The 230686-nt window shown below is 47.6% G+C and carries 215 protein-coding genes, 1 tRNA gene, 1 pseudogene and 1 riboswitch (2 of these 218 running past the window's edge); of the genes and pseudogenes, 63 read left to right on the top strand and 154 right to left on the bottom strand.

From position 1 onward, the window contains the following. On the bottom strand, positions 1-1181 hold the 5' portion of the coding sequence (locus AC6IB1_RS06985; protein WP_497569099.1) for a sigma-54-dependent transcriptional regulator. Its footprint begins 199 nt before the window's first position; the window shows 1181 of its 1380 coding nt (coding positions 1-1181); it begins with the start codon at positions 1179-1181; its stop codon lies off the left edge, out of view. A 325-nt stretch (positions 1182-1506) separates the two neighbouring features. On the opposite strand from AC6IB1_RS06985, the gene AC6IB1_RS06980 reads away from it, so the two are divergent. From AC6IB1_RS06980 to AC6IB1_RS06960, 5 genes are read left to right on the top strand one after another with little or no spacing between them, the layout of a single operon-like run. After that, positions 1507-2304: an ABC transporter substrate-binding protein gene (locus AC6IB1_RS06980; protein WP_503693176.1), complete on the top strand. Its 798-nt coding sequence runs from the start codon at positions 1507-1509 to the stop codon at positions 2302-2304. After that, on the top strand, positions 2304-3005 hold the full coding sequence (locus AC6IB1_RS06975) for an ABC transporter permease (protein ID WP_497568393.1): 702 nt from the start codon (positions 2304-2306) through the stop codon (positions 3003-3005). Before AC6IB1_RS06980 ends, AC6IB1_RS06975 begins: the two co-directional genes overlap by 1 nt. 8 nt (positions 3006-3013) lie before the next feature. Further along, a complete protein-coding gene (locus AC6IB1_RS06970) occupies positions 3014-3715 on the top strand; it encodes an energy-coupling factor ABC transporter ATP-binding protein (RefSeq protein ID WP_497568392.1) in 702 nt (233 codons plus the stop codon). Next, positions 3699-4283: a molybdenum cofactor guanylyltransferase MobA gene (mobA, locus tag AC6IB1_RS06965; RefSeq protein ID WP_497568391.1), complete on the top strand. Its 585-nt coding sequence runs from the start codon at positions 3699-3701 to the stop codon at positions 4281-4283. The genes AC6IB1_RS06970 and mobA overlap by 17 nt, the downstream gene beginning before the upstream one ends. Next, a complete protein-coding gene (locus tag AC6IB1_RS06960; RefSeq protein ID WP_497568390.1) occupies positions 4280-6046 on the top strand; it encodes a bifunctional molybdopterin-guanine dinucleotide biosynthesis adaptor protein MobB/molybdopterin molybdotransferase MoeA in 1767 nt (588 codons plus the stop codon). The genes mobA and AC6IB1_RS06960 overlap by 4 nt, the downstream gene beginning before the upstream one ends. Positions 6047-6107: 61 nt before the next feature. On the opposite strand, the gene AC6IB1_RS06955 is transcribed toward AC6IB1_RS06960, so the two are convergent. Together AC6IB1_RS06955 and AC6IB1_RS06950 are read right to left on the bottom strand one after the other, a co-directional pair. Beyond that, a complete protein-coding gene (locus AC6IB1_RS06955; RefSeq protein ID WP_005506235.1) occupies positions 6108-6686 on the bottom strand; it encodes a thymidine kinase in 579 nt (192 codons plus the stop codon). 92 nt (positions 6687-6778) lie between these two features. Continuing rightward, a complete protein-coding gene (locus AC6IB1_RS06950; RefSeq protein ID WP_497568389.1) occupies positions 6779-8359 on the bottom strand; it encodes a Na+/H+ antiporter NhaC family protein in 1581 nt (526 codons plus the stop codon). Between the two features lie 89 nt (positions 8360-8448). Continuing rightward, positions 8449-8629: riboswitch (Lysine riboswitch) on the bottom strand. Between the two features lie 413 nt (positions 8630-9042). Here AC6IB1_RS06950 and AC6IB1_RS06945 point away from each other — a divergent pair. Further along, on the top strand, positions 9043-9441 hold the full coding sequence (locus AC6IB1_RS06945; protein ID WP_497568388.1) for a DUF3037 domain-containing protein: 399 nt from the start codon (positions 9043-9045) through the stop codon (positions 9439-9441). A 181-nt stretch (positions 9442-9622) separates the two neighbouring features. Here the strand turns inward: AC6IB1_RS06945 and AC6IB1_RS06940 are convergent, their stop codons facing one another. Together AC6IB1_RS06940 and AC6IB1_RS06935 are read right to left on the bottom strand one after the other, a co-directional pair. Beyond that, complete coding sequence (locus AC6IB1_RS06940; RefSeq protein WP_497568387.1) at positions 9623-10603, bottom strand: lytic murein transglycosylase; 981 nt, start codon at positions 10601-10603, stop codon at positions 9623-9625. Positions 10604-10612: 9 nt separating this feature from the next. Next, positions 10613-10888: a YcgL domain-containing protein gene (locus AC6IB1_RS06935; RefSeq protein ID WP_005506262.1), complete on the bottom strand. Its 276-nt coding sequence runs from the start codon at positions 10886-10888 to the stop codon at positions 10613-10615. Positions 10889-11184: 296 nt separating this feature from the next. Here AC6IB1_RS06935 and minC point away from each other — a divergent pair, with 296 nt between their 5' ends. From minC to minE, 3 genes are read left to right on the top strand one after another with little or no spacing between them, the layout of a single operon-like run. Further along, positions 11185-11850, top strand: a complete 666-nt coding sequence (gene minC, locus AC6IB1_RS06930) for a septum site-determining protein MinC (RefSeq protein ID WP_497568386.1) — start codon at positions 11185-11187, stop codon at positions 11848-11850. Positions 11851-11869: 19 nt separating this feature from the next. After that, complete coding sequence (minD, locus tag AC6IB1_RS06925; protein ID WP_005506265.1) at positions 11870-12682, top strand: septum site-determining protein MinD; 813 nt, start codon at positions 11870-11872, stop codon at positions 12680-12682. Between the two features lie 3 nt (positions 12683-12685). Further along, positions 12686-12946, top strand: a complete 261-nt coding sequence (minE, locus tag AC6IB1_RS06920; RefSeq protein WP_005506267.1) for a cell division topological specificity factor MinE — start codon at positions 12686-12688, stop codon at positions 12944-12946. A gap of 61 nt (positions 12947-13007) precedes the next feature. On the opposite strand, the gene rnd is transcribed toward minE, so the two are convergent. The 6 genes from rnd to yoaA form a co-directional block, all read right to left on the bottom strand. Beyond that, on the bottom strand, positions 13008-14132 hold the full coding sequence (gene rnd, locus AC6IB1_RS06915) for a ribonuclease D (RefSeq protein ID WP_497568385.1): 1125 nt from the start codon (positions 14130-14132) through the stop codon (positions 13008-13010). A gap of 142 nt (positions 14133-14274) precedes the next feature. Beyond that, positions 14275-15960 (bottom strand): long-chain-fatty-acid--CoA ligase FadD, encoded by a 1686-nt coding sequence (gene fadD, locus AC6IB1_RS06910; protein ID WP_497568384.1) that lies wholly within the window; start codon positions 15958-15960, stop codon positions 14275-14277. Between the two features lie 99 nt (positions 15961-16059). After that, entirely contained in the window at positions 16060-16950 is an 891-nt protein-coding gene (locus AC6IB1_RS06905; RefSeq protein WP_497568383.1) for an alpha/beta fold hydrolase, read from the bottom strand. A gap of 64 nt (positions 16951-17014) precedes the next feature. Next, positions 17015-17305 carry a chromosome segregation ATPase gene (locus AC6IB1_RS06900; protein WP_497568382.1) on the bottom strand — a complete coding sequence of 97 codons (291 nt, stop codon included), beginning with the start codon at positions 17303-17305 and terminating at the stop codon, positions 17015-17017. 42 nt (positions 17306-17347) lie between these two features. Next, on the bottom strand, positions 17348-18043 hold the full coding sequence (gene tsaB, locus AC6IB1_RS06895; protein WP_497568381.1) for a tRNA (adenosine(37)-N6)-threonylcarbamoyltransferase complex dimerization subunit type 1 TsaB: 696 nt from the start codon (positions 18041-18043) through the stop codon (positions 17348-17350). Then, positions 18044-19999, bottom strand: coding sequence for a DNA repair helicase YoaA (yoaA, locus tag AC6IB1_RS06890; protein WP_497568380.1), 1956 nt, complete (start codon positions 19997-19999; stop codon positions 18044-18046). Positions 20000-20149: 150 nt separating this feature from the next. On the opposite strand from yoaA, the gene purU reads away from it, so the two are divergent. After that, positions 20150-20986 (top strand): formyltetrahydrofolate deformylase, encoded by an 837-nt coding sequence (purU, locus tag AC6IB1_RS06885; RefSeq protein WP_497569098.1) that lies wholly within the window; start codon positions 20150-20152, stop codon positions 20984-20986. A 30-nt stretch (positions 20987-21016) separates the two neighbouring features. On the opposite strand, the gene AC6IB1_RS06880 is transcribed toward purU, so the two are convergent. Further along, complete coding sequence (locus AC6IB1_RS06880; protein WP_497568379.1) at positions 21017-21595, bottom strand: VOC family protein; 579 nt, start codon at positions 21593-21595, stop codon at positions 21017-21019. A gap of 306 nt (positions 21596-21901) precedes the next feature. Here AC6IB1_RS06880 and argS point away from each other — a divergent pair, with 306 nt between their 5' ends. Continuing rightward, positions 21902-23632, top strand: coding sequence for an arginine--tRNA ligase (argS, locus tag AC6IB1_RS06875; RefSeq protein ID WP_497568378.1), 1731 nt, complete (start codon positions 21902-21904; stop codon positions 23630-23632). Positions 23633-23729: 97 nt separating this feature from the next. Here the strand turns inward: argS and AC6IB1_RS06870 are convergent, their stop codons facing one another. Further along, entirely contained in the window at positions 23730-24329 is a 600-nt protein-coding gene (locus tag AC6IB1_RS06870; RefSeq protein WP_497568377.1) for a DUF924 family protein, read from the bottom strand. A gap of 280 nt (positions 24330-24609) precedes the next feature. Between AC6IB1_RS06870 and AC6IB1_RS06865 the strand changes: the two genes are divergently transcribed. Next, the gene (locus tag AC6IB1_RS06865) at positions 24610-25041 is read left to right on the top strand and encodes an HIT domain-containing protein (protein WP_497568376.1); all 432 of its coding nucleotides are present in this window, start codon (positions 24610-24612) and stop codon (positions 25039-25041) included. Between the two features lie 37 nt (positions 25042-25078). Here AC6IB1_RS06865 and AC6IB1_RS06860 read toward each other — a convergent pair whose 3' ends face one another. From AC6IB1_RS06860 to znuA, 5 genes are all read right to left on the bottom strand, one after another. Next, positions 25079-25303, bottom strand: a complete 225-nt coding sequence (locus tag AC6IB1_RS06860; protein ID WP_497568375.1) for a FeoC-like transcriptional regulator — start codon at positions 25301-25303, stop codon at positions 25079-25081. Continuing rightward, entirely contained in the window at positions 25300-27579 is a 2280-nt protein-coding gene (gene feoB, locus AC6IB1_RS06855; RefSeq protein WP_497568374.1) for a Fe(2+) transporter permease subunit FeoB, read from the bottom strand. The genes AC6IB1_RS06860 and feoB overlap by 4 nt, the downstream gene beginning before the upstream one ends. Beyond that, on the bottom strand, positions 27569-27802 hold the full coding sequence (locus AC6IB1_RS06850; protein WP_497568373.1) for a FeoA domain-containing protein: 234 nt from the start codon (positions 27800-27802) through the stop codon (positions 27569-27571). The genes feoB and AC6IB1_RS06850 overlap by 11 nt, the downstream gene beginning before the upstream one ends. A gap of 500 nt (positions 27803-28302) precedes the next feature. Beyond that, a complete protein-coding gene (locus AC6IB1_RS06845; protein WP_497568372.1) occupies positions 28303-31038 on the bottom strand; it encodes a helix-turn-helix domain-containing protein in 2736 nt (911 codons plus the stop codon). Between the two features lie 115 nt (positions 31039-31153). Then, positions 31154-32059: a zinc ABC transporter substrate-binding protein ZnuA gene (gene znuA / locus AC6IB1_RS06840; protein ID WP_497568371.1), complete on the bottom strand. Its 906-nt coding sequence runs from the start codon at positions 32057-32059 to the stop codon at positions 31154-31156. Between the two features lie 82 nt (positions 32060-32141). Between znuA and znuC the strand changes: the two genes are divergently transcribed. Further along, positions 32142-32909, top strand: a complete 768-nt coding sequence (znuC, locus tag AC6IB1_RS06835; RefSeq protein WP_497568370.1) for a zinc ABC transporter ATP-binding protein ZnuC — start codon at positions 32142-32144, stop codon at positions 32907-32909. Then, on the top strand, positions 32902-33687 hold the full coding sequence (gene znuB, locus AC6IB1_RS06830; protein ID WP_497568369.1) for a zinc ABC transporter permease subunit ZnuB: 786 nt from the start codon (positions 32902-32904) through the stop codon (positions 33685-33687). The genes znuC and znuB overlap by 8 nt, the downstream gene beginning before the upstream one ends. Positions 33688-33744: 57 nt before the next feature. Here the strand turns inward: znuB and sucD are convergent, their stop codons facing one another. The 8 genes from sucD to sdhC form a co-directional block, all read right to left on the bottom strand. Next, positions 33745-34617: a succinate--CoA ligase subunit alpha gene (gene sucD / locus AC6IB1_RS06825; RefSeq protein ID WP_005506322.1), complete on the bottom strand. Its 873-nt coding sequence runs from the start codon at positions 34615-34617 to the stop codon at positions 33745-33747. Beyond that, complete coding sequence (gene sucC / locus AC6IB1_RS06820; protein WP_497568368.1) at positions 34617-35783, bottom strand: ADP-forming succinate--CoA ligase subunit beta; 1167 nt, start codon at positions 35781-35783, stop codon at positions 34617-34619. The genes sucD and sucC overlap by 1 nt, the downstream gene beginning before the upstream one ends. 99 nt (positions 35784-35882) lie before the next feature. Further along, complete coding sequence (gene odhB / locus AC6IB1_RS06815) at positions 35883-37097, bottom strand: 2-oxoglutarate dehydrogenase complex dihydrolipoyllysine-residue succinyltransferase (protein ID WP_497568367.1); 1215 nt, start codon at positions 37095-37097, stop codon at positions 35883-35885. A gap of 28 nt (positions 37098-37125) precedes the next feature. Next, positions 37126-39936 carry a 2-oxoglutarate dehydrogenase E1 component gene (gene sucA / locus AC6IB1_RS06810; protein ID WP_497568366.1) on the bottom strand — a complete coding sequence of 937 codons (2811 nt, stop codon included), beginning with the start codon at positions 39934-39936 and terminating at the stop codon, positions 37126-37128. Between the two features lie 121 nt (positions 39937-40057). After that, a complete protein-coding gene (locus AC6IB1_RS06805; RefSeq protein WP_497568365.1) occupies positions 40058-40768 on the bottom strand; it encodes a succinate dehydrogenase iron-sulfur subunit in 711 nt (236 codons plus the stop codon). 15 nt (positions 40769-40783) lie between these two features. Beyond that, on the bottom strand, positions 40784-42550 hold the full coding sequence (gene sdhA, locus AC6IB1_RS06800; protein WP_497568364.1) for a succinate dehydrogenase flavoprotein subunit: 1767 nt from the start codon (positions 42548-42550) through the stop codon (positions 40784-40786). Then, a complete protein-coding gene (gene sdhD / locus AC6IB1_RS06795; RefSeq protein ID WP_497568363.1) occupies positions 42551-42898 on the bottom strand; it encodes a succinate dehydrogenase, hydrophobic membrane anchor protein in 348 nt (115 codons plus the stop codon). Continuing rightward, positions 42892-43284 carry a succinate dehydrogenase cytochrome b556 subunit gene (gene sdhC, locus AC6IB1_RS06790; RefSeq protein WP_005506329.1) on the bottom strand — a complete coding sequence of 131 codons (393 nt, stop codon included), beginning with the start codon at positions 43282-43284 and terminating at the stop codon, positions 42892-42894. The genes sdhD and sdhC overlap by 7 nt, the downstream gene beginning before the upstream one ends. 412 nt (positions 43285-43696) lie before the next feature. Between sdhC and AC6IB1_RS06785 the strand changes: the two genes are divergently transcribed. After that, on the top strand, positions 43697-44986 hold the full coding sequence (locus tag AC6IB1_RS06785; RefSeq protein ID WP_005506331.1) for a citrate synthase: 1290 nt from the start codon (positions 43697-43699) through the stop codon (positions 44984-44986). A 99-nt stretch (positions 44987-45085) separates the two neighbouring features. Here the strand turns inward: AC6IB1_RS06785 and AC6IB1_RS06780 are convergent, their stop codons facing one another. Further along, complete coding sequence (locus AC6IB1_RS06780) at positions 45086-45844, bottom strand: Nif3-like dinuclear metal center hexameric protein (protein ID WP_497568362.1); 759 nt, start codon at positions 45842-45844, stop codon at positions 45086-45088. Positions 45845-45949: 105 nt separating this feature from the next. Here AC6IB1_RS06780 and AC6IB1_RS06775 point away from each other — a divergent pair, with 105 nt between their 5' ends. Continuing rightward, positions 45950-46717: a DUF1853 family protein gene (locus AC6IB1_RS06775; protein WP_497568361.1), complete on the top strand. Its 768-nt coding sequence runs from the start codon at positions 45950-45952 to the stop codon at positions 46715-46717. A gap of 60 nt (positions 46718-46777) precedes the next feature. On the opposite strand, the gene pgm is transcribed toward AC6IB1_RS06775, so the two are convergent. Continuing rightward, entirely contained in the window at positions 46778-48424 is a 1647-nt protein-coding gene (gene pgm, locus AC6IB1_RS06770; protein WP_497568360.1) for a phosphoglucomutase (alpha-D-glucose-1,6-bisphosphate-dependent), read from the bottom strand. A gap of 194 nt (positions 48425-48618) precedes the next feature. Continuing rightward, a complete protein-coding gene (gene seqA / locus AC6IB1_RS06765; protein WP_497568359.1) occupies positions 48619-49164 on the bottom strand; it encodes a replication initiation negative regulator SeqA in 546 nt (181 codons plus the stop codon). Positions 49165-49345: 181 nt separating this feature from the next. Between seqA and AC6IB1_RS06760 the strand changes: the two genes are divergently transcribed. The 3 genes from AC6IB1_RS06760 to fldA all read left to right on the top strand — a co-directional run bounded on the left by AC6IB1_RS06760 (position 49346) and on the right by fldA (position 51045). Next, positions 49346-50119, top strand: coding sequence for an alpha/beta fold hydrolase (locus AC6IB1_RS06760; RefSeq protein WP_497568358.1), 774 nt, complete (start codon positions 49346-49348; stop codon positions 50117-50119). 60 nt (positions 50120-50179) lie between these two features. Then, a complete protein-coding gene (locus tag AC6IB1_RS06755; protein ID WP_005506339.1) occupies positions 50180-50398 on the top strand; it encodes a DUF2788 domain-containing protein in 219 nt (72 codons plus the stop codon). Positions 50399-50517: 119 nt separating this feature from the next. Further along, entirely contained in the window at positions 50518-51045 is a 528-nt protein-coding gene (fldA, locus tag AC6IB1_RS06750) for a flavodoxin FldA (RefSeq protein ID WP_005506341.1), read from the top strand. A 48-nt stretch (positions 51046-51093) separates the two neighbouring features. Here fldA and AC6IB1_RS06745 read toward each other — a convergent pair whose 3' ends face one another. Beyond that, a complete protein-coding gene (locus AC6IB1_RS06745) occupies positions 51094-51585 on the bottom strand; it encodes a DUF4442 domain-containing protein (protein WP_497568357.1) in 492 nt (163 codons plus the stop codon). A 190-nt stretch (positions 51586-51775) separates the two neighbouring features. Here AC6IB1_RS06745 and fur point away from each other — a divergent pair, with 190 nt between their 5' ends. Beyond that, positions 51776-52219, top strand: a complete 444-nt coding sequence (gene fur, locus AC6IB1_RS06740; RefSeq protein WP_497568356.1) for a ferric iron uptake transcriptional regulator — start codon at positions 51776-51778, stop codon at positions 52217-52219. Positions 52220-52285: 66 nt separating this feature from the next. Here the strand turns inward: fur and glnS are convergent, their stop codons facing one another. Together glnS and nagE are read right to left on the bottom strand one after the other, a co-directional pair. Next, complete coding sequence (gene glnS, locus AC6IB1_RS06735) at positions 52286-53956, bottom strand: glutamine--tRNA ligase (RefSeq protein ID WP_497568355.1); 1671 nt, start codon at positions 53954-53956, stop codon at positions 52286-52288. 215 nt (positions 53957-54171) lie between these two features. Then, a complete protein-coding gene (gene nagE / locus AC6IB1_RS06730; protein WP_497568354.1) occupies positions 54172-55665 on the bottom strand; it encodes an N-acetylglucosamine-specific PTS transporter subunit IIBC in 1494 nt (497 codons plus the stop codon). 265 nt (positions 55666-55930) lie between these two features. Here nagE and nagB point away from each other — a divergent pair, with 265 nt between their 5' ends. From nagB to asnB, 5 genes are all read left to right on the top strand, one after another. Then, a complete protein-coding gene (gene nagB / locus AC6IB1_RS06725; protein WP_497568353.1) occupies positions 55931-56731 on the top strand; it encodes a glucosamine-6-phosphate deaminase in 801 nt (266 codons plus the stop codon). 15 nt (positions 56732-56746) lie between these two features. After that, on the top strand, positions 56747-57883 hold the full coding sequence (gene nagA / locus AC6IB1_RS06720) for an N-acetylglucosamine-6-phosphate deacetylase (RefSeq protein ID WP_497568352.1): 1137 nt from the start codon (positions 56747-56749) through the stop codon (positions 57881-57883). Between the two features lie 7 nt (positions 57884-57890). Beyond that, positions 57891-59105 carry a DNA-binding transcriptional regulator NagC gene (gene nagC / locus AC6IB1_RS06715; protein WP_497568351.1) on the top strand — a complete coding sequence of 405 codons (1215 nt, stop codon included), beginning with the start codon at positions 57891-57893 and terminating at the stop codon, positions 59103-59105. A 221-nt stretch (positions 59106-59326) separates the two neighbouring features. Next, positions 59327-60901 carry a cation:proton antiporter domain-containing protein gene (locus tag AC6IB1_RS06710; RefSeq protein ID WP_497568350.1) on the top strand — a complete coding sequence of 525 codons (1575 nt, stop codon included), beginning with the start codon at positions 59327-59329 and terminating at the stop codon, positions 60899-60901. 248 nt (positions 60902-61149) lie between these two features. Continuing rightward, a complete protein-coding gene (asnB, locus tag AC6IB1_RS06705; RefSeq protein ID WP_497568349.1) occupies positions 61150-62823 on the top strand; it encodes an asparagine synthase B in 1674 nt (557 codons plus the stop codon). A gap of 187 nt (positions 62824-63010) precedes the next feature. Here asnB and AC6IB1_RS06700 read toward each other — a convergent pair whose 3' ends face one another. The 4 genes from AC6IB1_RS06700 to htpG form a co-directional block, all read right to left on the bottom strand. Then, positions 63011-64315 carry an inosine/guanosine kinase gene (locus AC6IB1_RS06700; protein ID WP_497568348.1) on the bottom strand — a complete coding sequence of 435 codons (1305 nt, stop codon included), beginning with the start codon at positions 64313-64315 and terminating at the stop codon, positions 63011-63013. 104 nt (positions 64316-64419) lie between these two features. After that, positions 64420-65391 (bottom strand): ferrochelatase, encoded by a 972-nt coding sequence (gene hemH, locus AC6IB1_RS06695; RefSeq protein WP_497569097.1) that lies wholly within the window; start codon positions 65389-65391, stop codon positions 64420-64422. Between the two features lie 113 nt (positions 65392-65504). After that, positions 65505-66149 (bottom strand): adenylate kinase, encoded by a 645-nt coding sequence (gene adk / locus AC6IB1_RS06690; RefSeq protein WP_497568347.1) that lies wholly within the window; start codon positions 66147-66149, stop codon positions 65505-65507. A 257-nt stretch (positions 66150-66406) separates the two neighbouring features. Continuing rightward, positions 66407-68314, bottom strand: coding sequence for a molecular chaperone HtpG (gene htpG, locus AC6IB1_RS06685; protein ID WP_114994981.1), 1908 nt, complete (start codon positions 68312-68314; stop codon positions 66407-66409). A 218-nt stretch (positions 68315-68532) separates the two neighbouring features. On the opposite strand from htpG, the gene AC6IB1_RS06680 reads away from it, so the two are divergent. Together AC6IB1_RS06680 and AC6IB1_RS06675 are read left to right on the top strand one after the other, a co-directional pair. After that, complete coding sequence (locus AC6IB1_RS06680) at positions 68533-69411, top strand: winged helix-turn-helix domain-containing protein (RefSeq protein WP_497568346.1); 879 nt, start codon at positions 68533-68535, stop codon at positions 69409-69411. An 8-nt stretch (positions 69412-69419) separates the two neighbouring features. Further along, positions 69420-69956, top strand: coding sequence for a regulatory protein ToxS (locus AC6IB1_RS06675; protein ID WP_497568345.1), 537 nt, complete (start codon positions 69420-69422; stop codon positions 69954-69956). A 44-nt stretch (positions 69957-70000) separates the two neighbouring features. Here AC6IB1_RS06675 and recR read toward each other — a convergent pair whose 3' ends face one another. The 5 genes from recR to AC6IB1_RS06650 all read right to left on the bottom strand — a co-directional run bounded on the left by recR (position 70001) and on the right by AC6IB1_RS06650 (position 74275). Next, positions 70001-70603 (bottom strand): recombination mediator RecR, encoded by a 603-nt coding sequence (recR, locus tag AC6IB1_RS06670; protein ID WP_005506375.1) that lies wholly within the window; start codon positions 70601-70603, stop codon positions 70001-70003. A gap of 2 nt (positions 70604-70605) precedes the next feature. Continuing rightward, the gene (locus AC6IB1_RS06665) at positions 70606-70938 is read right to left on the bottom strand and encodes a YbaB/EbfC family nucleoid-associated protein (protein ID WP_005506377.1); all 333 of its coding nucleotides are present in this window, start codon (positions 70936-70938) and stop codon (positions 70606-70608) included. A 57-nt stretch (positions 70939-70995) separates the two neighbouring features. Next, a complete protein-coding gene (gene dnaX / locus AC6IB1_RS06660) occupies positions 70996-73122 on the bottom strand; it encodes a DNA polymerase III subunit gamma/tau (protein WP_497568344.1) in 2127 nt (708 codons plus the stop codon). 105 nt (positions 73123-73227) lie between these two features. Next, a complete protein-coding gene (gene apt, locus AC6IB1_RS06655; RefSeq protein WP_497568343.1) occupies positions 73228-73773 on the bottom strand; it encodes an adenine phosphoribosyltransferase in 546 nt (181 codons plus the stop codon). Between the two features lie 103 nt (positions 73774-73876). Further along, the gene (locus tag AC6IB1_RS06650) at positions 73877-74275 is read right to left on the bottom strand and encodes a YbaN family protein (protein ID WP_497568342.1); all 399 of its coding nucleotides are present in this window, start codon (positions 74273-74275) and stop codon (positions 73877-73879) included. Between the two features lie 334 nt (positions 74276-74609). On the opposite strand from AC6IB1_RS06650, the gene AC6IB1_RS06645 reads away from it, so the two are divergent. Continuing rightward, positions 74610-74957 (top strand): TraR/DksA family transcriptional regulator, encoded by a 348-nt coding sequence (locus AC6IB1_RS06645; protein ID WP_497568341.1) that lies wholly within the window; start codon positions 74610-74612, stop codon positions 74955-74957. 59 nt (positions 74958-75016) lie between these two features. Here AC6IB1_RS06645 and AC6IB1_RS06640 read toward each other — a convergent pair whose 3' ends face one another. Further along, positions 75017-75658, bottom strand: coding sequence for a DUF2057 family protein (locus AC6IB1_RS06640; protein ID WP_497568340.1), 642 nt, complete (start codon positions 75656-75658; stop codon positions 75017-75019). A gap of 64 nt (positions 75659-75722) precedes the next feature. Continuing rightward, the gene (locus AC6IB1_RS06635) at positions 75723-76727 is read right to left on the bottom strand and encodes a porin (protein ID WP_040529142.1); all 1005 of its coding nucleotides are present in this window, start codon (positions 76725-76727) and stop codon (positions 75723-75725) included. Positions 76728-77244: 517 nt separating this feature from the next. Here AC6IB1_RS06635 and dinG point away from each other — a divergent pair. The 6 genes from dinG to AC6IB1_RS06605 all read left to right on the top strand — a co-directional run bounded on the left by dinG (position 77245) and on the right by AC6IB1_RS06605 (position 83641). Further along, complete coding sequence (gene dinG, locus AC6IB1_RS06630; RefSeq protein WP_497568339.1) at positions 77245-79323, top strand: ATP-dependent DNA helicase DinG; 2079 nt, start codon at positions 77245-77247, stop codon at positions 79321-79323. A 14-nt stretch (positions 79324-79337) separates the two neighbouring features. Further along, entirely contained in the window at positions 79338-80111 is a 774-nt protein-coding gene (locus AC6IB1_RS06625; protein WP_497568338.1) for a TSUP family transporter, read from the top strand. Positions 80112-80129: 18 nt separating this feature from the next. After that, positions 80130-80678, top strand: coding sequence for a primosomal replication protein PriC (priC, locus tag AC6IB1_RS06620; protein ID WP_497568337.1), 549 nt, complete (start codon positions 80130-80132; stop codon positions 80676-80678). Between the two features lie 7 nt (positions 80679-80685). Then, positions 80686-81600, top strand: a complete 915-nt coding sequence (locus tag AC6IB1_RS06615) for a histone deacetylase family protein (RefSeq protein WP_497568336.1) — start codon at positions 80686-80688, stop codon at positions 81598-81600. Positions 81601-81602: 2 nt separating this feature from the next. Continuing rightward, positions 81603-81764: a pleiotropic regulatory protein RsmS gene (gene rsmS / locus AC6IB1_RS06610; protein WP_497568335.1), complete on the top strand. Its 162-nt coding sequence runs from the start codon at positions 81603-81605 to the stop codon at positions 81762-81764. Between the two features lie 458 nt (positions 81765-82222). Next, the gene (locus AC6IB1_RS06605) at positions 82223-83641 is read left to right on the top strand and encodes an alanine/glycine:cation symporter family protein (RefSeq protein WP_497568334.1); all 1419 of its coding nucleotides are present in this window, start codon (positions 82223-82225) and stop codon (positions 83639-83641) included. 80 nt (positions 83642-83721) lie between these two features. Here the strand turns inward: AC6IB1_RS06605 and AC6IB1_RS06600 are convergent, their stop codons facing one another. Together AC6IB1_RS06600 and AC6IB1_RS06595 are read right to left on the bottom strand one after the other, a co-directional pair. After that, positions 83722-83964 (bottom strand): TIGR02647 family protein, encoded by a 243-nt coding sequence (locus AC6IB1_RS06600; RefSeq protein WP_005506402.1) that lies wholly within the window; start codon positions 83962-83964, stop codon positions 83722-83724. Positions 83965-84278: 314 nt separating this feature from the next. Beyond that, the gene (locus tag AC6IB1_RS06595; protein ID WP_497568333.1) at positions 84279-85166 is read right to left on the bottom strand and encodes a Tim44 domain-containing protein; all 888 of its coding nucleotides are present in this window, start codon (positions 85164-85166) and stop codon (positions 84279-84281) included. Between the two features lie 269 nt (positions 85167-85435). Between AC6IB1_RS06595 and AC6IB1_RS06590 the strand changes: the two genes are divergently transcribed. The 3 genes from AC6IB1_RS06590 to AC6IB1_RS06580 all read left to right on the top strand — a co-directional run bounded on the left by AC6IB1_RS06590 (position 85436) and on the right by AC6IB1_RS06580 (position 88439). After that, on the top strand, positions 85436-85831 hold the full coding sequence (locus tag AC6IB1_RS06590; protein ID WP_497568332.1) for an NINE protein: 396 nt from the start codon (positions 85436-85438) through the stop codon (positions 85829-85831). Between the two features lie 121 nt (positions 85832-85952). Then, positions 85953-86552: a TetR/AcrR family transcriptional regulator gene (locus tag AC6IB1_RS06585; RefSeq protein WP_497568331.1), complete on the top strand. Its 600-nt coding sequence runs from the start codon at positions 85953-85955 to the stop codon at positions 86550-86552. Positions 86553-86573: 21 nt separating this feature from the next. After that, complete coding sequence (locus AC6IB1_RS06580) at positions 86574-88439, top strand: MFS transporter (protein ID WP_497568330.1); 1866 nt, start codon at positions 86574-86576, stop codon at positions 88437-88439. Between the two features lie 10 nt (positions 88440-88449). Here AC6IB1_RS06580 and menE read toward each other — a convergent pair whose 3' ends face one another. The 6 genes from menE to AC6IB1_RS06550 are packed head-to-tail and all read right to left on the bottom strand — an operon-like array spanning position 88450 to position 95475. Next, entirely contained in the window at positions 88450-89802 is a 1353-nt protein-coding gene (gene menE, locus AC6IB1_RS06575; RefSeq protein WP_497568329.1) for an o-succinylbenzoate--CoA ligase, read from the bottom strand. After that, the gene (gene menC, locus AC6IB1_RS06570) at positions 89784-90764 is read right to left on the bottom strand and encodes an o-succinylbenzoate synthase (RefSeq protein ID WP_497568328.1); all 981 of its coding nucleotides are present in this window, start codon (positions 90762-90764) and stop codon (positions 89784-89786) included. The genes menE and menC overlap by 19 nt, the downstream gene beginning before the upstream one ends. Before the next feature lie 11 nt (positions 90765-90775). After that, complete coding sequence (menB, locus tag AC6IB1_RS06565; RefSeq protein ID WP_497568327.1) at positions 90776-91642, bottom strand: 1,4-dihydroxy-2-naphthoyl-CoA synthase; 867 nt, start codon at positions 91640-91642, stop codon at positions 90776-90778. A 23-nt stretch (positions 91643-91665) separates the two neighbouring features. Continuing rightward, positions 91666-92460, bottom strand: coding sequence for a 2-succinyl-6-hydroxy-2,4-cyclohexadiene-1-carboxylate synthase (gene menH, locus AC6IB1_RS06560; RefSeq protein ID WP_497568326.1), 795 nt, complete (start codon positions 92458-92460; stop codon positions 91666-91668). Next, on the bottom strand, positions 92444-94162 hold the full coding sequence (menD, locus tag AC6IB1_RS06555) for a 2-succinyl-5-enolpyruvyl-6-hydroxy-3-cyclohexene-1-carboxylic-acid synthase (protein ID WP_497568325.1): 1719 nt from the start codon (positions 94160-94162) through the stop codon (positions 92444-92446). The genes menH and menD overlap by 17 nt, the downstream gene beginning before the upstream one ends. Further along, positions 94159-95475: an isochorismate synthase gene (locus AC6IB1_RS06550; RefSeq protein ID WP_497568324.1), complete on the bottom strand. Its 1317-nt coding sequence runs from the start codon at positions 95473-95475 to the stop codon at positions 94159-94161. The genes menD and AC6IB1_RS06550 overlap by 4 nt, the downstream gene beginning before the upstream one ends. Positions 95476-95861: 386 nt before the next feature. Here AC6IB1_RS06550 and AC6IB1_RS06545 point away from each other — a divergent pair, with 386 nt between their 5' ends. Next, positions 95862-97076 (top strand): pyridoxal phosphate-dependent aminotransferase, encoded by a 1215-nt coding sequence (locus AC6IB1_RS06545; protein WP_497569096.1) that lies wholly within the window; start codon positions 95862-95864, stop codon positions 97074-97076. Positions 97077-97213: 137 nt separating this feature from the next. Here the strand turns inward: AC6IB1_RS06545 and rrtA are convergent, their stop codons facing one another. After that, positions 97214-97777, bottom strand: coding sequence for a rhombosortase (gene rrtA / locus AC6IB1_RS06540; RefSeq protein ID WP_497568323.1), 564 nt, complete (start codon positions 97775-97777; stop codon positions 97214-97216). A gap of 47 nt (positions 97778-97824) precedes the next feature. Between rrtA and AC6IB1_RS06535 the strand changes: the two genes are divergently transcribed. Next, a complete protein-coding gene (locus AC6IB1_RS06535; RefSeq protein WP_497568322.1) occupies positions 97825-98478 on the top strand; it encodes a DTW domain-containing protein in 654 nt (217 codons plus the stop codon). A 62-nt stretch (positions 98479-98540) separates the two neighbouring features. Here the strand turns inward: AC6IB1_RS06535 and AC6IB1_RS06530 are convergent, their stop codons facing one another. From AC6IB1_RS06530 to AC6IB1_RS06485, 10 genes are all read right to left on the bottom strand, one after another. Continuing rightward, positions 98541-99896, bottom strand: a complete 1356-nt coding sequence (locus AC6IB1_RS06530) for an anti-phage deoxyguanosine triphosphatase (protein WP_497568321.1) — start codon at positions 99894-99896, stop codon at positions 98541-98543. Beyond that, a complete protein-coding gene (yfbR, locus tag AC6IB1_RS06525) occupies positions 99889-100485 on the bottom strand; it encodes a 5'-deoxynucleotidase (protein ID WP_497568320.1) in 597 nt (198 codons plus the stop codon). The genes AC6IB1_RS06530 and yfbR overlap by 8 nt, the downstream gene beginning before the upstream one ends. A 140-nt stretch (positions 100486-100625) precedes the next feature. Continuing rightward, a complete protein-coding gene (locus tag AC6IB1_RS06520) occupies positions 100626-100910 on the bottom strand; it encodes a ComEA family DNA-binding protein (RefSeq protein ID WP_497568319.1) in 285 nt (94 codons plus the stop codon). 158 nt (positions 100911-101068) lie between these two features. Further along, a complete protein-coding gene (gene ppiD, locus AC6IB1_RS06515) occupies positions 101069-102961 on the bottom strand; it encodes a peptidylprolyl isomerase (RefSeq protein WP_497568318.1) in 1893 nt (630 codons plus the stop codon). A gap of 251 nt (positions 102962-103212) precedes the next feature. Further along, a complete protein-coding gene (gene hupB / locus AC6IB1_RS06510) occupies positions 103213-103485 on the bottom strand; it encodes a nucleoid-associated protein HU-beta (protein ID WP_040529314.1) in 273 nt (90 codons plus the stop codon). 196 nt (positions 103486-103681) lie between these two features. After that, positions 103682-106054: an endopeptidase La gene (lon, locus tag AC6IB1_RS06505; RefSeq protein ID WP_497568317.1), complete on the bottom strand. Its 2373-nt coding sequence runs from the start codon at positions 106052-106054 to the stop codon at positions 103682-103684. Positions 106055-106212: 158 nt separating this feature from the next. After that, on the bottom strand, positions 106213-107493 hold the full coding sequence (gene clpX, locus AC6IB1_RS06500) for an ATP-dependent protease ATP-binding subunit ClpX (RefSeq protein ID WP_005506442.1): 1281 nt from the start codon (positions 107491-107493) through the stop codon (positions 106213-106215). A gap of 139 nt (positions 107494-107632) precedes the next feature. Further along, positions 107633-108256: an ATP-dependent Clp endopeptidase proteolytic subunit ClpP gene (clpP, locus tag AC6IB1_RS06495; RefSeq protein ID WP_005506443.1), complete on the bottom strand. Its 624-nt coding sequence runs from the start codon at positions 108254-108256 to the stop codon at positions 107633-107635. 107 nt (positions 108257-108363) lie between these two features. Beyond that, positions 108364-109665: a trigger factor gene (gene tig / locus AC6IB1_RS06490; RefSeq protein WP_497568316.1), complete on the bottom strand. Its 1302-nt coding sequence runs from the start codon at positions 109663-109665 to the stop codon at positions 108364-108366. Between the two features lie 475 nt (positions 109666-110140). After that, positions 110141-110217, bottom strand: a tRNA-Arg gene (locus AC6IB1_RS06485). Positions 110218-110495: 278 nt separating this feature from the next. Here AC6IB1_RS06485 and AC6IB1_RS06480 point away from each other — a divergent pair. The 4 genes from AC6IB1_RS06480 (at position 110496) to folD (ending at position 114631) form a co-directional block, all read left to right on the top strand. Continuing rightward, positions 110496-110993 (top strand): MgtC/SapB family protein, encoded by a 498-nt coding sequence (locus AC6IB1_RS06480; protein ID WP_497568315.1) that lies wholly within the window; start codon positions 110496-110498, stop codon positions 110991-110993. Positions 110994-111197: 204 nt separating this feature from the next. Then, the gene (locus AC6IB1_RS06475; RefSeq protein ID WP_497568314.1) at positions 111198-112385 is read left to right on the top strand and encodes an MFS transporter; all 1188 of its coding nucleotides are present in this window, start codon (positions 111198-111200) and stop codon (positions 112383-112385) included. Between the two features lie 586 nt (positions 112386-112971). Then, complete coding sequence (locus AC6IB1_RS06470) at positions 112972-113691, top strand: trypsin-like peptidase domain-containing protein (protein WP_497568313.1); 720 nt, start codon at positions 112972-112974, stop codon at positions 113689-113691. 85 nt (positions 113692-113776) lie between these two features. Continuing rightward, on the top strand, positions 113777-114631 hold the full coding sequence (gene folD / locus AC6IB1_RS06465; RefSeq protein WP_114994960.1) for a bifunctional methylenetetrahydrofolate dehydrogenase/methenyltetrahydrofolate cyclohydrolase FolD: 855 nt from the start codon (positions 113777-113779) through the stop codon (positions 114629-114631). Positions 114632-114703: 72 nt separating this feature from the next. On the opposite strand, the gene wecA is transcribed toward folD, so the two are convergent. The 9 genes from wecA to AC6IB1_RS06420 all read right to left on the bottom strand — a co-directional run bounded on the left by wecA (position 114704) and on the right by AC6IB1_RS06420 (position 124582). Beyond that, positions 114704-115783: a UDP-N-acetylglucosamine--undecaprenyl-phosphate N-acetylglucosaminephosphotransferase gene (gene wecA, locus AC6IB1_RS06460; protein WP_497568312.1), complete on the bottom strand. Its 1080-nt coding sequence runs from the start codon at positions 115781-115783 to the stop codon at positions 114704-114706. A 131-nt stretch (positions 115784-115914) separates the two neighbouring features. Next, a complete protein-coding gene (locus tag AC6IB1_RS06455) occupies positions 115915-117081 on the bottom strand; it encodes a nucleotide sugar dehydrogenase (protein ID WP_497568311.1) in 1167 nt (388 codons plus the stop codon). A 24-nt stretch (positions 117082-117105) separates the two neighbouring features. After that, complete coding sequence (locus AC6IB1_RS06450) at positions 117106-118218, bottom strand: glycosyltransferase (RefSeq protein ID WP_497568310.1); 1113 nt, start codon at positions 118216-118218, stop codon at positions 117106-117108. 7 nt (positions 118219-118225) lie between these two features. Beyond that, positions 118226-119236: an NAD-dependent epimerase gene (locus AC6IB1_RS06445; RefSeq protein WP_497568308.1), complete on the bottom strand. Its 1011-nt coding sequence runs from the start codon at positions 119234-119236 to the stop codon at positions 118226-118228. Beyond that, a complete protein-coding gene (locus AC6IB1_RS06440) occupies positions 119236-120354 on the bottom strand; it encodes a glycosyltransferase (protein WP_497568307.1) in 1119 nt (372 codons plus the stop codon). The genes AC6IB1_RS06445 and AC6IB1_RS06440 overlap by 1 nt, the downstream gene beginning before the upstream one ends. Continuing rightward, complete coding sequence (locus AC6IB1_RS06435; RefSeq protein WP_497568306.1) at positions 120351-120929, bottom strand: acyltransferase; 579 nt, start codon at positions 120927-120929, stop codon at positions 120351-120353. Before AC6IB1_RS06435 ends, AC6IB1_RS06440 begins: the two co-directional genes overlap by 4 nt. Then, entirely contained in the window at positions 120907-121776 is an 870-nt protein-coding gene (locus AC6IB1_RS06430; protein ID WP_497568305.1) for a hypothetical protein, read from the bottom strand. Before AC6IB1_RS06430 ends, AC6IB1_RS06435 begins: the two co-directional genes overlap by 23 nt. A gap of 421 nt (positions 121777-122197) precedes the next feature. Then, positions 122198-123121: a glycosyltransferase family 2 protein gene (locus AC6IB1_RS06425; RefSeq protein WP_497568304.1), complete on the bottom strand. Its 924-nt coding sequence runs from the start codon at positions 123119-123121 to the stop codon at positions 122198-122200. Positions 123122-123664: 543 nt separating this feature from the next. Beyond that, positions 123665-124582 carry an IS5 family transposase gene (locus AC6IB1_RS06420; protein ID WP_497569095.1) on the bottom strand — a complete coding sequence of 306 codons (918 nt, stop codon included), beginning with the start codon at positions 124580-124582 and terminating at the stop codon, positions 123665-123667. Between the two features lie 125 nt (positions 124583-124707). Between AC6IB1_RS06420 and AC6IB1_RS06415 the strand changes: the two genes are divergently transcribed. After that, entirely contained in the window at positions 124708-125739 is a 1032-nt protein-coding gene (locus tag AC6IB1_RS06415; RefSeq protein ID WP_497568303.1) for an IS630 family transposase, read from the top strand. Positions 125740-125776: 37 nt separating this feature from the next. Here AC6IB1_RS06415 and AC6IB1_RS06410 read toward each other — a convergent pair whose 3' ends face one another. The 8 genes from AC6IB1_RS06410 to AC6IB1_RS06375 form a co-directional block, all read right to left on the bottom strand. Next, a complete protein-coding gene (locus AC6IB1_RS06410; protein ID WP_497568302.1) occupies positions 125777-127027 on the bottom strand; it encodes an O-antigen translocase in 1251 nt (416 codons plus the stop codon). Then, positions 127024-128127 carry a DegT/DnrJ/EryC1/StrS family aminotransferase gene (locus AC6IB1_RS06405; protein ID WP_497568301.1) on the bottom strand — a complete coding sequence of 368 codons (1104 nt, stop codon included), beginning with the start codon at positions 128125-128127 and terminating at the stop codon, positions 127024-127026. Before AC6IB1_RS06405 ends, AC6IB1_RS06410 begins: the two co-directional genes overlap by 4 nt. Before the next feature lie 6 nt (positions 128128-128133). Next, a complete protein-coding gene (locus AC6IB1_RS06400; RefSeq protein WP_497568300.1) occupies positions 128134-128595 on the bottom strand; it encodes an acyltransferase in 462 nt (153 codons plus the stop codon). Beyond that, entirely contained in the window at positions 128573-128995 is a 423-nt protein-coding gene (locus AC6IB1_RS06395; protein ID WP_497568299.1) for a sugar 3,4-ketoisomerase, read from the bottom strand. The genes AC6IB1_RS06400 and AC6IB1_RS06395 overlap by 23 nt, the downstream gene beginning before the upstream one ends. After that, positions 128996-129862, bottom strand: a complete 867-nt coding sequence (rfbA, locus tag AC6IB1_RS06390) for a glucose-1-phosphate thymidylyltransferase RfbA (RefSeq protein ID WP_497568298.1) — start codon at positions 129860-129862, stop codon at positions 128996-128998. 81 nt (positions 129863-129943) lie between these two features. Further along, the gene (gene rfbB / locus AC6IB1_RS06385) at positions 129944-131005 is read right to left on the bottom strand and encodes a dTDP-glucose 4,6-dehydratase (RefSeq protein ID WP_497568297.1); all 1062 of its coding nucleotides are present in this window, start codon (positions 131003-131005) and stop codon (positions 129944-129946) included. A gap of 140 nt (positions 131006-131145) precedes the next feature. Continuing rightward, on the bottom strand, positions 131146-133302 hold the full coding sequence (locus AC6IB1_RS06380) for a polysaccharide biosynthesis tyrosine autokinase (protein ID WP_497568296.1): 2157 nt from the start codon (positions 133300-133302) through the stop codon (positions 131146-131148). A 225-nt stretch (positions 133303-133527) separates the two neighbouring features. Further along, on the bottom strand, positions 133528-133968 hold the full coding sequence (locus AC6IB1_RS06375; RefSeq protein ID WP_497568295.1) for an arsenate reductase/protein-tyrosine-phosphatase family protein: 441 nt from the start codon (positions 133966-133968) through the stop codon (positions 133528-133530). Between the two features lie 17 nt (positions 133969-133985). Between AC6IB1_RS06375 and AC6IB1_RS06370 the strand changes: the two genes are divergently transcribed. Next, on the top strand, positions 133986-134135 hold the full coding sequence (locus tag AC6IB1_RS06370; RefSeq protein WP_497568294.1) for a hypothetical protein: 150 nt from the start codon (positions 133986-133988) through the stop codon (positions 134133-134135). Here the strand turns inward: AC6IB1_RS06370 and AC6IB1_RS06365 are convergent. Continuing rightward, entirely contained in the window at positions 134132-134347 is a 216-nt protein-coding gene (locus tag AC6IB1_RS06365; RefSeq protein WP_503693138.1) for a four helix bundle protein, read from the bottom strand. The genes AC6IB1_RS06370 and AC6IB1_RS06365 overlap by 4 nt on opposite strands. A gap of 48 nt (positions 134348-134395) precedes the next feature. Next, the gene (locus tag AC6IB1_RS06360; RefSeq protein WP_497568293.1) at positions 134396-135562 is read right to left on the bottom strand and encodes a polysaccharide export protein; all 1167 of its coding nucleotides are present in this window, start codon (positions 135560-135562) and stop codon (positions 134396-134398) included. Positions 135563-136120: 558 nt separating this feature from the next. On the opposite strand from AC6IB1_RS06360, the gene AC6IB1_RS06355 reads away from it, so the two are divergent. From AC6IB1_RS06355 to AC6IB1_RS06340, 4 genes are all read left to right on the top strand, one after another. Beyond that, complete coding sequence (locus AC6IB1_RS06355; RefSeq protein ID WP_497568292.1) at positions 136121-136372, top strand: hypothetical protein; 252 nt, start codon at positions 136121-136123, stop codon at positions 136370-136372. A 93-nt stretch (positions 136373-136465) separates the two neighbouring features. Further along, positions 136466-137176 (top strand): YjbF family lipoprotein, encoded by a 711-nt coding sequence (locus AC6IB1_RS06350; protein ID WP_497568291.1) that lies wholly within the window; start codon positions 136466-136468, stop codon positions 137174-137176. Between the two features lie 4 nt (positions 137177-137180). Then, the gene (locus AC6IB1_RS06345; protein WP_497568290.1) at positions 137181-138002 is read left to right on the top strand and encodes a capsule biosynthesis GfcC family protein; all 822 of its coding nucleotides are present in this window, start codon (positions 137181-137183) and stop codon (positions 138000-138002) included. 2 nt (positions 138003-138004) lie between these two features. Beyond that, positions 138005-140158, top strand: a complete 2154-nt coding sequence (locus AC6IB1_RS06340; protein ID WP_497568289.1) for a YjbH domain-containing protein — start codon at positions 138005-138007, stop codon at positions 140156-140158. Positions 140159-140230: 72 nt separating this feature from the next. Here AC6IB1_RS06340 and AC6IB1_RS06335 read toward each other — a convergent pair. From AC6IB1_RS06335 to AC6IB1_RS06315, 5 genes and pseudogenes are all read right to left on the bottom strand, one after another. Beyond that, positions 140231-141111: pseudogene (locus AC6IB1_RS06335) on the bottom strand (MBL fold metallo-hydrolase RNA specificity domain-containing protein). Between the two features lie 139 nt (positions 141112-141250). Beyond that, entirely contained in the window at positions 141251-142078 is an 828-nt protein-coding gene (locus AC6IB1_RS06330; protein ID WP_497568288.1) for an O-antigen ligase family protein, read from the bottom strand. Between the two features lie 492 nt (positions 142079-142570). Then, positions 142571-143314, bottom strand: coding sequence for a glycosyltransferase family 25 protein (locus AC6IB1_RS06325; protein WP_497568287.1), 744 nt, complete (start codon positions 143312-143314; stop codon positions 142571-142573). A gap of 202 nt (positions 143315-143516) precedes the next feature. Then, positions 143517-144074, bottom strand: coding sequence for a sugar transferase (locus AC6IB1_RS06320; RefSeq protein ID WP_497568286.1), 558 nt, complete (start codon positions 144072-144074; stop codon positions 143517-143519). 3 nt (positions 144075-144077) lie between these two features. Continuing rightward, positions 144078-145010: a UDP-glucose 4-epimerase family protein gene (locus tag AC6IB1_RS06315; protein ID WP_497568285.1), complete on the bottom strand. Its 933-nt coding sequence runs from the start codon at positions 145008-145010 to the stop codon at positions 144078-144080. 191 nt (positions 145011-145201) lie between these two features. Between AC6IB1_RS06315 and AC6IB1_RS06310 the strand changes: the two genes are divergently transcribed. Further along, positions 145202-147157, top strand: a complete 1956-nt coding sequence (locus AC6IB1_RS06310) for a polysaccharide biosynthesis protein (protein ID WP_497568284.1) — start codon at positions 145202-145204, stop codon at positions 147155-147157. Further along, the gene (gene tagD / locus AC6IB1_RS06305) at positions 147154-147615 is read left to right on the top strand and encodes a glycerol-3-phosphate cytidylyltransferase (protein WP_497568283.1); all 462 of its coding nucleotides are present in this window, start codon (positions 147154-147156) and stop codon (positions 147613-147615) included. Before AC6IB1_RS06310 ends, tagD begins: the two co-directional genes overlap by 4 nt. 38 nt (positions 147616-147653) lie before the next feature. On the opposite strand, the gene AC6IB1_RS06300 is transcribed toward tagD, so the two are convergent. From AC6IB1_RS06300 to AC6IB1_RS06205, 20 genes are all read right to left on the bottom strand, one after another. Beyond that, positions 147654-148802 (bottom strand): CDP-glycerol glycerophosphotransferase family protein, encoded by a 1149-nt coding sequence (locus AC6IB1_RS06300; protein WP_497568282.1) that lies wholly within the window; start codon positions 148800-148802, stop codon positions 147654-147656. 68 nt (positions 148803-148870) lie between these two features. Continuing rightward, the gene (locus AC6IB1_RS06295) at positions 148871-149539 is read right to left on the bottom strand and encodes a hypothetical protein (protein ID WP_497568281.1); all 669 of its coding nucleotides are present in this window, start codon (positions 149537-149539) and stop codon (positions 148871-148873) included. A gap of 177 nt (positions 149540-149716) precedes the next feature. Beyond that, positions 149717-150946, bottom strand: coding sequence for a CDP-glycerol glycerophosphotransferase family protein (locus tag AC6IB1_RS06290; protein WP_497568280.1), 1230 nt, complete (start codon positions 150944-150946; stop codon positions 149717-149719). Next, positions 150943-152349, bottom strand: a complete 1407-nt coding sequence (locus AC6IB1_RS06285; RefSeq protein WP_497568279.1) for a stealth family protein — start codon at positions 152347-152349, stop codon at positions 150943-150945. The genes AC6IB1_RS06290 and AC6IB1_RS06285 overlap by 4 nt, the downstream gene beginning before the upstream one ends. Continuing rightward, positions 152333-154354: a hypothetical protein gene (locus tag AC6IB1_RS06280; RefSeq protein ID WP_497568278.1), complete on the bottom strand. Its 2022-nt coding sequence runs from the start codon at positions 154352-154354 to the stop codon at positions 152333-152335. The genes AC6IB1_RS06285 and AC6IB1_RS06280 overlap by 17 nt, the downstream gene beginning before the upstream one ends. Further along, complete coding sequence (locus tag AC6IB1_RS06275) at positions 154351-155289, bottom strand: Gfo/Idh/MocA family oxidoreductase (protein WP_497568277.1); 939 nt, start codon at positions 155287-155289, stop codon at positions 154351-154353. Before AC6IB1_RS06275 ends, AC6IB1_RS06280 begins: the two co-directional genes overlap by 4 nt. A gap of 15 nt (positions 155290-155304) precedes the next feature. Beyond that, positions 155305-156273, bottom strand: a complete 969-nt coding sequence (locus AC6IB1_RS06270; protein ID WP_497568276.1) for a Gfo/Idh/MocA family oxidoreductase — start codon at positions 156271-156273, stop codon at positions 155305-155307. Continuing rightward, positions 156266-156967: an acylneuraminate cytidylyltransferase family protein gene (locus AC6IB1_RS06265; RefSeq protein ID WP_497568275.1), complete on the bottom strand. Its 702-nt coding sequence runs from the start codon at positions 156965-156967 to the stop codon at positions 156266-156268. The genes AC6IB1_RS06270 and AC6IB1_RS06265 overlap by 8 nt, the downstream gene beginning before the upstream one ends. Positions 156968-156971: 4 nt before the next feature. Continuing rightward, positions 156972-158018, bottom strand: coding sequence for a nucleotidyltransferase family protein (locus AC6IB1_RS06260; protein WP_497568274.1), 1047 nt, complete (start codon positions 158016-158018; stop codon positions 156972-156974). Between the two features lie 18 nt (positions 158019-158036). After that, positions 158037-158522 carry a GNAT family N-acetyltransferase gene (locus AC6IB1_RS06255; protein ID WP_497568273.1) on the bottom strand — a complete coding sequence of 162 codons (486 nt, stop codon included), beginning with the start codon at positions 158520-158522 and terminating at the stop codon, positions 158037-158039. Beyond that, the gene (locus tag AC6IB1_RS06250) at positions 158512-159507 is read right to left on the bottom strand and encodes a pyridoxal phosphate-dependent transferase (RefSeq protein WP_497568272.1); all 996 of its coding nucleotides are present in this window, start codon (positions 159505-159507) and stop codon (positions 158512-158514) included. The genes AC6IB1_RS06255 and AC6IB1_RS06250 overlap by 11 nt, the downstream gene beginning before the upstream one ends. Beyond that, positions 159491-160654 (bottom strand): UDP-N-acetylglucosamine 2-epimerase, encoded by a 1164-nt coding sequence (gene neuC, locus AC6IB1_RS06245; protein ID WP_497568271.1) that lies wholly within the window; start codon positions 160652-160654, stop codon positions 159491-159493. The genes AC6IB1_RS06250 and neuC overlap by 17 nt, the downstream gene beginning before the upstream one ends. Then, positions 160654-161655, bottom strand: coding sequence for an N-acetylneuraminate synthase (gene neuB, locus AC6IB1_RS06240; RefSeq protein WP_497568270.1), 1002 nt, complete (start codon positions 161653-161655; stop codon positions 160654-160656). Before neuB ends, neuC begins: the two co-directional genes overlap by 1 nt. Positions 161656-161663: 8 nt before the next feature. After that, positions 161664-162656 (bottom strand): GNAT family N-acetyltransferase, encoded by a 993-nt coding sequence (locus tag AC6IB1_RS06235; RefSeq protein ID WP_497568269.1) that lies wholly within the window; start codon positions 162654-162656, stop codon positions 161664-161666. Positions 162657-162666: 10 nt separating this feature from the next. Further along, a complete protein-coding gene (locus AC6IB1_RS06230; RefSeq protein ID WP_497568268.1) occupies positions 162667-163809 on the bottom strand; it encodes a LegC family aminotransferase in 1143 nt (380 codons plus the stop codon). 9 nt (positions 163810-163818) lie between these two features. Next, entirely contained in the window at positions 163819-165009 is a 1191-nt protein-coding gene (locus tag AC6IB1_RS06225) for a UDP-N-acetylglucosamine 4,6-dehydratase (protein WP_497568267.1), read from the bottom strand. 19 nt (positions 165010-165028) lie between these two features. Further along, on the bottom strand, positions 165029-165841 hold the full coding sequence (locus AC6IB1_RS06220; RefSeq protein ID WP_497569094.1) for a sulfotransferase domain-containing protein: 813 nt from the start codon (positions 165839-165841) through the stop codon (positions 165029-165031). A gap of 22 nt (positions 165842-165863) precedes the next feature. Beyond that, complete coding sequence (locus AC6IB1_RS06215) at positions 165864-166169, bottom strand: hypothetical protein (RefSeq protein ID WP_497568266.1); 306 nt, start codon at positions 166167-166169, stop codon at positions 165864-165866. A gap of 311 nt (positions 166170-166480) precedes the next feature. Then, positions 166481-166978 (bottom strand): transcription/translation regulatory transformer protein RfaH, encoded by a 498-nt coding sequence (gene rfaH / locus AC6IB1_RS06210; protein ID WP_005506544.1) that lies wholly within the window; start codon positions 166976-166978, stop codon positions 166481-166483. A 222-nt stretch (positions 166979-167200) separates the two neighbouring features. Beyond that, positions 167201-168256, bottom strand: a complete 1056-nt coding sequence (locus AC6IB1_RS06205) for a response regulator (protein WP_497568265.1) — start codon at positions 168254-168256, stop codon at positions 167201-167203. 298 nt (positions 168257-168554) lie between these two features. Here AC6IB1_RS06205 and AC6IB1_RS06200 point away from each other — a divergent pair, with 298 nt between their 5' ends. Together AC6IB1_RS06200 and AC6IB1_RS06195 are read left to right on the top strand one after the other, a co-directional pair. Continuing rightward, the gene (locus AC6IB1_RS06200; protein ID WP_497568264.1) at positions 168555-169451 is read left to right on the top strand and encodes a LysR family transcriptional regulator; all 897 of its coding nucleotides are present in this window, start codon (positions 168555-168557) and stop codon (positions 169449-169451) included. 174 nt (positions 169452-169625) lie between these two features. Next, a complete protein-coding gene (locus tag AC6IB1_RS06195; protein ID WP_497568263.1) occupies positions 169626-170225 on the top strand; it encodes a Yip1 family protein in 600 nt (199 codons plus the stop codon). Between the two features lie 99 nt (positions 170226-170324). Here AC6IB1_RS06195 and purF read toward each other — a convergent pair whose 3' ends face one another. The 10 genes from purF to fabB form a co-directional block, all read right to left on the bottom strand. After that, positions 170325-171839, bottom strand: a complete 1515-nt coding sequence (purF, locus tag AC6IB1_RS06190) for an amidophosphoribosyltransferase (RefSeq protein ID WP_497568262.1) — start codon at positions 171837-171839, stop codon at positions 170325-170327. 82 nt (positions 171840-171921) lie between these two features. Then, positions 171922-172413, bottom strand: coding sequence for a colicin V production protein (gene cvpA, locus AC6IB1_RS06185; RefSeq protein WP_005506553.1), 492 nt, complete (start codon positions 172411-172413; stop codon positions 171922-171924). A gap of 63 nt (positions 172414-172476) precedes the next feature. Next, the gene (locus tag AC6IB1_RS06180) at positions 172477-173016 is read right to left on the bottom strand and encodes an SPOR domain-containing protein (protein WP_497568261.1); all 540 of its coding nucleotides are present in this window, start codon (positions 173014-173016) and stop codon (positions 172477-172479) included. Positions 173017-173018: 2 nt separating this feature from the next. Further along, positions 173019-174284, bottom strand: a complete 1266-nt coding sequence (gene folC / locus AC6IB1_RS06175) for a bifunctional tetrahydrofolate synthase/dihydrofolate synthase (RefSeq protein ID WP_497568260.1) — start codon at positions 174282-174284, stop codon at positions 173019-173021. Positions 174285-174401: 117 nt separating this feature from the next. Then, positions 174402-175325: an acetyl-CoA carboxylase, carboxyltransferase subunit beta gene (accD, locus tag AC6IB1_RS06170; protein ID WP_497568259.1), complete on the bottom strand. Its 924-nt coding sequence runs from the start codon at positions 175323-175325 to the stop codon at positions 174402-174404. A 225-nt stretch (positions 175326-175550) separates the two neighbouring features. After that, positions 175551-176345 (bottom strand): tRNA pseudouridine(38-40) synthase TruA, encoded by a 795-nt coding sequence (truA, locus tag AC6IB1_RS06165; RefSeq protein ID WP_497568258.1) that lies wholly within the window; start codon positions 176343-176345, stop codon positions 175551-175553. A 153-nt stretch (positions 176346-176498) separates the two neighbouring features. Then, entirely contained in the window at positions 176499-180380 is a 3882-nt protein-coding gene (locus tag AC6IB1_RS06160; RefSeq protein ID WP_497569093.1) for a FimV/HubP family polar landmark protein, read from the bottom strand. 241 nt (positions 180381-180621) lie between these two features. After that, positions 180622-181647 carry an aspartate-semialdehyde dehydrogenase gene (locus AC6IB1_RS06155; protein WP_497568257.1) on the bottom strand — a complete coding sequence of 342 codons (1026 nt, stop codon included), beginning with the start codon at positions 181645-181647 and terminating at the stop codon, positions 180622-180624. A 2-nt stretch (positions 181648-181649) separates the two neighbouring features. Beyond that, on the bottom strand, positions 181650-182789 hold the full coding sequence (locus tag AC6IB1_RS06150) for a 4-phosphoerythronate dehydrogenase (RefSeq protein WP_497568256.1): 1140 nt from the start codon (positions 182787-182789) through the stop codon (positions 181650-181652). A gap of 181 nt (positions 182790-182970) precedes the next feature. Then, a complete protein-coding gene (fabB, locus tag AC6IB1_RS06145) occupies positions 182971-184182 on the bottom strand; it encodes a beta-ketoacyl-ACP synthase I (RefSeq protein ID WP_497568255.1) in 1212 nt (403 codons plus the stop codon). A gap of 199 nt (positions 184183-184381) precedes the next feature. Between fabB and mnmC the strand changes: the two genes are divergently transcribed. Next, the gene (gene mnmC / locus AC6IB1_RS06140) at positions 184382-186385 is read left to right on the top strand and encodes a bifunctional tRNA (5-methylaminomethyl-2-thiouridine)(34)-methyltransferase MnmC2/FAD-dependent 5-carboxymethylaminomethyl-2-thiouridine(34) oxidoreductase MnmC1 (RefSeq protein ID WP_497568254.1); all 2004 of its coding nucleotides are present in this window, start codon (positions 184382-184384) and stop codon (positions 186383-186385) included. A gap of 64 nt (positions 186386-186449) precedes the next feature. Here mnmC and AC6IB1_RS06135 read toward each other — a convergent pair whose 3' ends face one another. Together AC6IB1_RS06135 and AC6IB1_RS06130 are read right to left on the bottom strand one after the other, a co-directional pair. Further along, positions 186450-186716 (bottom strand): YfcL family protein, encoded by a 267-nt coding sequence (locus AC6IB1_RS06135; protein ID WP_497568253.1) that lies wholly within the window; start codon positions 186714-186716, stop codon positions 186450-186452. After that, positions 186716-187249 carry an elongation factor P hydroxylase gene (locus AC6IB1_RS06130; RefSeq protein ID WP_497568252.1) on the bottom strand — a complete coding sequence of 178 codons (534 nt, stop codon included), beginning with the start codon at positions 187247-187249 and terminating at the stop codon, positions 186716-186718. Before AC6IB1_RS06130 ends, AC6IB1_RS06135 begins: the two co-directional genes overlap by 1 nt. Positions 187250-187472: 223 nt before the next feature. Here AC6IB1_RS06130 and AC6IB1_RS06125 point away from each other — a divergent pair, with 223 nt between their 5' ends. Further along, positions 187473-188132, top strand: a complete 660-nt coding sequence (locus tag AC6IB1_RS06125; protein ID WP_497568251.1) for a trimeric intracellular cation channel family protein — start codon at positions 187473-187475, stop codon at positions 188130-188132. A gap of 143 nt (positions 188133-188275) precedes the next feature. Here AC6IB1_RS06125 and aroC read toward each other — a convergent pair whose 3' ends face one another. Both aroC and prmB read right to left on the bottom strand, forming a co-directional pair. Continuing rightward, on the bottom strand, positions 188276-189361 hold the full coding sequence (gene aroC, locus AC6IB1_RS06120; protein WP_497568250.1) for a chorismate synthase: 1086 nt from the start codon (positions 189359-189361) through the stop codon (positions 188276-188278). Positions 189362-189580: 219 nt separating this feature from the next. Then, complete coding sequence (gene prmB, locus AC6IB1_RS06115; RefSeq protein ID WP_497568249.1) at positions 189581-190513, bottom strand: 50S ribosomal protein L3 N(5)-glutamine methyltransferase; 933 nt, start codon at positions 190511-190513, stop codon at positions 189581-189583. Between the two features lie 109 nt (positions 190514-190622). Between prmB and smrB the strand changes: the two genes are divergently transcribed. Beyond that, the gene (smrB, locus tag AC6IB1_RS06110; RefSeq protein ID WP_497568248.1) at positions 190623-191156 is read left to right on the top strand and encodes an endonuclease SmrB; all 534 of its coding nucleotides are present in this window, start codon (positions 190623-190625) and stop codon (positions 191154-191156) included. A 76-nt stretch (positions 191157-191232) separates the two neighbouring features. On the opposite strand, the gene sixA is transcribed toward smrB, so the two are convergent. Beyond that, entirely contained in the window at positions 191233-191727 is a 495-nt protein-coding gene (sixA, locus tag AC6IB1_RS06105) for a phosphohistidine phosphatase SixA (protein WP_497568247.1), read from the bottom strand. 185 nt (positions 191728-191912) lie between these two features. On the opposite strand from sixA, the gene AC6IB1_RS06100 reads away from it, so the two are divergent. Next, positions 191913-194690 (top strand): insulinase family protein, encoded by a 2778-nt coding sequence (locus AC6IB1_RS06100; protein ID WP_497568246.1) that lies wholly within the window; start codon positions 191913-191915, stop codon positions 194688-194690. 93 nt (positions 194691-194783) lie between these two features. On the opposite strand, the gene fadJ is transcribed toward AC6IB1_RS06100, so the two are convergent. Continuing rightward, positions 194784-196910 carry a fatty acid oxidation complex subunit alpha FadJ gene (gene fadJ / locus AC6IB1_RS06095; RefSeq protein WP_497568245.1) on the bottom strand — a complete coding sequence of 709 codons (2127 nt, stop codon included), beginning with the start codon at positions 196908-196910 and terminating at the stop codon, positions 194784-194786. Further along, positions 196910-198220 carry an acetyl-CoA C-acyltransferase FadI gene (gene fadI, locus AC6IB1_RS06090; RefSeq protein WP_497568244.1) on the bottom strand — a complete coding sequence of 437 codons (1311 nt, stop codon included), beginning with the start codon at positions 198218-198220 and terminating at the stop codon, positions 196910-196912. The genes fadJ and fadI overlap by 1 nt, the downstream gene beginning before the upstream one ends. 782 nt (positions 198221-199002) lie before the next feature. Here fadI and AC6IB1_RS06085 point away from each other — a divergent pair. The 4 genes from AC6IB1_RS06085 (at position 199003) to AC6IB1_RS06070 (ending at position 203316) form a co-directional block, all read left to right on the top strand. Next, complete coding sequence (locus AC6IB1_RS06085) at positions 199003-199572, top strand: sigma-70 family RNA polymerase sigma factor (protein ID WP_497568243.1); 570 nt, start codon at positions 199003-199005, stop codon at positions 199570-199572. After that, the gene (locus tag AC6IB1_RS06080) at positions 199565-200290 is read left to right on the top strand and encodes a DUF3379 family protein (RefSeq protein ID WP_497568242.1); all 726 of its coding nucleotides are present in this window, start codon (positions 199565-199567) and stop codon (positions 200288-200290) included. The genes AC6IB1_RS06085 and AC6IB1_RS06080 overlap by 8 nt, the downstream gene beginning before the upstream one ends. Before the next feature lie 208 nt (positions 200291-200498). Beyond that, positions 200499-201710: a porin gene (locus AC6IB1_RS06075; protein ID WP_497568241.1), complete on the top strand. Its 1212-nt coding sequence runs from the start codon at positions 200499-200501 to the stop codon at positions 201708-201710. A gap of 316 nt (positions 201711-202026) precedes the next feature. Beyond that, positions 202027-203316: an outer membrane protein transport protein gene (locus tag AC6IB1_RS06070; protein WP_497568240.1), complete on the top strand. Its 1290-nt coding sequence runs from the start codon at positions 202027-202029 to the stop codon at positions 203314-203316. Between the two features lie 58 nt (positions 203317-203374). Here the strand turns inward: AC6IB1_RS06070 and AC6IB1_RS06065 are convergent, their stop codons facing one another. From AC6IB1_RS06065 to ccmA, 10 genes are all read right to left on the bottom strand, one after another. Continuing rightward, positions 203375-204160: an MlaA family lipoprotein gene (locus AC6IB1_RS06065; protein ID WP_497568239.1), complete on the bottom strand. Its 786-nt coding sequence runs from the start codon at positions 204158-204160 to the stop codon at positions 203375-203377. A gap of 78 nt (positions 204161-204238) precedes the next feature. After that, a complete protein-coding gene (gene ccmI / locus AC6IB1_RS06060) occupies positions 204239-205453 on the bottom strand; it encodes a c-type cytochrome biogenesis protein CcmI (protein ID WP_497568238.1) in 1215 nt (404 codons plus the stop codon). After that, positions 205450-205941 (bottom strand): cytochrome c-type biogenesis protein, encoded by a 492-nt coding sequence (locus AC6IB1_RS06055; protein WP_497568237.1) that lies wholly within the window; start codon positions 205939-205941, stop codon positions 205450-205452. Before AC6IB1_RS06055 ends, ccmI begins: the two co-directional genes overlap by 4 nt. Further along, a complete protein-coding gene (locus AC6IB1_RS06050) occupies positions 205941-206495 on the bottom strand; it encodes a DsbE family thiol:disulfide interchange protein (protein WP_497568236.1) in 555 nt (184 codons plus the stop codon). The genes AC6IB1_RS06055 and AC6IB1_RS06050 overlap by 1 nt, the downstream gene beginning before the upstream one ends. A gap of 2 nt (positions 206496-206497) precedes the next feature. Continuing rightward, positions 206498-208474: a heme lyase CcmF/NrfE family subunit gene (locus AC6IB1_RS06045; protein ID WP_497568235.1), complete on the bottom strand. Its 1977-nt coding sequence runs from the start codon at positions 208472-208474 to the stop codon at positions 206498-206500. Next, a complete protein-coding gene (gene ccmE / locus AC6IB1_RS06040; protein WP_005506622.1) occupies positions 208474-208956 on the bottom strand; it encodes a cytochrome c maturation protein CcmE in 483 nt (160 codons plus the stop codon). The genes AC6IB1_RS06045 and ccmE overlap by 1 nt, the downstream gene beginning before the upstream one ends. Then, complete coding sequence (ccmD, locus tag AC6IB1_RS06035; RefSeq protein ID WP_497568234.1) at positions 208953-209159, bottom strand: heme exporter protein CcmD; 207 nt, start codon at positions 209157-209159, stop codon at positions 208953-208955. The genes ccmE and ccmD overlap by 4 nt, the downstream gene beginning before the upstream one ends. A 3-nt stretch (positions 209160-209162) precedes the next feature. Then, positions 209163-209900: a heme ABC transporter permease gene (locus tag AC6IB1_RS06030; RefSeq protein ID WP_497568233.1), complete on the bottom strand. Its 738-nt coding sequence runs from the start codon at positions 209898-209900 to the stop codon at positions 209163-209165. A gap of 32 nt (positions 209901-209932) precedes the next feature. Further along, positions 209933-210589 carry a heme exporter protein CcmB gene (gene ccmB / locus AC6IB1_RS06025; protein WP_497568232.1) on the bottom strand — a complete coding sequence of 219 codons (657 nt, stop codon included), beginning with the start codon at positions 210587-210589 and terminating at the stop codon, positions 209933-209935. An 11-nt stretch (positions 210590-210600) separates the two neighbouring features. Further along, a complete protein-coding gene (gene ccmA, locus AC6IB1_RS06020; RefSeq protein ID WP_497568231.1) occupies positions 210601-211215 on the bottom strand; it encodes a cytochrome c biogenesis heme-transporting ATPase CcmA in 615 nt (204 codons plus the stop codon). 167 nt (positions 211216-211382) lie between these two features. Here ccmA and AC6IB1_RS06015 point away from each other — a divergent pair, with 167 nt between their 5' ends. Both AC6IB1_RS06015 and AC6IB1_RS06010 read left to right on the top strand, forming a co-directional pair. Then, positions 211383-212162, top strand: a complete 780-nt coding sequence (locus AC6IB1_RS06015) for a flagellar hook-length control protein FliK (RefSeq protein WP_497568230.1) — start codon at positions 211383-211385, stop codon at positions 212160-212162. Next, positions 212159-212452: an EscU/YscU/HrcU family type III secretion system export apparatus switch protein gene (locus AC6IB1_RS06010; RefSeq protein ID WP_497568229.1), complete on the top strand. Its 294-nt coding sequence runs from the start codon at positions 212159-212161 to the stop codon at positions 212450-212452. The genes AC6IB1_RS06015 and AC6IB1_RS06010 overlap by 4 nt, the downstream gene beginning before the upstream one ends. A gap of 3 nt (positions 212453-212455) precedes the next feature. Here AC6IB1_RS06010 and AC6IB1_RS06005 read toward each other — a convergent pair whose 3' ends face one another. The 21 genes from AC6IB1_RS06005 to AC6IB1_RS05905 form a co-directional block, all read right to left on the bottom strand. Continuing rightward, a complete protein-coding gene (locus AC6IB1_RS06005; protein ID WP_497568228.1) occupies positions 212456-212881 on the bottom strand; it encodes a DUF2802 domain-containing protein in 426 nt (141 codons plus the stop codon). Beyond that, a complete protein-coding gene (locus AC6IB1_RS06000) occupies positions 212881-213369 on the bottom strand; it encodes a chemotaxis protein CheW (protein WP_497568227.1) in 489 nt (162 codons plus the stop codon). Before AC6IB1_RS06000 ends, AC6IB1_RS06005 begins: the two co-directional genes overlap by 1 nt. A gap of 33 nt (positions 213370-213402) precedes the next feature. Beyond that, on the bottom strand, positions 213403-214410 hold the full coding sequence (locus AC6IB1_RS05995; RefSeq protein WP_497568226.1) for a chemotaxis protein CheW: 1008 nt from the start codon (positions 214408-214410) through the stop codon (positions 213403-213405). After that, entirely contained in the window at positions 214400-215179 is a 780-nt protein-coding gene (locus AC6IB1_RS05990; protein WP_497568225.1) for a ParA family protein, read from the bottom strand. The genes AC6IB1_RS05995 and AC6IB1_RS05990 overlap by 11 nt, the downstream gene beginning before the upstream one ends. A gap of 9 nt (positions 215180-215188) precedes the next feature. Next, positions 215189-216304 carry a protein-glutamate methylesterase/protein-glutamine glutaminase gene (locus AC6IB1_RS05985; RefSeq protein ID WP_497568224.1) on the bottom strand — a complete coding sequence of 372 codons (1116 nt, stop codon included), beginning with the start codon at positions 216302-216304 and terminating at the stop codon, positions 215189-215191. Between the two features lie 18 nt (positions 216305-216322). Then, a complete protein-coding gene (locus AC6IB1_RS05980) occupies positions 216323-218467 on the bottom strand; it encodes a chemotaxis protein CheW (protein WP_497568223.1) in 2145 nt (714 codons plus the stop codon). A 9-nt stretch (positions 218468-218476) separates the two neighbouring features. After that, positions 218477-219202 carry a protein phosphatase CheZ gene (locus AC6IB1_RS05975; RefSeq protein WP_497568222.1) on the bottom strand — a complete coding sequence of 242 codons (726 nt, stop codon included), beginning with the start codon at positions 219200-219202 and terminating at the stop codon, positions 218477-218479. Between the two features lie 35 nt (positions 219203-219237). Next, complete coding sequence (cheY, locus tag AC6IB1_RS05970) at positions 219238-219606, bottom strand: chemotaxis response regulator CheY (RefSeq protein ID WP_005506645.1); 369 nt, start codon at positions 219604-219606, stop codon at positions 219238-219240. A 49-nt stretch (positions 219607-219655) separates the two neighbouring features. After that, positions 219656-220378, bottom strand: coding sequence for an RNA polymerase sigma factor FliA (locus AC6IB1_RS05965; protein WP_497568221.1), 723 nt, complete (start codon positions 220376-220378; stop codon positions 219656-219658). Continuing rightward, positions 220371-221258 (bottom strand): P-loop NTPase, encoded by an 888-nt coding sequence (locus AC6IB1_RS05960; RefSeq protein WP_497568220.1) that lies wholly within the window; start codon positions 221256-221258, stop codon positions 220371-220373. The genes AC6IB1_RS05965 and AC6IB1_RS05960 overlap by 8 nt, the downstream gene beginning before the upstream one ends. Then, positions 221251-222819, bottom strand: a complete 1569-nt coding sequence (flhF, locus tag AC6IB1_RS05955; protein WP_497568219.1) for a flagellar biosynthesis GTPase FlhF — start codon at positions 222817-222819, stop codon at positions 221251-221253. Before flhF ends, AC6IB1_RS05960 begins: the two co-directional genes overlap by 8 nt. Positions 222820-222849: 30 nt before the next feature. Further along, entirely contained in the window at positions 222850-224955 is a 2106-nt protein-coding gene (flhA, locus tag AC6IB1_RS05950) for a flagellar biosynthesis protein FlhA (RefSeq protein WP_497568218.1), read from the bottom strand. A gap of 116 nt (positions 224956-225071) precedes the next feature. Next, positions 225072-226205 (bottom strand): flagellar biosynthesis protein FlhB, encoded by a 1134-nt coding sequence (gene flhB, locus AC6IB1_RS05945; RefSeq protein ID WP_497568217.1) that lies wholly within the window; start codon positions 226203-226205, stop codon positions 225072-225074. After that, positions 226205-227002, bottom strand: coding sequence for a flagellar biosynthetic protein FliR (fliR, locus tag AC6IB1_RS05940; protein ID WP_497568216.1), 798 nt, complete (start codon positions 227000-227002; stop codon positions 226205-226207). The genes flhB and fliR overlap by 1 nt, the downstream gene beginning before the upstream one ends. 13 nt (positions 227003-227015) lie before the next feature. Beyond that, entirely contained in the window at positions 227016-227285 is a 270-nt protein-coding gene (gene fliQ / locus AC6IB1_RS05935) for a flagellar biosynthesis protein FliQ (RefSeq protein ID WP_005506653.1), read from the bottom strand. A 9-nt stretch (positions 227286-227294) separates the two neighbouring features. Further along, positions 227295-228128 carry a flagellar type III secretion system pore protein FliP gene (gene fliP, locus AC6IB1_RS05930; RefSeq protein ID WP_497569092.1) on the bottom strand — a complete coding sequence of 278 codons (834 nt, stop codon included), beginning with the start codon at positions 228126-228128 and terminating at the stop codon, positions 227295-227297. After that, entirely contained in the window at positions 228118-228507 is a 390-nt protein-coding gene (gene fliO / locus AC6IB1_RS05925) for a flagellar biosynthetic protein FliO (protein ID WP_497568215.1), read from the bottom strand. Before fliO ends, fliP begins: the two co-directional genes overlap by 11 nt. Positions 228508-228628: 121 nt before the next feature. Continuing rightward, complete coding sequence (gene fliN / locus AC6IB1_RS05920) at positions 228629-229018, bottom strand: flagellar motor switch protein FliN (protein WP_005506661.1); 390 nt, start codon at positions 229016-229018, stop codon at positions 228629-228631. 21 nt (positions 229019-229039) lie between these two features. Continuing rightward, positions 229040-230101 (bottom strand): flagellar motor switch protein FliM, encoded by a 1062-nt coding sequence (fliM, locus tag AC6IB1_RS05915; RefSeq protein ID WP_497568214.1) that lies wholly within the window; start codon positions 230099-230101, stop codon positions 229040-229042. A gap of 7 nt (positions 230102-230108) precedes the next feature. Beyond that, entirely contained in the window at positions 230109-230606 is a 498-nt protein-coding gene (gene fliL / locus AC6IB1_RS05910) for a flagellar basal body-associated protein FliL (protein WP_497568213.1), read from the bottom strand. Positions 230607-230670: 64 nt separating this feature from the next. After that, on the bottom strand, positions 230671-230686 hold the end of the coding sequence (locus AC6IB1_RS05905) for a flagellar hook-length control protein FliK (RefSeq protein ID WP_497568212.1). It continues 1793 nt past the right edge of the window; the window shows 16 of its 1809 coding nt (coding positions 1794-1809); its start codon lies beyond the right edge, outside the window; it ends in the stop codon at positions 230671-230673.

The raw sequence follows: 230686 nt of genomic DNA, 5'->3' as shown, positions 1-230686 counted from the left end.
GCATGAATATGCTCATGCCCTCCCCACTGCTGCAAGTCAGGTTTACCAAGCAGTATTGCCCTTTCTACCGTATTTTTAAGCTCACGGATGTTACCAGGCCAGTCATAGCCCTGCATGGCGGTTAGCTCTTCAGTCGACCATACCACAGGTTTTAAGCCCATCTCTCGGGACAGAGTGTCAGAAAAATGATTGAGCAGTAGGCCTATGTCCTCAACACGCTCACGAAGCGGCGGCAGTTCAACAGAAAGCACATTCAGACGATAGTAGAGATCTTTGCGGAAACGGCCTGCAGCCACCTCTTCCTGTAAGTTACGGTTGGTTGCTGCAACAATCCGCACATCGACACTCACTTCACGCTCAGCGCCGACAGGACGGATGGTTTTCTGCTCCAGCGTACGAAGCAGTGACGCTTGCATAGGAATGGGCATCTCTCCGATTTCATCAAGAAAAAGCGTCCCTGCATCCGCAACACGGAACAAGCCATCTTTGCTTTTACGGGCACCGGTAAACGCACCAGATACATGGCCAAACAGTTCACTCTCCAGCAATTCAGGCGCAATCGCTCCACAGTTAAGCGGTACAAAAGGGCCTTTGCGGCCACTGAGCGAATGCAGCGCCCGGGCGACCAACTCTTTCCCTGTGCCTGACTCACCTTCTATCAATACCGCTGCCGGGGAGGGTGCCAATCGGGCGACCATTTCTCTCATTGCCTGTGTTTTCGGAGCATCACCAATGATATCGACAGGAAACGAACGTGCGACATCACGCTGCAGTGCCACATTACGCCGTTCCATCATGCGTTTGTCGAGACAACGCTGTACTGACTGCAACATCTGCTCGAGATTAAAGGGTTTAAGGATGAAATCAGACGCCCCCGCACGCAACGCCTTAATCGCCGTTTCCAGTTCAGCATAGCCAGTCATAAAAATGATATCGCTACGACGCGATGCATCGGAAAACGCTTCATGCCAGTCAATACCGGAGCGGCCCGGGAGATTGATATCCACAATCAGGAGATCAAAATGGTTACGTTGTCTCAAGGCTTCCGCCTCTTCTAGCGACGATGCGGTTTCAACCTGCGTCAGTTTTTTAGAAAGCGCTTTATTCAGTATCGCGCGCATCCCTGGCTCATCATCGACAACCAGTGCGGAAAAACCAAATTGCTGCAATACGTCCTTCATGTCACGATTAACCTTCATGTTTTTATTGGATCCCCTCAAGCAACACCATTAAGAGGGTTACATTTATATACCCAACATCATACATGGGACATTTTGACTCGGTCCAATAAAGACATAAACCTATGTTGTCTGCGACACAACCCACACACTCTCTTCTTTTCGGCTAAATTACTTTATTTTCAATAAATTAAGCACTTTAATGAGTGTGCTGAATTTTTGGCATTTTTGTTGCAAGTTCGACTAAGCTCGCCTCACGTGAGCAAAGTAAACCCATAGATTCTAAAGAACAACAAAACGTCAGGAAGCCTTAATGAAACTGAAACGCATGAATAAAATGAAAGTCTTTGCGCTTATTACTTTTCTTTTCACTTTCTCTGTCAATGCAGAGGAAGTCATCCGGTTAGCCACCACCACCAGTACTTATCACTCAGGTCTTTTGGATTACCTGCTCCCTGAGTTCAAAAAAGAGACGGGTTATGATGTGCAAATTCTGGCTGCAGGAACAGGTAAGGCTCTGAAAATGGGCGAAAACGGCGATGTGGATTTGGTCATGACACACGCCCCTAACGCAGAAGCCCGTTTCGTGGAAAATGGATTTGGGGTGTTACCTCGTCGCCTGATGTACAACGACTTTGTGTTGGTAGGTCCTGCGTCAGATCCTGCCAAGGTGAAAGGATCAGCTGATGTTACTGAGGCTTTGAAAAAAATTGCCACCGCTAACGCCAACTTTATCTCCCGTGGTGATGACTCAGGCACGAACAAAAAAGAGCTTCTGCTTTGGGAAGCTGCGGGCCAACGTCCTGAATTTGATGCGTATAAAGCCGTCGGTCAGGGCATGGGGCCAACACTGACCATGGCAAACGAGATGCAGGGGTACACCCTGACTGACCGCGGTACCTGGCTCGCCTATCAAAGCAAGCTAGATCTTAACGTACTGGTTGAAGGCGATAAACGACTGTTTAATCCTTATCAGGTCATCATTGTCAACCCAAGCCGTTATCCTGACATGAACTACAAAGGCGCCAAAGAATTCAGTGACTGGTTGGTAAATCCCAAGGCACAATCGCTGATCAACGCGTTTAAAGTTAACGGCGAACAACTGTTTGTGGCGGATGCTGACTAATGGAAATGCTGGAAACAACCCGACAAGCCATTACCTTGCTGTTTAGTGGCGATACCACGCTATGGGGTATTGTCGGCGTATCGTTTTCAGTATCGCTGTTTGCTATTGGGCTGGTGATCCTACCGGCCCTTCTCATCAGCTTTGCGTTGGCATACTGGGACATCCCCGGGAAATGGATGGTGCTGTCACTGATAAATACGCTTCAGTCTGTGCCAACCGTTGTGATTGGCTTGTTGCTTTACATGGTACTGTCCCGGGCAGGTCCGATGGGTGACTGGAAAATGTTGTTTACCCAAAAAGCAATGATCCTGGGACAAATCCTTATTGCGATGCCCATTCTGGTATCCATGATGCACGCGGCATTCCAAAACAGCGATCGAAGAGCCTGGGAAACCGCCTATACCCTGGGCGCTTCCATTCCGCGCGCCATGCTGACATTGATGTGGGAAATCCGTTTTCCTTTACTTGCAGCCGCGGTCACCGCCTTTAGCCGCATCATCACTGAAGTGGGCTGCTCTATGATGGTCGGCGGCAACATTCTCAACTACACGCGAAATATCCCTACCGCTATTGCGCTGGAAACCTCAAAGGGTGCCTTCGCCCAAGGCGTCGCGCTGGGCATGGTACTATTAATATTGGCACTAACGATGAATGTTTTTATCAGCTATGCACACGGCAACGGCCACTTAAAAACAAGTTAGGGGAAAGAATGAACCAGATTGTTTTGGAAGCCAGCAACCTGTCAGTGAGATACAAGCATCGATTGCTGTTTCACATTCCGTCGCTGAAAATATGCCGGGGGGATGCCATTTACCTCACTGGTCCAAATGGTATTGGCAAGACCTCGTTGCTGAAAGTGCTGGCAGGTATCCAAAAGCCCACCACAGGAAAGCTTAACTTGCGCCGTCCGAGTTTCATGCAACGTCTGGCTGGTTTTTCAGGACACAGTGACGTGATTTACATGCATCAATCTGCCTATTTATTTGACGGAACCGTTGCCGACAATGTCGCGTATGGCTTAAAAAGCAGGCAGTTATGCCAAAAAGACCGTCGAGTGCTTACCATGCAGGCTTTACAGATGATTGGGCTGGAACATTTAAGCCGGGAGCACATTTCCGTGCTTTCAGGTGGGGAAAAACAAAAAGTCGCGATGGCTAGAGCCTGGGCACTAAGCCCTTCTATTCTGTTGATGGATGAGTCATGCGCCAATCTGGATCCTAACGCCATAAATGTACAAAGGATGATGGTGGAAGATTTGCTCAAGCGTGGTGCCAGTCTGGTGATCACCAGCCATCATCCCAACTCACTCACCGCTTGCTGCAACCAGCACTGGTTAATTGAAAACCAGTCACTGGTCTATAAGCCGATACTTAACATAATCAACAAGGATAACCATGCATTCGCTTTCTGAAACCACGTGGATCATTCTTGCCGGCGGACAGGCCCGCCGCATGGGCGGAAAAGACAAAGGGTTAGTCACCCTTAATAACAAACCCCTCATCGAATACGTTCATGAACGCCTCATCGGACAGGGTGCTCAGGTTGCAGTGAATGCTAACCGTAACCAGGAAACCTATGCACAATATGGCCAGGTTTTCAGCGACGTGTTCGAAGGATTTCCGGGCCCACTGGGGGGCATACATGCTGCGATGGCACAGCTTAACAGCGAGTGGTTTGGCTTTGTCCCCTGTGACTGTCCAAATCTGCCACATAACTTGCTGGAAAAAATGTACCAGGCGATCGCCGACGACACAGAGATCGTTGTCGCTCACGATGGAGAGTCCTTACAGCCTGTTGTGACCATGTTTAAACATACTGTCTTTGAACGGCTCGAAAACTTTCTACAAAATGGCGATCGCAAAATCGTACTGCTTTACGATCTTTGTAATACCGTTTTTGTCGACTTCAGCGCAGAGCACGACGCGTTCATCAACCTCAACACACCTGAAGAGCTGGAGAAGTTCGGAGATTTGTCATGAGTTTTTCCCATTATTCACTGCCTGTACTTGGCTTTGCGGCTTTCAGCGGCACCGGAAAAACCACTCTGTTAGAGAAACTGATCCCCACATTGGTCGCTGCCGGTATTCGTATTGCGATGATAAAGCATGCTCATCACGAGTTTGATGTTGATAAGCCAGGAAAAGACAGTTACCGGTTAAGAAAAGCTGGTGCCTCCCAGATGCTCATCAGTTCGCGTTACCGCCATGCCCTGATGACAGAAACACCGGAAGAGGAATATACCCTCAACCAATTACTTGCCCGTGTTGATCACAATCGCGCAGATTTGGTGTTGGTGGAAGGGTTCAAGCATGAAAACTTCCCGAAAATCGAACTCCATCGTCAGGCACTGGGCAAGCCTTGGCTTCACCTTGGCGACAACAATATTATTGCCGTCGCCTGCGACGGCGATCCGGATACAGCCCTCCCAAAGCTTGATATCAATGACATTGATGCCCTCAAAGGCTTTATCCTGCGCTGGATGGAAGGCCACAAGGCCCAAACCGCCACCTGTGATTCCCTGTCACCAACCATGCTTTCTGTCGATGCAGGAAGGGAAAAAATTCTGGCGGCAATTTCCGAACCCACCGTCAGTGAGGTTCTGGCACTGGAATCCTTGTCCGGGCGCGTGCTATCAGAAGATGTGATTGCACCGGTGAATGTCCCATCAACCACCAACTCGGCAATGGATGGCTTTGCCATTCGCAGTGATGATCTGGAACGCGACAGCTACCAGATCATCGGGGAAGTCTATGCGGGTCACGGCTTTAGTAAAGCGCTTGAACCCGGTCAGTGTGTCCGTATCATGACGGGCGCAGCGTTACCGCCAAACGCTGACACTGTCGTGATGCGTGAACAAGCCTGCGTCGATGGTGACAAGGTGCGGTTTGATACCCGTAAAGGCGCGGCACGTCCTGGCCAGAACGTGCGCCAAGCAGGGGAAGATTTAAAAAAAGGGCTGCCAGTTTTCCAAGCTGGTACCCGTCTGAATGCAGCCTCTGTCGGTATGATGGCTTCACTGGGTTTCAATGAAGCCACGTGTTTTAAACCGCTGACTGTTGCGCTGTTTTCGACCGGTGATGAAGTCCAGGCACCAGGTACGCCAGCAAAGGCGCATTGTATCTATGACGCTAACCGTTTCACTGTCCGCAGCATGCTGGAGAAACTTGGCTGCAACATCCTGGATCTTGGCATTATTGAAGACAGTGAAGACGCACTGACAGAAACGCTGAATACTGCAATGGATAAAGCAGATGTCATTATTTCCTCCGGCGGTGTCTCCGTCGGCGATGCCGATTATATTAAAAACGTGCTGGACAGCCTCGGAGAGATTAATTTCTGGCGGGTAAATATGCGTCCGGGACGCCCTCTGGCATTTGGCAAATTAGGCAACACACCGTTTTTCGGTTTACCTGGAAACCCCGTTGCTGTCATGGTCACTTTTTTGCAGTTTGTTGAGCCTGCCATCCGTAAAATGCAGGGTGATAAACATTGGCAACCGCAATGTCTTTCCGCCATCACCCAGGAAAAAATCCGCTCACGTATTGGCCGGACAGAATACATCCGCGGTATTTATCACATCAGTACCAGTGGTCAATTGGAAGTGCGCTCTACCGGTTCACAGGGCTCCGGAATTTTGCGCTCCATGCATGAGGCCAACTGTTTAATTGAGGTGTCACCGCAAGTAGAAAGTGCGGAGGTTGGCGATCAGGTCACGATAATACCGCTTATTTCGCGGCTTTGAGCGCCTGATAAACAGAAATAATTATGCCGCTGAATTCTGCGGCATAATTATTTTTATAGGCTTACTTACCCAATGCCTCTTTATAGTGCACACGGCAAACAGACACGTACCTGTCGTTGCCTCCAATCACTACCTGATCCCCATCAGCAATAGCATTCCCATCTGCATCGGTGCGAATCACCATGTTTGCTTTGCGGCCACAATGACAAATTGTTTTCAACTCGACCAGTTTATCTGCCCACGCCAACAAATATTGCGACCCTTCAAATAACTCCCCACGGAAATCAGTACGCAAGCCATAACAAAGCACGGGAATACGTAATTTATCGACTACTTCGGTGATTTGATAAACCTGCTCTTTGGTCAAAAACTGACACTCATCAATCAGCAGGCAGTCCACTTTGTTATTAACATTAATATCACTGACCGCAGCAAAAATATTATCCTCTGGCGAGAAAAGTTGCGCTTCAGCCTGAAGACCAATCCGGGAGCTGACTTTACCCACACCAAAGCGGTCATCGATTGCTGCCGTGAAAATCAGCGGGTTCATTCCCCTTTCCTGATAATTGAATGATGACTGCAAAAGCGTTGTGGATTTACCCGCATTCATCGCTGAGTAATAAAAATACAGCTGGGCCATGTAATTCTCCGAAAATAAGACTGACGCATGCTACCTAAAAGCGGCTCAGACCGCGTTATGAAAAAGCCCCCGAAAGCGGGGGCTGAAAACCTTCAGGCTAATTTACCTGGTCGGCGGGACAGCCAACTCAACAAAGTGCAAACCAATACAAACACCCCCAAACCTGCCAATAGCGAAATGCTGAGAGAATCGGTAAAACCAAGCACCAAATACGCCACAGAGGCGATCACTGCGCCCGCAAGCGCGTAAGGCAACTGGGAGGATACATGGTCGATATGACCACAACGTGCACCAGTGGAAGACAATATAGTGGTGTCTGAGATTGGTGAACAATGATCACCAAATACCGCCCCCGCTAATACAGCGGATAGCATTGGCAACATCAGCGCAATATCGGTTGCTCCTGCCAAGTCACCGGCGATCGGCAACATAATACCGAATGTACCCCAGGATGTGCCGGTTGAAAATGCCATCACGGCCGACAACAGGAACAACAGTACTGGCAACAATTGGGTCGGCATATTCCCCTGAATCAAGGTAGACAGGAATTTACCAGTCGCCATGTCGCCAATCACGCTACCAATGGTCCAAGCAAAGAACAGGATCAGAATGGCACCAAACATTGACTTAGCACCAATCCAGGTCGTTCGTGCAATATCAGCCGCTGGAATACCTTGTTTTATCACCGTGACCAATGCTGACAACAATCCAACAACACCGCCGAAAAGCAGCGACATACCTACATCCGTGTTTTCAAACGCACCCAGTACTGAAAATGCTTTCCCGTCGGCTTGTAATGCTTGAGCCCCTGAATACACCATCCAGAACATCGTTGCGACAATCAGGACAATGATCGGCACAACCAGATCTGAGACGCAACCTTTATCGCTTTCATCAATACCCAACTCGTCTTCAATCGGCTCATGCCCACTGTCTTCATCACCCAAACGGCTGCCAGTTGAAGCCTGATATTCAAAGCGACGCATCGACCCCACATCCATCTGGAACCAAGCCACAGCAAATACCATCAACAATGCAAATACGGCATAGAAGTTCATTGGAACCATATATGCGAATGCACTCAGTGGGCTGTATTCCGTCACGCCGTGGCTGACAAGGATGCCACCAATCACCGTGATAATATATGCTCCCCAACTGGATGCGGGCATAATCACACACATTGGTGCAGCAGTGGAGTCCAGGATATAAGCAAGCTTGGCGCGGGACACATGAAAACGATCAGTCACTGGCCGGCTAATGGCACCGACGGCAAGGCTGTTGAAATAGTCGTCAACAAAAATAAATACACCCAGCAACGCTGCCAGCAACTTGGCACCGCGCTTGCTTTTCACCCGGCGCTGTGCCCATTCAGCAAAAGCACGGGTACCGCCGGAAAGCGTCAGCAACGCAGTTACTGCTCCTAGCAACAGCAGGAAAGCCACAATGCTCAGGTTCCAGCTGTTAATACTGTCACCATCAATGAACAATCCAACGATCAAATTGCCCAAGTATGACGCAGCGACAGAGAACGAAAAATCGTTAAGCAACAAGGCACCGGAAAGAATACCCACCCCCAAAGACAGCAAAACACGGCGGGTAATAATGGCCAGCCCCAATGCTAAAATTGCCGGGAGAAGGGAAAGTGAAGAAGAGGAAAAATCAACTAAATTCATGATCTCTGTATCAACCTATTCGGTTGGAGATCTACTGCAGAAACGGAAAACCTGAATGAACAAACAAAACGGTTATGCATATCGTTAAACCCTACAGTAGCGCTCCATAGTTAAATCCCAATACTATGGCAGTGTTGTGTCTTTTCGAGCACAACCCCAGCACAAAAGTCTGATAAACCCATTGTGCTTCGGCGCGGTTTCCTTTCGTTTGCCCTCACTGGCATCACCCTAAGACAACTTACTAATAAACAGCGCACCTCTACGTGTATAACCCCAAACAACATATAGAAATGACACGGTTTTCGCCGCCATACCTATAAAGTACGTCCGATTGGGTAATAAGCCAGCGTATTTTATGTGACATTGGTTTGTTTGCAATACAAAGATAAAAAATTTTACACAACGAGCTAAACAAGGTTACAAAATCATCGCCTTCCACTGGCTTTTACTATTTATTGCACATAAAATCACACACAGATGCTAAATTTATTGTGCAACCTCTCAAAAAAGTGGCGATTTCTTATCAAATCAACTGCCCTTTTTATATTAAATTTGCACTTTAATTAATTTCGATATTTAATAGGCAGGAATTTAATTACTGAAACATTGCAAAGAATTATTTATTCTTGCTATTCTTAGTGAAGCACTAAATTATTACATAACGAGATAATAGGATTGGCATAATGTCTGATGCATTAAAAGTATTGTTAAACCTGCGCAGCCTTCGTGCCGTTGCACGTGAACTTACTCTGGAACAACTACAAGAAGCGCTGGAAAAACTACAAGCAGTAGTAAGCGAACGTGAAGAGGCGGAAGCTGAAGCCCGTGCAGCTGAAAAGGAGCGCATTGAAAAACTGGAAAAATACCGTGAAATGTTAATCCAGGATGGTATTGAACCAGAAGAATTGATGGCAACTCTTGGCAGCACTAAGCCAAAATCTAAACGTGCTGCCCGCCCAGCGAAATACAAATACATTGATGTCGACGGTTCAGAAAAAACTTGGACAGGCCAGGGTCGCACACCGAAAGCGATCAAAGAAGCACTGGATAATGGCGGTAAGATCGAAGACTTCCTGCTCTGAATCAAAATTGAACAAATGACAGCGGTCTAAATTGTCATCTCAGAAAAAAGGAGCGTTTAGCTCCTTTTTTATATCAAGATATCCAGCAATTGACTGTCACTCAGCGTCATTACATTTCTGCACGTCTTTCATTCCTTTTTCGGTCAGATAACGCACTCCTCTGGACGATACAACCTTCATCTCAACCGAATTTAATACGATCAGCTAAATGACTGACGGCCAGTGCAAAATAATGTGAACGATTCCACTTCATCAGGCTTTGGTAATTACTGTAAACTAAATAGCTTCGGCCATATTCATCATCAGGTTGGATTAACCACGCCTTTATTTCCACATCTGGCAATGAAGCATTATTCATACGTCGTACGCCAAGAGTCTGCCATTCAGATAACGTTTTCGCCTTATCCTGACTCAACCCAGACAGCCCCTTGGGCAAGTTCCCAGGAACAATTACCTGACGCCCCCAAGTATACTTTTCATCCCAACCTGCATTTTTTAAATAGTTGGCAGACGAGGCGAATACATCGGGCTGAGAAGCCCAGATATCCTTTTTACCGTCATTATTACCATCGGCAGCGAAAGCATTAAATGAGCTGGGCATAAACTGACATTGTCCCATCGCCCCCGCCCAAGAACCTTTCATCTTATCTATATCAATATGACCTTGTTGTAAAATGGTTAATGCCTCAAATATCTCATTACGGAAAAAGGCTTCCCGACGTCCGTCGTAGGCCATCGTTGATAACGCTTCAATTACATTATAATTTCCCGTGAATTTACCGAAGTTACTCTCTACTCCCCATAGGGCGACCAAAAAACGGGGTTGGACACCATATATATCACCGATACGTTTCAGGTCATTATAATGCTGGTCATACAGTTTTCGTGCTTGTGCAACTTTCCAGTCTGGTACTGCCCTTGGAATATATTCATCCAGCGTTAAACGTTTCTCTGGTTGATTCCGGTCTGCTTTAACCGCCCGCTCGCGATAGGTCAGATTGCTGAAAGCCTGCTCGATGAGTGTGGTATCAAAACCCTTTTCTGCACTCTCTTTTTTTAAACCATCAACGTAATGTTCAAAACTTTGCTTTTCTTCTGCCATCCCAGGTGCTGATATAGACAACGCAGCCCCAATAAGGATCCCGATTAATCCCTTACGCATAGCGCTCCTTTATAATTTAGTATTTTTCTGTCTAATATGTTGCAGTGCCGCGTCTGGTGCTGGCGGAAGCTGCAGGTAATAACCTTTATTCTTGAGGTTATTGCGGACGTGATTGATATCTGCAATAGCCAGTTTTTCGCGCTTTTCTAAGTTGACCATCATAACGAACTGCGGGTTCCCAAAAGTGTGTAACAATTGTTCTGGCACATCGCTAAAATCATCTTTACGGTTAACATAAAGATAGGTCGAATCCTTTTTACTGCTTTTATAAATTGCGCAATACACCTTGTACCTCTCATTCTTCATGCCCGTTTGAGGCATGCACCATTTGTTCTGTTCCCGATTAAGAGAAACGGCTTAAAAAATCAAAATGAAATCGGCGATTAAAGCACCACATTGGGTCTTCATGCTTGCCGCAAAGATGCCATGAATATACCATGCAGATCACTGTCTGATACACCCAAGAAAACCAAAGAATGTGCACCATTAAAAAATGAGTGCAAAGGGGAAATTGGGGTGATGAAACTTCGCGTTCGTGTTGTCAATATCAACACTACCGTGCCAGCTGGATAACTCGTTCAATGACAAAAAATGCTGAACTCAAAGGCAGTTCATTTACGCTTTCTGTGCTTCATCTGATGGATGATGATGTAGACAGCGCCATGCAAGTGTTGTCTGATAAAGTCAATCAGGCACCTGCGTTTTTCGATGGCGCACCTGTCGTTGTTGATATTGCCCGCCTTCACAATCAACCTGACTTTGTACAGCTTAAAGCAACCATAGAGAAAACCGGTATGTTGGTTGTCGGTGTTACTGGTTGTAAGCAAAATCAGGTGCGTGATGCTGCCAAGCAAGCGGGGCTTGCGGTGATGAATCCTGCCAAGCAAGCTGCACGCATTAATGATCCAATCCAAACACCGACTAAAGTGATCACCTCACCGGTTCGCTCTGGACAACAGATATACGCAAAGAACGCGGATTTAGTGGTGCTTAACCATGTCAGTGCCGGCGCCGAAATCATTGCCGACGGCAGTATCCATATTTACGGCGTGCTGAGAGGCCGGGCGATTGCGGGCGCCAGTGGTCAGAAAGAAGCCCATATTTTTTGCCAGAACCTGCAATCTGAGTTGCTCTCAATCGCAGGCACTTACTGGCTCAGTGAAACCATTCCCGAGCAGTACGCTGCACGTCCGGTAAAGGTGTCACTGCAAAACGACTCGTTAAATATTGAACACCTCACACTCTAACTTTCCGAAGGACTGAGGAATGACTCGAATTATTGTAATTACTTCCGGTAAAGGTGGCGTGGGTAAAACCACGTCGAGCGCAGCCATTGCTACCGGCCTTGCGTTGGCAGGAAAGAAAACCGCGGTTATCGACTTTGATATCGGCCTGCGTAATCTAGACCTCATTATGGGCTGTGAACGCCGTGTGGTTTATGACTTCGTTAACGTGATCAACGGCGAAGCCAACCTGCATCAGGCGTTGATCAAAGACAAGCGTGTCGATAACCTTTACGTTCTGCCAGCGTCACAAACCCGTGACAAAGATGCGCTGACCAAAGAAGGCGTAGCGCGCGTTCTGGACGATCTGAAAGCGATGGACTTTGAGTTCATCATCTGCGACTCTCCGGCAGGTATTGAAGCTGGCGCCTTAATGGCACTGTACTTCGCTGACGAAGCCATTGTTACCACCAATCCAGAAGTCTCCTCTGTTCGCGACTCTGACCGGATTCTGGGCATCCTGGATTCCAAATCCCGCCGGGCTGAAAATGGTGAAGAGCCCGTCAAAACACACCTTCTACTGACCCGTTATAACCCGGGACGTGTTGCCCGTGGCGAAATGCTGAGTGTGGCAGATGTAGAAGAAATATTGCGTATACCACTGCTGAGTGTGATACCGGAAAGCCCATCCGTTCTGCATGCGTCCAACAAAGGCGAGCCCGTGATCCTGGATAAGGAGTCAGACGCAGGCTTGGCGTACAGCGATGCTATTACCCGCCTGCTTGGCAATGAGTGTCCTTTCCGCTTCCTGGAAGAAGAAAAGAAAGGGTTTCTGAAACGATTGTTTGGGGGGTAACCCATGGCACTGTTGGAGTTTTTCCGTCCCAAAAAGAAGGCGAGTGCGTCGGTTGCCAAGGAGCGCCTGCAGATCATTGTCGCTGAACGCCGCAACGCAGGGAGTACAGAGCCAACGTATTTACCTCAATTGAAGCAAGATATTCTTGATGTGATCCGGAAATACGTTGATATCTCACCCGAGCAAGTCTCTGTGGCACTGGAACAACGGGACGACGATTTGTCCGTTCTGGAACTGAATGTGACACTGCCTGACGATAAATAAAGCGTAAAAACCGGCGGAAAAGCCGGTTTTTTTCTGGTTTGTTGGCGGTTGTTGGCCTAAGTTATTGTCCATCCAACACGGCTAACACCTTGTCCGCCAAGTAAGTTTTTCGCCACCCTGTCAACATGTCAGGCATTTTTTCTGGGTTACGATCGTTCACCCAAGCCCATTTAAGCACCTGATGGATCTGCTTTTTCGACCCCACAAACTCAGGCACCACACCCAGTTTTTCCGCGACGGCATTGGTTTGCTCTTTGATGTTTTTCACCATCTGCTTGTAGCCTGGCATATCCACCAAACGTACGATTTCTTCTGGGTAAAGGGAAGCAGGTGTTTTATCCGCTTCCTGTGCCATCCGGATCAAACGGCTACCATGGCGCTCAATTTCAAAGCGATCAAAGCCCTCTTCCGCCATTTTGTCGAGTGAACGGATGTTAAACCGTGCCATCTTCCAAAGGTGGAGTTCCCTGACCACAAAATTCAGTGCTAAATCCCGGCGCTGGGCTTCCCGAAGGCGCCAGCTTGCCAGCTTTTGGAGCACCGCCAGTTGCTTGGGGCGAAGCTGCCACGCATTTTTAATATCAAGGTAGGCTTTTTCCGGTTCTGGGGTTTTGCCACGTTTGCTGGCCATCAATGCGCACTCTTGCTTCACGGCTTCATCCCAACCTGCAGCAGATACCCGCTTGGAGAGTTCGTTATACAGCGGGAGCAGGTAATAGACATCTGCGGCGGCATACTCGAGCTGTTTCTCGCTCAGGGGACGGGCACACCAATCCGTTCTCGCTTCACCTTTATCCAACGTAACGACAAGGTATTCTTCCACCAGGGAGGCAAAACCAGCCGACAGGCCATGCCCCAAAAAAGCCGCCATGATCTGGGTATCCACCATCGGCGTTGGCATCGCGCCTGCGTAATGATGAAAAACTTCCAGGTCTTCGCTACAGGCATGTAGCACTTTCACTACCGATTCATCCGTCAGCAACGCCCATAGCGGTGAAAGATCGTCGAGTTCAATTGGGTCAATCAAAGACAGTGTTTCACCATCATACAATTGGATAAGGCCCAGTCGTGGATACAAAGTCCGGGTACGCACAAATTCGGTATCCAGCATCACAGCCGGTACCTGGCGGGCCTGTTGGCAAACTCGTTCGAGTTGGGACGGTTCAGTTATAATTTCGAAATTCACGCAATCTCCCATCTGGGTTGTTTCTGCCGCAGTAAAATCACCGGTTACAGAAAGCAAACATGCTGGCCTGGGCCAGCATGTTTTCAAAGGCATAGGTTATTTACCTATTGTACGCACTTAACTACGTCAGCGCATGCGCCGATTACGCTTCTGCGTCTTTCACTTCCTGTTCTTCGCGCAGTGCACGACGCAGGATTTTGCCCACATTGGTCTTCGGCAGCTCCTCGCGGAACTCGACCACCTTCGGCACTTTGTAACCAGTCAGGTGTTCGCGGCAATGCGCCAGGAGCTCTTCTTTGGTCAGGCTGGGATCACGTTTTACAACGCACACCTTCACGATTTCACCAGATGTTTCATGTGGTAGGCCAATCGCAGCCACTTCCAGCACTTTGCCATGCAGGGCTACCACGTCTTCAATTTCGTTGGGATAAACGTTGAAACCCGACACTAAGATCATGTCCTTCTTACGGTCAACAATGTGCAGGAAGCCATCTTCATCGAATTTCACGATGTCACCGGTGGACAGCCAACCATCTTCAGTGATCACTTCTTTGGTGGCTTCTGGGCGTTGCCAGTAGCCCTGCATGACCTGTGGCCCTCGCACTTGCAGTTCACCCACTTGGTCATTTGGCAGCACGTTACCCTCATCATCCACAATACGCACCTCCGTAGAAGGCACTGGCAGACCAATCGAGCCATTGTATGCTTTCAAATCGTAAGGATACGCAGCAACCAGCGGCGAACACTCAGTCAGACCATACCCTTCAAGAAGGTGTTTGCCCGTTAGTTTCATCCAGCTTTCGGCAACAGAGCGCTGCACTGCCATACCACCGCCAACAGTCAGGTTGAGGTTGCTGAAGTCCAGCTCATGGAAATCTTCATTGTTCAACAGCGCGTTGAACAGGGTATTTACTCCTGTAATTGCCGTAAACGGATGCTGTTTCAGTTCCTTCACAAATGCAGGAATATCACGCGGATTGGTGATCAAAAGGTTCTGCCCCCCCATTTCGATAAACAGCAGGCCATTCACCGTCAGCGCAAACACGTGATAGAGAGGAAGGGCGGTGACCACCAGCTCTCGACCTTCCTTCAATACCGGTCCATACATAGCTTTGGCTTGATTCACGTTTGCCAGCATGTTGTTATGGGTCAGTACCGCCCCTTTTGCCACCCCGGTCGTACCACCGGTGTATTGCAAAAAGGCAATATCATCACCGGTCATAAACGGCTTCACATATTGCATACGGCGGCCTTTTCTCAGCGCCATGCGCATAGAGGTTGCGTGTGGCAAACTGTACTTCGGCACCATCTTTTTGATGTATTTCACCACGAAGTTCACAATGGTGCCTTTGGCACGGGGCAACTGGTCACCCAGGCTGGTCAGGATGACGTGTCGCACACTGGTTTTATCAACGATTTTTTCCAGCGTATGTGCGAAGTTGGAGACGATGACAATCGCGGTTGCGCCTGAATCATTCAGTTGGTGTTCCAGCTCACGCGGGGTGTATAGCGGGTTCACGTTCACCACCACACAGCCGGCACGCAGAATACCGAACAGGGCAATCGGATATTGCAACAGGTTTGGCATCATCACCGCGACACGGTCGCCTTTTTTCAGGCCAAGATCGTTTTGCAGGTAAGCGGCAAACGCACGACTGCGCTCTTCCAGCTTCCGGAACGTCATCACCTGCCCCATGTTGATGAAGGCTGTCTGATCCGCATATTTCTGCACAGACTTTTCGAACATCTCTACCAGTGATGGGTACATGTCCGAAGAGATTTCCGCTGGTACATCTGATGGGTAGCGGTTAAGCCAAACCTTATCCACTTGATCTCTCCTATTTTTTACCGCAGACCAAGCGGTCCGCGCCAGACGCAATAAAATTCAAACGAGTGTTTTAGCTCGCAATTAGACCAGAAATAACATTCAATTAACATCACTAAGCGCTGTGGTGAGATGTAGCCTGGTCACAAAATCAATGATTAATGACGCCGTTTCTGCCTGACTCTGAAGGTGACAATGGTGGGTGCCCGCTACCTTTTCCACGATCAGGTCCTGAAACCACGCCATACGTTTTTCTGCCAATGGGCTGCGAAGTGCCGGATAACCATCCTCACCCAGAATCGCCAGCACCGGGCACTTAATCCCACGTATCAGATGCTCGGCATGGTGCGTAGACATCCAGTAAATAGCGTCAGTTTTCAGCTTAGCATCATGCCGCCAGCGCCACACCGTCCCCACTTGCTTAATACCGAGGATCACCATGGGTGTCAGATCGTTAATGCTGACCTTATTGATCCCACGGCGAAGCTTGAGTGCCGCCTCCAGTGATGGCAATTCACGGGACGTTTTCATGGCCGAACGGCTGTCAATGCCGTTACGCAAACGCTCAACCACGTTGTCATCGCGCTCAGACATCGGCCCCAAGGCTTCAATCATCACCAAGCCCCTCGCCCTTTCCGGAAACGCCGCACACCAGGATGATGCCACCAACCCTCCCAGTGAATGTCCGACGAGATAAATGGGCCTGTCTCCCAACTGAAGGATCAGTTGATGCAGATCGTCGACATAATCAAAGAAAGGATAGAAGCTATCCGCCCCCTTGTGATCGGAATAACCATGACCCGGCCAGTCTGGCATTACCAAGTCAAAATGCTCATAGAGCAAGGGCGCCAACGGCTCAAAGCTGCCACTGTTATCTTGCCAGCCATGCAGCATCAGCAGGATGGGCTTATTCCGCTCAGTGAGGTATACCTGGGCAGCAAGATTGCCAAACCTTACTGCATATTTTTTTCTTCTAATGCCATAGTGGGACAATGTCCGATTTAGAGCGCGCGAAGCCTACCACAGAGAGGGGAAGGCAAGTGGTACGAGGAGTTAGCTAAACGAAGACATCTACGCCGAACATGGCGATAAGTTCGTCCCGTCTGGCCTGATTTTTCACATCCATATAGGACGCTAATGCATGTCTGCTGCGTCCGTCCGGCAGGTCATAGTGAATGTGTTCGAAGGCATCCTGGGCCCTTTCCGGATTACGGATCCCAAGGGATACGGCTTTTGCCACCTGTGAAGGCTCGGAGACATCGTTTGTCGCCTGCTTTTTCTGTGGCTGTTTACGTCCCGCCTTTCCGGCACGTAAAGCCTGCTGTGGTAATCCCTGAATTGAAACCATGGCTGACCCTGAATAGATTCACATCACCTGCCGACGCAGTGTTTATTCGCGACCGGGCAGTTTCTTCCAGGCCACAGTGTCACGAAGATAGACAGGGCTAGCATGTTCAGCATCCACCGCTTCACCGCGCACAAGCGCATGATGGGCAAGGATTAACATGTCCTGTGATTCAGGATAAAGCACACCGCTGTCACTCACTGACAAGTGTAGCTGGCCTTGCAAATCCGGGTAAGCTTGCCATCCCGTTCCTGCTACCGACCACGCAGCCTCTGTCAGTGTCGGGGTAAACATTTCCGGGGCCAGCACCGCTTCCGATACGACAGTTTCCCAGTCACCATTCTCAAGGCGTTGGTAGCCACCGACATAAATTTCGTTCATTCGGGCATCAATCGCGGACAGCACATGTGTTGCCTGTTGGGTACGGTACGCCTGCTGGGCCATCGCCGCCAGGGTTGAAACGCCAATCATTGGCAAACCCGCACCAAACGCCAAGCCTTGTGCGATACCAATCCCGATACGTACACCGGTAAAGCTGCCAGGCCCACGGCCAAACGCCAGTGCATCGAGCTGATTCAGGGTTAACCCGGCTTCCGCCAGCACACTGTCGACCATTGGCAGGATTTTAGTGGTATGTTCACGCGGCGCCATTTCACAGCGCGCAATCACGTCACTCCCGACTTTCAGGGCAACGGAGCAGTTTTCAGTGGCCGTATCAACGGCAAGGATCTTAGACGTCATCTATACCTCTGACGCAGCAGACGTTGCTGCAGATTCATTGTTCTTATCTATTTCGGCAAGGAACTCACCGACTTTTGCCAGATCCCGCGTGCGTGGGATTGGCGGTAAACTGCGCAGGAAGGTTTGACCGTAGGAGCGGCTGACCAGACGGTTATCACAGATAATCAGCGCACCATGGTCACTTCGGTCCCGGATAAGCCGTCCAACGCCCTGCTTCAGGGTGATTACAGCATCCGGGATCTGTACCTGGGAAAATGGGTCGCCACCCTGCATGCGGCAATCTTCAATGCGGGCTTTCAAAAGTGGGTCATCCGGCGCAGTAAATGGCAATTTGTCGATAATAACACAGCTCAGCGCCTGCCCTCTAACGTCTATCCCTTCCCAGAATGCACCGGTAGCGATGAGTAGCGCATTCCCCAATTCCAGAAATTCTGCCAACAGTTTCTGCTTGGAGGTCTCCCCCTGAACAAGCACAGGCAAGTTGAGGGATTCACGGAACCGCTCAGACAAATCGCGCACCATCTGGTGTGAGGTACAAAGAAAGAAACACCGGCCTTTGTTTTGCTCAATCACCGGCATCAACATATGTACCAGCTTATCGGCCAGTCCATAACTGTTGGGTTCGGGCAAAAACCGTGGCACGCAGAGAATCGCCTGTTTTTCATAGTCAAAGGGGCTAGGCAGGGTAAATTGTTCAGCCGGCTCCAGACCGAGGCGATGGCTGAAATGGCTGAAATCATCGTTCACCGCCAGTGTTGCCGAGGTAAAAATCCATGCCCCATCCTGTTGCTGGATTTGCTCACGGAACTTTTCCGCCACAGACAGTGGGGTGATATTCAGGCTGAAATGGTGGCGACTGCACTCGTACCAATAGGAATAGCCCGGGATCGAGGTATCTTTCAGGCGCTCAAGTTTTGCTTTCAGCAATGTCGCCCGATCAAACGCCGCATCCAGTAACTGGCTTCTTCCAAGGGATAGCTTCATCACATCATGCGCAAGCTCCAGTGCATCGCTCAGACGCACCAACTCCCTCGCCACAGACGGTGAGGCGCAGATTTCGCGCCAGTTGCCACGAAAGCCCGGTTCACCCAGCACAATGCGCAGATCTGACGCTGACTGAGACAGGCGATCGGCCACTTTTTCCAGCTGCTTGGTGTCACGGAGTTCAGTGCGGTAAGCAATATTGATGTCTTTCGCCAGTTCCTGAAGCTGGCGGCTCGACAGGCTCTGGCCGAAATACTGGCTGGCAATATCCGGGATTTGGTGCGCCTCATCGAAGATGAATACGTCAGCTTCCGGAATAAGCTCACCAAAACCTGTTTCCTTAATCGCCAGATCGGCAAGAAAAAGGTGATGGTTCACCACCACCAGATCGGCGTCCATTGCCCGCTTTCGCGCTTTCACCACAAAGCACTCATCATAGCTTGGGCACTCTTTACCGAGACAGTTGTCATTGGTCGAGGTGATGGCAGGAATGATTGGGCTGTCTTCTGCCAAGTCATCACATTCACCGAGATCGCCGGTTTTGGTTTCCGATGACCAGCCACGCACTTTCACCAGTTGGCTGAGAAGCGTGGGATCCGCGTGACCATCATGGCTTTCAATCATCTGGCGGCTGAGCCGCTCAGGACAAAGATAGTTGGCCCGCCCTTTCAAAAGGGCAACACGGCCAGTGAAACCCAGGGTATCGACCATTAAGGGGAGATCACGGTGAAACAGTTGTTCCTGAAGGTTTTTCGAGCCGGTACTGACAATGGTTTTCTTACCACTTAACAGCGCGGGCACCAGATAGGCGTAAGTCTTCCCCGTTCCTGTTCCGGCTTCCACGACCAACTGGGTGCGGTTTTTGATCGCACGATCCACGGAAAGTGCCATGTCTGTCTGTGGCTGACGAGGTTGGAAGCCTTTGATCGCGCGGGCCAGGGCACCTGTCGTCGAGAAAACCTTAGAAATCATTGGTCATTTATACAGTATTTGAAAGGATTGCATTATGCCAATAATCCATCCACACCGCCACACAGGTGGTAACGCTTTGACCTTCAGGCCAATTAAGAGTAAAACGTGATGAAACACCAGTTTACATTTCATCACGAGAAATACGTTTCTATGGAAAGAAAAATCCTGCTGACGGACTGCCCCGATGCACAAGGCCTTATCGCCAAAATCACCAACATCTGTTACAAGCACCAGCTTAATATCATCCACAACAACGAGTACGTCGACCACAGCACGGGTCAGTTTTTTATGCGTACCGAGTTGGAAGGTATTTTCAATGATGAAACCTTCCTGCTGGATATTGACCAGGCACTGCCGCCAGGCAGCCATCGCAGGCTGGTCAATGCGAAGCGACGCAAACGTGTTGTGATTATGGTGACCAAAGAATCCCACTGTCTGGGCGATATCCTGATGAAAGCCTATGACGGCTCCCTGGATGTGGACATTGCTGCTGTGATTGGTAACCACGACAAACTCGCCACACTGACAGAGAAGTTTGATATTCCATTCCATTTCGTCAGTCATGAAGGGCTGGAGCGCGAAGCACATGAAGCCCAGATGATCGATATCATTGAGGGTTACCAGCCAGATTATATTGTGCTGGCCAAGTTCATGCGCGTGCTGACACCGGGGTTTGTCGCAAAATTCCCCCGCAAGATCATCAACATCCATCACAGCTTCCTGCCTGCCTTTATCGGTGCCCGTCCTTACCATCAGGCGTGGGAACGTGGCGTGAAGCTTATCGGGGCCACGGCACATTTTGTTACCAATGATCTGGATGAAGGCCCGATCATCGACCAGAACACCAAGCACGTCGACCACACTTTCAGTGCAGAAGATATGGTCAAAGCAGGGCGGGATGTCGAGAAAACCGTGCTCAGCAATGCATTGAGCCAGGTACTGGAGGACAGGGTTTTTGTGTATGGCAATAAAACAGTGATTTTGTAACTCAGAACCGGTAGATAACTAAAAGGAGCCTCAGGCTCCTTTTTCACTTTCAATCACCTGTTCAAGACTGACCGGGTGCAGTTTCACACACACACCATTGGCTTTAAATGCCACCGTGGGGTTGGCAATGCGTTCCCCCTCCCCGGCTGGAGCACTCAGTTTTACCTTTACTCCCAGCGTAGCCAGCCTGTCCCATTTCGCTTTAAGCGCGGGGAACAGTGAAAACACATCGTCGAGCAAGGCTTCTGGCGTGGTGGCGTGTGATGGCACCACCCATTCTGCATGCTCCCACCCTTCCTCAGGATAGGTTTTGTCGCCCGGGTAAGGCAATTCAACACAATCGGTTTGCCATTCACCAAAGACCAATGGCTGACTGGCCTTGATCACCACAATCGGTCTGCCATTGATAATATTAACCGACAGTTCTTTCCCCTGTGAGCACCACGACTGGTGCAGCGATTCAGCCAGCGCCCTGTCATTCACCCTCAGGGCAATGTGATCGGCAGGGTATGCCCCCAAATCCAGTTCCAGGGTTGTCAACAGCTCCTTCACACGAAGGGCAAAACCGGGCAGGGAGGCGTATAGCGATTCTACAGTTAGGGCAGACATATCGGGTCTCGTTGTGGACAAAATTGAATGCAATGTACCACAGCACAGATCGCGCTGAAATGTCAGGGTCTCCCGCTACCCGCCAATCACGATGAATTCAGCCTATTTCATAGGATTCAGCTTTCAAACCACGTCACTTTGTGGGTATTATTACCGCTAACTTTTTGCACCGCATTTGGTATCTGAATCTCAGTACTAAAGCCGTCAACCATGCCCAGAGCAATATGCATTGCACCCGGTATTGTTGACGGATTTTTACTTTAACCCGGCAGACGATTCGCCGGGTGTCGAAAATAAGGTAAGCAAGTGAATATTCAAGCCCTTCTTAATGAAAAAGTAGCTGCAGCCATGGTTGCTGCAGGTGCGCCGGAAGGCAGCCCGGCGGCTGTTCGTCAATCAGCGAAACCACAATTTGGTGACTATCAGGCTAATGGCATTATGGGTGTTGCCAAAAAGCTGGGTTGTAACCCACGTGAATTCGCACAGAAAGTGCTGGATGTTCTCGATTTGGACGGCATGGCGGCGAAAACCGAAATCGCAGGCCCTGGCTTTATCAATATCTTCCTGAGCAGTGAGTGGCTGGCAGAGCAGGCAGACGCGGCACTGGCAAGTGACCGTTTGGGTGTTGCCGAAGCAGAAAAACAAAACATCGTGGTTGACTACTCCGCGCCTAACGTAGCGAAAGAGATGCATGTTGGTCATTTACGCTCAACCATTATCGGTGACGCTGTTGTCCGCACGCTGGAGTTTCTGGGTCACAATGTAATCCGAGCTAACCACCTTGGCGACTGGGGAACCCAGTTCGGTATGCTGATTGCAAACCTTGAGCGCCATGAAGCACAAGGTGGTGACATTTCAATGGATCTTTCTGACATCGAAGGGTTCTACCGCGAGTCCAAGAAGCTTTATGACGAAGACGAAGAGTTCGCCAAAACCGCACGTAACTATGTGGTTCGTCTGCAAAGTGGTGATGGATACTGCAAAGAAAAATGGCAGCAACTGGTTAAAATCACCCTTGAACAAAACCAGCGCAACTATGACCGCCTGAACGTTTCACTGACTGACAAGGATGTGATGGGCGAAAGCATGTACAACAACATGCTGGCCGGTATCGTTGAAGACCTGAAAGCCAAAGGCCTGGCGGTGGAAGACGACGGTGCGATGGTCGTGTTCCTGGATGAATACAAGAACAAAGACGGCGAGCCAATGGGTGTGATCATCCAGAAACGTGATGGTGGCTTCCTGTACACCACCACTGACATCGCCTGTGCGAAATACCGTTACGAGACGTTCAATGCTGACCGTGTGCTGTATTTCATCGATTCACGCCAGCACCAGCACCTGATGCAGGCATGGACCATTGTTCGCAAGGCCGGTTATGTGCCAGAGAGCATGAGCCTTGAACACCACGCATTTGGCATGATGCTGGGTAAAGATGGCAAACCGTTCAAGACCCGTGCGGGTGGCACTGTGCGCCTGGCAGACCTGCTGGATGAAGCAGAAGCACGTGCGAATAAGCTAATTGAAGAGAAAAACCCTGAGCTGTCTGCAGAAGAAAAAGCCAATATTGCCACCACGGTTGCAATGGCGGCGGTGAAGTATGCTGATCTTTCCAAGCACCGCACCACGGACTATGTGTTCGACTGGGATAACATGCTGGCCTTTGAAGGCAACACTGCACCTTATATGCAGTATGCCTACACACGTGTTGCTTCTATCTTCAACAAAGCGGGCATTGATGCAGACAATATCGAAGGCAAGATCATTGTTGCAGAAGACAAAGAGAAAGCACTGGTTTCTAAACTGCTGCAATTTGAAGAAGCAGTGGACGGTGTCGCCCGTGAAGGTCAGCCTCACATTATGTGTAGCTACCTGTTTGAACTGGCGGGCACATTCTCAAGCTTCTACGAAGCCTGCCCAATCCTGAATGCAGAAGGTGACACCAAGCAAAGCCGACTGAAGCTGGCAGCCTTGACCGCAAAAACCATTAAACAGGGTCTGGATCTGTTGGGTATTAAAACGCTTGAACGCATGTAAGCGCTGAATACAACAGGTTATAAACGCGAAGCCCCACGCTGCAGTCATGGGGCTTTTTCTATCTACAACGCACACTGTTACGGGCGTCAGACAGTTTTTAAGGTGTCATTCCTGCGCCCTTCCCCGCCAGCCACTTCAACTCCGCCTTAGTCGATAGACGCCCAAGCGTGGCATTGCGGGAAGGAAAACGTCCGAACTGCTTAATCACATCAAAGTTATTTCTCGCACGGCGGAAAATGTTCTCATAAAGACCTGCATCTTCCTGGCTGGCAAAGCTGCACAATTGACTGAAGCGAAACAGCGCTTCCTCCTGATCTTCCATGTGTTCAGAATGTTGCAGCGGCATATAGAAAAACACACGCTGGATGATGGGCAATTGCTGGTCCTGTCCTTCTGCCATGCCACGCTTACACACCGCCAGGGCAAACTCATCGTATCGGAATGCGGCACTCAGGCCCCGGTAAATTCGTCTGCTGAACTGATCCAGTAAAATAATGACGGCTAACGTCCCTTGTGGCGACGCCAGCCACAGCGACAACTTACCTTCTCCCGCCATACTGACATAAGGCAAGAACTGATCCCGGATTTGCCTGTCCAGATCCTTGTCATCCCCGAACCACATTGATTCCAGCACATCACCGGTCTTTGGTTTATCGCCATCGCCAAACCAATACTCCAGCACCTCGGTGTAATCCATATGCGCCTCCATGTGACGCTAAAAAAAGCACTCTCTTTAGCCTAACCACTTATTTGGAATACCGTGGTTCAATGATACGATTGACACCGGTTTTGTGATTTTTCTATGACAATTGCGCAAACTGTATAAACCTGCTCAGTAAAGAGTTTAATCTTTGTCATATCAAGACACGGTGTAACACTCAAGAAAGTGGCATTTACACCGTATTTCTCGCTGCTGTTTACATTCAGTGTGAATGCCAGTAGTTTTGGGGAGAATTCTGCATAAATAGAGAATAAAAATGCCATTCGAACTTCATCCACGCCTTGATGCTGATACAACATGGCTCGGCGATTTACCGCTTTGCCGCGTACTGCTCAGCAAAGAGGATATTGGCCCTTGGCTGATATTGGTTCCCCGCATCAAATCCATTTCCGAGATCCATCACCTTTCAGACGCTGATCAACAGCAGTTTATCCGCGAATCTTCTGCCGTATCAGCCAGGTTGGAGACCTATGCCTCGCCGGATAAACTCAACATTGGAGCGTTAGGCAATATGGTGCCCCAACTCCATGTTCACCACATCGCCCGTTACCAGACAGATGCGGCTTGGCCTGGTCCTGTGTGGGGAAATACCAATGGTATTCAGCGCCATGAATTGGCACAGAATGATGTGGCAGAGAAATGGCGCAGTCACTTGAGTGACATTGAAGGATTTACACCTGCTGGATAAAAAAAGCGCGGAGGGATATCCGCGCTTGCTGTGTCTGTCAATACAAGACAGTAACACCGAGTTCCTGTCCCTCCACCCAGGTAAAATGCTTTACTTGGCCTCCTTTTCTTTCAGACACTGAGACTTTGAGCCTGCCACGTTTGACCCATTCAGACAGCATAGCGTCTACTCCGTCATCAGACAGGGAAAACTCCCTTGCCAACACCTCCAACGTACAGTTGGGGTGAGCCTGAATATAGTCTCTCAAGGCAAACAAAATCATACGGCAACCACCCTTAACGCATTGCTGATGCGGCTTTGCCGCTTCAAAAGTGCAATGGTGGCGGCCATCAGAATAATACAGCCGGCCATCCAGGACACACTGGTTACCGGTGTCACTGCCAGCATCATGGCCTGGTAACAAAGCGTTGCGACTACAACTGCAAGCAGCATTGTCCAGCTGGCAATAAACACAGCGAAAGGTTTTCCGAACTCACGCACATAGGCACCCATTGCCGCCACGCAAGGGGTATACAACAGGACGAACACCAGATAGGCAAAGGCGCTGGCTGCTGTAAAGTTGGCACTCAGGTTGGCAAAAATACTCAGATCCACTTCCTGCTCTTCAGCAACCGCTTCTTTGTTTGGCAGGTCGCCCACTTGAATACCCAATGGATCAGCGAAATTCAGGCCAACCAGATTTTCCGGAATAGTCTGTACAGCATCAGTCAGGCTACCCAGCAAATCATACTCTGTCGCCTCTTCACCGACGGGCGAGGCATAGAGATTATTCAGCGTTCCCACCACCGCTTCTTTGGCGAAAATACCGGTAATAATGCCCACTGTCGCCGGCCAGTTATCTTCTTCAATACCAATAGGCGCAAAAACCGGTGTCACAAGTTGTGCCGCTTTTGCCAATACAGAGTTTTCTGAATCCTCATTACCAAAGGAACCATCGGTACCCAGTGAGTTAACAAAGCTCAACACCGTGACCACAACAACGATGGTTTTACCTGCGCCAAAAACAAAGCGCTTCAGCTTCTGCCAGGTTTTCATCCAGATATCCCGCACACGTGGCCATTCGTAGCGTGGTATTTCCATCAGCAATGCCTCACTGTCGCCCGGATACAGGGTGCGGCGCATCACCACACCGGTAAAAATTGCAACAGCGATGCCAAGTAGATAGAGAAAGAAGACAACATTTTGCCCGTTCTCCGGGAAAAAGGCCGCCGCAAAGAGCGCATACACAGGAAGACGCGCACCACATGACATAAAAGGTGCCATCGCCGCTGCCAACCTGCGCTCACGCTCCCGATCCAGAGTCCGGGTGGCCATGATTGCAGGTACGTTGCAGCCAAATCCCAGCACCAGAGGGACAAAGGCCTTTCCGGGCAAACCAATACGCTGCATGGCTTTATCCAGCACAAAAGCCGCACGAGCCATGTAGCCCGAGGCTTCCAGTAGCGACATAAACAGATATAAACAGGCAATAACAGGGATAAAGGTTGCGACCGTCTGAATACCCCCGCCCAGCCCGTTTGCAATGAGAGTGACCAACCAAACCGGGAGATGGTCATCTAACAGGTAGTGACCGCCATCAACCAGCAACGCACCAACACCGATATCAAAGAAGTCGATAAATGCACCACCAATGTTGATGGAGAACATAAACATCAGATACATCACAGCAAAAAAGATCGGCAAACCGATGTAGCGGTTAAGCACCACATCATCAATGGCATCTGTGATGCGTGCTTTCAGCGGTACAATCTGGGTTTTGGTCGCACGGCATATATCTGCGACATGAGAGTAACGCACATCCGCAATGACCAAATCTGTATCCATTGTGTGGAGCACAGCAATTTCACGCTCACAGACCGCCAAGGCGTGCGGTGATGCCTGCCTTGCCAATGCGCTGTCGCCACATAACAATCGTATTGCATTGGCACGGGCATATTCGCAACCGTCCTGCATCAAAGCATCAGCAATATTAACAATAGTGCTTTCCAACTCCGCCCCATAATCGAGCTTCACTGCCTCCATCTCATCCGCTTGTTCGATGGCAGACAGAAGTGACGCTTTCAGGTTTTCGACTGAACGCATATCTGTGGCTGTCACGCACAATACCGGGCATTGCAACAATGAGGAGAGCTTATCGATATCCAGCTCAAAGCCTTGCGCTTTAACCACATCCATTTTGTTCAATACGACCACCATCGGGCGGCCGAGCTCTCTCAGTTGTAAAGTGAGATAAAGGCTGCGCTCCAGGCTGCTGGCGTCGAGAATATTGACAATCAAATCACAAGGAAAATTAAAAAGGGCTGAGATTGCAATGGATTCATCAATACTGCTTTCTCCATCCACATTATCTAAAGTGTAAATGCCCGGGAGATCTGTCAGTGTTGTTGCCCCCCCCCCAAGTTGCAACTGTCCCTGCTTTTTATCCACGGTTACACCGGCCCAGTTACCAATTTCCTGTCGCGAGCCTGTCAGGCGGTTAAACAGCGTGGTTTTTCCTGAGTTTGGATTTCCTACTATAAGTAACTGCTTATTTTTCATGGCCAACCACCTCAATATGCTGTGCTAACGACAAGCGAAGTGCTATATCACATCCCCGCACCCTGATCTGGATGGGATCCCCCATCGGTGCGTAGCGCACAACACTGACATCGGTATCAGGCAACAATCCCATCGTCATCAGTTTTTTTCTTGAAACAGTGGGTACCGCAGAAAGGGAAATCACCCGCCCAGCCATGCCGGGTTTGAGTTCGGTCAGCTTCATAATTACAACCAAAATGAGAATCATAAACATTTACGCGTAAAAGTATTGCAAATTGTTTCCAAAGGAAAGTTGTTTTTGATCAACAAAGGAAGGGGATAAATGGGCTAAACCGAATTTGTGTTATTCTCACTCGTCAAATACGTCAATTTTTGGCGTTAGCTTTGTAAATATCATGTCTACGCTTCTTCGTTGAAGCACATCTATATCCCTATTTTACCTGTCAGACTCGCAGTAAACCCATCGTTAAAACCGTTAAAAGCAGGTTTTTCAACATAAAAAACCGCCTTAAATTTTCGAGGAAGTGCAAATAAATAACGGTTATTTCATCGATTTGAAACAATGGCGGGAAATTACTGGCTGACTGGCGGTAAAAAACGGTTAAATGAACACACATCAGAACCTGATTCTAGGTGGTGTGTGGTCTCCCACCACTACCGGCAGCAAGCGAAGGTGTCTTTGACGCCCGTGGTATGGCTATCAGGCTATACCACGCTCTTTTTTTACCTTCTTTGACCGACTGTTTCACCTTCACCACACTCTTCCCTGAATTGTGACGGCGTCTTTCCATACTTAGCCTTAAACGACTTAGTAAAGTAAGACGGCTCATTGAAACCACAAGCGACAGCAACATCCGTGATTTTATCCCCCTGACACAGCATACGTTTTGCATTCTCAAGCCGCGTTGTAATCAATGCTTCTTTGAACGTTATACCAAATTCCAGTTTAAACCTGCGCTGGAGACTTCGCTCTGAAACACACATCGCTTTCGCCAACACAGACGTTGAATAATCAGGGTTATGAAAATGGGCATTAATCTCATCCATTGCTGCAGTCCGCCAACGATGGTGTTCCATCGATTCCTCGCTGCACGGCTCTGGGACAAGTATCTCAGTGAATGTCTTATTCTCCAGTAACGGGAGCCCATGACAAAAACGCCGGGTTGACTCCTGACGCATGTCTATCTCTATCACCTTCCGGTGAACGGTTTCACGTAGCTGCTTGTTCTGAGCTTTAATCGACGTATTTTTACGTTGGTAATAAAACGTCATCAACATAATGAGCGGAATAACGGCAAGAAAGACGTAACCAACCTGTTGGTACCAGGGAGAGACCACCACAAAAGAAAGTAGCCTTATCTCATCAAGTCCGTTTTTTTCGTGCCCGACTTTTAACATTAACGTGTACTCACCCGCATCCAGCGCACTAAACACTAACTGCTGATCATTCGTCGAGTACCAGTTGGGGGCTGGATTGCCTTCTAACCGATAAACCATTGGGGAAATGGCACCAAAAGGCATGCGGCTAACCTCGATGACGACGGTACTTTTGGTTGTCAGCTGCAAAAGGTTATCCTGAGAAGGAGCAAGCCGCCAAGGGATACCATTGACATACACAGCCCCCGGGGAAAGGCTCATGGAAGGGGCTTTGAATAGTGCATCTAGCGCCGGGTTAGGGATGACGAATACGCCATAGTCTCCCGCAATCAGCATGTTATCCGTCGTCTTCTGACAAACATGTTGTGTCGATTGGATAACTCGCGACGTTCCCTGAACAAAGCGGTTTGACCCAGTCAAAAGACTGTATTCATAAATGCCCTTGGTCGCAATAAAATATGCCGTATCGCCGTTTACAGACAAACACTTCACGGTATCATCTGGGGTGTTGGCGAAGACTTCATAAAGCATGAGAGCGCGGTTTTTATCATATGTATAAACCCCCTGCTCAGTCAGCAGCCAAAGTTTGCCTGATGGCTCCAAGTGCAAAGACTTAATGGTGCCAACCTCTTCCCGTGTCAATGCACGCTGAAACCGGCCATCGAAGTAAATATAAAGCCCATTGGTCGTACCCAGCCACGTCCCTTCCTCCGCAACCTCGGCTACCGACGTCAATCGGTTAGCCTCTGAGCCACTCCAGTCATGCCCAAAATCCACGACTGTGCGGCTACGGGGCCAGAAACGTATCACCCGTGCCCCGGAGACCAGCCAGAGTGAGTGTCTATCTTTGAAGATCCTGTCTACTACCAGGCTATTTAAGGACGCAGGGACAGAACCAGGGCGCTCTTTCAAGGTGTCAGGGTTCATGCCTTTCAATCCTGAATCGGATGCTAACCAGAGTGTATCGTCAAACAGTGTCATGTCATTGATAGCCCTCTCTGATCTCACCACCCGTTTGGGTAACATGTCTGCATCTAAAGAAACCAGCTTATAATGCGTGGTCAAAAGATAGCCTTCTTCCCTTTCTTCAAGCCCGGTTAATTGCTCTTTAGCAGGCTCATAAGAAAGTAAAAACATCGTAAAACGGCGAATGTTTCTCGCTATCGACGACCGGAAGTGCAATCCCGTCTCTGAAGACACCCAAAGCACATCGCCTTGCCCTGGTTCAATATCGGTCACCATGCGCCCAGAGAAGCTGAAGGCATCATCATTATCACCGGTTATCTCCTTGAAGGTGAAACTATCCCTTTTTCCCATCCCTAAATAGAGCCCCGACTCACCTCCCGCCCAAACGCCCCCATCGCTTGCAGTGACATGGTTAATCTGCTTTCCATCCAGAAAGCGTTCTACAAGCATTCCCTGACGATACAGGGAGAGTCCTTTTTCATGTCCCAGATAAACAGTCACACCATCAGATGCCAGACTCAAAGCCTGCTCACCCGATAGCGATAAAAATAACTCACCGGATGCCACCACATAGAGCGCACTGTCAGCGGTGCCCAGTAAAGTATTATCAAAAGGTAACAAACGCTGGTAACGGTTCTCTCCCCAATAAATGGGTTTGGTTGTCCCTGACTGTATAAGATAGAGAGCTGTGGATGTGGCAACCCACAAGCCCTCTGAAGTAGCGACAATTTCTGACACCTGGCCTGTTATCGTTTGCGGCGTTAGGCTGTTGCTATCGATGTCGTAGCGGAGAAGCTGGCCTTTGGAAATAAGCCAGAGTGCCCCTTCAAACAAGGCGATATGTGACACGCCGGTATCAATAGACGTAAACACCGAAAGTTTGTGGTAGTGCAGCCCATCGTAGAAACTGACATCCCCACTGCTATCCAGTATCCATACTCCACGCCCATCGGCATATTCAATGTCTGTGATCTTTGCAGGAGCATCGGGAGATGTATAGGGAAACGCATAGAATACTGGCGATGCCGAGGCCAGGCTTCCCCAAGTAAAAGCTGTAAATATCGCGATAAAGCAGTATTTATTGCGCGCAAGCAGGTAGCGGAAAATTCGTGACATTGTTTTTTTGATGTTTTTTTAATGTCACGGTATTTTCTCAGATTTCCATCGGGCGACTGTGAAGCTTGCAATGGTTATGCGGCTAACATCTCACTGCAACCCGACGCATTGACGGTTAAATCGGCATGAAACAAGAGAGATACTGACGCCCTAAACTGTTCAAAAAATCCACATAGTGATTTTCACCTACGGCAAAATCCGTTGCCAAGGGATCCAGCACCAAAATTTTGGTGTCAGTACCTTTCACCAGATTAGACACCATAGCCGGGTTAAACTGAGGCTCACTGAATACACACTGCGCTTCGCCTTTTTTAATCATATTACGGATAGAAATCAGAGTCTTGGCACCAGGTTTACGTTCCGGATTAATAGTTAGGTGTCCGAGTGGATTCAGGTTGAAAGCATCTTCAAAGTAGCCATAAGCATCGTGAAACAGGAAATACCCTTTATTGTCGATCGCGGAAAACTGTCTCGACAAGGTATTTTTGGCATTCTCCACCCCGGCAGAGAAATCTGCAAAGTTTTCTTCGTACACATCTGCATTCATCGGATCAAGCTTGATGAGCGTATCTTTCACCGCTTTTGCAATCACCACACTTTGATTAGGCCCAAGCCAAATATGCCCATCAATACCTTCATGGCTGTGCCCATGATGGCTGTGGTTATCATGGCCATGTATGCTTTCATCAAAATAGCGTACTGGCATACCCGGGTAGGCCGTTAACTGAACCGAATGGTTCTTCCCAGCTATCACTTTTTCAAGAAATAACTCCACTTCCGGTCCAACCCAAAACACTGCATCAGCCCGGTTAAGCCGCTTGATATCTGAAGGCTTAAGGGCATAATCATGGGGCGATGCACGGTCTGGCAACAGGATATCTACCTCGGCATAATTTCCGGCAATATCGCTGGCAATAAGGCCAAGTGGTTTGATCGTGGTAACCAGGTGTGGCTTTGCGACTGCTGAAAGTGGAAGGAGTAACGACAGGGCAATAATAAACGTCTTTGTATGACTCATCATCTCGTTGTCCGGCATGTAGAATTTTAATCGGGCAATAAATGTTATATTATAACATTTCATTTTTAAACTGTTCGTTCAAAATATGTCCTCAGTACTTGTCACACTCAACAACGTTACCGTCGTCTATGATGGCCGGAATGTACTCGATAACGTTTCTATCAAACTAGAGAGAGACAAAATCATCACGCTGATCGGCCCAAATGGTGCAGGAAAATCCACGCTAGTTAAAGCCGTTATCGGCTTAACCTGCCCAACAAAAGGCACTGTTGAGAAACGTAAAGGATTAAAAATTGGTTATGTCCCGCAAAAGCTGAAACTCAATGAAAGTCTTCCCTTGAATGTTGAACGTTTCTTGAAGCTTTCTCCGGGGGTGAGCCGACAAGATATCGAAGATGCATTGACTCTGGTCGGTGCCAGAAAGCTTCTACATGCCAACATGCATACCTTATCCGGCGGGGAGTGCCAGCGTATACTGCTGGCAAGTGCTGTGCTGAAAAAACCCGATCTTTTGGTTTTGGATGAACCAGTACAAGGTGTTGATGTGTCCGGGCAACTTGAACTTTATAGATTGATTTCTACGTTGAAAGAAAAATTGAAATGCGGGATCCTGATGGTTTCCCACGATCTTCATCTTGTCATGGCCAAAACCGATGAGGTGATTTGTCTCCAACACCATGTCTGCTGTTCAGGTGAACCGGAAGCGATCTCTTCCCATCCTGAGTATGTCGCCTTGTTTGGCCGAAGAGAAAGTGAGCAGCTCGCGCTGTATCATCACCAACACAATCATGACCATGACTTATCAGGCAGCTTAGTTGGGCCTTGCAAGCACGGAGGCCAACACAATGTTTGAGTTTCTTGCCTTCCCATTGGTTGCCGGCATCTTGATTGCGGCAACGGTTGGCCCTCTGGGTTCATTTGTTGTGTGGCGTAAAATGGCCTATTTCGGAGATACTCTGGCTCACGGCTCTTTGCTCGGGCTTGCACTAGGCTTTATGCTGCAAGTTAACCTCAATATGGCGTTGATTCTTACCTGTGTAGTGATAGCTATTTTGTTGGTGAGCCTACAGCGAAAAAGCAATGTCTCTACAGATACGCTTTTAGGCATTATCGCCCACACATCACTGTCTCTTGGTTTAGTCACTATCAGCTTTGTGGATGATTTGCGTGTCGATCTGATGGCGTATCTGTTTGGCGATCTCCTGTCAGTCAGCGGTCCTGATGTGGGCTGGATTGCTGTTGGATGTGCGTTGGTGCTTGCGGCTATCTATAGATTGTGGACTCCCCTTCTTGCCATTACTGTCGATGAAGAAATGGCACGGGTCGATGGCTACAACGTCGACAGGCTGAAACTGATCCTGATGCTGTTGGTGGGTGTGGTGATCGCAGTAGCGATGAAGTTTGTCGGTGCCCTTATTATCACTTCCCTGATGATTATTCCTGCCGCCACTGCGCGCCGGTTTTCAAGAAGCCCAGAACAAATGGCGATGCTGGCCAGCGGTATCGGAGTGCTCGCCGTGCTCGGTGGTATCGCACTTTCCTGGTTTAAAGATACCCCAGCCGGACCATCTGTTGTTGTGGCTGCCGCTGTACTTTTCTTTCTCAGCCAGTTTTATCGGCAAACTGAATAGTAAAATTTTCGTATAAAAAACCGCTCGATTGAGCGGTTTTTTTTGTCAGGCTATTACTTACCAACCAGTACGGGAACGCAGTGCTTTGCCAATGTCAGCCAGGCTCTTAACCGTGGTCACACCAGCCGCTTCAAGCGCAGCAAACTTGTCTTCTGCTGTGCCTTTACCCCCTGAGATGATCGCACCAGCGTGGCCCATACGCTTACCTGGAGGCGCAGTCACACCCGCGATATAAGAAACAACGGGTTTAGTCACGTTTTCTTTGATGAATGCTGCGGCTTCTTCTTCAGCCGTACCACCGATTTCACCGATCATCACAATCGCTTCCGTCTGTGGGTCTTCTTCGAACATTTTCAGGATGTCGATGAAGTTAGAGCCTGGGATTGGGTCACCGCCAATACCGACACAGGTAGACTGGCCGAAACCTTCATCCGTGGTTTGCTTAACGGCTTCATAAGTCAGGGTACCTGAACGGGAAACAATGCCCACTTTGCCCGGCTTGTGAATGTGGCCCGGCATGATACCAATCTTACATTCGCCCGGAGTGATAACACCTGGGCAGTTTGGGCCAATCATGCGAACGCCAGCTTCATCCAGCTTCACTTTCACTTCCAGCATATCCAGCGTTGGAATGCCTTCGGTAATGGTAACAATCAGTTCAATACCCGCGTCGATTGCTTCTAAAATCGCATCTTTACAGAAAGGAGCCGGTACGTAGATAACCGTTGCCGTTGCGCCAGTCGCTTCTACCGCTTCTGCAACAGTGTTAAACACAGGCAGACCAAGGTGCGTTGTACCACCTTTACCCGGTGATACACCACCAACCATTTGCGTTCCGTACTCAATGGCTTGCTCTGAGTGAAAAGTCCCCTGCCCACCGGTAAAGCCCTGACAGATTACTTTGGTATCTTTGTTGATCAAAACAGACATTATTTACCCTCCGCGGCAGCAACAACTTTCTCTGCTGCTTCAGTCAGTGAGGTCGCAGCAATAATGTTCAGGCCTGACTCAGCCAGTTTCTTCGCACCAAGTTCAGCGTTGTTACCTTCAAGGCGAACAACTACCGGGACCTTAACGCCAACTTCTTCGACCGCACCAATGATGCCATCTGCGATCAGGTCACAGCGCACGATGCCGCCAAAGATGTTCACCAGAACTGCTTTTACGTTGTCGTCAGAGAGAATAATCTTGAATGCTTCAGTGACACGCTCTTTTGTTGCGCCACCACCAACATCCAGGAAGTTTGCAGGACTACCACCGTGCAGGTTTACGATGTCCATGGTACCCATGGCCAGACCCGCACCGTTAACCATACAACCGATGCTGCCATCAAGAGCAACGTAGTTCAGTTCCCACTGTGCTGCATGTGCTTCGCGTGGATCATCCTGTGAAGGATCGTGCATTTCACGGATTTTAGGCTGGCGATATACCGCATTACTGTCGATAGACAGCTTGGCATCCAGACAATGCAGGTTGCCCTGCTCAGTGATCACCAATGGGTTCACTTCCACCAGCGCCACATCGCGCTCAATGAACAGTTTCGCAATCCCCATGAAAATTTTGGTGAACTGTTTGATCTGGTCGCCTTTCAGGCCCAGCTTAAATGCAAGCTGGCGGCCTTGGTAAGGCTGAGGCCCTACCAGTGGATCGATCGCAGCTTTGTGAATAAGTTCTGGCGTTTCTTCAGCCACTTTTTCAATTTCCACACCACCTTCAGTCGATGCCATGAAAACCACGCGACGTGAACCGCGGTCTACCACTGCACCCAGATACAATTCCTGAGCGATGTCAGTGCATTCTTCAACCAGGATTTTGCTGACGGGTTGGCCGTTGGCATCTGTCTGGTAAGTGACCAGATTTTTTCCTAACCACTTTTGCGCGAATTCTTTGATTTCTTCTTTGGTGCTGACCAGCTTTACACCGCCCGCTTTACCACGGCCACCGGCGTGTACCTGGCATTTAACGACCCATTTGTCGCCACCCAGTTTGTCAGCAGCTTCTGCGGCTTCTTGAGGAGTATCACAGGCGTACCCTTCGGATACTGGCAGCCCGTATTCAGCAAACAGCTGTTTCGACTGATATTCGTGCAGATTCATGATGTTCTATCCGTGTTTATTTCCGTGTTATAAGTTTGTTTTGCTTTCCACACAGGGGGCTCCAGCCCCCTGTTAACCGGCAGATGCCGGGCTGCAAAATTATACGTCAAGCAGCAGACGTGTTGGGTCTTCTAAAAGCTCTTTCACTGTCACCAGGAAGCCAACAGACTCGCGTCCGTCGATCAGACGGTGATCATAAGAAAGCGCAAGGTACATCATTGGCAGGATCTCAACCTTGCCATCCACCGCCATTGGGCGCTCTTGAATCTTGTGCATACCCAAAATAGCAGCTTGTGGTGGGTTGATAATCGGCGTCGACATCAGAGAACCAAATACACCGCCGTTGGTGATAGTGAAGTTACCGCCGGTCAACTCCTCAACCGTCAGCTTGCCATCACGGCCTTTAATTGCCAGCTCTTTGATTCCTTTCTCAATCTCAGCCAGGCTCAGGCGGTCGCAGTCACGCAGTACTGGCGTAACCAGACCACGAGGCGTTGAAACAGCCATGCTAACATCAAAGAAGTTGTGATAAACGATGTCATCACCGTCGATAGACGCATTCACTTCTGGGTAACGTTTCAGCGCTTCCACAACTGCTTTCACGTAGAAAGACATGAAACCCAGACGAATGCCGTGGCGCTCTTCGAACACATCTTTGTATTGCTTACGAATGTCCATGATTGGCTTCATGTTGACTTCGTTAAACGTGGTCAGCATTGCGGTGCTGTTTTTCGCTTCCAGCAGACGTTCAGCTACTCGTTTACGCAGACGTGTCATAGGAACACGTTTTTCACTGCGATGCCCCAAAGCCGGCGCTTCTTCTTTCGCTGCAACGGGTGCTGGTGCCGCTTTCGCTCCGCCATTTTTCAGGAAGCCATCCACATCTTCACGGGTGATACGACCACCAACGCCTGTACCTTTAATCTGGTCAGGTGTCAGGTCATTTTCAGCCAGAAGGCGACGAACTGCAGGGCTAAGCGCATCATTGGACTCTTCAGTCAGTGATGCAGTGTGGCGTTTGTCTGGTGACGCCTCAGAAGATGCTGGCGCATCTTGCGTCGGTTCACCGGCAACTGCCCCAGGCTTAATCTTCGCGAGCAACTGCTTAGACAAAACCGTCGCACCTTCTTCCTCAATGATAGCTTCCAGTATGCCGTCATCCGGTGCAGGCACTTCCAGCACCACTTTGTCCGTTTCAATATCAACCAGCACCTCGTCACGGCTAACCGCATCGCCGGGTTGCTTGTGCCATGTCGCCACTGTCGCGTCTGCAACAGATTCAGGTAGGTCGGGAACCAGAATTTCGATTGTCATTTCGTTTAATTCCTTAGCTTTCTAGTTCTTAATTCAGGGTAAGCGCGTCTTCAATTAACGCTTTTTGTTGTTTCAAGTGTACCGACATATAACCTACCGCCGGAGACGCAGAAGCCGCACGGCCTGCATAACTCAACGTGGCATCAGCCGGAATGGCCAAGCGGAAATTGTGCTGGCTGCTGTACCAGGCGCCCTGGTTTTGAGGCTCTTCCTGACACCAGACAAAGTCTTTGGCATTGACATATTCGCTAATCACAGCCTGCACATCTTCTTTCGGGAAGGGGTACAGCTGCTCAATGCGAATAATGGCGACATCTGTAATTTCTTCTTTGCGGCGTGCTTCCAGCAGATCGAAGTAAACCTTACCGGAACACATCACTACACGTTTGACCGCTTTAGGATCCAGCTCGTCAATCTCACCAATCGCTGGCTGGAAGTTACCATCGGCCAATTCATCCAGTGTTGATGTGCACAGTGGATGTCGAAGCAGGGACTTCGGTGACATCACAATCAGAGGACGACGCATTGGGCGGAATACCTGACGACGCAGCATGTGGTAAACCTGCGCCGGTGTAGAAGGCACAACCACCTGCATGTTCTGTTCAGCGCACAGTTGCAAATAGCGCTCAAGACGCGCAGAGGAATGCTCTGGGCCCTGGCCTTCGTAACCGTGTGGCAGCAACATGGTCAAGCCACACATACGGCCCCATTTTTGCTCACCAGAGCTGATGAACTGATCGATCACTACTTGGGCACCGTTGGCAAAGTCACCAAACTGTGCTTCCCAAACTGTCAAACCACCCGGTTCAGCAGTCGCGTAACCATACTCAAACGCCAGTACCGCTTCTTCTGACAACACAGAGTCAAATACCTGGAATGGCCCCTGTTTGTCATGGATATTGCTCAGTGGCACGTAAGTGCTCGCATCATTCTGGTTGTGCAAGACAGCATGACGATGGAAGAACGTGCCCCGGCCTGAATCCTGGCCTGTAATGCGGATACGTTTGCCTTCATCAACAATGGTTGCGTAAGCCAGCGTTTCTGCCATCCCCCAGTCCAACGGTTTCTCGCCATTTGCCATGGCAAGGCGATCGTTGTAAAGCTTGTTGACGCGACTGTGAAGCTTGTGGCTTTCCGGATAAGTACAAATGCGCTTACCCAATTCAACCAAACGCTGCTTGTCGAACTTATTTGGCCACTCCGCAGTCCAATCGTGCCCCAGATACGGAGACCAGTCGACAGAATGAAGCGCCATTGGGCGGTACTCTTTCACCACAATTTCACCGTGGTCGAGCGCATCGCGATAGCCATTCACCAACTCAGTGGCTTTTTCGATATCCGCAACGCCTTTGTCAGCCAACACATCAGCATACAGCTTACGTGGCGTCGGGTGTTTTTTGATCTTCTGGTACATCAAAGGCTGTGTTGCGTTTGGCTCATCAGCTTCGTTGTGACCATGGCGACGGTAACAGACCAGATCAATCACCACATCGCGTTTAAATTCATTGCGGTAATCAATCGCCAGACGCGCAACAAATGCCACTGCTTCTGGATCATCAGCATTGACGTGGAAAATGGGTGCCTGAACCATTTTGGCGATGTCAGTACAGTATTGAGTCGAACGGGTATCGTTCGGGTTCGACGTGGTAAAACCGACCTGGTTATTCACCACGATTCGAACGGTTCCGCCAACTTTGTAGCCACGGGCCTGAGACATGTTAAACGTCTCTTGTACCACGCCTTGGCCAGCAATTGCGGAGTCACCGTGAATGGTGATAGGCAGCACCATTGAACCATCTTTATCACCAAGACGATCCTGACGGGCACGGACAGAGCCCATAACCACAGGATTAACAATTTCCAGGTGTGACGGGTTGAATGCCAGAACAAGGTGAACATCACCGCCCGGGGTAGCGAAATCACTTGAGAAACCCTGATGATATTTCACATCACCGGTACCCCATGATTCACCGTGTTTACCTGCAAATTCGTCGAACAGTTCAGAAGGCTTTTTACCGAGCACGTTAACCAGCATATTCAAACGGCCACGGTGCGCCATACCAACGACCACTTCACGTACCCCATGTGTGCCAGAGTGACGAATCACTTCTTTCACCATCGGGATCAGCGCGTCACCACCTTCCAGAGAGAATCGCTTGGCTCCAGGGAATTTCGCCCCTAGATAACGCTCAAGGCCTTCCGCAGCTGTCAGCTCTTCCAGTAAAGTAATTTTTTCTTCATTGGAGAACTGTGGTTGACCAACCACAGATTCAAGACGCTGCTGGATCCAGCGCTTTTCTTCTGTGTTGGTAATATGCATGTATTCTGCGCCAATTGAACCACAGTAGGTTTTCTTCAACGCTTCGTAGAGGTCGGCAAGTTTCATGCTCTCTTGCCCGATGGCAAAAGAACCTACGTTAAATGACTCCTGAAAGTCATCTTCGTTAAGATTATGGAAAGACGGGTCCAGATCAGGCACACGCTCACGCTGCCAAAGACCTAGAGGGTCCAGATTTGCTTGTTGATGTCCACGGAAGCGGTAGGCGTTAATAAGTTGAAGAACTTTTACCTGCTTCGCGTCGACGTCCGGATCACTGACTGATGCACTGAAATGCGCTGTCTCGGTAGCAAGCCTGCGGAAATATTCACGAACTCTTGAGTGGGGTTGCTCGGTTGCGTTGCCATTCACAACGGGCAGTCCATCAAACACTGCTCGCCATTCGCTATCTACAGACTCGGGGTCACTGAGGTACAGTTCGTAGAGGTCTTCTACGTAAGTTGCATTGGCGCCAGCCAAATGAGAAGACTCAATCCAAGCCTTCATCACGCCATTTTGCATTGTTATCCCTTAACCACTTAGTTTTTTATGTTGCTACGACCGGGGTTCACCGGCGTTCCTTTTAAGCTCCCCATGACAGGGAGCTTAAATTTTAAAGTATGTAGGTGTACAGAGACCGATATTACACTGCGCGTTTAAGCAGCATTGAACGAATATGGCCGATTGCTTTCGTAGGATTTAGCCCTTTAGGACAAACATTTACACAGTTCATGATGCTATGGCAACGGAAAACACTAAAAGCGTCGTCCAGATCTGATAAACGCTCGTCTGTTGCGGTATCACGGCTATCAATCAACCAACGGTATGCAGCAAGCAGACCTGCCGGCCCAACAAACTTATCCGGGTTCCACCAGAATGACGGGCAAGACGTACTGCAACACGCGCACATGATACACTCATACAGACCGTCAAGGTGCGCACGATCTTCCGGCGATTGCAGGTTTTCACGCGCAGGTGGCGCACTGTCGTTGATGAGATACGGTTTCACACGCTCGTAGTTCTGGTAAAACTGGCTCATATCAATAATCAGGTCACGCACTACCGGCAACCCCGGCAGCGGACGGATCACAATGCTCGACTGGTCAGTCAATGCTGACAGCGGTGTAATACACGCCAGTCCGTTTTTACCATTCATATTGATACCGTCAGAACCACATACCCCTTCACGGCAAGAGCGACGGAAAGCCAGCGTTGGATCTTGCTCTTTCAGCAGGATCAGCGCGTCCAGCACCATCATGTCCGAGCCATCAGGCACTTCGAGGGTGTAACCCTTCATGTGCGGCGCGTCATCAACGTCCGGGTTGTAACGATATACAGAAAAGTTCAGTTTCATAATCTTCTACCTCCCTTAGTAAGTACGCGCTTTCGGCGGGAAAGCTTCACGATGAACAGGGGTCATGTTGACATCACGCTTGGACATCGACTCTGTTTCCGGGTTGTAGATGGTGTGGCACAGCCAGTTTTCATCATCACGCTCTTGGTAATCAAAGCGGGCATGTGCACCACGGCTCTCTGTGCGGTAGTTTGCTGCGACTGCGGTAGAGAATGCCGTTTCCATCAGGTTATCCAACTCCAGGCACTCAATGCGCTGGGTATTGAATTCTGATGAGGTGTCATCCAAACGCGCTTCTTTCAAGCGCTCGCGGATAACTTTAAGTTCTTCCAGACCTTTCGCCATGGCATCACCTTCGCGGAATACCGAGAAGTTGTTCTGCATACAAGACTGGAGATCTTTACGAATTTGAACCGGGTCTTCACCCTTCTGGGTTGAATTCCAGCGATTAACACGCGCCAGAGATGCTTCAATGTCAGACTCAGACGCATCACGCGCTTCAACCTGCGCAGCCAGAGTTTCACCCAGATGAAGACCGGTCGCGCGACCGAATACAACCAGGTCAAGCAGCGAGTTACCACCCAGACGGTTTGCACCATGGACAGATACGCTGGCAATTTCACCGCAGGCAAACAGACCCTGAACTTCCACATCGTTGCCGTTGGCATCTTGTTTGATAGCCTGGCCAGATACCTGTGTCGGCACACCACCCATCATATAGTGACAGGTTGGGATAACCGGGATTGGTTCTTTGATTGGGTCAACATGTGCAAATGTACGTGACAGCTCAAGAATACCCGGCAGACGTGCTTCAAGTACGTCTTTGCCTAAGTGATCCAGTTTCAGTTTAATGTGTGGGCCCCAAGGGCCATCGCAACCGCGACCTTCACGGATTTCGACCATCATAGAACGCGCAACGACATCGCGACCTGCGAGATCTTTGGCGTTTGGCGCATAACGTTCCATGAAACGCTCACCGTCTTTGTTAAGCAGATAACCACCTTCACCACGGCAACCTTCAGTAACCAGTACGCCGGCACCGGCAATGCCGGTTGGGTGGAACTGCCACATTTCCATGTCTTGCATTGGCACGCCAGCACGCAATGCCATACCCACACCATCACCGGTGTTGATGTGTGCATTTGTCGTGGATTGGTAAATACGACCCGCGCCACCTGTCGCCAGCACCGTTGCTTTGGCTTTGAAGTAGCAGATTTCGCCGCTTTCCATGTCCATCGCCGTTGCACCAACAATTGCGCCATCCTGGTTTTTCACCAGATCGAGGGCATACCACTCAGAGAAAATGGTGGTTTTGTTTTTGATATTCTGTTGGTACAGGGTATGAAGCAGTGCATGACCGGTACGGTCAGCTGCCGCTGCAGTACGCGCAGCTTGCTCACCACCGAATGCTTTTGACTGGCCACCAAATGGACGCTGGTAAATGCGGCCATTGTCGAAACGGGAAAAGGGCAAACCCATTTTCTCGAGTTCAATGATTGACTGGGGACCTGTCTTACACATGTACTCAATCGCATTTTGGTCGCCGATATAGTCTGACCCTTTTACGGTGTCATACATATGCCATTCCCAGTTGTCCTCGTGGGAATTACCCAGAGCAACAGTGATGCCGCCTTGGGCAGACACTGTGTGGGAACGGGTCGGAAACACTTTAGACAGCAGTGCACACGATAGGCCCTGCTCTGAAATCTGCAGTGCTGCGCGCATACCTGCACCGCCCGCACCGATAACAATTGCGTCGAATTCTCTTACTGGAATACTCACTTACACACCCCACACAACAAAAAAGCCAGTTAACAGATAGACAAACAGCAGCGCCACAATGCCAAACTGCATGAGCATTCGCAGTACGGTTGGCTTGATGTAATCTGTCAAAACCTGCCACATACCTATCCAAGCGTGTATAAGTACGCAAACCAGCGCCAACATTGTGAAAACTTTGTTGCTTATTTGTCCCCAGAACGCTATCCAGTTCTGATATGTCAACTCAGGGCCAAACGCAAAAAAGCCCACCATGTAGAGGGTGTAAAGCGTCATGATGATGGCAGTTGCACGGAGTAAGATCCAGTCATGGACCCCGTTTCTGCCAAATGAAGATACGTGTCCTACCATACCAAAATCCCCGCTAAAACAGACAACACCGCAGTGATAATGAAACCCACTTTCGCACTCTGCGAACCACTTTCCAGTTCTTCAAAATGCCCCATGTCCATCAACAGGTGGCGGATGCCGCCAACAATGTGATAGGCAAGTGCCGTCAAAATGCCCCATAGGACAAACTTGGCGAAGAAACTGTTTACGATGTCTGATGCGGCTTCAAAGCCACTTGGGGATGACAGGGACAGGCTTAACAGCCAGAGGAGGATGGCTACCGAAATGAAGGTGATGACACCCGACACACGGTGCGTGATAGACGCTATCGCTGTGATGGGGAAGCGAATGGTCTGAAGGTCGAGGTTTACCGGTCTTGACTTTTTTACTTTCACGATATGGCCCACTCAGCTCCATTGAGCAAATTATTGTTATTACATTCCCTGGCATCACATCCCGCCAAAGCATCGGAGCATCAGACCTACAACATCTATTAATACGATTTCACGTGCCACTGCTATTAACTGCAGTTCAAGCAATGAAATTCGCAAAGAAAATATCGATTTGAGCCCCGAAACGCTCCGGCTTTATGTAATATCCAGAGACCTGCCGCAGAGTATATGCCCCGTAACATTTAAACACAAACCAATAAAATTGACGGAAATCCCGAAACAGAGCATTAACTTAACGCGTACAGTTTTTTGATACTTGCGCAGACCCGACAAAGTTCACTTCTGCAAATTGACATCTTATGCAGCGATCGGTACAACAACGTGGTCCGTATCCGGGATAGGATTATAAAAAACAAAGGAGAATGTTATGGCAGAGAAGAAAGCTACCCTACACATTGAAGGGAAAGCACCTATCGAACTGCCGATCAAAGGGGGCACTGTCGGTCCGGAAGTGATCGATGTACGTGCATTGGGCGCAAACGGCTTTTTTACGTTTGACCCAGGTTTCGTTGCAACAGCGTCGTGTGAATCACAAATTACATACATTGATGGCGAAGCTGGCGTTTTATTGCACCGTGGCTACCCGATTGATCAATTAGCCAATAACGCTGACTATTTGGAAGTTTGTTACATCCTGTTATATGGTGAAGCCCCAACCCGTAAACAATACGAAGAATTCCGTCGTATTGTCACTCGCCACACCATGGTTCACGAACAGATCGCGAGCTTTTTCCATGGGTTCCGCCGTGACGCGCACCCGATGGCTGTGATGGTGGGTGTGGTAGGCGCACTTGCTGCGTTCTATCACGATTCTCTCGACATCAACAACGACACGCACCGTGAAATCACTGCGTTCCGTCTTCTGTCAAAGATGCCTACACTGGCAGCAATGTGTTACAAATATTCAATCGGACAACCGTTCATCTATCCACGCAATGATCTGGATTATGCTGAAAACTTCCTACACATGATGTTTGCAACACCAGCGGAAGAATATGAAGTCAATCCCGTTGTCGCCCGTGCGATGGACAAGATCTTTACGTTGCACGCTGACCACGAGCAAAATGCTTCAACGTCCACCGTCCGTCTGGCGGGATCGTCCGGTGCAAACCCATTTGCATGTATAGCTGCAGGTATCGCCTCTTTATGGGGGCCTGCGCACGGTGGTGCTAACGAAGCCTGCTTAAAGATGCTGGAAGAAATCGGCTCAGTAGAGAATATTCCAGAGTTCATTGAGCGTGCGAAAGACAAAGACGATCCATTCCGTCTCATGGGTTTCGGTCACCGCGTTTACAAAAACTATGACCCTCGTGCAACAGTGATGAACGAAGCCTGTCACGAAGTGCTTGATGAACTGAAGATCAATGATCCACTACTGGATGTTGCCATGGAGCTGGAAAGGATTGCCCTTTCTGACCCTTACTTCATCGAGAAGAAACTCTATCCGAACGTGGATTTCTACTCAGGTATCATCCTGAAAGCCATTGGTATCCCAGTGTCAATGTTCACCGTGATTTTCGCAATGTCCCGCACTATCGGTTGGATTGCTCACTGGAATGAAATGCATGGCGACCCACAAAACCGTATTGGTCGTCCACGCCAATTGTACACCGGCTACGATAAGCGCGATTTCAAGCCTTTGAAAAACCGTGAATAATTCAGGCTCCCCTAATGGAAACGCCGCTTCAAATTGCGGCGTTTTTTATTTCTTATCGACGAGTTGGTAGGGTCTGTTGACCTTAGTATCTACGACACCTTAAACCGGATTATCAATATCAATAAAAGTGACATCAAAATCATGTTCATTCGCAAGCCAGTCGCCCAGTGCTTTTACGCCATACCGCTCTGTCGCGTGGTGGCCTGCACTGAAATAGTGAATGCCCTGTTCTCTCGCTGAATAGGTTGTCCGTTCAGAAATCTCGCCGGATATAAACGCATCCATTCCCTTGTTGGCAGCCAAATCAATAAAGTCCTGACCGCCCCCTGTGCACCAGCCCACTTTCTTGATAGGTTTAGCCGAACCTCCATCAATATGTAATGGCACGCGGTTTAACCTGGCACTTAACAATTCGCTGAACGTTTTTGCTGACATGGCTTCCGGCAACTCTCCCCATACGGCAACAGAGTCTGGGTTTCCGTCTTCCAAGACACCAAGCTGTTCAATACCTAATAGCTTCGCCAACTGCGCATTGTTGCCAACGTCAGGGTGAATATCCAACGGCAAGTGATAAGCGTAGAGGTTAATACCATGTTCAATCAATGCCTTGATACGTTTGAATTTCATCCCTTTAAGCGGCTCAGGCTCTCCACGCCAGAAATAGCCATGGTGCACCAACAATGCATCAGCCCCCTGTGCAATTGCCGCGTCAATCAATGCCTGTGAGGCCGTTACACCTGTCACGATTTTCCTGACGTCCGCTTTACCTTCTACCTGCATCCCATTCGGGCAGTAGTCTTTGATGGCAAAAGGTTTGAGATAGTCATTTAAAATCGCTTCGAGCTCGAAGTTATTCATTGTTCTTCCTGAATCTATGAGAGATTATTCTTCATTCTACCTACCCTGACAGTGCAGGTGAACCATGTTTGCTATATGCTTTCCAAATGCCACTAAAGAAGGTAAATGATGTTTGCAAACAATGCGCAGGTCGCTCGAGATGTGGCCTGGATTCAAACCACCTCAGACATTCTTTCACAGAAGCAGATTTTCACCATTCCTTCCGACTTTTGGTCTTCTTTGTCCTTAGACAGCTTCCCTTGCTATGAAGGAAGCCACCGGATTGGCTTTTACTATCAATGGTTGATCAAGCAGTGTTTAAAACAAAGTACCCGCTACCAGCTGCTGGCAGAGGAGCTGCAGGTTGAACGGGAAAAAAGGACGCTTGGTGCTGTCGATTTTGTGGTTAAAAATCCTTGCGGTGAAATCGAACACTGGGAGGTGGCCATTAAGTTTTACCTTGGCTTTGAAGGAGAATGGCGAGGACCAAACGCAAAAGATACACTGGCAAAGAAATACCATAAAATGTCGACCCACCAACTGATGCTTTCCAGTACGGCTGAATATCGACGCCAATATCCTCAATTCCCGATTACAAAGCGACGGTTGTTGCTGCAAGGCAGGTTATACATTAACCCTTTTCTCTCCAACGCAGGTATGCCAACACCGCTAAATGTAAACACAGCCCGGATGACTGGCAATTGGTGCTGGCCACACCAATTGCCTGAAGATAAGGATTTTTACGCGCTGGGCCGTGACCAATGGATAACATCGCCTTGTATTGAAACACTCCCCGTCTTGTCTCTCTCGGACACGCTGACTCGCGCCGTACATCTTATAGACGAAAACAACAAACGGTGGTTTATCGTGCCAGAAAGCTGGCCTTCTTGTTAGGTCCACCCAATAAGTAAGCCACCGGTTTTCGGTGGCTTACTTTAACAAAACAGGGATGACTTACAGACCCGCAGCCCTGAACACATCACTGACAATACGCTGTGCTTCGTTCTGGATCAGGGCCAGATGTTCATCACCTTTGAAGCTCTCACAGTAAATTTTATAGATGTCTTCCGTACCTGAAGGACGTGCCGCAAACCAGCCAAACTCCGTGGTCACTTTCAGACCACCAATCGGCTGACCATTGCCTGGAGCGTGGGTTAACTTGCCGATGATCGGATCGCCTCCCAACGTATCAGCCGTCACCATGTCAGCAGAAAGCTGGCTCAGCACGGCTTTCTGTTCACCATTTGCAGGGGCTTGCAGACGCGCATAACTGGCTGCACCAAACTTCGCAGCGAGCTCATCATAGTATTGCTGTGGGTTCTTACCTGTCACCGCGGTGATTTCCGCAGCCAACAGGCAAAGCAGAATACCGTCTTTGTCCGTCGCCCAGGCAGTACCATCCATGCGCAGGAAAGAGGCACCTGCACTTTCCTCGCCACCAAAGCCAATGTCACCGGAATACAGGCCATCAACAAACCATTTAAAACCGACAGGTACTTCACACAGTTTGCGACCAAGGCTCTCAACCACTTTGTCAATGATTGCGCTTGACACCAAGGTTTTCCCCACCCCCACATCAGCCCTCCATTGAGGGCGGTGCCGGTACAAGTAATCAATACACACGGCCAGATAATGGTTCGGGTTCATTAAACCAGTGGGGGTCACGATACCATGGCGATCAAAGTCCGGATCATTACCAAACGCCAGATCGTATTGGTCTTTATAAGCCAAAAGTCCTGCCATCGCTGAAGGCGAAGAGCAGTCCATGCGAATGACGCCATCTTTATCCAGCGACATAAATCGGAAAGAGGGATCGACATCGTCATTGATCAAGGTGATATTAAGATCAAAGTGCGATGCAATCGCCTTCCAGTAATCAATGCCTGAGCCTCCTAACGGATCGACGCCAATACGCAGACCAGCCTTCTTGATCGCATCCATATCAACGACTGATGCCAGATCTTCAACATACGGCATCACTAAATCTTTTTCGATGAAGTAATCACTTGCTATCGCGTCTGCAAATGCCATACGACGTACACCCGCCAGGCCTTCCGCAATCAATGTATTGGCGCGTTGTTCAATATCCTTAGTGATATCACCTTCCGCCGGGCCACCATGAGGCGGATTATATTTAATTCCACCATCTTGAGGCGGGTTATGAGAAGGGGTGATCACAATACCATCAGCCTTTTGAGCATTGTTTCTGTTATACGTCAGAATCGCGTGGGAGATTCCAGGTGTTGGTGTATAACCCCCCTCTTGCTGGGCAATAACAGTAATACCATTTGCCACCAATACTTCCACGACAGAGCAGAAAGCCGGCTCTGACAGGGCGTGGGTATCTTTACCGACAAACAGGGGGCCGGTGATCCCTTTCTCGGCACGCACGTCTGCAATAGCCTGGGCAATTGCCAGAATATGGTGTTGGTTAAACGTTGCTTTATCTGCACAGCCCCGGTGACCGGACGTCCCAAACTCGACCTTGTGTGCGGGGTTGGCCGGGTCAGGCGTCAACTGGAAATAATTCGATACCAATAGAGGAATATTGTAGAGATCTTGTTGCTGAGCGCGTTGCCCAGCGCGTTCATGGCTTGCCATTGACTCGCATCCTTTCTAAATGTTTTTAACATTAATCCGCTGAGAAGCATGGGATTTGCTGAATATTCGCTCAGCGGTCAGGGTCTGCATCCCCAAAGAACCTGAGGTAGTTGTTTGGGTATCACCCTAGATACAATTAAGGCCCGTCAGTGACAAGGCCTCTCGATTCTTTTTGAGACTACCAAGCAATAGGCTCAGATCTCACCAACCACTTTTTCTGTGATATCGCTACTAAAATTCATTTTGGTCATCAGTTGCTCGACCATCTGGCGTTTACGTCCCGTATTGGTATTGGTGATAACCCAAAAAGGCGTGCCTGGAATATGCTTAGGCTTGGTGGTTTTACCACTCTCAAGCAAGGTTTGCTCATTGTCAGCAAAATATACGCGGGTGCGCCCTTTCAGCGCAGTCGCTTCCGCAAACGCTTGATGATCAATACGGTAAAGGGTCGAAAGTACCAGCATGAAGCGGCCGATCGCTTTCTCTTGTGCCGCAAATTCATCTGAGATCAACAAGGCGCGCATTTCTTTCACACGATCGACGGTCTCGTTTTTTCCCGCATCTTTGCTGACCACGATACCCTTCATTGTGGGGCTCGGCGTCAACGTCGCAACGGGTTGTTGCTCCACCTGCGGTGCCATCAGCAATCTACGCAGAATGTCCGATGCACTTTCACCAATATGCTGGGTCTGGCTAGCAATGTACCGGTATAGCTCTTCATCAACCTCAATTGTCTTCATCGTTTGATCATCGTGTCCTGTTTACAATTCAACGGTGCGATTATACAGAGTTAGACATACCCGAGCCACCTCAAGATGCTGGTTTCAGTGAGAATAACGCTCTTCGTGATCAAGGTAAGGTTTTGAGTCCTTCCAAGGATCGCTATACTAAGCTCTACTTCCCCAAATTGAGAAAACTGCGTTGCAACTAAACTACAAAATCCAGGGGCAGGGACAACCATTGCTCTTGATCCACGGCCTTTTTGGCAGTCTGGATAACCTTGGCGGATTAGCAAAGGTACTGGCTAAATATTATCAGGTCTATCAAATTGATTTACCCAACCACGGCCTTTCACCACGCACTGAACATGTCGATTACGTGTCTCAGGCGACTGCTGTGAAAGAGTTTATGGACCAACAGAAACTGGAGAAGGTGTCGGTTGTTGGTCACTCTATGGGCGGAAAAGTCGCCATGATGCTTGCACAGCTTTACCCCGAATACATGGCAGATTTGGTGGTCATGGACATTGCCCCCGTTGACTATAAAGTCCGCCGACATGATGCGGTTTTAGCCGGGCTGAACGCCTCAATGGCACAACCCATCCTGAGCAGGAAAGATGCGGAAGCGAGACTCGCTGAACACATTGTTGAGCCGGGTGTACGTCAGTTTTTACTGAAGTCCTTAGCCAAACAGGAAGACGGAACATTCGGTTGGCGATTCAATGTGCACGCGCTGGAAACCCACTATCAGGATATTACCGGATGGCCGGAAAAAGGCGTTTTTGAGGGCAACACCCTCTTCCTCAAAGGGGCAGATTCAGACTATATCTCCACTGAACACCGCGAAGCCATTGAGCGCCAGTTCCCCCGAGCCAAAGCCCATGTGATAGCGAATACGGGCCACTGGTTGCATGCGGAAAAGCCAGAGACAGTTGCACGTGTGATCACTCGCTTTTTAACACACCCAGAGCGTTAACAGAGCACGCTCTCTTGTGCTATAGTGCGCGGCAAATATGGGTTCCAAACGGAGGCGGGAATGCTGTACGAGCACTTCGAATTGCTCGAGAAGATTGGGCTTGATCTGCTGTTTGCAGGTATTTTCTTTTTTATCGGCATGGCGATCAAAGATGTGCTCAATGAAGGAAAGGTCCCACCGTTTGGCCGCAAAATTGTGTGGCTGGTGCTCTTCCTTGGATGTGCAGGGTTTATTACTAAAGGCGTGATCCAGTTATTTTGGGAAGGCGTAGGCATTTAAACCTTGCAGCACGCACCGGCAAAGATTCCAACGGCAAGAAGGCCAGGCCTTCTTCTACACATTCGATTCTGGGCTGTGTATATTACGGCTCGATTAACAATAAGTAGGTATTCTCTATTATGGCGAGCGTAGGTCTCTTCTTTGGTAGCGATACAGGTAACACTGAAGCTATCGCCAAGATGATTCAAAAACAACTGGGTAAGCACATGGTCCACGTTCAGGACATTGCTAAGAGCAGTAAAGAAGATATCGATAACTTCGATCTGCTTTTGCTGGGCATCCCAACCTGGTACTACGGTGAAGCGCAATGTGACTGGGATGACTTTTTCCCAGAGCTGGAGCAAATTGATTTCTCGACTAAATTGGTTGCAATTTTTGGCTGTGGTGATCAGGAAGACTACGCAGAATACTTCTGTGATGCGATGGGCACCATCCGTGATATCGTGGAAACCAAAGGTGGTACCATTATTGGCCATTGGCCAACCGAAGGCTATGAGTTTGAGGCGTCAAAAGCACTGGTAGATGATGAAACATTTGTCGGCCTTTGTATCGATGAAGATCGTCAACCTGAACTCACCGCAGCACGCGTAGAGAAATGGGTTAACCAAATCTACGAAGAAATGTGCCTGGCGGAGCTGGAAGGCTAAGCAAACACGCTTGAAAAACGCGCCCTGGCGCGTTTTTTGTGTCTGTCGTCAACGCAACGCTGACGCCCCACTCCCTTCACGATATTTGGGTTTCTTACGCACATACAAAACGCGCCGGACACGGCTCACTACCTCTCCGCTGGTGTCAACCACATTCACGATGAACTCTGGAAACACTTTGTCGCCATTTGCGGTTGCTTGCTGAATAGAAGCAATGGTCTCTTCGGAAATCACAAACTCGGCAAACAGATCTGTGGATCCGGGTTTAATAAAGTTGATGTCCGCTTCTTTATCCCAGACGAAGTATTTCTCGCCCAGGATCCCCATTAACATCAGTGCATAAATAGGATCGGTCATCGAAAAAATACTGCCACCATACTGAGTCCGGTTGGCATTTTTATTCCACCACCTGAGCTTTAAGCGAATCTTTACCCGCCGGAAATCTTCACTGATATCCAAGATTTTAATACCTGCTCCCCAGAAGGGAGGCCAGCCGTTGAGGGCAAATTTGACGATACCAGGTTTATAATATTTGTACACTGGAATTCCTTTTCTGGTCATACCAGCCAATACTGCCAGTTTTACAAAGCGGTAACAAGCCGCAAAACCAACCAATTAGGTCAGATATTTGTTCCTTTATACTGGCGGCGACTTACCACATTTGTTACGCTAACTGCCAGTTTCCCCGTTCTCTCACACAGGGAAAAGCAATTACTTAGGAAAGAACCGGATGTCAGATAATAACAAGGCACTGAAAGACGCAGGACTGAAAGTAACGCTGCCTCGCTTGAAGATCTTAGAAGTTCTTCAGGAGCCGGACTGTCAACACATTAGTGCCGAAGACCTTTACAAAAAGCTCATCGATATCGGTGAAGAGATCGGGCTGGCAACTGTCTACCGTGTACTTAACCAGTTTGATGATGCCGGAATTGTTACCCGCCACCATTTTGAAGGTGGTAAATCTGTGTTTGAGCTGGCGACCCAGCACCACCATGACCACTTGGTTTGTCTGGACTGCGGCCGCGTCATCGAGTTTACGGACGAGGTGATTGAACAACGCCAGAGAGATATCGCAAATCAATATAATATCAGACTGACGAATCACAGCCTTTACCTTTACGGTCACTGCACCAAAAGCGGCTGCAAAGAAGACCCCAGCCTTCACGACGCTTAATGTTTTTACGAATCCTAAAGACAAAAAACCGGAGCGCAAGGCTCCGGTTTTTTTGCTCAGTAGACATTAGTTCGTTTCAATTTTTGCCCAGGTATCACGCAGGCCTACAGTACGGTTAAACACCAATGCATCCGCTTTACTGTCTTTGCTGTCTGCACAGAAGTAACCCATACGCTCGAACTGGTAACCCTTTTCTGCTTCCGCCGCTTTCAGGCTCGGTTCAACAAAACCACGAACCACTTTCAGTGAATCCGGGTTAATGGTTGATGCAAAGTCATCTGCAGCACCTGGGTTTGGTACGGTAAACAAGCGATCATACAGGCGAAACTCTGCTTCAACACCAGCATCCGCAGAAACCCAGTGAATCACACCCTTCACTTTACGACCATCTGCTGGGTCTTTGCCCAGAGTTTCTGGATCATAGGTACAGTAGACCGTGGTGATGTTGCCATCAGCATCTTTATCGCAACGTTCAGCTTTCACCACATACGCATTACGCAGGCGTACTTCTTTACCCAGCACTAAACGTTTGTATTTCTTGTTCGCTTCTTCACGGAAATCTTCCGCTTCAATCCAGATCTCGCGACTGAATGGGATCTCGCGCTCACCCATCTCTGGTTTATTTGGGTGGTTTGGAGCATTCAGCGTTTCTACTTTGCCTTCTGCATAGTTCTCGATAACCAGTTTGATAGGATCTAACACTGCCATCGCGCGTGGCGCACTTTCATTCAGGTCATCACGCACACAAGACTCCAGCGAGCTCATCTCAATGGTGTTGTCTTGTTTGGTCACACCAATACGCTTACAGAATTCACGGATAGATGCGGGTGTGTAGCCGCGACGGCGCAGGCCTGAAATCGTTGGCATACGTGGGTCGTCCCAACCGTTAACCAGATTCTCACTCACCAGCTGGCTCAACTTACGCTTGGACATCACAGTGTATTCAAGATTCAGGCGACTGAACTCATACTGACGCGGCTGACAGTCAATCGTAATGTTTTCCAGCACCCAGTCATACAGACGACGGTTGTCCTGGAATTCCAGCGTACACAGTGAGTGAGTAATCCCTTCAATCGCATCTGAAATACAGTGGGTGAAGTCGTACATCGGGTAAATGCACCACTTGTCACCGGTTTGGTGGTGATGGGCAAAGCGAACACGATACAGAACAGGGTCACGCATCACCATAAATGGCGAGGCCATATCAATCTTCGCTCGCAGGCAGGCTTTACCTTCTGCAAACTCGCCATTTTTCATCTTTTCGAACAATGTCAGGTTTTCTTCAACACTGCGGTCGCGGTATGGACTATGTTTGCCCGGCTCTGTCAGAGTGCCGCGGTATTCACGAATCGCCTCAGGACTTAGCTCATCGACATAAGCCAGACCTTTCTCGATAAGCTCCACCGCGTAACCGTACAAACGGTCGAAGTAGTCAGACGAATAACAAACTTCACCAGCCCACTGGAAACCCAGCCAGTTCACATCATTCTTGATTGACTCAACGAATTCGATGTCTTCTTTCTCTGGGTTGGTATCGTCAAAACGCAGGTTGCACTGACCCTGATAGTCTTGCGCAATACCGAAGTTCAGGCAGATCGACTTCGCGTGACCAATGTGCAGGTAACCATTTGGCTCTGGTGGGAAACGCGTGTGAACAGTGTTATGTACACCAGCAGCCAAATCTTTATCGATGATTTGACGGATAAAGTTAGTTGGACGAGCCTCAGACTCACTCATCAAAAATACCTCGTTGGAAGATCCAGATCTTGTACCCAGGCGACCTTGAAGTGCAGCTGCTCAGCGCCTTGGTTGGATAGATTTTAAGTAACGTCCAATAATCCCCGATCATGGCTATTTACTCAACCAATACTGAACACTCTCATACTATTTGAGTAAAAAAGAACCGGCCCCGATAGAGGCCGGCTGTTTTTACCGCTTAATACGTATAGACATTAAGGCAGTTTTACATGGGACAAATCTTCCGTTGTACCCACTTTTTTCATTTCGCTGGCAACAATTTCCGCCAGTGGGCCGAGGATAACCTGCAGGTTATTGGTGCCCAGTTTCACAACACCCATTGCACCCAGTGCTTTCAGTGTTTTCTCATCAATTTGGCTACCGTCTTTAACCGTCAGGCGCAAACGGGTAATACATGCATCAATGTTAGTCAGATTGTCGTGACCACCCAGTGCTTTTAAGTATTGACGTGCCAAGATACCTGTTTCTGCTGAACCTTGTACGTCTGACGTTGCGACTTCGTCTTCTTCACGGCCAGGCGTCGCCAGATTAAACTTCTGGATAGCAACACGGAATACAATGTAGTAAAGAACCGAGAACACCAGACCTTGTACGATCAGCATGTACCACTGGTTGGCAACGGGGTTTGAGGAAGAAAGTACCAAGTCGACAAGACCCGCTGAGAACCCGAAGCCCGCAGTCCACTGCATGCTGGATGCAATGAATACAGACAAACCCGTCAACAGTGCATGCAGTACAAACAGCACAGGCGCAACAAACAAGAATGCAAATTCAAGTGGTTCAGTTACACCAGTGAAGAAGCTGGCGAAACCTGCAGCAATCATGATAGAAGCCACTTTTTCTTTGTTCTCTGGCTTAGCAGTGTGGTAGATAGCTAAAGCCGCGGCAGGAAGACCAAACATCATTACCGGGAAGAACCCCCCCATGTACTGACCAGTCACACCTTTGATTGCTTCTCTAGTCTCCAATGCACCTGGTGTCCAGAAACGACCCAGGTCATTAATGCCAGCAAGGTCAAACCAGAATACCGCATTGAGTGCGTGGTGCAGACCCACAGGGATAAGAAGGCGGTTAAAGAAGCCGTAAATGCCTGCACCCACTGATCCCAAGCCTGTGATAGCTTCACCAAAAGAAACCAGTGCAGAGAAAACAACAGGCCATACGTACATCAGCACAAATGAAAGCACGATAGCCGCGACAGAAACAAGGATAGGCACTAAGCGCTTACCGGAGAAGAATGCCAGCGCTTTGTGCAATTCTACGGTATAGAAACGGTTGTAGATTTCCGCAGACATGATACCGACAACGATACCAACAAACTGGTTAGCAATCTTTGAAAATGCCAGTTCATTGTTACCCGCAGAAATGTCTATCAGCCCAATTTGAGCAACCGCACCGGGGCTGCACAAGGTTGTTACAACATACATACCTACCAGACCAGCCAATGCCGCAGCACCATCCTTGTCTTTTGACATGCCGTACGCAACACCCACTGCGAACAACCAGGACATATTATCAATGATTGCGGCACCTGCTTTGATCAAGAATGCAGCCAGCGCACTATTCGCCCCCCAGCCATTCGGGTCAATCCAGTAACCAACACCCATCAAAATTGCAGCAGCAGGCAGCGTGGCGACAGGCACCATCAACGCTTTACCTACTTTTTGGAAATAACCGAGAATATTCACCTTTGTTCCCCCTATAGTGGTTCTTTCTCAGATGTGTAATGACAACATGGGACTTTTTTTACTATCCAATATGAGTCAGGACGAGTTTATTTCATTAATTTCGCCCCGCAAATTAAAACGGATGCAATTGTGATTATTGTCACTCAAAACACTACGAGATCCGGTTTTTTGCTAGCACGATCATAAAACTTATTTTATGATGAAAACCAAGATATAATTCCGCTATCATGTATCACCAGAATTTGAATTTACAGAGAGGTATCCCGTGAGACTTATCCCGCTAAAAACAGCACATGAAGTAGGCCTTTGGTCAGCGAGATATATTATTGATTCAATTAACAAATTCGCTCCAACCGAAGATCGGCCGTTTGTTCTTGGCTTACCGACTGGCGGTACCCCTCTGAACACTTACAAGCAACTGATTAATCTTCATAAGCAGGGCGAAGTAAGCTTCAAACATGTTGTCACTTTCAATATGGACGAATACTGTGGCATCCCGGCAGATCACCCCGAGTCATACCGCAGCTTCATGTATAACAATTTCTTTAATCACATTGATATTCAAGAAAAAAATATCAATCTGTTAAACGGCAATACGGAAGATCACTTTGCGGAATGTCAACGTTATGAAGAAAAAATTAAATCTTATGGCAAAATAAACCTGTTCATGGGTGGGGTCGGGAACGATGGTCACATTGCCTTCAATGAGCCTGCCTCGTCTTTATCTTCCCGTACCCGTATCAAGACGCTGACCGAAGACACGCGTATTGCAAACTCACGCTTCTTCGATAACGATATCAATCAAGTACCTAAGCACGCTCTAACCATCGGTGTGGGTACCCTGCTTGATGCAGAAGAAGTGATGATCCTGATCACCGGTCACAATAAAGCACTGGCACTGCAAGCCGCTGTAGAAGGCTCTGTCAACCACCTGTGGACAATTTCTGCTCTGCAACTACACCCGAAAGCCCTGATGGTTTGTGATGAGCCGTCAACGGCTGAGCTGAAAGTGAAGACTGTTAAGTACTTCCAAGAGCTGGAAGCAGAAAACATCAAAAACCTGTAAGGTAAGGAAGTATTCATGTACGCACTGACAAACTGCCGTATTTTCACCGGTAGCGATATGTTGGATCATCATGCTGTTGTCATTCATAACGGCCTGATCCAGAACATTTGCCCAGAAAAAGCATTGCCAGAAAGCATGGAAACCCATTCGCTGGACGGTGCATACCTCACGCCAGGCTTCATCGATCTGCAACTGAACGGTTGTGGCGGCGTCATGTTCAACGATGCAGTAACAGCGGACACCATCCGCACAATGCATCTGGCTAACCTTAAGTCTGGCTGCACCAGCTTTCTGCCTACCCTGATCACCTCTTCTGATGAAGATATGAAGGCATCTGTCAGTGCCATTCGCGAGTATCAGGCACAATATAAACACCAGGCATTGGGTCTCCACCTTGAAGGCCCTTACCTGAACGTTGCCAAGAAAGGGATTCACAGTGTCGACTACATTCGCCGCTCTGATGATGCCATGATTGATTTTATTGCCGCCAATGCAGACGTGGTAACCAAAGTCACGCTGGCGCCTGAATTAACTCCTGCTGAACATATCCGTAAGCTGGCAGACGCCGGCATTGTGGTTTCTGCCGGTCATACCAACGCAAGCTATGCAGAAGCTCGTGAAGGTTTCAAAGCCGGTATTACTTTCGCAACGCACCTGTTCAACGCCATGACCCCTATCGCGGGCCGGGAACCGGGTATGGTCGGCGCAATTTACGATACGCCCGACGTCTACACAGGTGTCATTGCTGACGGTTTCCATGTTGATTATGCAAACATACGCATTGCACATAGGCTTAAAGGTGACAAGCTGGTGCTGGTTACCGATGCAGCAGCGCCTGCAGGAGCCGACATGGATCACTTTATTTTTGTTGGCAAGAAAGTATATTACCGTGATGGTAAGTGTGTTGATGAGAATGGCACACTTGGCGGTTCGGCATTGACCATGATTGAAGCGGTACAGAACTCTGTCGAACATGTAGGCATCGCTTTGGATGAAGCGGTTCGCATGGCTACCTTGTACCCTGCCCGGGCAATCGGTGTGGATGACAAGCTTGGCGCTATCAAAGAAGGATATGTCGCCAATCTGACCGTGTTCGACCGCAATTTCAATGTCAAAGCGACTGTAGTTAACGGCGAATATTCACTGAATTAGGACATTTATGACAGGCGGACAAATTGGTAACGTAGATCTGGTAAAACAGCTGAACGGTGCCGCCGTTTACCGACTTATCGACCAACAAGGGCCGATTTCTCGAATCCAAATCGCTGATGTAAGCAGTCTTGCGCCAGCCAGTGTTACCAAGATTACCCGCCAGTTACTGGAGCGCGGCTTGATTAAAGAAGTCGCGCAACAGGCCTCTACCGGTGGGCGTCGGGCCATCTCCCTGACAACCGAGTGCGCTCCTTTCCACTCCCTGGCGGTCCGGTTAGGGCGTGATCGTATCGAACTGACTCTGTTTGATTTAGCCGGTAGCCCGCTGGCACAACATGATGAACTCTTCCACTACCCAGACCAAGAATCCCTGATTGAAGGACTGATCGACAAGCTTCATCGCTTCCTTGCCACCCATCAAGATGTACTTAAAGAGCTTATTGCCGTCTCTATTTCCCTGCCAGGCCTGGTTGACGCCGAAGCGGGTATTGTCGAATACATGCCACATATTGCGATCAACAAATTACCGCTCAGCGACTTAATTCGGGATGAATTCGGTGTCCAGTGTTTTATCGGGAATGATACCCGTGGGCAGGCATTGGCTGAACATTATTTTGGAGTGAGTAAAAATTACTACGACACCCTGTTGGTAAGTGTTCACAATGGTGCCGGTGCAGGTATCATCGTGAATGGTCAGGTGTTTCTCGGCTACAACCGAAATGTCGGCGAAATAGGTCATATTCAGATTGACCCACTCGGTAAGAAGTGTCAGTGCGGTAACTTCGGCTGTCTGGAAACTGTCGCGTCAAACCCCGCGATCATCGAGCATGCCCAGCAACTGTTGGCCCAAGGCCACGAAAGTATGCTTCAGGGCAAAAAAGACCTGACTGTATCAGACATTTGCAGGGCCGCAGTTGCTGGCGATGAGCTGGCACGTCAGGTATTAGTCAAGGTCGGCAACCACCTTGGTAAAGCGATTGCTATGACCATTAACTTGTTTAACCCACAACAGGTGGTGATTTCCGGTGAAATTACGGAGGCACAAAGTGTGGTCTTCCCTGCCATCCAGCGCTGTGTGGAAAACCAATCCCTGCGCACCTTCCACCAGAATTTGCCAATCGTTGCTGCGGGCCTGTCAGCAACACCTACGCTTGGCGCGTTTGCACTGGTAAAACGCGCCATGCTAAATGGTACTTTACTCCAAAGATTGCTGGAAGATTGATACCGATCCGATACTGAATTAGGTTCATACTTTGAATAATGTTACAAGGGCAGTGCTGGCGACAGGCATTGCCTTTGTTTTATTATTGCAATCTAATTGTCAACATTGATACCGAGTGACGCTTTCCACAGTCCAGCACCTTGATACACCTAAAACACGTTGGACTGAACAACATTTAAACCACAAAAAGTTCTACAGACTCTGGGGACGTTTACCACTTTATGGATTTAGTGATTATTGCCGTCGCATTTATCAGCGGCTTTCTTATGTTACGCTGCCAGATGCCACCACTGGTGGGTTTCCTGATCGCAGGCTTTGCCCTCAATGCAGCTGGTTACACCAGTACCCCTCTGATTCAGACATTGGCCGATCTGGGTGTCACTCTGTTGCTATTTACTATTGGCCTGAAACTCGACGTTAAATCACTCCTCAATAAAGAAATCTGGTTTGGTGCCACACTTCACAATGTCACTACGACTGCACTGTTCACGTTGTGCCTGCTTGGATTCAAAACCGTTGGCATGTCAACGTTTTCCAGCCTGGAAATAGGTGATCTAGCACTTATCGCCTTTGCCCTTTCTTTCTCCAGCACGGTTTTTGCGATAAAAGCGCTTCAGGAGAAGGGGGAAATGAACGCCACCTATGGCACACTTGCGATTGGCGTACTGATCATGCAGGACATCTTCGCGGTGATTTTCCTGACAATTACTTCTGGCAAAGTACCGGGAATCGAAGCCCTGATCCTCTTTGCCCTGCCACTTGTCCGCCCTGTTTTTTTCAAGCTGTTGGATCGCGCCGGTCACGGCGAGGTTCTTGTACTCTATGCTATTTTCCTTGCGTTGGTTGTCGGTGCAGGCCTGTTTAATGCCGTGGGTATGAAACCGGATTTGGGGGCTTTAATCGTCGGCACGCTAATGGCAGGCCATGTCCGTGCATCGGAAATGGCAAAGTCTCTGTTCAACCTGAAAGAGCTGTTTCTGGTCTGCTTCTTCCTCAATATCGGCTTGTCAGAGCAACCTACCCTCCAGGGCCTTTTCATCGCAGTCATGATGCTGCTTTTACTGCCACTCAAAGGCTTGTTGTATTATTTCATCTTCAGTGGCTTTAAGTTCCGCGTCCGGACGTCGTTGTTTGCCACGCTCTCGCTGTTTAACTACAGTGAATTTGGCCTTATTGTGGGCGGTATTGCATATCAAATGGGCATCATGCCTGGCAGTGTTTTGGTCGCTATCGCTATAGCGGTTTCCCTCTCTTTTGTTCTTGCTGCGCCTCTTAATACATTCAGCCACAAGATCTATGCCTACGCGTCAGGTAAATTGCACGATCCCAGCCCCAATAAACTCCACCACAGTGACCAGCTGATTTGTTTAGGTAATGCCCGTGTAGTAATCCTCGGTATGGGACGCATTGGCACGGGTGCCTATGACGAACTGTCAGGCGATTACCCTGAAGCTGTATTGGGCATTGAAGCACGGGAGGACTCCGTTGAGCGACACAATAATGAAGGAAGAAAAGTGATACTTGGAGATGCAACCGACCCTGACTTCTGGTCCCGTGTGACGTCATCAAAACAAATTGAACTTATCCTGCTTGCCATGCCAAACAGTCAGGCAAATGCCATTGCCATGGAACAGATCAATCAGCTCAATTTCAAGGGCCGGGTTGCTGCCATCGCACGTTATGCCGACGAGCTGGAACAACTTAAAGCACTTGGGGTTGATGAAGCTTACAATATCTATCGTGAAGCAGGCTCCGGTTTTGCCCGCCACGTAAAAGAACACCTTAATAAGGGATAACTACTCGTCAGCCCCCGCTCACATTTCTCCCGCGCCATTTCAGCTCCACGAATGGCGTTTTTTTAACCAAAAGCTTTAATTTATTCATTAAAAATAGCTTTTTACCGAATAATTTCTAATAACATTTCATGTTTAATATCTTTTTTCTCGCTCTGGCTTGCTTTTTTTATTCATGTTGGCAAATTGAACTCAAGATGAAATAAAACGCGCCCAATCAGGGCCGCAGCAGAAATTTTAGAGAGGGATTTATGTGTTCTGTTTTTGGCATTCTGGATATCAAATCAGATGCATCAGCACTTCGCAAAAGTGCATTGGAAATGTCCAAAAAATTGCGTCACCGCGGACCGGACTGGTCAGGCATTTACTCCTCTGAGCGTGCAATTTTGGCACACGAACGCCTTGCCATTGTTGGCCTGAACAGTGGCGCTCAGCCTCTCTACAGCCCAGACGGTAAAGTGGTGTTGGCTGTCAACGGCGAAATTTACAACCATAAAGAGATTCGTGCCCGCTATAACGGCAAATATGAATTCCAGACAGACTCAGACTGTGAAGTGATTCTGGCCCTGTATCAGGACATCGGCGCTGATCTTCTGGAAGAATTGAACGGTATCTTTGCGTTTGCACTTTATGACGAAGAAAAAGACCAATACCTGATTGGCCGTGACCATATCGGGATCATCCCGCTCTATCAGGGCTATGACGAACATGGCAACTACTATGTTGCTTCAGAGATGAAAGCACTGGTTCCGGTTTGTAAAACCATCAGCGAGTTCCCTCCCGGTTCCTACTATGGATCCAACGATGCAGAGCCCGTTCGCTATTACCTTCGCGACTGGAACGAATACGCCGCCGTAGAAAACAACATCTCAAGCAAAGAAGAGCTGACCGCCGCATTGGAAGCCGCTGTAAAGCGCCAGTTGATGACCGACGTACCTTACGGCGTACTCCTCTCCGGTGGACTGGACTCATCGATCACTTCGGCAATCGCGAAACGCTTTGCGGCAATGCGTGTAGAGGATGATGACAAGAGCGCTGCATGGTGGCCACAGCTTCACTCTTTCGCTATCGGGCTTGAAGGTGCGCCGGATTTGAAAGCGGCTCGTGAAGTGGCTGAAAAGATTGGTACGGTTCACCATGAAATGACCTATACCATTCAGGAAGGATTGGATGCTATCCGTGATGTTATCTACCACATCGAGACCTATGATGTGACAACGATCCGGGCTTCTACCCCGATGTACCTGATGGGCCGTAAGATCAAAGCCATGGGCATCAAGATGGTACTGTCTGGTGAGGGCGCAGATGAAATCTTTGGTGGTTATCTCTACTTCCACAAAGCGCCAAACGCGAAAGAGTTCCACGAAGAAACCGTGCGTAAACTGCTGGCACTTAACATGTTTGACTGTGCCCGTGCGAATAAGTCTCTGGCGGCCTGGGGGGTTGAAGGACGCGTTCCTTTCCTTGATAAAGAGTTTATCGACGTGGCAATGCGCCTGAACCCGAAAGACAAAATGTGTGGCAACGGCAAGATGGAGAAACACATCCTGCGTGAGTGTTTTGAGCATTACTTGCCAGACTCAATCGCATGGCGCCAGAAAGAGCAGTTTTCTGATGGTGTTGGCTACGGCTGGATTGATACCCTGCGTGCTGTTGCGGAAGAGAAAGTCACTGACCAACAGATGGCATCAGCAGGTTTCCGCTTCCCTTACAACACGCCACAGACCAAAGAAGCTTATGTTTACCGTGAAATCTTTGAAGAACTGTTCCCGCTGCCATCAGCAGCTGAATGTGTACCGGGCGGTCCGTCAATTGCCTGTTCCAGTGCCAAAGCCATTGAGTGGGATGAGAGCTTTAAAAACAGTGCCGACCCTTCAGGCCGTGCTGTTGCTGCCGTTCACAATGAAGCCTACGCAAAGGCGTAACCTTCAAATCGATAACCACGAAAAATCCGCCCTAGTGGCGGATTTTTCTTTATGAACATCGTTAATCACGACTTAGTTGGTGCTTAGGCAAGGCGATAAAATGATTTCTGCTCGGGAGCTTAGTCCACAAAGTGACAGAGAGAAAGCATGAAATCAGCGCCGCATAAGTGCCAAATAAGGCAGTGATTTAACGTTCCCAGTACGCTTCTTCTAACGAATCTTCTTTCTCCGGCAAGCCGCGTGACAATCGTGGCGAATGTTGTGCCAGCACTTCATAGCTGACGCGGTTGGCATATTTACAAACCTGAGAAAAAGAGCTGTATGTCAGGAAAGTGTACACGTGCTTACTGGAGTTTGGCACGTTTTCACGGTGATAACGGTTCGCCGACATATCATGAAGCAAGGCTGACAGGGCACCGTCACCCGCACCGTTGGTGTTCTTGATGCGTTCCGGCCCCCCCATATACGGCGCAATGTGCGAGTAAACCTTGAATGGGTTCTCACAGTCTGATTTTCTCATCGGGCGGCTGAACTCGTAGCGGTTGAACTCCGCAATCGAGCCGGGCAGCAGAGGCAAACTGGTTTCACGTTTGGCTTCTTCCTCCGTGTAGCCCGCCATGTAAAGACCCACCGGGCCGGCAGTACACAGCACCATATCTACCCACTCCAGTGCTTTGTCAGCAGCCAGAAGTGGATCAGACTCACCTGTTAGAGCTTCCGCCTCTTCTTCGTTCATTGCCACCACAGAGACATGTTCCGACAAGAAGTCACGCCACCATTGTGGATTGCTTTGGATAACGTATTTGGTTCCCATGGTCATAACCACTGGCACATCATACTTTTTCGCGTACTCAATGGCCTTCATGGTTGCCTGCGGCATTGGGTCACCTTCTTTGCAGCGAACCAGATATGCGGTCAGCACCAACGCTGATGCGTTTTTGAAGATGTGCTCTGGAATGGAATCTGGGCGCAATTGGTTCATCAAGCCTTCACTGATCGCGAAGGTGCGTTCACCCTCTTCACTGATCAGCGTATAACAACGACCGATTGGTCCCTGAACCGCCTGAAGGTAGTTTAAGTCCATGCGGCTTGATGTGTTACACAGGTAGCGGTAGGCATAACTCCCGATTGTGATGTCCTGACTCATGACCCCCAGCAGGATCGATTTGTCATCAGCCAGCGTAGAGTAGTTATGCAGTGTATTGCCAATGGTACCGCCAGCAAATTCGTGACTGATCATGTTGTTCTCTTTCAGTTCTTGGTAAAGCGCTTCCGCACGCTTGTCATCAATCACCAGAGAATGGCCCTTGCTCAGTGCGTATTTCGCAATAAAGTCATCGCCTACTTTCGCTTCAATATCCACCAACGTCTGATCGATACCGATAACATGGGGACGCTTCAACTTACGTTGCTCACTGGATTGCACCAGAAGTGGATCGCGTGCGTGGACAGGGAAGTAATGCTTAGACTTGCGTTGGCCCGGGAATTTCATGATTCAATGTGTCATTGTTGTGGCGAAAACGAGAATTCTATCACACTAATTTCGACGGGGAACACTTCTGTTAAGAATATACCCCACAAAGCGCAATGACAATATCACCAATGTGCGGTGTTTCGCTCCACCAGCATTTTCATCATCGCAATGTGCGCAGGTGAATCATTCAAACATGGGATATACCTGAATGTTTCGCCACCGGCTTCAATAAAGCTTTCGTGGCACTGCTCAGAGATCTCTTCCAGGGTCTCCAGACAATCAGCAGAAAACGCTGGAGTGATCACATCCAAGCGCTTCACCCCTTCTTTCGGCAACTGCTCAAGGGTTTTGTCTGTATAGGGCTGAAGCCACTCTTCACGGCCAAAACGGGATTGGAATGTGGTTTTCAGCGGTACATCATTGCCTAACCGTGCAGCCAGTTTCTCTGTAGTCGCCAAACAATGGGATTGATAGGGATCTCCGTTGTCCGCATAGCGTTTAGGAATGCCATGATAAGAGCACAGCAACATGTCAGGCTTGCCATGATCTGCCCAGTGCGCTTCGACAGACTTCGCCAGAGCCTCTATATAGCTCTCTTCACTGTAGTAGTGATTAACAAAGCGAAATTCCGGTAATGCTGGCATCTGTTTTAGCGATTTAGCCAGCTTGTCAAACACTGCTGCAGTTGTCGTACAGGAGTATTGTGGATACAGGGGGAAAACAAGGATTTTCTCGCAGCCACGCGCTTTCAGTGCTTCTACACCGCTTTTAATACTTGGCTTTCCGTATGTCATACCGAGCTCAACCGGAAACCCGGTCTCGCGCTCCAGCGCATCTTTTTGCCGCATGGAATACACCATCAACGGCGACCCTTCTTCCATCCAGATCGTTTGATAGAGCTTTGCCACTTTGGGGGAACGGGAAGGAAGGATAATGCCATGTAAAAGTGGACACCACAGCCAGCGGGTCATATCAACCACTCGCGGGTCATGAAGGAATTCGCTGAGAAACGCTTTGACTGCTGGGGCGGTTGGCGCTTCCGGTGTGCCGAGGTTTGCCAGCAACACGCCTACTTTGTTGTTTTTGTTTTCCATTTCGTCCTGCACCACTGTTAGGTTGTCAACAGAGGATACCATTACTTGCCACTCAGAGAAAAAGATCAAAAAAGGGCAATCCCTATGATTGCCCTTTCTCAACGCATGGGGTATTAATCCAGCGCTTTTGCAATTTCTGCGCTTACTTCAGCCACTTGCTTGGTACCATCAAATTTCAGGTATTTGGTGTTGCCAGCTTCTGCTTCTTTTGAGTAGTAAGCAATCAGTGGAGCTGTTTGCTCGTGGTATACACCCAGACGCGCACGCACGGTTTCTTCTTTATCGTCATCACGGACAACCAGATCTTCACCGGTGATATCGTCTTTACCTTCCACTTTAGGTGGGTTGTAAACCAAGTGGTAAGTGCGGCCTGATGGCAAGTGCGCACGGCGACCGCTCATACGCTCTACGATGACACTGTCTGGCACATCAAACTCAAGGACGTAGTCAATCTCTACACCGATATCTTTCAGGCCATCTGCCTGAGGAATCGTGCGAGGGAAGCCATCCAGTAGGAAGCCTTTCGCACAGTCTTCTTGTGCAATGCGCTCTTTAACCAGACCCAGAATGATATCGTCAGATACCAGTTGGCCTGCGTCGATAACTGCTTTCGCCTGTTTGCCCAGCTCGGTGCCGGCTTTGATTGCTGCACGCAGCATGTCACCCGTGGAAATTTGCGGAATACCATATTTTTCCATGATGAACTGCGCTTGAGTCCCTTTACCAGCACCTGGTGCGCCCAGAAGAATGATGCGCATAGTTATCCCCTTTCTTTACTTTGGAGTTTCGCAAAAACACGAAACATACACGGATATTGATACCTAAACAACCTTATGCCCGACGTTTTCAACACAATTGGCGCTGATTGCCGCCTTTGTCTCCCAATGCCTGCATGATCTATGACTCTGGGAATTTATAGGGAGTATTTTACAAAATGGTTTAGGTATGAATGCAACAAGCCCAGCAATCCCGCTGGGCTTGGTTGTAGTTATAACGAAATTGAATCGTTGTTCAATTAGCCTTTAGTCAGAAGCTGATTGACCGCACTCAGGAATTGGGAAGGATCATCCATTGAACCGCGCTCTGCCAACATAGCCTGGCCTAGCAGCATTTCCACCCAGCGGCCAAAGACTTCTTCATCCGCCTCATCAGCCATTTGTTTAACCAGTGCGTGTTCAGGGTTCATCTCAAAGATGTATTTCACTTCCGGCGCTTCCTGGCCAGCTGCTGCTAACAGTTTCGCCATCTGGGTGCCCATATCAAACTGGTCTGTGACAACAACCGCTGGCGTATCAGAGAGCTTAAAGGTCGCTCGTACATCTTTCACACGATCGCCCAAATACGCTTTGGTACGCTCAACCACGGAAGCAAATTCTTTCTCGGTTTCTTCGCGTTTCTCTTTCTCTGCATCGTCTTCGAACTTGCTCAGATCCAGATCTGCTTTGGTGATCGCCTGGAACTGTTTGCCATCGAACTCTGGCAGGTAGCTCATCAGCCATTCGTCGATACGGTCATACATCAAAATGACTTCAATGCCCTTCGCTTTGAATTGCTCCAGGTGTGGGCTGTTTTTCGCCGCCTGATAAGAATCTGCTGTCAGGTAGTAAATCTTATCCTGCTCCTCTTTCATACGCGACACATAATCTGCCAGTGACACAGTTTGCTCACTGCTGTCTGTCTGTGTAGACGCAAAGCGTAGAAGACCTGCAATTTTCTCGCGGTTTGAGAAATCTTCCGCTGGACCTTCTTTCAGTACCAGACCAAACTCTTTCCAGAACTTTTGGTATTTCTCTGCATCGTTACTCGCCATACGCTCAAGCATGGTCAATACGCGTTTTGTACACGCATTGCGCAGCGTCTGGGTCACTTTGTTATCCTGGAGGATTTCACGTGACACGTTCAGTGGCAGATCATTGGAGTCAATCAGACCACGCACAAAACGCAGATAGCTCGGCATAAACTGGGACGCGTCATCCATGATGAATACACGCTGGACATACAGTTTCAGGCCATGTTTGTGGTCTCGGTTGAACAGATCCCAAGGTGCTTTTGAAGGAATGTACAGCAAGCTGGTGTAGTCATTTTTACCTTCAACGCGGTTATGGCTCCACTGCAGTGGGTCAGCAAAGTCGTGGGACAAATGCTTGTAGAACTCGTTATATTCCTCGTCAGAAATGTCTGATTTAGAGCGGGTCCACAGCGCCTGTGCTTTGTTGACTTTCTCCCATTTCCCTTCGCCTGTCTCTTTGCCTTCGTCGTCGCGCTCTTTCTCCCACATTTCAACGGGAATACCAATGTGGTCAGAGTATTTGCCGATCACATCGCGCAAACGCCACTCGTTCAGGAACTCTTTATCATCTTCGCGCAGGTGAAGGGTGATAGCCGTACCACGGCTCGCTTTTTCGATACCTTCGATAGTGTATTCGCCTTCTCCTTCAGATTCCCACTTCACACCTTCAGATGCCGTCGCACCGGCTGCACGGGTAGAGACGGAAACCTTGTCAGCAACGATGAACGCAGAATAAAAACCTACGCCAAACTGGCCAATCAATTGGCTATCTTTCGATTGGTCTTCTGACAGTTGTTTAAAGAAATCGGCCGTGCCGGATTTGGCAATAGTACCCAGGTTCTCAATCACCTCTTCACGGGTCATACCAATACCGTTATCCTCGATAGTCAGCGTGCCGGCGTCTTTATCTACGCTCAGGCGAACACGCAGCTCACCGTCGTTTTCATAAAGTGCAGCATCTGAAAGCGCCTTGAAACGCAGCTTATCAGCGGCATCAGAAGCGTTGGAGATCAGCTCACGCAAAAAGATCTCTTTGTTGGAATAGAGTGAGTGGATCATTAAGTGCAGTAGCTGCTTCACTTCAGATTGGAAGCCACGTGTTTCCTTACTTTGTAGAGTTGCTTGATCGCTCATTTTAACCCCTGACTAACTTGTATTTTAGTTGTATCACTCCCTGTAAATATGGCCGCGATTTCTCAATTCAAGGGGAAGTATATATTTTTTGATTTCTTGAGCTGATTTTCTTACTTAAGGTATAATCGTCATAGTTTTTAGCCATTTCAGGTGCTATTCACCTCAGGCCTGAGGTTGACCCGCTAAACCGATCAAGATTCGCGCAGGTAAAAAATCGAATGTTAAATAAATCGAACCGTTACCTTCTGGGTGAGCGTTTTGTTTTCTCTCCCAGTGACAGCTCTTTGATCGATCTTTATGAAAATGAGGATTTGATTCGTCTGGGCAGTAACGAGTGCCGAGTTCTCATGGTTCTGATCGAAGAGCCACACGCCATTGTTACCCGAAACCGTATACATGATTTTGTATGGAGAAAACAGGGCTTCGAAGTGGATGATTCCAGTCTAACCCAATCCATTTCCACCCTTCGCAAGAGCCTGAAAGATTCAACAAAAAGCCCGATGTTTGTAAAAACCGTGCCCAAACGTGGATATCAGGTTGTTTGCTCTGTTGAAGTGTATAACGAGCAGGAAGTCGAACTGCCCGAACCAGCTGCGTCTGTCATTGAAGAGGCAGCGGCGAAAACGGAGCCTGATCTTCTTTCCGACAATACTGCCCAGCCACTCCCCCTTCCCGAAGCTGTTGCAGAGCAAACTGAGCCCAAGGTATCCACCAACGCCACTGCCCCTGCGAAAATGCCATTGGGCTCATGGGTGGCACTTGTTTTAACTCTGCTCGTGCCACTGGCTTTTCAGATCGCCTCTAATCCAAATCCAAAATCAGAAGCGTTTCGCGAGATCCTGACCATCGAGAACGTCCCCGTTTATATCCCTGTGACGAATGCGCGCATTTCTCAATGGCAGCCGATGGTTCAACGTTGTGTGGAGAAATATATCGGTTTCTATGGTAAGGAAAGAGAATTAGAAGAGGTCATTGTGACGGGTGGTCAGGATAACCAAATTTCCCTGAACTATATCCACAGCGCCAAAGATGCGGACGACAACATTACCTATGTACTTCTAACCAGCCAACAAGGGAGCGACGCGATATGCCGATGAGCCACAATATGCCAAGACGTCGCGATCAACTAAAGCGATATGGGCCTTTTGCCTTACTGCTGCTCTCCATTATCACCAGCGCATGGATTTTCCTTGGTGAGGACATGCGAACTGCAAACCTGTTGCTGTCGAAAGAATGGAAGTCACGCATGATTAACCACATTGAAGAGGCACACTACCGTGATGTCGCCGGGCTTACAGAGAGCGAGCAACAAAGCAACATGGTGTTTTTGCCGGACAATACTTATTCGCGTGATACGCAGATCGTCCTGAAAAACGAAGAAGAAAATACGCAGGTGGTCATGTCCATTTCCGAATCCGGTGAATGGGAGGTCAGTGGCGGGTATCTCAAACTCAAACTGGGCAGCATCAAGGATGTGACCACCGGAGACACGGAAGATTTTTCAGAAGAAGATCTAACATTGGTCCGTACTTTCTACCGTTTGGGTGCGGAAAAAGTGCGCCGTATAGACGTCTTGAACGACGGTTCACTGTTGCTGACCAGCCTGAATCACGGCTCACTGGTGCTATACAGCAAATCGTAACACTATGTAAAATATAAAAAAGGCCGCTGAACGGCCTTTTCTACTTATCCTAAGCGGTGTCGCCCAATAATGGAATGGGAAAGCGTGGTGCCATCCACCAGCTCCAGCTCCCCTCCCATCGGCACGCCGTGTGCAATACGGCTGGCAATAACACCATGCTCACTACACAGTTCACTGATGTAATGTGCAGTCGCCTCACCTTCAACCGTTGGATTGGTAGCCAGGATAAGCTCCGAAATTGATTCTGATGAAAGACGCTTTTCCAGCAAATCCAGACCAATGTCAGAAGGACCGATACCGTCCAGCGGTGAAAGGTGCCCCATCAACACAAAGTAACGACCAGAGTACTGTCCTGTTGCCTCAATCGCCGCAATGTCTGCCGGGCTTTCTACCACACAGATTTGTCCGTTTTCCTGACGGCGGGGATTGGCACAGATAGCGCACTCTTCTTCTTCCGTGAAAGTACGGCATTTCTCGCAGTGGCCAATGTCTGTCATCGCTGACAGTAACGCTTCTGACAGCTTCACGCCGCCTTGTCGGTTGCGTTGCAACAAATGAAACGCCATGCGTTGTGCCGATTTGGGGCCAACCCCCGGCAAGCAACGCAAGGCTTCCATCAATTGTTCAAGCAAATGGCTTGTACGCATTCTTAGAACGGCATTTTAAAGCCTGGTGGCATCTGCATACCGCCAGTCACAGATGCCATTTTCTCTTTTTGCGCTTCTTCAATACGGCGCGCTGCATCATTGAACGCTGCAGCAATCAGATCTTCCAGCATCTCTTTTTCATCTTCTTCCATCAGGCTGTCATCCAGCTCTACGCGACGAACGCTGTGGCTACCGGTGATGGTGACTTTCACCAGACCTGCGCCCGCTTCACCGGTCACTTCCATGTTTGCAATCTCTTCCTGCATTTTCTGCATGCGCTCTTGCATCAGTTGCGCCTGCTTCATCAGGTTGCCCATTCCGCCTTTACCAAACATATATCTCTCTCTATTTTGCTTGGAGGTGCCGATGTGCTCATCGACAGCTCATTAGGTTTATATAGGTCTAATGCTCTCTTCATCAAGCTGCGCGGAGAAGCGCTGCAAGATAAAGCGAACGTTGGGATCTGTTTTCAAGCTCTGTGATGCTTGAGCGAGTTTTTCCGTGTACAACTTGTCCCGCCACTCCAGTGGCGTGGTGCCTGCCAGCCCTAGCGTAACGGACAAGGTGACATCAACCCCGAGTTGCTGGCTTAATGCCTGAACCAGTGCAGTCTGAGCACGCTCCGTATTGAGGTGGGCCTGCTCTTCTCGAAGATAAAGATGAATGTGATCGCCATTGCGCTCCATCGATGCGTTCAATGCCATTTGCTTCACCAGCCTCGGTGCGTCGAGCGCGGTTGCAATGCGACACCATTCATCCAGTTCGACAGACTCTTTTTCGAGTTTATCGCGCATTTCCGGTGTGCGCTCATGTTGCAACGCTTTTTTGATGTTATCCGGCGTTACCGTAGCAGGCTTGTCTGCCTGAGCCTTTGTCAAGGAAGGTGTCCAGCGGTATGCCTCATCTTTTGGGCCAGCATCAACCTGTGGCTTCACCTCTGCCTGAAAACTGGCGCGTTCAGCTGGCTTATGTTTCGCTGTAATGCGGTCAATGACCGACAGTGCATCACTGCCGGCAGATACCGCACTACTCTTTTTTGGCGACTGGCCCTCTTGCTGTCGAAGACGGCTTCTTAGCATATTGCGAGCAGCCAACAGGCTATTGGCAGAAGATATCGTCCCCTGGCTTCCTGTTACCTGGGGGGGATAGGCTTGTCCAGACGGTGTCTGTTGCGGAAAACTGTCATAGCCGGTTTCAGCCTCCCGCTGTGCTTCCATTTCCATGGCTGTCATATGGGAAGACAACTGAGGATCTTCCTGTGGTGGCGTAGACGCAACGTCCGGTGTTGGCTGGGTTGGTGGTTGCTGAACTGTACGGCTTGCCTCGACCTGTGCTTTCAGCATTGCCAACCGATCATTTGCCTGGGGGGATGCCGTAACAGGTACAGGCTGAGTTGTAGGTACTGATACAGCACTTGGTTCAAACTGCTGTGACGTTACCGGACGGAAAGCCAGCATACGCAGCAACACCATTTCCAACCCTGCACGCCCATCCGGCGCGTAAGGTAAGTCCTGCCGTCCTTGCAGTGCAATTTGGTAAAAAAGCTGGACATCCTGTGGCGACACCAACTTACCCAGAGCAAGAATACGCTCTGCATCTGGTGATGAGCCATCGACAGATTCCGGTAACGCCTGCGCCATTGCTACACGATGCAATTGGCAAGCAATCTCTTTAAGCAGACCGTCCCATTCTACTCCGACCTCAGCGAGGTGAGTCAGACATGCCAATACATGGTTTGCGTGCCCTTCCGCAAGCGCTTCAAGCAGCAAGATAGCCTGATCGGTGCTGAGGGTACCCAGCATTTCTGTCACCTGCCTTTCCTGCACCACGCCATTGCCCAATGCAATTGCCTGATCGGTCAATGATAAAGCATCACGCATACTGCCTTCGGCCGCCCGGGCTATCAGCGACAATGCCCGTGTTTCAGCGGGTACAGATTCTTGTTCCAGCACATGGCTGAGCTGATCTTTAATCTGGGTGGCATCCAGATGTTTCAGATGAAACTGAAGACAACGGGATAAAATGGTGACAGGCAGTTTCTGCGGATCTGTCGTTGCCAGCAAGAATTTCACATACTCAGGCGGTTCTTCCAGCGTCTTTAGCAGCGCATTGAAGCTGTGACGGGAAAGCATGTGAACTTCATCTATCAGATAGACTTTATAGCGGCCACGGGCAGGTTTGTACTGGACGTTATCCAGCAAGTCACGGGTATCTTCAACCTTGGTACGCGATGCCGCATCAATCTCGAGCAGATCAACAAACCGCCCCTGTTCAATTTCCTGGCAGGTCGCACACACACCACAAGGCCTAGAGGTAATCCCCTGCTCACAGTTCAAACCTTTGGCAAAGATTCGGGCGATAGTTGTTTTCCCTACGCCCCGGGTACCGCTGAAAAGGTAGGCGTGGTGCAATCGATTATGATCGAGTGCATTGGCCAATGCAGTCAAAACATGGGATTGGCCAACCACATCGCAAAACTGGTGTGGTCGCCATTTTCTGGCTAGTACCTGATAACTCATGCGTGATAAATTCTGTCTGTAGTCTTCCGCCATGCTAGCACAGACACAAAAAGAGCGCGATCCTGCCGATCACGCTCTACAAGGCTGTTTGGTTCAAACGGTGAATTAATGACCGTCAAACTGGCAAATGCTGTATACATCAATGCCCATCGCGTGAAGGCGATGCTCTCCACCAATGTCTGGCAGATTAATAATAAATGCAGCATGTGTTACATCACCACCCAGACGGCGGATCAATTTTGTCGTGGCTTCAATGGTTCCCCCTGTCGCCAACAAGTCATCGACCATCAATACCTTATCACCTTCCACAATCGCGTCGGTGTGAATTTCCAGTGTATCGGTGCCGTATTCCAGTTCATAACTTTCACTGATCACCTCACGTGGCAACTTCCCTGGTTTGCGCACAGGAATAAAACCAATGCCCAGCTCTAAAGCCAGTGGGGCGCCAAACAGAAAGCCCCGGGACTCAGTGCCAACAATTTTGGTGAACCCCTGATCTTTATATTTGTTGACCAGTAACTCGATTGTCGCTTTATACGCCTCTGCGTTTTCCATCAAGCTGGTGATATCACGAAACATGATGCCTGGCTTCGGGTAATCAGGGATGGTTTTGATACTGTTTTTGATAAATGCGATTTTGTCTTGGCTCATATTGATTCACTATACAGCGTGGCTTCTGATAATACTCTGGACGTTACTGGCCCCATTTTCATGCTCGTCACCGAACCGTTGCAGGGGATGCGAAACCGCCATGTTATGTATTTTCAGGGACGCGGGCAACCGGTTCGATTTCACGTAAACGGTTAATCCATATTAAAAGTACAGCTGCCATCACTACCAACATGGCTTTGTGCCAAAGTTCAGGAACAATAACGATAGAAAATGAAAAGCTCAGCACAATAAACACGCTCGCACGTCGCTTAACCTTTTTGTCTATCGCCCGGTGCTGTTGCCAGTTGTTAATCACCGGCCCGAATGTAGGATGGTCATGCAGCCATTTCGCAATACGCGGTGAGCCCCGCATAAAACAGGCACTGGCCAGCAAAAGAAATGGAGTGGTGGGTAAGAGCGGGAGAAAGATACCAATGACACCGAGGAAGACACTTAGCCAACCTATCGCCAGCAAAAGCAGTCGTTTAAACGATAATTTCACGCTTCCTCCCGGATATTGTTTTACCGGCTTAACATACCAATCCACGTTAGCGTAGCGGGCAGTGTTGGAAGCAGTAATACCGCGATCATGCCCAGAAAATACGCAAAATTAAACGGGTCTTTAAAGTTAGCGTCCATCTTTATATATCCTTCTTGTTCTGACTATCATTAGAAATGAACCGCAATATACCTGTTTCGACGGCCACTAAATACCGACAAACCGTAAGGTCTATTGACCTTTGGGATTATCTCATTTTGTCTTGATATATATCAGAACAAAGACAGGCTATTTCACTAGACTGTTCGGTTATAATGCGCACCGAGACACAACAACAATGATTGATAAAAAAACTGTAGCACAACTACAACAAAAGCTAGCAATTGAGAAAGAAACGGTACGCAGCAGGTTGGAAGAAACGCTGATGAGCCTGACAGGACAAGATGTCACAAACGTACCGACTGCCTATCTCATCAAGCTGTGTCGACACGAAACAGCCCCAACTATTCATGCCGACGGCGTTCGTTTAGAGAAAATTGATGCTGCGTTGTGTGCTATTCACACCGGGTTATTTGGTCTGTGTGCAGACTGTGAAGAGGACATAGAACTGGACGATATTCTTTTCGACCCTACCGAATCGCGATGCCAATCCTGCCGCACTCACAGCCGTTATCACCACGCTTAATGAGGCCTCTTTTGAGGCCATGGTTCTTATAAGGTTGCGTAAAATCAATCACAAAAACGCTATTGAAAATCTTGCTCAACCATCCATCTTTTGAATGATTTTTTTTCTTCATTAGTTGCTTTCGTGTACCAAAGTTTCAACTGAGAAAGCACGTCACCCTTTATACTGACACGACCATCATCTTCGAACGAAACAAGCACGTCTTCAAGATCTTGAGGTTTACCGCCATCAAACACAATGCCATTTTCTCGATTATATTCAGCAATCACCTTTTCCATGTTGCCAAAAGACCCAAAACCACTTCCAGTGAGTTTCTCAGAGGCTAACACAGTCACAGATCCTGCCGTTGGGTTTCTCAATTCCCAAATAGGCTCTCTAAAGAATGCCGTTGCCTGGCTTTCAAATTTAAGTTTGGGAATGCTTAAAACGACATCCTCTTTCCCCATTTCAAATTCCATCACATAGGGTTTTGATGTAAAAATCGTTGAGCGCGAACCGCGTTTCACTTCATCATCATACCTTGCAACGATTTGGTAAGTACCAGGAGAAAGCGTTACAACCTTATCTGCGTGATCGCCATAACGTTTAACGTCTTTTCCATTTATTAACAGTAATTCCAACCCATTCTCAGCACTTAACGTCCCAGCAAGCGCTCCCCCTGAGAACAAGCATAACAACGCGAAAACCAGACCTTTTAGCATTTCTTTACCTTATACAAAAAAACCGCCCTACAGGCGGCTTTAATAATGACGCGATTAAACTGGCTTAGAATTTCACTTCCATACCCAGCACATAACCTGTGTCAGTGTCTATATCAACATTGCCTACTTTACCATCTGCGACACCAACCTCTGCATACACCATTGCATTGCTGTGCAGCTTATAGGTGGCATTCGCGTAAATGCTGTCTGCATCCCCATCGAGATTTCCACCTTTACCTTTGCTGTCAAGGTAGTCATAGCCAATAGCAAAAACAAGCTTCTCACTGGCTTGGTAACCAGCTGAGATACCAAATACATCAACTTCATCACCAACAGCATTGTTAGTGTGTAATTCGTAGTCTAATTGGCCGTAGCTGAGTGCCAGATCGAACTGGTCGTTTATCGTCCAATCCAATTCAGCGTTAAAGCCTTTAATATCTTCGCCATCTACGTCTTCACCATCATAGAAGTAGATGCGACCGTCAAGACCTTCATAACGCGCACCAATACGGCCACCGATGATCTGGCGACCATCTGTTACGTCCGACTTGTTAGTATCCAAATCTACGTTTGCGCCAGCATAGAAAGTGCCGTTGTCGTAAACCCACTTGATAACTTGACCACCTTCAGTCTGAACAAAATCAATTTGCTCATAACCTAATTCGTAGTCTTTTTGGTTGCCTGCGTCATCAGAAAGAAGCAGTTGGCGACCAAACGTAACCGTACCAAAATTACCACCCAAACCGACATAAAGTTCGTCGTTTTTCACTGTGCCGTTATCGTTAGAAACAGTAACACCAGTAGCAAACTGATCTTCGTATTTGAAACCCATACCCGCCACTGCATTTAGACCGTCTGCCACTTCAATAGATGTGGTAAGAAGAAGGTCTGCATCATCAATGCGCAAGTAAGCATCTTCGGTTGTGCTGTAATCTTTGAAATACTGAATTTCTGCTGCACCGCTTAGGTCAACTGTGACACCGTCTGCATCGTAAAGGTTAACGCTTGCTTGTGCCGCACCAGCAGCCAGCAGAGCTGGAACTGCCATCGCTAGGATAGTCTTTTTCATGTTAATCCACTGCCTTTTCTTTATTAGTTTGGAATTCCTGTGCCGGAATTCCTTTTATGTTTGTACTTGTCACAGCGTCACGAAAACACGGAAACAAGTACGCTTAAACGTCGAAACTTAGAGTGCAGAGAAATCTAAAATCTGTCAAATTACATAAAAACAACATCAAAAAATAAAAAACACGATTAACAACAAACGGTTACAAAGCAAACATCGAGAAGGTTCACGAAATTGAAGCGATACCATCAAAAATCTTTAAAATTAGTCATACCACTACAACAGGTTAAAATTCTGTGAATTAATCTTTTTTGATGGATATTTGGAGTTATATTTTGCTATTAGGTGATTTATACAGTGAATGGCATTCCCTTTGGATTTCATAGTGATAGCTAATATTAGTTCAATTGATATTCGTGATATACATCGCATAAATTGAAATGAATAATCGAATACTTGAACTCTTTCACATTATCCATCCGTGTTATACTGCGCCTCCATCACCGTTATTGTGACCGCCATGCTCAGCCCATCCACCAAAAAAGACATCCGATCCAGCTACGAGAACCTAAAAGCACAATTGCAGAATTTTATTCCGAGGAAGGCACAAAACTATTTGGTAGCCGAAATCGCGAAAACCTTGGCCGGTGAATACCACCCTAAACGCCGAATTTTGGTTGCAGAAGCGGGAACAGGCATCGGAAAATCCATGGCATACCTGATGGGCTCCATTTGCTTTGCACTCAATAACAACAAAAAAGTGGTGGTTTCCACGGCTACCGTGGCCCTTCAAGAGCAACTGATCGGGAAAGATTTGCCTCTTTTCCGCCGTGTAGTGCCACGGGAATTTAGTTTTGTTTTAGCTAAAGGGCGTCAACGTTATTGTTGCGGTCAAAAACTGGCTACCGTCGCAACCCCTGAAGCACATGGGCAGCAAACGCTGTTTACCGAAAAACCGAAACGCGGTGATATCAACTTGCTCAACACCCTGTATGACGCTTACTCGCGGGGAAAATGGGATGGCGACCGGGATGCATGGCCAACAACCATTCCTGACTATCTTTGGCAAACCATTGTTTCAGACAAGCACACCTGTCACTCCGGGCTGTCTGCTCATCGCAGCTGCCCGTTTGCCAAAGCGAGGGAACATCTGGACAAAGCTGACGTTATCGTTGCAAATCACAGCCTGTTAATGGCCGATCTCGAACTGGGTGGCGGCGTCATCCTCCCTGAGCCCGAACACACACTGTATATGATTGACGAAGCTCATCACCTGCCCACCATCGCCCGGGACTTCTCTGCAGCCTCAGCCAGTTTAATGGGAGCAGCTTCATGGCTGGAAAAGCTTAATCAGAGTGCATCAAAGATTGCCAATGGGGGCGACATCAAACGAAGCGGGCGCTTTCTGGATGCCCTCCAGTCAGGTATTCAGGTATTGGTCCCGTCTTTGCGCGGCGTGCGCAATATGCTGGGTGAGTGCTCACTGAATAAAGACGGGATCTATCGATTTACTGACGGTGAACTACCGGAAGCACTCCAACAGGAAGCGAAAGAAATACAAAAAGCGGCGAAAAAGGCCAATCAATCCCTCGCAAAACTGCACGATCTTATCTCTGAGCGGGTGAAAGAGGGTGATATCGCATCTCGACTTGCCGACCCACTTTTAGCGGAATCAGCCTTCTTCTTGCAGCGACTCGAAAACCTGGAAAAAGTCTGGACGCTGATGGCACAGCCCAATTCAGAGAAAGGGGCACCGTTGGCCCGATGGATTCAGCGCTGCCCAGAGCGGGAAACCGATTTGATTGTTCACGTGTCTCCGCTTGAAATCGGTTGGCGGCTTGATCAGTTGCTCTGGTCACGGGCGGCGGGCGCCTGTTTGCTCTCCGCAACACTCCGCGCGCTTAATTCATTCTCTTATTTCTGCCGTCAGGTTGGGCTGGATGAAAATGACGGCACCCGTTTTCTGGCGCTGCCCTCGCCTTTTAATTACCCGGAAAATGCCCGATTAGTGATACCTTCCATGCCGTGTGAGCCGCAGGATGACAGATTTACCGAAGTGCTTCCCGGTGTGCTGATGGAATACCTGGAAGGGGAAACGGCAAGTCTTGTGCTGTTTTCGTCATACTGGCAAATGAACCAAGTGGCAGAGAAAATGCAAGCCGAGATAAAAAAACGGGGCTGGCACCTGCATGTTCAGGGAGAAGCTTCACGGGCATCAATTCTTGATGCACACCGTGAATGTTGTCAGAAAGGGCAAACCAGTGTGCTGTTCGGTACCGGCAGCTTTTCGGAAGGGTTAGATTTGCCGGGAGAATTACTGACAAACCTTATCATTACTAAAATTCCGTTTGCTGTCCCCACCTCACCCGTTGAGGAAGCCCATGCTGAATACCTGGAGCGAAAAGGCGGCAATGCCTTTTTGCAGATTTCAGTGCCAGAAGCCAGTAAAAAGCTCGTACAATCAGCAGGTAGGCTACTGCGTAAAGAGCACGACTCTGGTAGAGTTGTGCTGCTTGACAGACGGGTTGTGACCAGACGGTACGGAAAAGCCCTTCTTGACGCGTTACCTCCCTTTAAACGTGTGATCGAACACACCTAAAAAGAATAAGAAAAATGCTCGAACTTCTGGATCCAAACACCATAATCCTCCTCGGGTTGGTGGCTTTTGCTGCTGGCTTTATTGACGCAGTAGCCGGCGGAGGCGGTATGTTGACCGTGCCAGCCCTGTTGTCTATCGGGCTGCCGCCCCACATTGCCCTCGGAACAAACAAACTCTCGGCCACCTTTGCCTCATCGACGGCGGCATTGACCTATTACCGGAAAAAACTCTTCTCTCCCCGTTTCTGGTCTCACGCTTTTCTCGCTACCTTTATAGGGGCGGTATTCGGCACGCTGGTGGTCGATTACATTTCCACCGATCGGCTGGAAAAAGCACTGCCTCTCGTCGTGCTCGCCACCGCTGTGTATACCCTTTGGCATCCACAGCCGAAAGCCGAGAGTCATTCACTTCCCAATGACGTTCCCAATCTCAAGGCAAAACAATGGGGACAGGGGTTTACCCTGGGGTTCTATGATGGCGTAGCAGGGCTAGGCACTGGTGCATTCTGGACCGTGTCATCCATGTCGATGTACAAGACGAACATCTTGCTGTCATCTGGCCTTGCCAAAGCGATGAATTTCACCAGCAATTTCACCTCCCTGGTAACATTTATTATATTGGGGCATGTTAACTGGTCTATCGGTCTTACTATGGGGGCTTGCCTGATGATAGGGGCTTATATCGGTGCCCATTCTGCTATCCGGTTTGGAGCCAAATTTATTCGCCCGGTGTTTGTCTCCGTGGTAATGGTACTTTCGGTTAAACTGGCCGTTGACGCCTGGTTTTAGCAAAACACAGAGTAACCTATGGACTTAACTTCCCTGAAAGTGCAACTGCAAGCACTGGCCAACAGTGCCGCAGACATCGACCGGAAACGTGGTGAAAGTGCCAGACCCCTGTTTGATGAGCGCCTGTTTTCCTGTCTGGCGCGTTTGCTGACGCCGTGCGTGATTGAGGCAAAAAGCGTCGTGGACACGATTGAACGCGAGCAAGCCAGCGGACGACTCACCGCAATGCGGGCTGAGTATCTTTGTGAAAAGCTGCTGAACCAGCTAGGCGCCTTGCAGCGGGAAATAGCCACCCAGTCTCTCCGCCAGCAAGAAAAGTCCCTGGCCCCCAAATACGGCGCGTCTATCAGTCAACTTTATCAGGATCTCGCCCAACACCAAGGTTGGGAACGCCGTTTAAGCGATATGATCAGGGACGCAGAGGCCAGGCTCGACACCTGCTCATCGTTTATCGAGCAGCAGCAGGCTCAAAAACAACTGCTTGTTCTGGAAAAGCGTCTTGCCCGTTGCAAGGAGGCCCGGCAGAAAATTGAAAAACGTATATCCCTCCGAGAACGCAAGGGCTGAATGCACCATGTTACCCGTGATCTACCACCCAATTTACTCCGACTTCCCCTTGCCGAAAGGCCACCGTTATCCGCTTCAAAAGTACCGATTGCTGCGTGACTATCTTGATGCCCATACCTTCCCTGTGACTGAATACTGCCCTCGCCCAATCAACAGCGAGGTGCTCAAACAAATCCATGATGCCAAATACGTCGAGGACTTGGTCAAAGGCACATTGCCGTTAGTCAAAATGCGCCGGATTGGCTTTCCCTGGAGCGAAGCACTTATCCAACGCAGCCTGACATCTCTCGGTGGCACAACACTGGTGGTGGACAAAGCCATTGAGCATGGCGTTGCTATTCATTTAACCGGCGGTTACCACCACGCCCATTATGATTTTGGCAGTGGGTTTTGTCTCTTTAACGATCTTGTTCTCGCTGCGAGCCACGCGCTGACCCATGAAGGTATCGACAAAGTACTGATTGTCGATTGTGATGTGCACCACGGCGATGGTACCGCAACCCTAGCTGCTGGGCGCAGTGATATCGTAACGTTCTCTGTTCACTGCGAGAAAAACTTCCCATCACGAAAGCCGGCATCTGACATCGATTTGCCGTTACCCGTGGGAACAACATCAGACACCTATTTATCGACGTTTATCCCCTGTCTTACCCTTGCCCTGGCACAATATCAGCCCGATCTGGTGATCTATGATGCCGGTGTCGATATTCACCAAGACGACGAGCTGGGCTACATGAACGTTTGCCAACAAGGAATCGCGGAAAGGGATGCAGCTGTGATGAAGGCATGTCAAAAGCATAATATCCCCGTTGCGGCCGTGATCGGTGGTGGATATCGCACAGAACAAGAGACACTGGTGCCCCTTCACGCCGAGCTTATCCGCGCTGCACTGAATAGTTATTTTCCAATGAGGAGCCCATAAAAATGAGCAACACTGGCTTAGAAAATGCCCCGGATGACATCAAATTAGCCGTTGATTTGATTTATTTACTGGAAAGTAACGGGATTGATCCGAAAACAGCACTTAAAGCGATAGATATTGTCAAATCTGATTTAGAGCGAAAGCTTGAACAAACAGATAATTAACGCTTTGAATAATTGAATATTTACCCAAGGCACCCGGTATCCAACCTCGACAACAATTGTTAATTATCATGGTTGTTTGTGTTGAAAAAGAAGCCTTTTATTAAACTAAACGCCTAAATTTTAATCTTTTATTGAAATTTACAGATGCCACACGACCAAAATTAGAGTATTATCCCGCCGTTTTAATTTGTCTTTTTCGTAGAAAGAAGACAAAAGCGGTCAGATCTTACTCAAATGAATTTGTAGGTTTCGTAACAGAAGTACAAATCCGCTGACCGAAGATCTCTGCATGGATACGTCGCCAGGGCAAGCTGTTTGCCTAGAGCAGAGAGCGGAAAGAAGGTTTCAGATCCCCTGTCTCCTCCTTGTCACTCGACTGCCACTTTATACCCAAGCAACTTGAAGATGCTCGAATTCAGGTTGTTTGGGTATACATTTGACGACATTAGAGTTTGTATATGACGGAACTAAAAGAACTATTCGTTTCCTTTATTGATGCCGGGAATGGCTTACTGTGGGGAAGTGTACTCATTTACCTTTTGATCGGCGCAGGTCTTTATTTCACTTTCCGCACCGGTTTTCTCCAATTCCGCGCATTTGGGCACATGTTTGAGCTTATCAAAGGCAGCCGTGAAGGCGCTGATGGCGGGATCTCTTCTTTTCAGGCATTCAGCACCAGTCTCGCCGCCCGCGTCGGAACGGGCAACATGGCAGGTGTGGCTGTTGCTATCTACCTGGGCGGACCAGGCGCAGTGTTCTGGATGTGGGTAACCGCACTGGTCGGTATGTCTACCAGCTTTGTCGAATCTACCCTTGCTCAAGCATACAAAGTTAATCACAAAGATAATACCTTCCGCGGTGGTCCAGCGTATTACATTGAAAAAGGCCTGGGCCAACGCTGGCTGGGTATCACATTTGCTATCTGTTTAATCATTGCCTTTGGCCTGGCTTTTAACGGTGTTCAGTCAAACTCCATTGCTGCGGCGATGAACACAGCGTTTGGCGCCGATCATACCTGGGTGGGTATTATCCTCGCGCTGGCAACCGCTCCCATCATCTTTGGTGGTATGCGTTCTGTTGCCCGCGTCGCAGAACTTATCGTTCCCTTTATGGCAATCGGTTACCTGCTCGTCGCCCTTTACGTGATCTTCATGAACATTACTCTTCTTCCGGACGTCTTCCGTGCAATCATCACCAGCGCTCTGGGGATCGAACAAGCCGCAGGCGGTGCCATCGGTGCGGCGATGATGCAAGGTATCAAACGAGGGTTATTCTCGAACGAAGCCGGTATGGGTTCTGCACCAAATGCGGCGGCTACTGCCACAACGCGTCCGAACCACCCGGTGGCCCAAGGCTATGTTCAGATGCTTGGCGTATTCATTGATACCATCGTGATCTGTACTGCGACCGCTTCTATCATCCTGCTGTCCGGTATGCTGGATACCAATAGTGATCTAACGGGCATTGCTCTGACCCAGGCGGCGCTGGTTGAAGAAGTGGGTGCATGGGGTGCTGGCTTTGTTGCTATCGCTATCCTGCTGTTTGCATTTACGTCTTTGATTGCAAACTACTCTTACGGTGAATCAAACATCGAGTACATTTTCAAGAGTAAATCTGTTGTCAATATCTACCGTGTAGCAGTGCTGGCGATGGTTGTCATTGGTGCAGTTGTTGATCTGCCAACAGTGTGGGCATTTGCAGATTTGTCGATGGGTATGATGGCGATCATCAACCTGGTGGCCATTCTGGCACTGTCTGGTATCGTATTTGCGCTGTTGAAAGATTATGAGGCCCAACGCAAAGCGGGCAAAAAGCCAACTTTCGACCGCACTAAATTCCCGAAGCTGGACAAACAAATCGACAAAGACGTTTGGTAATACCTTCGGTGATTGCCGACATAAAACACAACCTATCAAAAGGGAGCCACTGGGCTCCCTTGCTTTTTCTTCCGTTTGGTTTATTCAGGTATCGACTTTAATATCCGCAACGCTTCTTTCGCGTGCTCAACGGCATCGCGCCCAATTGAGGTTAAATAGCCACCGTCTTGTGCTGTGATCAGCTTTTTTTCATAGAGACGCTCTGTGGCGGCTACAAGACCAGGATCTGCATCACTGTGAACTTTGATGCCCATGAGATCGGAAGAAAGAGAAAATTTTACCAGGACGTTCATTTCGTCAACCAGTTCAGAGGTAAATGGCATAGCGCCTCCAACATTTATCCGTGTTTCGTTATTCCCGAATATAGTTGGTCGTGACACAGAGAAATTGTGCCGAGATCAAGAACTCTCCGATAAGATCACCCCACGCGGATGATAAAGTACAGAACTTTGAATCACGCCACATCATGGGCGTTGTGTTGTTTCCCCAGTGCGCTCCTGAAATAGTGGTCAACAACGTAACCGCGATTTGCCAAAGAAGCGAATAGCCATCCTTCTTGTAACGACTCACCACTGCTGAAAAAAAAGAGCAGTCATCAAGACTGCTCTTTTCGGAGGAGGGGGACAACGCCGCCGCTTTAGGCTTGGATACCGACAATCAACCAAGGGGCGTTTGGCAACGTCATGTCACGCTCCAAGTGCCAGATATCGGTAATATCCTCTTCAATACCTTCATGGCGATCACAGTAACGGCCACTGAACTGAAGGCTCAATTGTGCACGTTTACCATCATAATCAGCACGCACAATTTCCGCATCCACATACATCACTTCTGTATGCTGTTCACCGTCCAGTTTGCGGCGTTCTTCGGCCAGATCGTTATAAAGCTCAGGCGTCACATATTCCTGAATGGTTTCCAGTTCATTGTGGTTCCATGCGCCTTGCAATGTGCGGTAATGCTCACGCGCACCATTAACAAATGCCGACATGTCAAAATTTGGCGGGAGGTTGAACGGTACATCATTATTCACCGCGCCAAAACCACCGGTTGAAGAGGTCGCAGAAGACTCACGGAATTGTGGTTGCTCATGATAATAACCTTTCTTCTGTGGGGACGGGTTACCCGCATAAGCTTGCTGGTGCGGTCGGTTAATCGAACCATTCTTTGCCGCCATCAAGCTCTTGAAGATCTTAAACAACACAAAAGCGATCAGCGCGATGATGAGAAAGTCCATGACCTGGAAGCCTTCAAATGCACCGCCAAACATCGCAGCAATCAAACCACCTGCCAGCAGGCCACCGAGCAAACCGCCCATTAACCCTTTCTTCGATGACGATTTTGCTGCTGAAGCAGGATCGCTTTGCTTATTGATCGAATTGGTATTGGTCGGCTGGGATTTTGGTGCAGGCGCCGTCTTATAGCTCTTACCAAAAGACTTACCACCACCAAATTTTTTCGCTTCTGCATGTGGTGCCGAAACCACCATCACAAACATCAGCGCAAACAGAGTAAAAAAGCGTTTCATTGCAAACCTTTTGTTTCAATGTTAGAGAACGCAACAAGCGTAACGTATCCTCATGCTATGCCAGCAGGAGCGAAAGTCAAACCTTGATGCACATGAAAAATGTTACCAATCGTTTAAATGTTTTTAATGGATTGACAGGCATCCCCAACCGGTATTTCTCCTTTGGGCGACTTTTCACGTAAAATACAACAAATCTTAAAGGAGATAGCGTTCGTCAATGAATCATTGCGTTACCATTTCTTATCCCCTAAAAAATGAAGGTTAGTGCTATGAACGATACACACAGTAAAGTCGTTGGATACATTTTGTGGATTTTTGGCTTTCTTGGTGCACACCGTTTTTATTACGGCAAGCCCGTCACTGGCACTATCTGGTTTTTTACCCTGGGATTGTTGGGCATTGGCTGGCTGATTGATCTGTTCCTGATCCCATCCATGGATCGTGAAGCCGATCTCCGCTTCCACAGTGGGCAATGCGACTTTTCTGTCGCCTGGATTTTGCTGACGTTTCTCGGCATATTCGGTATTCACAGAATGTACATGGGCAAATGGCTGACTGGTATTCTGTATCTGTTTACCGGCGGTTTTTTCCTGATCGGTGTTATTTATGATTTCTGGACATTGAACGACCAAGTGTCAGTCAAAAACGCAGAAATCTTCAGCTAATCAACTCCTTGTCAGCCTCTCAGTTATTGGCTTTTCGTCAAACTGAGAGGCGCGTAACTTGCCCTTTGCTGACCCCACTTCTAGAATATCGAACATTGTTCACTATTTGCAGCAAGATGTAATGGCCCGCAGGAACGACCACAGTCGCGAAGAGTTGGTAGAAATGACTCTTCGTTGTGTTGAAGAGCACTTAGACACTCAGCCCTACCATAATCTGAGTTTGCGAAAAATTGCCGCTCAGATTGGTTATGTGCCCAGCACGTTGGTCAATGTGTTTGGTAGTTACAACATCTTACTGCTTCATGTCGTGGCAAGGACACTGGATGATCTTCGCTCGCAGGCTGCGCAGAAACTGACAGAAGTGACCAATAGCAAACAGGCATTATTCACCCTCGCCCATTTATATCTGGAATTTGCATCAAACAATCCGTATCGCTGGCAACTGGTTTTTGAACACAGTATGCAAGGTGACAAACTGCCAGATTGGCAAAATAACCGTATCCAGAACATGACGGGAATACTTGAAAGCCTGCTTAAACAGCTGTCCCCTTCGAAAACCAATGAGCAAGTGATCGAGGCAAGCCGCGTGCTGTGGGCAGGTGTACATGGTATTACCCTGCTGGCTGTAGACGACAAGTTCTTTACTTCTGTCCCTGTCAATGGTGCAGAGCTCATTGATAACCTGCTGACAGGCTACCTCAAAAGCTGGACAGACGCGTGACCCAATGTCAGGAGGGAAAGGATGACAACCCAGACAGGGCTTTTAAAACAGCGACGGTTTTTGCCCTACTTCATCACCCAGGCCTTGGGTGCATTTAACGACAACGTTTATAAAAATGTGCTGCTGATCCTGGTTGCCTTTACCGGTCCTGGCGTCATTGGTGTCAGTACGGATCTCTTTATCAATCTGGCAGCCGGACTTTTCATTCTTCCCTTTTTCCTTTTTTCCGCGTTTGCCGGTGAACTCGCCGATAAGTTTGAAAAATCCCTCTTTATCCGCGGCGTAAAACTGCTAGAAATCGGCATCATGAGCCTGGCGGCTATCGCGTTTATCGTTGAAAGCTATCTGGCCTTACTGGTTTTATTGTTTTTGATGGGTACCCAGTCTGCATTCTTTGGGCCAGTCAAATATGCCCTGCTGCCACAAACCCTGAAACCCCAGGAACTGGTCTCCGGCAATGCCTTGGTCGAAACCGGCACTTTTCTGGCTATTTTACTCGGCACTATCGTTGCAGGAGTGATTGCCCATCAGGAAGACGCAAGGAATATTGCGGCCATTGCTGTGGTGCTGTTTTCGGTGTTGGGTTATCTCAGTGCGCGTCGCATTCCAGACGTTGCAGCTGGCAATCCGTCACTGAAAATCAGCTTTTCGCCGATCCGACAAATGAAAACCACCCTTGGCATCGCGCACAAGGATAACGTGGTATTGCAGTCTATTCTGGGGATAAGCTGGTTCTGGTTTTTGGGCGCAAGCTACCTGACACAGTTTCCCAACTACGCCAAGCTTTTCCTTGGCGGCAGCGAAGCGACCGTCTCCTTCCTGCTGACCCTGTTTTCTGTCGGTATTGCGGTAGGTTCCCTGCTGTGCGACAAACTGTCCGGCCACCGTATTGAGCCCGGTATTGTGCCTATTGGTGCGCTGGGCCTGACTCTTTTCGGTGCCCATCTGATGTTTTCTACGCCGCCAGTCCCCTCCACCGCCACGACGTTTTTAGGGTTTGTCGCTGATCCCTCCCTCTGGTGGGTATTTGCCGATTTGCTGTTGATTGGTGTTTTCGGGGGGATCTTCATCGTTCCTCTCTATGCCATGATGCAGGCCCGGGCGAAAGAGAGTGAACGCTCACAAGTCATTGCAGCCAACAACATCTACAACGCCCTTTTTATGGTGGCCAGTGCCATCCTTGCCATGGTGTTGCTGGGTGTGGCCGGGCTCTCTATTCCGCAATTTTTCCTGGCACTGGCTCTGCTCAACCTCGTGGTCACCTTCTATGTCGGCAAACAGGTGCCCTTGTTCGCGCTTCGCTTTGTTATCTGGTTTTTAAGCCACAGTTTTTACCGCGTGACCCACCGAAATCTCCACCATATTCCTGAAAAAGGCGGGGCATTGTTAGTGTGCAATCACGTCAGCTATGTCGATGCCCTGATATTGGCTGGCGCCTGTCCGCGCCCGATCCGTTTCGTCATGGATGAAGACTACTATCACCTGCCAATATTGCACTATTTTTTCCGGGCCAGCCGCGTTATCCCCATTAAGCTGACCAGCACTTCTATCCGCAACGCTCTGAAAGAAGTGAAAAAGCAGCTGGATGACGGCGAGGTGGTCTGCATTTTTCCTGAAGGCCAGTTGACCCCAGACGGTGAAATGCAGCCCTTTAAGCGCGGGGTGAATTGTATTTTGAAACAATCTCCAGTGCCGGTTATACCGCTTGCACTCCGGGGACTGTGGGGCAGCTACTTCAGCCGCGAAGGTGGCCGGGCACTGCTTAAGTTTCCGCGCCGGTTCTGGTCAAAAGTGGAAGTGGTCGCGGGTACAGCGGTAGCCCCGGAACAGGCACGTTGCGAACGGCTGTTTAATGATGTGAAAGCACTGCGCGGTGATGTTTGTTAGCGTTCATTCATTAGGCTCTGTTGACCTTTAGCGACTGGTTTGACAGCCATTCTGCCAATGCTTTTCGCGACAGCTTTATGCCCACCTCCCCGAAACCGTCCGGTAATGCCAGCACGTTTTTCGGCACCTGATGGGGCGGAAGAAGGACTCTGGCTTTTTGCAAAAACGCCTGCTCATCGACCTTGCCCTGAATAATTGCTACCGGCACACTGCCCCATTTCGGATCGGCCTGTGGCAGGATAAAAACCTGTTCGACGCCTTCAAAAGATGACAACACCCTTTCAATCGATTCAGGCTGCACATTCTCGCCGCCACAAATAAACATATTGTCCAACCGTCCCAGAATGCGCAGCTCGCCATCCTGCCACTCGCCCCTGTCTTTGGTGGCAAACCAGCGGTCAGCGAGAGGATGAAGCTGCCCCTTGATAAAATAACCTGGCGACAGTGTCTTTCCGCCAACCAACACTTCACCATCAGTCGATAATCTGAGCTCACGGTTAGGCAAGGTTTTACCGACAGAAAAACGCCCATCTGCCCGTTTTGCGGTGATGGTAGACGCCATTTCTGTCATGCCATAGCCACACCAGCAGCGAATCCCCTTTTGCTCGGCTTCATCCACCAGCGGTTGCGGGATCACCGCTCCACCCAGCAACACCGAATGCAAGGACCGTGGTCTTTCCACCCTTAGCAATCGTTGCAACTGGGTCGGCACCAGAGACGCATGCGTCGCCCCATCCAAAGAAGCCAGCAAGGCATCACCTTTGGTATCCGCAATCTTCAGGGTGGCCCCTTTACATAACCAACGCCAGATAATCGCGAGCCCGGAGACATGAAACAGCGGCAGGGAAAGTAACCAGCAATCATTGCCGCCAAACGGCATCAGTGAAAAAAGCCCATCAGCACTAGCCAAGTGATTCGACGCGGTATGTGTGACCGCTTTCGGCGTGCCGGTTGAACCGGAGGTCAATACCAGCGTAAGGAGACGGTCGGCATCAAAACAAATGCCGCTCGGAGTTTTTGATCTATCAAGGGCAACCGCCATCGGATCAATCACAGTCCGGATACCGGCATGGTCGAGGATTTGGTGGGTTAAACCATCGGGAAAAGCAGGATTGAGCAGTAACGTGCGCAGACCTTGCTGCCATGCAGACAGCATGACCAACAAGGTCTGATAGTCATTGCGTGCAATCAGGGCCACATAATCCCCTTTACTGGCCGGGAGCGATGGGACCGTCGTAATATCCTGATTCAGGCGCTGCCAGGTCAGCGCCTTTTTTCCAAGATACAGTGCGGTGTCCTGTGGCTTTAAAGACACCCAATGTTGCCAGGGCCAACCGGAAAAGGTCAGCACTGTGCCTGCCATACCACGTCACATGCTTTCAGTGTGGTCAGTGGCAGTTCACATCCCGGCCACGCGGTTTCCAACTGGGCCTTGAACAGGGAAATCGTGTCCAGCCCCGGCAGGGTATCCGGTGTCAGCCAGTTTGCGATGCGGGCGAGCTGATTGAGGCCAAAGCTGGATTCAATGCTTGAGCTTATCACCACCTCAAGCCCTTTCGCTTTTGCCTCATCTGCCAGTTTTTGCACGGTTTGCAGTGAGCCGACCAAGGTAGGTTTAATCACAATCGCCGAGACACCCTGCTGTTTTTTCACCTCAAAGCCATCCTCACGCACGGTTTCGTCCCAGGCAATGGCAATGCCGGTTTCTGCCGCAAAGTCGAGGCTTTGTTCTGGTGTCTGGCAAGGTTCTTCCAAAAACGCAATCCGCTTGCGGAAAGCCGGATTCACGTATTTGGCGAATTGTGCCGCTTTGGTTGGGGTCCACTGGCGGTTGGCATCAAGGCGCAGACGTAAGTCTGGGATCACTTCCAGAAACATGTTCGCCACCATACCATCACGGATAGGCTCATATAAACCCACCTTGATTTTCGCCACTTTTTCACCGGGCAGCGCAGCCAGCTTTTCCACCAGCTCATCGGGATCGCCGCTACACAATGGGGCCGACAGGTAGTTGCCTTCGCCGGGAATATCCTGGTTTAGCTCAGCTATCGCCACAGAAAGACCAAACGCCACGGATGGCGACAGGTTATTCCAGTCAATATCACGATCATTGAGCCAGTCAGCCAGACACACCTCCAGCTCTTTACCGGCCTGTTCAATAGATTCAGCACTGAACTCTGGCAAGGGCGCGACTTCACCACGCCCGATACGATCATCGACCCGAAGCTCAACAATAAAACCGTCCCGCAGTGCCAGACGGGTGTGACGCAAGATCACACCACTGTCCATCGGCAACGCATAACGGTAAAGCGTTGCTTGTTTCATACTGGCCCCTGTTATGGGTTACGCGGGAATTTATTAAAGTCTGGGCGGCGCTTTTCGTTAAACGCATTGCGCCCTTCCTGACCTTCTTCGGTCATGTAGAACAGCATGGTTGCGTTACCAGCAAGTTCCTGGAGACCTGCCTGACCGTCGCAGTCAGCATTCAGTGCCGCTTTCAGGCAACGAAGCGCCATTGGGCTGTGTTGCAACACTTCACGGCACCAGCGCACGGTTTCGCGTTCAAGCTCAGCATAAGGCACCACATGGTTCACCAAACCCATGTCGAGCGCTTCCTGCGCATCGTAGAAACGACACAGGAACCAGATCTCACGGGCTTTTTTCTGGCCGACAATGCGCGCCATGTAAGAGGCGCCCCAGCCACCGTCAAATGAACCGACTTTCGGACCGGTCTGACCAAACTGTGCGTTGTCTGCCGCAATCGTCAGGTCACACATCATGTGCAGTACGTGGCCGCCACCCACGGCATACCCGGCAACAGACGCAATCACCGGCTTCGGACAGGTGCGGATTTGGCGTTGGAAATCGAGTACATTCAGGTGATGGGTGCCATTTTCGTCGCGGTAACCGCCGTAGTCGCCACGGATTTTTTGGTCACCACCAGAACAAAACGCATGCTCACCCTGACCACGCAGCACAATGACACCAATTTTTTCATCGTAGCGCGCATCGGCCAGTGCTTTGATCATTTCTTTTACCGTTTTTGGACGAAACGCGTTACGCACTTCCGGGCGGTTGATCGTGATACGGGCGATACCATCGGCAGATTTTTCAAAAAGAATGTCTTCGTAGCCTTCAGAGCAATCCCGCCACTCTACCGGCGCATACAATTCCTGTTCGGTTAAACCTGTTGTTCTTGCCATAATCTTACCATTCAAATTATCAATTAAATCAAGCCGATCAGTTGTCTTACCAACTGGCAAAACAGCACAGGCTGCTCTGCATGAATATTGTGTCCGGCGTCTGGGACAATAGAGAAAGCCAGTCCAGACTGCTTCGCCAACGCCAGAAACTTCGCGTCTTTATCACCACAAAGATAATGCACGGGGATGCCACTCTTTCGCAATGGCGTCAGTAAACATGCTTGTTTGGACAACGATGTGGCACGCAGCATGCTTGCTACTTTTGTGCCGAGATTATCACTGCGTAACGTCACCAAACTTTGTCTTTGCGCAGGATTTAGTGAGGAAAAGACCGGTTGTTGATACCAAGCTTGAAGCACATCAACAATGGGCTCTTTTTCAAAGCGACGCGCCCACGCGTCGTCGTGGCGCCACCTCGCGGCCCTGTCGGCTTCCGGCAAGCCGGGGTGACCGTTTTCAATAATCAACCGCTGAAGGGGTGACGCTGTTCCCTTAAGAAGCATCGCATAATGAGCCGTCAAATACATCGCCACCCTCGCCCCTAGCGAGTAGCCCACCAGCGTAAAAGGCTGGTGTAATACCTGTTGAATCGTGTCCGCTATTTTTTCACAGGTATCATCAAAACCAGTGACGGCAACATCCCGGCTGCCGCCATGTCCGGGTAGATCGAGAGAAAGACAAAGGAAGTCTTCAGTGAGTGACTCTATGACCGGTTGCCAGTCACGGCAATCGCCCAACAAACCGTGCAGAAAAACAAGGGCGGGCTTTCCAATCTGCCCTTGCAACGAATAAGAAAGGGGATTAGAACAGCTTAGCATCAGCAATTTCGACAAATAAGGACTTAAGATCCTGACCACATTGTCCGGCAGGTACCTTGAGCTCAATCAAGGTGGTGCCTTCGCCCCGCTGCGCCTGCAGGCAGGCTTCGCGCGCACTGTCCAGTGTGTCCGGGCAGACATAGGACAACCCAAACATGGCGGCTGCATGACGGAATTCAACACCATGAGGCATACGATAGAACGTCTCTTTCTTCGCATCTGGCACTGGCAACATATCGAAAATGCCGCCCCCGTCATTGTTAATCACTACCAACGCCAACGGGTACGGATTTCGTGCCAGCAAAGCAAGACTGTTGAGATCATAAAGTGCAGACGTGTCCCCCACCAGCATCACCATGGAACGCTTGCGGCTTCTCTGCACACCGCAAGCCGTTGCGATTAAGCCGTCAATCCCTGATGCGCCGCGGTTGGTATAGACCGCGCAAGGTGGCAGGTTGCAACACATATCCAGCAAACGGACGGCCATACTGTTGCCAATAAACAGGTCACTCGTACCCTCCAGCCAGTTGGCAAAATCAGTTGCCAGCGCCAACTCTGAAAGTCTTGCTGTACCACTTTCCTTTTTCACCTGAAGGCGGTGAAAATAGGACGCACTGGCCGACAGCAGCGAGCTTGCCCAGTTGTTATTGGCTGACGTTAGTGTCCGCTCACACATCAAGGAGGCCACTGCTTCCGGTGATGCAATAAACCTTATCCCTTTGCGGTTGAAGGGATCCAACCGCCCGGGATGGTTTTCCACCAGCCAGTATTGCCCCTGAAATCCCTGGATAAACTGCCCCAAACGTTTGGACACTAACCGACTGCCAAACTGAACCACCAATTCTGCCTGCACCAGCACCACTTTACAGGCGGCGTTTTGCAGCCAGACATCGAACCCGGCATAACCAGACCCTTCACCAGCCTGCGGATCGCACAGCAAAGGCCAGCCCAGCTTCTCTGCCAGCCTGCCAATTGCACGGCGATCGGTCTGGGAGACTTTCCCCACCACCAACACACCTTTTTGATGCTGAAGGTGAGACCAGTCGGACAATGCTGGCGCAAAATCAGGTGTCGATGACGTAAAGCGCAGATAGGGTTCACTACCCAACAGCCAATCGCTGACCGGTGACAAATATTCATCCACACTTTCCATCTCACCATAGAGAGGCTCAGGAAAAGGACAGTTGATGTGATAGCTGCCACCCTGTTGGCTTTGCCGGTACAAGCCTTCACTGAGGGTGGAAAGCAGCCATGCCGGAGAAATTTTCGCTGTTGGTGAAGGCAGGTTGGTCGCCATATCTGCATGCTCACCGAAGATGCCCGGCTGACTGATAGCCTGGTTGGCACCACACTGGATAAGCTCAGGCGGCCTGTCAGCTGTCAGCAGCACCAGCTTTTCGCGTGTCAGGCGCGATTCGGCCACAGCGGGTAACAAGTTGGCGACTGCAGTACCTGACGTGACAATCACGGCCACCGGTTTGCCTGACGCCTTTGCCAAACCCAGCGCCAAAAAGCCCAGCCCCCGCTCGTCAAAATGAGTGTGCAGCTGGAGTTCAGGAAAAGCGCCGCGCAGCAGCTCCGCTTCCAGTGTCAGAGGCGTTGAGCGTGAGCCCGGCGCGATGCAGATATCCTCAACACCAGCTCGTTGCAGCGAATGCATAACCAGACGTGCCCAGATACGGTTTATTGTTGAGGGGGTCATCCTGCTTTTTTCTCCATCAGGTTATCCGGTGATGGGCCAAGCAGGTTTCTCAGTGTTGCCATTTTCCGGTCGAGCTCTTTCCACTCACTTTCCGCATCAGAGCCCGGCACAATACCGGCACCGGCAAACAGGTGTACTTTGTCCGCCACCACCAACGCGCTGCGGATAGCGACACAAAATTCGCTTTGTTCCTGGCTCAGGTATCCCACCGCTCCACTGTACCATCCACGCGCGAAAGGCTCATGTTTGACGATAAAATCCACCGCCATGTCCCTGGGTAACCCCGCGACAGCAGCTGTAGGTTGCAGCGTATCAAGCAAGGTGGAGGATGAAACGTTCTCCTCCAGCACACCTTCAATATCGCGTTTCAGGTGTTGCACATTACGAAGACGAACCAAACGGGGCGTCTGCTCTACATCGACCTTACCGCTATAAGGGGCTAAGCGTTGGGTGATGTCATCCACCACCAAGCGGTTTTCATAAATGTTTTTATTGTCGTTTAACAGCCAGGTGGCCAGGAACAAGTCTTCTTCCGCATCTTTTCCACGGCCGATGGTACCCGCCAGGGCTTCGGTATATAACTCACTGTTGTAGCGCCAAAAAAGCCTTTCCGGGGTCGAGCCGACAAAACAATGCTTTTCATCCAGCGCAAGCATGAAATGGAAATTGGAGACATTCAGATCACGCGACGCTTTTAACAGGCTTGCCGCGGGCAAGGGGCGGTCTAAATCCAGAATCGTTTTTCTCGCCAGTACCACTTTTTGCAGGCCTGTTGTTTCAATAGACTCCAGCGCCTCGTCAATCATGGTTGACCAATCACTGAATACTGGCTGATGCACCGTCGCCAGTACCTCACAGTCGGGTTTCCCGATGTGCTGGGCAGTACACGATAGCCGGGACAGGGCTGCTCGTACTTTTAACAAATCATCACCCAGGTTCACCCGAATTTCCCATGCGGTGCCACTTCGGGTCACTTCGATTTGAGGAAGGAAAAAGAAAGATTGCAGACAACGCTGGTTGCGCTCAGTGCGGCCATCAAACGAACGTCCACCCCAAACACGCTGACCTTTCGCCAATCCCGCCTCCGCTGAGGCGGGATCCGAAAAAGTTCTCACCTGCCCCAACGCCAGAACTTCTTCACTGATATCACGGGTTTGCCAATAAAACTTGGGAAACAGGGGTTGTGCATGAAGCCAGTCCATCGGATCGGTATGCTCCGGCCAACAGAATGGCTGAGCGATCTGTGGCGGCAGTGGCGACATTGTCGACAGGGATTCAACAAGCCTGGCGATAGCATGGCTTAAATCGGTCAAACTAACCTCTCTTTCACTCACAACCTGGAAGGTAAAGTCCGATTCCCTGGGCGACCTGTTAACTTGCACGGCGAGGCTGCGAAAATGTTCAACTCTGTGTTTGTCAGGTCATCCTGCGACGAACGGGCAAAACACCACCATATCGGTCATTTCCCCATCACATTTCGCTGTTATACGACAAACTCGAAAAATTTCCTGTTGGAAAGACATTCTACAACCTTATTGATTATGATGAAAATCGAATGTTCCAGAATAATATCTGGCACAAACCGGATTTAATTACTTATTTTTCTTCTTTTCATGATTTATTGCTATTCACTACTTATAAATGATTGTTCGTTAGTGTAATTTACTGCTATTGAGATATTTTTCGTTCAGGAATCATGATGAAAGAAATCGGGATGTCGACAAAGCTGGATAACGTCTGTTACGACATTCGTGGTCCAATAATGAAAGAGGCAAAGCGCCTCGAAGAAGAAGGCCATAAAATTCTCAAACTGAATATTGGCAACCCTGCCCCTTTTGGCTTCGACGCCCCGGATGAAATTCTGGTTGACGTGATCCGAAACCTGCCAACTTCCCAGGGGTACTGTGATTCTAAAGGGATCTACTCTGCACGTAAGGCGGTGGTTCAACACTACCAGAAACGCGGTATGCTGGAGCTGGATGTTGAGGACGTCTATCTGGGTAACGGTGTGTCTGAGTTGATTGTGATGGCGATGCAGGCACTGTTGAACAGCGGCGACGAGCTGCTGGTGCCTTCGCCGGACTATCCACTGTGGACCGCGGCTGTATCGCTCTCTGGTGGTAAACCCGTTCATTATCTGTGTGATGAAGCGTCAGACTGGTATCCAGATCTCGATGACATCAAGGCGAAAATCACCCCGAATACCAAGGGTATTGTTCTGATCAACCCGAATAACCCGACCGGTGCCGTTTACAGCCGTGATTTTCTGATGCAGATTGCTGAGATTGCGCGCCAGCATAATCTCATCATTTTTGCCGATGAAATCTACGACAAAATTCTGTATGACGGTGCACAGCATCATTCCATTGCCCCACTGGCGCCGGATGTGTTCTGCGTGACCTTCAGTGGTCTGTCGAAATCTTACCGTGTGTGCGGTTTCCGCTCAGGCTGGATGATTCTGTCAGGCCCGCGCCACTTAGCAAAAGGCTACATTTCTGGCCTGGATATGCTGGCCTCTATGCGTCTTTGCGCCAACGTGCCGATGCAGCATGCTATCCAAACTGCACTGGGCGGCTACCAGAGCATCAATGAACTGATTTTGCCAGGTGGCCGGTTGCTGGAACAGCGTGATAAAGCACATGAACTGTTGAACCAAATTCCGGGGATCAGTTGCGTGAAACCGAAAGGGGCACTGTACCTGTTCCCTAAAATAGACACCAAGAAATACAGCATTCACGACGATGAAAAGATGATGCTGGATTTCCTGCTGCAAGAAAAAGTATTGATGGTGCACGGCACCGGCTTTAACTGGCACAAGCCGGATCATTTCCGCATTGTCACGCTGCCACGGGTCGACGATCTGGAAGTGGCAATCGGCCGCTTTGAACGCTTCCTGTCGACGTATCGTCAGTAAGAGAAATAGGTACTGGGTACTGGGTACTGGGTACTGGGTACTGGGTACTGGGTACTGGGTACTGGGTACTGGGTACTGGGTACTGCAAAAGCTTGAGCTATATCGAAATAGTTTCAAGCTTTTTGCTTTTCCCAGGACTAGGTCCGCGCTTCGTTCTTCCCAGGATCTTCTTTCCAAATCAGCGCGAAAACCAACCCTACCAACGCTCCGGCCCAATGCGCCTGATACGCAACACTGGCACCAATCAAATGTGCTGTTATGGCATCACCACCGGAATAAGCGTCATAGCCAAGCTTGGCAAGCACAACCGTCAACAGCAGCCAGCCCAGCGGCACTTTATGCTGAATGTCCCGGAGAATGCCCCAGACAAACAGGCCATGCAGAACCCCAGAAAACCCGGCATACCTATCAAAGGGAGCAAAAAACATCACACCGCCAATCACAGCCATCATCACCCCGATCATTGGCATCAGGGAACGGCTTGCATAATATGGGCGGTGAATAAATACCAGGCCCACCAACCCTGCAAGGTTCATGGCTAGATGGATGACATTGGTGTGTGTCAGGTTTCCTGTTACGATGCGCCACCATTGTCCGGCTAGAATATCCGCACGGTCCCACACCATGAGTTGGTGCAGCGCGGGGATTTGGGCAAGAAGTAAGGTGATGGCGAGCACGCCAACAAACCTGAGTTGGGTCACTGCGAACTCCAGATGTTGAGATTGTTTGAGTATAAAGTACCGTGGTCATGAACCAGAAAGCCAGCCGATATTGTCCGCAGTGCGGAAAAGCACAAAAAGCCTGCATTTGCCCATTTATTCAACGGGTTGACTGCGATGTGCCGGTGATTATTCTCCAGCACCCGTCTGAGCTCCATCAAGCCATAGGCACCGCCCGGATCCTCTCCTTATCACTGCCTTGTTGCCAGCGCATTGTGGGAGAAGATTTCACCGATAACGACACACTCAACAGCTTGCTTAGCAGCGACACGGACTACGCCCTGCTTTATCCTGCCGAACATGCGCTGCCCATCAATACCTGGCAACCGCAGGAAAGCCGAAAGCGCGGGCTTATCTTGCTGGATGGCACCTGGCGAAAAGCTTTCAAAATCTACCAGCTCTCCAAAAACCTCCAGACACTGCCCTGTGTCAGCCTGAATGACATTCAAAAAGGGAACTATCGTATCCGCAAATCACCGAAAGACGGCGGACTTTCTACCGTGGAAGCCGGCTTTTACGCCCTGTCGGCACTCACCGGCAACAGACAGAAATACCAGCCGCTAATGACCGCATTCAATGAAATGATTGAGTTTCAGATTAAACAGATGCCGCCCGGTGTGTTTGAGCGGCATTATGGGGAAAAAGATAGGTCCTGGGTCCTGCAAGGCAGACTACGACGTTAAGCTTGCTCTTCCTAGGCCCTAGGACCGCTCTTTGCTCCTCTCCCAGGACCTTCTTTTCCAACTCACCTAATCGGATACAACGGCCCCTGGCTGGAAGCGGTAAACATGGTCGCATGAAGCCGTTGCGCATTACCGTCCGTCATGCCTGAGATGTAATCCGCAATAGCCCGCCGACCACTTCTCCCCTCTGCCAGCTCTTTTTGCCACTGGGCGCGGGTAGCCATGGGCAGCAGGCGTTTGGGGTCGGCATCAAAGGCATCAAATAATTCCATCACCAGCTGTTGCCCTTTATATTCAATCACCTGTAGTTCTGGTTTTTTTACCACAAACTCACTGACAAATGCTTTCAGTACCGAAAGCACATGGTCCATAACATCGCTGAGTCTGGCGTTCCATTGCAGGAGTGGCTCTTCAAAACGGTTCACCCCATCCTGAACTGCCGGTTCAATCGCAATCGACGTCAGTAAGGTATTGACCAACGCGCCGATGGCATCCTTGCGTTCATAGTGGGCCCCAAACATCTGGTCGCTCAGGTGGCTGATATGAGCTTCAAGCCACGGGTCTCCGCATTCAGCAAGTTTACTCGCGACCGCCTCCTGCCACTGGTCACGGCCAACAATCCCCATCACGATGGCATCTTCAAGATCGTGTACGCCATAGGCGATATCATCTGCCAGCTCCATGATGGAACAATCCAGTGATTTGTACTGTGTGCGCCCATGATGATCAGATGTCGCCTCTTTTTTAAGTGACTGAAAAAGTGCAGCATCCGCCTCTGACAATCCCGCCAACACCCATTCAAAACGGTCAAGATCGTCCTGGTAAATCCCCTTGGCCGGATGCCACTCCGATGCTTTCAGATGGCGAAAATCTGACACGTCCGCAGGTAACGCCAACCGGCGGAGGTGGGCTATCGGAGCGGGGTATTTCAACAGTCCCAACAAGGTTCGGCGGGCCAGATTCATGCCATCATGTTCAGTATAAGGTTCAAGCAAGGTGACAATCCGGAACGTCTGAGCATTGCCCTCAAAACCGCCATCATTCCGCATCAGGTAGTTGAGCGCTATCTCACCACCGTGTCCATAAGGGGGATGCCCGATATCATGCGCCAGACATAGGCTTTCCAACAGGCTGGTTGGCGGCAGGATGGCACGAAATTCAGGCTGCTTCTCTTTGAGTTGGGCAAGGATACCGGTGCCGATTTGCGACACTTCCAGTGAGTGAGTCAGACGCGTGCGGTAAAACTCGCTGTGCTCGGCCCCCAGAACCTGAGTTTTCGCCTGCAAACGTCGAAATGCCGCTGAATGCAGTATACGGGCCCTGTCACGCTGGAACACCGAGCGTTTATCGTTGCGGCGCATTTTGTTCTCTTGTGCCTGGCGCGCTTCCCAGGCCGGTGACAACGTAAATTCACTCATCACTGATCTCGTCCAGGGAAAGCTCAAAACTGGGGGCGAACGTCGTCATAAAATACTCGGTCGCCTCGCTACCTCGCTCACTCAAGGTTTTTTCAAGGCGGCGCTTGGCTTGCTGGAATTCATGGTTACCGGCAGAAAGCTCTTCCAGACATTTCAGGTAAGCACATATCGTATCCGCCTGTTTCACCAACCTATAGTCACGTTCATCAATGGCAGTACTGTCAATCAAGGGGCGATAGTCTTCACGAAACGCCTCGGGCAGCATGCTGATCAGCTTGTCTTCGGCGATACGCTCGATCTTTTTGTATTCCTCGGCAATCGCGGGGTTAAAATATTTCACCGGTGTAGGTAAATCTCCCGTCAGCACCTCACTGCAATCATGAAACATGGCAAGCAGTGCCACACGCTCGGGCGAGTACTGTCCACCAAATTTCTTGTTTTCAATCAACGCTAGGGCATGGGCGACAAAGGCAACCTGCAAACTGTGCTCTGAAATGTTTTCATCGGAGATATTGCGCATCAAAGGCCAACGGTAGATCAATTTCATACGGGCAAGATGGGCAAAGAAATGGCTGGTTTTCTGACTCATAACTTCCTTGACGTCATTTGAGAAACAAGCTTCCATTCTGTTGTCGTCAGCACAATTTCTCAAGTTTTGTTTGGATTGAGCCTATTATTGGGGAGAGCGTGCTCCCCGACACACTACGGTAGGGATATTGGTTTTCAGGGTTAAAGCACGATGCGATCGCGGTTTTTATCAACAATTGATGTCCCGATGCCTTTTACGCCTTTCAAATCATCGACAGATTCAAATGCCCCGTTAGCATTGCGGTAGTCGATAATCGCTTGTGCCTTGGCTTTTCCGATCCCATCCAAATACTTATCTAACTCTTCCGCTTCAGCTGTATTGATATTCACTTCAACAGGTGTCACTTGTTCACCATCCTGGGCGATGATCGGTGGGGAAAGAAGAAGAGAAATAGCAAAGACTATTGCCGATACAATCGTTTTCATGTCCATATCCTTATAGGGTTAATTGATATCGTCAACATAACGGATAAAAGAGAAGAAACGAGAAGTCGACTATGAAAAAACGACGGAGGACAAATTGTCCTCCGTCAGTGCAACTTATCAGTTACAGTCTTGCTGGTAACCAGTTCAAATTGCGTTGGTTACTGTGCTTCACTGTCCAGTGAATACACGACATTGGTGTTTTCTTTCAACTGGGCAATCACAGATTCAAGATCAAGGTTCGCTGTCGCGCGGATCACCCGCTCTGCCAGCTGGCTGTCAAGGCTGATGGATTCCGTTGCAGGCTCTTTTACCGCATCCAGTGCAACCACAAGCACATCACCGCTTACTGCACGGGTCATGCCATATTGCGCTTTACCATCAGCAGGCGCAGCCATGGTGAATGCTAAATCAACCACTTCACGCTCTGGGGAGACACGGCTTAGCTCAGTTTCATCACCAAATGCATAACCGGATGCCTTAAGGCCTGCATCGTTACCCTGGCTCAGCTCAGCAACCAGAGTGTTGGCTAACGCTTCCGCCGCCTCTTCGCCTTTCTGGCGCTTCAGTTGTTCTGTTACCTGTGCTTCCACCTCGTCAAATGGCAGCACTGTTTCAGGGCGCACTTCATCGACACGGACCACCACAACATGCTCTGGTGCGATTTCAATGAGTTCTGAGTTCAACCCGTCGTCACGCACTTCAGGCAATTGCAGCGCTTGCACCACTTGTGGATTTGCCAACACACCTTCAAGCTCCTGCAGCGAAACAAACGCGGTACGTTCAACCTTCGCATTCACCGCGTTGGCCGCGTCTTCCAGGTTGTCCGGCATTTCAAACGCTTTCTCTGCCAGCTCATTAGACAATGCGTAGAATTTCTCTACGGCATGCTGTTGCTTAAGTTGCGCCATGATGTCATCACGCACCTGGGCAAAAGGTTTCGCATCTGACGGTTTCACATCGTCAAGCTTGATGATGTGAAAACCGAAATCAGATTGCACCACGCCGGTAATATCCCCTTTGTTGTTCAGTGCAAACGCCGCTTCTTCAAACGCAGGATCCATCACGCCTTTGTCGAACCAATCCAACTGCCCACCCTGCTCGGCACTGAAGGTATCATCCGAACGGGTTTTCGCCAGCTCTGCAAAATCGGCACCGGCATTGAGCTCAGACAGCACGGCTTCCGCTTTTTCTTTCGCCGCGTTGTCGTCACCTTGGATCATGATATGGCTGACTTTACGTTGCTCGGCCGTCCCATAACTTGCTTTGTTCGCCTCGTAGTACGCTTTCGCTTCGTCTTCGGTAACGTCAGCGACATCAGCAATGCCTTCTCCAGAAAGCTCTACATACGCAATTTTGAATTGTTCAGGGCGGACAAACTCGGCAGGGTTCTGTTCGTAATACGCTGTTTTCTGCTCCGCAGTAATGTCTGCTTTTTCTGCAAAATCGGCCAATGGCAGCGTCAGGGTACGCACAGTACGGGTCTGCCCTTCCAGCTTGTGCAGCGCTTCCAATTCGCCTTTCAGTGCAAATTCGGAGCTGATCAACGCATTCACTAACTGCTCACGAACCAAGTCCTGGCGAACATAATCTGCAAATTGATCAGGGGTCAGGCCATTACGGCGCAATGATGCCAGATACAGGTCGTTGTCAAACAAACCCGTTGCACCACGAAATGCCGGCATCTCACGAATGGTTTGTTTAATTTGATCATCGCTCACGCGAAGACCCAGGTTTTTGGCTTCCTGATCCAGCAGCGACTGATTCACCATACGCTCAAGGACATTGAAACGGAATTGTGCCAGGTAATTCGGGTCACTCAATAGTTGGGAGAAAAAGTCACCGGCTTGTGCCTGCATTAGCGCACGTTCATTTTGGTAAGCTTGCTCGAATTGGTTGCGGCTAATTTCCTCATTCCCCACCGTGGCGGCAGGTTGAACCGAACCACTGGCCAGGTAACCACCAACACCAGCGAAAACAAAGGAAAAGATAATAAGGCCTAAGATGATCTTAACCGCGATGCTGTTTACACCCTCGCGTAGTCGCTCCATCATAACGTGCCGTCACTCCTGCTTATTGAAACGTTCGTTTTTTACACACCTTCTCTTGCACAGAAAAAAAACCGATACACCGCTGTATATACCGTCAGTTTGTGCCAAGAGAGATTGTTTCGATTAAAACTAAAAAAGCGCATCGAGAGATGCGCCTTTACACTCTGATTGAGCCTGATTATACGCTGATGCCGCACACATTACAGCTTAAAACTAGGGCAGCTGCGACAAAGAGCAAAACGGAACGTTTAAGATTAGTTAACTGCGTCTTTCAGCGCTTTACCTGCTTTAAAGCCAGGGACTTTAGCGGCTGCAATTTTGATTTCTGCACCCGTTTGAGGGTTACGACCTGTGCGTGCTGAGCGCTCACGAACAGAAAAAGTACCGAAACCTACCAGAGCCACTTGCTCACCTTCTTTCAGGCTGTCTGATACTGCTTCAATCAGCGCATCCAGAGCTCGACCTGCTGCTGCTTTAGACAGATCGGCATTTTCTGCAATTTTATCGATTAACTGCGACTTATTCACTTTTTTCATCCCCTTTACAAACGAACCACAAATCCCATTTTTTGCGGAGACGGTTAATATTGACCGCCATTGTTATCTCAACAAGACCCAAAACGCTGTAGCTGTTATGAATTAAGGGCTTGCAGCGTTTCCATTAAGTTAGCCCTCAAAAAAAACGCTGACAAGCCTTTTACCGACTGTCAGCGCTTTACGTTGCTTAATTTTGCTGCACGTCACTCTTTTGTGGCGATACAAGCTCGATTCCAAGTGGGTTATCCTGCAACGCCAGGATGAGAACATCGTCTATCCAGCGTACTGCATGGATATTGAGGTCTGCTTTGACATTATCAGGGATCTCTTCCAAATCACGCTCGTTCTCTTTCGGGATAATCACCGTTTTAATGCCGCCACGGTGTGCCGCCAGCAGTTTCTCTTTCAAACCGCCAATCGGAAGCACTTCGCCACGCAGGGTAATTTCACCGGTCATCGCCACATCGGCACGTACCGGATTGCCCGTCAGGCTGGAAACCAGCGCCGTACACATCGCGATACCCGCACTTGGGCCATCTTTCGGTGTCGCCCCTTCAGGCACGTGAACGTGAATATCACGTTTTTCATAGAAATCACTGTTGATACCCAGCTTGTCCGCCCGGGTACGCACTACGGTCATCGCCGCCTGAATGGACTCCTGCATCACGTCACCCAACGAACCGGTTTGCGTCAGTTTACCTTTACCCGGCATCGACTCGGTTTCAATGGTCAGCAGATCGCCACCGACCTCTGTCCACGCAAGACCAGTTACCTGACCAATGCGGTTACTCTCATCTGCTTTACCGTAATCAAAGCGCTGAACACCCAGAAAATCTTTCAGGTTGTCCTGTGTGATGGTGATGTTTTTCAGTTCTTTGTTCAGCAGAATTTCTTTCACTGATTTACGGCACAGCTTGGAGATTTCACGCTCAAGACCACGCACGCCCGCTTCACGGGTGTAGTAGCGGATAATGCCAATAATCGCTGAATCTTCAATGGTGATTTCGTGTGGCTTCAAGCCGTTACGTTTCACCTGCTTCTCAACCAGATGCTGCTTGGCAATGTTGAGTTTTTCATCTTCGGTGTAACCTGACAGGCGAATCACTTCCATTCGATCCAGAAGTGGGCCCGGAATGTTCATCGAGTTTGATGTCGCGACGAACATAACGTCAGACAGGTCATAATCCACTTCCAGATAATGGTCGTTAAACGCGTTGTTCTGCTCCGGATCCAGCACTTCCAGCAGTGCAGACGACGGATCGCCACGCATGTCAGACGACATCTTGTCGATTTCGTCAAGCAGGAACAGCGGGTTTTTCACGCCCACTTTGGCCATTTTCTGAATAAGCTTACCGGGCAAAGAGCCGATATAGGTGCGGCGGTGACCACGAATTTCCGCTTCATCGCGCACACCACCCAGTGCCATACGGGTATATTTACGGCCGGTAGCTTTGGCAATCGACTGTCCCAGAGACGTCTTACCGACCCCCGGTGGACCGACAAGACACAGGATTGGCCCTTTAAGCTTATTAATACGGTTTTGTACCGCCAAATACTCCAGGATACGCTCTTTCACGCGCTCCAGGCCGTAATGATCCGCATTCAGAATTTCTTCGGCTTTTGCCAAATCCTTTTTCACTTTTGAACGCTTCGACCATGGCACACTCACCATCCAGTCGATATAGCTGCGAACAACTGTCGCTTCTGCTGACATCGGCGACATCATTTTCAGCTTCTGCAGCTCTTGCTCGGTTTTCTCTTTCGCTTCCTGAGGCATTTTCGATTCTTCAATCTTTTGCTTCAGGCTTTCAAATTCGTCCGGCGCGTCGTCCAGCTCACCCAGTTCTTTCTGGATGGCTTTCATCTGCTCGTTGAGATAGTACTCGCGCTGGCTCTTCTCCATTTGTTTTTTCACGCGGCTGCGGATGCGTTTCTCAACCTGCAACAGATCGATTTCTGACTCCATCATGGTCATCAGAAATTCCAGGCGCTCAGCAATGTCGATGATTTCCAGCACCTGTTGCTTGTCGTTGAGCTTCAGCGGCATGTGCGCGGCAATGGTGTCAGCCAGACGCGCGGCCTCATCAATACCGTTCAACGATGTCAACACTTCCGGCGGGATCTTCTTGTTCAGTTTGATAAAGCCTTCAAACTGACTGATCGCCGTGCGCACCAGCACTTCCTGCTCACGCTCATCCATTTCCGGCGTCAGCATGTATTCCGCGTCAGCCATGAAGAAATCGTCTTCATGGAAGGTCTTGATTTCAGCACGCTGTAAACCTTCGACCAAGACTTTCACCGTACCATCAGGCAGTTTCAACAACTGAAGAATGGAAGCGACGGTACCGACCTTGTAAAGATCTGCAATAGAAGGGTCGTCAGTCGCAGCATCTTTCTGCGCGACCAACAAAATTTGCTTATCATTGTCCATCGCTGCTTCAAGGCAACGGATGGATTTATCCCGTCCCACAAACAGCGGGATGACCATGTGCGGATAAACAACCACGTCACGCAAAGGCAGGACCGGAATGTCAATGCGCTCGGAACGCTCCAAGTTCATATTTTTCTCTCTTCCGTTTTCGTTACTACTGAGTATATGGGGATAGATTGTCAGGATTCAACGGCATAGCCGGCAGAAAGTAAAAAAGGGAGCAAATGCTCCCTTTTTTGCGCTAGTTTGTTGGTTAAATGAACAATTTACCCTATGTGGGGTACGATTTATTCTGCCCCTGCTGCCTGATTTTCCGATGTTTCATAAATCAGCAATGGCTCAGATTCCCCTTTGATCACCGATTCGTCAATCACCACCTTGGTGACGCCTTTGCTCGACGGCAAATCGTACATGGTGTCAAGCAGCACAGCTTCGACAATTGAACGCAAGCCACGCGCACCGGTTTTACGCTCCATCGCTTTCTTGGCAATGGCGGTGAGTGCATCGTCACGGAATTCAAGCTCAACGCCGTCCAGCTCCAGCAATGCTGCATACTGTTTGGTGAGGGCGTTCTTCGGCTCACGCAGAATTTGTACTAATGCGTCTTCATCCAGCTCACCCAGAATAGCCGTAACAGGAAGACGACCGATAAATTCGGGGATCAACCCGTATTTCACCAGATCTTCCGGTTCAACCTTGCTAAACAGATCGCTCAGGGAAGCTTCCTGGTCTTTCGAACGTACTTCTGCGCCAAAACCGATACCGCTGCCTTTTGCCACACGCTGGTCGACCACTTTGTCGAGACCGGCAAATGCACCGCCACAGATAAAGAGGATCTTGGACGTGTCAACTTGCAAAAACTCTTGCTGTGGATGCTTGCGCCCCCCTTGTGGTGGCACGGACGCTATCGTCCCTTCAACCAGTTTCAGCAAGGCTTGCTGAACACCTTCACCTGAGACGTCCCGGGTGATAGAAGGATTGTCGGATTTACGGGAAATCTTGTCGATTTCATCGATGTATACGATGCCACGTTCTGCTTTCGCAACGTCGTAATCACATTTTTGAAGCAGCTTCTGGATAATGTTTTCGACATCCTCGCCCACGTAACCGGCTTCGGTCAGGGTCGTGGCATCGGCCATGGTAAATGGCACATCCAAAAAGCGCGCCAGCGTCTCAGCCAACAGTGTCTTACCACTACCTGTTGGGCCTATCAGAAGAATGTTACTTTTGCCCAGTTCGACGCCATCAGCCGTGGTATCACCATTACGAAGGCGTTTGTAGTGGTTATACACCGCTACAGAAAGCACTTTCTTGGCGCGATCCTGACCGATAACATAATCATCAAGGTGCGCCCGGATCTCTTGTGGCGTCGGAAGCTCATTACTGTCGCGCTTAGGCATGACCTCTTTTATTTCTTCACGAATGATGTCGTTACACAGGTCAACACACTCATCGCAGATATAAACAGAAGGTCCAGCAATTAACTTGCGTACTTCATGCTGGCTTTTGCCGCAGAAAGAGCAGTAAAGCAGTTTTCCGCTGCCACCGTCTTTTCGCTTGTCTGTCATTCGCTAACCTCTTAAGGCCTTCGCCTATGTTTGCCATGATCTGAGTCTATATCATCCCGGCCGAAATTTCCGACCACCGAAAGACTCAATTCTGGGACAAGAAACGTCAGAAACGCCTAACTGTCTCAGAATTCAATTATTAATCGCGCTTATTTAAGACCGCATCAACCAGACCGTAGTTCACTGCATCCTGCGCCGCCATAAAGTTGTCACGGTCGGTGTCACGCTCAATAACTTCGAGCGGTTGACCGGTATGTTCCGCTAACAGGGTGTTCAGCCTGTGCTTGATGGTCAGAATTTCCTGCGCGTGAATCTGAATATCCGATGCCTGCCCCTGGAAACCACCCAGTGGCTGGTGAATCATTACACGGGAGTTAGGCAAACAATAACGCTTACCTTTTGCTCCACCCGCCAGCAGGAATGCCCCCATAGAACATGCCTGTCCCATACACACCGTGCTTACATCCGGTTTAATGTACTGCATTGTGTCATAAATAGACATACCTGCGGTCACTGAACCACCGGGAGAGTTGATGTAAAGAAAAATGTCCTTGTCCGGATTTTCTGATTCCAGAAACAGTAATTGCGCAACCACAAGGTTTGCCATGTGATCTTCCACCTGACCGGTCAAGAAGATCACACGCTCTTTCAGAAGACGGGAATAGATGTCATACGAACGTTCACCGCGGGAGGTTTGCTCGACCACCATCGGCACCAATGCATCCATGATAGAAGGCATTCCGTTTTTTTCTTGAAAGCTCATAGTGTTATATCCCTAAAATAAATGGCCCGGATGAAGTGATTTCATACGGACCATTGTTATCAGAAGAGTGAATTCTAAGTCAAATGTCCACTCAGCAATTCTAGCACTTATGCTTGAACTGGGTTCATCAGCTCAGAGAAAGATTGCGCTTTTTCAGAAACTTTCGCTTTCGCCAGCAGCGCTTCAATCGCTTGTTCTTCCAGCGCCAGGTTACGCATGTTGTCCATCAGGCGCTGGTCTTTCTCGTAGTAAGCAACCACTTCAGCTGGATCTTCGTACGCAGACGCCATTTCTTCAATCAGTGCTTTAACGCGCTCTTCGTCAGCTTTCAGCTCTTCTGACTTGATCACTTCACCCAGCAGCAGGCCAACTACAACGCGACGCTTCGCTTGTTCTTCGAACAGTTCACGTGGCAGTTCTGGTGCATTTTTCATGTTGCCACCAAAACGCTGAACCGCTTGCTGGCGCAGAACGTTAACTTCTTGATCGATCAGGGCAGACGGTACGTCAATGTTATTGTGCTCTACCAGACCATCGATCACTTGTTCTTTGATCTTGTTCTTAACGGCTTGCTTCAGCTCACGCTCCATGTTTTTACGCACTTCTGCTTTCAGGCCTTCAACACTGCCGTCTTCAACGCCGAAACGTGCAACGAATTCTTCCGTCAGTTCTGGCAGTTCCTGTGCTTCCACTTTGATCAGTTTGATATCGAACTTCGCCGCTTTACCTTTCAGGTTTTCTGCGTGGTAGTCTTCTGGGAAAGTCACGTCGATAGTGAATTCCTCACCCGCTTTCTTACCCACGATACCGTCTTCAAAGCCTGGGATCATGCGGCCTTGGCCCATCACCAGTGCAAAGCCTTCCGCTTTACCGCCTTCGAATTCTTCGCCATCGATAGAACCGGTGAAATCCATGGTGACGCGACTGGTTGTTTCTGCTGCAGCATCCACTTCTGACCAAGACGCCTGCTGCTTACGCAGGGTTTCGATCATTTCTTCAACGTCTTCGTCTTTTACTTCAGTCAGTGGTTTCACTACTTCTACTTTATCCAGATCTTTCAGCTCGATTTCTGGATACACTTCAAAAGACGCTTTAAAGACCAGATCTTTGCCTTCTTCAGTGTCAACCGGTGTAAAGGTTGGTGCACCTGCTGGATTGATTTTTTCTTTGATGATGGCTTCGATGAAATGACGCTGCATCACTTCGCCCATCACGTCGTTACGTACAGCTTTGCCGTACATGCGTGAAACCATCTTCAAAGGCACTTTACCTTTACGGAAACCATCGAAGCGACGATTTTTAGCAATATTGCGAAGTTCTGCAGTCACAGCGTCTTCGATGTTTGCAGCTGGAACGGTGATAGTCAGGTGGCGCTCTAGGCCTTCTGTGGTTTCAACGGTAACTTGCATTGTATTAATAACCTCAAAACTTACTCAGGATCGCTGAGTGATGTTGCCCGGCTCCTGCCGGTAGCATCCTTTCGTGCTACAGCGAATCTTCGCCATAGCGCCTGTGAATCTGGATACACAGCACGCTTGCGCAGGTATCGAATAACCTCAAAAGATGAGGCATGATTTTTAAGACGCGCCATTATAGCGGCACCGCCCTGCTGAGTCGAGACAGGTCAAGCCCATCGTGATGTTTCTGTGAGATTGGGGCGGGAAATCGGACTTCAAGGGGGAGATAAGGACTGGGGACTGCAGGATTTTGGATCGCGCTTGGAGAAAGTCAAGCTCTTTGCTCTTCCTAGACCTTTCTTTTCCTAGGTCCCAAGATCGCTCTTTTGTTTTCCCTAGGGCCTAAATTATCAACTTCGGGAATTTACCTTTAGACGCTTTCGAGGAAAAATTGCGATGAGAAAATGTAGGAGGAAGAAGCAGAAAGTGGCACGCCCTACAGGATTCGAACCTGTGACCCACGGCTTAGAAGGCCGTTGCTCTATCCAACTGAGCTAAGGGCGCACTTGAATCACATCGCAGTGTGGATGTGGGGTAGGATTATAAAGGCCGGTGTGTTGGCGTCAACGGTTTTCCATGTTCTTTATTGTTAACTGCCTAAGAAACAAACATGGTGATTTATCTTCATACCGCTCGATCCATTTTCATTTCACGGTTTCCTTCCATTAACAAATAAAGCACGTGCCAACGATAAAATCATTTCATCGTCCAGAGTCTTGTGCTTTTGTCGTCCACAGCAGATATTGCAGCGCCATCAATATCATTATTAAGAAGAAAGAAGAATGAGCGAATTTTTGAATATTTCCCCGTTTAGTTGGGCTGGCGTGCTCGCATGCGCCGCCTGCGGCTGGGTGTTGGGCCTGGAGCGTCAACTCCGTGGCAAACCTGTCGGTATTCGTACCGCCATTCTGATTATTCTTGGTACTTATCTTTTTATGCGTCTGGCCACGTCCCTGTCTGACAACTCACTTGACCATGCCCGGGTATTGGGCCAGATCGTGACCGGTGTCGGCTTTTTAGGTGCAGGCGTGATGATGGCGCGAGATGGACAAGTTCAGGGTGTCACCTCTGCTGCTGTCGTTTGGTTGATGGCCGGCCTTGGCATGATTATCGCCTTTGACTACTGGCGACAGGCGGTGCTGCTCTGTGCATTTGTGTTGTTTGTGTTAGTTGGGATAGACAAAGTCGAAACCACCTTTTCATCGCTGACGAAAGGCGTACACAGACGTTGGGAGAAAAAACGCAAAAAGCCGGCAAATCATGCCGATGTTGTCGATTGAATGACAAACGCACAGCACCGCCATCTTCATCAGTATTTTTTCTGATTACGATAAAATTATCTCTCTTTACGTTTATTGGTGGCGAAATAATAATCGCGCCAGATCGCAACACTTCAGAAACAAAGCCTGTGCTTCCTGCGCAGGTTTTTCAATTTAACCACCAAAGGTCAACAGACCTAAACGATTAACAATTAAGGAAAAACATTGCAACAGAATCCTGTTATGCAGGCTGATCGCAACAGCCCACTGGTACCGGTTCTCAGCCTGAGCCTGTTTGCCGTCGCATCAGGTTTTCTGATGAGTCTTATTCCGCTGGCCCTGGAGGCCCGCAGCATGTCTGTGAACCTCGCCTCCTGGCTGGCGAGCGTGTTTTACGCCGGTCTTCTGGGCGGGGCGCTGATCAGTGCGCGCATTGTCGGCAAGTTTGGTCATCGCCATGCATTAATTGCATTTTTGCTGATTGTTGTGAGTACCGTCGGCCTGATGGCATTCACTGCCTCAGCGGCTGCCTGGCTATTCGCCCGTTTTGTGGCAGGTGTTGCCGTTGCAGGCGTCTTCGTGGTGATCGAATCCTGGCTGCTGATGGCAGATACAGAAAAAGCACGTGCCAAACGTCTGGGCCTTTATATGGCATCACTGTATGGTGGCTCCGCACTGGGTCAGCTGGGTATTGGGCTGTTCGGTACAACTGGAGCGATGCCACTGATGGTGGTTGCAAGCCTTTTCTCTGCGGCCATTTTGCCACCTTTGGTGTTTAAAAAAGGCCGCCCCAAAGCGATTGCCCACACAAACATTAAAGTGAGCGAAATGAAAACCTTACCCTCTGCTGCCTACATTGGCTGCATTGTTTCTGGCCTGGTATTGGGCGCAGTGTATGGCCTGTTACCTCTGGATTTGGAAAGCAGCTACAGCCACGATAAAGTCGGCGCATTGATGGCGATTGTGATCCTTGGGGGTATGGTGGTGCAGCCACTGGTAAGCTGGTTAAACGCCCGTATGGATAAAGCCTTGCTGATGGCGCTATGCTGCTCTGTGGGCCTGTTATCCATTGCCATGATTGAAATTGCCACCGTGGCAGGCGGCGTAATGGCGGGTATGTTCCTGCTGGGCGCATCCGCCTTTGCCCTCTATCCTGTGGCGATCACCCTGGCTTGCCGCCATGTTGACGAATCAAAAATTGTGGCTGCTGCCGAGCTGATGCTGTTGAGTTACAGTGTGGGTTCCGTGATTGGCCCGGTATTGGCAGGTAAAGCCATGGCGATGACAGGTGGCTTGATGTTTTACTTTGTGGTGTGCTTTGCCGCAACGCTGCTTTATATGCTGCTGTCTACCAAACGTAACCGCCACACAGGAACAGATGGCGTCGATGAAGCCATGTCTGTTGATATGTAGTGCCTGTTGATATGTCGTTACCCAGCAAGGCGCAAACCGGTTGCGCCTTGTTCCTTCTTCCCCTGTTTTTCTTCTGCCATTAACCTGCTTCTGTCGTTTACTGCGCTGCAAACATGCCAGACCTCACATTGCAAAGTTTCCCATACAAACTGAGGAAAAACGCCCTTTACCGTACAGCGGACGCAATTTCTTGGCGCATTTTTTTGACGTTCATCACAAATACAGCCTAAAAACGCTTAACTTACTCTTTTAGAAGAAAAAGACTTAGTACGAACAGAGAAACATCTAACCACATCGCGTTCTGTATTAATTATATTGTCTATTATTTTAGGCGCATTTAGCCCTTTATTAACCAGCTTTATAGACTTAAAACAACCAGAAAAAAAGGCAACGACATAAAATCGTCACCAAACCCGCTTTTTAGTCACTCACGTTGTATTGCATTATTTTATAGTGCAATAAATTCAATGGTTTATTAATTTCATTTACTAATTAATCAATATTATTTTGTACATTTAACACTCAATTCTAAGCTCAAGATGAACGGTCTCTTTTGTGGGACACATCACAGTTTAGGAGGTGTTGTATGTTTCTTTGGTTACGCAACCTGTCCACCGCGATTTTTGCTCTCATTACATTGCAAGGCTGTTTCCTTATCAATGGCCCGCTGGAATATGCCGATGAAACCAACACCCCTTCTGTCAATTATCTCCCCATTGGCGTGCCCTTTTTGCTGGGCGGTCATGGATCCAGTGTGCCTATCTCTGAAGAGTTGAGTCTGACTGCAAAACACATCGCCAAACTTGATTACAGCGATGTGGTGGCTTATCACCCCGATTGCGATGTGGCCGTCATTAAAGAGAACAACCAAGGCAAAACCATTGCCTCCCTCGGTACCGTGTCACAGGCAGAGCCAGTGACAACAGTGGGGATGGGCTTGACGGGCAAGGTGCTGGTTGGCAAAGGAAAGTACTATCTGGATGTCAATTTCGTGGACAGTGCGATGTTTGCCAACTGCCCGGCCAGTATCACAGATGCACCGGTTCAATCTGGTATGAGTGGCGGGGGAACTTACAACCACCAGGGAGAACTGGTGGGGATTGTCTCGGGGATGTCCGGTTCAAAGTTCAGGCTGCTTGATGGCACAACGCTGGGCAATGAAAGAACCAGTATCTTTGTTTCCACGCTGCATATCCGCTCCTGGTTGGTCAATGTTGTTGAGGCCTACTACGACGATTCAATCAAGAACCTCACTGCCTCAAAGATCACCGTCTCAACACATTTTCTGGATGATAAGCTGCCCTAAACGCAAACGTTTGCGATATAGCCATGTCACATTTTTTTTGTCAAAATAGCGACACTTTCCCGTCTCTCTTTGCCAAAGGAAAAACATGGCCGCTCAAATCATTGATGGAAAACTCATTTCACAAACCGTTCGTCAGGAAGTTGCTGCGCGTGTAGAAGCAAGAAAAGCCGCAGGCTTACGTGCACCCGGCCTAGCTGTGGTGTTGGTCGGGGACGACCCGGCATCGCAGGTTTACGTCGGCAGTAAACGCCGCGTGTGCGAAGAAGTGGGGTTTGTCTCAAAATCGTATGACTTACCTGCTTCTACCCCAGAAGCCGACCTGCTGGCACTGATCGACACGCTGAACCAAGACCCAGAGATTGACGGCATTCTGGTCCAGCTCCCGCTGCCGGCACAGATGGACCCGACCAACGTCCTCGAGCGCATTCATCCAGAGAAAGATGTCGACGGCTTCCACCCTTATAACATTGGCCGCCTATGCCAGCGCATCCCAACACTGCGTTCTTGTACCCCTAAAGGTATCATCACCCTGCTGGATCGCTACAACATACCACTGCGAGGCAAACATGCCGTGGTGGTTGGCGCATCCAACATCGTCGGCCGCCCGATGACCATGGAATTGCTGCTGGCAGGTTGCACCACTACCACCTGTCACCGCTTCACCAAAGACTTGGAGCACCATGTCCGTCAGGCTGATTTACTGGTGGTGGCCGTAGGTAAGCCGAATTTCATCCCCGGTGAGTGGATTAAACCTGGCGCGGTGGTTATTGATGTGGGTATTAATCGATTGGAAGATGGCAAGCTGGTAGGTGATGTGGAATATGCAGTCGCCGCAGAAAGAGCCAGCCATATCACCCCCGTTCCCGGTGGTGTGGGGCCAATGACCGTCGCCACTTTGATTGAAAATACACTGCTGGCCTGTGAGCAGTTTCATGCCTGATTGGCGTTTTTGACTGAACAAGCAGGGCAGCCTGTAGCGCTGCCCTGAAATATAGGGGGGAGTTTTAGCCGTTCAGGCCGTTTCTTCAATAAAAGGCGTTTTTCCCATCCATTGGCGGATTTTTGACGTGATACGGAAGATATAGCTGATGGTCATAAAGTAAACCGCAAACAACGCCAGGAAGCCGATAAACATCGCGGTTTCATTGACCTGATAGATTTCACCGGCCACACCGATCCCCGCAAACGCGATCGCCAGAAGGCAAATCACCCCCAGAGTCATGCGTGGCGACAACCCAATACGCTGGCAAATATGATGCAGATGCTCACGATCCGGTTTAAACGGCGAGTGCCCTTTGCGGATGCGACGCGTCATGATGGTTGCCATGTCCATCAGTGGCAGAGCAATAAACCACAACGCCGCCACCGGGCGAATGGTACTGTCGCTTTCGCCTTGAGAGGCACGAATAAGAAACCACACCACAGTAAAGCCGATCAGCATGCTGCCTGCATCCCCCATAAAAATCTTAAACCGCGGCCCTAACGGAATACCGAGGTTCAGCAAAATATACGGAATGAGCGCCGCAATAAACATCAGACAGTTCAAGGCAAGCGAGGTATGACCATGCAGCCAGAACATCATCGCCAGTGCACTGAATGACACTGACGCCAAGCCGCCCAGCAACCCGTCGATGCCGTCCACCATGTTAAAGGCATTAATGGCCCCGATCACCGCAAGAATCGTCACCACATAGCTCACCCAATCCGGCAAGACTAACGGCACGTTCCCGGCAATGCTGCCAAGGTGTTCAAGCCCTAGGCCCGCAAAGCAGATCATAGACAGGGAAATGCCCGCCTGCACCGCAAGACGCACCTTAAAACTGATATCAAACTTATCGTCCAGCACCCCAACCGCAATCAACACGGCACCGCACCCCAAATATAACCAATCTTCTTGAGTGATATCGAGGTATAACAAGGAGGCCAATAAAATTGCGCAATAAATCGACACGCCACCCACCAAAGGGATCGCCCCTTGATGTAGCTTTCGCGCATTCGGTTTATCGACCAACTCAATCTTTTTAGCCACTTTCCGGAAACAAAAAAGCAGCACAAAGGACAACAGAAATGTGGTTAAGATTGGCAATAACATGATGTTTTCGGTTTCGTTGTTGGAAAAATAAGGGCTCAGGAATAGAGCCCTATGGATGTAGAGAACAGAGATAAGAACAATGGGATATTTGATGCGAGATACGAAGCTATCCAGAAACTTGCAACGAGAGTCTAGTCACACCCGAAAAGATCCCGGGTATACACTTTCTCCATCACATCTACTAATTCTTCCGTCATGCGGTTCGAAACTATCACATCAGCTTTCGCCTTGAACGTGTCTAAATCGGTGATAACCTCAGAATGGAAGAATTCTTTGTCTTCAAGCACAGGCTCGTACACAACGACTTCCACACCTTTTGCTTTGATGCGTTTCATGATCCCTTGAATAGAAGATGCACGGAAATTATCTGAGCCTGCCTTCATAATAAGGCGATAAATACCCACCACTTTAGGATTCCTGCGGAGGATAGATTCAGCAATAAAGTCTTTGCGGGTTGTATTGGCATCCACAATTGCGCGGATCAGGTTGTTTGGCACATCCTGATAATTCGCCAACAGCTGCTTGGTATCCTTCGGTAAACAGTAACCGCCATACCCAAAGGATGGATTGTTATAGTGGTTACCAATACGTGGATCGAGACCGACACCTTCAATAATTTGACGGGTATCTAAACCGTGTGCTTCTGCATAAGAATCCAGTTCGTTGAAATACGCCACACGCATGGCCAGATAGGTATTGGAAAACAGTTTGACCGCTTCTGCTTCGGTTGAATCAGTAAACAGCACATCGATATCTTTTTTCTCTGCACCTTCAACCAACAGGTTGGCGAATACTTTCGCGCGTTCACTGCGTTCCCCCACAATAATACGGGAGGGATAGAGGTTATCGTAAAGTGCCTTGCCTTCACGCAGAAACTCAGGCGAGAAGATAATATTTTCACACCCCAACTCTTTTTTAATGCGTTTGGTGTACCCTACAGGAACCGTTGATTTAATCACCATCACTGCTTTGGGATTAATTGACATCACATCTTTAATCACCGCTTCTACAGACGATGTATTAAAGTAGTTGGTTTTAACATCGTAATCAGTTGGTGTAGCAATAATAACAAAGTCAGCGTTTTTATACGCTTCTTCTTTATCCAGCGTCGCATAGAAGTTGAGTGTTTTTTCTTTTAAGAAAAGCTCAATTTCTTTATCCACAATAGGAGAGATTTTATCATTAAGTAACTGGATTTTTTCTTGGATAATATCAATGGCAACAACATCATGATGCTGAGCCAATAACATGGCATTGGACAGGCCGACGTAACCTGTACCTGCGATTGTAATTTTCATGGAAATTTTTCTAACCGAACTGATTTAAAAACAAGACTCAATAGCGTTGAGATATTTAGTGATAACGATCTTTTCGTCAAAGTCCCTTTCGATTTTCTTTCGGCTTAGTTTTCCCATCGCAATCCGTTCTTCATGGGTCTTACTAATTATTCGATCAAGAGATTCAGCAAGGCTTTGGCTGCAACGAGGTTTGCATAGATATCCATTGATACCATGGTCAACAGTTTCGCGGCATCCAACATTATCTGTAGTAACAATTGGTTTCCCCATTGCCCCCGCTTCTAATAAAGATTTTGGGACTCCTTCGCGGTAATAGGAAGGCAATACCATGCAATCTACTTTTGCTATCTCTTCTTCGACGCGATCAGAAACACCCAAATAGTTCACAATGCCTTCTGCTACCCAACTGTCCATTTGACTACGGGTGACAGCCGATGGATTATTGACATCGAGAAATCCTAGAAGACAAAACTCAACACTTTCACCGTATTTAGACTTTAGGATTCTCGCGGCGTCTACATACTGCTGAATACCTTTGTCATATAACATACGGGCTATAAGTAAAAAGCGAACTACTCCATCATCCTTCGCCTCCTGCAATGTAAAACGAGACAAATCTACGCCAGAACCAGGTAGCCTATCTGACAACGAAAGAGAAGCTAATTTATTTTCCTTGAACAATTGTCTGTCGTCTTCATTTTGAAAGAATATCTTATTTGCTTTTGGTTGACTTAGACGATAAAGAAAACGTGTAATTTTTGATGTTAAACCCTCATTAATAAATGCCATCCCCAAACCAGCAATATTATTTATTGACTTTACATTTGTAAGGCTAGCTGCCAGAGTGCCATAAATATTATTTTTTGGCGTAAAATGAAGTGCAACATTTGGCTTGTATTTTCGGTAAATAGAAAAAAACTGCCAAAATGTTTTCAAATCATTGATAGGATTAGTTCCACCTTGATCAATATCGATATGTATATGTTTTGCACCGATCTTATTTAATTGCTCCGAGTACGAATCAAATGGAGATACAGCTAGTACCCTATATCCTTTATTAAGCAAAGCCCTAATCGTATTCGACCTAAAATTAAACAAGTACCAGCTCGTGTTTGATGATATGACGACAGTCTTCATCGAACTATCAAACCTTGTAGTAATCACGATACCAGTCAACTAACGCTTTAACGCCTTCTTTTAATCCAACCTGTGGTTTATATCCGGTTACTTTGAACAGATCTGACGTATCGGCATAAGTTTTATATACATCACCTAGCTGCATTTCACGGAAGTTTTTCTTCGCTTCAATCCCAAGTGCATTTTCGATTTCTCGAATAAAATCCATGAGGTTAACAGGGCTACCATGACCGATATTATAGATAGCATAAGGTGCAGAACTCGATGCAGGGCTGCCATTCTCTACAGTCCAATTGTTATTCCGTGTTGGGATAATGTCTGCTATCCGGACAATACCCTCAACAATATCATCTATATAGGTAAAATCTCGCCACATATCACCATTGTTATTAACATCTATAGGCTGCCCTTCTAAGATCTTCTTAGTAAAAATAAAAGGTGCCATATCTGGCCGCCCCCATGGGCCATATACAGTAAAGAAGCGTAGACCTGTCGTTGGTATATCGTAAAGATGTGAATAGGCGTGCGCCATCAATTCATTGGATTTTTTTGTTGCTGCGTATAGAGACACGGGATGATCAACAGAGTCGCTAGTTTCGAATGGCGTTTTTTGGTTTAAACCATAAACTGACGAAGAAGAAGCATACACTAAATGTTTAACTCTGGTGTTGCGACAACCTTCCAAAACATTTAGATGACCAACCAAGTTTGAATCAGCATACGCCATGGGGTTTTCGATAGAGTAGCGAACACCAGCCTGTGCTGCTAAATGTATAACTACTTCAAATTGGTTTTCTTCAAACAATGCAGCCATTGCGTTGCGATCAGCGAGATCAGTTTTTACAAATGTAAACTTATTGTTTTCTAATAAAGACGATAAACGTGCTTCTTTTAAAGATAAGTCATAATAGTCATTAACGGAGTCTAGACCAATAACATGTAAACCTTTTTCCAAAAGCACACCACAGACATTTGCACCAATGAAACCAGCAGCACCTGTAACTAAAAACGTTGTCATTAGAGGCTCCCATTTATATAATCAACTATTAATTTTCTTTTTTCCAACTGTGATGAAAAAGAAAATCTACATGCTGTTTCGTATGAATAAATGGAGTAATCGTAGTATTTCTTTGGTATCGATACGTCACCCATTAATTTGATAAGCTCTTTACTATTACCAGCTTCAAAAAGTAAATCTTCATGAACTAATTCAGGGATCCCTCCAACTCTGGAAGCAATTACTGGAATCGAGAAAGACATGGCTTCAATGATAGACCTTGGCAATCCTTCTGTAAAACTTGGCTGAACATATAAGTCAATGGTTTTAAACCAACGTTCCAATTCAACTTGAGAGGAAATAAAACCTAACTGCTCTATATTTGGATGATGCGCCATTTCCACTTCCAAATTTGAGTTTAGTCCGCCTCCCACTACTGATAACTCATATCGATTATTATCGAGACTGAGAAAGGCGTCATATAGAACTCTTACACCTTTCAGTTTAATAGCTGGATTGGCAATTATTCCAATTCTTATTTTCTTATTAATTGCTTTTTTTGGCGGCGATATACTACCAATAACGACGTCAGAATAGGCCAACGAGTGGCCGTCCGTTGGATAGCAGCTTTGTAGATATTTATTAGTGACATATATTACAAATTGAGAACTCTTTAACTCTTTCTTTATACGCAGATGTAGAAAAGGAGCGTAAAGTTTCGCAAAGAGATCTCCTCGATACCACAAACAGTCATATGGCGATGCAACCATTTCAACTATTGTTTTTTTCCCAATTTTTCTAGCAATAGATAAAGCAATCATACCAAGTTCACTTGGCATACGAACAAAGACTATATCGACAGAACTTACATATGACTTTATCAAGCTCTCCAACTTTCTTCTGTTAATTAGGCCACTTACAGTTAGTGGTCCTTCAACACCAATAATCGTAACATTAGGACCATCCGATAAGGATGTTAGCGGTGGCGCATTATCAATATTCTTAAACCTTCCAATGACTTTTAGTTCATCAGAGTACTCCAAATATTCTATAAGCTTTGAATATGTTAGCTTTCCGTTTGAGTAAAATCTTCCATTATATTTCAAAAATATATGGTCATGGACAAAAAGTGACTTCATTTTATGCTCTTGATCAATTTAGCTGGAATACCACCATATACTCCACAAGAATGGAGCGTATTCTTGACAACAGCGCCAGCGGCAATAATTACTCTTGATTCAATGCAAGCACCAGAAAGAACCCTTACGCCACAACCAATCCAGACATCATCTTTTATTACAATTCGCCCAAAATGCAAATCATTATATTTAATTGGGAGTCTATCATCGCTAGCAAGATGATCAAAAGAAATTAAAGAAGTTGAATGAGCTACTGACACATGATTATGCAAAACAATCCCTCCTACTGCATCCAAATAACAATATTCATGGATACTGACGTTATCGCCCAAAATAAGAGCATGAGGATTTTTAATCGTAACAAAGCGGCCTATATAAACATTTGACCCTATAGATTTACACAAGTTGGAGATCACTATATATCTAAGTAAAACACCCAAACGTGTCGGAAATAAAGAAAAAACATCATACAGTAGCTTCAATATTGAGTTAGGTAAAAATGAAAATAATTTAACGGAAAAACTTATTATAAATCCAAATCGTTTAAAAAAACTACGACCATTCATTTTTTTCATTCTTGCATCTTGTTAAGGAAAAAATCACATAAAACAACATTAGATTAAAGGAAGTTAAATTTAGAATCACAGATCCCTTGATATGCAGAATCAATAATATTGAGCTCAGAAATACCGAAACGATTGGCGTATAGTTATCGCTGCATGCATTCCTTCTATACTTGGCAACATATCTATAAATAGAAATAATAAAAGAAAATGATACCAACAAACCAAGTAAACCCAAATGAATAATGTCCCTCATGTATCCGGCATCTGTCCGCAAGTAAGGCATTATTCCATCATCTTCATAAAATCTACTGTATCCAATTAAAAAGTCAGATATTGAGAATGAAAAGTACATGCCAGAAAGAATGGTTGTTGAGTCTGTTGTTATACCTTCTCCTTGTAGATAATTATAGATAAACTCAAAAGCAAACGCTGAATAGAGATCAAACAAGTGAATCAATCCATAGTATTCCATCACTGAAATGAGTCCAACAGCAAACATTATTGTAATAGAAATTAATGACGCAATATTTTTAAAAAACAAAACAGAACTACGAGATGAGCCGACAAGTACAAAAAAAATAAAGAATAAAAATCCGATACCAGACGTTCTACCAACTGATTGTCCTGCAACAAAAATTATAACTATCAATGGTAATAAACTAAAAATTCTATTACCACTGGAAACAAGGAATTTATAACCAATCAACCATTGAATTAACACAAAACATGCAGCTAATGGAAAGAACTGACTTCCGGCAAAGGCATTCCCTCTTATTCCTTCATATTTTTTCGATATATCTACATCATTTGAACTCTTAAATATGCTTAACATGTCTGAAAAAGACGTATTTAACATAGAAAAAATTATGATACAAGACTGTATAAAAAAGGCAAGCAACGCGACATTAATAAAGTCTTCGTTAGAAAATTTGTCTGAATAAAATGAAATGAATAAGGTAATAACAATGATAGATATTACATTGGAAAGTATGGTTTTCAACCTTATGAACTCGTACTCTTGTGATGAGATACCTATAATCACGATACAAAATGTTAGCAAGGCATAGAAACAAAGAAATAAGCAGAGAATACGTTTGAGATCAGGTTCAAAATAGAACCTTAATTTAAGCCTCAGTGAAAATGCGAAGATTAAGAGCAGTAACCCCAATATTAAAGAGTTGTATAGTAATGGTACTTTAAACTGAAAAACTATAAAGAAAAATATTAAGGTAGGTACAATGTACTTCTTACTGAACATTAAATCACCAAGCGTCATTTTACATGCGATTATTTCGAAACTTTCTAGCTAGGTATCTCAATGACAGTGATTTGACTACTGAATCCATAATCTTGGAAAGTTTACTTCTTTTGTTTTTAAACAAAATCAATGCAATGTTTAATGCTAACTTTGATATGAGCATATCCCAAATTATTATCCATTTCAGAAAATCTAAGTTAGACAAATTAGGTAAGAGATATTTCCTATCAATTTCAAGCATTTCTTTTGCTAATTTAACGTTATAAATTCTTTTTGAACTTTGAGAGATACTTTCCTGAACTCGATATTTTACAGTGGGCTGATCTACATACTTCAGCATATAACCATTATGAGTCAACTTTAACCATAATGGATAATCTTCGATTAACATGAAAGAAGGATCACTAAAATCATTTTCCACCAACACCTTACGTTTTATAAAACTACTTGGTGCAAAGACGAAATTACCTATTGCGAGTTGTCGATATTGCTCTCTGGCAGAGTTTGATTTATCAAAAATATGCTTATATTTATCAACATGTTTATCTTTCAACCCTTCTCCAAAGCAAATCACACTAGAAAAAAACAAATCACCTTCACTTTTCATTGCCTCTTCGCTATATATACTAAGGCAATCGGGAAGTAATAAGTCATCACCAGCGATCGTTTTTATCCAAAGACATGAAGAATTGCTCCAAGCTCTATTAATGTTCTCGCAAATACCCTTGTTTACTTTATCATGGAGAATCTTAACATCCATAAAACAAGATTTGTGCGTCTCACACCACTCCTTTGCAACTCCAATTGTGTTATCGAGTGAGGCATCGTCTGAGATTATCACTTCGACACTTTTCAAATTATACGACTGATTAAGTATACTATCTAATGTTTCTTTGATGGTATTTTCAGAATTATAAGTAACAACCACTACTGTTATATTCATTTAATCACTTTTATGCTATATTTTAACAAATTAAAATTTTTAGGCTATAAAAATCAACTATAGTAACCGCACAAATAACACAGTTATCACACTTGCACAGAAAAATAAATTTTCTATTTTTACAGGGTGGTTTTTATATTTACCACTTTGATGAGAGGGGATATCCAACGAATGAAAATGATTGTCAAGACAGAAAAATTTGGTCCAATAAGAGTGTCTTCACTCATATAAACACTACTTTTACCTGCAATTATCACAGCATTGTTATTTATTAACTATTTCAACCCCTGAGCAACTTTCTCTAGCTTCAATATAAGACTTCCCTTGATAAAAATATGGAGAAAAGTACACACCCAAAACACATCCTTTAATTAATATGATTTCCCTACCGCCTTGAAAACAAATACGATATACAACACGGACTCTTTCAGAGCAAGATACATTTGGATAAAAGTTCAAAGTAGCTTATACCCGTGATCATTGAAGAGGCGTTGTTGATCAAATCAGTCACTTAACGTACTGATCCACCGCGAGTTATATCAGTTATCCAACTCGGTAACTCTTAGGCATACCTAGTCTTATGACTTTGTTCATCGCTTTGACATTCGCCAATGCCTCACCAACCTGTGCATTGTAATCACGCAGTGCCAATTGTGGGCTGAGTAACTTTTTATACCGATACATCCCAGTCTCTGAAAGGGAGCTTTGATGATATCCCGCTTCTCGCTTCCATTCTTCCAAGTGACCTGATTTCAAGGCACTCACGGCTTCATTTCGAGGATGACCATCCTCCCAAAAGCCAGCATTGCTGCGCGGCGGAATAGTCGGCTTTATACCTTTTTTCCTTAACACCTGATGGCAAGCTTTTGTATCGTAGGCCCCGTCAGCACTGACCTGTGTGATTTTTCGGCGTAACGGATTGAGCAACGTCGGTAACACTTCATTGTCGCCTACTGATTCCAAGCTGACGACAGCTGAAATGACCTCATGCGTACTGGCATCAATCGCAAGGTGTAGCTTTCGCCAAACACGGCGCTTTTCCTTGCCGTGTTTCCGCATTTTCCACTCACCTTCGCCAAAGACCTTTAAGCCTGTGGCGTCAATAACAACATGCGCTACAGGCCCTCGACTTGGTAAGCGATACTGAACCTCAACGGTCTTGGCGCGCTTGCTGATACAGCTGTAGGACGGTGATTTCAGCGGTACATCCATCAGGACAAATATCGAGTCGAGAAAGCCTTGAAGGGCGCGTAAAGGGAGCTTGAAAATGCCTTTAATCATCAGCGCCGTTTCAATGGCACCATCGGTAAACGTAAAGCCTCTTCCCCGTTTCCCATGGTGCTTTTTGCAGTGCCAACTCTGGATAGCGGCTTCATCAACCCAAAAGGTGACTGAACCTCTATTAATCAATGCTTGATTGTATTGCTTCCAGTTGCTGATTTTGTACTTGGCTTTGCCCATCATCGTCACTCATTTTCAGGTTCTGATGATCTGATCGCGGCACCGATGATTAGTTCAATGATTTAGGAAACAACGCCCATTGAAGATGCTTGATTTTCATCGGTATGAGGATCATGCTACGCCCCATGAAAGTGACTCTGACCTACAAGCAAAAACATGAACTCGAAAACCAGCACGATAAAACGCGTGATGGTCGAGTGCGTGACCGTATTAAAGCGGTACTGCTTGCTTCTGAAGGTTGGAGTACTGCCATGATTTCTCAAGCCTTGCGTATTCACGAAACCACCGTTCTCCGTCACCTTCACGATTACGCGCAGTCCGAGAAACTCAAACCTGAAAATGGTGGGTCCAGCAGTCGCTTATCGGCTTCACAGACGATGGCGCTCGTCAAGCACTTGACAGAGGTGACCTATCACCATACTCACCAGATTGTTGTCTATGTTCTGGCGCAATTCGGCGTCTGCTATACCGTCGCTGGCATGAACAAGTGGCTGCATCACCACGGTTTTAGCTATAAAAAGCCTAAAGGTGTCCCTCACAGGTTTGATGAGGCTAAACAGCAAGAATTTGTCGAAGCCTACAAGGCACTTAAGTCCAGCTGCGGCAAAGAGGAAACTATCCTGTTCATGGATGCGGTTCATCCCACTCAGGCCACCAAACTCTCTCATGGCTGGATACGTACTGGGCAGGACAAAGCGATTGAAACCACGGGAAGCCGCAGTCGCCTCAACATTGTGGGGGCATTAAATCTCTCTGAGATTGGCCGCACTGTTATCGATAATTACGAGAGCATCAACAGCGAAAACATCGTTAGGTTTTTGTGCAAGCTGAGAGAAAGCTACCCACTGACGCATAAGCTCCACCTCATTCTGGATGGTGCAGGGTATCACCGAAGCGACTTAGTAAAAGACGCCGCCTTTGTGCTGAATATCGAGCTTCACTATTTACCGCCCTACAGTCCCAACCTCAATCCGATAGAACGGCTTTGGAAAGTGATGAACGAGCAGGTAAGGAACAATGTCTACTTCAAAAGTAAACGGGATTTTGAAGCGGCTATTGGCCGATTTTTCACTGTGATCCTTCCACAAATCGCAGGCTCTTTAGCGTCTCGTATAAATGATAACTTTCAAGTGCTCAATCCTGCATCTTCAAGTTGAATGGGTATAAAGAGGAAGCCCTTTAGCTTAATCGTAATTAATGGGAGAATTTTTTTACATTTATAAAAACAAATATTAAGTATATTAAATAATTAACCATATAAGCAGTTGAGACGCCTTTTAGTCCCCAGTGTAAAACAAAGACATAACTAAATATAACAAACATCAATGAAAACAAAATCTCAGTACTCACAAACCACTTAGTTGCTCCACGAGAAAGCATCGGGTACGCATACAACCAGCTGGCAACTTTAACCACATCACCAGTGAGCTGAATAGCAAAAAGATCACGTGCGCTTCTGAATTCATCAGTGAATAACAAGGAAATAGCTACGTCTCTTAATAAATATACGCCAACCGCCATAACCGCCACGATAGGAATTATGATACGTGCAGTCTTATGGATTTCACTAATAATAGCATCCCCCCCCTTAAGCGACGATAAACGCGGTAAATAATATGTCGACAGAGCCATAGTAATCACGCTTAAATAGACTTCAGAGATTTTCCATACAGCTTGCCATTGCCCTGTTGCATCCCAGCCAACTTGTTCGATAAGGATTCTGCGTATCAACATTAATGATGCAGGTACTGTTAATGCACTCGTCATGGCCATCAGCATATATCCACCAATGGCTTTTCGTGATTTCTCGTCGGTTTCCCCCCACCAATAACACAGTCTCAACCAGGGTTGCCTTAGATTGGCGATTAGCAGAACTAAACCAATTAAAGCCGATTGGATTGAGGCAGCCAATAATGCACCTTCAATATTGTAGGTAACTATCATCGCCACCATCATGCTACCCGATAGCAATGCTGAAAACATGCCAAGACCAACATAACGACGGTACAACTGTTGTCCATTGATCACAGAATTACATAACGTACCAATTGCCGATAGTGGCAATACACACACCGTCGCCATGACAATCCAAGATAATGTTTGGTCTTGAAATAACCACAGAGCAATGTTTTCAGCCAGCAACAAACCCGAGGGTATAGTAATCGCAGTAATTATCACTACCCACTGAAACGATGCTCGCCACCACGGTGAGCAAGCAGTAAAACCACCATCTTTATGCTCAGCGGTAAAACGCACGACGCCACTACCTACTGGTGCGTTGATAATCCCGTTTAAACTCCCGACAAGACTTTGTACTTGGCCCAACATCCCCATTCCTGTTGGGCCAGTGTAAACTGCAACGACCTTGGCAATAACAAACCCCATGGTCATTTTAATCAGGGTAAGTAATCCTGTCATCGCGGATACTTTAAGCAATTGCTTCAAATCTCAAATCCATTAATAGCTTCTATAACGATTGATACGGACTCGTCACTCATTGTAGGATCTAGTGGCAAAGACAATACTTGCTGATGAAGCATTTCGCTAACCGGTAGTTCTAAATTATTCCATTCTTTATAAGCTGCTTGTTTATGAGGTGGAATCGGATAGTGAATTAGGGTTTGAATATCTTTTTCCAATAATCTATCTTGTAGCTTTTCACGTTGTTCACATCGAACTACAAACAGATGCCATACATGCTCATCTTCATTGGCCACGGATGGTAAAATTACCAACGAATTGTTTATTTCGTTTCTGTAGCGTCGCGAAATTTCTTGACGACGTAAGGTTTCAGCGTTCAGATGATTGAGTTTCACTCTTAGCATAGCAGCTTGAATTTCGTCTAAACGACTATTCATACCTTGATATAAGTTTTCGTATTTTTTGTGAGAACCATAATTACGCAATGCTGTTAAGACTTGTGCTAATTCATCATCATTGGTTGTAATTGCTCCTGCATCACCTAGCGCTCCAAGATTTTTTCCCGGATAGAAACTGAAGCCAGCAGCATGCCCCCAACTACCCGCTTTCTTCCCATCTATTGCCGCCCCATGGGATTGGGCACAGTCTTCCAATACCAACAAATTATACAATTCTGCGACTTGCATAATTTCTATCATTGGTGAAATTAATCCGTACAAGTGCACAGCTAAAATTGCCTTCGTTTTTGATGTAATTGCAGCTTCAATACCCTTTTGGGTTAAATTGAACGTGGTTGCATCTGGTTCAACTAATACTGGTGTAAGCCCATTTTCAGTAATGGCAAGAATACTAGCGATGTATGTATTAGCAGGAACAATTACCTCGTCCCCGTTTTTCAGTTTCCCCATTTCTTTCCAAGCACGAAGCACTAGAACAAGTGCGTCCAAACCATTGGACACACCTATTGCATGTTTAGTTCCACAGAACTGTGCAAATTCGGATTCAAATTGACTAAGTTCGTTCCCCATGATGTACCAACCGGAGTCAATTACACGGGCGCATGCCTCTTTTAGTTCCTTTTGGTATTGACTGTTTATTTTTTTAAGATCAAGAAATGGTACCACTTTTTACTAATCCTCAATATATTTAATTATTCTTGCTGGACTACCTATCACTACAGCATATGCAGGAACATCCTTAGTCACTACAGCACCAGCACCAATCATCGCATTTTCACCAATAGTAACGCCTGGTAAAATAGTTGCATTAGCACCTATAGATGCGCCTTTCATAACTTTTATTCTTGGGAAATGCTCAGGATATTTTTTGGAACGTGGAAACTTATCGTTTGTAAATGCTACACATGGTCCAATAAAGACATCATCTTCTATTTCAATACCATCCCAAATATAGACACCACTTTTTATAGTTACTCTATCACCAATCTTAACATCATTCTCTATAAGTGTGTGTGCACAAATATTACAATCACTACCAATCTTCGCACCTTTCAGTACAACTGAAAATTGCCAAATAGTGGTGCCAGTTCCAATATGATTTGAGGCCACATCACTCAACGGATGAATTTTCATGCTCTATTGCCTTCATAAATTCTTCGTAATCACGAATATAATCTGATTCATCATAAAGTTCACTGGCGAGAACTAGAAGTACACAATCTTGTGAAAAATTTTTCATTTCATGCCATTGCATTACATCTATTATTAACCCTTTAGATGGATTATTTAGTAATACACTTTCCTTTACATTCCCATTATCCATTAATATCTCGCAGCTGCCATTAATACATATAGCTAATTGAATAGTTTTCTTATGTGCATGAAAACCCCTTGGTATTGTTGGACTCATCCCAAATATGTAATAAATTCTTGCCACATTAAAAGGAATGCTTTTATTATTTTCTAGTGCAACTAACTTTCCTCGCTGATCTCCAATTTCTTTCAGTTCTATCCACTTTATTAAATTTTTCATTTATTCATCCAAAAGTGATAATAGGTATCGGCCATAATAATTTTTCGATAGGGCTTTCCCAGCAGCTAGTAACTGTTCATCAGTTAACCATCCTTGTCGCCATGAAATTTCTTCTAAACAAGCAACTTTTAATCCTTGAACATTTTCAATGGTTTGAACAAATGAGGAGGCTTCATGTAAGCTTTCGTGTGTTCCTGTATCCAGCCACGCAAAACCACGGCCAAGTAACTCAACATTTAATGTTCCGTTGTTGAGGTACATCTCGTTTACCGAAGTAATTTCAAGCTCTCCCCGTTCTGATGGGCGCACTTCTTTCGCTAAGTCAACCACTCGGTTGTCATAGAAATATAATCCGGTCACGGCATAATTTGATTTCGGCTTGGCTGGCTTCTCTTCGATAGAAATAGCACGCATGTTGTTGTCAAACTCGACAACACCAAATCTTTCAGGATCTTTAACCTGATAACCAAACACTGTAGCACCAAACTCTTTCTCTGCTGCTCTTCTTAATATTGGAGTGAAGCCTCGTCCATAAAAAATATTATCTCCTAGAATTAAACATACACGATCTTTACCAATAAACTTTTCACCAATTATAAATGCTTGAGCGAGACCATCAGGACTCAATTGCACGGCATACTCAAGGTGAATACCAAAATCACTGCCGTCACCCAAAAGGCGTTTAAAACTGTCATTATCTTCTGGGGTAGTAATAACGAGGATGTCACGAATACCTGCCAACATCAGCGTTGACAGTGGGTAATAAATCATCGGTTTGTCGTAAACCGGGAGAAGCTGCTTAGAAACCCCGCGGGTAATGGGGTAAAGACGCGTGCCTGAACCACCCGCGAGAATGATGCCTTTCATTGTAAATGGGTCCTAGGTAATGGGTCCTAGGCCCTAGGAAAAGCCTAGAGCATAGGAAAAAGAAACTGAAAAAAGAGCTAATTAGTTTGAGCCGAGGCGCTCACGGGAATAGGAGCCGTCGAGGACGCGAGACCACCATGCTTGGTTGTTTAAATACCACTCTACCGTTTTACGTATTCCAGATTCGAAGGTTTCTTCTGGTTTCCAACCCAGCTCTCGCTCTATCTTGGCCGCGTCAATCGCATAGCGTAAATCATGACCCGGACGATCTTTTACGTAGGTAATAAGATCCTGATATCTCTCAACCCCTTCTGGTTTATTTGGACGCAACTCTTCAAGTAACGTACAAATGGTTTTTACCACGTCGATGTTGGCTTTTTCATTGTGACCACCAATGTTGTAGGTTTCACCTGCCTTCCCTTCCGTCACCACTTTATAAAGTGCACGTGCGTGATCTTCTACAAACAACCAATCACGGATTTGCATGCCGTCACCATAAACAGGCAAGGCTTTACCTTCTAATGCGTTTAATATCATCAGAGGGATAAGCTTTTCCGGGAAATGATAAGGGCCGTAGTTGTTCGAACAATTGGTGACAATGGTTGGCAGGCCATAAGTACGCTGCCATGCGCGGACTAAGTGATCGCTTGAGGCTTTTGATGCGGAATAAGGACTTGACGGCTTATATGATGTTTCCTCAGTAAACAGGTCAGTTGTGCTCTCGAGGTCACCGTAAACTTCATCCGTTGAAATATGATGGAAACGAAATGCTGCCTTTTTATCAGCACTTAGCGTATTCCAATACTGACGTGCTGCTTCCAGCAAGGTGTAAGTGCCGATGATATTGGTTTCGATAAACGCTGCCGGACCATCAATAGAACGATCCACATGACTTTCTGCGGCTAAATGCATTACTGCATCAGGTTGGTAGGTAGCAAAAATATCATCCATTGCACCACGGTTGCAGATATCTGCTTCAACAAACGCATAACGTTTGTTTCCTTCAACCGCTGTCAGGGACTCCAAATTGCCAGCATAGGTGAGCTTGTCAACGTTAATCACACTGTCTTGTGTGTTTTGAATAATATGACGGACTACCGCAGATCCAATAAAACCTGCGCCCCCTGTGACTAGGATCTTCACTACGGACTCTCTTTTCCCTAAACCAAAAATGAACGAAAGATGATGTAGCTCCGAAGTTACGCCCAGTTATCTTGTTTTATAAAAAACCGAGAAACTCAAAGCTAAGATAGAAATGAAGGCGCTTAACGCGCCCTTATTGATTATTTATAACTGTAATTGTAATACCCGTAATTTCCGCCATAGGCATGGCTGGCTTTTCGCTCGACTGCATTCAGAATAAAGCCTTTGACTTCAATGCCTGCTTTGGCAAAACGCTGGTTGGCAACATCAATTTCTTTTACCGGGTTTTTACCAAAGCGGCCGACCATTAATGTGGTGCCTGCGTGTGCGCCGATAATAGAAGGGTCAGTCACAGCTAACACCGGCGGGGTATCAATGATCACCAAGTCATAATGTTCTGATGCCCACTCGGTGAATGCTTTAAAACGCGGGTGCATTAAAAGCTCGGCCGGGTTGGGGGGAATTTTACCGCGGGTGATCACATCCAGATGGTCGACACCACTGGGTTTAACCACCGCTTGGATTTCCGCCTGCCCGGACAGCATATCTGAAAGGCCGTACTCCCATTTCAAGCCAAAGTGGCGCTGCATATAACCTTTACGCATGTCAGCATCCACCAGCAGTACCTTTTGCCCAGTTTTGGCAACAACAGCAGCAAGGTTAGCAGAAACAAACGATTTACCAATGCCTGGGCTTGGGCCTGAGATCATCAAGATATTATTTCTGGCTTCCATCATGGCAAAGTGCAGGCTGGTTCGCAGGCTTCGCAGTGCTTCAATGGACAGATCTGCCGGATTGACTTCTGCCAGCAGCGCCTCTTTTGCCGCAAGGCCCTGCTGTTTTTTGATTCTCTTTTCAATCTCCTGCTGAGCATCAGAAAGCGGGAGGCTGGCATACACAGGCAGACCAATTGCTTCGATGTCGTCTGGGTTTTCAACGCCCCGGTTAAAGGCCGCTTTTAGCAGGGCAATCCCCACGCCCAACATGCCGCCCAACAAGGTGGCTAATACGGCAATCAGCGGTTTTTTCGGTTTGACGGCGCGTGTGTAAGAAGCCGCTTCATCCAGAATGCGCACGTTACCCACGGTGCTGGCTTTAACAATTTTCAGTTCCTGCACTTTATTCAGAAGCTGCACGTAGATTTGCTGGTTAACTTCTACATCACGGGTTAAACGCAGCACTTCACGCTGGGTTTTTGGCAGTTTCTGGGTTTGTTTTATGATCCGCTCTCTTTCTTGCAGCAGCGTTTGTCTTTTATCCAGCAGTGCGGAATACACAGGGTGTTCTTGGGTGAAGCGCTGGCTGATTTCACTTTCTTTAAAGGTCAGCTCATTTAATTGCTCTTCGAGTTTCACCATCACATCCAGCGTTGCTTTCGCTTCCAGACTTAAATCGACCGATTCATTTTTCTGACGGAAGGCGTTCAGCTTGTCTTCTGCGGCGGTGAGCTTAAATTTGATGTCTGGCAGGCTTTTGTTCAGAAATTCAAGACTTTTCTCTGCTTCCGCTGCATTACGTGCCACGTTTTGCAGGAAGTAGTTGGTGGCAATATCATCAAGCAAGGCTTCAATCAGGGCGCGATCTTCCCCTTCAAAGGAAAGCTGCAATACACCGCTTTGCTTGCCGCGTTCGCTCACGCCCAGATTTTCCTGCAGCCATTGAATGGCATCTAACAGGCTGCGTTTGGTTACCGAGAAGCTGTCATCGTCTTCCGCTTTCAGGCTACGCACCATTACACTGAATCCGTTCTGTTGGGCAGGCTCACCGACGTTACCCACCAGCACTTCACGACCATCGCTGTTTTCCAGTCGGTATGTGCCACGCTCAGCATCGGTAACGATTAAACGGAACGCGGTTTCTTCTTCATGCTCTGGCAATTCAAAACGGGCAATATCAATGCGTTTTTCGTTGTCTGTCAGGCGTGCAATGCCTTTCCCTATCACTGGGAAGTAATCAGGCTGTGCAACTGTCGTCAGGTTAAATTTGTCAACGGTTTTGCCCAGTACCATCCGGGATTTGATGATTTCAATTTCAGTGGTGGATGATGATTCACTGGCAAACAGCTCGCCCATTTCACCCAGCGCCGGTAGACCACTGCTTTTTTGTTCTACCTGGATCAGCGCATCGGCTTTGTAAATGGGCGTTGCCAACAGCGCATAGGCCACGCCAAGCACGGCAAACAGGGCTGTTACGGAGATAATCATCCAACGGGCATCAATCAGAATGCCAAACAGCTTGCCCAGATCGATTTCGTCAGAATCCGTCGGTCGGGCTTGGGTAATGTGTGATGTAGTCATATATGCCAGTTAAAAATTGTTGATTACAGCGATATTGGGCTCGGGGTAGAGCGAAAAGCGGAGCTAGGAAAAGCCGGTTCTGGGTCCTAGGTGGAGCTAAAAGCGGAACTAGGAAAAACCGGTCCTGGGTCCTCGGTAGAGCTAAAAGCGGAACTAGGAAAAACCGGTTCTGGGAAAACAACTCTAGGTCTGCTCTTATATTTCTCGTTTTGCCCTTAACGTCCTTTACAGCTTTTTCGCCCAGGCTTTTGCGGCTTCGTCCAGTAGTGTCCAGGCGAAGTCGAAAGCTTCTCTACTTTGTTTGTGTGGATCGGGGATCTCTTTTTGTCCTATCCATTGACCGAAGAGCATGGTTTTGCCCCTTGCCGCGGGTGCAATGCTGCACACCGCATCGATATGGCCTTTTTCCATTACCAGGATCAGGTCATATTCTCGGGCCATGGCTTCGGTGAGTTGTGTTGAGGCGTGTCCTTCCAGGCTGATACCGTGCTCAGCCGCCACTTGCGCAGCCATGCTGTCAGCCGGTCTTCCTGTCAGTTTACTTTTTTCGACGGCAATGCCCGCGGAATCAATCTGTTTCCCGGGCAGCAAGCTTTTTAGAAGGTATTCGCCTGTTGGGGAGCGGCAGATGTTGCCAACACAGACGACAAGGATTTTGTTGAACATAGAATTTAAAGCCAATTGTGGGTACTGGGTACTGGGTACTGGGTACTGGGTACTGGGTACTGGGTACTGGGTACTGGGTACTGGGTACTGGGTACTGGGTACTGGGTACTGGGTACTGGGTACTGGGTACTGGGTACTGGGTACTGGGTACTGCAGGATTTGTTTAGATTATTTTGTTGTCAATACGATAGGTAGCATCTGCTTCTTTCACATTGCCCACTCGATACTTTATTAGCAAAGCGATCATCTTGCTTACGGATTTCGCTTTGCCCAACAGGCTGTTAGATATCGCTTTATCTAAATAGCCGAAGTCTCTGGCAAGTAACAGCTGAGTATAGAGCTCACCACAAGAACCTTTAGCGATGTACAAAAACCTCACCGATTCTTTTATGGTTTCCCGCTCTTCGCCAGGTCCCGCTCTTAAGCCCTAAGGCCACGTTTTCACCCTTAATGCACCTTCGGTCAGTTCATTAAAGCCGGTGATGGTTGGCAACAGCTGACGGATCACACGGTTCCAACGGGTGATAGGGGCAGCGGTGACATAAACAATGTCATAAGGTTGCAGCTCAAACTCCGTGCCAAGAACCAGTGCAGAGGCATCTTTGATATCAAGTTGGTAGATGTTTGCAATCTTCTGCGCCTGCTCTTCCTGCTCTTTCTGCCCTTCTTGTTTTGCTTGCTCTTTCCGCTTTTCAGCACGGATCACAAACACGCCTGTGGCATCAGCTTCGAGCTCATTGATGCCGCCGACTTCACTGAGAGCTTCAGTCAGGCTCATACCGGCGCGATCAATTTTGAGCAGTTTGGGTTCGTTCACTTCGCCCATCACGAACACTTTTTGAGTGTCATTTCTTGGTACGTGAACAATATCCCCCGGTTGCAGCAAGCGGTTTTGGGTTAAATCGCCGCGTTGCATCAGGGCATACAACGAGACGGTTTGTTCCTTGCCGTTACGTGTCAGGCTAACGTTGCGCCAGTCTGCATTTTCTGCCAAACCACCGGCATTGTTAATAGCGTCCAGCAAGGTTAACGGAATATTGGTGATCGCCTGTTTGCCGGGTTTATTGACTTCCCCGGTGATGTAGGTTTTCTGCGAGCGAAATGCTGCGATATTGACATCGACTTGCGGGGTTTCAATAAAACGCGCCAACCGCTGGGCAATATCGTCACGGATTTCGGTGACGGTCTTCCCTTCTACCTTTACCGTACCGATGTAGGGGTAGAAGATGGTGCCATCAGCGTGTACCCAGTTTCCTGATTCACTGGAGCTTCGATACGAGCCTGCCGGAATGGTCAATTCTGGGTGATCCCAAATGGTCACGTTCAGGATATCCCCCGGACCCACGCGGTATTCGTAACGAGTGAGCGCGGCGTCCAGCTCCGGATTGGATTGGGCTGCCGCTTCGCTTTGTTTGAACGAAGAAATCGTGGATGGTTCCAGCCGGTGAACTGTCACCCACTGGTCGATGCCCTTATCCTCTTCCGGTACGTCGGCATGCGGCTTGCCACTCACGGACAAATGGCTTCCCGGCATCGCACATCCCGCCAAAGAGGTGGCCACCAATACGCTTATCAATACTTTGTTTATTTTCATTAATCTAACAGTTTCCTCTCGCGTATCGTGCGCTTTGGACACGCTACCGCCCTTAGGTGTCGTTCCTAATCTACGCGGGAGCTCAAATTTTGGTGTGATGTTTAGACTGTGTGCCCATTATCCGCAGGGAGTTAACGCGATACACATGTCTCATTTTTGGGTGCAATAAGTGTAACATCACTTAAATGAGAATTTATACAGGCAATAACATTAAATTTTTGTAGCAAAAAAGATACTCAAAGATTAACGCAACACGTTGTTTCAACAGGAAAACATCAGATTAATTAACGCACAAACAGCAAGCGATTATTTCTTACTCACATACAAGCTTGAAACGATGCAGATAACTGAAAAATTAAGCCTGCACATATTGGTTAACTCCGGTGACGCAGAAAACGTCAACTGATTTCATGCACGGCTTTATCCGTTTCAAAATAAAAATTTAAATCTCATTTTTGAAGCATGTTTATGTTTACTTGCCAGCGTCAACTGTTTAGCATTTCAAATACCTGGTTATTTTTATAGACAGGCAACACATTTTTGATACGGAGTATCCTTATGAAAAAAACAGCGATTGCAGCCATTGCTGCGATGTTGATGTCTGTTCCTGCGCTGGCAGCAACAGAAGCCGCTGCAGTCACATCGGGGTCAGCAGCGGGCTCTGCGACTGTAGCAACCGGTGCAGCGGCAGGGGGGGTAACGGCAACCAGTGTTGCGGTAGGTGCAGCTGTCGCAGCTGCTGCCGTGGTTGCGGTTGATGCGTCAGACAACAACACAGCAACAACGACATCCGTCACTACCCAAGGCTAATTTGCCGTTGGGTTGTAATGAAACCGGACAGTGAAAGCTGTTCGGTTTTCTTGTTTTTAGATACCGCAGCCAAATTGCGGGTGACAACGTAGTATGAAGATGAAACAACCTCTCACCTTTTCAATGCTGGCGCTTGTTTTTGTCAGCCTCCTCTCTGGGTGCAGCCAAAAGTACCAAGATGTTCAAGACACGCTGTCACTGGCACTGTTTGGCTATGACGATGTGACTTTGCCACCAGAGCAGGTTATTGATCTGCCGTATGCCAGCCTGTACGCCACGGTTGAAGGCAGCGCACAGGCTTTTCTTGTGCTTGCCTATGCGGAGAAAACCTTTTCCACCGATCCCGCACTTTCTGGCACTCACCGCCTGAAATGGCTTTCCGCCAACAATGAAATGCTGGTGACTGAAAGTGGCCGGTTGGTAAAAACAGTGAACCTGCTTGGCGGCAACCTGACGGCCAGTTATGGCGACGAGGCCGATCCTTTGGCGCTGGGCTTGCTAAACGCCAGCACGCCCAGAACATGGGTCAGACAGGTTGACTGGCAACCCGGGAATTACAGCGGTGTGACACTCAACGCTGTCTTTGAGCCCCGTGGCCGGCAAACCATTATGGTGAATGAAAAACCGGTAGAGGCGTTGCTATTTATCGAATCTGTCAGCGCCGCCGAGCTTGGCGTGCAGTATGAGAATGCGTTTTGGGTTTCTCCCTCAAGCGGGCGGGTGATCGCCAGTCGGCAAACCCCTGCGCCAGGCTTGGCAGACATTGAAATCACGGTGCTGAAACCCTTTGCCGGTGAGGAATAACACTATGCTCTCCTTTTCTCTTTTTTCTTTCGTGCCTGGTCGTTTCCTTCGCTGCGCATTACCTGCCGTGCTTTCTCTTCCCCTGATTGCGCAAGCCAGCGACAAAACGCAGGTATTCGTCACGCCGTCTATCGAAAGCACAACCGGGTTCACCCTCACTTTTGAACATCCGCCCCGCGTGTCCCAGCTGGTTTCCGAAAGCGCTGCGGTTATTCGCCCTCACCTTGCCGCCAGTGCGCATCAAAGCAATGTGATTGACTGGCAGGGGGCTGCGCTTTTCAACCATGCGTTGTCACCAGAAACGGCACAACTTCTGGACAGTGTGAAACAGGATTTAAAGACGTTACGCGCTGAATGGGCTGATGATCCGACGTATGCCAATGCGGTCGATGCGTTGATTGATTATGTAGAAAACGCCACGTTCCGCGAACGCCTCCCCCTACCGCTGGATGAAGACCATTACCTGGCTGGCAGTCACACCAATCCTTTGGTAACAGGCAAGGTGACATTGATCCTGCCTTCGCGTGCTAAACAGGTATCTGTGATTGGAGCGGTTACCCAGCCACACACTTTGCCTTTCACTGCCCTTACCAGCGCACGCGAATACCTTGCCCAGTCACCCACGCTAAACCACTTTGGGATCAGCAATGTAGCTGTTATTTCCCCCAATGGCGAGTTGGCTATCCATCACACTGCCTATTGGAACGCACAGCACCAAAACGTTGCGCCAGGGGCGGTTATCTTTGTGCCTTTTCAGCGTTTGCCCCTCGGCCTTGCGTCGCTGAACGATACGCTTCCACGTCTTCTTCAACATCGGGTGATGTAGTCATGTACCGTCGATTTTTCCAATTATCCACCTTATCACTCGCGGTACTGCATGCCCTGCCGGGTATCGCGAACACTGTTTCCCTGCCACCTTATCAGCCGACACAAAGTGATTTCGGTGGCGTCGGCCTGATGCAAATGCCAACTGGCCGCGTTGCGCCGGAAGGCGAATTTTCGCTGGGTGCCACGTTTAACCATGATTATCACCACTATCATACATCCTTACAGTTGATGCCGTGGCTGGAGACAACCATCCGCTATACCCAGGTACCTGAGCGCCTTTACAGTGGTGATGTGAACTTCAGTGGTGACACCTATTACACCGATAAAGGCATTGACGTAAAGCTGCGCCTTTGGGAAGAGAGCTACTGGTTGCCGGAAACCTCGGTAGGACTTCGCGATCTGGGGGGAACCGGGTTGTTTGATGGAGAATATATTGCGGCCAGCAAGCATATTGGGCCACTGGATATCACGTTAGGTGTCGGCTGGGGGTATATGGGGAACCGTGCAAACCTTCGCGGCAACCATCGCGGTGATGTCGATTGCGGGCGGGATACCTCTTACAAAGGCAAAGGGGGCAGCTTTGATTACGATCGGTGGTTTAGTGGCTGTATGTCTGTGTTTGGCGGTGTGGAATACCAGACGCCTTGGGAACCGCTTCGTTTGAAAGTGGAGTATGACGGCAACAACTACGCCTCGGATTTTGCGCCCAATATGGTGCAAGATTCCGACTTCAACTATGGCCTGGTGTACCGCTTTGGCCGCTGGGGAGACATTCGCGCCAGTTATGAGCGTGGAAACACCTGGACGCTGGGCCTCACGCTGAAAACCAACTTCAACACCCTGTCGCAACACTGGATTGATACTCCAACACCGGTGTATAACGGCAAGCAGGAAAACGATGTTGCTGACATTGACTGGGATAAAGTTGCCGTTGATTTAGCGGACATTGCAGGTTATCGCGATACTCAGGTTTATGCCGACAATGATTCGGTGACCGTCGTGGGCAATCAGTCTAAATACCGTAACCGCGACATTGCCCATGAAAAAGCGGCGATGATCCTGGCAAACACAGGGTCTACAGCCACGCACTTTACGCTGATTGAAGAAAAAGCCAACCAGCCTATCACCCAGACAGTGATTGACGCAGAGGCTTATCACAAGGTGGCGAATCAGGATTATATCGGCGCCAGCGTGACAGATGCCACGCGGCGGGTTGATCCCGGTTCGCCAAGAGGAACGCTGCAGGTAGACACCCGTAAACCCTGGTCTGTCAGTGTGTCACCCAACCTTCAGCAGTCGATTGGTGGCTCTGAAGATTTTTATATGTTCAATGTGGGGATTGCGGCCGGGGCCAGTTACTGGTTTGGCGATCATGTGGAATTGAGTGGTGGCGTTTACGTTAACCTTTACGATAACTATGACAAGTTCAAGTACGATGTACCGCCTGATGGCACAGATCTGAAACGGGTTCGGACCCTGGTTCGCCAATATATCTCTGACAACACAGTACGTGTGAATAACTTGCAGTTGACGGCGTTTGATAAGGTTGGCGACAGTGTCTATGTTCAGGCTTATGGTGGTTATCTGGAAACCATGTTTGCCGGTGTCGGGGGGGAAATCCTGTACCGTCCGCTGAACAGCAACTGGGCGTTTGGTATCGATATAAACTATGTGGCCCAACGCGATCCAAATTCTGAGTGGGAAATTTTCACCCAGGAGCGCCATTTTGACCCCACGACAGGTCGCTATTACCGGGTACAAACCGGTACACCGACGGGGCATTTCACCACCTATTACCGACCGGAGTGGCGCTGGTTTGATGATTTGCTGATCAAAGCCAGTATCGGTAAATATCTGGCGGAAGATGAAGGGATCACCCTGGATATTTCAAAGCAGTTTGACAGTGGTGTGATTGCCGGTGCTTATGTTGCCAAAACCAACCTTTCGGCTGAAGAGTTCGGCGAAGGCAGCTTTAACAAAGGCTTTTATATTTCCATTCCGTTTGACATTTTTACCGTTAAACCCAGTGCTAACCGCGCCTATATCGGCTGGACGCCCCTTTCCCGCGATGGAGGCCAAATGCTGACGAGAAAATATAGCCTTTACAGCATGACAGATGCACGCTACCCCCACTCGGAGTTCACCCACAAGTAGTGAATAACGAGGTGACGAACAAACAGGTAGCAAAATAAAACGGCGAGAGACGGGAGCGTTCCCGTTTTTCGCCTACCTTTCTTTCCCCATCACTACCCGCTCTGCCAGTCCGCGCTTGTCTATTTCGTTTGCCAGCGCTTCCTGAGCGTCGTGATCCCCATGAACAATACGCACCTCTTTAGGCCTTGTTGGGATCCCCTGAATAAAGGCGAGCAGATCGGCTTGGTCCGCATGGGCGGAATACCCGGACATGGTGTGTATATGGGCGTTCACCTCAATACATTGATTGTCGATTTCCACCTGGCTCAATCCCTGCTGCAACTGGCGCCCCAGTGTGCCTCTTGCCTGGTAACCCGCCAGGATGACATCCGTTCTGGCATCCGGCAACAAGGCTTCCAGATAATTTAGTATGCGCCCACCATTACACATACCACTGGCAGCGACCACAATGGCAGGCTCTCCGGTTTGTTTCAGACGGTTGACGAGCGCCTGGTGATCCTGGTGAGAATCAATGGTAATGCACTGTTCAAATGCCAGTGGGTGTCTGCCTGCTTCTACCCGCCACTTGGCTTCTTCTCCCCACAGCGCTTTAAACGTCCGGTATTGTTCTGTGACCTTGGCGGCCATTGGCGAATCCAGCACCACGGGAAGGGTTGACCATGCCTGCTTTTCCGCCGCATTCAGTTGTGTGGCTATGATGGCTTCTATATCGAACAATAACTCTTGGGTTCGCCCAACGCTGAATGCAGCCAGGGCAACCGGCCAATGTGGTCGATATGTGCGTGGGTTAAGATTAATGCATCAATATCCTGCACATCAAAATCTATCTCTAAAGCGCGTACTTCATCCCCCTGAAACAGCCCACAATCAACAAGGAGCTTTCCATTTTCGGTGGTCAATTGGTGACAAGAACCTGTCACACCGGTTTTGGCGCCGTGATGAATGATGTGCATGTTACCGATCCCGTATGGGTTTTCATTTCACACCATGATGCCCAAGCGGGGAGAAAAATAATCCCTCACAGACAAAGTCTGAGAGGGATGGTAAATTTCAGCCTGCAAAAAAGTAAAGCAATGATACGCGCTGCGATGGCTAACGTACTGAAGCCGTTTCGTTACCTGCTCCTGGCGGCATAAACAGCCAGGCACCAGTAAACAAGGTAAACAAATAGACCAGATGCGTGTGATGGAACGGCACATCGGTTAGCCCCGCTAACGCGACCATCAACATCAAACTGCTTAGCAGCGGATCGAGCGAGAAACCGACTCTGCCATGGGAGGCAGAAGATGTAACATAGAGCAGTGGTGACACAAACCACGCTAACAGCACCATCAAGCCAAGGACACCATACCGGGCCAAAGTATCAAAATATTGGTTGTGCAGGTGGGGGGGATTAGAGTCTCCACGGTTGAATCGCGCACTGATATCTTCCCGAAGTGCATCATCGCCTACACCAAAAATTGGCGCTTGGGATACGATTTCTTTTCCTTGCAGCCAAAGGGTAAGGCGAATACCAATCGATGTATTAAAATTGCCATTGGCAATCTGCGTGAATTCGTACTCTGTAAACGCAATGCGTTGTTGAATTTTTTCTTCAAAGGCTTTGTATCCCAGCCCACACAACAGTACACCCGCTAGCAGCGCCATCAAATACGTGCGAAAGGATGGCTGGACAATACGCAATACCATATACACCATGACCACTGGCAAGAATAAAATCACGCCGCGCACGTCTGTTAGCACGATTGCCGTGCCAGCCAACGCAACACCCAACCCGGAAACAATGCGCCATGGCCATGATTTCGCCATCAAGCATTGGTGTAATGCACTCAGCACCATAAATGCACAAAACAAGGCATAAGGGATCGGGTTTGTCGCTACACCAACCCGCTGTATGCCTAAGACCCAAAATTCATACATGGCATTCAAGCCACACAAGATCGCTGCGAAAATCAACATCCTCGTCAAATAGTGACGGGGGAGCTGTGCCCAAGGGAGCATAAGCAGGTAAATCAGGCAGGTCACTAACGTGCGTGAAAAATCAAATTCATCCCCCCGCAGCAAATGTGGAAAACCAAAGTAGAAAAAGGCCACGAGACTGGTAATCATTAGTGGGCGGGTGCGCGCAGCCTGCCAATTTTGCTTAAGGGCATCACGGTAAAACCACAGGCAATACACGCAAACTAAGGGGATCAATCGGGAAAGTATTGATTTGGTTTCCGCGATGTTAAATATGCCAAGAAACAAGACGGCAAGTGGGCTAAGCAAAAATAGCGCTTCAAGACGCTGTTTATTGAATGGGATAATATTTTGAAAAGTGATCGCTGACATCTTCAACTAGCAGAAAAATAATATATGTAAGTTTAGTAGGTTATGGGCATGCGCACTGGATGTGCGCAATATTTCAAGAGGTTATTTGACGTTTAGCGCCCGACATTTTTTCCAATACATGATCGAAAGCATGATTTTCTTATAGAGCGTATACAGTTCGCGGGATAACTTACGGTAGAACGGCGGTTTTTCCATTTTTTCAAATTGGATAGTTGATTCGTTACCAATGTGATCAGCCATAAAACATGGCTCTAACTGGTAGGAATATTGCCCATGAATGTAATTGGCACCGACAAAACAATCAACAGGGAAACACCAGCGGTGTTTAATCAATCTGGATGCCGCTTTTGGTGAAATAGCATAAGCACAAAGACCTCCGTAGTTATCCCTCATCAGGTGAAGAGAAAACTCACCATCTTTGATTACCTCAGTAGTAGCGCTCCCCTTGCAGACAGATTGCATTCTGATAAAACCGTACTCGTTGGCAGCCCTCAAGGCGTACTCAACAATGCTTTTCGCGTTTTCATGAAGTTCAATGTCATCTTCGCAGATAATGATAGGCTCACCAAGCTCTATACATTTGAGCCACAATGCATAATGACTGGCATAACAACCCAGCTCACCTTTATTTGGCATTTTGCCACTGGTTAACCAAAGGCGTTTACGATAATCATAATCAGCCGCAAGCTCAGGCTCTCCCAAATGCCCATCCACCGCATCAAAGAACGTAAACGCGATGTTTTTTTCTGCCATTTCTTGGGCAACCTTTTCACGGCGTTCAACACTTCTTTTCAGGCTAATCACATAAACATTTGACACGGACATTAGAAACACTCTTGGGGTTTTATCTGGGGGCGCAGTCTATCTTAGATTGCAGAAAATGGCGAGTTGCCTGGGTGTGTTATGTTACGTTTCACCGATAATCCGTAGACAAAAACACCTATGAGGGAAAGTGAATATGGCTAAAAACGCTTCTCTCACCAAGATACGATAAGAAAGTAGCAGCAAGGGGATACAGCATTAGCCATTATGGCTGCTTTTTGACTCTATCACCGGCACCACTCCCAGTGATGGTTTGAACAATGTAAGTAAAATAGCGCTTCAATGTAAGACACTGAATCATCTTCTGGTCCCATTCTGCGAGGCGTTTAGGTGCCGACATATCAATATTATTCACCTGAGCCAGACCTGTAATGCCTGGCAACACCTTAAAGACCCCGCGGCTCTCCCGCTCTGCAATCAGCTCCTGTTGATTAAACAAACAGGGGCGAGGCCCCACCAAGCTCATCTCCCCTTTCAGGACGTTGATAAGCTGAGGCAATTCATCCAGTTTTGTCTTACGAAGAAAGTGGCCAAGCTTCGTCACCGAGGAAGCGCTGGCGAGATGTGTCGCCACCGATTCCGTATCAAGCGCCATGGTCCGAAACTTGAACAGCATAAACGGCTGTTGATTTTTGCCTACACGCGTTTGACAAAAAATGGGAGAGCCCGTGTCGAAATAGCCCAAAATGATTATGAGGAAAAGTATTGGTAACAGAAGCAAAAAGCCAATCAAGGAAACCGTCAAATCTATCGCTCTGAACATCAATTACCCCTCACCATTTTTCATGAAGTCGTCCACGGTTTCTTGAATACCTTGCTCAAAGGAAAAGGGTGGTTGCCAATCTAGCGTGCTTCTGGCATGTTCGATATCCACTTGCAGATTGCCATATAACCTGTGGGCGATCGCGTTTTTTCCTGCCAACGAAAGCAAGCTTGTCATGACACGTTTAGGTACAGGTAACAACCGGCTTTTTTTACCCATCGCGTCACTCAGTGCCTTCAATAGCTTGGATGTAGACACATCTACACCATCTGACACCAAAAATATTTGGTTCGCAGCTTTGGGTGACGTACAGCATAGCAAGATAAAGTCGGTAAGGTTGTGAATGTACACCAAACTCCGCGCATTACCGGTGACACCAAATGGCAAGGGGATCCCTTTTTTTACCCATGACATCATTGCACGAAAATTCGCTTTTACACCCGGTCCATAGACCAATGGCGGACGAATAATCACTACTTCCATTCCTGTATTCTTCGCGATTTCTTTCAGGCCTTGCTCGGCGAGATACTTCGATTTGCCATAAAGATCGGATGGAGGCTGAGTGACCTTTTCTGTAAAAGGGCAGCCAGCTTCCGTTTTCTCTCCATTAACCTTAATAGAGCTGAGAAAAACAAAACGCTTTACACCGGCATTGGCTGCTTGTTGTGCTAATGAGAGTGTGCCTTCCACGTTAACGGCATGGTAAGTATCGGTGTGGCTTATGTCTGGCTGATGAACAAGGGCGGCGCAGTGAACAACTACGTCGATCCCACCTAAAGCGTTCAACCAATCAACGTTTTGGGTTAAATCAGCGACAAAATCATCCTTTACCCCAAACGCTCTTACATGCCTGATGTATTCTATCCCTTCTCTTTGAAGTAATTTAATAAATTGACTGGAGACAAAACCTTGACCACCAGTAACTAATAATCTCACATTTTACTCACAACACTATTTCACCTTGGCGATATTGTACCTACACTTAAGCAATAAAAGTCAACGCATTGCTACTGGCTACTTCCACACTAGGACCATATTACATGTCATACTGATGACATCATTCCAGCTCGCTTTCTACTTCTTAGGACGAGTCTAAGCAAAATGTAACGTCAAAAGGGCTCGAGTAAATGCTCAAACCAGTCAAAATGTTTTTGTCTACACCTCGCTACAAAAAACGCGGACTCAGTATCGCATATGACTTTCTAGCGATATGGCTCTCTCTTTATGCTGCTTATGCCCTGCGATTAGATAAACCAATACTAGACCTGTCACTGGAACAATACACAACCTTTGCGTGTACGGTATTTGTCACGCTTGCCGTATTTGTTAAGTTAGGGATGTACAGAGCTGTTCTGAGATACATCACTGTACCGGCGTTGGCTAATATTTTCTTGGGGGTGTTGGTTTCATCATTAGCTGTGCCTGTATTTGGCTTTTTATTCCAGGCATTTGTACCGAGAAGTGTACCTGCTATTTACGCCGGACTGGCAATTCTGGCTCTTGGTGGCCCAAGAATTTTACTGCGCGCTTTTTACTATCATCAGTGGAAAAGAAAAAAGCCCAATGTGCTCATTTATGGTGCGGGTGCTACTGGGCGAGATTTAGCTTATGCCTTGCAGCAAGGTAATGAATATCACCCAGTAGCCTTTCTCGATGATGACTCAGGTAAGCGCGGAACAATACTGCTGGGACTCAAAGTCCACAAATTTGGTGACTTTGATAAATTACTGACGCATTACCAACCCGTGAAGATTTTACTGGCCATCAACAATATCGACAAAGCCGATAGGATCAAACTGGTTGAAAAACTGACTGCATTACCTTTAGAGGTTCAATCCGTACCTTCTTTAGATGATCTGGCAAGTGGTAAAGCCAAGATTTCAGAACTGAGAGATTTAGATGTAGCTGAGTTGCTTGGTAGAAAGCCCGTTCAGCCAATCGACTCATTGCTGGCGAGATGTATTAAGAATCGTTCGGTGATGGTTACTGGCGCGGGAGGTTCTATCGGTTCTGAACTATGTAGACAAATCATAAAGCAACAACCCGATAGATTGGTTCTTTTTGAACTCAACGAGTACAACTTATATAAGATTGAGAGGGAGTTGAAACAAACCAAGCTGACCCTGAGCCTCAATACAACAATTATAAGTATTTTAGGATCAGTACAAGACAAAACGCTTGTTCAATTGGTGACGGAACAACATAAAGTCAAAACAATATACCATGCGGCAGCATTCAAGCATGTACCACTTGTCGAAACCAATATCATTGAAGGCGTACGTAACAATGTGTTGGGAACATGGTTTTGCGCTGAAGCCGCAATTGAAAGTGGTGTTCAAGACTTCGTGCTTATTTCTACCGACAAAGCAGTGAGGCCTACAAATGTTATGGGGGCCAGTAAAAGACTGGCGGAATTGGTATTGCAATCACTCTCAGATAGACAGGATACAACGTGCTTCTCAATGGTACGGTTTGGTAATGTTCTCGACAGTTCTGGTTCAGTTGTCCCCCTATTTCGCGATCAGATTCGAAAAGGCGGCCCTGTAACCGTTACACACCCGGATATTACTCGCTATTTTATGATGATACCGGAAGCTGCTGAGTTAGTTATTCAAGCCGGATCCATGCGAAAGAATGGGCAAGTTTTCGTATTAGATATGGGAGAGCCTGTCAAAATACTGGATTTGGCAAGGAAAATGATCCATTTGATGGGCATGAAAGAAGTAGTGATGGACACAAATGATGGAAAAGAATGCAATTCAGAAGACGAAATAGAGATTGTATTTACAGGGTTAAGACCCGGTGAGAAATTGTTTGAAGAACTCTTAGTGGGTGACAATGTAGAAGGAACGATTCATCCTCAAATAATGACAGCCTGTGAAGACAAGCTTAGTTGGGGAGAAATGCAACGGCTTCTAGAATATATTCAAAAGCTCAGTGACAAATACGACGACGATAGTATGATTAGATTACTAAAGGAAGCTCCTCTAAGCTTTGCCCCTACAGTTGATGACTCTAAGCTTATTCAGTTATCTAAAAAGCGAAGCGAATACTCTGCAAGTAAAAGGCGTAATCTATTGTGAAAACTGTTATCACCTATGGAACTTTTGATCTCTTTCATGTTGGCCACATCAGACTCCTAAAACGCTTGAAGTGTCTAGGTGACAGACTAGTTGTTGGCGTATCTAGCGATAAATTCAATGAGTCAAAGGGTAAAAAGTCTTTTTTTTCCTACAAAGAAAGAGCAGAAATAGTTGCTGCTTGTAGGTATGTTGACGAGGTATTTCCAGAACATTGTTGGGAACAGAAACTAGCTGATATTACAACTTATAATGCTGACATATTTGCAATGGGATGTGACTGGGAAGGAAAGTTTGACAAACTAAAACAATATTGTGAAGTTATATACTTACCTAGAACTGATGATATCTCCTCTACAGAAATTAAACAAAAAATATCAATGTATGATAACGAAAAAATTTTGGAATTAGAAAAGTCGATTCATGACTTAGCCGATGTTTTTAGATGTATAAAGCCATAGTTATACAGCAAGTAAGATTGAATTATAAGTTAAGTCACTCAGAGAAATTTCAATATACTCTTGGAATGCTCTTTTTGTATGACATTAAAGAGGTTACATATACGTATTCTCTCTTCACTGTAGTAATCGATATCTGACAGCAATTTTTTTGCTTCCACTTTAAAATCTTTAAATGATTTTGGTTTAGGGCCTGGGGTAACCAATTTATATTCGACTGAGAATCCAACTAATCTTTCATAAATATCATAATCATAAGGTAGAAACATGATTGGCTTATTTAACAATAGAAAGTCTGCATAAATACTAGAATAGTCAGTAATTAAAAGATCAACTCCACTTAAAAATTCATTAATATCACTCAATTGTGATTTTTTCAAAATACGAACATTTTTAAGACCTAATAAGTTAGATGGTATATTCTCTTCAAAATTCGGGTGTAACCGCAAATAAATAAAAGCATTTGCTTCGTCCAAAAAATCATCAAGTTCGATAGCTGAGAAATCAGAAAAAGGAAATAGCTTTGTTTCTGAATAAGGCCGCCATGTAGGAGCATAAAGAATATTCATAACGCTGTTATCACAATTATATCCGTGTGTATCATTAAGAAAAAGGCAATCATTTCTAGGCTGACCACCACGTATTACTTTTCTTTCAGGAACATCAATAAACGATTCCCATACCTTATCAAAAACTGGGGAAGTTGAAACAAAATAACTAAAGTTTGATCTAATTAACGAATAATAAATCACTTTTGTAATACTTAGATTTCTTTCCTGTAGTCCAATAGATTTTATGGGAATACCGTGACCAAGATGAAAAACCTTCCGCCTAAAAGAATGGAAAAAACCACCGATTGGGGTTTCTAATGAGGATGTAAACCAAGTATAAGATGAAAGTATATAAATAATGTCATGAAATTTCGTATTAGAAATAAAATATGGTCCATAACATTCAATCAACTTTTGTCTTCGAGTGGCATCATTTATAACAAATTTCACCTCATAGCTTTTACATTCTTCCAAGAAATAAAGAAACAGCCATTTAGAATTATGATTGAATTCTGTGTTGAATTCAGAGTTAAATATCACACGAAAGCGCTTTCGATAAATAAAGAAAGAAAGTAGAGAAGGAAGAATTCCTTTAAGAAGAATGCTTAGTCGAAGGAATATATATTTTTTATTATTCATATAAAGTATATGTTCACTAAAAGTTTCAGGAAAAAAACTAATATCAGAGAAATTGGTTATAGAAAAAATTATGAATTACTTGACGTATTTAAATTTCTCAAATTAGAATCAATCTTAATAGTACTATATGCATACCCTCTCAAAGAACCGGAAAGCATTCTGGTTACCATTAAGATCAAAACACCAGAGTTAACGTCCATATAGCCATATGAATAGACAGTAAAAACTAATAAAAAGCTAACTAAAAGTATTGAGTTAGAAGAAAATGCCACAAACTCAGTTGAAGTCATGGATAATCTAGATAAAATATTCAATCTATTATTTGTAAATAAAACATAATCATAAAGCATGTATAGTGATATAATGAACACCATTTGTAATAATGTGAATTCTATAGAACAAAATGCATAAATCAAAAAAGAAATTAATATTATAACTAAATCAGAAATAAAGTTTACCATCGGTATATAGTTTTTTGATATAAACAACCTTGAATAAACGCTATCATTATGTTTTTTTTCAGCAATTCCACGTAATTTTTTCATTTGTGATGAAGTGGCTCTTGGTAAATAATATTGACTACCCACACTCACCAAAAAAACTAAAATTAAAATAGAAAAAAGAATGATCAGAGATAAATCATACTCCAATTTATCTTTATCATATAAGCTTGAAAAAATAACACTATCAGTTGAGATTAGTATAAATATCTTGATAGGAATAAACATCATCAACATGTTTGAAATCCTACTTGCTATGCGGAGCATCGACATTCTATAAATACTCATGCCGATTTTTTTACGATATAAGTTTGATAAGCTAGCAATTTTAAAATATCTTAATATTGTATTTTTAGCTATTTTGGAAAATTTAAAAATCACTTTCGTTTCCAAATTTTAAAAAAAACTTATTATTCAAACTAAACTTCCTCTTTCTTTTTCAACCGATATGACTTTCCTAATCACTCGATTGGCAGCATCTCCATCTTCATTCCTACAAAAATCTCTCTTTAACTTAATACTACATTCTTGATGCAATTCCTCAAAAATTGCTGTGGCTAATGTATTTTCATTATTATAAACCTTAAAACCATATACTTCTGAAAGATCAAAGTACATTCCTCTCGTAGAATTTTTATAAAAATCATAATCTTTTGAAAAGATATAAATAGGTTTATCTAGAATAGCATAATCAAAAATAACACTAGAGTAGTCAGATATCAAACAATCCGAAACTAAAAAAAGTTCGTTAACTGAATCAAGTCTAGATACATCAATTAAATTTTTAATTTTTGGGATCGTAGATGAATCATAATAATGAGATCGAAAAAGAACCACAGAGTCTTCACCAACTGCTTTTGATAATTTTAAAAGACTGTCATACCAAATACTTTTCTCCTTTGAACGATAATGTTCATCTCTAAATGTAGGACAAAATAAAATAATTTTTTTAACTCCAACAAGATCTAGCTTTTTCTTTATCTCAAGTTTATAAATATTGTCATTTCGGTGTAGAAAAAGTTCATCGTTTCTTGGATATCCCGATTCAATGATCTTTGTTTTTTCGGTAAGAGAAAATGCAGATTTAAATTTTTCAGATGTATAACTAGATGGAGATACAATGTAATCATATCGACTCGAATCGAGCTTAAAAGCAAAATCTAGAAAACGCTTTGAGTGTAATGCATTTTTATCATATTCAACATCAAGACCAATTTTCTTAAGTGGTGTTCCATGCCAGCATTGAATGTATGTTTGATTCATCTTTTTTTTAAAATATAAAGGGATAACGCAGTTAGATATCCAAAATCTGGATCTTGCGTATGCTAGAACATAACTTGTAGTTCCTCTTCTTATATATTTAACCCTGGGATGAGTTAACAGATTGGTTTCCCTTTTTGGTTCATCGACAACCCAATAAAAAATATAATCTTCAAATTCAGACATATATTTTATGATATTGAAAATCGCTAAGGGACTATCAGAAATTTTTATCCCTTTGAATGATTCAAATACTATTGATTTCTCTACAGTTACATCTCGATATTTCAGCCAAAATAAAGTCATCCTCGCATAAATAGTTAACCATTTGACTTGGTAATCAATCCTAACCCATCTCATTATACGTTTTATAATTGTTATCATGCTAGCAGTCTCTCGCACTCACTAGCATAAGGATACATATTGGAGAGAATTTTCTCTAGGAATATATCTATGTCATCAGATTGGTTAAACCTTTCATCCACATCATTTATGCAAATAACTTTAGGTCGCCGTTTGTATCCACAAAGTAACAAGTATAATAACTTATGCTTGGCACTTTTATCAGCAAGATTTATGTAGTCATATCTAATTTTTGATTCAATACTTCTTTTTAGTATAATTCCGTAATGATGATGGAGAGATGAAACTATTGAATAATCATCGATGCTTCTTATTTTATTTTTTCTACATGTATTGAAAACATCTGGATGCTCAAGTTCAAGTTTTAACAGCACAGATTTTGACAATGCAATAGGTGTATGTTGAAATTTTCTGTTACTTGTATAATTGTAATTTTCATGCAAAAGCTTAAGATTATTATATGCAGAAATATCAACTGGTAGCGAGGTATTTGTTAGAGTTTCTGGAACAAATGTAGTCGATGATAAAAAAAATTTTGTTTTTTTATTTTTAAAATCGAAGAAATCAGTTTTATCACAAGGTCTAGTTAGCATAACATCATCATTCAAATATAGAAAAAAATCAGATAATCCAGGGATCCTATGCAAACAACTTTCGATAGCATGTGAATTAAAAACTGGTAGTACGTTAAGGTCAGGAAATATTTCCTTATGATCGATTATCTTAATCCTCTCTGACTCGATAAACCAAGAAGGAATCTGTTCATCAGTGACTATATATATATTTCTAACCCAAGGTGCATAAAGGAAAATAGAACGTATTGAATACTTAAGTTCGTCTCTGCTTTTATATCTACTGTCGATATTCGATGTTGGCAGTACATCTAACTTATCTAGTAATACATTATTCTTTTTTATTTTCCAAGATTTATCTTCTCCGTCAACCCAAGTATATACAATGTCAACCTCTGGTTCACACATATCACTTTTATTCTTATAAGATATAGATTTAAAATGAATTTTAATATCACTATAATCATATATTAGAAAACCTTTTGTAGAATAATATCTTCTTGAAATATAACATTCCTCAGCACAACTCATAAACTGATACTTTGATAGCTTACTTCCTTTCTGATTAAAAACTGAGAAGCCATTTTCTTTTAAAAAAAACAAGAATTCACAAATCTCGAAATGAGATAATCTGCTTAATATAATATTACTCCTATTAACTCCTATCTTTTTATTGAAGGATAAAATAAAATCAATCTCTTCATTAATTAAATTATCCACATTGGAAAAGTCAGTTAGCACATATCCTGACTTTTGATTGATAATACTGTTTACTACTTTGAATATAATATTTCTAAATACAAAGAATTTATCACGAAGCAAATGTTTGGCAATTTTATTTATAGTTTTCATTATCATATGTATGATTTATAAATTTTTCCACTTTCATTTTTAAATTATCGAGGGCTTCAGTACGATCAGAACCAGAAACGAATTCTACACCATCAGAGAAGAAGTATTTATTTCCACGATCTTGCCCCCAATAACTAAATCTTTTTAATGGATCAAATACATATGCAGGAGTACCATATGCTGCAGCTGCATCCATAATATTATTTGGTATGCATATAATTAGATCGAGTTCAGAGACTAATTTACCAAATAACAGCATATCATTTTTAAGATCGATATCTGGAGATTTTATTCCAAATTCCTTCAACAATTTTTTATCAGCAAAATAGTCCAAATTATAAAAATCTAAATTAGTATTTATAAGTAATTCTTTAAATGTATTATATGGTAAATTGTTGTATCCTCTGAGTCCTGTCTGGATACCCGTTCCTATACTTATTCCTATTTTAATACTATCTTTAGTATCCGAAATTTTTAATAAATTGTTATTCTTACAAGGCTTAAGCCAACCTTTTTTTCTATTTTTCTTTATTGTTTGTAATGAAAGTTTCTGACTATGAAATCTGTTATATAAATTTATCAGGTTATCTTTAAGATCACTGCCATACCATTTAGAAAGATTTTCTGGTAAATCTTCCGGTCTTTTTACCCCGTAAAATTTTAATCTTGGAAATGAATTCTCAAATACCTTAACAAATCTTTCATCGCAAATCACACCACTCAAATCTTTATAACATTCATAGCTACTTGATAATATATATGCATAATTAATATTCTTTATTGAACAAAAAAATAAATCATTTTCTGATTTATCATTACCAACATCAGGAAAAACTGTATAGCCATATTTAGAACGTTTATCAACCCCTAGAATTCCTTCATTTGAATTACCAAATAATATTTCAAAAAAAAATTCCACCCCCTTTTCTTTTGAGTAATTCCATACTCTTTCTCTGATCTGTCCTGTTATCAGGATCTTTAAACTTTCATGAGAAATCAAGGTTGATAATAATGTTGTCATTCGCCATAAAAAATAGTCTGTTTGGCTTTTTTCCTGTAGTATAGGTCGTAGATGTTTCACTACCTCTTTTTCTCCAGCCATCATGAATACTGCACCAGCCAGAGAGAAATTCAATCTTTCATTATGTGGATATTTATTTGTAAAAAATAATCCAATTATATATGCTGAATAATAATTCTGTTCTATTAAAAATTTCTTGCATGTAATTTCAATAGCTTCTGACTTAACAATATTGTTGAAATTATTATTATTAATTAACCAGATAGAAAAATTAAAGATATAACTTTTTTCTATAGTTCCAGAATCCACTTTTGCAGCTAAAAATTGCAAAAATTTTATCCTGTCTCCATCTGTGATATGAGTATCCGAATAAACACTAGTAATTCTCGGATCAAGAGAAATAGCTAGACTCTTTAGATAAAATAGTGATGGCGGAATTTTATGATTAATATAAAAAAATTTAATTGATTCATAATCACCAATTCGTTCTGCTATTTTCACTTTTACTTGTACATTATTAATCATGTCCAGAGAAATATTATTTTCATCAGCATATTCAATTATCTTATCAATCACTATATTTGCAGAAAAAAAACCCTCTCTTAACAATTTATTATCACTATCACAAACATATAACCATATATTATATATGTGTTTATTTATCCAATTTTCAAAATTTTTTCCTTCCCCACATCTAAGTAAAGAAAATGCAACCATTAGTGTGTTTTTATTAATATACGTTGAATTTCCATCACTGATATTTCTATATGTAGATATAAACGGCAATACATTTTCAAACAGACCAAAATATTTATGCAAAAATACTCTTTCACTAGCATTAAAGAAAGGAAATATTTTACCTAGTATTCTTTGAAATCTTAGTAAATCCAATATGATAAAGAAAAATTGAGCTTGCTTTCTGTTAGAATTTTCATTGAAGATGGAGCCTATTATTTGGGTTTTTATTTTTTTTATTACTCTCATTTATAGCCAGCCATCTGATTATATATTGACATTAACTTGGCCTGTTCACATAAACTACAAAGTGAATCTTCATCATTATCCAAAAAACTTTTAACTTGGTGATATAAGCCTGGTTTATATTCCATATCAAATTTATAATCCACTTCGGCATCACTAATAGACAGCTCTCCTCTTTTTTGAACTTTCAAAGATTCTACAGGTTGAAAGATGTATTTATTTTTCTTTGTTAATACTTCTAAACTCCATCTGCCTGCAGACTCCCAATTAGCATTATAGCTAAATAACGCCCCCGTCGAGGATACTCCTGCACCAGAAAATACAGAGCTACTCTCATGCCATCCAAGCGCACCTGAAATATAGCAGGATATATTTTTTGGCTTCCCTCCCAAGAAAAAAGCAAGATCTGTCACATGAGTTGAATTAGCCAGAAACCATTTATTCAATACATCTCTAGGTTTTTGCAAATGCTTGATGATGTGAGACCATTCAGTGAACTCGAAATGGAAAGAAGTAACTCCTCCCTCTCTTTGAATAAGTTCTTTTGCTGCCTGTACTGAAGAGTAAAAACGGCGATTGTAGGCGATATAAACCGCCACACTATGCTTTGTACTTAGTTGGCACAACTCTTCAATTTCTGCCAAGGTGGTAGCTCCTGGCTTTTCGACCAGAATTTTTTTTACCCCCGCTTTAATAAGCTGTTTTGTGGTTTCATATAGTTGGGCTACCCCCACACTCACGATTGCTGCATCTGCCATTTGTGAGCTCATGGAGATATGTTGTGCCAACCCACCACAAATAACTGGTTTTCCCGTTTTTTCAGTAAATGCTTTTGCAGATTCACTACCTCGGCCAATCACCTGATAAGTGCAATCTTGTGCATCTAGTACTTTTGCATAGTCAACCGACATCAAACCTGATCCAATTAACCAGATCATACCTACTCCAGAATTTTAAGTAATTGGGCAAGCGTTCAAATGAACGTTTAGTGTTTTTGAAAGGTGTTCTAATACCACCTTAATAAATGGTGTATGTAACGAACATGATTCTGCGAAAGGAGTCAATTGGCATTGATTCGATACTAGTAGTTCAGAAATATTATCTCCAGTCAGTTGACTTTGGAAAAGCGGTGTATAGCTATGCTGAGTTGAAACAGCACCGTTATTGTACAACCAGGTACCTTGCACTTCATTTATAATATGATGTGTATTACCGTTCTCAATGGTAACTTGTAGGCTTGGTATTAACGCTTTACCACTTTCGATTCGCAGTGTGTTGTTGCCAATGGCAAATTCAATCTCACCCATTATTTCATAAAAACCGATACGCTTACTTTCAATAATCTCTGAATCGAAGGCAACCTTAATCACATCAAGATCAGCTCTGTCTACTAAATATGAGAACAAATCGATGAAATGGACACTATTACAAGCCATACCCCAAGCATTGCCTGTCACTGTCATCCGAATAGGTTGACTCGTATCCAAGTGATGTTTGAGCTCTTGATAGGTGGGGAAGATGCGACGTGGGCAGTTAACCCAGCCTTGTGCTTTACATTCTTGAAGTAATGCTTGAATCTCTGAATAGTGCTCAACCTTCTGGAATAACACCTTTTCGAAAATAATATGTTTAACGCTGTTGTTATTAGTGATCAACAGTGCTTTAGTAACGTCGGCCCTTACTTGTGCGGCTGTAGCAATAATACAGACATCAAAGTTTTCAGATACGGGTAAATTTGTGCTATATCGTATTTGACTATTTTTATTACCCCACTTAACTTGTTTTGAACGCTCATCAGCGATGATTAGCGATTCTTGAGCTGGATCAACGACTACAATGTATAAACTTTCTTGCGCAACCAATGCACCTTGCAAATGCCGACTGCCTAGTTGTCCCGCTCCAATGATCAATAATTTACGCATTAGGTTCCCTATATTTTAAAACAGTTTCCGCAATCAGAAAGTCCAACTCATGGTCGATATCGATCGAGCGTTCATTATCCATTACATAGGCAAATATGTTTGAAGATAAAAAAAGCGAGTTTTCTTGGTAGAATCTGCTGACTCTTGTTAAGTAGATAGCACCATTAATTCTATAATAATTAGGCAGATCCTGACTTCTCAACTGACTAACTTCATGACGAATAAAATCTTCCATCGAACAATTTTCTGGTAACGTATTCACCCATAGCGGTGAGTGTTCACATGGGCATACTGACACAACGGCATCTGCTTCATTAATTTTAAGTAACGCAATAGCTCGTCGGATATCGTCGGCATTGCGAACTGGCGAGGTAGGTTGAAGCACCAGAACAAAATCAAAATCTTCGCCTTGCATTTTATAAAAGTCTAACACATGTCGAATCACGTCAGTGCTGGAGCTGGTGTCAGTTGCAAGTTCAGGTGGACGAATAAACGGAACATCTGCACCCGATTGTTTAGCGATCTCGGCTATAGTCTTACAATCGGTAGTAACCATCACATGGGTGATTTCTTCTACCACTAATGCAGCATCAATCGTCCATTGGATCAATGGTTTACCATTCAAGTTCTTAATGTTCTTACCTGGTAGCCTTTTACTGCCACCTCTAGCTGGAGTAATTGCTAATATTCTCATGAACTTATAAGCCTAATGTGAGAATATCAACTTGTGCACGTTTGTAATCATCTATACGGCCAATATCCAACCAATATTCATGAAATGGAAAGACATGAATATCCTTACCAATTTGCTCTTCAAATAAGGTCGGCATATCTAAGTATTCACCTTTAGCTACCGATGCAATCAACGACTTATTTAACACATAAATTCCTGCATTCACATGGAAACGATAAGTCGGTTTTTCAACAATACCCGTGATTTTAAGATCTTCCGCTTCAATCACACCAAATGGCACTTGATAATCAAACTCTCGTACACACATTGTCGCTTGAGATTTATTTTTATTATGGAATTCAAGAACATCTTCAAAATTAATCTTAGTTAAAATATCACCATTCATAACAATCACAGGCAAATCTGGTAAGTCGTCAGGCAATAAACCTAATGCACCTCCAGTGCCTAATGGAGTTTCTTCGTGAATATACTGAATCGAGACCCCCCAACGAGATCCATCTCCCATCACAGCATGGATCATTTCTGGCAAGTAATGTGTTGAAATATAAAAGTTGCTAAACCCAGCGCGAATAAAGCTTAAAATAACCGTTTCTAATATAGGTCGCTCTCCGACCTTAAGTAATGGCTTAGGGCAGTCATCGGTTAATGGCTTAAGACGACTACCAAATCCACCTGCCATTATAAATACCGGATTGGCATATTCCTGCTTATGAAGCAGGCCATGCAACGTTTCTAAGCCAATCACAATGCCATTACTGATAATAGGTATCGCGTGTAGTTCCTTTCTTTCCATCAAAGAGAGGATGCTCTCTCTTGTCCTACTAATATCAGCAGTCGTTGGATTGGCGTTCATCACTAAAGCGACACTGTCTTCTAAAGATGCATCTCTTAAGATGGCTCGACGAATATCTCCATCGCTGACAGTTCCTAGCAGTTTGCATTCTTCATCAACAACAAGAGCCAATTTCAAGGCTTGTTGATCTATCGTTCTTAGAACAGAACGGATCGACGTGATTGGTGAGACTAAAACCTTTTTCCAGTTATGACTCATGCGTGTGCCTTTTTTTGCTTAGCGACTATATTTGATAAATTTTACTGGTGTTGGACTTTGCGCTAACTGCCGATAATCCACTTCATCAGTAGCATTAAATCCAAGTCCCATCACTGTTTTCGTTGAAGCGATATTACTTTCAGCGATCCAAGCAACTTGTGTCTTAAACAAAGGCTCAATGCGCTCAAGACCAAGCTGAATCATTATCTTAGCTAATCCTCGCCCTGTATATTTTTCAGAGATACCGTAGGAAATTTCTACCGTGTTATTTGTGTAATCTTTATCTAAATATAAATATCCAACATTAATATTATGTTCTTTAAAGATATAAATATCTCTATTTTCATCTTTAATAATAGTATTGTAATGGTACAGTAATTTATTTTTATCTGGTGGTAATAAAAAACCAGACCAATACACACTTTGCTTTTCATTCTTAATAGAATAATAAAATAGGAAATCTAATTCATCAGCAATGTTTAATTCAAATTTCTCAAGTTTCATATGCAAGCTCTATAATGATTTTGCAAATATTCTCAATGTCATATCTCGTATATCTAGAATCTAAAGGTAGAGAAAGAATATTGTCGCTAAGATGATTTGAAACAATTGAAAGATGGGGCCAATGCACTGCTAAGAAAATATTATGTTTCATAAGTTTCTTTCTTACCTTATCACGTTTTTTTAAAAAAATTGGCAAGAAACTTGGAAATTCTGGTTCAACATCAATATAAAAATTGTCAGGTAGTAACTGTTTAGCAACAGCCAGATTATTCTGCCTGTGCAAGGTTTCTTCACTTATATATCTATAAAATGTATTCGCCAGCATGCAGCTACGTCCGCTAGGACGGTATATTCCTGATGAATCATCTAAAAGATGCTCAGCTGTAATAAATGTGCTTAAGTAAGGTGCTTCATCATTTGACTCACTAGAGAGATATCTTCTTTTAAGATCTTTTGCTTGATACTTGAGTTGTGCAAAACTTGTTAGATCATCAATAACAATATCGGCAAGTTCCCGATTTGAGATAATTTGGCTATAATCAGCTATAGGAGTTATTTTTCGTAAGCTATTGAAATAAACCCAATGACATGGATTATTAAATGATGGCCTGCTAATTCCAAAAACATCATCAATGATAAATGGAATTGATAAAGTAAAGAGAGCATTTTTCAGAGTCTCAGTTTGCTCGTTAAAATAACTAACCAAATAGACTGCATCAATATTTTTTAGCGAGTTAAGATCCAAGTCGATTGATAGATCATTGTTCACTCGATAAAAATATAATTCAACCTCCTTTTCTATTAATATATCTATAACTATTTGACAAATATAGTCAGGCACTAGTATATTTTTTTTCTTTAACCCCATTGACTCAATTGCCCATCTTAACGATGAGCGTCCTGAGTTAGTAATACCATAATAGAGGTTATCAAATATTAATTCTTGTTCACCACCAATCACTTTATGCCTAATATTTGACATCATAGAACTTCTTAGATTTCAGTTTATTAAAGTCAAATGATTTAATAATACTCACAAGTTTTCTTGAGCTATTTCCTTGACCATAAGGATTTATCACTTCACGAATTTTCTCTTTAAATGTATCGGTATAAATCATATCAATAGCATTTATAATCTCTTTTTTTTCAGCCTCTACATCAATTGTGCTCTCGGCACGAACTCTCCCCTTCTGACGAGAACCAATATTAATTGATGCAATATTAAAGCTTGGTGCTTCGACAATGCCACTCGATGAATTTCCCACTACAGCATCAATGTATTGCAAGGCTGACAAATATCTGAGCTGACCAAGTGAAGTAAACGCTATCGATTTGTCCTTGTTCTTTACCACAAATTGGTCAATCATCTTGTTTATCAAGCGCCCACCTACATCCGCATTAGCTTTAGTAAAAATGATTAAACAGTCATCCAACACATCTAACGCAGCTAAGATATTATTAAAATCTGCTTCAACCTTATCGAGCGACTGCGTCGTTTCTGGGTGGTATGTAAAAAGAAGGTTTTTCTTCTTCAATTTCACGCCGATTGCATCTTCAAATGCATTCCTTGATAACAATTTCATTCTCAGGATATTATCCAGCCCCACTTCACCAATGTTGAAAACACGATCCGGATTTTCACCCATCTGAATAACACGCTGGGAATACTCTTCCATCGCAGTGAAATGCAGTTGAGAAAGTTTTGTTATCGCATGGCGAATGAGTTCATCAATCGCACCTTCAGTTAGCTCTCCTCCATTGAGGTGTGCAACAGGAATACGTGCGATATTGGCGGCGGAGACAATTGGTATCAGTTCGTAGCGATCTCCTAGCACAACGACCAAATCAGGCTGTAACTCATCAAAAGCTTCAGCAAAACTGATTTGTGCCAATCCCATACTTTTACTCACTCCAACTGGTGTATCGGAAGAGAGTAATATTTCAACCTGTTTGTTCACACAAAAGCCATCATCAAGAATTTGCTGGTTTGTATAACCAAACTCAGGGGACAGATGACTACCCGTTGAGATAATCTGCAGCTCAAGCTTCGGATCATCTTTAATGTCTTCAAGCAGACATTTGAGTAAGCCATACTCCGCTCGTGTAGCCGTTACTACACATATTTTGCGCATTAGATCAGTTCCCCAATCTGGTAATCTTTCTTCGCTACAGAACCGACCACTTCATCCCAACGAGTCGGAGATATACCGTTGCCTGGGCGCTTGATTTCTAACATGTCTGCACAAATAGTGCTTCCTGCAACGATAGATTTACTAGCAACCAAACTTTTACGCACAATGTTACGATTTTCCTGCTCGGTTTTAGTTGGCACTTTCCAACCATTGCCCAGCGCTTGTTCTATATTACGGATCGCTGTCACCATGTCCGCCAACTCTTGTGGTTCAAGACTAGCTTTATGATCTGGACCCACCATGGTTTTATCTAAAGTAAAGTGTTTTTCTATCACGTTTGCACCAAGTGCTACCGCTGCAACAGGCACTTCAATGCCAAGGGTATGATCCGAGTAGCCAACGGAGATACCAGGAAACGCTTGTTCAATAGTTTTCATTGCCAATAAGTTGACGTCTTCCGGTGCAGTTGGGTAATCCGTTGTCGCATGCAAAACAGTGATCATATCAAGTGACAGACCTGCTTCTAGCAATGTCGCTATTGCGTGTTCTACTTCCGATAAGTACCCCATACCCGTTGATAAGATCACCGGTTTTGCAAAACTGGCGATATGACGTAAAAATGGTGTATTGGTTAATTCACCTGAGCCAATTTTGAATACTGATTGCAGACCATTTAAAAACGTAGCGCTTTGTTCTTCATCTGGCGTTGACATAAAGGTAACCCCTTTGTCATCACAGTACGATTTCAATTCCGAAAAATCACCGTAACTCAGCTCCAAACGCTTAAGCATTTCAAACTGTGTTTCTTCACATTCAGTATTCTCAACTTGGTAGTCAGCCATTTTTGCATCTTCGGTCACTAGCAACTCAGTTTGCCAGGTTTGGAATTTCACGGCATCGACGCCCGCTAATACAGCAGCATCAATTAACTGTTTCGCTAAATGCATAGCACCATTGTGATTAACACCGGCCTCAGCGATGATAAATGTCCTGTTTGCCATAAATACCTCTAGACTCGGTATAACTGAAATAATTTTGAAGCTTGGCACTGTGGATTTTTCTCGAGCCACAGTTGGTTTAATTGCTGACGCTTTTCAGGCAAGAAATCTAAGCCTGCAATATAGAAAGTCTTATTCAGCGGTGAGAACTTTCTTTTAAATTTAAATAGACTGTCTTCTGATGATGATGTACGCCCACCACCTAACATCATATATCTACACCCCAATGCCTTAGCATGTTCAAAAGCAGAATCTAATAGTAGGTAATTGCCATTTTCCTTAGTTAATTCCTGATTATTTGCCGAAAGATGGTAGTGTGCCAATTCATGGCCACACATAAAAAAACCAATCGACACATAGTTATCCTGCTTTTTCGTCGCCAGTAAACTTACCCCTTCAATCTGCATTAAGGCATCAAAGTACGATTCTTTAAAATAGAAGAACTCAGTTGCTGTATTCTTTTTCATCGTCTGGTAATACATGCTCATAAATTCACTCACGGGTACCTGCTTTGTACACACAGAGAGATTCTTTGCTGCTTTTTTAATGATATTACGCGTGGTTTTTGAATACTGCTTTCGACGCTCATCGCTACTTTGTTCAAGATCAACAATCACTACTTGTCGCTCTGGAGCATGCATATCAAAGAACTTGTTGTTTTCCGCAAGCGGGTTAAATGGATGAAAACGAATAAATTCACAAACGATATTTTGTTGTTGACAATAGTGACGGTATGCACAGAAAGCACGTTGTAAAAAATCAGGTTCATCACTGTTGGAAAGCGGTCCTCCGTAACCGTAGGGCGTTTCCAAATCATAGAGTTCTTCTTGTACTACTACTTCTGCAACGCTGACGATACGTTTCTTAAGTCCTGTGAACATAACATAGCATTCATTTTCTTGATAAGTGTATTCAAAATGCTCACAGTCCTTTTCATACAAAGCTGAGTAGGCTCGTTGATAGTAAATATCAGCCGATAAGTCTATGACAGAGTTTATAGTCATCCCTGCCCTCTTACACAATTGGTGTACTTGGCAGATTCACCAAGTGAGATTCAAAATATTCAGAATGTGTTAAGTCACCACGCAGCGCATGAGCAAACATTGGCAAACGGTGCATCAAATTCCATATAGGACGAGTCATCACTCCCGCATTGTTAGTGTCTACAAGCAATGCATCGCGCGTCTCATTGTTTGGACATATCACTGCATTAAGCCAATAGTTTGACTGCGCATAATCCGGTTCTGTAACAAAACAGAAATCACTCCCTGCAAAAAATTTCTCATATTGCGCCGCAAGTTGACGCTTTTGCAACAAGTACGTATCCAGCACCTCCATCTGCGCGCAACCAAGTGCAGCATTAAGGTTTGGCATACGATAATTAAAACCTGCTTCATCATGATAAAATTCAAATGGATGCGGTACTTTCGCTGTCGTGGTTACGTGCTTGGTGCGTTTACCTGTTTCCAAATCGCGACACAATACCATGCCACCGCCGCCAGTGGTGATGATCTTGTTACCATTAAAACTCACCGCGCCAAACTGGCCCAAAGTGCCTGTATGCTGACCTTTATAAAACGAGCCTAGGCTTTCTGCTGCATCTTCCACTAACATTAATTGCCATTTTCGACACACCGTTACTAACTCATCCAACTCCACTGGATGACCAAAAGTATGCATCGGTACCACCGCTTTAATACGCTTATTGCAAACTTTGTGGAAACAACCTTGTTCAGTCAATTCGGCATGATCTTCGAGATATTGTTCTAGTGCTTTTGGGCATAAACCAAGGCTAACCGGCGATACATCAACAAAAATCGGCACTGCCCCCATGTGATACAGCGCATTGCAGGTTGCTACAAAAGTCAGTGATTGGGTGAGCACCAAATCATCATGCTCCACGCCTGCCATATAAAGTGCTGCATGGAGTGCCGCCGTGCCATTAACCGTTGCAACAGCCTTGGCTGTGCCAGTGAAGAGCTCCATTTTGTGTTCAAACTCATCAACAAACTTACCCACGCTTGAAACGAAAGTACTATCGATGGTTTCCATTACATACATTTTTTCATTACCATCAAAGGTTGGCGCATGTAACGGAATAAAATCATTCGTTTGGTAGATGTCACGAACAAACTCGGCAACTAATGTCGGTTTCATCTTCACTCCTCACATCTTGCTGTCGAGGTATTTTCCAGTCTCTTTATGGTCGAAATCGGGAATCATGGTAAAAAACAGATCAACGATTTGCTCTTTGGTCCATACGCAGTTGGTTTTCATCTGTGAAATAGTGGACTCAAATAGTGCTAGTTTTTCTGGTTCATATAATGGTTTATTTTTTATAACTCCCAGATTTTCAAAACGTTTCATATCGATAGTTTCATTGTCGGTGAAAAATTCCTCAAAGCCTTTTTCACCAGTAGTATCACTTTTAGTAAACAAACAAGGCCATTTACCTTGTGCTGGTAAAGTTTTCACAAGCTCTCGAGCTTCTTCTTCATCTGCGCATAGATAAAATTCAAAACCGTGCTGCTTGAGGTATTTCACTGCAATGTCAGCAAAAGTGATGAGATGCAAAGCTTCACTAAGTTTTGGAAAGAAGATATCTCGATTTTCACCAAAGATACACGACATTAGACACAACTCACCCGACTCTTTCGGCGTCACAAAGTAACGCTTTATATCATTTGGCGCCACGATTGGTTGATTCTTTTGCAAGCGCTGATTAAAACTATGCAGCAAAGAGCCATCGGAGAAAGCTACATTTGCAAAGCGCGCGGTTGAAATCGCAATTTGCTCACTCTTACGCATCAAGAACATTTCCATAATGCGCTTTGAGGCTCCCATCATATTGACTGGATTCGCTGCTTTATCAGTTGATACGCAGAAATATTTCTTCACACCCGCATCAATTGACTGTTGAATAGTCTTTTCAGTATTAAAAACATTCACATCAATCATACGCATAAGTGTGAAAGGATCTTTCTCACTACGTACATGTTTAAGAGCTGATAAGTTCAGTACATAATCATACTGACCATCAGTTTTGATAAAGGCATCGTATTCTACCGAACCAATATCCAATGCAAAGGTTTGAAAATCGCCATCAATGTAGCCAAATGAACTACGGATATCACGCACCAACTCCACCATATTGTTTTCATTAATATCTACAATATGCAGCTTTTTCGGATGACGTTTGAAGATCTCTTTAGTCACGGCTTGACCAATTGAACCCGCTCCACCAAGAACCAGAAAACACGATTCACTAATAACTCTAGACAGTTCTGTCTCATTAACAATAACATCGTTGAAGAAGAGTTCTGAATCCCTACCTATTAACTCCAATAAATTATGCACTAAGATCTCCAAGTTTTATTTACAAGAATTTACTGTAAAGTTTTTTTAAACTTTTAATTACTTTCTCTTTGCCAGCAAAAACATTTCCATTAATATAAAACTTATTCTTATTTTTTGTTAATTTAGCCTTGCACTCCCTTAAATTATCTTCTATAAGCTTTAATTTAATTTTTATTTTTTTATTTTCTTCTTTTAAATACACTATCGTATCCACATGATTTTTATTCCTTAAAATCAACCCTTTTATATAACTTTTTTGTAGTGATTTTGATTCTTCTATTTTATTATCTATTTCTTTATCTGTTAGAAAATCAGAAGCTAGCATTCTTAAAATTTTGAAATTTTCATTATCAAGATCAATCTTTATTGCAATTTCTATCCAAAACAAAAAACAATCCTTAGATCGTTTTAAGTTATCTAGTTTATAGCCATGTTCAGAAAGAAAATCGTAAAAAAGGCATGATATGAGTTCATTATGATAGTGTGATAAATATTTTTTATATTTGCCGATACTTGATCTATCAATACCATTTCCTTTTATAAGGTGCTTTCCTTTTACATTACTATAACTAGAATTAGAAGATATTCGTCCCTCATCAATACTACTGAAATTATATTTATTAGAGTCTAAATCTAGAAATCTTAAAACATTTAATATAGTGTCTTTTGGGCGACAAACAAGATCTTCATACCTAACTTTCAATATATTTTCATCGTATTTTACATAGTAATAATTTAGACTATTAAGAATAAAGCCAAAGGCGTCGACTAATGTAAGTCGATCTACCATCCTTTCCATATGAGAACAAAGTACATCTCTTGGATCTCTCAACAAAATAATTACTTTACATTCTTTAAATAGTTTTTTTAACTACTTTACTTTCCTTTATTGATATCCCTGTTTGCTTAGCCCCAATCAATATTTTACCTTCGACTGGAGAAAATCTATCAATTTCTGAAATTATATCATTTTTTACTTTTTCTATATTATTATCATCAATTCCATTTTTTATATGTTTTCTAACTAAATCACTTTTATCTCCCATGAAAGCTACATCTAAATGTCTTTCTTCTGAATAACTTGTGGAATAAAGTAATTCAGATAGCAATGTAGTTCCAGATCTCATACTACCTGTTACAAGTAAAAATATTGGTTCCATATTTTATACTCAATTAGTTAAGCTAAACTCTGAGCCAGAAATATACAATGGCATTGTTTTTAAAATAATAGATTTAATATGCTGACTCAGTGTCATTTATTTTAATGACTCAACTCAGCACCCTACAATAACTTTCAAAAAGCATTGACTTACATGCCAATTCGACAAGTGTAAAAATGCATCTTAATTGATTGATGTGAATAGATTTTCACTTGCAGTCATCAACAACTTGTTCGTTGATAAAATAAAATTACGCTACCGCCCCTAGGTCTCGTTCCCAAAACACGCGATAGTATCGATGTTCAATACGGCTATTTCTTACGGATGACTTTATTTTCTGTAGAGACTTCAACCTGACGACTGATGAGATTGATCAATAAAATTGAGCGCAGCTCGCCATCCGCTTCCTTGTAAATGGCTTCGGTTCCCTCGAATAGACCTGATAGCACTTCCACTTGGTCACCAGGTTTGAATACATCACTTAATGCTTCGCGCTGCTCATCACTGTCTTCATGTGCCATCAAGTGAGTGATAAGTTCAGCAGGAACGACTGTCGGCATCAGGCCTTGTCTAACAAAATCAACAACGCCACGAGTCGAACGTACAGTCGTAAAGGAGATTTTTTCAGGATCGAATGAGGCAAAGACGTAATTAGGGAAGAGCGGTTCCAACTCGCTGGAGCGCTTGCCACGACGGATTTTTTCCACCATCACTTGTGGATAATAGCAATCGACGCCCTGTCGTTTTAGGTGCTGCTCTGCGCGTTGTTGCTCGCTGCGTTTGCAATAGAGCAGATACCATGGATCCATTAAAATTTGTCCTCGTTGATTTCTTTCGCTAGCCAGTTGTTACAACGTCTTTGAAATGCAACTAATGAGTATATTCGGCTCGCCTTTCAGCAGCAACACCCTCTCCCTTTAACAAGGCAAATAGTCTGCACTGCATCATAGTTTCACTGCATAATTGTTTGCTTTTTGAGCAGAAAATAGAAACCGCCCGAATGGGCGGTTTCGACATGATAACGCGAGGGATTAGGCGTCCAATCTTTGGATGTCTAAACTAAAACTCGTCAATCCAATCTCACTCAGTGATACCCGTACACTTCCGCCCGATAAATCAATTGTCTGGAAACGTATGCTGGCGGCGTCAATACCAAGCAGGTTGTCATTTTTTACAATCACGGCTTTTCCCGTCCCATCGACCACCGCATTTAACCCCGCAGACAACACATCCAGCTGATTGTCCGACGCATTTAAAATACCAAACATGGCACGAATAGGACTGGCATACGTAGAGCGTTTTATCGCATATTCGATTTGATGGACAAGATGAATAAATCCTTTTTCATCAGCAACTTGTGAACGAAGGTATTCGTTGAAGAAAGCGCGGATCATTAAGGTCGTCGCTGTACCGTTTTCACCGGCAGAGGCACTGTCGACCATGTAAAACGCCATCTTACCGTCCATCATCCAAGTATAATCAAGCACAATGGGGCTGATATCGGCAGATTGCAGCGAGTGATAAGACAATCGCCAATCACCTTGTTGCGAATCTTGCTCTGGCATCAGTCCCATCAATAGATCTCTGGCGTTGCCTGGGTTATCCAATAAGTCTTCCAGGTGCCATTTCAATTCTTCTGTCAATGGTTGCTCGCCATCTTGGGACACCTTAAACCATTGCTGAGAGAAATCTGCATCGCTACTCACTCCACCATCGTTTTCTTCAAGAACGGATAGGATGGCAGATTTGACGACCATTACGTCCTCAATGGGTTTTATCAGAAAGTCTTTCACTCCAAAGCGTAGAGCCTGGGCGACATCAGCCATCCCCCCCGTGCCGGAAATTACTATCACCGGCAACATTGGGTATTCCATGCTGACTTCTTCAACAAATTCCAACCCTGTCATTACAGGCATAGAAAGATCACTGAGCAAGAGGTCAGGAATCCCCTCCCGCAAAGCCTTTAGTCCGTCAAGACCGTTTTCAGCTTCTCTTACTGTGCACCCTTCTTTACGAAGAAAGTGGCTGATAATCCGGCTAAAAATAGGATCATCTTCAACAATGAGAACCTCTTTTCCTTCTAACACTTTATGTTCTCCTGTTTCCTTTGGGCTGCTGACGCTGAACGGGAGCGCGTTAGCTCCTAATAGAATAGTTTGAAAATCAGGGCCAGGTTGCTGCAAACACACAATAGTTGCCTTAGAAGGGCTTAACTTTCTGTATCCAGAAAAGAAAATATTTCATATATTTTCTGCTTTCTGACACAGTCAACCGACTTCAAGCTCCCTGCTTATTGACATAAGACAACGAAATTCAACACCTGTTAACTTCAAATAGTTAAAATACCGCTTTTTGGTGAAGACTCTCGCAACATCGTGAAACCCAATGAAATTAGATGATCTGAATCTCTTTCGGCTAATTGTCGAGAATGGTAGTTACACACAGGCATCAAAAAAAACAGGCATTCCTGTCGCAACACTGACCCGCCGTATTCAGGCACTTGAAGAAGATATTCAAATAAAGTTGCTACACCGTGATGCGCGTAAACTGGCACTCACGGAAGCGGGACAAAGCTTTTACGATACGTGTTCACCACTTCTTGAACAGTTGTTGGAAGCTACGGAGAGCCTGTCGGAGTGCTGCCATGGCACATCGGGTACGTTGAGACTTGCTGCTCCCTCAAACATTGCCATGAAAATGCTACAACCGATGTTGAGTGCTTTTCTCAACGCCTATCCTGATATCAAGCTGGATCTGTCTTTGTTCAGTGATACCACGCCCTCCCACCTTGATGATCGCCACGCTTTTTTCAAGATAGGCCCTCAACGTGATTCCACCATGATAGCAAGGCGGCTCCACACTGTGCGGGATATTCTGGTTGCCAGTCCGGAATACATTGCATCTCATCCCACGATCACCGATGCAACAGATTTGTCCAAACACGCGCTGCTCAAAGGCTGGCCCCTGATGCGCTGGCGTTTATCAAACGAGAGTGGCGAACAGCTTTGCATTTCAGACCAAGGACGCTTCGAAGCATCAGAGCTGAGGGTGGTGAGGGCTGCGGCAAAAGATGGATTGGGGATCGCGTTAATTCCCGATGTGCTGGTGCAAAAAGATATTCAATCTGGTGAATTGCAACAAATCCTGCCTGACTGGACCACAGAGCCAAGGGATATCTTCCTGATGTATCACGACAAAACTCACCTGCCTGCAAAGCTTCGTGCATTTATCGACTTTTCGATGCGTTATTTTCATTCTCCCAATAAGGAAGAGGAATGTTGATCACCCTGTGTCCCAGTTTCGATAAGTGATTAAAAGCTGTCACACATTTCGCAATGAAAACTTGCGAACTGCATATTGCAGCACTAAATGTTATTAGTGTGTAACAACATAATCGACGTCTGATTGTTGTTGGATATACATAATGCTGGTGACCGCGACTGGAAGGAGCGACTTATGGTTCTGGGACATCTGTTCGGCCTCTATACACATCCAAAAGAAGAATGGAAAAACATTGACGATCGCCATGAAGGAGCGCTGAGCAGTTTAGGACATGCTGCCATCATGGCACTTATCCCTCCCCTTTGCGCATACTATTCAAGCGTACATATCGGTTGGCAAATCGGCGTAGGTAACCCCATTTTTCTGACACAACAAAGTGCAATCATTATCGCTTTCGCCATGTATTTCGCCCTTATCACTGGTGTGATGGCACTGGCTTACCTGACACTCTGGATGAGTCGCACTTTTGGCTCAACCCCAACCTATACCCAGGCATTGGAGTTGGCTGCTTATACTGCGACCCCCATTTTTATGGTTGGATTAGCAGCATTGTATCCGGTAGTATGGTTTGTCATGCTTGTTGGGCTACTGGGTGTCGCCTACTCAGTGTATCTACTTTACACAGGCGTACCAATTATCATGCATATTCCCGAAGAGCGCGGCTTTATTTACGCCAGTTCGGTAGTAACCTGTGGGCTGGTTTTACTGGTAGCGATTATTGCCAGTTCGGTGATCATGTGGAATGTGGGGTTTGGCCCAATGTTCGTCCAATAACTGTTTTTAAACGTGCAAACGTGCTTTTTAGCAAACATAAAAAACGCGGCTCGTTGGCCGCGTTTTTTGTGCACAAAGCGGTATCCCCTTATATCGAGGTTAACTCTCGTTATAAATCTCAAGGTTAGCTAATTCTTGCTGCTGCTCACGCAACGCCTTGGCCTCATCATTTCGCAGGCTCGACAGGTATTCCAGGTATTCCTGATTGATATCACCGGTCACATAGTCACCACTGAATACCGAGCTCTCGAAACGTTTGATATCCGGATTGCCTTCACGGACCGCATCCTCCAGATCGTTTAAATCTTGAAAGATCAGGCCATCGGCGCCGATGGTCTTACAAATTTCATCCACTTCACGGCCGTGAGCGATCAGCTCATTGGCGCTTGGCATGTCGATACCATACACATTCGGAAAACGGATTTCCGGTGCCGCAGATGCCATATACACACGCTTGGCTCCCGCTTCTCGTGCCATTTCAACAATCTGCTCTGATGTCGTACCGCGTACAATAGAGTCATCCACCAACAGTACAGACTTGTCTTTGAATTCCGAACGAATTGCGTTCAGTTTACGGCGTACTGATTTACGGCGTAGATGTTGGCCCGGCATGATGAAGGTGCGGCCAACATAACGGTTTTTCACAAAACCTTGACGGTAAGGTTTATCCAGTACCTGGGCGATCTCCAGGGCAATATCGCAAGAGGTCTCTGGAATAGGAATAACCACATCAATATCCAGATCGTCCCACTCACGACGAATTTTCGCCCCCAGTTTCTGGCCCATTTTGACCCGAGCACCATACACCGACACCTTATCGATGAAAGAATCAGGACGGGCAAAGTAAACAAATTCAAAAACACAGGGAGACAAAATGGGATTATCCGCGCACTGGCGGGTAAATAACTGACCGTTAAACGTGATGTAAATGGCTTCACCGGGCGCCACATCACGCACAAAGTCAAAGCCCACGGCATCCAAAGCCACTGACTCAGAGGCCACCATATACTCTTCACGGCCATTTACGTTGCGTTTACCCAAACACAGCGGGCGAATACCGTTCGGATCACGGAAGGCAATCAAACCATGGCCAATAATCATTGCCACCGCTGCATAGCCCCCTTTGACTTCCTGGTGCACAGCACGAACGGCTTGAAACACATCTTCTTCGGTCAGTGGATGGGAAGCAGCTTTATCAATTTGGTGCGCAAGGACATTGAGAAGTATTTCCGAATCGGACGTGGTGTTGAGGTGACGGCGGTCATGGGCAAACAACGACTCACGAAGCGCATTGGCATTGGTAAGATTACCATTGTGTGCCAACGTAATACCGTAAGGTGAGTTAACATAAAATGGCTGTGCCTCCGAGGCACTTGAACTGCCTGCAGTAGGGTATCGAACGTGTCCGATACCCACTGTACCCTGTAGCCTTTGCATGTGTTTAAGCTGGAAAACATCCTTCACCAGACCGTTTGCTTTTCTCAGACGAAAACGGTTATCGTCAATAGTGACTATCCCAGCTGCATCCTGACCTCGGTGCTGAAGTACTGTCAATGCATCGTAAATCGACTGATTAACCGGGGTCTCACCCACGATCCCAACAATCCCACACATGTATGCTGTTCCTTGTAACGCAAAATTGAGCCCAGGAAACGTCACAGGTTTCTCCGCCAGTCTGAATGCCGCCGGAAAAACGTTAGATCACCTTAGGCAGAAAGCTGGAGCTTTGCTCCAAATATGTAAAAAACCACTCAATCACTACCCCAAATTTAGGGATTAACTGTGATTGCTTCCACTCAGGGCTGTTGGCAACGCCCGTAAATGCATCGAGGAAAAACAGTAAGGCAGCAACGATTAAAACGCCCCGTATTCCCCCAAAAACAACCCCTAACACGCGATCTGTACCTGAAAGACCTGTTTTTTGTACTAACTGGCCAATCACATAGTTAACAACCGCACCAACAATCAAGGTCGCAATAAACAGTGCCGCTATCGCCGCACCATTACGAATCATGTCATCATGAATGTTAGTAAAATAAGCCGCCAGTTGCGGGTAAAAGTTGCTTGCAACAAAGAAGGCGCCAAACCAGATAACCAGTGACAGTGCTTCTTTAACAAATCCACGGACCAAACTAATCAGAGCAGAAAAGCCGATCACGCCAATAATGAGATAATCTATCCAATTCATTGCTTAATCATCTGAGCGATTCGCGCGCATTTTAACAGAAAAAATGACGACGCAAACGTTTTCTTATGGGTTGAGTGGGTTAAATCTAAGCAGTTGACCTTTCAAACCTGTCAAAGACTCCAAATCTGCCGTCATCGACTCAAGCTTTTCTTTGGAGACATCCGGCCCGACTTCCACACGCGCCAGATCACCTTCTTTAATGTCCCTCGGCATTAATTGAGCAGCATATCCTTTGCTACGAAGTGTCGCGACCAGGTTTTTCGCATTCTCAATGTTACGAAACGTCCCGAGACGGATGATCCAGGCTGAATCACTGTAGCCTTCTTTCGGTGCTGTTTGTGGCTCTGTTTCCAATTCACTGGAGCCATTATCGCTGTCAATGGTCACCGCAACCGGTTCAGACGGCAGAAAACTCTCCACTTTTTCCGGCGCTTTGACTGGCTGAGCAAACACAGCATCGTCAACATTTTCACGAAGAGGAATAGCCTGATAACTCTCTTCATAATGTGCCTTCTCACCGTCAAAGACATCCGGCAAAATGATAACCCCGAGAGACACCAGAATAAGGGTGCCGACGAGTCGGTTTTGAAACTGGGTTGCCACAATTACTCCTCTTTACTGAGGTAATCGGCGATTTCACCGACGGTATGGAATGAACCAAAAACAATCAGAATATCGCTCTGTCCCAAGGCTGCCTGCGCCGCCTGAAACGCCTGTGTCGGAGACTCAAAACCTTCAATGCCCGTTGGCAGATGCGCGGTGATTTGCGTCCATGGCGCGGCGCGCGGGCCATTCAACGAGGCCGGATACCAATGGTCGACGACGGGTTTCATCACCTCGATTGTCGCGGCAATATCTTTGTCATGGAGCATAGCGACAACGGCGTGAACTTTGCCGTTTTTTTCTGCTTTCAACACATTGAGCTGAGTGGCCAGATACGCGGCAGAATGTGGGTTGTGCGCCACATCCATCAGAATCAGGGGGGATTTTGATACACACTCCATACGCCCTGCCAGTTTGACGGACGACAACCCATCAACAATATGCTCATCAGTAACAGTCAACTCCGATAACCCAAGCGCCATCAACGCCGTAGCGGCATTCGGCAATGGTAAGTGAGGTATCGGTAAGTCGCACAGATCAAACGCACCACAATGCCAGTGCCACACATCGCCTTGTTTTTCATAATGGAACTGATACCCGACCTGATGCAGGTTGGCACCAATGTCGTCGGCATGGGCTGCAACACTCGCCGGGGGCTCAGGCTGACCACAGACTGCAGGCTTGCCACTTCGGAAAATACCCGCTTTTTCAAAGCCTATCACTTCGATGTCATCGCCCAACCAGTCCACATGATCTATTGCCAGGCTGGTGATCACCGACACATCATGGTCAACCACATTCGTCGCATCCAACCGGCCACCCAGCCCCACTTCCAGCACTACCACATCGACCTTGTTATCGAGAAACAGCCAAAGCGCAGCCAGCGTACCAAACTCAAAAAAGCTCAGGCTGGTGTTGCCACGAAGTGCCTCGATAGCAGCAAAGGCTTCTGTGTGACGCTCATCATCCAGTTCCTGCCCGTTAATACGCACACGTTCATTGTAGCGAATAAGATGAGGAGAGCTGTATACACCGACTTTGTATCCGGCGTTGAGAAGTATGCTTTCAATAATGGCACACGTGGAACCTTTACCGTTGGTCCCTGCCACTGTAATCACTTTGGGCGCTGGTTTGGTGAGCTTACCTTTATTGGCAATCAGAGAGACGCGCTCCAGCCCTAAATCAATGGCGCTGGTATGCAACGACTCCAAATACTGCAGCCATGCAGTCAATGGCGCTGTCGCGCCTGGCGTAACAAGTTTTGACATTCCGTCTTCTTTCTGTGTTTTCTATACCATGCGATAGTTGTGTCCAATCATATCAGCTAAAAGACAAAGAGCGCCATAAGGCGCTCTTTTGATGTGACATGCAGATGAACATTTCACCTACTCTTTTTCTGCCGGTTGAGCTTCAATCACTTCACCTTCCAACGGCTTGTCAACCGACACCACCAGCGGTGATTCATGATGGGTCATCTTCGCCAGCAGGCTTGCGATACGCTGACGCATCTCACGGCGATCGACAATCATGTCAATCGCACCGTGTTCAAGCAGAAACTCACTGCGTTGGAAGCCTTCCGGCAGTTTCTCACGCACGGTTTGCTCGATAACACGCTGGCCGGCGAAACCGATTAATGCCTTAGGCTCACCAATATTAATGTCGCCCAACATCGCAAAACTTGCTGTGACACCACCAAAAGTGGGATCCGTCAGAACAGAAATAAACGGTAACCCTTTGGCAGAAAGGCGCTCAAGTGCCGCACTGGTTTTTGCCATCTGCATCAGAGACATCAAGGCTTCCTGCATACGGGCACCGCCACTGGCAGAGAAACACACCAGGCCACAGTTATTTTCAATTGCCGCATCTACCGCTTTCACAAAGCGCGCACCAACAACCGCCCCCATTGAACCGCCCATAAAGGTAAATTCAAACGACGCAGCCACAACCGGGATTCCCAATAGCTCGCCTTTCATCACGATGAGGGCATCTTTCTCGCCACTTGACTTTTGTGCGGCGGAGAGACGGTCTTTGTACTTTTTCGAATCACGGAACTTGAGCAAATCTTTCGGCTCAAGCTCATCACCGATTTCAATGCGGTTGGCATCATCAAGGAAGGTGTCCAGACGCTTACGCGCCGTCATACGCATGTGGTGGTCACATTTGGGACACACATGCAGGTTACGCTCAAGTTCGGCGTGGTATAGCACCTGCTCACAGGACGAACATTTGGTCCAGACGCCTTCTGGAATAGATGCCTTACGTGAAGAACCGATGTTGCTTTTTGTCAGAATTTTTTCAAGCCAGCTCATGAACGACCTTTTCAATTGGAACACTCGCCGCTTACAACATAACTGTGCACTGTTCCGTTCATCATGAACGCGCATTTGGCATCAGTGGGCAAGTGGCCTGGATATCTACGAATTCAACGGAGAATTAAAACACAACTTGTTAAGACTTTGGACAAAAAACTGGTACTACCTATTGATTGTCTAATTTCTGTCTCCCTTGTTCTGTAACAAGAAGACAATTTTTCCTTAAAGCTGTTCATCTGGTAGGAACAGTGGCCCGACCGGTGAAGACGGCAGCCCAAACTCCGCTGGGTAATCCACTTCAACCAGATAAAGCCCTTCCGCCTTGGCTGTTGCCGCAGCCAGATTGCGATCTTTCGCTTCCAGCAGCCATTTTATCCATTCAGGCTTTTGCTCTTTACGGCCAACCACAATCAGGCTGCCTGTGATGTTTCGCACCATATGGTGAACAAAAGCATTGGCCTTGATATCAATGATCACATAACGTCCCTGACGAGTCACATTGATATGGTGGACATTACGCCATGGGCTCTTAGACTGGCATTGCACAGCACGGAACGAGGTGAAGTCGTTCTCGCCCAGCAGATACTGCCCTGCTTCGTGCATCAGGGTCTCATCCAGCTCACCGTGATAGTGACTGACACCATGACGAAGGATACCGGGACGTAACGCGTGGTTATAGATGATATAGCGATAACGGCGCGCTGTGGCAGAGAAACGGGCGTGAAATTCATCAGACACTTCTTTGGCCCAACGCACTGCAATAGTATCAGGCAAGTGAGTATTCACCCCCATGGTCCAGGCACGCAATGGCCTTGAACCTTCGATATCGAAATGCACCACCTGGCCCGTGCCATGCACGCCAGCATCGGTTCTGCCAGCACATTGCACTTCGACCGGTTGATTGGCGATTTTGGACAGGGCTTTTTCAAGGTGTTCCTGAACACTTGGCACCTCGCGCTGACGCTGCCAGCCATAAAACTGGGAACCATCGTATTCCACACCCAGGGCAATTCTCATCGTGTTTTCTCTGTCTTGCTGGTTAACTAAGGCGGCGCATTATATACCCAACCCCGGGCAGATGCAGTATCCCTCCGAATCCCTGCCCACTCCCCGGATAAAACAATAGCGGGATAACCCGCTATTGTCGTTTTGCTTTCCTGATGATGGAGATCAGTTCAGGTTCTCAATCATCTTTCTGGCTTCTTCTTTTAGGTTTGGATCGTTACCCTGCATCACCTTTTCAAGAAGCTGGATGGCACCGTCAATGTCATTCATCTCCAGATACGCTTTGGCTAAATCCATGTTGGTGGCGGCTTCACCGGCGCTGTCAACATCCGCAGGCTGGATGTCACTCAAGACATCCGGGAAGTCTTCCAGCCCGACATCCAAATCCATTTTCATGGAATCTGGGTCTTCCTGGGGCTCGCCATCATCTTTCATCAGCTCATCAATGCTGATGTAGTCCTCTTTTGGCGCGCTTTCTTCAACCAGTTCACTTTCAACATCATCCAGCAGGCCCTCCAAATCGCCTTCCAGATCCATGGATTTGATCTCATCACCCAACACTTCCGGCTGTTCTGACCAATCTTCGCTCTCAAGTTCCGGCTCAGGTGCCTGCTCTGCACGCCAGACATCACTTTCCTCTTCCGGAATGTCGGGCTCTTCGGTTTCAAAATCGCCAAGCCCTGCGGGCACCTCTTCCAGATCTTCAGAAAGCAGCGCTTCCATGTTAAGCCCGGCGACCTGATGGTCGTCATCTTCCATCTGCGCCAGGTCATCAAGCTCAGCAGCACGGTATGGTGTCTGTGAAACCGGTGCCGATGGCTGGGTAACGTCTTCACCCTTGCTAAATTCCTCTAACTCCCGCTGCTCTTCCAGGGCAGCACCCAAAGCGGCGTCCTCATCAAACTCACCCAGCTCATCCAGACTGATAGGGTCGACTTTCGGAAACGCCAGGGTGTTGTTTTCAGTGGCTGAAAATACCTCCGGTTGCTCTTCTACCGGCTCATTTTCGGCAGAGAGTTCTTGGGGGTCTTCGGTACTTTCTTGTCCCTCATCAGGTTCAACAACGTCTGTGTCATCGGTTTGGGACAGCTCAACGTCATACTCACTGGCAGCATCTTCTTCAGTAAACTCGGGCAAGTTTTCCAAATCCAGCGGCGCATCATCATCGTCCTCTTCTGGCCGTTCGTCACTGGCAGGCTCAGGCTCGCCTTCACTATCAGCCAGCGCGGCTTCCTCGTCGTACTCTGGCAACGACGAGAGATCCAGTAGCTGTTCCTCTTCAAACGCCACATCTTCGGCTGAATCTTCAATATCGCCGGAATCATCAGGTTGTATTGCATCATCGGCCATTGCCGTTTCGCCATGATCATCACCAGAAGCAACTTCATGGGTTTCCGTATCCGGTAGGGCGTCTTCTCCAGACGCTTCTGGCTGAACTACGTCCTCCTGCGCATCCTCATCTGACAGCACCTCTGGTTCAGCACTTTTATCAAGCAGGTTGTCCAGAAGATCCATATCTTCTTGTGTGGCATCAGGCTCTTCGACAGGTACATTTTCAGCAGCAGTTTCAATCTCCCCGTCGCGCACGCCGTCGATGTCATCCTGTTCAAGCACGTCATCAAGCAGTTCTAACTCTGATTCTGAGGCTTCAGGTGTTGGTTCGTTTTCCGGTGCAGAGTCTTCAACCAGGGCATCGAGCGCTTCCATTGCGCCAGTATCATCCTCACCCGTTGCTTGTGTCGGCTCCTGAAGCGATGCCTTTTGCGCTTCAGCCGTCTGCTCTGCCTCTTCTTTTGCTTCTACGTTGGCAAGGTCACCGACAGGCTCTGTCACTGACTCTTCGCTGGTATCAATATCAAGTTCATTGTCAAAACCGATCAGATCTTCGCTGAGCAGGTCATCGTCAGCGACGTCATCGAGTAATGCACTTTCGTCATTGAGGTCGTCACCGTCATCAACCAACTCGTCAAGCAGCACATCGGTTTCACCCAGATCAACATCGTCTTCCTGTGTTTCGGCCAACATATCACCCAGCAGATCGTCATCATCAAGGGTTTCATCAAGCAGTGCACTCTCATCAAGTGGGTCAAGCCCATCATCGCTGATCAGTTCATCCAACAAGGCATCCGTTTGCGACAGATCCTCGGTGTCCTCGCTTTCCGGCGGTAAATCCGCCAGCCCGCTTGGTTCATCCGCATCAAGAAGCTGACCGTCTTCTTCGAGAAGATCGTCGTCTAGCATTTCGTCAAGCAAGGCGTCCGGATCTGCAACCACTTCATCGTCGTCAGCTTCAGTGTTGTCACTGGCACTGTCAGCGTGCGCATTACCAATCAGGTCATCGATATCATCATCAGAGAGATCGATATCCTGTGATAAGTCCACTTCTGGCTCATCATTCAGCACGTTATCAAACAGGGCTTCGTTCGTTTCCGGTTCGCTGTCATCTTCCGCAACGGGCTCAGGCTCAGCGATTGACTCGGGTTCGGTGTCCGGTTCTTGCCCCGTCTCAGGTTCACCGGCATCCCCGGATTGTTCCGCATTCAAAAGTGCATCGATATCGTCGACATCGTCATTGCTATCACCGCTCAGGGATTGTTCCCACATTGCTGCAAGGGCTTCATCCGGACTGAGTTCGGGCACTTCAGACTGCGAAGACATTTCATCGAGTGCAAGCTCCATGTCTTTCAGGCCAATGGCCCCATCAGCGCTGGCCTCAACATCCAGATCTGTGCTGATGTCAAAATCATCATCCAAATCAACATCCAAGCTTGATGTGTGATCGCCTTCAGCCTGGGTGTCCTGGTTATTCTCTTCCGACACTTCGAACGAATCGGAAAGGTTAATATCATCAAGATCCGAGCCCGATAGATCATCACCGAATAATTCATCAGCGTCAGTCTCATCAGTGACTTCCAGCTCATCGTCTTCCAATATCAGATCGTCAGTTTCATCTCCGACATCAGCCACAGTAGCAGCTGGCACCTCTGGCGTTTCGCCATCAAGCCCTTCAGGTTCTTTAACATCCATGTCCTCCTCTTTGCGGCGACGCATAATAAAGAAGGCGGCAGCCCCAATCACCAGTAGCGCGGGAATGATCGCCATGGTTGCAAGCATCAGGGGGCTTGCCATCAATGATTCAAAGAATGATGGCTCTTTGATTTCCATCTGTTCCTGACGCATGCGCTGCATATCCAGGAACTCTCGGATCTCTTCGGTCAGCTCTTCATCCGCAGACATTTGATCTTTCAGTGCCACCAGTTCATTTTGCACTTCTGCCAGGCGGATTTTCAGGATGTGGTTACTTTCAACCAGCTTGCCCATCTGCAAATCAGATTCATTGATTTGCTCCTGTACTGCATCCATGCTCGGTTTCTCAGGAGTACCCACCCTATCAGCAGAAGGCGCTGCTATCTCTTTTTCAGCCATATCAGCCGCTTTCGGCTTTTCAGGTTCTGCGATAGGTGTTTCTGACAGGGGCTTGGGTGCAGGTTTTGGTGTCACAGCCGGTGCCTGAACCTGTTGGCTCAGCGGCTGGTTGGCTATACGCTGTGCTTCTTTACGGGCCTGATCTATCTGCAACCGGCTTGCTACATCGTCGGTGCTTTCACGGCGAATTTCCGTGAGTGTCGGCATTTGCAGTGTGCTGCCGGGGATCAGTCCGTGAATGTTGTTATCTTCAAAGGCAGTCGGGTTAAGGCGGAAAATGGCGCCTAACGTCTGGTAAACGGTGACGCTATTGTTAGGTTGATAGCGGGTGGCGATAGACCACAGGGTATCAGAGTCACGTGTGGGGCCGACAGTTTGGCGGCGGTTCACTGTGGAACGTTGAACGGCAGACTGGGGTGCCAAACGCTCAACCGCACTCGGTGGCGGGGATTCTTCCACAGGACCAAGAATACGGATAGCGGATTGCGCAGAGAATGTCGCACCAAGACTCAGTAATAATGACGAGACAACAAGGGTTTTGCCGAGACGACAGCCCGAGACGGTGGACAAGAGAGTTCGCTTTATCGCGTTATAAAAATCTGGGTCAGACACTGCCCGCATTCCCCTATGGCAGAAAAAACTCGCAATCACAGCACTTCTTTTACCCGTTGAAATGATGGGGGGCAAGGCGTTAACCACCTGCTGAGATTGATATTACTGGTTATTTCCCTAACTATATCGGAAGCCCAGCTGAAAACTGTAGTGTGAGAGGATAAAACTGTGTTTTGTGATCAAAACAACCGGCAACAAAACACGGCTGCCGGTTGTTTTCACTCATAATGCCTGAGTAGGCAGAAAAGAATTACAGGTAATCGCGGATAAGAAGCTCAGCGATTTGTACTGAGTTGGTTGCCGCTCCTTTGCGCACGTTATCTGCGACCACCCACATGTTGAGGCCATTTGGATGGCTGATATCATTGCGTACCCGACCGACCATCACGTGATCTTTGCCAGTCGCCTCTTTGACCTGGGTTGGATAATCTTCACCATAGTAAACCTCTACCCCTTCCGCACGGGACAGCAGATCCATCGCTTCGCTCGCATCAAGCGCTTGCTGGCACTCAATATGAACCGCTTCTGCATGGCCATAAAACACCGGTACGCGCACACAGGTTGGGTTAACTGCCACCGAATCATCACCCAGGATTTTCTGGGTTTCCCACACCATTTTCATTTCTTCTTTGGTGTAGCCGTTATCCATAAACTCATCGATGTGCGGCAGACAGTTGAATGCGATCTGCTTTTTGTAGGTATTTGGTTCCGCTTCCTGGCTGTTCAGCAGTTTCACCGTCTGTCCTGCCAGTTCATCAATCCCTTTTTTACCTGAGCCGGAAACCGACTGGTAGGTACACACGTTGATACGTTCAATACCCACGGCGTCGTAGATAGGCTTCAATGCCACCAGCATCTGGATGGTCGAACAATTTGGGTTGGCAATGATGTTACGGTTGCGAAAATCAGCAATCGCTTCCGGGTTGACTTCCGGCACCACCAGCGGCACATCATAGTCGTAGCGGAAGCGTGAGGTGTTATCAATCACAATCACGCCTTCATCTGCCGCAATGGGTGCCCAGCGGTCTGACAATTCTGCACCGGCGGAAAACAGGGCGATTTGCACCTGGCTCCAGTCAAAATCTTCCACGTCTTTCACGCGGACACTCTTTCCGTTAAATCGAATGGTTTCACCGGCACTGCGCTCACTCGCCAGCAAGTGAAGGTTGCGCACAGGGAATTTACGCTCTTCCAACACCTCGATAATGGTGCGCCCGACTGCGCCTGTGGCACCTAAAACAGCGACGTCATAAGCCACATCGAATTCTTGTGTCATGATTATTCCTCTACGGTAAAACCTAAATGAGCGAGCGACTCTAACCCAAACCCGGCCTCGCCCGCTACTGTAATTGCACTGTACTCACGTCTGTCCCAATAATGCTTACGCAAGCGGTCAAAGCTTGCGCGTTGCTGGTCAACATCTGCCATGGCACGACGAAACTCAGCGTCATCACGGCGGATGTCATAAATCAGCTGGCACAGCGCCATCAGGTCGCTTTCATCCCAGGGTTTGCTGAGTGATACCTTCGGAATTGGCGCAACCGGCAGCAGGGAAGCCGCTTCGACTTTTTCTTCCTGAACACCCAGGAATTCGCAGTAGCTGTTGTAAATCATGGTAGTACCGCGTGCTTTGCCTTCCAGCCCGTAGCCTGCAACATGTGGGGTGGCAAATGCCAGCAGCGGCAGCAGTTCCAGATCGACTTCCGGCTCAAACTCAAACACATCCAGCACCGCAGTCAATGCTTGGGTTTTCAGCGCTGCTTTCAGTGCATCATTGCTCACCACTGGCCCACGGGCGGCGTTGATAAGAATGGTACCCGGCTTCATGGCTTTCAATTCGGCATCGCCCACCAGATGATAGGTTGGGTGCTCTCCGGTTTTGGTCAGCGGGGTATGGAAGGTCAGCACATCACACTCATCGATAAGTGTTTGCAGGGAATGAAATTCGCGGGGGTCGCCTTCCACCTCTTTCAGCGGATCACACAACAGGTGAGGGATGCTCAGCGCAGAAAGGCATTTCGACAGATAGCTGCCAACCTGACCTGCGCCAACAATACCCACTTTCCGCTCAGTGATTGAAAAACCCTGCTGTTGACTCAACACCAGCAGTGCACTGATCACGTATTCTGCGACGCCGACTTTGTTGCAGCCCGGCGCGGCGGTGAAGAAAATACCCTTACTTGCCAGTAAATCTGCATCAACATGGTCAGTGCCTGCGGTTGCGGTACCGACAAACTTAAGCTTGTTCGCTTTCGCCAGCAGTGCTTCATCAACCTTGGTAACAGAGCGGATCATCAATGCATCAACGTCAACCAGATCGTCGGCAGTCATTGTGCGTCCTGCCTTGGCGGTTACTTTGCCCAGCTTGCCGAATAGCTCAGCAGCATATGGCATGTTTTCATCAATCAGAATGTTCAACGGTATGTACCCTACATATGTTCCATTGACGCTATTGTGACGCTTTTCAGCGTCAGATAAAACGAAAAAACCCGGCCAATTGACCGGGCAAAATCCAGGATCTGAAAGATACAAACCGGCTCTCAACGATCTATATCCGCGTCTGTTAAACGTCCCGGAAAATTCTGGGAGCTGTTGGCGCTTACCCCTCGTATTTTTTAATCACCAGCGTGGCGTTGGTGCCACCGAAACCAAAGCTGTTAGACATCACTGTTTTCAGCTCTGTCTCACGGGTTTTAGTCACGATGTCCAACCCTTCCGCAGCTGGATCCAGATTTTCGATGTTGATGCTCGGTGCGACGAAGTTGTTATCCAGCATAAGGGTGGAGTAAATCGCCTCGTGAACACCTGCCGCGCCCAACGCATGACCAGTCATGGCTTTAGTCGCTGAAATGGCTGGGCTGTTGTTACCGAACACTTCCTGAATCGCGCCCAGCTCTTTCACATCACCGACGGGTGTTGAAGTACCATGGGTATTGATATAGTCAACACTATCAACACTTTGCATCGCCATCTTCATACAACGGATAGCTCCTTCACCGGACGGCGCAACCATGTCGTAGCCATCAGATGTCGCGCCATAGCCGACGATTTCGCCGTAGATTTTCGCGCCACGTGCCAGTGCATGTTCCAGCTCTTCAATCACCATCATGCCGCCACCACCAGAGATAACGAAACCATCGCGGTCTGCATCATAGGTGCGGGAAGCTTTTTCAGGATTGTCGTTATATTTGGTCGACAATGCGCCCATGGCGTCAAACATCATGGTCAGTGACCAATCCAGCTCTTCACCGCCGCCTGCGAAGACGATGTCCTGTTTACCCAGTTGGATAAGTTCCAGCGCGTGGCCGATACAGTGTGCAGACGTCGCACAGGCAGAGCTCATGGTGTAGTTCACACCACGGATTTTGAACGGAGTTGCCAGACAGGCTGAAACGGTTGAAGACATCGTACGTGGCACCATATACGGGCCAACACGCTTCACCCCTTTTTCACGCAGCGTATCAACCGCCGCGACCTGATTGATGGAGGAGGCACCGCCAGAGCCGGCAACCAGACCGGTGCGGTCGTTTGAGACCATATCTTCTGTCAGGCCGGCATCTTCAATCGCCTGCTCCATGGACAGATAAGCGAAGCCTGCGGCATCGCCCATAAAACGAAACTTTTTACGATCAATATGATCAGCAGGATTGAGCTTTAAATCACCCCAGACATTACTGCGAAGCTTCATGTCTGCGAACTGTTGGGAAAAGCTAATCCCTGATTTACCCGTCTTTAATGACTCCAGCACTTCTTTAACGTTGTTACCGATGCTGGAAACAATTCCCATACCTGTAATTACGGCTCGTTTCATCTTTTGTTCCTACAATTCGAGTTCGCACCGATGATAGCGGTTTTGACCCGCTAAAGTGGTCAGCTTTCCTGGTGTACAGTTGTACGCTGAAACTTTTCCCATACTGACACAGACACGCTGCCCGTTCTGTATATTCTGTTGGATTGGCGATAGAATCCGCGCTCTATGTGCAAACACCGTTTTTATTAAGGTAAGGCCTGTGACCCAACCCCGTATTGAACATGCCCAAATCCACTGGAATGACGCCGGTACGCCGGTCTCAGACAACTTTGACGACGTCTATTTTTCCAATGCCAACGGGCTGGAAGAAACACGTTATGTGTTCTTGCAACAAAACCGGTTGCCGGAACGCTGGCATGATTTTGCCCGCGACCGCTTCGTGATTGCCGAAACCGGGTTTGGTACTGGCCTTAACTTTCTGGCTGTCTGGCAATGGTTCGCCAGATTCCGACAGGAAAACCCTGATGCACAGGTAAACCAGCTGCACTTCATCAGTTTCGAAAAATTTCCGGTGGCGACGGCCGATCTGGAAAAAGCCCATGCGGCATGGCCAGAACTGACGGAGTTTGCCAACGCACTTCGCAAACACTATCCAGCTGCCGTGCCGGGTTGTCACCGTCTGGTACTGGCAGATGGCATGATCACCCTCGACCTGTGGTTTGGCGACATCAAAGATTGTATGCCGCAAGTATGGACATCCGATGACGGTATTGTGGATTGCTGGTTCCTGGATGGCTTTGCGCCAAGCAAAAACCCGGAGATGTGGAGCCAGACGCTGTTCGATGGTATGGCACGACTGGCGAAACAGGACTGTACTGTTGCCACGTTCACGGCCGCAGGTTTTGTTCGTCGCGGTCTGATTGATGCCGGCTTTGAGATGAAGAAAACCAAAGGCTACGGCACCAAGCGCGACATGATTGTCGGCTCTCTGATCGAGCGGAACCAGCCTAGCCAGCAAGCCCCGTGGTACAAACGGACAGCACCACAATGCAATAACAATATCGCCATTATTGGCGGTGGCGTGGCGAGTGCAACGCTGGCGCTGGCACTGGTTCGCCGTGGTAAGGCTGTGACACTTTATTGCGAGCATGACAAACCGGGGCTTGCCGCATCGGGCAACCGCCAGGGTGCGGTATACCCGCTGTTAAACGGCAGCAACGATGCCCTTTCACGCTTTTTCGCCCCTGCTTTCCTGTTTGCCCGCCAGTTTATTGAACAGGCCGCGGAAACTGTCGCTTTTGATCATGACCTTTGCGGTGTGACCCAACTGGGCTGGGATAAAAAAAGCGCCGATAAGCTGGCGAAGATGCTGACCGGCGGCTTCCCTGACGCCCTGATCCGCGGCGTGAGCCAAGAAGAAGCCGAAGCACTGACCGGCATAGAAACCGGACACGGTGGGGTGACTTACCCCCTTGGCGGGTGGCTGTGTCCGCAGCAATTGACCCAAGGGCTGATTTCCAACGCGGAAAAAACCGGACTGCTGACCTGCCACTACAATACCGACGTCTCTGATATCAAGCGTCAGGGTGAGATCTGGGCATTGCTCTCCAATCAGGGGACATTTACCCACGATACCGTGGTGATTGCCAACGGCCACAAATTTACCCAGTTTGCGCAGACCGCGCCGATTCCGGCGTATCCGGTCCGTGGGCAGGTTACCCATATCAACACTACCCCTGCACTGAAGAAGCTGAAAACTGTCCTCTGTTACGACGGTTACCTCACGCCAGCCAATCCGAAAAACGATACCCACTGCATTGGTGCGAGCTACAGCCGCAACGATGTGTCGATGGATTTTCGTATGGACGATCAGGCAGATAACAAACAGCGTCTGGTGGATTGCATTCCTGCCCAATGGCCAAAAGAGATTGATACAGACCATGGCGCTGGCCGGGTGGGCATTCGCTGTGCCAGCCGCGATCATCTGCCGTATGTCGGAGATGTGTGCGACTTTGACGCGTTGATAAATGTTTACCGCGATTTGCGTGACAAAAAAGATAACGCCGAAGATGTGCCGGTCTACCCTAACCTTTACAGCCTGTTAGCTCTGGGGTCACGTGGTTTGACCTCAGCACCGATTCTGGGTGAGCTGCTGGCATCCCAGCTTTGTGGTCATCCGCTGCCACTGCCGGTGGATGTGCTCAATGCCCTGCACCCTGGACGTATGTGGGTAAGAAAGCTGCTGAAAGGCAAAGCACTGTAAATCCCAAGCGCCATAAAAACAAGGAAGGCGCCACCCGGCGCCTTCTTCTGTATTGTTGCAGTGCTTAGCCTGCCTGTTCCTGCAAGGATGCCCAGAGATTGTGCACCAATACCTGATCAGACGGATTCAGTTCATTGGCATTGCTTTTCAGGCTTTCATCGACGCGCGCTTTCAGTGTCGCCACGTCATCCATCCCTTCCTGCTCGCAATCCGCTGTCGCCAGCGAGATATGACCACGCAGGTAGCCACTGGCAAACAATTCGTCATCAGACGCGGTTTCTACCATGGCATCAATCAGGTCGAGGATTTTCTCTTCATATTGTTGGATCATTACTCACTCTCTGGGAAGTCTTCGGGCGTCAAAGGGGGTCGATTATAGAACGTTCTCAATGCCTCTGAATAGGTTTTGGCACGAGCCGGCATGCCCTGCTCCAGATAGACCAGCACCTGTTCCCGTACTTTTGCGGTAAATGCGGCGCGGTCTGGTTCAAACGAACCATTGAGGTTGTCGCAACTCACCCGGAAACGATAGCCGCAACTGGCTGACAAAATCCATTCAACCGCCTGAGGTTTAATTTCAACCTTTTCAAATTCAGCCTGGGTTTTCTCATCCCGCCCATCAGGTTGATACCAGTATCCATAATCTTCCAGAAGCCGTCGCTCCGGGCCGGCAATACACCAATGCGCCACTTCATGCAGCGCAGAGGCGAAAAAACCACGGGCAAAAATGATTCGGTGACGCGGGTTTTCACTGTCTGCGGGGAGATAGATAGGCTCATCACCCCCGAGTAATAATTCAGTATTAAAGGATTCAATAAACGTTTGGTTAAAAACAGAAATTAGGTCGTTGTAATCGTGTTGCATCGGGCGAATTGTGATCGTGAAGTTACATCAAATCAGGATATGGCGGCATTTTACCTGCCAATGAGGCCAATGTCGCAGCAAAAAGCACCGTTTTAAGTCATTTCACCTGCCTTATTGATGAATTCAATTCATGCGTGGGTTCACAACCTTTCATTGGATTGAGAGATTAATCGCATCTATGATTGCGCTAAATCGCCACTTTAAATGCAACTGACTGAATACCATGCTGTTATCGACCTTGTACATTGTTGGAATTACCGCTGAAGCCATGACAGGTGCGCTGGCCGCTGGCCGTCGAAATATGGACTGGTTTGGTGTGATGCTGGTCTCTGCCTGCACAGCGATCGGGGGCGGCACCGTGCGTGATATTTTGCTCGGTCACTACCCGCTGGGCTGGGTGGCAAACCCACATTATCTGGTGATTGTCTGTGTTGCCGGCATTCTGACAACATGGATGGCATCATGGGTTGCCCGTCACCACCGGCTTTTCGTCCGGCTCGATTCTCTTGGCCTGATTGCTTTCAGTATTATCGGTTGCCGCGTGGGCATGGATATGGGACTGTCACCGTTGATTTGTATGGTGTCTGCATTGGTGACCGGTATTTTTGGCGGTCTGTTGCGTGACTTGCTGTGTGCACGCCAGCCTATGGTGTTACACAAAGAGCTGTATGCGTCGGTGGCATTTTTTGCCGGTGCCATGTACTGGGCGCTGATGACTTACGGCAGCCAGTTTGGCATCGATGAAAATACTGCGACCCTGTCTACGCTGGTAACAGGCTTTGTCTTTCGCATGTCTGCGGTGAAGTTTGGCTGGTGCCTGCCGGTGTTTAGTTTTGAAGCGGAAGAACAAAGCGTCTTGGGAAAAGAAGGTCCTAGGTCCTAGGTCCTGGGTCCTGGGTCCTGGGTCCTGGGTCCTGGGAAACGATAGTACAGAAAAGAGAAAAAAAGGGGCTGGTGGCGCTAAACCATCAGCCCTTCTTCATGTCTTGGCCTTTGCTCGTCCTAGGATCCAGTACTACGAAGCTCTTAAATCTTCGGCGTGGTGGTCTGCACCCCTGCGTTTTGGGCTCGGTGGCGCAGCAGGTGATCCATCAGCACAATGGCGACCATGGCTTCAGCAATCGGCACGGCGCGGATACCCACACAGGGGTCATGGCGACCACGGGTCACCACGTCAACCGTTTCGCCATCAACATTGATGGTCTCGCCCGGCACCGTAATGCTTGAGGTTGGTTTCAGGGCAAGGTGTGCAACGATATCCTGACCAGAAGAAATACCGCCAAGGATGCCACCGGCATGGTTAGATTTGAAACCTTCCGGCGTCAGTTCATCACGGTGCTCGCTGCCGCGTTGGTTGACCACGTCAAAACCATCACCAATTTCCACACCTTTCACCGCGTTGATCCCCATCAGGGCATAGGCAATGTCCGCATCCAGACGATCAAAAACCGGTTCTCCCAACCCGACAGGTACATTGCTTGCCACGACTGTCAATTTGGCACCAATCGAATCACCGTCTTTTTTCAGGGTACGGATCAGTGCATCCAGCGCGTCCAGCTTGGTTTCATCTGGGCAAAAGAACGGGTTTTGTTCGACCTGATCCCAATCAACCTTGTCGATGGTGACATCCCCCATCTGCGAGAGGTAGCAGCGGACTTCGATACCAAATTCTTGCTTGAGATATTTCTTGGCGATGGCGCCGGCGGCCACGCGCATGGCCGTTTCACGCGCAGATGAGCGGCCACCGCCACGGTAATCACGATGTCCATATTTCTGGTGGTAGGTGTAATCGGCATGGCCCGGGCGGAAACGGTCCGCGATTTTGGAGTAATCCTGCGAGCGCTGATCGGTGTTTTCAATGATAAGGCCAATCGACGTGCCAGTGGTTTTACCCTCAAACACGCCAGAAAGGAATTTCACCTGATCCGGTTCGCGGCGTTGTGTGGTGTATTTTGAGGTGCCCGGACGACGACGATCCAGATCGACCTGTAAATCGGCTTCTGAAATGTCCAGCCCCGGCGGGCAGCCGTCTACGATACAGCCTAACGCCAATCCATGACTTTCACCAAAGGTGGTGACCCGAAAAACCTGACCTATTGAATTGCCTGCCATTACTTCCTCTGTTTCATCCCGGCTGACGCTGAACAGCCGCTCTAGCATGCACTTAATGAAACATAACCGGGATTGAGAAGCAAAAGCTTTTTTATTGTCCCGACAGAAACACCCGCGAATACTGGGCTGGTTTCAACAAATAAAGCAAAAATAGCTCTCCAAATACAAAAAAGGCCGAAATCCATGATTTCAGCCTTTTCTCTGGGTTAAATACCGGGTTTAGTCTTTATAGATAGAAAATTCACCGGAAACGCTGACCAAATCCTGATAGGTCATCATAAACACGCCGTGGCCGCCATTCTCAAACTCCAGCCAGGTCAATGGCAACTCAGGGTATTGTTCCTGCACATGCACCATGGAGTTGCCGACTTCACAAATCAGGATCCCCTGCTCTGTCAGGTAATCCGGAGCATTGGCAATAATGCGGCGCATCAGCTTCAGGCCATCCCTGCCGGCTGCCAGACCCAGTTCCGGTTCGTGGCGGAACTCATCCGGCAGCGCGTTCATGTCTTCTTCATCCACGTAAGGCGGGTTAGAGACAATCAGGTCATATTTGTCTTTAGGCAGATCGCGGAACAGGTCTGAGCGGATAGGGAAAACCTGCTGTTCAAGGCCATGTTCCTGCACGTTCATTTCAGCCACTTCCAGCGCATCGCTGGAAATGTCGACCAGATCCACTTCAGCGTCCGGGAAGGCATAGGCACAGGCAATACCGATGCAGCCACTGCCGGTACACAAATCCATAATGCGTGTTGGTTCAACTTCCAGCATAGGTCGGAACTGGTTCTGGATCAGCTCACCGATTGGCGAACGTGGCACCAGCACCCGCTCATCCACATAAAACTCCAGACCACAGAAATAGGCTTTGTTGGTCAGGTATGCCACAGGTGTGCGCTCATTAATGCGGCGCACCACCCGCTCAACAATGCGCAGGCGCTCGCTGGTGGTCAGGCGCGCATGTTGTGTTTCCGCAGGCACATCAATGGGCAGATATAACGTTGGCAGCACCAGTTGTACGGCTTCGTCCCATGCGTTATCCGTACCGTGACCGTAATAAATGCCCGATGCGTTAAAACAGCTTACTGTCCAACGTAGCATGTCCTGCAACGTACGCAGTTCGTTGACGACTTCATCAACAATAATTCTATCCAAAATGGCCTCCAGTAGCCTCATCGCTCCGCAGTCGGGGCAATTCCAACAGGAAAGCAGACATTGTCCTTATTTTAAGTAAAATGCAGCTAACAGAATGTGGAATTGAGTTATGAGTAAGAAATCCCCGATCCCAGACGATGATGATTTTTCATTGTTCCGCGATGCGGTGAAAGGCGTTAAAAAACTGCAGCAGGATACCATAAACCCGCCAAGACGCCAGATAACAGAGCGGGCACGCAAAAAGCAGTCAGAGTCGGCAGCCCGCGATCACGCCTTTTATTTCTCTGACGAGTTTGAACCACTGCTGAAAGAGGACGGACCCACTCAGTATGCGCGCACGGGTGTCTCGAAGTACGAAGTGAAAAGGCTACGCCGTGGTGTGTATGTGCCGGATATGTTTTTGGATTTACATGGCATGACACAACTGGAAGCCAAACGTGAACTGGGCGCTTTGATAGCAGCCTGCATCAAAGAAGGTATTAGCTGTGCCTGCGTGATGCACGGTATTGGTAAGCATATCCTGAAACAGAAAACGCCACTGTGGCTGGCCCAACACCCGGATGTGCTGGCTTTCCATCAAGCACCACTGGAATTTGGCGGCGACGGTGCCTTGCTGGTATTAATTAATATCCCGGAGAAATAACCGGAGTGGTGAAGAGACAGAACAAACGCTAAACAGGGCGTTTTTTCTGTTTAAAACTGAATGCATTTCCTGTCTGTCAGGACGCACATCCCATCAGCTGTGACGGGCTTTTCATCCAAAGCACTTCGCTCTTTCCTGTTGCGGCATCATAGTCAATGCAGGAGACCGAGGATGTCGGAAACATCGGCGGTTGCATATCCGCGTCAAATTCTGCGGTGAGGTAGCCAACCAACGGTAGATGTGACACCACCAGAATCGAAGAGGGAGCGTCCACCGACACGAGGGCACGAAGATAGGAAGCCACGTGTTCGCTGTCACCATATGGCGTGATGCCATCTTCTGTCAGTACCCGTTTTGCCGGTGGCAGCACGTTTTCACATGCCTGCCAGGTCTGCTGAGCGCGCAGGTATGGGCTAACCAGCACCAAATCCAGTTTTCCGTCTGGCAATGCCTGCGCTAACCAGCGCGCTATATCGACAGATTGCAATTCACCGCGTTCAGTCAGAGGGCGGTCTTCATCACTGCCGGCAAAAGTGTGCGCTTCACCGTGGCGCATAATATAAATTCGCATATCACAACAGCTGATTTTGATTATTCTTGGATATGCTACCAGTCAAGTCTCCGTTCTGGAACGACAGACCGCACAGATGTTTGCCTCAATTTACTTAGGTGGTCATAATTAAGACCTTGCTACTACTTGCCACTGGGGTCTGTTAACCTTCGGTGGTCAACAGATCCTACGCATAAAGGTGCCTTGTGCAAATCAGTCCCAACGATCATCGTAGCTACCGACTCATCACTCTGGCGAACAAACTGAGAGTCCTTTTGGTAGAAGACGCACAGGCGCCCCGCAGTGCTGCCGCACTGACCGTGAATGTCGGCCACTTCAACGATCCCGAAGAGCGGGAAGGTCTTGCGCATTTCCTTGAACATATGCTGTTTCTGGGGACGGAAAAATATCCGGTTGTCGGTGAGTTTCAATCCTTTATCAGCAGGCACGGGGGCCACAACAACGCCTGGACCGGTACTGAGAACACCACGTTTTTCTTTGACATCCAGTCATCACATTTCGAAGAAGCACTGGACAGATTTGGCCAATTTTTCTCAGCTCCCCTGTTCAACGCAGAAGCCGTAGATAAAGAGCGTAACGCAGTGGATTCAGAATATCGCCTGAAGCTTCAGGATGATGTCCGCCGCATTTATCAGGTTCAAAAAGAGACCATCAACCCAGCACACCCTTTCTCTAAATTTTCCGTCGGCAGCCTCGATACGCTGGCTGACCGTGATGGGAGCCTGATCCGTGATGAATTAATTTCTTTCTATAACGCCAATTACAGTGCGAACCTGATGAACGCCGCCATTACCGGCCCGTTTACGCTGGATCAATTGCAAACACTCGCCGAACAGGTGTTTAGCGCGATACCTAATCATGACCTAGCCCCTTTTGTCCCTGATGTCCCCTTTGTCGATAAAGCGCAGACACAGCATTTTGTCAGCATTGAGCCGCTAAAAGATGTACGCAAACTGACATTGGCATTTTCCCTGCCAGCGACCGACGAACATTACAAAATCAAACCCCTTTCCTATATTGCCCACTTGTTGGGGTATGAGGGGGCTGGCAGCGTAATGTCGCTGTTGAAAAATAAGGGGCTTATCAACAACCTCTCCGCTGGTGGTGGGATTAGCGGTTCAAATTTCCGCGAATTTACTGTCAGTGTCAGCCTGACCGAAGTGGGTCTCGGTAAGATTGACGATATCGTCACCTACATCTTTCAGGCGATACACCTTATCCGCGAACACGGGATGGATGAATGGCGCTATGCGGAAAAACGCGCAGTGCAGGAAATGGCATTCCGCTATCAGGAACCTTCACGTCCTATCGATACCGTGAGTCACCTGGTGCTCAATATGCAGCACTATCAGGATGATGATGTGTTGTACGGCGATTACATGATGGAAGGTTATGACGAGACGCTGATCCGCCAGATGCTGGGGTATCTGACACCAGAGAACCTCCGCCTGACCCTGATTGCCAAAGGCGGCAAACATGACCGTACCGCAAACTGGTATGATACGCCGTACAGTGTCATACCCTTTACCCCGTCCCAGCTTGAAAAATGGCGGGCTCCCCATATCTCCCCGACCCTGGCACTGCCAGAGCCAAATCCCTTCATCAGTTACGAACTTGATCCGGCAGCGCTGGAAGCCCCTGATCAGACCTTACCGGAAATGGTCCAGGAGTTACCAGGGTTCAGGCTCTGGCACCTCCAAGATACCGAGTTTCGGGTACCCAAAGGGGTCGTTTACGTTGCGATAGACAGCCCGCATGCAGTGGAATCGATCGAGAATCTTGTAAAAACACGTGTCAGCGTCGAAATGTTGATGGAGTCCATCAACGAGACCGCTTACCCCGCAGAGGTTGCAGGACTCAACTACAACCTATACGCCCACCAGGGGGGGGTAACGTTAACGCTCAGTGGCTTTAACGAAAAACTGCCGCTACTGATGGATTTGGTGCTGGAGAAATTTGCCAACCGCGAATTCAAACCGGAACGTTTCGATGTCATAAAAACCCAGTTGCTCCGAGGCTGGAAAAACGCCACTCACAATAAGCCGATTAACCGCTTGTACAACGCCATGACGGGGATTTTACAACCTAATAATCCGCCGTATGAAGCCCTGATTGAAGCCTTGGAACCGCTACAGGTCTCTGAGCTACCAGATTTTGTTCACCGCGTGATGTCTGAACTGCACGTTGAGATGTTCGTTTACGGCAACTGGCAAAAGCACCAAACCCTGGCACTGGGAAAAACCATCAAAGATGCTCTGCACGTCCATGACCAGCGTTATCAGGAGTCCATTCGCCCTCTGGTGCTGCTCAAAGGTGCGGGTAGTGCGTCGTATCACTTAACGTGCGACAGTCAGGATTCCGCAGTGCTGATTTACTACCAGAGCCATGGTACTGCGCCGAAGGATGTGGCCCTGTTTACGTTTGCGCAACACTTAATGTCAGCCATTTTCTTTAATGAGCTTCGCACCAAACAGCAACTGGGTTATATGGTCGGCTCCGGAAATATGCCACTTAACCGCCACCCCGGGCTGATTTTCTATGTGCAGTCCCCGTTGGCAGGGCCAACCAAATTGATGGAAGCCATTGATGATTTTCTCAATGCGTTCTTTCTGGTATTGCTGGAGCTGAATGAATCTCAGTGGCAGGCCAGCAAGCAGGGCCTGATAGCCCAGATCGAAGAGCCTGACGCCAACCTACGCGCCCGGGCACAGCGTTTGTGGGTCAGCATCAGTAACAAAGACAGTGAATTCACCCAACGGCAGCAAGTAGCGGCAGCAATCCGCAACATGGCGCGGGCTGATATGGTGAAATTTGTCGTGGAGCAACTAAAGCCGAGAACCTCTGATCGCTTGGTCATGCACAGTTGTGGCAGTGCTCACCCCAACCAGTGTGGCCCAGAGGGACTGAAAGAGATCACGTCCATTACCGCCTTTCGCCGCAACCGCCTTGAACGAATCAGCTGAGTAGAACCTGTCGGTCCCCATTGCCGCTTTCAGGAAAAAGCATAAAAAATCCCCAGATTATATGTCTGGGGATCGTTTTTTCGGGCGTAAGCGTTATCGCTGGTGGAATGTTTCTCCTTCCCCTGCCATAACCTTGAGCCGATCACATGGCGCGAAACGCTCGCCATATTTGGCTTCATGCTGTGCCAGCATCTCCACCAAGCGTGGGATGCCGATATGATCCATATAACGGAAAGGTCCACCCAGGAATGGCGGGAAACCAATGCCAAAGACCGCACCAATATCACCATCACGCGCAGACTTCACCACCCCTTCGTCCAGACATCGTGCCGCCTCATTCAGCATCATCAGCACACAACGAAGTGCCAGCTCATGGGAAGACAACTGGCTTTTCAGCTCTACACCCAGCAGGGTATAAACACGCTTGTCCACTTCCTTCTTCTTGCCATTGTAAACAAAGAATCCTTTACCACTCTTACGCCCTTTGCGGCCATCGTTGAGCATCACATCGAATACATTCGGCGCACGGAAACGCTCACCCAATTCATTAAGCAGGATTGGGCTGATTTTGGCACCGATATCAATACCAACTTCATCCAACAGCGTCACAGGGCCCACCGGAAAACCAAAATCCAGCAGGGCATTGTCGATATGCTCAACCGATTCACCGGAAACCAAGGTCATCGCAGCTTCGTTCATGTAAGGCGCAAGAATACGGTTCACGTAAAAGCCAGCTTTGTCGGCCACCACGATCGGGGTTTTTCCCTGTTTCTTGGCAAGCTTCACCACAGTTGCAACCGTTTCTTCTGATGTATCTGCATGGGGGATCACCTCCACCAGCGGCATTTTGTCTACCGGTGAGAAATAGTGCAGACCCACAATGTTTTCAGGGCGTTTCGCCCCTTGTGCGATTTGATGGATAGGCAGCGAAGATGTATTGGTGGCAAAGACCGTACCTTCACCCAGATTCGCTTCCACTTCCGCCACCATTTGGTGTTTGAGTTTCAGATCTTCAAACACCGCTTCAATGACCACATTGTTACGGCTCATACCGGAATAGTCTGTGGTGCCACTGATGCGTTCCATCTGCTTTTGCATTTCCGCTTTGGAGATAATGCGGCGTTTACGCTTCTTATCCAGCAAGTTGTAGCTGTAGGCCAGCGCATTGAGAATGCCATCATTACTGACATCTTTGACTCGCACGGGAATATCCGCTTTCGTCGCTGTCACATTGGCAATCCCCGCCCCCATCAGACCGCCACCCAGTACTGTCACACCTGTCACCGTGCGCGGCTCAGCATCTGCGCCGGTTTCTTTCTTCATTGCCGTAGTGGCGAAGAAAATGCTGCGAAGGGCGGCAGACTCGGGCGACATCACCAGCTCACCGAAGCGCTTGGCCTCCAGCGCCAGCCCTTTCTCAATGCCTTTGTCCAAGCCGTACTTGATAACATCAAGAATGGCTTCGGTGGCCGGGTAATTGCCACGGGTTTTCTCCCGGGTTTTCTTGGCTGCCTGATCAAACACCACGGAACGACCCAGCGCGTTACCGCCCATCGCCCATTCCTGCCATGAGCTTTTACGTTTAGGCTTGCTTTTCAACGCCAGCTCTTCAGCGACACGAAGCAAAACAGACGGCGGCACAATATCGTCGACGACTCCCATTTTCTTCGCTTTCTTGGCTCGGAGCTGTTTGCCGGTCAGGATCATATCAAGCGCACCTGCCACACCAATCAAGCGAGGCAGACGCTGTGTTCCGCCAGAGCCGGGCAGCAGGCCTAACTGCACTTCCGGCAACCCGAGACGGGTTTTGTCATCGTCAGTTGCCACCCGGCTGTGGCATGCCAATGCAAGCTCAAGGCCACCGCCCAGACAAGGACCATGAATCGCAGCCACAACATGGAAAGGCAGCTTTTCAATCCGGGAAAACAGCTTCTGGCCCTGTTCGGCAATGGCCTGTGCATCTTCGGCTGTCATACAGGCATCCAGCATACGGACATCTGCGCCAGCGACAAAGTTATCCGGCTTGGCGGAGTAAAGCACCAGACCTTTAATGTCACCCTTGTTTTCAAGTTCACTCAGAATGGCACTGACTTCATCAACGAACGTTGCTTGCAGCGTGTTCATGCTTTCGCCGGGTACATCAATACTCAGCCAGGCCACACCGTCGTTACCATAGCGCAGCGAAAACGCACCGTTTGTTGGGGTTGTTTGTTCCGTCATTATTCCACCTCCAAAATCATCGCTGCGCCCAGGCCACCCGCTGCACAGGCAGTATTCAATGCCAGACCACCGCCACGGCGGCGAAGCTCATTCAGAGTCTGGGTGATCATGCGCGCACCGGTTGCAGCAAAAGGGTGACCATAGGCAATCGACCCACCCAGCACATTGAACTTGTCCATATCGATGTCACCAATCGGCTGGCTGCGACCCAGTTTCTGTTCGGCAAAGGTTTTTGACGCGAACATTTTGACGTTTGCCAATGTCTGCGCCGCAAACGCTTCATGCATATCAATCAGGGTGAGATCAGACAGCGAAATACCGGCGCGATCCAATGCAATGGGAGTGGCGTAAGATGGCCCCATCAACATGTCGTGCTCAACCTGAATGGCGGAAAACGCGTAAGAACGGATGTAACCCAGCGGGGTTAAACCCAGTTCTTTTGCCCGACCTTCACGCATCAGCATAACAGCAGCAGCACCATCGGTCAGTGGCGTACTGTTTGCTGCAGTCACTGAACCATGTTTACGGTCAAACGCCGGGCGCAGTTTCGCATAACCTTCGATGGTCGAATCTTCACGGACGTTGTTGTCTTTATCAATCCACTGGCGATACGGTTCCGGGAATGCCGTCATCACTTCATCACGGACCAGCCCATCTGCCCAAGCTTTCGCTGCCAGTGAGTGTGAGCGGTGCGCCAGCGCATCTTGCTCCTCACGGGTGATGCCATGGCTTTTCGCCATCTGCTCAGCGGTTTGCCCCATGCTGAGACCGGTTGAATATTCCGCCACAGCGGGTGGCACCGGTGCCAAGTCTTTGAGAGAAAGTTTGCTAAGGAGTTTTAAGCGTTTACTCATCGTCTTGGCTTTGCTAAGTGCCAACAACGTTGCAGCCATTTTCTTTGACACACCGATAGGCAGCACAGAAGAAGAGTCTGCCCCACCGGCTATCCCAATATCCACCGCACCGGCCATGATGCTTTCAGTAACATTGACCACAGACTGAAAGCTGGTTGCACACGCGCGGCTAACGCTGTAGGCATCCGTATGAACATTCATGCCGGTGCCTAATACAATCTCTCGGGCAATATTAGGCGCCTCTGGCATTTGGACAACCTGTCCAAACACCAGTTGGTCGATAAGTTTAGGATCAATGTCGGTGCGATTTAGCATTTCGCTAACAACCATCTTGCCAAGATCAACAGCCGGTACACCGGCATAAGCGGTCGATTGTCGTGCAAACGGGGTACGTAATCCCGCCACCACAGCGATACGTTCACCCTGACGCGTTGTCAGGTTCTGGGGAGAGTTCATTGCCGCTCCTTGCAATAATTAGAGGTCAGACCACAAAGAGTGTAACTAATTTGTTGCCAAATTAAAACGTGCGTTTTAATTAATTCCGATTAACAAACATGGATCGTAGCGACATTTTTGGAAATAAGGGCTCGATGAAAGATGCACTTTGCGGGCGGACAACTGAGAGTAAAAAGCAAAAAAAAACCACACTCAATGAGTGTGGTAACGTATGTGGAAAGCAATCACGTGTTAAATCAATTAACGTAAAGCCAATTGCAAATCAGGTCATCGACCTGAGGAGAAAGTAAAGTCAGCCTTCAAAAAGGAAGTTTGTCATCTTGCTCAACACGATGCCATGAAACAAGTTCGGTAAACCAACGAAGCCTGTAACACGTCACCAGATGACAACGACTACTATACCGATACCTCAACAAGTGATGTTGAAGCAGATCAATTTTTTGTTTGATTACCCACGATCTTTGAATGAGTTATCAAAATAATGAATAGAAATACGCTGCAATAAGGCATCACTAAACAACCATGCGCATAAATTTACTTTTTACACAGGACTCAATATCGAGAAAAAAACTCATCAGTAATCCTTATTTGCCATTTTGTTTTGTAAAACTACAGACACTCGTAGCCAGATGGTAAATATTGGCCGGATGGCATACGATCTGAACCCTGCATCTTCAGGGGGGTTGGGTATAATTATTACTATATGACTTTGCACTTTTTTCAGTACCATCGTCACCCAGAGCTGGCGTCAGCGCCTAAGCCAATAGAATTAGGACGATAAAATGGTTTTACATTTTTTTGAAAATAAAAAGTCCGAGTCCCGGGTCTCTAGTGATATGGAAAAACAGAGACGATACGAAGCGCTCGTGAGAGCCTGGCACAGGGATCTCTATCGTTACGCCTATTGGTTGACGAAAGACCAACATGTGGCGGAAGATTTGGTGCAGGAAACCTGCCTACGTGCATGGCGCTCGCTTGATAGCCTTCAGGATGACAATGCCGCTAAAGCCTGGCTGATTACGATTCTTCGGCGGGAAAACGCACGTCGGTTTGAGCGTAAACAACTTGAATTGGTCGATATTGACGACCATCAGGTTGCCGACAATGCTCGCCCCAGTGAAGAGGCATCGATAGAACAGCAGTGGCTTCATAAACAGATCTTGCGTTTGGCCCCCGAATATCGTGAGCCATTGGTATTACAAGTTGTCGCTGGATTCAGCGGTGAAGAAATCGCAGAAATTCTGGATCTCAATAAAAATACCGTCATGACACGCTTATTCAGGGCAAGAAACCAATTGAAAGAGTCTATGGACAATCAAACACCAAGTCAGAGAGGTGCGCTAAATGGATGAACTCGAATTCCGTCGCCGCATTCTGGCCGATCCCCAAGACAAAGACCCAGAATTGTTATCAGCAAGATCCGCCTCACCTGCCAATCAAAAGCTGGCTTCGGAATTGGATCAACTGGATGCATTGCTCGATCAAACTCTTCGCGTTGAAGTACCGGATGATCTGGTTGATAAGGTGTTGTTCAAACAAAGCGGTGATGTCACAAGAGAAGCTCGTCAGCCTCGTTTTCACTTGGCTATTGCTGCTTCTGTGGCTTTTGCATTTGGCATCATGCTGGGTCAGTTTAACTGGCAAGCACTGCCTGTCTCACCGGGGCAAACTAATTTGGGACAAATTGCGTTAACACATTATTACCATGAAGAAAGCTTCATTAATGGTGTATATGAAGGGGCAAATCTCACACAAGTGAATGCCAAGCTTGCACCACTCGGTCAGTCTTTCAATGGTCAATTACCTGGGAAAGTCTCTTACATCAATCACTGCAGTTTTGCCAATAATCATGCCGTTCACATGGTGCTCAAAGATGATAACGGTGAAAATTTCACCGTCTTCGTTGTGCCTCAACAATCCCCGGCGATAGAAAGCTACAGCGATGGCAACATGGAGGCAATATCCATGCCTGCTGCGAATAACAGCAGTGTGATTGTAGTAGGCAAAGAAGGCTCAGACATTATGCCTGTCGCCAAGCAGCTCCAATTACACCTGAACCAAAAAGCCTGATACAAATAATTACAATTAGAGGAGAGCAAGTTGCTCTCCTTTCTTTTTTCTAAATAACAGACACCTACGCACTGCCACTCCAGTTACAATACGCCATCCTATAACTGGTCAGATTTCCAATCCAGCACCTTCACAATAGAATCCGCGCAGCTTTTTTATAAGCACAAAAACTAAAAAAACTAGAAATATCAATGGATTAATTCATACAATGAATAAGAAGCGTCTGTTTATTCTTTCAGCAGTAGCCATGGCTGTTGCGGCGAGCTCCTCGTCAGCACTGGCTGCTGGCTTCCAACTCAATGGTCAATCTGCCACCGGCCTTGGCCGGGCGTTTGCCGGTGATGCCGTGATTGCCGATAACGCATCTGTAATGGCACGTAACCCAGCAGCAATGGCACTGTTTGATTCCCCTGAACTCTCTTTGGGCGTCATTGCCATCGACACCGATGTGGTTGTTAAAGACACAACTTACACAACTCCTTTGGGAAACTCTGCGCTCAATGAAGAGCAAATCGGGGACATCTCGTATGTGCCAAACCTCTTCTATGTCCACCCTATCAACGATAAATTCTCAGTCGGTGCTGGCATTTACTCCAACTTTGGTACTAAGACTGAATTTGGCAACACATACGCTGCCAATGAATTCGGCGGCCTGACAGATCTGAAAACCGTTAATGTCGGTTTGAGTGGTGCCTACCGTATTAACGACCAATTCAGTATTGGTGCAGGTATCGACTTCATCACAGGCTCAGGCAAATTAAAACGTTCGGGCTTAAACATGGGTAGTGCGCTTTTGAACGTTGATGCAGAAGGTGAAGGTTTCGGCTGGAACGCAGGTATCGTTTATGAGCTGAATGATAACAATCGTTTTGGCCTTAGCTATCGTCACAGCCCAGATATCAAAGCAAGTGGCAACATGGTTTATATGGCGGGCTTGCAAGACATGAGCGGTGATCTGGTGATGCGCCTACCAGACATTGCCGAGTTCTCCGGTTTCCATCAGTTGAACAATAAATTTGCTGTTCATTACTCCGTGCAATGGATTGAATGGAAAACGTTTGACAAGTTGACAACCACCAACGGTACCGTGCTAAACGAATATCACTGGCAAGACGGTTGGCACTATTCTCTCGGTGGTACCTACACCGTTAACGAAGATTGGACACTGCGTGCGGGTTATATGTATGACACCAGTGCGCAAGATAGCAAAAAATCCATTTCAGTGCCTGATTCTGATCGCCAGTGGTTATCTGCAGGCCTGACCTATAACTGGAGCAAAAAAGCAAGTATCGATCTGGGCGTCACTTACCTGATGGGTGAAGATATTCAGGTAAAAGAGTCAAATGTCTTCACCAGCATCAGTGCAACCACTCGCGCAAATGCCTGGTTATACGGTATCCAGTACAGTTACAAGTTCTAATCTGATTTTATACCGAATGTAAGGGGAGCAACTGCTCCCCTTTTTGTTCGCTCAAATTTGAGTAAATTGCAAAATATCCACTGATAACAACGTATTTCAGCGTACATTAGTGCGCTTGATTGACAAGGAAAACAAACACGTGTTCGCCGAAACTCAGCGTACATCTGTTTCCATGCGATTTAAAATAGAATTTATAACTACAATAATCGAAATAAACAAAATATATACCCAAAAATAGACAAAACCTTCCATCAAAATTGCATATTGAAGTTCGGTCAGTACCCTGTACCGACCTATAAATTAAGTAAAAACTCTAATGAACAAGAACAAATTTCTACCGCTGGCGATTGCCGCAGCACTTGGCTCACTGTCTTCCACACCTATAATGGCTGCGGGCTTCCAGTTGGCAGAATACTCAGCAACCGGCCTAGGCCGTGCTTATGCCGGTGAAGCAGCAATGGCAGACAACGCATCAGCACAATTCCGCAACCCGGCGATGCTGGCTTATTTGGACGGCACACAGATTTCTACTGGAATGATCTATGTTGACCCAAATATTGATGTTGAAGGAACAACGACAAGCCTAACTGGAACCCAAACAGCGACATCCTCAGAAAATTTTGCTGACGCTGCGTTTATTCCAAACCTCTATCTGTCCCACCAGCTGAATGACAAGATTTACCTGGGGCTGGCGCTGAGCTCTAACTTTGGTATGAACACCAAGCTGGATGACAACTTTAAAGGCACCCAGTTTGGTAACGAAGCTTCTGTAACCACTGTCGAAATCAACCCCAATATCGCTTACAACATTAACGACCAGTTCTCAGTAGGTGTCGGAGTTCGTTATGTATTGGGTGAAGGCAGCATTGGTGCGAAAAGTTCTGGTGGTCAGGTAGCCCCCGCAGGAACTGCTCTCAAATATATGGAGGGTGATGACACAGCATGGGGTTGGCAGGCAGGTGCAGCCTGGCAAATTAATGACAGCAACCGGATTGGCTTTAACTACCGCTCAAACGTCGATCTAAAGCTGGATGGCTATGCGGCAGGTTTGGCATTTGGTTCAACATCGGCCCAGCTTCCAGGAAGCATGAAGCTTACGCTGCCTGCAACCGCTGAAATTGCAAGCTTCCACCAACTTACCGATAAAGTGGCTGTGCATGCCAGCATCAACTGGACCGATTGGAGTACTTTCGAAAAACTGGAAGCCAATATCCCGTCTCTTTCCCAACCCAACCAACTGGTTAAACAGGAAAACTGGGAAGATAACTACCGCTTTGCTATCGGCGCAACCTATCAACTGAATACCAAGACGCAATTGCGTTCAGGTGTAGCTTATGACACCTCCGCAGTGAATGATGTAAACCGTACCATTACGATTCCAGAAACAGATCGCCTTTGGTTAAGCCTGGGTGCAGGTTACAACTACTCTGATAACCTGACGCTGGATGCTGGCGTTACTTACATTTTTGCCAAAGATGCTGATGTGAAAGAACCGCGCAGAGGTATCAGCTCAGATCTGGGCTCTGTACTGTTCGGCGGTGCTTTTGAAGGCCAAACATCTGGCAATGTCTGGCTGGCAGGTGTACAGGCAACTTATCGCTTCTAAGCTTTCTGTAAGCACAAAAATGCCACTTCTTTGAGTGGCATTCTTTGGTTAAACCCTGTCAATAATCATCAACTTCATCTAACAGATCATCGTTCAGGTATTGATCATCGAGCTCAATCTCATCAGAGACGCCGCCCCTCGCCTTAAACGCTTTATTCTGTAAATAGGCATCACGGGCAAAAGCATAAGGGTCCGGCGAGCTGTTTAACAAACTTTCCTGCTGCACCAATGCCGCCCTGTCCTCCATGCCTTCAAACAACCATTTGAGCACAGATTGTGGAAATGTTAACAATGACAAAGGGGGATACAAGCCATCAACGACATCGCCCGCCCCTTCCCGTAACGTGATGGGCCCATAGACTGGGAACATAAAGTAAGGTCCCTGATCAATATCGTAGTATCCCATGGCATCCCCAAACTGGCGATCACCCAACTTCTGGATATTTGCAGCAGAGGCGATATCAATAAGGCCACCAAGACCAAAGACAGTGTTTAGCCAGAAGCGGTTGAAATGAGTAAGTGCAGCCTCCCCATCCAACATTACGATACTGTTGACCATACTGGCTGGCTCTTCAAGGTTACCTAAAAAGTTGGAAATACCAGTTCGGGTCCAGTCTGGCACATAATTGACGTAGGCCAGTGACACGGGCTTGGCAATGTAAGGATCAAGATAATCGTAGTTCACTGTCCACATTACGCGGTTAAAACCCTCAAAAGGATCACTGGGATGAGAGACATCAAACGTCTCATTCGTTTCTGCATCAGCGTGAGACTCTGCGGGCGATTGGGCACAACCACTGACAAATACCAGCGCGCCAACTGCCAGGATAAGTTGTTTCCACATTGTTACTTTTTGCCCCTTAGGTAAAAAAGAGGCCGGTTTACACCAGCCCTTTATCATTCTTTTGATAGTATAAAACAGTTATGACTTTTGGTTAATCACTAACTGAGCACGACCACCCAGCTCAAATGGCGGGGTTTCCCCAAACCACTCGCCATCACGTGTCATAACATTCCCGTCGTTATCGATACGCGCTTTGACCATAACTTCTGGCAAAGAAGAAAGCAAACGTTCCGGGATCATACTGTCTGTATCTGTTAGCTCTACCTCAACCGGAAAACGGCTGAGTGGCAGGCGTTTGGCTGCAACTGGCATTGGTGCACCATCTGCAGAGTGAACAGAAACAATCAATACGCCTTCACTTGGTAGTTGGACTTGCTCATCTAGCGAAATAGTCACAGTCACAGATCCTCCCTTGCCAATACCCATTTGTGCTTCAGCACGCTGGATACTGCGTTCCAGCATGGAGATCCGCGGATCATCAGCAGGCAGTAACTGTTTCATGGTCGACCAAGCACCAATCGCTTCGTCGTAGGCGCCACGTTCGAACGCATCAAACGCCAGTAGTGAAAACGCCTGAAGGTTACTGTGATCCTGTTTGATCACCTCACGCAGCAAATTACGCGCAACACTACCGCTTTGTTCATCACCAGACAATATCAATGACTGGGCGTAGCCGACCTTAACATCGCTATCGTCAGGCATCAGGTTGTATGCTTTCGCCATCGCCCCTTCCGCCGTTTGTATGTCACGGTTTGCCAGGCCAATACGGCCGAGCAGCAACCACCCCATTGCGTCATCTGGGGTTTGCTGGAGCCTGGTACGTAACGACAACGTCAGATCGGCCATTTCCTGATCGGTCATTGGCTCATCGGATTCCGACATCAAACGCTTAGAAAGCTCAGGCAAACGTGATGCCGTCTCTTGCCAGGACACCACTTCGCGATAGTTACCCATGGTGCTATAAAGGCCATAGCTCATGACAATCAAGATAAGGATACCCGGCACCAGCACTATCAGGGGCACTTTATGTTGCGAGGCGTTTTTTTCGCTGACAGGAATATCATCAAGTAAGGACTGTTTCAATTCCAGCGCCAGTTCGCTTTGGTTTTCTACCAGCCCTTCTTCCGCCTCTTCACTCAGTTCGGCCATACGATCACGGAAAAACGCCTTGTTCAGCTCGTCACGGCTTGCTGTTTCATCCTGATCTTTGCCGCGATAAATAGGCCACACAAACAGGCCAACAGAGACAAGTATCATTAAGGCGGTAATTAGCCAGAACCACATTTCAGTCATCCGTTGTTATCCTTATTATTGTTTTGCGCAGTACCTTCATTGAGCAGAGCATCCAGACGCGCCAACTCCTCACGGCCAAGTTCTGCTTTGGTTGTTTTTGCCTTGGGTTTTCGGCTACGCATGACCAGAACAGTAAAACCTACGATCACAAACAGGGCGGGCCCCGCCCACAAAATAAATGTAGAGGCCGTCAACGGCGGATTGTAGGTCACAAAGTTACCGTAACGCGCCACCATGTAATCAACAATTTCGTCTTCGTTTTTTCCCTGTTTGAGCATTTCATACACCTTCAGGCGAAGGTCTTGTGCTAACCCGGAGTTGGAATCCGCAATGTTGTTATTCTGACACTTGGGGCAACGCAACTCTTTGCCGAGTTTTTTAAACGTTTCTTCTTGTTCCGGTGTGTCAAACTCATAGATTTCGATCGCCGCAGACACGGAAAATGCCGATCCCACAGCCAGCAGGATTGCCAATAAAAACCGTTTCATCAGCCTTTTGCCTCCGCTACCAGCGCTTCATACATAGGACGTAGGGTATCGTTCCAGTTACGCTCATTCACGTCACCCACATGACGGTAACGGATAATCCCGTCAGCATCGATAAGGAACGTTTCCGGTGCGCCATACACCCCCAAATCCAGTCCCAATAGGCCATCACCATCGAATAAGCTGACGAGATATGGATTCCCCAGACTGTTCAACCAGCCAATCGCTTTCACACGTTCATCTTTGTAGTTAAGGCCAATGATTTTCACGCCTTCAGCAGCCAGCTTATTCAGGTAGGTATGTTCGGCATAGCACGTCGGACACCAGGTTGCCCATACATTCAGCAACAAAGGCTCACCACGGAAAATGCCCTGATCATAAAGCTTACCGGCCTCAGCCAAATCTTCGAGACGAAACTCTGGCACAGGTTTACCCACCAGAACAGATTCAAGCTTGGTTGGGTCATCACCTTCTGCGTTTTTCCCCAACTGCACAAAGAAGACCGCCACCAACACCATAAACAGTGCAAACGGAATAAAGAGTAAAGGTTTCTTCACCTTTAAGCCTCCTTGACCAGCTCGGCAGACACTGCCGATTTAGCCTTTTGACGAAAACGATAGCGCTTGTCTGACATCGCAAGCAGACCACCTATGGACATCACCAGTGCACCTAGCCATATCCAGCGGACAAACGGTTTGTAATAAATACGCACCGCCCATGAACCATCATCCAAGCGCTCTCCCATTGCCACATACAGATCGCGTGTGACACCACGGTCAATCGCCGCCTCAGTCATCATGGAACGCTGCACATTGTAGAAGCGTTTTTCAGCATGCAATGTGTTCACACGTCTGCCATTTCGGTAGATATCGAAATCAGCAATATAACCATCAAAGTTAGGACCATCTTTGTCACGCAGACCTGCAAAATGGAACTCATGGCCCTGAAGTACGATACGATCACCCGGCGCCATTTTTACATCACGTTCAATATCGTAATTTTGCACCATAGCAATACCGAGAACAGTGATCGCCAGACCAACATGCCCAAGCACCATCGCCCAATGACTGCGGCCCAGTTTCCCCAGACCCGTTACCAGATCGTGACGGTGGGTGGCACGCTGGTAAACTTCAACGGCTGACAAAATGACCACCCAAAGCCCCATCACTGCACCTAACGCAGCCAGTGGCATAAAGACATCGGCGAAGACCGCAACCAGTGCAACGCCCAGCACGACAGACACAATGCCGCCGAAGATAAGCTCTTTCTTCACATTCTTCAGGTTGTCACGTTTCCAGCGAATCAGTGGGCCGATACCCAGCAGGAAAACAAAAGGAACAGACAACCAAGTGAACAAGAGATTGAAGAAAGGTTCACCGATAGACACTGAGCCCAGCCCAAGCTGTTTATGCACCAGCGGCAACAACGTCCCTAACAGAACAACCACTAATGCAGCCACCAACAAAATGTTGTTTGCCAGCAGCGCGTTTTCACGGGAAACCAACTCAAAATTACCGCGCACGCGGACGTCTGAAGCACGCAAGGCGTAAAGCAACAACGAACCGCCGATAACGATAACCAGAAATGCCAGAATAAACAGGCCACGGGTAGGATCAGACGCAAATGCATGTACCGACACCAGTACGCCGGAACGAACCAGGAATGTCCCCAACAGACTGAGCGAGAACGCCGAAATAGCCAACAGAACAGTCCATGCTTTGAAAGTACCTCGTTTTTCCGTGACTGCCAGCGAGTGCATCAGCGCAGTACCGGCAAGCCATGGCATGAATGAGGCATTCTCTACCGGATCCCAGAACCACCAGCCACCCCAGCCAAGCTCATAGTAAGCCCACCATGAACCCAGTGCGATGCCCAGCGTCAGAAATACCCAAGCTGCTGTCGTCCAAGGACGGGACCAACGCGCCCAGGCAGTATCCAAACGGCCCGCCATCAGAGACGCAATCGCGAAGGCGAAGGCGACTGAGAAACCCACATATCCCATATAGAGCATTGGCGGGTGAACGATAAGACCTGGGTCTTGCAACAACGGATTGAGGTCACGGCCATCCACCGGGAAGTAAGGCAGGGTACGCTCAAACGGGTTAGAGGTCAGGATGATAAACAGCAGGAAGCCGACACCTATCATTCCCATGATCGCCAGCACTCGGGAGACAGACTCCAGCGGCATACCACGGCTGAACACAGCCACCGCAACCGTCCATCCTGCCTGGATAAGCACCCACAGTAACAATGAACCTTCGTGCGCACCCCATACCGCGGTGAGGCGGTAGTACCAAGGCAAAGCACTGTTTGAGTTACTTGCCACGTAAGTGACAGTAAAATCATTGGCGTAAAACGCCCAGCTCAGAGCGAAAAAAGACATCAGCAGCATCAGGAACATGCCGATGGCAAGTGGACGCGCAGAACGCATCATTGACTGATTTCCAATATGAGCCCCCCAGAGAGGATAAATGCTCAGCAAGATGGAAAACCCGAGAGAGACAATGAGGGCAAAATGCCCTAATTCTGCAATCATTAGTAGCTACCCTGTTTTTGCTGCTCGGTGTAATCAAGCGGCGTGTGAGCCTTGTCCATCGCTTCTGCGATTTCTGGTGGCATGTATTCTTCATCATGTTTTGCCAGCACTTCATTCGCAAACACGGTACGCTCATCAACCAACACGCCCTGTGCAACAATACCCTGCCCTTCGCGGAAAAGATCCGGAAGAATGCCTTCAAATTCCACCGTGACTTCCGGGCCAATATCGGCCACACGGAAACTCACTTTCAGAGACTGGGGATCACGTTGAACAGAACCGTTCACCACCATACCACCGATACGCAGGCGTTGACCAACTTCAGGTTTAGTACCATCCGGCTTACCATTAACCAGTTCTGTTGGCGTGTAGAACAAATCCATGTTCTGGTTCAGTGCATACAATACCAAACCTATCGTAGCGCCAACACCAAACACCAGGGCAAGCGCCAACCCCAGTCGTTTCTTGCGTCTCGGGTTCATAACGTGTTCTCCATTTTTTGGGCATTCTTAATACGTTGCTCTCTGGCAACTTTGTTCTTAATGTCTTTAAAAAGTTTCTTGCGGGTGACATGTGTTGCCAAAGCAACCCACGCCATCGCGACAAACGTAATAGCAAAGGAGCTCCAGACATAAGCGCCGTACCCCCCCATTGCCAGAAATGCAGAGAAGGAATCGAAATGCATCGCTTATCCCCTTTCAACCAGCTCGCGAACCCAAGGACGGTGCGCTTCGCGTTGTAGAATTTTATTTTTCAATGCCATCAGGGTCACAACACCAAAGAAAAATGCAAAACCAAAAATGTTCAGCAGTAGTGGCCACAACATGTCTGTTGCAATCGAAGGCTTAGCAAACTTGGTGATTGTCGCGCCCTGATGCAGTGTGTTCCACCACTCCACCGAAAAATGGATGATAGGCAGGTTAATCACACCCACAATAGCCAGAATACCAGCCGCCCGACTGGCTGTACGATCGTCATCAAAGGCATTGTAAAGTGCAATCACGCCCAGATAGAGGAAAAGCAGGATCAGTTCAGAGGTCAGGCGTGCATCCCACACCCACCAGGCCCCCCACATGGGTTTACCCCACACTGCGCCGGTCACCAATGCGATAAAGGTGAACACAGCGCCCACAGGAGCCATCGCCGCTGCGGCCCAGTCTGATGTTTTAATTTGCCAGACCAAACCAATAAGGGCAGCAATAGCCATCGACATATACGCCCCCATCGACCAAATTGCCGCAGGAACATGAATATAGATGATTCGGAAGCTGTCACCTTGTTGGTAGTCTGACGGTGCAAATGCCAGTCCCCAGACAGTACCGGTGATCAGAGATAGCGCAGCTAAAACCGTAAACCACGGCAACAGCGTGTTACACAGTTGATAGGTTGCCTCAGGCTTAGCATATGGATGAAGCCATTTCCACATTGCAATTTCGCTCTCAGTTAAATATGTAATAGTTATTGAATACTCACGCGCAGAGCAGCGGAAACCGCAAACGGCGAGAGTGTTGCTGAACCAACCAACATCGCCCCTAAAATAGCGAGTTGACCGTTGATTGGAAATCCATTTGCGGCCATATCAATCGCGGATGTCGCAAAAATAAGCACAGGAATAAACAGCGGTAAAACAAGCAGGCTGAGCAGTGCACCACCCTTTCGGAGCCCGACTGTCAGTGCAACACCGATAGCACCAAGAAAACTCAATGTCGGTGTTCCGATAAGCAAGGTCAAAACCACAGCTTTGTATGCAGACCAATCTAATGAAAGTAATACCGCCAAAAGCGGGCTTATAATCAATAATGGCAAGCCTGTAAGCATCCAGTGCGCCAGAATTTTGGCAAACACCAGCACCGATAAAGGCTCAGGCATCAATAACATTTGCTCCAACGAGCCATCAATAAAATCATCGCGAAACAGGCGGTCTAAAGACAAGACTGCCGCCAACAGCGCTGCCACCCAGATAATGCCCGGGGCGATTTCTGCCAATAGATTCGGCCCAGGCCCCACGCCAAGCGGGAACAGGGTGATCACAATAATGAAGAACCACAAAGGGTTCAACATGTCAGACTGGCGCCGAAACGCGACAAGCAGCTCACGCCTGATCATGTACAACATCGCTGACCCCATTACGCCCCCAACCTGATCCGGCGCAACATCGGGTTGCCGTCAAACATATCCTGGTGGGTAGTAAACAACACCATTCCCCCGGCATTTACATGTGCTTCAAAAAGCGCTTCTAACACTTTCACGCCCTGCTTATCAATCGCGGTCAATGGTTCATCGAGCACCCAGAGTTTGGATTTACTGATCCAAAGCCTTGCCAACGCCACCCGGCGATTTTGCCCCGCTGAAAGCTGCGCAGCAGGAACATCTTCGCGTCCGGCAAGGCCCACACGGGCCAGAGCATCCCAAAGCACACTTTCATTGGTATCACCGTGCATACGCTGGTAAAACGCCAAGTTTTCAAAAGCGGTCATTTCACGCTTAACACCCGTACTGTGGCCCAGAAAAAGTAAGTTTCCGTAAAACTCTTCACGCACCCGGCTGACAGGTTTCCCCTGCCAAAGTACATCTCCCGACTCCGCCAAACCCAAACCGGCAATAATGCGTAAAAGCGTGGTTTTTCCTGCGCCATTAGGCCCTTCAATCTGAACAAGATCACCCGGTGATAACGTAAAGCTAAGATCTTCAAACAACATCCGTTCATCGCGAATGCAGCTTAGCTGGCGCACTTCCAACATGAGAAATAGGCTTTCCCGATAAAGTAATGAAAAATTTGCCCGATAATATCATAGAGGCGTTAAAAATCGTTAACCGACTGGTCTCGCTAATGACAATAAAGTAATCAGATCCTACTCTCAGGGCATGGTCGAGTATATGCCCTAAGCGTTACCAAATGTGAGCAAACATGAAAATAGACAATATCAGCCACATCAATGCATTAGCTCAGGCCCCCCTTCGCAATATCCCCCTGAAAAACCGGTTGGCATCAGGACAAAGCCCTACCCTGGATGCAATACAGCAAAACAACAAAGCACTGCAACAGTCACAATTATCGCAATTACTTGGTTTGCTGAACCTTTTTCCCCTAATCAAACGCACTGAACTGGAACAATCACCCTATGCGACGTTAATGGCCACACTGTTAAAACAGATGATGATGCCTTCAGACCCCAAACTGGCCGCAACCTGGCTAGCCAGAAAAGCACCTGACAAAGCATTGCTTGAGGCGCTAAAGCGACTTGATACGTCCCCCCCGGACACCGAAAGTAACGGCAAGCTCAAAGCAATGTTGATGTTGTTGGCAGAACAACGTGTCAATGAACAAACCAAACCCGGCGATCACCATTGGCTCTTTCCTTTTCGGGATAACCTTCTGTCACCGTTACATATTCAGGTAGAAAAGAAGACCTATAAAAAGCGTAAAAAGTTGCGCTGGTGCGTAACCGTAAACCTGACATTGTCGAAAAGCCGCCACCTGACAGCTACCGCTGAGCTGGAAGGCAATGCTCTGGCACTCTCTTTTTCAACAGATTCAGAAGGCTTATGCCATCAACTCGAACAGGCGGTACCTTTGTTGGAAGAAAAACTTCGCCAGCACCATGTGGTGCTGGCGTGCTGCGACATCAGCCCATTGGATGAAAGTACGGCAGAAACTGTGTCATCAGGAGTGGATATTCAAGTATGAAAAAGCCCAAAAGTGCCATTGCCTTAAAATATGATGGTATCAATACGCCCAAGGTCTCCGCCAAAGGTTATGACCAACTGGCTGAAAGACTGATTGAGGAAATGGAGAAAAACGGAGGATTGATCCACAGTGACGAAGCATTAATGAACTGGCTGTCAGCCTTGGAAGTGGGCGATGAAATTCCAGAGCAGCTTTACCTGGTGATTGCGGAGCTCATTGCGTTTGCCTGGTACCTGGACGGCAAAACCCCGCCCGGATGGGAGGGGTTTGTGGTAAACAAAACGGTATAATATCTACCTTGTTGCCCGCTGTTTCCTGATGCTGAGCAGAAGTTCAGCTTCTGCTTTGGGCAAATCACACTCTTCCATCAACTCGCGAAGATCTGCGCCCAGCTCCACCATTTTACTGGCCCGGCTATAAAGCCGACCATCCTGGTCATGCATTTCCATCTCGTTTTGCTTTTCGAGCAACTCGTCGAACCGCTGTGCAAGTTCTGCGAGTTTCTGGCTCATGCCAATAGAACCTGCGCGCAGTTCATTAAACTGCTTAGACAGACTTTCATGTTGCTGGCGGGCATTCTTGTACAGCAGCTCCATAGCCTGAAATTTCGCCTCCAGATTCTGGCGCGCTGCCTTTTCCCTACGAAGCAACAACAAAGAAGCAACTGCAACACTGAGTGAAATCCCCAGTGGTAACCAATACTGCACAATGTCGGGCATTACAGCATGGCCATCTCTGACCACTCTTCATCAGAGAGCAGTTTGTTCAGGTCAACCAGGATCAACAAATGGCCATTTCGGTTGCTCACACCTTGAATAAACTTGGCGCTTTCATCTGTACCCACACTTGGCGTGGTATCAATTTCAGACGTTTTGAGGTATACCACCTCTGCCACACTGTCAACCATGATGCCGATCACCTGGGACTCCGCTTCGATGACAATCACACGGGTGTTGTCTGACACTTCACCTTGCATTAGACCGAATCGTGAACGGGTGTCAATCACTGTCACCACGTTACCACGAAGATTAATGATGCCCAGCACATAGTCTGGCGCACCCGGTACCGGTGCGATTTCGGTGTAGCGCAATACTTCCCGAACCTGCATGACATTAATGCCGTAGGTTTCGTCTTCCAGCTGGAAAGTCACCCACTGCAAGACCTCGTCATTCACGTTTTCTTTTTGAACTTCAGCTACCTGAGACATTTATTTTCCTCTTTACGTGCTGTGCTACGTCATTTACGCCAACGCATTGGCATCAATACCTTGATTCAGCATGGCAATCAGCGCTTCAACGTGGATCAAAGCGCACATCTTTTCTTTTACCAAACCAGCCAACCAGGGCCGTTTGCCAGCTTGCTCACGCCATCGCACTTGTTCACCACTGAGTGACTCTGTCCCTAGAAGGGCATTACAAGCCAAGCCCCATTTACTGTTACCCAAAGTCACAATATAACTATAGTCTTCGCGATGGCTGTTATCCGTTATTTTTTCTGGCATTACCCACTTCGCGGTATCAACCACGTCCAACTGTTGATCCCGTTCAGTCTGAAGGCCCAAATACCAATCCGGCCTTCCAATCAGGTGATTACACTCTTTAAGCCGGTGAATTCCGCCCAGTTCCGCGAGTGGGACTGCGTAAACCACACCAAACGATTCAAAGAACAATACCTGAAAAGCATATTCTGGGGCGATATTCTGCCAAGGCGGCGCTGTGTCCTCATCGGTCTGGACATCGGCTTCACATTCGGTCTCAGTCGCTATATCAACAGAGCCTGTCACTTCTTCAGTAACGGTTTCCTCAACGGCGATCTCGAGATCTGGCTCCGTGAAGACATCTGTGTCAACAGTAGTATCAGTGACAACCTCTTGTGTTACTTCAGCCTCTACTTCAGTAAGCACTTCAGTATCTACATCAACGGCTAGCTTGCTGTCTGTCGATACGTCCGTTTCCGTCAAGATTTCGACTTCTATTTCCATATCCTCGTCCAGCTTGAGCTGGCTGAGGAGTTTTTCAACCGATGACAGATCGCGCTTATCCTCGGTCAGTGTTGCCCCACTGAATTGTTCCACTGGCTCAACCACCACAGGCTGAGGTGCCAACGTCGTCTCTTCATCGATTGCATGGTCAACCGCTTGCAGCGCCACGTCCGTGTGATCTTGCAGCAGGGAATTACCTTCCTCCAGCAAGGCGTCAAAATAATCATCCAGTGCCTGAACACTGGACATGGCACGGCTATCTTTCATCCTGTTCCAGTCTCTCCAAATAAGAGAGCAGCGTTTTGTAAGCAAACACGCCGCGGCAATTTTTTGCGTAATACGAAGGCGGCATATGCTTTAAGCTTGCATCACGGAATTTAGTATCAATGGGCACAGCAGAGGTCCAAACTTGATCCGGATAACGCACTTTTAACTCCTGCAAGGTTTCTAGCGAGGCACGGGTGCGTTTGTCATACATGGTCGGCACAATGCACACTTTAAACGTAGATGCCCGCGACTTTTGCATGATTTGCAAAGTACGCACCATACGCTCCAAGCCTTTCATCGCCAGAAACTCGGTCTGTACCGGAATAAGGATACGGTTACTCGCCGCCAGCGCGTTAACCATCATCACGCCGAGAATGGGTGGGCAGTCAATCAGTGCGTAATCGTATTCATCTTCCAGACAAGCAAGGGTTTTCTTCAGCATAAGCCCCATGCCACCGCGGTTGCCCATGGCGCGATCAAGCGTCGCCAATGACATGTGTGATGGCAGGATATCGAGATTTTTGTATTCAGTGTTCAGGATCAGCGGTTTGATGGTATCCCGGTTTATCGCCTGCAATTGAAAGAGATCAAATAAGGTGCGGGGAAGCTGCTCCGAATCGTAATTCAGGTACGTCGTCAGCGATGCGTGCGGATCGGTATCGATCAACAACACACGCTTGTTTTTTTCACTGAGAAGCCCAGCGAGGGTAATGGTGGTAGTGGTTTTCCCCACACCCCCTTTCTGGTTTGCAATGCTCCAGACTATCACAGCCGCTCCTTAAACAAGATTGAGCTCAACGAGAATACGCTCAGTGATACGATCCAACGGCAAATCTTCTGTCGAAATACCCGCTTTCGCGACCGCTTGCGGCATACCATAAACAACACAGCTCTCTTCATCCTGTGCCCAAACCGTTGAGCCCTGTTGTTTCAACAATCTTGCCCCATCACGGCCATCTGCACCCATACCGGTCAGTACCATTGACAACACCTTATCGTTATAGATTTTCGCTGCTGAGCCGAAAGTAACGTCGACACACGGCTTATAATTCATCCGGTCACCGCCATCGATAATTTTCACCCGTGCAGCACCCGGGCGACCATCAATCATCATTTGCATTCCGCCAGGTGCGAGATATGCGGTTCCTGGCTGAAGCGGATCGCCATCTTGTGCTTCTTTCACCGTGATCTTACAAAGACCGTTAAGACGCTGGGCAAACGCTGCGGTGAAGGTTGATGGCATATGCTGGATCAGCACAATAGGCAACGGGAAATTTGCAGGCAGGCCACACAACACTTTTTGCAACGCCACCGGGCCACCGGTAGACGTACCAATCGCCACCAGTTGATAGCGCTTACCGCTGGTTTTAAAACGACTGGCAGGTAAAGATCGTGCCGTTGTTGACGGTGTCAGCGTGCTGCCAGTAGCAGCACGGGTTGGTGTCGATGTTGCCGCAGAAGGACGTGCCGCAGGCGGCGGACGCCTCATGAATGCACGTTTTCGAGCAATCTCATTGACTCGCTGTTGCAATAGGCTCACGGCCTCATCGCGGTTACGCGCAATGTCTTCAAATTTCTTTGGCAGGAAGTCGAGAGCACCCGCATCCAAAGCATCGAGCGTGGCTTTCGCCCCATCGTGCGTTAACGAAGAAAACATCAGGATAGGCGTCGGATTACTCTGCATGATCTCGCGGACAGCAGTAATGCCATCCATCACCGGCATCTCGATGTCCATGGTAATCACGTCAGGTTTCAGCGTTGCCGCTTTTTCAACGGCTTCTTTTCCATTCACCGCGCAGTCAATGACTTCAAGGCGGGGATCCCCGTTGATGATTTCACTCACACGGCGGCGGAAAAAGCTTGAATCGTCCACCACCAATACTTTCACTGCCATGTCATTCCTTTTTGATTATTATCGGCCAGCGTATCGTTTAAGCAGGTTCGGCACATCAAGGATCAACGCAATGTGACCATCACTGGTAATGGTTGCTCCCGCCATACCCGGCGTGCCCTGCAATAACTCATCCAATGGTTTGATAACCACTTCTTCCTGACCAATCAGTGAATCCACCACGAAAGCGACTGGCTGGTGGCCCATCTGGATGATGACCACATGACCCACCTCGCGGTTGGCGATACCACGACGTGGGCATAACCAATCCTGCAGGTAGAAGAGTGGGATCGCTTTCTCACGTACAATCAGCGTCAGCTGACCATCAACCGTATTGGTTTTAGAGAGATCAAGGCTGATGATTTCATTCACATTTGACAGCGGGAAGGCATAGGGATTGTTTCCGATCCCCACCATCAGTGTTGGCAATATCGCCAGTGTCAGTGGAACTTTGATTGAGATGATAGTGCCACGGCCAAGCTCAGAGTCGATCGAAATCGTACCGTTTAGCTGGGTAATCGCGGTTTTCACTACATCCATACCAACGCCACGGCCGGAAATGTCTGAAATTTCCGTTTTGGTTGAAAAACCTGCAGCGAAAATCAGGTTATAGGCTTCGGTATCACTCAGGCGGGCGGCAGCATCCGCATCCATTACACCACGGTTTACCGCAATAGAGCGCAGCTTGTCCGCATCCATACCGCCGCCATCATCTTCGATGGTCAGGAGAATATGGTCACCTTCTTGCGATGCTGCCAAGGTAATCGTACCGGTACGGGGCTTGCCTTTTTGCTCACGCACATCCGGCATTTCAATACCATGGTCAACAGAGTTACGCACCAAGTGGACCATAGGATCAGCCAGAGCCTCAACCAGATTCTTATCCAGATCAGTCTCTTCACCGCGCATTTCCAGCACAATGTCTTTTTTCAGGCTTCGCGCCAAATCACGGACAACACGGGGGAATCGGCCAAACACTTTCTTGATGGGCTGCATCCGTGTTTGCATTACCGCCCCCTGAAGATCTGCAGTGACTACATCAAGGTTAGTAACGGCTTTCGCCATGTTTTCATCGTCACTGTTTGCACCCAGGCTCACCAGACGGTTACGCACCAGCACCAGCTCACCTACCATGTTCATGATAGTGTCGAGAGTTGATGTGTTCACACGTACAGTCTGCTCAACTTGAGGGGCTGGCGGCTTTTTGTCGTCAGCTTTGGCAGGCGGCTTTGCCACAGCCGCGGGTGGTTTCGCAACAGCTGGCTCAGCTTTCGGAGCAGGTTTAGGCTCTACCTTCGGCGCTGGTGTTTTGGGTGGCTCTGGAGCGGTCTTTGGAGCCTCACTGGCGATAGGACTCTTGCCTTTGCCGTGAAGATCATCTAACAACTTTTCAAACTCATCGTCAGTGATTTCGTCACTGTCCGGGCTTTCCACAGACACATTTTGCGGAGGAGGCGTCGCCACATCACCAGCTTGTGGCCCTTTTCCTGTGCCATGAAGATCGTCGAGTAGTTTTTCGAATTCATCATCGGTAATGTCATCACCACCGGATGAGGCAGCATCAACCGACGGTGTCGACGTACTGTCACCGGCTTGTGGCCCTTTGCCTGCACCGTGCAACTCATCCAGTAAGCGATCAAATTCATCGTCGGTGATGTCGTCAACAGAATCCCCGGCGATGGCTTCTTCGCTTTCAGCAGTGGCTTCGACGACAGGCTCAGGTTCAGGCTCTGGCTCAGGTTCCGGTGCTGCCGCTTCCGTAGCTTCATCCTCAGAGGCTGGGCGGCTGTATTTGTGCAAGGCTTCTATCAGCGAGGGGGCTGCAGCAGGAACCGCTTCACGCTCCTGCACACAGGCAAACTGTTCGTTAACGGTATCGAGCGCTTGAAGGATGGTATCCATCACTTCCGATGTCAGCTCACGGCCACCGTTACGCAGGTTATCAAAGATGTTCTCTGCACCGTGGCATGTCTCAACCAGTTCAGTGAGTGACAAAAAACCTGCGCCACCTTTAACCGTATGGAAACCCCGGAAAATGGCATTAAGCAGATCCCGATCATCTGGGGTCTTTTCCAGATCAACTAACTGCTCAGACAATAATTCAAGAATTTCACCTGCTTCAATCAAAAAGTCCTGCAGGATTTCTTCATCCATTTCAAAGCTCATAACGCACCCCTAGAAGCCCAGACTGGAAAGTAGGTCGTCAACATCATCCTGACTCTGCATCACTTCCTTCTCTTGACGCTTTTGTTCAGAGATAACAGGACCTTCCGCCTCAATGTCAGATTGTTGTTCTGTTTCTGGTTCTTTGTGATCTTCATCCAGACCAAATGCGGTCAGGATTTCAACCAATTGTTTTTCTACTTCTTGCACCAATTCAATGACACGGCGGATCACCTGACCTGTCAGGTCCTGAAAATCCTGCGCCATGAGGATTTCGGTCAATTGACTGTGGAGCTTGGTGGTATCCCCTTCTACCTGTGTCAATAACCCGTCGATTTGGTGACACAGGCCTTTGAAACTTGCAACATCAATCCGCCCCCCCATGAGGTTATTCCACTGGGGTCTCACCTGAGAAAGGCACTCTTGCAGGTTATCGGCAATAGGAAGCGTGGCTTCAACCGCATCCATGGTACGGTTTGCTGCATGTTCCGTTTTTTCCATGACAAAGTTCAGGCGATCTTTAGCATCCGGGATCTCACTGTTCGCTAGATCACTGATACGTGGGTCCAAACGGAAATTTGCTAACGAATCATGAAGTTGCCGAGTCAGTTTACCTACCTCATTGAAGAGCGGATTACGCGTATCACTGGTCACTTTCACCAATAATTCGTTCGCGGCGTCCTGATTCCCTTCTTCGAGCAGACTGACCAACTCTTTAGCTTGGTCGAGTGTTATCATCGTCTCTTTAGTCCTTCACTGCGCGAATCGGGAAATCACATGCGCTCGAAAATCTTGTCCAGCTTTTCTTTGAGCGTAGCGGCAGTAAATGGCTTCACGATGTAACCATTCACACCAGCTTGTGCAGCTTCAACAATTTGTTCACGCTTCGCTTCTGCAGTGATCATCAAGACTGGCAGATGTTTGAGATCATCATCAGCACGGATGTTCTTGAGCAAGTCAATGCCCTGCATGCCAGGCATGTTCCAGTCAGTGACGACAAAATCAATACCGCCTTTTTTGAGTATTGGCAGTGCTGTTAGGCCGTCATCTGCTTCAACGGTATTGTTGAAACCCAGATCACGAAGGAGGTTTTTAACGATGCGTCGCATTGTTGAAAAGTCATCAACAACGAGGATTTTCATGTTTGTGTCCAAAGTGGCCTCCGGTGAGGTTCCTTATTATTGTTAAAACTTACTTCGACCAAGAGGAAAGCTTGGTCCGTAACCGCTGCATTGCCTGATTCTGAATCTGGCAAACCCGGGATTCGCTGACCCCGATAATGGCCCCTATCTCTTTGAGGTTAAGTTCCTCGTCATAGTAGAGAGAGAGAACCAAAGCTTCTCTTTCAGGAAGGCTGCGGATGGCATTCGCAAGATGCGATTTAAAGCTGTCCCCGGCTACCTCCTCAAAAGGAAGGTTTTCGTCGCGATGACTTTCTGTAACGAAAGCATCTTCTGAAACACCCAGGTCAACGATACCAATCAGTCGTCCTGCATTAATGTCATTCTGAGCCTGATGGTACTGCTCCAGACTCATGCCTAGGCGTTTCGCAATTTCTTTGTCTTTTGGATCCCGCCCTAATTCGCCTTCCAATTGGGCAATCACTTCGCTGATTTGGCGATTGTTCTTATGAACAGAGCGTGGTACCCAATCTCCTTTCCGGATATCATCCAACATGGCACCACGAATACGGATGCCGGCATAGGTTTCAAAACTGGCCCCTTTAGAGGCATCGTAGTTTTGCTGCGCCTCCAGTAATCCCACCATGCCTGCCTGAATCAAATCTTCAACCTGCACATTCGGCGGCAAACGGGCAACCAAGTGATGGGCGATGCGCTTCACTAGCGTGGCGTATTGTTCAAACACCGTTTCCGTCGAAGCGCCTGTCCTGCTATAGGTGAGCGCTTTATTCACTGAGGTAATCTCCCGCAGCTTCATCCCGAACTAACAACCGCTCTACAAAAAACTCCAAATGCCCACCTGGATTGCGCGGTACTGGCCAGGTCAAGGCTTTGTTTGCCAGCGCATTCAATGCAAGCGCCGCCGGAGACTTTGGATATGCATCGATCACCACACGTTGCTTCTTCACAGATTGACGCACATGCTCATCTAATGGGACACACGCTACTAATTCTAGATTAGCATTTAAAAATCTTTCTGTTACCCGCGTTAATTTTGTAAATAAATCGCGTCCTTCCCGATAACTGCGCACCATATTGGCAACAACTTTGAAACGCGTCACACCATGTTCACGGCTTAGCAGCTTGATTAGCGCGTAGGCATCGGTAATGGATGTCGGCTCATCACAGACCACCATCAGGACATCTTGCGCTGCGCGGGAAAAACTCAACACCATGTCGGAAATCCCTGCGGCGGTGTCCACCAACAGGACATCAACATCCTCGTCCAGCGTGCCAAATGCCCGGATAAGGCCCGCATGCTGGGCAGTGCTCAATTCTGTCATTCCGCGCATGCCAGAAGATGCTGGGATAATTTTCATACCGTGAGGCCCTTCCAGAATGATATCTTTCAGGTCGCATACGCCTTGCATCACATGGCTGAGATTTTTTCCAACGCGCAAACCCAATAACACATCGACATTTGCCAGGCCAAGGTCCGCATCCAACACCATGACCTTTTTCCCTTGCTTGGCCATGGCGGCAGCCATACCCAGTGTGATATTGGTTTTACCTACCCCACCTTTGCCACCCGTGACGGTAATCACTTTGGTGCGAGTCGGGTTTGTCAGGCGGCGGAGGCCGCTAGCTTGATCATGCATGGTTGTCTCAATCATAAAAGTCCGCCGCATTCGACTCTGGTACATCATGACTCCAGAAATGGTTTCGCTGCTCTGAATCTTGATCCATCAGTTCACTTGCCTTGCTCACCAGGTATTTTCCACTTGCCTGGCGAATGTCTTCAGGCACCCGCTGTCCATCCGCCAGGTAGGTTACCGGAAGGGCATTTTCTATGGTCACACTCAATAATTCTCCCAAGCTGAGGGATTCGTCCAACTTCGTCAGTACACAGCCTGAAAGCGGAATACGTCGGAAGTGATCAATCGTCTCCTGCAGCACCCGACGCTGAGAGGTCGCGGGCAATACAAGGAGGCTTCGAATGTGCGAACCACTGTTCTGGATAAGCGTATCAAGTTGTTCTGATAGCCTAAGATCGCGCTGGCCCATGCCCGCGGTATCTAACAAGATCAGTCGACGGTGACGTAACTGATACAGAATATCGGCCAGTTCATCCGCATCTTTAGCCACTTTTACCGGACAGCCTAAAATTCTGCCGTAGGTTGCCAGTTGTTCATGGGCACCGATACGGAATGTGTCAGTCGTCACCAGTGCAATATCTTCAGGACCGAAGTCCATCGCTGCTCTTGCGGCCAGTTTTGCAATGGTGGTGGTCTTGCCAACACCGGTTGGGCCAAGCAGGGCAATCACACCGCCAGACTCCAGCAGGTTCTCACTGGTGGTAATCACCTGATCAGCCACCAATTCAAGCAGTTCAGACCACGCTTCATTAGGAGGGGTATCTTCCGGAATATAACCCGCGAGTTGGTCAGCCAACACCGGTGAAATACCCATTTTTTCCAAACGTTTTATCAACATGGCGCGAAGCGGCTCTTTACGCTCCACTTCCTGCCACATCAATCCGGAAAGTTGGTGTTCCAAAAGGTTACGGATGGTGGTCATTTCCTTGCGCATGGCTTCGATTTCTTCATTACCAGGGCGTGTTGTAGTCTGTTTTCGGGATTCACTGCGGGTTGAAAAGCGGTCATCACGGCGGTCCACTTCATCACGTTTTTGACGATAAAGACGGTCAAGCTCCTGGCTTTTCTGTTGCTGCTGACTGCGTGAAAACCCGTTTGGGGTGTTGTAAGTACCATGTCTGTTGCCATTGGACTCACTATGTTGTCGACGGGCTGATTGAGCGTCATTCTGGCGCGCCAGCAATGCACTCAATGAATCGGCTTCCTGCTGGGGCTCAGCAGCAGGTTTGCTGTCCGTCAGTTGTGACTGGTAACGGTCCAGCAAACTGGAAAACTTGCTGCCCAGCGCGCTCCCCAATGGCTTGCGTGCTGCTTCCTTATTGATGTCACGGCGAACATAGACAGTGTCATCAGCCAGTCGACGGGCTTGATGGGCGCGATCCATGCTTTGAGCCATCTGCATTCTGGCCGCATCTTTACGCATGTCACGGGTAGGAGCATCAGTATCCACTGCCGCCACGATTTCGACGCCACCCGTCACTTTTTTGTTCGACATGATCACCGCATCGGCACCGAGTGCTTCTTTCACTTCGGCCAAGGCTGTTCGCATGTCTTTGGCAAAAAATCGTTTAATTTTCAAAATCGTCGTCCTGAGTTACTGATGCGTACATCAGTTGCCAACCGCCCTTACAATTCTTATTTGTTTTTCATCCGGCACTTCCTGATAAGACAGGACACGCAACGATGGGATGGTATTTTTCACAAACTTGGCCAGTGTTGAGCGCAACACCCCGGAAGTCAGTAATACTGCGGGCTCCCCTTGCAGCTCCTGGTTTTGAGTGGCCTCCGCCAGGCTCTGTTGCAAACGTTCTGCCAGACCCGGTTCAATACCTGTCGATTCACCGCCTGATGCCTGCATAGTCTTATGCAATATCTGTTCCAGCTCTGGAACCAGCGTAATTACTGGCAGTTCTGGCGCTACTCCATTGATTTCCTGCACAATTAACCGTCTTAATGATATGCGCACTGCTGCGGTTAAAATGTCGGGATCTTGACTCTTCGGTGCATACTCAGAGAGGGTCTGGATAATCGTCCGCACATCGCGGATAGGAATGGCTTCATTGAGAAGGTTTTGCATCACCTTAACCACTGCCCCCAGTGAGATTTGTTCCGGGATCAGACCTTCTACCAACCGTGGTGACTGTTTCGCCAGCATATCGATGAGATTCTGTGCTTCTTCATGCCCCAGCAAACGCTCTGCATTGTTGGTCAGTATCTGGCTCAGGTGAGTGGCCAATACGGTTGCAGAATCCACTACGGTATAGCCAAGCGCCTGCGCATGCTCACGCTGGGCTTTTTCAATCCACACGGCTTCAAGGCCAAACGCCGGATCGACCGTACCTTCTCCATCCACGGGACCAAAAACCTGACCAGGGTTGATAGCCAGCTCTTTATCCGGACGAATATCCGCTTCACCCACCGCAACCCCCATCAGGGTAATGCGGTAACTGTTAGGCGGCAGCTCTAGGTTATCGCGGATATGTACCGGCGGGATCAGGAAACCAAAGTCCTGAGACAATTTCTTACGCACCCCTTTCACGCGGTCTAGCAATTCGCCACCCTGATCACGGTCAACCATAGGGATCAGGCGATAGCCCACTTCAAGACCAATCACATCAACAGGCTGGACATCATCCCATGACAACTCTTTAGGCTTGGGTGCCACCACGTCCTGTTTCGGCGCTTCCTCGGCTTCTTTTTGGGCTTTGGCCTGTTGTTTGGTTTTCCAGAAGGCAAAACCGCCACAAACCAGCGCCAGCGTCAGGAAGGGAATATGTGGCATGCCGGGAACAATCCCCATTACCACCAGAATACCGGTGGCAATGATCAGCGCTCTCGGGTTATCAACCAGCTGGAAAACAACCTGCTGGCCCATGTCTTCGTCGGTGTTTTGGCGGGTCACCATGATGGCAGCACCAATCGACAGCAACAGCGACGGGATTTGCGCGACCAGACCATCACCGATAGTCAACAGGGTGTAGATTTCAATGGCGTCGGAAAAACTGACATCATGCTGGATCATACCGATGGAAAGGCCACCGATAATGTTGATCGCCAGAATTAAAATACCGGCGATGGCATCCCCTTTAACAAATTTTGATGCACCGTCCATTGAACCATAGAAATCCGCTTCTTTGGTCACTTCCTGACGGCGTGTACGCGCCTGCTCCTGATCAATCAGGCCCGCATTCAAATCGGCATCAATTGCCATTTGTTTACCCGGCAAAGCATCCAGGGTGAAACGTGCGCTGACTTCAGAGATACGGCCAGCACCCTTGGTGACAACCATAAAGTTGATGATCATCAGGATAAGGAACACCACCAGACCCACGGCATAGTTTCCGCCAATCACCACAGAACCAAAAGCGTCAATCACCTGTCCCGCAGCTCCCGGCCCCTCATGGCCATGCAGAAGTACCACCCGGGTTGATGCCACGTTCAGCGCAAGGCGCATCAGGGTAGCTATCAGGAGGACAGTAGGAAATGCGGCGAAATCAAGCGGCCTTCGCGTGTAGACCGTCACCAACAGCACCACCAGAGAAAGCGCAATGTTAAAGGAGAACATCAGGTCGAGCAGCAATGGTGGCATAGGCAGCACCACCATCGCGAGAGTAGAAAGTACCAGGAGCGGCGCACCGATAGCGGGGAAAGCTTGCCCACGCTTAAAAGGGATTTTGTCCTGGACCTTGTCGTAGAACGGCAAAGAAAGCTTCATGTGTCGTTTTATGTTCTTCAGGGCTTCATGTCTTAAACCTTAGAAGCAAAAAGTGAACCACTTTTAAAACCACTATTTATCAGCTAGTTACAAGATGATACCCATTCAGTGTCACATCAGCGACGTAAATCCGGCGGTATTGGCAATTGTTGGTCGGCCAGCGGTTTGGGTTTACGTCCCCGTCCTTTTTTGTACTGCTTGAGCTGGAACACATAAGCAAGTAATTGTGCGATGGCGGTAAACAGGCCATCGGGGATCTGCTGTTCCAGTTCCGTGCTGTAATACACTGCACGGGCAAGCGGGGGAGCTGGCACAATGGTGATGTCATGTTCTGCGGCAATTTCACGGATTTTAAGTGCCAGGAAATCAGAGCCTTTGGCCACCACCACCGGGGCTTTATCCATTTTACTGTCATAACGCAGGGCCACTGAGTAATGCTCCGGGTTGGTGATCACCACGTCAGCCGATGGCACTTCCGCCATCATCCGCCGTTGTGCCATTTCCCGTTGCAGCATCCGGATACGCCCTTTCACCTCAGGTTTACCTTCGGTTTCCTTGTATTCGTCTTTTATCTCCTGCTTGGTCATTTTCAGTTGTTCATTGTGCTGCCAGATTTGGAATGGCACATCAATGGCGACCACCACCAGCAGAGAACAACAGATCAGCAACACGAAATTGAGCAGGATATCCAGCGCGTGATAAAGATTGGTGGGGAAGGTTTCAATACTCAGTTGATAGAAATCATCGAGGCTGGCCCACATAAGATAGAACGCAACGCCCGAGACCAGTGCCACTTTAAGGATAGACTTGATAAGCTCAACCCAGCTTTGTTTACCAAACATGCGTTTAATACCCTGCAGTGGGCTCATTTTGGACAGTTTCGGCCTTGCCGCCTCCCAAGAAAAAGAGACGCCGCCCAGAGCCGACGCACCAAGCAGGCCGGCAACAAACAACATGAGAAGTACAAAGGTGATTGGCCAGAAAATATGGAAGATGGCACCATAGCTGATGAGTCCAAGCGAGGTAACATCAAAAATCTCCTCACGGGTGAGCGTAAAGAGTTTTCGCATCATCGCCATCAATGCGTTCCCCAGGCTTTCACCAAACCACATCAGCGCAATAGCTCCCACCACAAGAACGGCGACCGATGCCAGTTCTCTTGAGCGCGGTACCTGCCCCTTTTCCCGCGCCTGCTGTTGCCTTCGGGGCGTGGCGTCTTCTGTGCGTTCCTGACCGTCATTTTCTGCCATCAGGCACCTCCGCCGACAGCACAGTTGAGACGAATGAGATCACAGATGGCATTCACCCCTGTGTCCCAGTGGTTCAGGTAATGCGGCAAGATACCGTTTAACAGATACATGCAGATTAACAGGCCCACCAGCAAGGCAAACGAAAAACCAAGCGAGAAAATATTGAGCTGTGGCGCCGCACGGGTCATCACACCAAAAGAAAGGTTCACCGTCAGCAATGCGATAATGCCCGCCAGTGCCATACCCAGTGCCACACTGAACATGATGCCAAACCAGCTTGCCATGGCGCGGTAATCAGCAGCGCCGAGCATGTCACCCACCGGCAGGGTTTTGAAACTCATCACCACCAGGTTAAGCATCTGCAAATGCCCATCAGTAGAGAGAAAAATCATGGTGGCGACGAATAGGTAAAACTGACCCAGCAAGGGGGTATTCTGGCCATTGGCCGGGTCCACCATGGAGGCAAAACCCAGACTCGATTGCATACCGATAATCTGGCCCAACAACACAAACGTCTGGATAACAAACTGGGTAACTGTGCCCATGGCAATACCAATCAAAATCTGCTGGGCAAGGATAACAAAACCGCCAAAGGAGACCAGTTCGACCGTTTCAGGCACCCGGGGCAACGCGGGCATCACAGCAAATGTAATGGCCAGGGACAGATACAGGCGAACGCGGACAGGCACAAAACGGGCACCGAAAAACGTCATCGTCATCATCATTGAGGAGATGCGTGTAAACGGCCAGAAATACTGCGCCAACCAGTCGAGAATGATACTTGCCGGGTATTCCATGCCCTTAGCCTGATCAGTAGAGCAGCATGGGGATTTCTTCCACCAGCCGGAAAAAATACTCCATCAGCATGCGCGTCATCCAGTGCCCAAACACCATCAATGCCACCAGAGTGGCAATCAAACGGGGCAAAAAGCTCAATGTCTGTTCGTTGATGGAGGTGGCGGCCTGGAATATTGCCACCAGCAAGCCCACAATCAGGCCGGGGATAATGATGGCGCACACCATGATCAGAATGAGGTAGAGCGCATCCTGAAACAGTTCAACAAAAGCCTCTGGTGCCATAACCCACTCCTACCCAAAACTGCCGGCGAGTGTAGAAAGGATGAGGTTCCACCCATCCACCAGCACAAACAGCATCAGCTTGAACGGCAACGAGACGATCATTGGCGACAGCATCATCATACCCATCGCCATCAGGACTGAAGCCACCACCAGATCGATAATCAGAAACGGCAGGAAAAGCATAAACCCAATCTGGAACGCCGTTTTAAGTTCAGAAGTAATAAACGCCGGAATTAACACGGTCATCGGCACCTGTTCAGCTTCCGTGACCTGTGCACCGGACATATTGACAAAAGTTTCGAGATCTTTAACCCGCGTCTGTTGCAACATAAATTCGCGCAATGGCACCTGCACGCGGTCAAACGCTTCGCGTGCCGTAATTTCTTCGTTGAAGTAGGGCTGAACAGCAGCAACATTCATCCGATCAATCACCGGCGACATGATAAACAGGGTCAGGAACATGGCGATGCCGATAATGACCTGATTTGACGGTGTTTGCTGCAAGCCCATAGCCTGACGCAAAATCGCCATCACCACCACAATCCGGGTAAAAGAGGTCATCAAAATCACGATGGCAGGCAAAAATCCCAGCGCCGTCATCAGCGCCAGGATTTGCAATGTGACTGAATAATCTTCAGTACCGTCCGGGTTGACTGTCATCGTCAGCGCTGGAATGCCCCCGCCATTACGAGCCTGAATCAGGGATGCTTCCCCGGCATCATTAATCAGGGTTTCAGTGACCATTTCTGCTGCCGGTGCTGGTTCTTCTTCCGCCAGTGTCAGAGAAGGGAAAAATATGCAACAAAGTGCCAGAAAAATGGCAGTGACAGATTTAAGACGCATCATGTTTCTTCAACATATGGTTAAGTTGGGAAGAGAAAGATGTCGTGGATTCACGTTCTTCAATCGGATTATTCAGGGTTTTGAGCAAGGTGATCTGCTGGGGTGTCACTCCGACCAAAACCTGTTCACCATTCACATCCAATACCACCACACGCTCTTTTTGACCGAGCGGCAGCTGGCTGACAACTTTCAGCCCGGCCTTAGCCCTCATCAGGGAGGGAACCTGCATACGCTTCAACACCCAGGCCAAACCAAAGATCACACCAATAACCAACACCAGCGCACCCAGGGTTGTCGCAAGATCCTGTCCGTCTGGTGCAGCAGCATGGGCCGCCGGGGCAAACATTAATCCAATCGCAATTCGTCGCAGGGAAACCATGAACTCTTTTTCTCAGCCTGTCTCTTTTGGGTTATAGACCCTCTAAGCAAAATTCAGGCCTAAAAAAACGCCCACCGCGATGCGGCAGGCGTCAAGCGTTTGAAACCATCGATGTATCGGGTTAGCGCAGCTTTTTAATACGTTCTGTTTGGCTGATCACGTCTGTTAACCGGATACCGAACTTGTCGTTCACCACCACCACTTCGCCATGAGCAATCAGGGTGCCGTTTACCAGTACATCCAGCGATTCCCCGGCCAAGCGATCAAGTTCCACCACCGAGCCCTGGTTCAGTTGCAGCAAGTTGCGGATATTGATGTTGGTACGGCCCACTTCCATCGAAATGGTGACCGGGATATCAAGAATCGCATCCAGTTTACGAGCCTCATCAGCATTGATGGGCGGTGTTTCATCCACCAGTTCATCCAACGGGGCAGTCTGTACATCATCACCGCCTTCCACTTCAGCCTGTTCAGCCAGCGCTGCCGCCCAATCGTCTTCTACATCACTCATGATTATCTACCAACGTGTTAGTTATTCTTCCGTTGCCTCACCTAAGTCGCTAATGTCTTCCAGCAACTCAATCGGTTCGTCTTCCAGCAAGGTGACATCACTCTTCATCACTTCAGGACGCTTGAGCTTTTCGGTAATCTTGATGGCCAGATTGTCATTCGACTGCCCCAGTTTGCCGCGAAAAGTCGGCAAATCCTCAATGTAAACCGTGCAGGCGTCCGGCATTTTTACTGGGATGACATCACCGGCTTCCATCTCCATCAAATCGCGTAGAGAAAGCGTGGTTTCCAGCAATTTTGCTGTCAGCGATACCTCCACATCCATGACTTCATCCTGCAGCGCTTTTGACCAGCGCTTGTCAGTATCCATCTTGTCGCTCTGAATACCGGCATCCAACAGTTCACGGATCGGTTCTACCATTGAATATGGCATCACCACATGGAAGTCACCACCACCACCATCAAGTTCAATATGGAAAGAGCTGACCACAATCACTTCGGTCGGGCTGACGATATTCGCCATCGCCGGGTTCACTTCCGAATCCAGATATTCAAACTCGACTCTCATCACCGGCGCCCAGGCGTCTTTGTAGTCTTCAAAGATCAGCTTGAGCAACATCTGGATAACGCGGCGCTCGGTTGGCGTAAATTCACGCCCTTCAATCCGGGCATGAAAACGCCCATCTCCACCGAAGAAATTTTCCACCAGAATGAATACCAGTCGCGCTTCCATGGTGATCAATGCTGTCCCTTTCAGCGGACGGAAGCGAACCATGTTCAGACTGGTGGGTACAAACAGGGTGTTCTGGTACTCACCAAATTTCACCATTTGCACACCATTGATCGACACTTCGGCGGTTTTGCGGATCATATTGAACAAGCTGATCCGCATATGCCGTGCAAATCGCTCGTTGATCAGCTCCAGAGTGGGCATGCGCCCACGAACGATCCTGTCTTGTGAAGAGAAGTCAAAATTCGAGGCCGCGCCAATATCGTCGCCGCCGGAATCCTGCTCCTCCTCTTCAACATCATCTACACCATGAAGAAGTGCATCAATTTCGTCTTGACTGAGGAGATCGGTCACATTGCACCTATTGCATTACAAAGCCAGTAAATAACACCCGCTCAACCACGGGTTTGCCAGTAATTTTTTCCATTGCAGCCTGCACGGTATCGACAGCCTGCTTGCGCACTTCCAGCTGTCCTTGAGGCGTGCGCAATTGCTCAACGGTTGCCGCCCCGAATGTTGTCAGAAGGCTGTGTTCAACCAAAGGCAGGTTTTGCTTCGCCAGTGTCTCATTCTGGTCGCCTCGCACCATCAACTGGACTTTCACCTGAACCAGTCGCTGCTGCGAATCCCCGGTGACGTTAAACACAAACGGTTGTGGTAACGTCACGTAAATTGCCTGCAAACTCACAGGTTCAGGATCTTCCAATACGATGTCATCCTGTGCTGCGCTATCGCTCCCCATCAGGAAAAAGAACGCACCGCCACCACCACCGAGTAAAAGCAATGCGGCAACAATGATGATGATCAGTTTCTTTTTACCGCCACCACTACCGCCGGCTTCAATATCTTCATCTGCCATGAGTGACCTCAGTTAGGATTAATTCCATTACAAATTCCAAAACAAGCGCATCAAATGTGCTACTTTAAGCATAATAGTCA

This window comes from Grimontia sp. THUN1695 (assembly GCF_059704325.2).
Note: the sequence above shows the minus strand (reverse complement) of the source record. Positions and strands in the feature narration are given on the sequence as shown.

Coding starts and splice junctions, on each gene's coding strand:
- AC6IB1_RS06785 (WP_005506331.1), top strand. CDS start 43,697: ATGGCAGAGAAGAAAGCTACCCTACACATTGAAGGGAAAGCACCTATC.
- AC6IB1_RS06005 (WP_497568228.1), bottom strand. CDS start 212,881: ATGCCCGACATTGTGCAGTATTGGTTACCACTGGGGATTTCACTCAGT.
- odhB (WP_497568367.1), bottom strand. CDS start 37,097: ATGACAATCGAAATTCTGGTTCCCGACCTACCTGAATCTGTTGCAGAC.
- AC6IB1_RS06645 (WP_497568341.1), top strand. CDS start 74,610: ATGATTGATAAAAAAACTGTAGCACAACTACAACAAAAGCTAGCAATT.
- nagA (WP_497568352.1), top strand. CDS start 56,747: ATGTACGCACTGACAAACTGCCGTATTTTCACCGGTAGCGATATGTTG.
- AC6IB1_RS06805 (WP_497568365.1), bottom strand. CDS start 40,768: ATGAAACTGAACTTTTCTGTATATCGTTACAACCCGGACGTTGATGAC.
- AC6IB1_RS06680 (WP_497568346.1), top strand. CDS start 68,533: ATGTTAAATAAATCGAACCGTTACCTTCTGGGTGAGCGTTTTGTTTTC.
- AC6IB1_RS06625 (WP_497568338.1), top strand. CDS start 79,338: ATGCTCGAACTTCTGGATCCAAACACCATAATCCTCCTCGGGTTGGTG.
- clpP (WP_005506443.1), bottom strand. CDS start 108,256: ATGAGCTTTCAAGAAAAAAACGGAATGCCTTCTATCATGGATGCATTG.
- AC6IB1_RS06265 (WP_497568275.1), bottom strand. CDS start 156,967: ATGAGAATATTAGCAATTACTCCAGCTAGAGGTGGCAGTAAAAGGCTA.
- AC6IB1_RS06710 (WP_497568350.1), top strand. CDS start 59,327: ATGGATTTAGTGATTATTGCCGTCGCATTTATCAGCGGCTTTCTTATG.
- adk (WP_497568347.1), bottom strand. CDS start 66,149: ATGCGCATCATTCTTCTGGGCGCACCAGGTGCTGGTAAAGGGACTCAA.
- rfaH (WP_005506544.1), bottom strand. CDS start 166,978: ATGGATCCATGGTATCTGCTCTATTGCAAACGCAGCGAGCAACAACGC.
- ppiD (WP_497568318.1), bottom strand. CDS start 102,961: ATGATGGAGCGACTACGCGAGGGTGTAAACAGCATCGCGGTTAAGATC.
- AC6IB1_RS05975 (WP_497568222.1), bottom strand. CDS start 219,202: ATGATAACACTCGACCAAGCTAAAGAGTTGGTCAGTCTGCTCGAAGAA.
- AC6IB1_RS06135 (WP_497568253.1), bottom strand. CDS start 186,716: ATGATCCAACAATATGAAGAGAAAATCCTCGACCTGATTGATGCCATG.
- AC6IB1_RS06195 (WP_497568263.1), top strand. CDS start 169,626: ATGGTTCTGGGACATCTGTTCGGCCTCTATACACATCCAAAAGAAGAA.
- AC6IB1_RS06375 (WP_497568295.1), bottom strand. CDS start 133,968: ATGTTCAACAAAATCCTTGTCGTCTGTGTTGGCAACATCTGCCGCTCC.
- AC6IB1_RS06275 (WP_497568277.1), bottom strand. CDS start 155,289: ATGATCTGGTTAATTGGATCAGGTTTGATGTCGGTTGACTATGCAAAA.
- menE (WP_497568329.1), bottom strand. CDS start 89,802: ATGGCAGGCACAGTGCTGACCTTTTCCGGTTGGCCCTGGCAACATTGG.
- AC6IB1_RS06480 (WP_497568315.1), top strand. CDS start 110,496: ATGAGCGAATTTTTGAATATTTCCCCGTTTAGTTGGGCTGGCGTGCTC.
- AC6IB1_RS06395 (WP_497568299.1), bottom strand. CDS start 128,995: ATGAAAAATTTAATAAAGTGGATAGAACTGAAAGAAATTGGAGATCAG.
- purU (WP_497569098.1), top strand. CDS start 20,150: ATGGAAAGAAAAATCCTGCTGACGGACTGCCCCGATGCACAAGGCCTT.
- AC6IB1_RS06470 (WP_497568313.1), top strand. CDS start 112,972: ATGTTTCTTTGGTTACGCAACCTGTCCACCGCGATTTTTGCTCTCATT.
- AC6IB1_RS06340 (WP_497568289.1), top strand. CDS start 138,005: ATGTACCGTCGATTTTTCCAATTATCCACCTTATCACTCGCGGTACTG.
- AC6IB1_RS06435 (WP_497568306.1), bottom strand. CDS start 120,929: ATGAAAAAAATGAATGGTCGTAGTTTTTTTAAACGATTTGGATTTATA.
- AC6IB1_RS06070 (WP_497568240.1), top strand. CDS start 202,027: ATGAACAAGAACAAATTTCTACCGCTGGCGATTGCCGCAGCACTTGGC.
- AC6IB1_RS06085 (WP_497568243.1), top strand. CDS start 199,003: ATGGTTTTACATTTTTTTGAAAATAAAAAGTCCGAGTCCCGGGTCTCT.
- AC6IB1_RS06080 (WP_497568242.1), top strand. CDS start 199,565: ATGGATGAACTCGAATTCCGTCGCCGCATTCTGGCCGATCCCCAAGAC.
- flhA (WP_497568218.1), bottom strand. CDS start 224,955: ATGAAGCTTTCTTTGCCGTTCTACGACAAGGTCCAGGACAAAATCCCT.
- AC6IB1_RS06235 (WP_497568269.1), bottom strand. CDS start 162,656: ATGACTATAAACTCTGTCATAGACTTATCGGCTGATATTTACTATCAA.
- cvpA (WP_005506553.1), bottom strand. CDS start 172,413: ATGAATTGGATAGATTATCTCATTATTGGCGTGATCGGCTTTTCTGCT.
- fldA (WP_005506341.1), top strand. CDS start 50,518: ATGGCGAGCGTAGGTCTCTTCTTTGGTAGCGATACAGGTAACACTGAA.
- AC6IB1_RS05960 (WP_497568220.1), bottom strand. CDS start 221,258: ATGATTGAGACAACCATGCATGATCAAGCTAGCGGCCTCCGCCGCCTG.
- fadJ (WP_497568245.1), bottom strand. CDS start 196,910: ATGACGGAACAAACAACCCCAACAAACGGTGCGTTTTCGCTGCGCTAT.
- AC6IB1_RS06285 (WP_497568279.1), bottom strand. CDS start 152,349: ATGAAAACTATAAATAAAATTGCCAAACATTTGCTTCGTGATAAATTC.
- AC6IB1_RS05985 (WP_497568224.1), bottom strand. CDS start 216,304: ATGGCAGTGAAAGTATTGGTGGTGGACGATTCAAGCTTTTTCCGCCGC.
- AC6IB1_RS06295 (WP_497568281.1), bottom strand. CDS start 149,539: ATGTTGATGATGTTTATTCCTATCAAGATATTTATACTAATCTCAACT.
- rsmS (WP_497568335.1), top strand. CDS start 81,603: ATGAGCAACACTGGCTTAGAAAATGCCCCGGATGACATCAAATTAGCC.
- AC6IB1_RS06155 (WP_497568257.1), bottom strand. CDS start 181,647: ATGACACAAGAATTCGATGTGGCTTATGACGTCGCTGTTTTAGGTGCC.
- znuA (WP_497568371.1), bottom strand. CDS start 32,059: ATGATGAGTCATACAAAGACGTTTATTATTGCCCTGTCGTTACTCCTT.
- AC6IB1_RS06455 (WP_497568311.1), bottom strand. CDS start 117,081: ATGAAAATTACAATCGCAGGTACAGGTTACGTCGGCCTGTCCAATGCC.
- AC6IB1_RS06075 (WP_497568241.1), top strand. CDS start 200,499: ATGAATAAGAAGCGTCTGTTTATTCTTTCAGCAGTAGCCATGGCTGTT.
- AC6IB1_RS06595 (WP_497568333.1), bottom strand. CDS start 85,166: ATGAAACGCTTTTTTACTCTGTTTGCGCTGATGTTTGTGATGGTGGTT.
- AC6IB1_RS06215 (WP_497568266.1), bottom strand. CDS start 166,169: ATGGAACCAATATTTTTACTTGTAACAGGTAGTATGAGATCTGGAACT.
- AC6IB1_RS06850 (WP_497568373.1), bottom strand. CDS start 27,802: ATGAAGCTGACCGAACTCAAACCCGGCATGGCTGGGCGGGTGATTTCC.
- AC6IB1_RS06980 (WP_503693176.1), top strand. CDS start 1,507: ATGAATAAAATGAAAGTCTTTGCGCTTATTACTTTTCTTTTCACTTTC.
- AC6IB1_RS06860 (WP_497568375.1), bottom strand. CDS start 25,303: ATGATTTTGTTTGCCTTGAGAGACTATATTCAGGCTCACCCCAACTGT.
- AC6IB1_RS06015 (WP_497568230.1), top strand. CDS start 211,383: ATGAAAATAGACAATATCAGCCACATCAATGCATTAGCTCAGGCCCCC.
- minD (WP_005506265.1), top strand. CDS start 11,870: ATGACTCGAATTATTGTAATTACTTCCGGTAAAGGTGGCGTGGGTAAA.
- AC6IB1_RS06065 (WP_497568239.1), bottom strand. CDS start 204,160: ATGTGGAAACAACTTATCCTGGCAGTTGGCGCGCTGGTATTTGTCAGT.
- AC6IB1_RS06960 (WP_497568390.1), top strand. CDS start 4,280: ATGAGTTTTTCCCATTATTCACTGCCTGTACTTGGCTTTGCGGCTTTC.
- AC6IB1_RS06350 (WP_497568291.1), top strand. CDS start 136,466: ATGAAGATGAAACAACCTCTCACCTTTTCAATGCTGGCGCTTGTTTTT.
- accD (WP_497568259.1), bottom strand. CDS start 175,325: ATGAGCTGGCTTGAAAAAATTCTGACAAAAAGCAACATCGGTTCTTCA.
- feoB (WP_497568374.1), bottom strand. CDS start 27,579: ATGAAAAATAAGCAGTTACTTATAGTAGGAAATCCAAACTCAGGAAAA.
- AC6IB1_RS06940 (WP_497568387.1), bottom strand. CDS start 10,603: ATGCGTAAGGGATTAATCGGGATCCTTATTGGGGCTGCGTTGTCTATA.
- AC6IB1_RS06775 (WP_497568361.1), top strand. CDS start 45,950: ATGATGTTTGCAAACAATGCGCAGGTCGCTCGAGATGTGGCCTGGATT.
- cheY (WP_005506645.1), bottom strand. CDS start 219,606: ATGAAAATCCTCGTTGTTGATGACTTTTCAACAATGCGACGCATCGTT.
- AC6IB1_RS06320 (WP_497568286.1), bottom strand. CDS start 144,074: ATGTTCAGAGCGATAGATTTGACGGTTTCCTTGATTGGCTTTTTGCTT.
- AC6IB1_RS06675 (WP_497568345.1), top strand. CDS start 69,420: ATGCCAAGACGTCGCGATCAACTAAAGCGATATGGGCCTTTTGCCTTA.
- AC6IB1_RS06130 (WP_497568252.1), bottom strand. CDS start 187,249: ATGCAACACGATTACAACGACCTAATTTCTGTTTTTAACCAAACGTTT.
- AC6IB1_RS06000 (WP_497568227.1), bottom strand. CDS start 213,369: ATGTCTCAGGTAGCTGAAGTTCAAAAAGAAAACGTGAATGACGAGGTC.
- ccmI (WP_497568238.1), bottom strand. CDS start 205,453: ATGACTGAAATGTGGTTCTGGCTAATTACCGCCTTAATGATACTTGTC.
- AC6IB1_RS06255 (WP_497568273.1), bottom strand. CDS start 158,522: ATGAAACTTGAGAAATTTGAATTAAACATTGCTGATGAATTAGATTTC.
- AC6IB1_RS06900 (WP_497568382.1), bottom strand. CDS start 17,305: ATGGTTTCAATTCAGGGATTACCACAGCAGGCTTTACGTGCCGGAAAG.
- fur (WP_497568356.1), top strand. CDS start 51,776: ATGTCAGATAATAACAAGGCACTGAAAGACGCAGGACTGAAAGTAACG.
- AC6IB1_RS06030 (WP_497568233.1), bottom strand. CDS start 209,900: ATGTGGAAATGGCTTCATCCATATGCTAAGCCTGAGGCAACCTATCAA.
- nagC (WP_497568351.1), top strand. CDS start 57,891: ATGACAGGCGGACAAATTGGTAACGTAGATCTGGTAAAACAGCTGAAC.
- fadI (WP_497568244.1), bottom strand. CDS start 198,220: ATGAACTCTCCCCAGAACCTGACAACGCGTCAGGGTGAACGTATCGCT.
- ccmE (WP_005506622.1), bottom strand. CDS start 208,956: ATGAACCCGAGACGCAAGAAACGACTGGGGTTGGCGCTTGCCCTGGTG.
- lon (WP_497568317.1), bottom strand. CDS start 106,054: ATGAACTTGGAGCGTTCCGAGCGCATTGACATTCCGGTCCTGCCTTTG.
- znuB (WP_497568369.1), top strand. CDS start 32,902: ATGTTTGAGTTTCTTGCCTTCCCATTGGTTGCCGGCATCTTGATTGCG.
- sucC (WP_497568368.1), bottom strand. CDS start 35,783: ATGAATCTGCACGAATATCAGTCGAAACAGCTGTTTGCTGAATACGGG.
- AC6IB1_RS06970 (WP_497568392.1), top strand. CDS start 3,014: ATGAACCAGATTGTTTTGGAAGCCAGCAACCTGTCAGTGAGATACAAG.
- AC6IB1_RS06640 (WP_497568340.1), bottom strand. CDS start 75,658: ATGCTAAAAGGTCTGGTTTTCGCGTTGTTATGCTTGTTCTCAGGGGGA.
- yoaA (WP_497568380.1), bottom strand. CDS start 19,999: ATGATTTCTAAGGTTTTCTCGACGACAGGTGCCCTGGCCCGCGCGATC.
- AC6IB1_RS06845 (WP_497568372.1), bottom strand. CDS start 31,038: ATGTCACGAATTTTCCGCTACCTGCTTGCGCGCAATAAATACTGCTTT.
- AC6IB1_RS06975 (WP_497568393.1), top strand. CDS start 2,304: ATGGAAATGCTGGAAACAACCCGACAAGCCATTACCTTGCTGTTTAGT.
- AC6IB1_RS06590 (WP_497568332.1), top strand. CDS start 85,436: ATGAACGATACACACAGTAAAGTCGTTGGATACATTTTGTGGATTTTT.
- tsaB (WP_497568381.1), bottom strand. CDS start 18,043: ATGACGTCTAAGATCCTTGCCGTTGATACGGCCACTGAAAACTGCTCC.
- yfbR (WP_497568320.1), bottom strand. CDS start 100,485: ATGAGTCAGAAAACCAGCCATTTCTTTGCCCATCTTGCCCGTATGAAA.
- AC6IB1_RS06520 (WP_497568319.1), bottom strand. CDS start 100,910: ATGAAAACGATTGTATCGGCAATAGTCTTTGCTATTTCTCTTCTTCTT.
- fabB (WP_497568255.1), bottom strand. CDS start 184,182: ATGAAACGAGCCGTAATTACAGGTATGGGAATTGTTTCCAGCATCGGT.
- smrB (WP_497568248.1), top strand. CDS start 190,623: ATGAGTAAGAAATCCCCGATCCCAGACGATGATGATTTTTCATTGTTC.
- AC6IB1_RS06200 (WP_497568264.1), top strand. CDS start 168,555: ATGAAATTAGATGATCTGAATCTCTTTCGGCTAATTGTCGAGAATGGT.
- AC6IB1_RS06440 (WP_497568307.1), bottom strand. CDS start 120,354: ATGAAGTCACTTTTTGTCCATGACCATATATTTTTGAAATATAATGGA.
- menB (WP_497568327.1), bottom strand. CDS start 91,642: ATGGCAAGAACAACAGGTTTAACCGAACAGGAATTGTATGCGCCGGTA.
- neuB (WP_497568270.1), bottom strand. CDS start 161,655: ATGGCAAACAGGACATTTATCATCGCTGAGGCCGGTGTTAATCACAAT.
- seqA (WP_497568359.1), bottom strand. CDS start 49,164: ATGAAGACAATTGAGGTTGATGAAGAGCTATACCGGTACATTGCTAGC.
- AC6IB1_RS06870 (WP_497568377.1), bottom strand. CDS start 24,329: ATGGATTACACCGAGGTGCTGGAGTATTGGTTTGGCGATGGCGATAAA.
- AC6IB1_RS06355 (WP_497568292.1), top strand. CDS start 136,121: ATGAAAAAAACAGCGATTGCAGCCATTGCTGCGATGTTGATGTCTGTT.
- priC (WP_497568337.1), top strand. CDS start 80,130: ATGGACTTAACTTCCCTGAAAGTGCAACTGCAAGCACTGGCCAACAGT.
- AC6IB1_RS06055 (WP_497568237.1), bottom strand. CDS start 205,941: ATGAAACGGTTTTTATTGGCAATCCTGCTGGCTGTGGGATCGGCATTT.
- fliP (WP_497569092.1), bottom strand. CDS start 228,128: ATGCGTCTTAAATCTGTCACTGCCATTTTTCTGGCACTTTGTTGCATA.
- AC6IB1_RS06950 (WP_497568389.1), bottom strand. CDS start 8,359: ATGAATTTAGTTGATTTTTCCTCTTCTTCACTTTCCCTTCTCCCGGCA.
- AC6IB1_RS06415 (WP_497568303.1), top strand. CDS start 124,708: ATGAAAGTGACTCTGACCTACAAGCAAAAACATGAACTCGAAAACCAG.
- pgm (WP_497568360.1), bottom strand. CDS start 48,424: ATGGCAAGCCATGAACGCGCTGGGCAACGCGCTCAGCAACAAGATCTC.
- AC6IB1_RS06300 (WP_497568282.1), bottom strand. CDS start 148,802: ATGAATAATAAAAAATATATATTCCTTCGACTAAGCATTCTTCTTAAA.
- rfbA (WP_497568298.1), bottom strand. CDS start 129,862: ATGAAAGGCATCATTCTCGCGGGTGGTTCAGGCACGCGTCTTTACCCC.
- htpG (WP_114994981.1), bottom strand. CDS start 68,314: ATGAGCGATCAAGCAACTCTACAAAGTAAGGAAACACGTGGCTTCCAA.
- fliQ (WP_005506653.1), bottom strand. CDS start 227,285: ATGGCACCAGAGGCTTTTGTTGAACTGTTTCAGGATGCGCTCTACCTC.
- sixA (WP_497568247.1), bottom strand. CDS start 191,727: ATGCGAATTTATATTATGCGCCACGGTGAAGCGCACACTTTTGCCGGC.
- glnS (WP_497568355.1), bottom strand. CDS start 53,956: ATGAGTGAGTCTGAGGCTCGTCCAACTAACTTTATCCGTCAAATCATC.
- AC6IB1_RS06635 (WP_040529142.1), bottom strand. CDS start 76,727: ATGAAAAAGACTATCCTAGCGATGGCAGTTCCAGCTCTGCTGGCTGCT.
- sucD (WP_005506322.1), bottom strand. CDS start 34,617: ATGTCTGTTTTGATCAACAAAGATACCAAAGTAATCTGTCAGGGCTTT.
- AC6IB1_RS06045 (WP_497568235.1), bottom strand. CDS start 208,474: ATGATTGCAGAATTAGGGCATTTTGCCCTCATTGTCTCTCTCGGGTTT.
- clpX (WP_005506442.1), bottom strand. CDS start 107,493: ATGACAGACAAGCGAAAAGACGGTGGCAGCGGAAAACTGCTTTACTGC.
- ccmD (WP_497568234.1), bottom strand. CDS start 209,159: ATGCATTTCGATTCCTTCTCTGCATTTCTGGCAATGGGGGGGTACGGC.
- ccmA (WP_497568231.1), bottom strand. CDS start 211,215: ATGTTGGAAGTGCGCCAGCTAAGCTGCATTCGCGATGAACGGATGTTG.
- AC6IB1_RS06755 (WP_005506339.1), top strand. CDS start 50,180: ATGCTGTACGAGCACTTCGAATTGCTCGAGAAGATTGGGCTTGATCTG.
- AC6IB1_RS06280 (WP_497568278.1), bottom strand. CDS start 154,354: ATGAGAGTAATAAAAAAAATAAAAACCCAAATAATAGGCTCCATCTTC.
- AC6IB1_RS06450 (WP_497568310.1), bottom strand. CDS start 118,218: ATGAAGACTGTCGTCATATCATCAAACACGAGCTGGTACTTGTTTAAT.
- tig (WP_497568316.1), bottom strand. CDS start 109,665: ATGCAAGTTACCGTTGAAACCACAGAAGGCCTAGAGCGCCACCTGACT.
- AC6IB1_RS06615 (WP_497568336.1), top strand. CDS start 80,686: ATGTTACCCGTGATCTACCACCCAATTTACTCCGACTTCCCCTTGCCG.
- AC6IB1_RS06250 (WP_497568272.1), bottom strand. CDS start 159,507: ATGATGTCAAATATTAGGCATAAAGTGATTGGTGGTGAACAAGAATTA.
- AC6IB1_RS06420 (WP_497569095.1), bottom strand. CDS start 124,582: ATGGGCAAAGCCAAGTACAAAATCAGCAACTGGAAGCAATACAATCAA.
- truA (WP_497568258.1), bottom strand. CDS start 176,345: ATGAGAATTGCCCTGGGTGTGGAATACGATGGTTCCCAGTTTTATGGC.
- AC6IB1_RS05995 (WP_497568226.1), bottom strand. CDS start 214,410: ATGAAAGATAGCCGTGCCATGTCCAGTGTTCAGGCACTGGATGATTAT.
- znuC (WP_497568370.1), top strand. CDS start 32,142: ATGTCCTCAGTACTTGTCACACTCAACAACGTTACCGTCGTCTATGAT.
- menD (WP_497568325.1), bottom strand. CDS start 94,162: ATGACCCCCTCAACAATAAACCGTATCTGGGCACGTCTGGTTATGCAT.
- AC6IB1_RS06125 (WP_497568251.1), top strand. CDS start 187,473: ATGCTGTTATCGACCTTGTACATTGTTGGAATTACCGCTGAAGCCATG.
- asnB (WP_497568349.1), top strand. CDS start 61,150: ATGTGTTCTGTTTTTGGCATTCTGGATATCAAATCAGATGCATCAGCA.
- wecA (WP_497568312.1), bottom strand. CDS start 115,783: ATGTTATTGCCAATCTTAACCACATTTCTGTTGTCCTTTGTGCTGCTT.
- AC6IB1_RS06160 (WP_497569093.1), bottom strand. CDS start 180,380: ATGCGGGCAGTGTCTGACCCAGATTTTTATAACGCGATAAAGCGAACT.
- AC6IB1_RS06865 (WP_497568376.1), top strand. CDS start 24,610: ATGCCATTCGAACTTCATCCACGCCTTGATGCTGATACAACATGGCTC.
- minE (WP_005506267.1), top strand. CDS start 12,686: ATGGCACTGTTGGAGTTTTTCCGTCCCAAAAAGAAGGCGAGTGCGTCG.
- AC6IB1_RS06585 (WP_497568331.1), top strand. CDS start 85,953: ATGGCCCGCAGGAACGACCACAGTCGCGAAGAGTTGGTAGAAATGACT.
- AC6IB1_RS06330 (WP_497568288.1), bottom strand. CDS start 142,078: ATGTATGAATTTTGGGTCTTAGGCATACAGCGGGTTGGTGTAGCGACA.
- aroC (WP_497568250.1), bottom strand. CDS start 189,361: ATGGCAGGCAATTCAATAGGTCAGGTTTTTCGGGTCACCACCTTTGGT.
- neuC (WP_497568271.1), bottom strand. CDS start 160,654: ATGCGCAAAATATGTGTAGTAACGGCTACACGAGCGGAGTATGGCTTA.
- flhB (WP_497568217.1), bottom strand. CDS start 226,205: ATGGCAGAAAATGACGGTCAGGAACGCACAGAAGACGCCACGCCCCGA.
- AC6IB1_RS06360 (WP_497568293.1), bottom strand. CDS start 135,562: ATGAAAATAAACAAAGTATTGATAAGCGTATTGGTGGCCACCTCTTTG.
- AC6IB1_RS06545 (WP_497569096.1), top strand. CDS start 95,862: ATGAAAGAAATCGGGATGTCGACAAAGCTGGATAACGTCTGTTACGAC.
- AC6IB1_RS06955 (WP_005506235.1), bottom strand. CDS start 6,686: ATGGCCCAGCTGTATTTTTATTACTCAGCGATGAATGCGGGTAAATCC.
- AC6IB1_RS06780 (WP_497568362.1), bottom strand. CDS start 45,844: ATGAATAACTTCGAGCTCGAAGCGATTTTAAATGACTATCTCAAACCT.
- dnaX (WP_497568344.1), bottom strand. CDS start 73,122: ATGAGTTATCAGGTACTAGCCAGAAAATGGCGACCACACCAGTTTTGC.
- AC6IB1_RS06425 (WP_497568304.1), bottom strand. CDS start 123,121: ATGAATATAACAGTAGTGGTTGTTACTTATAATTCTGAAAATACCATC.
- AC6IB1_RS06230 (WP_497568268.1), bottom strand. CDS start 163,809: ATGAAACCGACATTAGTTGCCGAGTTTGTTCGTGACATCTACCAAACG.
- AC6IB1_RS06010 (WP_497568229.1), top strand. CDS start 212,159: ATGAAAAAGCCCAAAAGTGCCATTGCCTTAAAATATGATGGTATCAAT.
- AC6IB1_RS06380 (WP_497568296.1), bottom strand. CDS start 133,302: ATGACTACATCACACATTACCCAAGCCCGACCGACGGATTCTGACGAA.
- folD (WP_114994960.1), top strand. CDS start 113,777: ATGGCCGCTCAAATCATTGATGGAAAACTCATTTCACAAACCGTTCGT.
- purF (WP_497568262.1), bottom strand. CDS start 171,839: ATGTGTGGGATTGTTGGGATCGTGGGTGAGACCCCGGTTAATCAGTCG.
- recR (WP_005506375.1), bottom strand. CDS start 70,603: ATGCGTACAAGCCATTTGCTTGAACAATTGATGGAAGCCTTGCGTTGC.
- menH (WP_497568326.1), bottom strand. CDS start 92,460: ATGCTAAGCTGTTCTAATCCCCTTTCTTATTCGTTGCAAGGGCAGATT.
- ccmB (WP_497568232.1), bottom strand. CDS start 210,589: ATGTTGTACATGATCAGGCGTGAGCTGCTTGTCGCGTTTCGGCGCCAG.
- fliN (WP_005506661.1), bottom strand. CDS start 229,018: ATGAGTGATGTAGAAGACGATTGGGCGGCAGCGCTGGCTGAACAGGCT.
- AC6IB1_RS06325 (WP_497568287.1), bottom strand. CDS start 143,314: ATGTCCGTGTCAAATGTTTATGTGATTAGCCTGAAAAGAAGTGTTGAA.
- menC (WP_497568328.1), bottom strand. CDS start 90,764: ATGAAACAAGCAACGCTTTACCGTTATGCGTTGCCGATGGACAGTGGT.
- AC6IB1_RS06605 (WP_497568334.1), top strand. CDS start 82,223: ATGACGGAACTAAAAGAACTATTCGTTTCCTTTATTGATGCCGGGAAT.
- AC6IB1_RS06345 (WP_497568290.1), top strand. CDS start 137,181: ATGCTCTCCTTTTCTCTTTTTTCTTTCGTGCCTGGTCGTTTCCTTCGC.
- AC6IB1_RS06880 (WP_497568379.1), bottom strand. CDS start 21,595: ATGTCTGCCCTAACTGTAGAATCGCTATACGCCTCCCTGCCCGGTTTT.
- hemH (WP_497569097.1), bottom strand. CDS start 65,391: ATGGAAAACAAAAACAACAAAGTAGGCGTGTTGCTGGCAAACCTCGGC.
- mobA (WP_497568391.1), top strand. CDS start 3,699: ATGCATTCGCTTTCTGAAACCACGTGGATCATTCTTGCCGGCGGACAG.
- folC (WP_497568260.1), bottom strand. CDS start 174,284: ATGTCAAAACTTGTTACGCCAGGCGCGACAGCGCCATTGACTGCATGG.
- AC6IB1_RS06665 (WP_005506377.1), bottom strand. CDS start 70,938: ATGTTTGGTAAAGGCGGAATGGGCAACCTGATGAAGCAGGCGCAACTG.
- fliO (WP_497568215.1), bottom strand. CDS start 228,507: ATGGTTTCCCTGCGACGAATTGCGATTGGATTAATGTTTGCCCCGGCG.
- sdhD (WP_497568363.1), bottom strand. CDS start 42,898: ATGGTAGGACACGTATCTTCATTTGGCAGAAACGGGGTCCATGACTGG.
- AC6IB1_RS06290 (WP_497568280.1), bottom strand. CDS start 150,946: ATGATAACAATTATAAAACGTATAATGAGATGGGTTAGGATTGATTAC.
- AC6IB1_RS06700 (WP_497568348.1), bottom strand. CDS start 64,315: ATGAAATTCCCGGGCCAACGCAAGTCTAAGCATTACTTCCCTGTCCAC.
- AC6IB1_RS06430 (WP_497568305.1), bottom strand. CDS start 121,776: ATGTTAAATACGTCTTTTTCAGACATGTTAAGCATATTTAAGAGTTCA.
- AC6IB1_RS05980 (WP_497568223.1), bottom strand. CDS start 218,467: ATGAGCTTTGAAATGGATGAAGAAATCCTGCAGGACTTTTTGATTGAA.
- fliL (WP_497568213.1), bottom strand. CDS start 230,606: ATGGCAGATGAAGATATTGAAGCCGGCGGTAGTGGTGGCGGTAAAAAG.
- minC (WP_497568386.1), top strand. CDS start 11,185: ATGACAAAAAATGCTGAACTCAAAGGCAGTTCATTTACGCTTTCTGTG.
- apt (WP_497568343.1), bottom strand. CDS start 73,773: ATGAGCCAAGACAAAATCGCATTTATCAAAAACAGTATCAAAACCATC.
- AC6IB1_RS06945 (WP_497568388.1), top strand. CDS start 9,043: ATGTCTGATGCATTAAAAGTATTGTTAAACCTGCGCAGCCTTCGTGCC.
- dinG (WP_497568339.1), top strand. CDS start 77,245: ATGCTCAGCCCATCCACCAAAAAAGACATCCGATCCAGCTACGAGAAC.
- AC6IB1_RS06530 (WP_497568321.1), bottom strand. CDS start 99,896: ATGAGTGAATTTACGTTGTCACCGGCCTGGGAAGCGCGCCAGGCACAA.
- AC6IB1_RS06580 (WP_497568330.1), top strand. CDS start 86,574: ATGACAACCCAGACAGGGCTTTTAAAACAGCGACGGTTTTTGCCCTAC.
- AC6IB1_RS06310 (WP_497568284.1), top strand. CDS start 145,202: ATGCTCAAACCAGTCAAAATGTTTTTGTCTACACCTCGCTACAAAAAA.
- fliR (WP_497568216.1), bottom strand. CDS start 227,002: ATGGAATACCCGGCAAGTATCATTCTCGACTGGTTGGCGCAGTATTTC.
- AC6IB1_RS06600 (WP_005506402.1), bottom strand. CDS start 83,964: ATGCCATTTACCTCTGAACTGGTTGACGAAATGAACGTCCTGGTAAAA.
- AC6IB1_RS06445 (WP_497568308.1), bottom strand. CDS start 119,236: ATGACAACGTTTTTAGTTACAGGTGCTGCTGGTTTCATTGGTGCAAAT.
- sucA (WP_497568366.1), bottom strand. CDS start 39,936: ATGCAAAATGGCGTGATGAAGGCTTGGATTGAGTCTTCTCATTTGGCT.
- AC6IB1_RS06400 (WP_497568300.1), bottom strand. CDS start 128,595: ATGAAAATTCATCCGTTGAGTGATGTGGCCTCAAATCATATTGGAACT.
- AC6IB1_RS06535 (WP_497568322.1), top strand. CDS start 97,825: ATGAACCAGAAAGCCAGCCGATATTGTCCGCAGTGCGGAAAAGCACAA.
- AC6IB1_RS06260 (WP_497568274.1), bottom strand. CDS start 158,018: ATGAGTCATAACTGGAAAAAGGTTTTAGTCTCACCAATCACGTCGATC.
- AC6IB1_RS06270 (WP_497568276.1), bottom strand. CDS start 156,273: ATGCGTAAATTATTGATCATTGGAGCGGGACAACTAGGCAGTCGGCAT.